Annotated in this window: 215 protein-coding genes, 4 tRNA genes and 9 pseudogenes (2 of these 228 only partly in view); 119 read left to right on the plus strand and 109 right to left on the minus strand. The window is 64.6% G+C overall.

The window, feature by feature from the left end:
• Window positions 1-1,005 carry the 5' portion of a flavodoxin family protein gene (locus MJ122_RS07785; protein WP_239743482.1) on the minus strand. The gene continues 69 nt to the left of window position 1, outside the view, so the window shows 1,005 of its 1,074 coding nt (coding positions 1-1,005); its start codon is at window positions 1,003-1,005; its stop codon lies beyond the left edge, outside the window.
• A 177-nt stretch (window positions 1,006-1,182) separates the two neighbouring features.
• Between MJ122_RS07785 and MJ122_RS07790 the strand changes: the two genes are divergently transcribed.
• The 3 genes from MJ122_RS07790 to MJ122_RS07800 all read left to right on the plus strand — a co-directional run bounded on the left by MJ122_RS07790 (window position 1,183) and on the right by MJ122_RS07800 (window position 2,395).
• Window positions 1,183-1,764 (plus strand): diguanylate cyclase, encoded by a 582-nt coding sequence (locus MJ122_RS07790; protein ID WP_239743484.1) that lies wholly within the window; start codon window positions 1,183-1,185, stop codon window positions 1,762-1,764.
• Entirely contained in the window at window positions 1,761-2,099 is a 339-nt protein-coding gene (locus tag MJ122_RS07795; protein WP_239743486.1) for a YgaP-like transmembrane domain, read from the plus strand. Before MJ122_RS07790 ends, MJ122_RS07795 begins: the two co-directional genes overlap by 4 nt.
• Before the next feature lie 110 nt (window positions 2,100-2,209).
• Window positions 2,210-2,395, plus strand: coding sequence for a hypothetical protein (locus MJ122_RS07800; RefSeq protein WP_239743488.1), 186 nt, complete (start codon window positions 2,210-2,212; stop codon window positions 2,393-2,395).
• 42 nt (window positions 2,396-2,437) lie between these two features.
• Here the strand turns inward: MJ122_RS07800 and MJ122_RS07805 are convergent, their stop codons facing one another.
• The 5 genes from MJ122_RS07805 to MJ122_RS07825 form a co-directional block, all read right to left on the minus strand.
• Complete coding sequence (locus MJ122_RS07805) at window positions 2,438-3,604, minus strand: zinc-dependent alcohol dehydrogenase (protein ID WP_239743490.1); 1,167 nt, start codon at window positions 3,602-3,604, stop codon at window positions 2,438-2,440.
• A gap of 173 nt (window positions 3,605-3,777) precedes the next feature.
• Window positions 3,778-4,242: a hypothetical protein gene (locus MJ122_RS07810; protein WP_088419100.1), complete on the minus strand. Its 465-nt coding sequence runs from the start codon at window positions 4,240-4,242 to the stop codon at window positions 3,778-3,780.
• A 104-nt stretch (window positions 4,243-4,346) separates the two neighbouring features.
• Window positions 4,347-5,642: a cytochrome c gene (locus MJ122_RS07815; protein WP_239743492.1), complete on the minus strand. Its 1,296-nt coding sequence runs from the start codon at window positions 5,640-5,642 to the stop codon at window positions 4,347-4,349.
• 14 nt (window positions 5,643-5,656) lie between these two features.
• Entirely contained in the window at window positions 5,657-7,441 is a 1,785-nt protein-coding gene (locus MJ122_RS07820) for a GMC family oxidoreductase (RefSeq protein WP_239743494.1), read from the minus strand.
• Window positions 7,442-7,443: 2 nt separating this feature from the next.
• Window positions 7,444-8,136, minus strand: coding sequence for a gluconate 2-dehydrogenase subunit 3 family protein (locus tag MJ122_RS07825; RefSeq protein ID WP_239743495.1), 693 nt, complete (start codon window positions 8,134-8,136; stop codon window positions 7,444-7,446).
• Between the two features lie 493 nt (window positions 8,137-8,629).
• Here MJ122_RS07825 and MJ122_RS07830 point away from each other — a divergent pair, with 493 nt between their 5' ends.
• Window positions 8,630-10,069, plus strand: a complete 1,440-nt coding sequence (locus tag MJ122_RS07830; RefSeq protein ID WP_239743497.1) for a cytochrome ubiquinol oxidase subunit I — start codon at window positions 8,630-8,632, stop codon at window positions 10,067-10,069.
• Window positions 10,070-10,072: 3 nt separating this feature from the next.
• A complete protein-coding gene (gene cydB / locus MJ122_RS07835) occupies window positions 10,073-11,080 on the plus strand; it encodes a cytochrome d ubiquinol oxidase subunit II (protein WP_239743500.1) in 1,008 nt (335 codons plus the stop codon).
• A 75-nt stretch (window positions 11,081-11,155) separates the two neighbouring features.
• On the opposite strand, the gene MJ122_RS07840 is transcribed toward cydB, so the two are convergent.
• The 4 genes from MJ122_RS07840 to MJ122_RS07855 form a co-directional block, all read right to left on the minus strand.
• Complete coding sequence (locus MJ122_RS07840) at window positions 11,156-11,452, minus strand: DUF2061 domain-containing protein (RefSeq protein ID WP_088418864.1); 297 nt, start codon at window positions 11,450-11,452, stop codon at window positions 11,156-11,158.
• Window positions 11,449-11,958, minus strand: a complete 510-nt coding sequence (locus MJ122_RS07845) for a DUF892 family protein (protein WP_239743502.1) — start codon at window positions 11,956-11,958, stop codon at window positions 11,449-11,451. Before MJ122_RS07845 ends, MJ122_RS07840 begins: the two co-directional genes overlap by 4 nt.
• 386 nt (window positions 11,959-12,344) lie before the next feature.
• Window positions 12,345-12,791, minus strand: a complete 447-nt coding sequence (locus MJ122_RS07850) for a YetF domain-containing protein (protein ID WP_088418868.1) — start codon at window positions 12,789-12,791, stop codon at window positions 12,345-12,347.
• Window positions 12,792-12,809: 18 nt separating this feature from the next.
• Window positions 12,810-13,274, minus strand: coding sequence for a hypothetical protein (locus MJ122_RS07855; protein WP_239743503.1), 465 nt, complete (start codon window positions 13,272-13,274; stop codon window positions 12,810-12,812).
• Window positions 13,275-13,563: 289 nt separating this feature from the next.
• On the opposite strand from MJ122_RS07855, the gene MJ122_RS07860 reads away from it, so the two are divergent.
• The 4 genes from MJ122_RS07860 (at window position 13,564) to MJ122_RS07875 (ending at window position 15,310) form a co-directional block, all read left to right on the plus strand.
• Window positions 13,564-13,956 carry a response regulator gene (locus tag MJ122_RS07860; RefSeq protein ID WP_239743505.1) on the plus strand — a complete coding sequence of 131 codons (393 nt, stop codon included), beginning with the start codon at window positions 13,564-13,566 and terminating at the stop codon, window positions 13,954-13,956.
• 2 nt (window positions 13,957-13,958) lie between these two features.
• A complete protein-coding gene (locus MJ122_RS07865; protein ID WP_088418874.1) occupies window positions 13,959-14,477 on the plus strand; it encodes a nicotinamide-nucleotide amidohydrolase family protein in 519 nt (172 codons plus the stop codon).
• Window positions 14,478-14,563: 86 nt separating this feature from the next.
• Window positions 14,564-15,034, plus strand: a complete 471-nt coding sequence (locus MJ122_RS07870) for a hemerythrin domain-containing protein (RefSeq protein ID WP_017518755.1) — start codon at window positions 14,564-14,566, stop codon at window positions 15,032-15,034.
• 60 nt (window positions 15,035-15,094) lie between these two features.
• Entirely contained in the window at window positions 15,095-15,310 is a 216-nt protein-coding gene (locus MJ122_RS07875) for a hypothetical protein (RefSeq protein ID WP_239743507.1), read from the plus strand.
• A gap of 195 nt (window positions 15,311-15,505) precedes the next feature.
• Here MJ122_RS07875 and MJ122_RS07880 read toward each other — a convergent pair whose 3' ends face one another.
• From MJ122_RS07880 to MJ122_RS07890, 3 genes are all read right to left on the minus strand, one after another.
• The gene (locus tag MJ122_RS07880; RefSeq protein WP_017518757.1) at window positions 15,506-15,679 is read right to left on the minus strand and encodes a general stress protein; all 174 of its coding nucleotides are present in this window, start codon (window positions 15,677-15,679) and stop codon (window positions 15,506-15,508) included.
• 185 nt (window positions 15,680-15,864) lie between these two features.
• Entirely contained in the window at window positions 15,865-16,047 is a 183-nt protein-coding gene (locus MJ122_RS07885; RefSeq protein WP_088418878.1) for a DUF3606 domain-containing protein, read from the minus strand.
• A 53-nt stretch (window positions 16,048-16,100) separates the two neighbouring features.
• Window positions 16,101-16,481: a DUF3509 domain-containing protein gene (locus MJ122_RS07890; protein WP_088418880.1), complete on the minus strand. Its 381-nt coding sequence runs from the start codon at window positions 16,479-16,481 to the stop codon at window positions 16,101-16,103.
• Window positions 16,482-16,797: 316 nt separating this feature from the next.
• Here MJ122_RS07890 and MJ122_RS07895 point away from each other — a divergent pair.
• The 4 genes and pseudogenes from MJ122_RS07895 to MJ122_RS07910 form a co-directional block, all read left to right on the plus strand.
• Window positions 16,798-16,956 (plus strand): annotated as a pseudogene (locus MJ122_RS07895) (general stress protein); the annotation flags it as partial.
• Window positions 16,957-17,084: 128 nt separating this feature from the next.
• Window positions 17,085-17,465, plus strand: a complete 381-nt coding sequence (locus MJ122_RS07900; RefSeq protein WP_239743509.1) for a hypothetical protein — start codon at window positions 17,085-17,087, stop codon at window positions 17,463-17,465.
• Between the two features lie 80 nt (window positions 17,466-17,545).
• Window positions 17,546-17,797, plus strand: a complete 252-nt coding sequence (locus tag MJ122_RS07905) for a hypothetical protein (RefSeq protein ID WP_239743510.1) — start codon at window positions 17,546-17,548, stop codon at window positions 17,795-17,797.
• A 350-nt stretch (window positions 17,798-18,147) separates the two neighbouring features.
• Window positions 18,148-22,269 (plus strand): CheR family methyltransferase, encoded by a 4,122-nt coding sequence (locus tag MJ122_RS07910; RefSeq protein ID WP_239743512.1) that lies wholly within the window; start codon window positions 18,148-18,150, stop codon window positions 22,267-22,269.
• A gap of 62 nt (window positions 22,270-22,331) precedes the next feature.
• On the opposite strand, the gene MJ122_RS07915 is transcribed toward MJ122_RS07910, so the two are convergent.
• A complete protein-coding gene (locus tag MJ122_RS07915; RefSeq protein WP_239743514.1) occupies window positions 22,332-22,646 on the minus strand; it encodes a DUF2892 domain-containing protein in 315 nt (104 codons plus the stop codon).
• 208 nt (window positions 22,647-22,854) lie between these two features.
• Between MJ122_RS07915 and MJ122_RS07920 the strand changes: the two genes are divergently transcribed.
• Window positions 22,855-23,085, plus strand: a complete 231-nt coding sequence (locus MJ122_RS07920; protein ID WP_239743516.1) for a hypothetical protein — start codon at window positions 22,855-22,857, stop codon at window positions 23,083-23,085.
• An 84-nt stretch (window positions 23,086-23,169) separates the two neighbouring features.
• Here the strand turns inward: MJ122_RS07920 and MJ122_RS07925 are convergent, their stop codons facing one another.
• From MJ122_RS07925 to MJ122_RS07940, 4 genes are all read right to left on the minus strand, one after another.
• The gene (locus MJ122_RS07925) at window positions 23,170-26,226 is read right to left on the minus strand and encodes an efflux RND transporter permease subunit (RefSeq protein ID WP_239743518.1); all 3,057 of its coding nucleotides are present in this window, start codon (window positions 26,224-26,226) and stop codon (window positions 23,170-23,172) included.
• Window positions 26,223-27,302, minus strand: coding sequence for an efflux RND transporter periplasmic adaptor subunit (locus MJ122_RS07930; RefSeq protein WP_239743520.1), 1,080 nt, complete (start codon window positions 27,300-27,302; stop codon window positions 26,223-26,225). The genes MJ122_RS07925 and MJ122_RS07930 overlap by 4 nt, the downstream gene beginning before the upstream one ends.
• Complete coding sequence (locus MJ122_RS07935; protein ID WP_275590628.1) at window positions 27,299-28,435, minus strand: efflux RND transporter periplasmic adaptor subunit; 1,137 nt, start codon at window positions 28,433-28,435, stop codon at window positions 27,299-27,301. The genes MJ122_RS07930 and MJ122_RS07935 overlap by 4 nt, the downstream gene beginning before the upstream one ends.
• A 173-nt stretch (window positions 28,436-28,608) precedes the next feature.
• Window positions 28,609-28,863 carry a hypothetical protein gene (locus tag MJ122_RS07940; RefSeq protein WP_239743523.1) on the minus strand — a complete coding sequence of 85 codons (255 nt, stop codon included), beginning with the start codon at window positions 28,861-28,863 and terminating at the stop codon, window positions 28,609-28,611.
• A 164-nt stretch (window positions 28,864-29,027) separates the two neighbouring features.
• Between MJ122_RS07940 and MJ122_RS07945 the strand changes: the two genes are divergently transcribed.
• Window positions 29,028-30,098 (plus strand): DUF748 domain-containing protein, encoded by a 1,071-nt coding sequence (locus tag MJ122_RS07945; RefSeq protein WP_239743525.1) that lies wholly within the window; start codon window positions 29,028-29,030, stop codon window positions 30,096-30,098.
• A gap of 6 nt (window positions 30,099-30,104) precedes the next feature.
• Here MJ122_RS07945 and MJ122_RS07950 read toward each other — a convergent pair whose 3' ends face one another.
• The gene (locus tag MJ122_RS07950; RefSeq protein WP_239743527.1) at window positions 30,105-31,211 is read right to left on the minus strand and encodes a mechanosensitive ion channel family protein; all 1,107 of its coding nucleotides are present in this window, start codon (window positions 31,209-31,211) and stop codon (window positions 30,105-30,107) included.
• Window positions 31,212-31,441: 230 nt separating this feature from the next.
• Complete coding sequence (locus MJ122_RS07955; protein WP_239743530.1) at window positions 31,442-32,356, minus strand: hypothetical protein; 915 nt, start codon at window positions 32,354-32,356, stop codon at window positions 31,442-31,444.
• A gap of 454 nt (window positions 32,357-32,810) precedes the next feature.
• Here MJ122_RS07955 and epsC point away from each other — a divergent pair, with 454 nt between their 5' ends.
• The 3 genes and pseudogenes from epsC to MJ122_RS07970 all read left to right on the plus strand — a co-directional run.
• Window positions 32,811-33,764 carry a serine O-acetyltransferase EpsC gene (gene epsC / locus MJ122_RS07960; protein WP_088418906.1) on the plus strand — a complete coding sequence of 318 codons (954 nt, stop codon included), beginning with the start codon at window positions 32,811-32,813 and terminating at the stop codon, window positions 33,762-33,764.
• A 337-nt stretch (window positions 33,765-34,101) separates the two neighbouring features.
• A complete protein-coding gene (gene dapA, locus MJ122_RS07965) occupies window positions 34,102-34,968 on the plus strand; it encodes a 4-hydroxy-tetrahydrodipicolinate synthase (protein ID WP_239743532.1) in 867 nt (288 codons plus the stop codon).
• A 601-nt stretch (window positions 34,969-35,569) separates the two neighbouring features.
• A pseudogene (locus MJ122_RS07970) lies at window positions 35,570-35,848 on the plus strand (site-specific integrase); the annotation flags it as partial.
• 65 nt (window positions 35,849-35,913) lie between these two features.
• Here the strand turns inward: MJ122_RS07970 and MJ122_RS07975 are convergent.
• The 7 genes and pseudogenes from MJ122_RS07975 to MJ122_RS08005 all read right to left on the minus strand — a co-directional run.
• Window positions 35,914-35,994, minus strand: a pseudogene (locus tag MJ122_RS07975) (hypothetical protein); the annotation flags it as partial.
• An 86-nt stretch (window positions 35,995-36,080) separates the two neighbouring features.
• Window positions 36,081-37,193, minus strand: a complete 1,113-nt coding sequence (locus MJ122_RS07980) for an alkene reductase (protein ID WP_239743534.1) — start codon at window positions 37,191-37,193, stop codon at window positions 36,081-36,083.
• Between the two features lie 144 nt (window positions 37,194-37,337).
• Window positions 37,338-39,566: a molybdopterin cofactor-binding domain-containing protein gene (locus MJ122_RS07985; RefSeq protein ID WP_239743536.1), complete on the minus strand. Its 2,229-nt coding sequence runs from the start codon at window positions 39,564-39,566 to the stop codon at window positions 37,338-37,340.
• The gene (locus tag MJ122_RS07990; RefSeq protein WP_239743537.1) at window positions 39,550-40,035 is read right to left on the minus strand and encodes a (2Fe-2S)-binding protein; all 486 of its coding nucleotides are present in this window, start codon (window positions 40,033-40,035) and stop codon (window positions 39,550-39,552) included. The genes MJ122_RS07985 and MJ122_RS07990 overlap by 17 nt, the downstream gene beginning before the upstream one ends.
• Window positions 40,032-41,297 (minus strand): cytochrome c, encoded by a 1,266-nt coding sequence (locus MJ122_RS07995; RefSeq protein WP_239743540.1) that lies wholly within the window; start codon window positions 41,295-41,297, stop codon window positions 40,032-40,034. The genes MJ122_RS07990 and MJ122_RS07995 overlap by 4 nt, the downstream gene beginning before the upstream one ends.
• Before the next feature lie 905 nt (window positions 41,298-42,202).
• Window positions 42,203-43,261, minus strand: a pseudogene (gene tssA / locus MJ122_RS08000) (type VI secretion system protein TssA).
• On the minus strand, window positions 43,258-44,385 hold the full coding sequence (locus tag MJ122_RS08005; RefSeq protein WP_239743542.1) for a hypothetical protein: 1,128 nt from the start codon (window positions 44,383-44,385) through the stop codon (window positions 43,258-43,260). The pseudogene tssA and the gene MJ122_RS08005 overlap by 4 nt, the downstream one beginning before the upstream one ends.
• 38 nt (window positions 44,386-44,423) lie before the next feature.
• Between MJ122_RS08005 and MJ122_RS08010 the strand changes: the two are divergent.
• Both MJ122_RS08010 and MJ122_RS08015 read left to right on the plus strand, forming a co-directional pair.
• Window positions 44,424-44,770, plus strand: a pseudogene (locus MJ122_RS08010) (type VI secretion system tip protein VgrG); the annotation flags it as partial.
• 10 nt (window positions 44,771-44,780) lie between these two features.
• Complete coding sequence (locus tag MJ122_RS08015) at window positions 44,781-45,326, plus strand: toxin-antitoxin system YwqK family antitoxin (protein ID WP_239743544.1); 546 nt, start codon at window positions 44,781-44,783, stop codon at window positions 45,324-45,326.
• A gap of 6 nt (window positions 45,327-45,332) precedes the next feature.
• Here MJ122_RS08015 and MJ122_RS08020 read toward each other — a convergent pair whose 3' ends face one another.
• On the minus strand, window positions 45,333-45,728 hold the full coding sequence (locus tag MJ122_RS08020; protein WP_239743546.1) for a DUF4280 domain-containing protein: 396 nt from the start codon (window positions 45,726-45,728) through the stop codon (window positions 45,333-45,335).
• Window positions 45,729-46,037: 309 nt separating this feature from the next.
• Between MJ122_RS08020 and MJ122_RS08025 the strand changes: the two genes are divergently transcribed.
• Both MJ122_RS08025 and MJ122_RS08030 read left to right on the plus strand, forming a co-directional pair.
• Window positions 46,038-46,736: an ion channel gene (locus tag MJ122_RS08025; protein ID WP_239743547.1), complete on the plus strand. Its 699-nt coding sequence runs from the start codon at window positions 46,038-46,040 to the stop codon at window positions 46,734-46,736.
• Between the two features lie 709 nt (window positions 46,737-47,445).
• On the plus strand, window positions 47,446-48,423 hold the full coding sequence (locus MJ122_RS08030; RefSeq protein ID WP_088417041.1) for an alpha/beta hydrolase: 978 nt from the start codon (window positions 47,446-47,448) through the stop codon (window positions 48,421-48,423).
• A 60-nt stretch (window positions 48,424-48,483) separates the two neighbouring features.
• On the opposite strand, the gene MJ122_RS08035 is transcribed toward MJ122_RS08030, so the two are convergent.
• Window positions 48,484-53,970, minus strand: coding sequence for a trifunctional serine/threonine-protein kinase/ATP-binding protein/sensor histidine kinase (locus MJ122_RS08035; RefSeq protein WP_239743549.1), 5,487 nt, complete (start codon window positions 53,968-53,970; stop codon window positions 48,484-48,486).
• A gap of 31 nt (window positions 53,971-54,001) precedes the next feature.
• Window positions 54,002-54,673 (minus strand): response regulator, encoded by a 672-nt coding sequence (locus MJ122_RS08040; RefSeq protein ID WP_239743551.1) that lies wholly within the window; start codon window positions 54,671-54,673, stop codon window positions 54,002-54,004.
• Window positions 54,674-54,915: 242 nt separating this feature from the next.
• On the opposite strand from MJ122_RS08040, the gene MJ122_RS08045 reads away from it, so the two are divergent.
• Complete coding sequence (locus MJ122_RS08045; RefSeq protein ID WP_239743552.1) at window positions 54,916-55,962, plus strand: helix-turn-helix domain-containing protein; 1,047 nt, start codon at window positions 54,916-54,918, stop codon at window positions 55,960-55,962.
• A 13-nt stretch (window positions 55,963-55,975) separates the two neighbouring features.
• On the opposite strand, the gene MJ122_RS08050 is transcribed toward MJ122_RS08045, so the two are convergent.
• Entirely contained in the window at window positions 55,976-56,905 is a 930-nt protein-coding gene (locus tag MJ122_RS08050) for a LysR substrate-binding domain-containing protein (RefSeq protein ID WP_088416879.1), read from the minus strand.
• A 352-nt stretch (window positions 56,906-57,257) separates the two neighbouring features.
• Between MJ122_RS08050 and MJ122_RS08055 the strand changes: the two genes are divergently transcribed.
• The 4 genes from MJ122_RS08055 to MJ122_RS08070 all read left to right on the plus strand — a co-directional run bounded on the left by MJ122_RS08055 (window position 57,258) and on the right by MJ122_RS08070 (window position 61,741).
• Window positions 57,258-57,644 carry a response regulator gene (locus MJ122_RS08055; protein ID WP_239743555.1) on the plus strand — a complete coding sequence of 129 codons (387 nt, stop codon included), beginning with the start codon at window positions 57,258-57,260 and terminating at the stop codon, window positions 57,642-57,644.
• Between the two features lie 239 nt (window positions 57,645-57,883).
• Window positions 57,884-59,086, plus strand: a complete 1,203-nt coding sequence (locus MJ122_RS08060; RefSeq protein WP_088416877.1) for an NAD(P)/FAD-dependent oxidoreductase — start codon at window positions 57,884-57,886, stop codon at window positions 59,084-59,086.
• A gap of 71 nt (window positions 59,087-59,157) precedes the next feature.
• Window positions 59,158-60,081, plus strand: coding sequence for an MBL fold metallo-hydrolase (locus MJ122_RS08065; protein WP_088416876.1), 924 nt, complete (start codon window positions 59,158-59,160; stop codon window positions 60,079-60,081).
• A gap of 226 nt (window positions 60,082-60,307) precedes the next feature.
• The gene (locus MJ122_RS08070) at window positions 60,308-61,741 is read left to right on the plus strand and encodes a mechanosensitive ion channel family protein (RefSeq protein ID WP_239743557.1); all 1,434 of its coding nucleotides are present in this window, start codon (window positions 60,308-60,310) and stop codon (window positions 61,739-61,741) included.
• Between the two features lie 167 nt (window positions 61,742-61,908).
• Here the strand turns inward: MJ122_RS08070 and MJ122_RS08075 are convergent, their stop codons facing one another.
• The 10 genes from MJ122_RS08075 to MJ122_RS08120 form a co-directional block, all read right to left on the minus strand.
• Window positions 61,909-62,151: a transmembrane sensor/regulator PpyR gene (locus MJ122_RS08075; protein ID WP_239743560.1), complete on the minus strand. Its 243-nt coding sequence runs from the start codon at window positions 62,149-62,151 to the stop codon at window positions 61,909-61,911.
• 534 nt (window positions 62,152-62,685) lie between these two features.
• The gene (locus MJ122_RS08080) at window positions 62,686-64,053 is read right to left on the minus strand and encodes an OprD family porin (protein ID WP_088416873.1); all 1,368 of its coding nucleotides are present in this window, start codon (window positions 64,051-64,053) and stop codon (window positions 62,686-62,688) included.
• Window positions 64,054-64,192: 139 nt separating this feature from the next.
• Window positions 64,193-65,749 carry a galactarate dehydratase gene (gene garD, locus MJ122_RS08085; protein WP_088416872.1) on the minus strand — a complete coding sequence of 519 codons (1,557 nt, stop codon included), beginning with the start codon at window positions 65,747-65,749 and terminating at the stop codon, window positions 64,193-64,195.
• Between the two features lie 32 nt (window positions 65,750-65,781).
• On the minus strand, window positions 65,782-67,146 hold the full coding sequence (locus MJ122_RS08090; RefSeq protein ID WP_239743562.1) for an MFS transporter: 1,365 nt from the start codon (window positions 67,144-67,146) through the stop codon (window positions 65,782-65,784).
• Between the two features lie 542 nt (window positions 67,147-67,688).
• Window positions 67,689-69,128 (minus strand): aldehyde dehydrogenase family protein, encoded by a 1,440-nt coding sequence (locus tag MJ122_RS08095; RefSeq protein WP_088416870.1) that lies wholly within the window; start codon window positions 69,126-69,128, stop codon window positions 67,689-67,691.
• 13 nt (window positions 69,129-69,141) lie between these two features.
• The gene (gene kdgD / locus MJ122_RS08100; RefSeq protein ID WP_088416869.1) at window positions 69,142-70,053 is read right to left on the minus strand and encodes a 5-dehydro-4-deoxyglucarate dehydratase; all 912 of its coding nucleotides are present in this window, start codon (window positions 70,051-70,053) and stop codon (window positions 69,142-69,144) included.
• A 138-nt stretch (window positions 70,054-70,191) separates the two neighbouring features.
• Window positions 70,192-70,932, minus strand: a complete 741-nt coding sequence (locus MJ122_RS08105; RefSeq protein ID WP_088416868.1) for a FadR/GntR family transcriptional regulator — start codon at window positions 70,930-70,932, stop codon at window positions 70,192-70,194.
• A gap of 363 nt (window positions 70,933-71,295) precedes the next feature.
• On the minus strand, window positions 71,296-71,757 hold the full coding sequence (gene alaE, locus MJ122_RS08110; RefSeq protein WP_239743564.1) for an L-alanine exporter AlaE: 462 nt from the start codon (window positions 71,755-71,757) through the stop codon (window positions 71,296-71,298).
• A 168-nt stretch (window positions 71,758-71,925) separates the two neighbouring features.
• The gene (locus MJ122_RS08115; RefSeq protein WP_239743566.1) at window positions 71,926-72,567 is read right to left on the minus strand and encodes a DUF1109 domain-containing protein; all 642 of its coding nucleotides are present in this window, start codon (window positions 72,565-72,567) and stop codon (window positions 71,926-71,928) included.
• On the minus strand, window positions 72,554-73,144 hold the full coding sequence (locus tag MJ122_RS08120; protein WP_239743568.1) for a sigma-70 family RNA polymerase sigma factor: 591 nt from the start codon (window positions 73,142-73,144) through the stop codon (window positions 72,554-72,556). The genes MJ122_RS08115 and MJ122_RS08120 overlap by 14 nt, the downstream gene beginning before the upstream one ends.
• A gap of 240 nt (window positions 73,145-73,384) precedes the next feature.
• Between MJ122_RS08120 and MJ122_RS08125 the strand changes: the two genes are divergently transcribed.
• The 4 genes from MJ122_RS08125 to MJ122_RS08140 are packed head-to-tail and all read left to right on the plus strand — an operon-like array spanning window position 73,385 to window position 75,752.
• Window positions 73,385-73,672 (plus strand): DUF2282 domain-containing protein, encoded by a 288-nt coding sequence (locus tag MJ122_RS08125; RefSeq protein ID WP_239743570.1) that lies wholly within the window; start codon window positions 73,385-73,387, stop codon window positions 73,670-73,672.
• Window positions 73,673-73,688: 16 nt separating this feature from the next.
• Complete coding sequence (locus MJ122_RS08130) at window positions 73,689-74,522, plus strand: DUF692 domain-containing protein (protein WP_239743571.1); 834 nt, start codon at window positions 73,689-73,691, stop codon at window positions 74,520-74,522.
• Window positions 74,519-75,274 carry a DNA-binding domain-containing protein gene (locus MJ122_RS08135; RefSeq protein ID WP_239743573.1) on the plus strand — a complete coding sequence of 252 codons (756 nt, stop codon included), beginning with the start codon at window positions 74,519-74,521 and terminating at the stop codon, window positions 75,272-75,274. Before MJ122_RS08130 ends, MJ122_RS08135 begins: the two co-directional genes overlap by 4 nt.
• A gap of 10 nt (window positions 75,275-75,284) precedes the next feature.
• Window positions 75,285-75,752: a DoxX family protein gene (locus MJ122_RS08140; RefSeq protein ID WP_239743575.1), complete on the plus strand. Its 468-nt coding sequence runs from the start codon at window positions 75,285-75,287 to the stop codon at window positions 75,750-75,752.
• Window positions 75,753-75,985: 233 nt separating this feature from the next.
• Here MJ122_RS08140 and MJ122_RS08145 read toward each other — a convergent pair whose 3' ends face one another.
• From MJ122_RS08145 to MJ122_RS08155, 3 genes are all read right to left on the minus strand, one after another.
• Window positions 75,986-77,545, minus strand: a complete 1,560-nt coding sequence (locus MJ122_RS08145) for a sensor domain-containing diguanylate cyclase (RefSeq protein ID WP_239743577.1) — start codon at window positions 77,543-77,545, stop codon at window positions 75,986-75,988.
• 33 nt (window positions 77,546-77,578) lie between these two features.
• A complete protein-coding gene (locus MJ122_RS08150) occupies window positions 77,579-77,986 on the minus strand; it encodes a hypothetical protein (protein ID WP_239743579.1) in 408 nt (135 codons plus the stop codon).
• Between the two features lie 154 nt (window positions 77,987-78,140).
• On the minus strand, window positions 78,141-81,011 hold the full coding sequence (locus MJ122_RS08155) for an autotransporter outer membrane beta-barrel domain-containing protein (protein ID WP_239743582.1): 2,871 nt from the start codon (window positions 81,009-81,011) through the stop codon (window positions 78,141-78,143).
• A 148-nt stretch (window positions 81,012-81,159) separates the two neighbouring features.
• On the opposite strand from MJ122_RS08155, the gene MJ122_RS08160 reads away from it, so the two are divergent.
• A complete protein-coding gene (locus MJ122_RS08160) occupies window positions 81,160-82,887 on the plus strand; it encodes a response regulator (RefSeq protein WP_239743583.1) in 1,728 nt (575 codons plus the stop codon).
• A gap of 292 nt (window positions 82,888-83,179) precedes the next feature.
• Here the strand turns inward: MJ122_RS08160 and grxC are convergent.
• Together grxC and MJ122_RS08170 are read right to left on the minus strand one after the other, a co-directional pair.
• A pseudogene (gene grxC, locus MJ122_RS08165) lies at window positions 83,180-83,433 on the minus strand (glutaredoxin 3).
• 12 nt (window positions 83,434-83,445) lie between these two features.
• Window positions 83,446-83,964: a peroxidase-related enzyme gene (locus MJ122_RS08170; protein ID WP_239743585.1), complete on the minus strand. Its 519-nt coding sequence runs from the start codon at window positions 83,962-83,964 to the stop codon at window positions 83,446-83,448.
• A gap of 129 nt (window positions 83,965-84,093) precedes the next feature.
• Here MJ122_RS08170 and MJ122_RS08175 point away from each other — a divergent pair, with 129 nt between their 5' ends.
• The gene (locus tag MJ122_RS08175; protein WP_239743587.1) at window positions 84,094-84,918 is read left to right on the plus strand and encodes an AraC family transcriptional regulator; all 825 of its coding nucleotides are present in this window, start codon (window positions 84,094-84,096) and stop codon (window positions 84,916-84,918) included.
• 53 nt (window positions 84,919-84,971) lie between these two features.
• Here the strand turns inward: MJ122_RS08175 and MJ122_RS08180 are convergent.
• A pseudogene (locus MJ122_RS08180) lies at window positions 84,972-85,109 on the minus strand (LysR family transcriptional regulator); the annotation flags it as partial.
• A gap of 107 nt (window positions 85,110-85,216) precedes the next feature.
• On the opposite strand from MJ122_RS08180, the gene MJ122_RS08185 reads away from it, so the two are divergent.
• From MJ122_RS08185 to MJ122_RS08205, 5 genes are read left to right on the plus strand one after another with little or no spacing between them, the layout of a single operon-like run.
• Complete coding sequence (locus MJ122_RS08185; protein ID WP_088419024.1) at window positions 85,217-85,564, plus strand: metalloregulator ArsR/SmtB family transcription factor; 348 nt, start codon at window positions 85,217-85,219, stop codon at window positions 85,562-85,564.
• Window positions 85,565-85,585: 21 nt separating this feature from the next.
• Window positions 85,586-86,869, plus strand: a complete 1,284-nt coding sequence (locus MJ122_RS08190; RefSeq protein ID WP_239743589.1) for an arsenic transporter — start codon at window positions 85,586-85,588, stop codon at window positions 86,867-86,869.
• A 28-nt stretch (window positions 86,870-86,897) separates the two neighbouring features.
• The gene (locus MJ122_RS08195) at window positions 86,898-87,368 is read left to right on the plus strand and encodes an arsenate reductase ArsC (RefSeq protein WP_239743592.1); all 471 of its coding nucleotides are present in this window, start codon (window positions 86,898-86,900) and stop codon (window positions 87,366-87,368) included.
• Window positions 87,369-87,380: 12 nt separating this feature from the next.
• On the plus strand, window positions 87,381-88,082 hold the full coding sequence (gene arsH, locus MJ122_RS08200) for an arsenical resistance protein ArsH (RefSeq protein WP_239743595.1): 702 nt from the start codon (window positions 87,381-87,383) through the stop codon (window positions 88,080-88,082).
• 7 nt (window positions 88,083-88,089) lie between these two features.
• Complete coding sequence (locus MJ122_RS08205) at window positions 88,090-88,635, plus strand: arsinothricin resistance N-acetyltransferase ArsN1 family B (protein ID WP_239743599.1); 546 nt, start codon at window positions 88,090-88,092, stop codon at window positions 88,633-88,635.
• Window positions 88,636-88,979: 344 nt separating this feature from the next.
• Here MJ122_RS08205 and MJ122_RS08210 read toward each other — a convergent pair.
• Window positions 88,980-89,078: pseudogene (locus MJ122_RS08210) on the minus strand (integrase); the annotation flags it as partial.
• 68 nt (window positions 89,079-89,146) lie between these two features.
• Here MJ122_RS08210 and MJ122_RS08215 point away from each other — a divergent pair.
• From MJ122_RS08215 to MJ122_RS08260, 10 genes are all read left to right on the plus strand, one after another.
• Window positions 89,147-89,824 (plus strand): thermostable hemolysin, encoded by a 678-nt coding sequence (locus tag MJ122_RS08215; protein WP_239743602.1) that lies wholly within the window; start codon window positions 89,147-89,149, stop codon window positions 89,822-89,824.
• The gene (locus MJ122_RS08220; protein ID WP_239743604.1) at window positions 89,814-91,280 is read left to right on the plus strand and encodes an AMP-binding protein; all 1,467 of its coding nucleotides are present in this window, start codon (window positions 89,814-89,816) and stop codon (window positions 91,278-91,280) included. Before MJ122_RS08215 ends, MJ122_RS08220 begins: the two co-directional genes overlap by 11 nt.
• Before the next feature lie 8 nt (window positions 91,281-91,288).
• Window positions 91,289-91,969, plus strand: coding sequence for an iron-containing redox enzyme family protein (locus MJ122_RS08225; RefSeq protein ID WP_239743606.1), 681 nt, complete (start codon window positions 91,289-91,291; stop codon window positions 91,967-91,969).
• On the plus strand, window positions 91,956-92,762 hold the full coding sequence (locus MJ122_RS08230) for an SDR family oxidoreductase (protein WP_239743608.1): 807 nt from the start codon (window positions 91,956-91,958) through the stop codon (window positions 92,760-92,762). Before MJ122_RS08225 ends, MJ122_RS08230 begins: the two co-directional genes overlap by 14 nt.
• On the plus strand, window positions 92,759-93,400 hold the full coding sequence (locus MJ122_RS08235) for a tetratricopeptide repeat protein (RefSeq protein WP_239743610.1): 642 nt from the start codon (window positions 92,759-92,761) through the stop codon (window positions 93,398-93,400). The genes MJ122_RS08230 and MJ122_RS08235 overlap by 4 nt, the downstream gene beginning before the upstream one ends.
• 2 nt (window positions 93,401-93,402) lie before the next feature.
• Window positions 93,403-94,065, plus strand: coding sequence for a response regulator transcription factor (locus MJ122_RS08240; RefSeq protein ID WP_088419044.1), 663 nt, complete (start codon window positions 93,403-93,405; stop codon window positions 94,063-94,065).
• Window positions 94,062-95,429 carry an ATP-binding protein gene (locus MJ122_RS08245; protein ID WP_239743613.1) on the plus strand — a complete coding sequence of 456 codons (1,368 nt, stop codon included), beginning with the start codon at window positions 94,062-94,064 and terminating at the stop codon, window positions 95,427-95,429. Before MJ122_RS08240 ends, MJ122_RS08245 begins: the two co-directional genes overlap by 4 nt.
• 181 nt (window positions 95,430-95,610) lie before the next feature.
• The gene (fnr, locus tag MJ122_RS08250; RefSeq protein WP_239743615.1) at window positions 95,611-96,360 is read left to right on the plus strand and encodes a fumarate/nitrate reduction transcriptional regulator Fnr; all 750 of its coding nucleotides are present in this window, start codon (window positions 95,611-95,613) and stop codon (window positions 96,358-96,360) included.
• Between the two features lie 418 nt (window positions 96,361-96,778).
• Window positions 96,779-97,336 carry a GNAT family N-acetyltransferase gene (locus MJ122_RS08255; protein ID WP_239743616.1) on the plus strand — a complete coding sequence of 186 codons (558 nt, stop codon included), beginning with the start codon at window positions 96,779-96,781 and terminating at the stop codon, window positions 97,334-97,336.
• 15 nt (window positions 97,337-97,351) lie between these two features.
• A complete protein-coding gene (locus MJ122_RS08260; RefSeq protein WP_088419058.1) occupies window positions 97,352-97,537 on the plus strand; it encodes a hypothetical protein in 186 nt (61 codons plus the stop codon).
• Between the two features lie 20 nt (window positions 97,538-97,557).
• Here MJ122_RS08260 and MJ122_RS08265 read toward each other — a convergent pair whose 3' ends face one another.
• From MJ122_RS08265 to MJ122_RS08275, 3 genes are all read right to left on the minus strand, one after another.
• Window positions 97,558-97,797, minus strand: coding sequence for a hypothetical protein (locus tag MJ122_RS08265; RefSeq protein ID WP_239743618.1), 240 nt, complete (start codon window positions 97,795-97,797; stop codon window positions 97,558-97,560).
• A gap of 9 nt (window positions 97,798-97,806) precedes the next feature.
• The gene (locus MJ122_RS08270) at window positions 97,807-98,703 is read right to left on the minus strand and encodes a universal stress protein (RefSeq protein ID WP_239743619.1); all 897 of its coding nucleotides are present in this window, start codon (window positions 98,701-98,703) and stop codon (window positions 97,807-97,809) included.
• A 76-nt stretch (window positions 98,704-98,779) separates the two neighbouring features.
• On the minus strand, window positions 98,780-99,499 hold the full coding sequence (locus tag MJ122_RS08275) for a hypothetical protein (protein ID WP_239743621.1): 720 nt from the start codon (window positions 99,497-99,499) through the stop codon (window positions 98,780-98,782).
• Between the two features lie 219 nt (window positions 99,500-99,718).
• Here MJ122_RS08275 and MJ122_RS08280 point away from each other — a divergent pair, with 219 nt between their 5' ends.
• The 3 genes from MJ122_RS08280 (at window position 99,719) to MJ122_RS08290 (ending at window position 102,370) form a co-directional block, all read left to right on the plus strand.
• Window positions 99,719-100,279, plus strand: a complete 561-nt coding sequence (locus MJ122_RS08280; protein WP_239743623.1) for an Hsp20/alpha crystallin family protein — start codon at window positions 99,719-99,721, stop codon at window positions 100,277-100,279.
• A 142-nt stretch (window positions 100,280-100,421) separates the two neighbouring features.
• Complete coding sequence (locus tag MJ122_RS08285; protein ID WP_239743626.1) at window positions 100,422-101,324, plus strand: universal stress protein; 903 nt, start codon at window positions 100,422-100,424, stop codon at window positions 101,322-101,324.
• A gap of 110 nt (window positions 101,325-101,434) precedes the next feature.
• A complete protein-coding gene (locus MJ122_RS08290) occupies window positions 101,435-102,370 on the plus strand; it encodes a universal stress protein (RefSeq protein ID WP_239743628.1) in 936 nt (311 codons plus the stop codon).
• Between the two features lie 164 nt (window positions 102,371-102,534).
• Here the strand turns inward: MJ122_RS08290 and betT are convergent, their stop codons facing one another.
• The 3 genes from betT to MJ122_RS08305 form a co-directional block, all read right to left on the minus strand.
• Entirely contained in the window at window positions 102,535-104,508 is a 1,974-nt protein-coding gene (betT, locus tag MJ122_RS08295; RefSeq protein ID WP_239743630.1) for a choline BCCT transporter BetT, read from the minus strand.
• 121 nt (window positions 104,509-104,629) lie between these two features.
• Entirely contained in the window at window positions 104,630-104,995 is a 366-nt protein-coding gene (locus MJ122_RS08300) for an ABC-type transport auxiliary lipoprotein family protein (RefSeq protein ID WP_275590637.1), read from the minus strand.
• Window positions 104,996-105,022: 27 nt separating this feature from the next.
• On the minus strand, window positions 105,023-105,427 hold the full coding sequence (locus MJ122_RS08305; RefSeq protein ID WP_239743636.1) for a glycine zipper domain-containing protein: 405 nt from the start codon (window positions 105,425-105,427) through the stop codon (window positions 105,023-105,025).
• 324 nt (window positions 105,428-105,751) lie between these two features.
• On the opposite strand from MJ122_RS08305, the gene MJ122_RS08310 reads away from it, so the two are divergent.
• From MJ122_RS08310 to MJ122_RS08320, 3 genes are read left to right on the plus strand one after another with little or no spacing between them, the layout of a single operon-like run.
• On the plus strand, window positions 105,752-106,342 hold the full coding sequence (locus tag MJ122_RS08310; RefSeq protein WP_088421778.1) for a c-type cytochrome: 591 nt from the start codon (window positions 105,752-105,754) through the stop codon (window positions 106,340-106,342).
• 9 nt (window positions 106,343-106,351) lie between these two features.
• Window positions 106,352-107,407 (plus strand): c-type cytochrome, encoded by a 1,056-nt coding sequence (locus MJ122_RS08315; RefSeq protein WP_239743639.1) that lies wholly within the window; start codon window positions 106,352-106,354, stop codon window positions 107,405-107,407.
• A gap of 60 nt (window positions 107,408-107,467) precedes the next feature.
• Window positions 107,468-107,998: a hypothetical protein gene (locus MJ122_RS08320; RefSeq protein ID WP_088421780.1), complete on the plus strand. Its 531-nt coding sequence runs from the start codon at window positions 107,468-107,470 to the stop codon at window positions 107,996-107,998.
• 31 nt (window positions 107,999-108,029) lie between these two features.
• Here the strand turns inward: MJ122_RS08320 and MJ122_RS08325 are convergent, their stop codons facing one another.
• From MJ122_RS08325 to MJ122_RS08365, 9 genes are all read right to left on the minus strand, one after another.
• On the minus strand, window positions 108,030-110,540 hold the full coding sequence (locus MJ122_RS08325) for a fused MFS/spermidine synthase (protein ID WP_239743640.1): 2,511 nt from the start codon (window positions 110,538-110,540) through the stop codon (window positions 108,030-108,032).
• Between the two features lie 124 nt (window positions 110,541-110,664).
• Window positions 110,665-112,239 carry an arylsulfatase gene (locus tag MJ122_RS08330; RefSeq protein ID WP_088421782.1) on the minus strand — a complete coding sequence of 525 codons (1,575 nt, stop codon included), beginning with the start codon at window positions 112,237-112,239 and terminating at the stop codon, window positions 110,665-110,667.
• A gap of 109 nt (window positions 112,240-112,348) precedes the next feature.
• Window positions 112,349-113,344: an HAD family hydrolase gene (locus MJ122_RS08335; RefSeq protein WP_239743642.1), complete on the minus strand. Its 996-nt coding sequence runs from the start codon at window positions 113,342-113,344 to the stop codon at window positions 112,349-112,351.
• Window positions 113,345-113,358: 14 nt separating this feature from the next.
• Window positions 113,359-114,687, minus strand: a complete 1,329-nt coding sequence (locus MJ122_RS08340; RefSeq protein ID WP_239743645.1) for a hypothetical protein — start codon at window positions 114,685-114,687, stop codon at window positions 113,359-113,361.
• On the minus strand, window positions 114,684-116,258 hold the full coding sequence (locus MJ122_RS08345) for a VWA domain-containing protein (protein WP_239743647.1): 1,575 nt from the start codon (window positions 116,256-116,258) through the stop codon (window positions 114,684-114,686). The genes MJ122_RS08340 and MJ122_RS08345 overlap by 4 nt, the downstream gene beginning before the upstream one ends.
• A complete protein-coding gene (locus MJ122_RS08350; protein ID WP_239743650.1) occupies window positions 116,258-117,265 on the minus strand; it encodes a VWA domain-containing protein in 1,008 nt (335 codons plus the stop codon). Before MJ122_RS08350 ends, MJ122_RS08345 begins: the two co-directional genes overlap by 1 nt.
• Complete coding sequence (locus MJ122_RS08355; RefSeq protein ID WP_239743653.1) at window positions 117,252-117,749, minus strand: DUF4381 domain-containing protein; 498 nt, start codon at window positions 117,747-117,749, stop codon at window positions 117,252-117,254. Before MJ122_RS08355 ends, MJ122_RS08350 begins: the two co-directional genes overlap by 14 nt.
• On the minus strand, window positions 117,746-118,687 hold the full coding sequence (locus tag MJ122_RS08360) for a DUF58 domain-containing protein (protein WP_239743657.1): 942 nt from the start codon (window positions 118,685-118,687) through the stop codon (window positions 117,746-117,748). Before MJ122_RS08360 ends, MJ122_RS08355 begins: the two co-directional genes overlap by 4 nt.
• A 10-nt stretch (window positions 118,688-118,697) precedes the next feature.
• A complete protein-coding gene (locus MJ122_RS08365) occupies window positions 118,698-119,678 on the minus strand; it encodes a MoxR family ATPase (RefSeq protein WP_239743660.1) in 981 nt (326 codons plus the stop codon).
• Between the two features lie 357 nt (window positions 119,679-120,035).
• On the opposite strand from MJ122_RS08365, the gene MJ122_RS08370 reads away from it, so the two are divergent.
• The 3 genes from MJ122_RS08370 to MJ122_RS08380 all read left to right on the plus strand — a co-directional run bounded on the left by MJ122_RS08370 (window position 120,036) and on the right by MJ122_RS08380 (window position 123,101).
• On the plus strand, window positions 120,036-121,289 hold the full coding sequence (locus MJ122_RS08370) for an outer membrane protein transport protein (protein ID WP_239743663.1): 1,254 nt from the start codon (window positions 120,036-120,038) through the stop codon (window positions 121,287-121,289).
• A gap of 61 nt (window positions 121,290-121,350) precedes the next feature.
• On the plus strand, window positions 121,351-122,028 hold the full coding sequence (locus MJ122_RS08375) for a DUF3313 domain-containing protein (protein ID WP_239743666.1): 678 nt from the start codon (window positions 121,351-121,353) through the stop codon (window positions 122,026-122,028).
• Between the two features lie 56 nt (window positions 122,029-122,084).
• A complete protein-coding gene (locus MJ122_RS08380; protein WP_239743668.1) occupies window positions 122,085-123,101 on the plus strand; it encodes an AraC family transcriptional regulator in 1,017 nt (338 codons plus the stop codon).
• 4 nt (window positions 123,102-123,105) lie between these two features.
• Here MJ122_RS08380 and MJ122_RS08385 read toward each other — a convergent pair whose 3' ends face one another.
• On the minus strand, window positions 123,106-125,349 hold the full coding sequence (locus tag MJ122_RS08385; RefSeq protein WP_239743910.1) for a tetratricopeptide repeat protein: 2,244 nt from the start codon (window positions 125,347-125,349) through the stop codon (window positions 123,106-123,108).
• Window positions 125,350-125,684: 335 nt separating this feature from the next.
• A complete protein-coding gene (locus MJ122_RS08390) occupies window positions 125,685-126,521 on the minus strand; it encodes a PhzF family phenazine biosynthesis protein (protein ID WP_239743671.1) in 837 nt (278 codons plus the stop codon).
• Window positions 126,522-126,789: 268 nt separating this feature from the next.
• Between MJ122_RS08390 and MJ122_RS08395 the strand changes: the two genes are divergently transcribed.
• From MJ122_RS08395 to MJ122_RS08420, 6 genes are all read left to right on the plus strand, one after another.
• Window positions 126,790-127,512, plus strand: a complete 723-nt coding sequence (locus tag MJ122_RS08395; protein WP_239743673.1) for a hypothetical protein — start codon at window positions 126,790-126,792, stop codon at window positions 127,510-127,512.
• 322 nt (window positions 127,513-127,834) lie between these two features.
• Window positions 127,835-129,691, plus strand: coding sequence for a monovalent cation:proton antiporter-2 (CPA2) family protein (locus MJ122_RS08400; protein ID WP_239743675.1), 1,857 nt, complete (start codon window positions 127,835-127,837; stop codon window positions 129,689-129,691).
• Between the two features lie 11 nt (window positions 129,692-129,702).
• Complete coding sequence (locus MJ122_RS08405; RefSeq protein WP_239743678.1) at window positions 129,703-130,806, plus strand: AI-2E family transporter; 1,104 nt, start codon at window positions 129,703-129,705, stop codon at window positions 130,804-130,806.
• Window positions 130,807-130,819: 13 nt separating this feature from the next.
• The gene (locus tag MJ122_RS08410; protein ID WP_239743681.1) at window positions 130,820-132,340 is read left to right on the plus strand and encodes a TolC family protein; all 1,521 of its coding nucleotides are present in this window, start codon (window positions 130,820-130,822) and stop codon (window positions 132,338-132,340) included.
• Window positions 132,337-133,461: an HlyD family secretion protein gene (locus MJ122_RS08415; protein ID WP_239743683.1), complete on the plus strand. Its 1,125-nt coding sequence runs from the start codon at window positions 132,337-132,339 to the stop codon at window positions 133,459-133,461. Before MJ122_RS08410 ends, MJ122_RS08415 begins: the two co-directional genes overlap by 4 nt.
• Window positions 133,451-134,467: a DUF2955 domain-containing protein gene (locus tag MJ122_RS08420; protein WP_239743686.1), complete on the plus strand. Its 1,017-nt coding sequence runs from the start codon at window positions 133,451-133,453 to the stop codon at window positions 134,465-134,467. The genes MJ122_RS08415 and MJ122_RS08420 overlap by 11 nt, the downstream gene beginning before the upstream one ends.
• On the opposite strand, the gene sulP is transcribed toward MJ122_RS08420, so the two are convergent.
• From sulP to MJ122_RS08450, 6 genes are all read right to left on the minus strand, one after another.
• Window positions 134,464-136,191: a sulfate permease gene (sulP, locus tag MJ122_RS08425; protein WP_239743689.1), complete on the minus strand. Its 1,728-nt coding sequence runs from the start codon at window positions 136,189-136,191 to the stop codon at window positions 134,464-134,466. The two genes, MJ122_RS08420 and sulP, sit on opposite strands and share 4 nt — an antisense overlap.
• Before the next feature lie 167 nt (window positions 136,192-136,358).
• Window positions 136,359-137,192, minus strand: coding sequence for a CoA ester lyase (locus tag MJ122_RS08430; RefSeq protein ID WP_239743691.1), 834 nt, complete (start codon window positions 137,190-137,192; stop codon window positions 136,359-136,361).
• A gap of 14 nt (window positions 137,193-137,206) precedes the next feature.
• The gene (locus tag MJ122_RS08435) at window positions 137,207-138,397 is read right to left on the minus strand and encodes a CaiB/BaiF CoA-transferase family protein (protein ID WP_239743693.1); all 1,191 of its coding nucleotides are present in this window, start codon (window positions 138,395-138,397) and stop codon (window positions 137,207-137,209) included.
• A 110-nt stretch (window positions 138,398-138,507) separates the two neighbouring features.
• Window positions 138,508-139,857 carry an MmgE/PrpD family protein gene (locus MJ122_RS08440; protein ID WP_239743694.1) on the minus strand — a complete coding sequence of 450 codons (1,350 nt, stop codon included), beginning with the start codon at window positions 139,855-139,857 and terminating at the stop codon, window positions 138,508-138,510.
• Window positions 139,858-139,876: 19 nt separating this feature from the next.
• Window positions 139,877-141,037, minus strand: a complete 1,161-nt coding sequence (locus MJ122_RS08445) for an acyl-CoA dehydrogenase family protein (protein WP_088421573.1) — start codon at window positions 141,035-141,037, stop codon at window positions 139,877-139,879.
• Between the two features lie 48 nt (window positions 141,038-141,085).
• Complete coding sequence (locus tag MJ122_RS08450) at window positions 141,086-141,913, minus strand: MaoC family dehydratase N-terminal domain-containing protein (protein ID WP_239743697.1); 828 nt, start codon at window positions 141,911-141,913, stop codon at window positions 141,086-141,088.
• A gap of 134 nt (window positions 141,914-142,047) precedes the next feature.
• On the opposite strand from MJ122_RS08450, the gene MJ122_RS08455 reads away from it, so the two are divergent.
• The 3 genes from MJ122_RS08455 (at window position 142,048) to map (ending at window position 144,031) form a co-directional block, all read left to right on the plus strand.
• The gene (locus MJ122_RS08455; protein ID WP_239743700.1) at window positions 142,048-142,962 is read left to right on the plus strand and encodes a LysR substrate-binding domain-containing protein; all 915 of its coding nucleotides are present in this window, start codon (window positions 142,048-142,050) and stop codon (window positions 142,960-142,962) included.
• A gap of 92 nt (window positions 142,963-143,054) precedes the next feature.
• Window positions 143,055-143,264: a ParD-like family protein gene (locus MJ122_RS08460; protein WP_239743703.1), complete on the plus strand. Its 210-nt coding sequence runs from the start codon at window positions 143,055-143,057 to the stop codon at window positions 143,262-143,264.
• Window positions 143,261-144,031 carry a type I methionyl aminopeptidase gene (gene map / locus MJ122_RS08465; RefSeq protein WP_088421569.1) on the plus strand — a complete coding sequence of 257 codons (771 nt, stop codon included), beginning with the start codon at window positions 143,261-143,263 and terminating at the stop codon, window positions 144,029-144,031. The genes MJ122_RS08460 and map overlap by 4 nt, the downstream gene beginning before the upstream one ends.
• 7 nt (window positions 144,032-144,038) lie before the next feature.
• On the opposite strand, the gene MJ122_RS08470 is transcribed toward map, so the two are convergent.
• Complete coding sequence (locus MJ122_RS08470; RefSeq protein ID WP_239743706.1) at window positions 144,039-144,872, minus strand: oxidoreductase; 834 nt, start codon at window positions 144,870-144,872, stop codon at window positions 144,039-144,041.
• 93 nt (window positions 144,873-144,965) lie between these two features.
• Here MJ122_RS08470 and MJ122_RS08475 point away from each other — a divergent pair, with 93 nt between their 5' ends.
• The 5 genes from MJ122_RS08475 to MJ122_RS08495 all read left to right on the plus strand — a co-directional run bounded on the left by MJ122_RS08475 (window position 144,966) and on the right by MJ122_RS08495 (window position 151,123).
• The gene (locus tag MJ122_RS08475; RefSeq protein WP_239743708.1) at window positions 144,966-145,919 is read left to right on the plus strand and encodes an AraC family transcriptional regulator; all 954 of its coding nucleotides are present in this window, start codon (window positions 144,966-144,968) and stop codon (window positions 145,917-145,919) included.
• Window positions 145,920-146,105: 186 nt separating this feature from the next.
• Entirely contained in the window at window positions 146,106-146,852 is a 747-nt protein-coding gene (locus MJ122_RS08480) for a helix-turn-helix transcriptional regulator (protein ID WP_239743712.1), read from the plus strand.
• A 101-nt stretch (window positions 146,853-146,953) separates the two neighbouring features.
• Window positions 146,954-148,441 carry a TolC family protein gene (locus MJ122_RS08485; protein WP_239743714.1) on the plus strand — a complete coding sequence of 496 codons (1,488 nt, stop codon included), beginning with the start codon at window positions 146,954-146,956 and terminating at the stop codon, window positions 148,439-148,441.
• The gene (locus tag MJ122_RS08490) at window positions 148,438-149,598 is read left to right on the plus strand and encodes an HlyD family secretion protein (RefSeq protein WP_239743718.1); all 1,161 of its coding nucleotides are present in this window, start codon (window positions 148,438-148,440) and stop codon (window positions 149,596-149,598) included. The genes MJ122_RS08485 and MJ122_RS08490 overlap by 4 nt, the downstream gene beginning before the upstream one ends.
• Entirely contained in the window at window positions 149,588-151,123 is a 1,536-nt protein-coding gene (locus tag MJ122_RS08495) for an MDR family MFS transporter (protein ID WP_239743721.1), read from the plus strand. The genes MJ122_RS08490 and MJ122_RS08495 overlap by 11 nt, the downstream gene beginning before the upstream one ends.
• Window positions 151,124-151,164: 41 nt before the next feature.
• On the opposite strand, the gene MJ122_RS08500 is transcribed toward MJ122_RS08495, so the two are convergent.
• From MJ122_RS08500 to MJ122_RS08515, 4 genes are all read right to left on the minus strand, one after another.
• The gene (locus MJ122_RS08500; RefSeq protein WP_239743723.1) at window positions 151,165-151,647 is read right to left on the minus strand and encodes a tautomerase family protein; all 483 of its coding nucleotides are present in this window, start codon (window positions 151,645-151,647) and stop codon (window positions 151,165-151,167) included.
• Between the two features lie 12 nt (window positions 151,648-151,659).
• Complete coding sequence (locus tag MJ122_RS08505; protein ID WP_239743726.1) at window positions 151,660-153,045, minus strand: FAD-dependent oxidoreductase; 1,386 nt, start codon at window positions 153,043-153,045, stop codon at window positions 151,660-151,662.
• Between the two features lie 203 nt (window positions 153,046-153,248).
• Window positions 153,249-153,857 (minus strand): hypothetical protein, encoded by a 609-nt coding sequence (locus MJ122_RS08510; protein ID WP_088421562.1) that lies wholly within the window; start codon window positions 153,855-153,857, stop codon window positions 153,249-153,251.
• 149 nt (window positions 153,858-154,006) lie between these two features.
• Window positions 154,007-156,004: a TonB-dependent receptor gene (locus tag MJ122_RS08515; RefSeq protein ID WP_239743912.1), complete on the minus strand. Its 1,998-nt coding sequence runs from the start codon at window positions 156,002-156,004 to the stop codon at window positions 154,007-154,009.
• A 338-nt stretch (window positions 156,005-156,342) separates the two neighbouring features.
• Here MJ122_RS08515 and MJ122_RS08520 point away from each other — a divergent pair, with 338 nt between their 5' ends.
• From MJ122_RS08520 to MJ122_RS08530, 3 genes are all read left to right on the plus strand, one after another.
• Entirely contained in the window at window positions 156,343-158,769 is a 2,427-nt protein-coding gene (locus MJ122_RS08520; protein ID WP_239743729.1) for a glucose/quinate/shikimate family membrane-bound PQQ-dependent dehydrogenase, read from the plus strand.
• Window positions 158,770-158,860: 91 nt separating this feature from the next.
• Window positions 158,861-160,126, plus strand: coding sequence for a carbohydrate porin (locus MJ122_RS08525; protein ID WP_239743733.1), 1,266 nt, complete (start codon window positions 158,861-158,863; stop codon window positions 160,124-160,126).
• Window positions 160,127-160,273: 147 nt separating this feature from the next.
• The gene (locus tag MJ122_RS08530) at window positions 160,274-160,606 is read left to right on the plus strand and encodes a DUF1508 domain-containing protein (protein WP_088421559.1); all 333 of its coding nucleotides are present in this window, start codon (window positions 160,274-160,276) and stop codon (window positions 160,604-160,606) included.
• A gap of 97 nt (window positions 160,607-160,703) precedes the next feature.
• Here MJ122_RS08530 and MJ122_RS08535 read toward each other — a convergent pair whose 3' ends face one another.
• Window positions 160,704-161,060, minus strand: coding sequence for a GFA family protein (locus MJ122_RS08535; protein ID WP_239743735.1), 357 nt, complete (start codon window positions 161,058-161,060; stop codon window positions 160,704-160,706).
• Between the two features lie 153 nt (window positions 161,061-161,213).
• Here MJ122_RS08535 and MJ122_RS08540 point away from each other — a divergent pair, with 153 nt between their 5' ends.
• The 10 genes from MJ122_RS08540 to MJ122_RS08585 all read left to right on the plus strand — a co-directional run bounded on the left by MJ122_RS08540 (window position 161,214) and on the right by MJ122_RS08585 (window position 172,134).
• The gene (locus MJ122_RS08540) at window positions 161,214-162,413 is read left to right on the plus strand and encodes an MFS transporter (RefSeq protein ID WP_088421557.1); all 1,200 of its coding nucleotides are present in this window, start codon (window positions 161,214-161,216) and stop codon (window positions 162,411-162,413) included.
• Between the two features lie 19 nt (window positions 162,414-162,432).
• Window positions 162,433-163,236 carry a 2,5-didehydrogluconate reductase DkgB gene (dkgB, locus tag MJ122_RS08545; RefSeq protein WP_239743737.1) on the plus strand — a complete coding sequence of 268 codons (804 nt, stop codon included), beginning with the start codon at window positions 162,433-162,435 and terminating at the stop codon, window positions 163,234-163,236.
• A gap of 57 nt (window positions 163,237-163,293) precedes the next feature.
• A complete protein-coding gene (locus MJ122_RS08550) occupies window positions 163,294-164,310 on the plus strand; it encodes a zinc-binding dehydrogenase (RefSeq protein ID WP_088421555.1) in 1,017 nt (338 codons plus the stop codon).
• Between the two features lie 166 nt (window positions 164,311-164,476).
• The gene (locus tag MJ122_RS08555) at window positions 164,477-165,259 is read left to right on the plus strand and encodes an SDR family oxidoreductase (protein WP_239743740.1); all 783 of its coding nucleotides are present in this window, start codon (window positions 164,477-164,479) and stop codon (window positions 165,257-165,259) included.
• A 269-nt stretch (window positions 165,260-165,528) separates the two neighbouring features.
• Entirely contained in the window at window positions 165,529-166,434 is a 906-nt protein-coding gene (locus tag MJ122_RS08560) for a LysR family transcriptional regulator (protein WP_239743742.1), read from the plus strand.
• Window positions 166,435-166,535: 101 nt separating this feature from the next.
• On the plus strand, window positions 166,536-168,701 hold the full coding sequence (locus tag MJ122_RS08565) for an FUSC family protein (RefSeq protein WP_239743744.1): 2,166 nt from the start codon (window positions 166,536-166,538) through the stop codon (window positions 168,699-168,701).
• Window positions 168,691-168,897: a DUF1656 domain-containing protein gene (locus MJ122_RS08570; protein WP_045207441.1), complete on the plus strand. Its 207-nt coding sequence runs from the start codon at window positions 168,691-168,693 to the stop codon at window positions 168,895-168,897. The genes MJ122_RS08565 and MJ122_RS08570 overlap by 11 nt, the downstream gene beginning before the upstream one ends.
• On the plus strand, window positions 168,898-169,872 hold the full coding sequence (locus MJ122_RS08575; protein ID WP_239743746.1) for an HlyD family secretion protein: 975 nt from the start codon (window positions 168,898-168,900) through the stop codon (window positions 169,870-169,872).
• Window positions 169,873-169,994: 122 nt separating this feature from the next.
• A complete protein-coding gene (locus tag MJ122_RS08580) occupies window positions 169,995-170,612 on the plus strand; it encodes a histidine phosphatase family protein (RefSeq protein ID WP_088421550.1) in 618 nt (205 codons plus the stop codon).
• Window positions 170,613-170,673: 61 nt separating this feature from the next.
• The gene (locus MJ122_RS08585; RefSeq protein WP_088421549.1) at window positions 170,674-172,134 is read left to right on the plus strand and encodes a mechanosensitive ion channel family protein; all 1,461 of its coding nucleotides are present in this window, start codon (window positions 170,674-170,676) and stop codon (window positions 172,132-172,134) included.
• Window positions 172,135-172,147: 13 nt separating this feature from the next.
• Here MJ122_RS08585 and MJ122_RS08590 read toward each other — a convergent pair whose 3' ends face one another.
• The 4 genes from MJ122_RS08590 to MJ122_RS08605 all read right to left on the minus strand — a co-directional run bounded on the left by MJ122_RS08590 (window position 172,148) and on the right by MJ122_RS08605 (window position 176,267).
• On the minus strand, window positions 172,148-172,501 hold the full coding sequence (locus tag MJ122_RS08590; protein ID WP_088421548.1) for an SH3 domain-containing protein: 354 nt from the start codon (window positions 172,499-172,501) through the stop codon (window positions 172,148-172,150).
• A 40-nt stretch (window positions 172,502-172,541) separates the two neighbouring features.
• A complete protein-coding gene (locus tag MJ122_RS08595) occupies window positions 172,542-173,261 on the minus strand; it encodes a 2OG-Fe(II) oxygenase (RefSeq protein WP_239743748.1) in 720 nt (239 codons plus the stop codon).
• A gap of 115 nt (window positions 173,262-173,376) precedes the next feature.
• Window positions 173,377-174,024 carry a response regulator transcription factor gene (locus MJ122_RS08600; RefSeq protein WP_239743749.1) on the minus strand — a complete coding sequence of 216 codons (648 nt, stop codon included), beginning with the start codon at window positions 174,022-174,024 and terminating at the stop codon, window positions 173,377-173,379.
• Complete coding sequence (locus tag MJ122_RS08605) at window positions 174,021-176,267, minus strand: PAS domain S-box protein (protein WP_239743752.1); 2,247 nt, start codon at window positions 176,265-176,267, stop codon at window positions 174,021-174,023. Before MJ122_RS08605 ends, MJ122_RS08600 begins: the two co-directional genes overlap by 4 nt.
• A 204-nt stretch (window positions 176,268-176,471) precedes the next feature.
• On the opposite strand from MJ122_RS08605, the gene MJ122_RS08610 reads away from it, so the two are divergent.
• The 3 genes from MJ122_RS08610 (at window position 176,472) to MJ122_RS08620 (ending at window position 180,689) form a co-directional block, all read left to right on the plus strand.
• On the plus strand, window positions 176,472-178,094 hold the full coding sequence (locus MJ122_RS08610; RefSeq protein ID WP_239743754.1) for an acyl-CoA synthetase: 1,623 nt from the start codon (window positions 176,472-176,474) through the stop codon (window positions 178,092-178,094).
• 57 nt (window positions 178,095-178,151) lie between these two features.
• A complete protein-coding gene (locus MJ122_RS08615) occupies window positions 178,152-179,927 on the plus strand; it encodes an acyl-CoA dehydrogenase C-terminal domain-containing protein (RefSeq protein ID WP_239743756.1) in 1,776 nt (591 codons plus the stop codon).
• A gap of 135 nt (window positions 179,928-180,062) precedes the next feature.
• Window positions 180,063-180,689: a class I SAM-dependent methyltransferase gene (locus MJ122_RS08620; protein ID WP_239743759.1), complete on the plus strand. Its 627-nt coding sequence runs from the start codon at window positions 180,063-180,065 to the stop codon at window positions 180,687-180,689.
• 116 nt (window positions 180,690-180,805) lie between these two features.
• Here MJ122_RS08620 and MJ122_RS08625 read toward each other — a convergent pair whose 3' ends face one another.
• Window positions 180,806-181,834: an ABC transporter substrate-binding protein gene (locus tag MJ122_RS08625; RefSeq protein WP_088421541.1), complete on the minus strand. Its 1,029-nt coding sequence runs from the start codon at window positions 181,832-181,834 to the stop codon at window positions 180,806-180,808.
• Between the two features lie 82 nt (window positions 181,835-181,916).
• On the minus strand, window positions 181,917-182,690 hold the full coding sequence (locus MJ122_RS08630) for a class II aldolase/adducin family protein (RefSeq protein ID WP_088421540.1): 774 nt from the start codon (window positions 182,688-182,690) through the stop codon (window positions 181,917-181,919).
• A 172-nt stretch (window positions 182,691-182,862) separates the two neighbouring features.
• On the opposite strand from MJ122_RS08630, the gene MJ122_RS08635 reads away from it, so the two are divergent.
• Both MJ122_RS08635 and MJ122_RS08640 read left to right on the plus strand, forming a co-directional pair.
• Complete coding sequence (locus MJ122_RS08635; RefSeq protein WP_239743761.1) at window positions 182,863-184,263, plus strand: PLP-dependent aminotransferase family protein; 1,401 nt, start codon at window positions 182,863-182,865, stop codon at window positions 184,261-184,263.
• 132 nt (window positions 184,264-184,395) lie between these two features.
• On the plus strand, window positions 184,396-185,097 hold the full coding sequence (locus tag MJ122_RS08640) for a YebC/PmpR family DNA-binding transcriptional regulator (RefSeq protein ID WP_088421538.1): 702 nt from the start codon (window positions 184,396-184,398) through the stop codon (window positions 185,095-185,097).
• Between the two features lie 43 nt (window positions 185,098-185,140).
• Here the strand turns inward: MJ122_RS08640 and MJ122_RS08645 are convergent, their stop codons facing one another.
• Both MJ122_RS08645 and MJ122_RS08650 read right to left on the minus strand, forming a co-directional pair.
• Window positions 185,141-185,581, minus strand: a complete 441-nt coding sequence (locus MJ122_RS08645) for a hypothetical protein (protein ID WP_239743763.1) — start codon at window positions 185,579-185,581, stop codon at window positions 185,141-185,143.
• Window positions 185,582-185,658: 77 nt separating this feature from the next.
• Window positions 185,659-186,555 carry a LysR family transcriptional regulator gene (locus tag MJ122_RS08650; protein ID WP_088421537.1) on the minus strand — a complete coding sequence of 299 codons (897 nt, stop codon included), beginning with the start codon at window positions 186,553-186,555 and terminating at the stop codon, window positions 185,659-185,661.
• 132 nt (window positions 186,556-186,687) lie between these two features.
• On the opposite strand from MJ122_RS08650, the gene MJ122_RS08655 reads away from it, so the two are divergent.
• From MJ122_RS08655 to MJ122_RS08670, 4 genes are all read left to right on the plus strand, one after another.
• Complete coding sequence (locus MJ122_RS08655; protein WP_239743765.1) at window positions 186,688-188,196, plus strand: CoA-acylating methylmalonate-semialdehyde dehydrogenase; 1,509 nt, start codon at window positions 186,688-186,690, stop codon at window positions 188,194-188,196.
• Window positions 188,197-188,331: 135 nt separating this feature from the next.
• The gene (gene mmsB / locus MJ122_RS08660; RefSeq protein ID WP_239743767.1) at window positions 188,332-189,207 is read left to right on the plus strand and encodes a 3-hydroxyisobutyrate dehydrogenase; all 876 of its coding nucleotides are present in this window, start codon (window positions 188,332-188,334) and stop codon (window positions 189,205-189,207) included.
• A gap of 143 nt (window positions 189,208-189,350) precedes the next feature.
• Complete coding sequence (locus tag MJ122_RS08665) at window positions 189,351-190,268, plus strand: bestrophin family ion channel (RefSeq protein ID WP_239743769.1); 918 nt, start codon at window positions 189,351-189,353, stop codon at window positions 190,266-190,268.
• Window positions 190,269-190,289: 21 nt separating this feature from the next.
• The gene (locus tag MJ122_RS08670) at window positions 190,290-190,856 is read left to right on the plus strand and encodes a flavin reductase family protein (RefSeq protein ID WP_239743770.1); all 567 of its coding nucleotides are present in this window, start codon (window positions 190,290-190,292) and stop codon (window positions 190,854-190,856) included.
• Here MJ122_RS08670 and MJ122_RS08675 read toward each other — a convergent pair.
• Both MJ122_RS08675 and MJ122_RS08680 read right to left on the minus strand, forming a co-directional pair.
• The gene (locus tag MJ122_RS08675; protein ID WP_239743771.1) at window positions 190,843-192,228 is read right to left on the minus strand and encodes a CoA transferase; all 1,386 of its coding nucleotides are present in this window, start codon (window positions 192,226-192,228) and stop codon (window positions 190,843-190,845) included. The genes MJ122_RS08670 and MJ122_RS08675 overlap by 14 nt on opposite strands.
• 222 nt (window positions 192,229-192,450) lie before the next feature.
• On the minus strand, window positions 192,451-192,831 hold the full coding sequence (locus tag MJ122_RS08680; protein WP_239743772.1) for a hypothetical protein: 381 nt from the start codon (window positions 192,829-192,831) through the stop codon (window positions 192,451-192,453).
• Between the two features lie 222 nt (window positions 192,832-193,053).
• Here MJ122_RS08680 and MJ122_RS08685 point away from each other — a divergent pair, with 222 nt between their 5' ends.
• Window positions 193,054-193,368: a transcriptional regulator gene (locus MJ122_RS08685; protein ID WP_088421530.1), complete on the plus strand. Its 315-nt coding sequence runs from the start codon at window positions 193,054-193,056 to the stop codon at window positions 193,366-193,368.
• A gap of 111 nt (window positions 193,369-193,479) precedes the next feature.
• The gene (locus MJ122_RS08690; protein WP_088421529.1) at window positions 193,480-193,665 is read left to right on the plus strand and encodes a hypothetical protein; all 186 of its coding nucleotides are present in this window, start codon (window positions 193,480-193,482) and stop codon (window positions 193,663-193,665) included.
• Window positions 193,666-193,672: 7 nt separating this feature from the next.
• Here MJ122_RS08690 and MJ122_RS08695 read toward each other — a convergent pair whose 3' ends face one another.
• Window positions 193,673-194,038 (minus strand): hypothetical protein, encoded by a 366-nt coding sequence (locus tag MJ122_RS08695; RefSeq protein ID WP_239743773.1) that lies wholly within the window; start codon window positions 194,036-194,038, stop codon window positions 193,673-193,675.
• A 446-nt stretch (window positions 194,039-194,484) separates the two neighbouring features.
• Between MJ122_RS08695 and MJ122_RS08700 the strand changes: the two genes are divergently transcribed.
• Both MJ122_RS08700 and MJ122_RS08705 read left to right on the plus strand, forming a co-directional pair.
• Window positions 194,485-195,198, plus strand: a complete 714-nt coding sequence (locus MJ122_RS08700; RefSeq protein ID WP_239743774.1) for an endonuclease I family protein — start codon at window positions 194,485-194,487, stop codon at window positions 195,196-195,198.
• Window positions 195,199-195,286: 88 nt separating this feature from the next.
• Window positions 195,287-195,793 carry a DUF1993 domain-containing protein gene (locus tag MJ122_RS08705; RefSeq protein ID WP_088421526.1) on the plus strand — a complete coding sequence of 169 codons (507 nt, stop codon included), beginning with the start codon at window positions 195,287-195,289 and terminating at the stop codon, window positions 195,791-195,793.
• 31 nt (window positions 195,794-195,824) lie between these two features.
• Here the strand turns inward: MJ122_RS08705 and MJ122_RS08710 are convergent, their stop codons facing one another.
• Both MJ122_RS08710 and MJ122_RS08715 read right to left on the minus strand, forming a co-directional pair.
• A complete protein-coding gene (locus tag MJ122_RS08710) occupies window positions 195,825-196,298 on the minus strand; it encodes an Lrp/AsnC family transcriptional regulator (RefSeq protein WP_239743775.1) in 474 nt (157 codons plus the stop codon).
• 105 nt (window positions 196,299-196,403) lie between these two features.
• On the minus strand, window positions 196,404-196,730 hold the full coding sequence (locus tag MJ122_RS08715) for a hypothetical protein (RefSeq protein WP_239743776.1): 327 nt from the start codon (window positions 196,728-196,730) through the stop codon (window positions 196,404-196,406).
• Between the two features lie 134 nt (window positions 196,731-196,864).
• Here MJ122_RS08715 and MJ122_RS08720 point away from each other — a divergent pair, with 134 nt between their 5' ends.
• Window positions 196,865-197,863: a bile acid:sodium symporter family protein gene (locus MJ122_RS08720; protein ID WP_088421523.1), complete on the plus strand. Its 999-nt coding sequence runs from the start codon at window positions 196,865-196,867 to the stop codon at window positions 197,861-197,863.
• A 76-nt stretch (window positions 197,864-197,939) separates the two neighbouring features.
• On the opposite strand, the gene gorA is transcribed toward MJ122_RS08720, so the two are convergent.
• A complete protein-coding gene (gorA, locus tag MJ122_RS08725; RefSeq protein ID WP_239743777.1) occupies window positions 197,940-199,298 on the minus strand; it encodes a glutathione-disulfide reductase in 1,359 nt (452 codons plus the stop codon).
• An 88-nt stretch (window positions 199,299-199,386) separates the two neighbouring features.
• Here gorA and MJ122_RS08730 point away from each other — a divergent pair, with 88 nt between their 5' ends.
• Window positions 199,387-199,818 carry a VOC family protein gene (locus MJ122_RS08730; RefSeq protein WP_239743778.1) on the plus strand — a complete coding sequence of 144 codons (432 nt, stop codon included), beginning with the start codon at window positions 199,387-199,389 and terminating at the stop codon, window positions 199,816-199,818.
• A 59-nt stretch (window positions 199,819-199,877) separates the two neighbouring features.
• Here the strand turns inward: MJ122_RS08730 and galU are convergent, their stop codons facing one another.
• Window positions 199,878-200,717, minus strand: a complete 840-nt coding sequence (gene galU, locus MJ122_RS08735; protein ID WP_088421520.1) for a UTP--glucose-1-phosphate uridylyltransferase GalU — start codon at window positions 200,715-200,717, stop codon at window positions 199,878-199,880.
• Between the two features lie 143 nt (window positions 200,718-200,860).
• Entirely contained in the window at window positions 200,861-201,292 is a 432-nt protein-coding gene (locus MJ122_RS08740) for a S24 family peptidase (RefSeq protein WP_239743779.1), read from the minus strand.
• Window positions 201,293-201,449: 157 nt separating this feature from the next.
• Between MJ122_RS08740 and MJ122_RS08745 the strand changes: the two genes are divergently transcribed.
• The 5 genes from MJ122_RS08745 to MJ122_RS08765 all read left to right on the plus strand — a co-directional run bounded on the left by MJ122_RS08745 (window position 201,450) and on the right by MJ122_RS08765 (window position 204,291).
• Complete coding sequence (locus MJ122_RS08745; RefSeq protein ID WP_239743780.1) at window positions 201,450-201,614, plus strand: hypothetical protein; 165 nt, start codon at window positions 201,450-201,452, stop codon at window positions 201,612-201,614.
• 179 nt (window positions 201,615-201,793) lie between these two features.
• Window positions 201,794-202,159: a DUF3509 domain-containing protein gene (locus tag MJ122_RS08750; protein ID WP_239743781.1), complete on the plus strand. Its 366-nt coding sequence runs from the start codon at window positions 201,794-201,796 to the stop codon at window positions 202,157-202,159.
• A gap of 380 nt (window positions 202,160-202,539) precedes the next feature.
• Window positions 202,540-203,007: a hypothetical protein gene (locus tag MJ122_RS08755; RefSeq protein ID WP_239743782.1), complete on the plus strand. Its 468-nt coding sequence runs from the start codon at window positions 202,540-202,542 to the stop codon at window positions 203,005-203,007.
• Window positions 203,008-203,269: 262 nt separating this feature from the next.
• Window positions 203,270-203,743 (plus strand): SOS response-associated peptidase, encoded by a 474-nt coding sequence (locus MJ122_RS08760; RefSeq protein ID WP_239743783.1) that lies wholly within the window; start codon window positions 203,270-203,272, stop codon window positions 203,741-203,743.
• 68 nt (window positions 203,744-203,811) lie between these two features.
• Window positions 203,812-204,291: a hypothetical protein gene (locus MJ122_RS08765; RefSeq protein WP_239743784.1), complete on the plus strand. Its 480-nt coding sequence runs from the start codon at window positions 203,812-203,814 to the stop codon at window positions 204,289-204,291.
• Here the strand turns inward: MJ122_RS08765 and MJ122_RS08770 are convergent.
• Genes MJ122_RS08770 through MJ122_RS08780 form a run of 3 tightly spaced genes read right to left on the minus strand, consistent with a single transcriptional unit; the run spans window position 204,281 to window position 205,427 of the window.
• Window positions 204,281-204,580 (minus strand): hypothetical protein, encoded by a 300-nt coding sequence (locus MJ122_RS08770; RefSeq protein WP_239743785.1) that lies wholly within the window; start codon window positions 204,578-204,580, stop codon window positions 204,281-204,283. The two genes, MJ122_RS08765 and MJ122_RS08770, sit on opposite strands and share 11 nt — an antisense overlap.
• A complete protein-coding gene (locus MJ122_RS08775; protein ID WP_239743786.1) occupies window positions 204,577-204,987 on the minus strand; it encodes a hypothetical protein in 411 nt (136 codons plus the stop codon). Before MJ122_RS08775 ends, MJ122_RS08770 begins: the two co-directional genes overlap by 4 nt.
• Entirely contained in the window at window positions 204,984-205,427 is a 444-nt protein-coding gene (locus MJ122_RS08780; protein ID WP_239743787.1) for a structural protein P5, read from the minus strand. The genes MJ122_RS08775 and MJ122_RS08780 overlap by 4 nt, the downstream gene beginning before the upstream one ends.
• A gap of 153 nt (window positions 205,428-205,580) precedes the next feature.
• On the opposite strand from MJ122_RS08780, the gene MJ122_RS08785 reads away from it, so the two are divergent.
• Complete coding sequence (locus MJ122_RS08785; RefSeq protein WP_239743788.1) at window positions 205,581-206,693, plus strand: acyltransferase; 1,113 nt, start codon at window positions 205,581-205,583, stop codon at window positions 206,691-206,693.
• 41 nt (window positions 206,694-206,734) lie between these two features.
• Window positions 206,735-207,568, plus strand: a complete 834-nt coding sequence (locus tag MJ122_RS08790; protein WP_239743789.1) for an SGNH/GDSL hydrolase family protein — start codon at window positions 206,735-206,737, stop codon at window positions 207,566-207,568.
• On the opposite strand, the gene MJ122_RS08795 is transcribed toward MJ122_RS08790, so the two are convergent.
• From MJ122_RS08795 to MJ122_RS08805, 3 genes are all read right to left on the minus strand, one after another.
• Window positions 207,480-208,718, minus strand: coding sequence for an SGNH/GDSL hydrolase family protein (locus MJ122_RS08795; protein ID WP_239743914.1), 1,239 nt, complete (start codon window positions 208,716-208,718; stop codon window positions 207,480-207,482). The two genes, MJ122_RS08790 and MJ122_RS08795, sit on opposite strands and share 89 nt — an antisense overlap.
• A gap of 11 nt (window positions 208,719-208,729) precedes the next feature.
• On the minus strand, window positions 208,730-209,413 hold the full coding sequence (locus MJ122_RS08800; RefSeq protein WP_239743790.1) for a glycoside hydrolase family 55 protein: 684 nt from the start codon (window positions 209,411-209,413) through the stop codon (window positions 208,730-208,732).
• 63 nt (window positions 209,414-209,476) lie between these two features.
• Window positions 209,477-210,727: a host specificity factor TipJ family phage tail protein gene (locus MJ122_RS08805; RefSeq protein WP_239743791.1), complete on the minus strand. Its 1,251-nt coding sequence runs from the start codon at window positions 210,725-210,727 to the stop codon at window positions 209,477-209,479.
• Between MJ122_RS08805 and MJ122_RS08810 the strand changes: the two are divergent.
• The 6 genes and pseudogenes from MJ122_RS08810 to MJ122_RS08835 all read left to right on the plus strand — a co-directional run.
• A pseudogene (locus MJ122_RS08810) lies at window positions 210,694-210,900 on the plus strand (hypothetical protein); the annotation flags it as partial. The gene MJ122_RS08805 and the pseudogene MJ122_RS08810 sit on opposite strands and share 34 nt — an antisense overlap.
• The gene (locus tag MJ122_RS08815) at window positions 210,897-211,583 is read left to right on the plus strand and encodes a hypothetical protein (protein WP_239743792.1); all 687 of its coding nucleotides are present in this window, start codon (window positions 210,897-210,899) and stop codon (window positions 211,581-211,583) included. The pseudogene MJ122_RS08810 and the gene MJ122_RS08815, both read left to right, overlap by 4 nt.
• The gene (locus MJ122_RS08820) at window positions 211,583-211,816 is read left to right on the plus strand and encodes a hypothetical protein (RefSeq protein ID WP_239743793.1); all 234 of its coding nucleotides are present in this window, start codon (window positions 211,583-211,585) and stop codon (window positions 211,814-211,816) included. The genes MJ122_RS08815 and MJ122_RS08820 overlap by 1 nt, the downstream gene beginning before the upstream one ends.
• On the plus strand, window positions 211,809-212,042 hold the full coding sequence (locus MJ122_RS08825) for a hypothetical protein (RefSeq protein ID WP_239743794.1): 234 nt from the start codon (window positions 211,809-211,811) through the stop codon (window positions 212,040-212,042). Before MJ122_RS08820 ends, MJ122_RS08825 begins: the two co-directional genes overlap by 8 nt.
• A 65-nt stretch (window positions 212,043-212,107) precedes the next feature.
• A complete protein-coding gene (locus MJ122_RS08830; protein WP_170860091.1) occupies window positions 212,108-212,320 on the plus strand; it encodes a DUF4224 domain-containing protein in 213 nt (70 codons plus the stop codon).
• A complete protein-coding gene (locus MJ122_RS08835; RefSeq protein ID WP_345772976.1) occupies window positions 212,296-213,180 on the plus strand; it encodes an integrase in 885 nt (294 codons plus the stop codon). The genes MJ122_RS08830 and MJ122_RS08835 overlap by 25 nt, the downstream gene beginning before the upstream one ends.
• A 252-nt stretch (window positions 213,181-213,432) precedes the next feature.
• Here MJ122_RS08835 and MJ122_RS08840 read toward each other — a convergent pair.
• From MJ122_RS08840 to MJ122_RS08875, 8 genes are all read right to left on the minus strand, one after another.
• Window positions 213,433-213,518 (minus strand) — tRNA-Leu (locus MJ122_RS08840).
• A gap of 158 nt (window positions 213,519-213,676) precedes the next feature.
• Window positions 213,677-213,750, minus strand: a tRNA-Cys gene (locus MJ122_RS08845).
• A gap of 35 nt (window positions 213,751-213,785) precedes the next feature.
• Window positions 213,786-213,861: transfer RNA gene (locus MJ122_RS08850), tRNA-Gly, on the minus strand.
• A gap of 68 nt (window positions 213,862-213,929) precedes the next feature.
• Window positions 213,930-214,490, minus strand: coding sequence for a CDP-diacylglycerol--glycerol-3-phosphate 3-phosphatidyltransferase (gene pgsA / locus MJ122_RS08855; protein WP_017517073.1), 561 nt, complete (start codon window positions 214,488-214,490; stop codon window positions 213,930-213,932).
• Window positions 214,491-214,522: 32 nt separating this feature from the next.
• Window positions 214,523-216,349, minus strand: coding sequence for an excinuclease ABC subunit UvrC (gene uvrC, locus MJ122_RS08860; protein WP_088421516.1), 1,827 nt, complete (start codon window positions 216,347-216,349; stop codon window positions 214,523-214,525).
• Between the two features lie 2 nt (window positions 216,350-216,351).
• Window positions 216,352-216,996 carry a UvrY/SirA/GacA family response regulator transcription factor gene (gene uvrY / locus MJ122_RS08865; RefSeq protein WP_017517075.1) on the minus strand — a complete coding sequence of 215 codons (645 nt, stop codon included), beginning with the start codon at window positions 216,994-216,996 and terminating at the stop codon, window positions 216,352-216,354.
• Window positions 216,997-217,231: 235 nt separating this feature from the next.
• Window positions 217,232-217,495 (minus strand): hypothetical protein, encoded by a 264-nt coding sequence (locus tag MJ122_RS08870; protein ID WP_239743795.1) that lies wholly within the window; start codon window positions 217,493-217,495, stop codon window positions 217,232-217,234.
• Window positions 217,496-217,701: 206 nt separating this feature from the next.
• Window positions 217,702-217,789 (minus strand) — tRNA-Ser (locus tag MJ122_RS08875).
• A 134-nt stretch (window positions 217,790-217,923) separates the two neighbouring features.
• On the opposite strand from MJ122_RS08875, the gene MJ122_RS08880 reads away from it, so the two are divergent.
• The 7 genes from MJ122_RS08880 (at window position 217,924) to MJ122_RS08910 (ending at window position 222,172) form a co-directional block, all read left to right on the plus strand.
• Window positions 217,924-218,589: a Bax inhibitor-1/YccA family protein gene (locus tag MJ122_RS08880; RefSeq protein ID WP_239743796.1), complete on the plus strand. Its 666-nt coding sequence runs from the start codon at window positions 217,924-217,926 to the stop codon at window positions 218,587-218,589.
• 113 nt (window positions 218,590-218,702) lie between these two features.
• Entirely contained in the window at window positions 218,703-219,095 is a 393-nt protein-coding gene (gene tusD, locus MJ122_RS08885; protein WP_239743798.1) for a sulfurtransferase complex subunit TusD, read from the plus strand.
• Window positions 219,095-219,454: a sulfurtransferase complex subunit TusC gene (tusC, locus tag MJ122_RS08890; protein ID WP_239743800.1), complete on the plus strand. Its 360-nt coding sequence runs from the start codon at window positions 219,095-219,097 to the stop codon at window positions 219,452-219,454. The genes tusD and tusC overlap by 1 nt, the downstream gene beginning before the upstream one ends.
• On the plus strand, window positions 219,451-219,756 hold the full coding sequence (tusB, locus tag MJ122_RS08895; RefSeq protein ID WP_085988836.1) for a sulfurtransferase complex subunit TusB: 306 nt from the start codon (window positions 219,451-219,453) through the stop codon (window positions 219,754-219,756). The genes tusC and tusB overlap by 4 nt, the downstream gene beginning before the upstream one ends.
• Entirely contained in the window at window positions 219,753-220,088 is a 336-nt protein-coding gene (locus MJ122_RS08900) for a TusE/DsrC/DsvC family sulfur relay protein (protein WP_088421513.1), read from the plus strand. Before tusB ends, MJ122_RS08900 begins: the two co-directional genes overlap by 4 nt.
• Window positions 220,085-221,083 (plus strand): glycosyl transferase family protein, encoded by a 999-nt coding sequence (locus MJ122_RS08905; protein WP_239743802.1) that lies wholly within the window; start codon window positions 220,085-220,087, stop codon window positions 221,081-221,083. The genes MJ122_RS08900 and MJ122_RS08905 overlap by 4 nt, the downstream gene beginning before the upstream one ends.
• Window positions 221,084-221,170: 87 nt before the next feature.
• Entirely contained in the window at window positions 221,171-222,172 is a 1,002-nt protein-coding gene (locus tag MJ122_RS08910; RefSeq protein WP_239743804.1) for a glutathione S-transferase family protein, read from the plus strand.
• A 114-nt stretch (window positions 222,173-222,286) separates the two neighbouring features.
• On the opposite strand, the gene MJ122_RS08915 is transcribed toward MJ122_RS08910, so the two are convergent.
• Window positions 222,287-222,631: a lysozyme inhibitor LprI family protein gene (locus MJ122_RS08915; RefSeq protein WP_239743806.1), complete on the minus strand. Its 345-nt coding sequence runs from the start codon at window positions 222,629-222,631 to the stop codon at window positions 222,287-222,289.
• Window positions 222,628-223,102: the 3' portion of a siroheme synthase CysG gene (gene cysG, locus MJ122_RS08920; RefSeq protein ID WP_239743808.1), read on the minus strand. The gene runs 911 nt beyond the window's last position; only the last 475 of its 1,386 coding nucleotides appear in the window; its start codon lies beyond the right edge, outside the window; it ends in the stop codon at window positions 222,628-222,630. The genes MJ122_RS08915 and cysG overlap by 4 nt, the downstream gene beginning before the upstream one ends.

Raw genomic sequence — 223,102 nt, forward strand, 5'->3', positions numbered from 1 at the left:
GGCCATGGCCAGCGCGCGGGCGGCATTGCGCACTTCTTCCTGTACCGCCGTGTCCGTGTCCAGCTCATCGTGGCTGGTGGCGTAGGGGCGATAGTAGCCGACGTAGCGATCCAGGCGCGCCATGGCGCCGGCATCCACCAGGCCCATCCAGTCCAGCCAGTCCGAGAGTGCATGGCGCACACCCTCGATACCGGCCACGTCGCCGTGCACCACCACGCCATAGGCGCGCCCCGCCAGGTGTTTGGGATAGGGCCAGCCGTCCAGTTCGATGCGCTTGGCTTGGGCCGCATCCTTGCCGTGGGTGCTGGTCGGGTCCGGGTTGCCGCCATCAGCGCAGACCAGGCGGTCGATCATCAGCTTCAGCGGGCTGGGGGACTGGTACCAGTACACCGGTGTAATCAGCAGCACGCCATCGGCCGCGACCCAGCGCGGGTAGATGGCGTTCATCACGTCGCCCACCTGGTCCAGCGAGTGGTTGGGGTAGCAACTGCACGGCCAGTGGCAGAGCGGCATGGCGGTGGATACGCAGGCCTTGCAGGGAAAGATGCGCTGGCCATATTCGGAGGTGAGCAGGCTGAGGTCGAGCACATCCGCCTCGATGCCCGCCAGGCGCAGTTCGACCTCCGCCAGGCGCGCCATGCGCCAGCTCTTGGACAGCTCGCCGGGGCAACTGCCGTCATTGCGCGCCGAACCGGTGACCACCAGCACGCGCGGCGGCAGGGTGCGCGCCAGGCGCTGCCGCTCGGCGGCGTGGATCGCCTGGCGCGCCTCGAGCCAGTCCAGCGCCAGTTCGTACTCCGGGTCGGCGTAGCCAGGCCCGGCCCTGCGCTTGAGTGGCGCCTTGCGGCTGTCCCGGTAGGCCTCCCAGGCGATGCTTTCGATGCGCTGCAGGGCGGCGTCCTCGGCGCGGTAGGCGGGGTCCTTGAAGCGTTCGCGAAAACGCGCGGAGAAGGTCTCGCGGTCGATCTTCTCCGGCGCCTCGCCGTGGCGCGGGCGGATATTCATCACGTCTCCTTCGGGCAGCGGGATCACTGCCGTAGCGGTCCATGCTGTTGCGAAAAGCGCAGCACCGCCGAGTTCAAAGATTTGCCCCGGCGGTGACGCACAGGACCTTCGGGCAGTGCGGCTGAACCTTGCAGGCCGCTCCCAGTCAGCCGAAGACGACGGGTGTCGGAGGACCTCATGCAAGCCGCGCTTTCCACCGGGTACCTGCTGTATTTCCTGCTGCCGCTCTGGTTGGTTGCAGGCTTTGCCGACTGGCTGTGCCACCGCCGGACGGACATTGCCCATACCAGCGGCACCGGCGAATCGGCGCTGCACCTGTTGATGCTGCTGGAGGTTGGCGTGCCGCTGCAGGCTGCCCTGTTCCTGCAGATCAATGCCGGGCTGATCCTGCTGATGCTGGCCTGCTTCCTCGCCCATGAACTGACGGCCTTGTGGGATGTGAGCATGGCCGTGCAACGGCGTCGGGTCTCGCCCGTCGAGCAGCACGTGCACAGCTTCCTGGAGCTGATCCCGTTCATGGCCATCAGCGTCGTCTGCCTGCTGCACTGGGATCAGGCCAGCGCGTTGCTGCCGTGCAACTGGGAGCGCGCGCAATTCGACCTGCGCCGCAAGGAACCGGCGCTGCCTGGCGTTTACGTGGCCAGCATCATCGTCGCCACCTTGCTGTTCTCGGTCCTGCCGTACTTGGAGGAACTGCTGCGTTGCCACCGCGCAGCACGGCATCATCAGCCATCGCACCTGGAGGAACATCGACCATGAACTCGCGCTCATCCGACACCGGTCGCTTGCGGGGCAGCGAACGTGCCCTGTCGATCGGCGCCAGCCTGGTCCTGACCGCTGCGGTGTTGCAACGGCGGGTTGCGCTGCCCTGGATAGCGGCCGGTGTCCTGTTCGGCCTGCGCGGCGCCTATGGGCATTGCCCTGCCAAAGCGCTGCTTCGCGAGCCGGGGCGGGAGCTGCAACAGGTCGCCGCACGCCTGCACGCCCTGGCCGCGCGAATCGAGCGGATGAGCCAGCGATTCGAGCCTGCCAGGCCCGCCGCGGAAAATCCGCTGGCCCCGGAGAGAGACCAACTCAAACGCTACGAGGAATGACGACCATGCCCGTTATCCGGGCGCTGCCGGCAAGTTCGCCCGTCGGCAAGGTCGAACTCCCTGTGCGCCGGCGGCTCCACGCTGATGTACCCATCGCAGGAGATTCCCCCATGAACCCGCAGAATGATTCGCCCCGCCAGGGCACCGAAGCCGGCCGCCAGAACATCCCCGGCGAGTTGCATCCGGAATGGGAAAAGGACGGCGACCGCGCTGACCAGCCACCCGGCGAAGAGCCCGAGGTCTCGCCAAGCGACCCGGACATCGCCGGGGTCGGCGAAGAGAACCGTCCCGGCTGATGCCCGTGCCACAGCCGCCCGGTCTTGCGCCGGGCGGCTCGCTCAGGGGCGCAGGATGACCTTGCGGCAATCCTCCAGCTTGCGGTTGAAGATGTCGTAGCCCTGGGCGGCTTCGTCCAGCGTCATGCGGTGGGTGATGATTTCCTCGGGGCGCAGGCTGCCCTCGTTGATCGCCTCCAGCAGTTCCGGCAGGAAGGGTTGTACATGGGTCTGGCCCATCTTGAAGGTGAGCCCCTTGTCGAACGCATCGCCGAACAGGAAACCGTGGATGAAGCCGGCATACACACCCGGCACGCTGACCGTGCCGCCACGTCGCACCGCCGCGATGCACTGGCGCAGCGCCTTGCCGCTGCTGGTCTCGACCTTCAGCGCGGTAAGGACCGTCTCGGTGGTGCTGCCCTTGGCCTCGAAGCCCACGGCGTCGATCACCGCGTCGACGCCGCGATGCCCGGGCGTCTGCGAGATGATGGTGGCCGCCGGGTCGTCATCGATGTCGAAGTTGACCGCAATGGCGCCGTAGGTCTGCTCGGCGAAATGCAGCCGGTAGGCGTGGTGGTCGACCATGAAGATCCGCTCGGCGCCCAGCATCCGCGCACAGGCGGCAGCCATCAGCCCGACCGGGCCCGCGCCGTAGATCGCCACGCTGCTGCCGGGGCCGACGCCGGCATTGATCACCGCCTGGTAGCCGGTGGGCAGGATGTCGGTGAGGAACAGCACGCGCTCATCGTCGAGGATGTCCGGCACCACGAAGGGGCCGGCATTGGCCTTGGGCACCCGCACATATTCCGCCTGGCCGCCGGGCACGCCGCCGTACAGGTGGCTGTAGCCGAACAACGCCGCGCCGGGTGGAATCTGCTTCTTGTTGAGGATCGCACCGCGCCCGTCGTTGGTGGTTTCGCAGGCCGCGTGCAGGTTCATCTGGCAGAAGAAACACTGCCCGCAGGCGATGACGAAGGGGATGATGACCCTGTCGCCCGGCTGCACGGCGGTGACGCCACGGCCGACTTCCTCGACTATGCCCATGAACTCGTGGCCGAGGATGTCGCCGCTTTCCACCCTGGGTATCTTGCCGCGGTAGAGGTGCAGGTCCGAGCCGCAGATCGCGGTGGCGGTGACCTTGAGAATGATGTCGTCCGCTTCCTTGAGGACCGGGTCGGGTACATTGTCGACGCGTACGTCGTGGCTGCCGTGGTAGGTCAGTGCTCGCATGACAGTCTCCTGTCGCAGGCGACCGGGAAGTGCGCCTGCTCGGTGGGGAGGCGCGGGGCGCCCGGAGTAGGGACGTGCGGCCTGACATCGCAGCGCGCCCATGACTGCTGTGAACCACGGCCGGGGCGGCTGTTCAGATTTCTTCCCCGGCGGCGCGTCCGCTGGCAGCCGGGCTAGCTGAGCTGCACCCACAGCGAGAACAGCGCCATGAGTCCCCAGAAGCCAGCGAACAGGAAGGGCGTGCGCCGCGAGAACAGAAGTGACTTGTCGAAGCTCGCCCGGTTGGATTCCCGCTCGCTGAACAAGGGTGATTCGTCGTAGGCGCGGCCCATCTTCGGCTCGCTGCGCAGCAGTTGTGTCTGCTTGAAATGCCAGTGGTGGATGATGTCGGACGAAGCCTGGATGCCCGGCCAGGCATGCAGCGAGTTGACCAGCCCCAGCAGGGCCAGCAGGCCGGGAATCACCAGGGTGAACACCTCGCCCCAGGCCGGATTCAGGTTGGCCATGGACGAGGCATAGGCGATGACCAGGAACGACTGCGCGGTGAGGTAGGCGTTGGTCCGGCTGGACAGCATGCCCATCTCGTAGTGGATCTCGCGCCGGTAGAAATCCAGCCGTTCCTTGGGCGTGCCGAACATGTGGATGTTGTCGGGCTCCGGGTCTTCGCCTGGAGCGGTGATCAGCCGCGACACCGATAGGCTCCCTTGTTGTCATGGGTGAGATTGAGGTTTGCGCCCTGGCGTCAGGGAATGATCCCCACGGGGCTGACGATATGCCCGCTGGCCGGTTCCTTGCGGATCTTGCGCACCGCATCGGCGTCGATGGGCGGCGCACCGTTGCCCCAGCTGTTGCGCACGAAGTTGGTCAGGTCGGCGACCTGCTGGTCGTCCAGGCGCCAGCCGAAGGGCGGCATGGTCAGGCTTGACGGCGCATGCTGCATGCCCGGCAACGTGCTGCCGCGCAGGATGATGTTGACTACCGAGGTGGCGTCGGCGTCCTGCAGGACCGGGTTGCCGGCCAGCGCCGGGAAGGCATTCTTGTAGCCCTGGCCGTCGGTGCGATGGCAGGCGGCACAGTTGTCGATGTAAGCCGCCGCGCCGGGCTGGCTGTCATCGCCTTTCCACAGTGCCTTGGCGACCGCGTCATCATACCGGTAGGGGCCCAGGTTCGGCTCGCGGGGCGGCAGGGCGGCCAGGTACCTGGCGATGGCGCGCAGGTCGCTTTCGCTCAGGTGCTGGGTGCTGTGCCGGATGACCTCGGTCATCCCGCCGAAGACGGCGGTACGCTGGTTTCGCCCGCTGCGCAGGAAGGCCACCAGCTCATCCTCGCTCCAACTGCCCAGGCCGTGGCGGTTGTCGCTGCGCAGGTTGCCCGCAACCCAGCCTTCGAGAGGCGCGCCACCGGCGAGGAATGCCTCGCCGCGCGCATCCAGCGCCTTCTCCTGCAGGGTGATGGCGCGCGGCGTATGGCATGCGCCGCAGTGGCCGAGCACTTCCACCAGGTACGCACCGCGCGCCTGCACGTCGTCCTGGCTGTCACCGGGGCGGAAGTCTGCCACCTCCGGGGCGAACATCCAGCGCCACATCGCCAGCGGCCAGCGCATGGACAGCGGCCAGGGAATCTCGCTGTCCTGGTTGGCCTGCCTGACTGCCGGCACGCCCTGCATGAAGTAGGCGTAGAGCGCGTGCATGTCGTCGCCGGTCATGCGCGCATACGAGGGGAAAGGCATGGCGGGGTACAGCGATCCGCTGCGCTTGCCCACGCCATGGCGAACGGCCTGGTCGAAATCCTCGAAGCTGTAGTCACCGATGCCGGTATCACGGTCGGGCGTGATGTTGGTGGAGTAGATCGCGCCGATCGGCGTCTGCATCGGCAGGCCGCCGGCGAACGGCTTGCCGTCGGGCGCCGTGTGGCAGGCGACGCAGTCGGCCGCGCGGGCCAGGTATGCGCCCCGGCGTACCGGTTCTGCGCGGGAATCGGTTTCGGCTTGTGCGAGGTTCGCGGCGATCAGCAGCAGGAGTACCAGCGGCCCTTTCATGTCGGTCTCCTGTCCTAGGCCTGCACCAGCGGGCCGGGGTTCTTCAGGTACTGCTCGCGGATTGCCCGTGCCGACCAGTAGGTGAGGGCGGCCACCAACCCGGTGGGGTTGTAGCCCAGGCCCTGGGGAAAGGCCGACGCGCCGACCACGAAGACATTGGGCACGTCCCAGCTCTGCAGGTAGCGGTTGAGCGCACTGGTGCGCGGCGACTCGCCCATGATCACGCCGCCGTTGAGGTGGGTGGTCTGGTAGGCCGTGGTGTTGAAGTGGTCGCCCGGCTTCTTGCCGATGATCATCAGTTGCCTGGGATTCATCGCTTTGGCGATGGCCTGCATCTTCTCGACCATGAACTGGTTCATGCGGATGTCGTTCTCCTGCCAGTCGAAGGTCATGCGCAGCAGCGGCATGCCGAAGGCGTCGCGGTAAGTCGGGTCGAGGTCCAGGTAATTGCCACGGTAGGACTGGTGCGCGCCGTGGGAGTCCATGGACAGGTGGTGGGTGTAGGAGGTCGCGGCGGCGGCCTTCCACGCCGTGCCCCAGCCAGGCGTGCCCGGCGGCACGGTGATACCGGAGATGGGCTTGGTGCCGGCCTGGTTGACCCAGAAGGGGGAGCCGCCGACGAAACCGTGGGGGCCGTGGTCGAAGTTGTCGGCGTTGAAGTCGTCCACGCCGACGCCCGCGCCGCCTGCTCCGACAAAGGGGTTGGTGAAGGTGTCGGTATCGAAGAAGGCCTTGATGGTGGCCATGTTCTGGTAGGCGAAGTTCCTGCCGATCACCCCTTCGCCGGTGCGCGGGTCGTAGGGCTTGCCGATGCCCGAGAGCAGCATCAGGCGCACGTTGTGCAACTGGAAGGCGCCGACTATCACCAGGTCCGCTGCCTGCACCGTCTCCGCGCCCTGGGCATCGACGTAGGTCACGCCGGTGGCGCGGCGCTTGCTGGCATCGAGATTGACCTTGAGCACGTGGGAATTGGGCCGCAGCTCGAAGTTCGGCACCTGGCGCAGCGCTGGGAGGATGTTCAGGTTCGGCGAGGCCTTGGAGTACATGTAGCAGACGTAGCCGCTGCAGAAGCCGCAGAAGTTGCACGGGCCCATCTGCGCGCCGTAGGGGTTGACGTAGGGCCCGCTGGTGTTGGCCGACGGCAGGTCGTAGGGGTGGTAACCGACCTCGCTGGCGGCCTTGTCGAACAGCTGTGCGGAGAAGGTGCGCTTCTGCGCCGGCAGCGGGAAGTGGTCGGAGCGATCGGCCGCGAAACGGTTGCCGCCCTTGCCCTCGCCGATGACCTCGCCCTTCACCGACCAGGGACTGCCGGACGTGCCGAAGACCTTCTCGGCGAAATCGAAGCAGGGCTCCAGTTCGTCATAGCTGACGCCGAAATCCTGGATGGTCATGCCCTCGGGAATGAAAGCCTTGCCGTAGCGCTCCTCGTAATGGCTGCGCAGGCGAAGTTCCACCGGGTCGACGCGAAAGTGCACGCCGGACCAGTGCAGCCCCGCGCCGCCAACGCCGTTGCCGGGCAAAAACACGCCCAGTTGCCGGTAGGGCAGCGCGGTGTCGTTGACCGTGTGGCGCACGGTGAGGGTTTCCCTGGCAAGGTTCTGGAACAGCTTCTTGCGGATGCTGTAGGTAAGTTCGTCGATCACCTGGGGGTAGGAGCCGTCCGGGTAGCTGTCCTGCATCGGTCCGCGCTCCAGGGCGACCACGTTGAGCCCGGCCTCGGTCAGTTCCTTGGCCATGATGGCGCCTGTCCAGCCGAAGCCGACTATCACCACGTCGGCCTTCTTCATTGTCTTCGCCATGCTCAACCCCTCCGGCCGTCAAGGGATACGGGCGGATAGGCATAGCGCTCGCCGCGCTCGATCCAGTCCATGAAGTCGGCGCGGGCACCGGGGAAGCCCACCAGCTTCCAGCCGACCATGCCGCGATTACCGCCGTGTACCGGGTCGCAGAAGAAGCCTTCGCGGGTCAGTTGCAGCAGTGCGGAGAAGAACGCCGAAGCGGGCACGCCCTCGAAATCCACCTTGCCCGACTCGATCTCGCGCAGTAGCGCTTCCTGCTCCTGGGTCTTGAGTGAGGCGAAAGCCCGGCCATGCCGCGATTGCGCCAGCGCGTCGCTCTGGCCGATGCCCTGGCGCACCAGTTGCTGGAGGTTCAGGCGCAGCTGGTAACCCATGCTGGCGGGCGCCTGGTCATCGAACGGGCCCTGCATGTACCACTGCTTGCCTGCGGCGTAGGGCGTCTGCATCTGCCGGTCGATGTACTCCGGCACGCCCGCTTCCAGCGCACCGGGGCCGAGCTGGTCGGCGGGGATCAGGCGCGCCACGGCGGCCTGCAGGAAGCTCCACTCCGGCGGCGAGAAAAACGTCGGCTTGTAGTCCGGCGCGCTGTCGCTGGCGGCGAGCAACGGCACGCTGGTACCCAGGGAGACCACCGGGATGAGCGTCAGCGAATGACGCAGAAAGGCACGGCGGCCCTGATCAGGAAGATCGGACATGCTGGAAATACCTCCGCAGGCATACAGATGGCGGCAACGGCCGGCATACAGGTGCGAAGGGTTGTGGTGGGGGAAGTTCAGCGAGTTCGATGAACGGACACGGCCGCAATGCTTGCCGTACGGCAGTCGGCGCGCGGCTCGAGCGGGCAACGTCCGCGCCCATGAAGCGCCGCCGGCCTCCAGGCACCAGGGCGCAACAGCGGCGCAAAAAAATGCCCTCGCAAGCGAGGGCAGGAGACATGGAGAAGACGCCACCTTCAACCTAGCAGGTTGGCGGGCGCAGGGAAGGATCGTCCTGTGCTAGGCCGCTGCGCTGCGCGGCATATGCCGATGCCAGGGCAACGCAGCGCGCCTGGCTCGGCCAACCCGAGCCCCTCGTCAATTGTCCTGAACCAATGCCCATAGGCTTGCTCCCAGCGGAATACGCCCTGGCGACCTGGCCGCTGTGCGAGCGCGGCCGGCAGGCGGCTCCCGCAACCCGAGAGGCTTCGCGATGAACCTGGAAACACTGGACCTGGCGCGGCTGCAGTTCGCCTTCACCGTGTCCTTCCATATTCTTTTCCCGGCCATCACCATTGGCCTGGCGAGCTATCTCGCCGTGCTCGAAGGCCTCTGGCTGCGCACCAAGGAAGAGGTCTACCGCGACCTCTATCACTTCTGGTCGAAGATATTCGCCGTCAATTTCGGCATGGGCGTGGTGTCCGGGTTGGTCATGGCCTACCAGTTCGGCACCAACTGGAGCGGGTTCTCGGCTTTCGCCGGGAGCATCACCGGGCCGCTGCTGACCTACGAAGTGCTCACCGCGTTCTTCCTCGAAGCGGGTTTCCTCGGCGTGATGCTGTTCGGCTGGCACAAGGTCGGGCCGCGATTGCACTTCTTCGCCACGATCATGGTCGCCGTCGGCACGCTGGTCTCGACCTTCTGGATTCTCGCCTCCAACAGCTGGATGCACACACCCCAGGGCCACGAGATAGTCGATGGCCGGGTGGTCCCGGCGGACTGGCTGGCGGTGATCTTCAATCCCTCGTTCCCGTATCGCCTGGTGCACATGAGCATCGCCGCATTTCTCGCCACGGCCTTCTTCGTCGGGGCCTCGGGCGCCTGGCACCTGCTGCGGGGACGCAACACACCGGCAATGCGCAAGATGTTTTCCATGGCCATGTGGATGGCTTTGCTGGTGGCCCCGGTGCAGGCCCTGGTGGGGGATGCCCACGGCCTCAATACCCTGGAGCACCAGCCGGCGAAGATCGCGGCCATCGAAGGCCACTGGGACAACGCCGAGGGCGGGCCGAGCCCGTTGATCCTGGTCGGCTGGCCGGACATGCAGCGCGAGGAAACCCGCTTCAAGGTCGAGTTGCCCGTACTCGGCAGTCTCATCCTGCGCCACAGCACCCGCGAGCCGATCCCGGCGCTGAAGGAATTCCCGCGGGAGGACCGGCCCAACTCGACGGTGATCTTCTGGACCTTCCGCCTGATGGTCGGTGTGGGCTTGCTGATGATCTTCGTCGGGTTGTGCAGCCTGTGGCTGCGCTGGCGCGGCCGGCTGTTCGACAGCCGGCCCTTCCTGCACCTGGTGCTGTGGATGGGGCCGTCGGGCCTGGTGGCGCTGCTGGCCGGCTGGGTCACCACCGAGATGGGGCGCCAACCCTGGGTGGTGTACGGGCTGATGCGCACCAGCGAAGGCGTATCGGCCCATGGCGCAGCCCAGCTGGGCTTCACCTTGGCGATGTTCGTGGCCGTGTACTTCGCCGTGTTCGGGGTCGGCTTCGCCTACCTGCTGCGCCTGGTGCGCAAGGGCCCGCAGGCCGCCGAGGGCCAGACGCCCAGCGCGGGCGGGGCAGGGCAGCAGAGGACGCCGGCGCGGCCGCTGTCCGCCGCCGGCAACCCCGACGACGCTTCCGAAGACATTCCACACGAACAGCACAGGAGCTGAACCATGGGCATCGACCTTCCGCTGATCTGGGCGGTGATCATTATCTTCAGCGTGATGATGTACGTGGTCATGGACGGTTTCGACCTGGGCATTGGCATCCTCTATCCGTTCTTCCCCGACCGCGCCGACCGCGATGTGATGATGAACACCGTGGCGCCGGTGTGGGACGGCAACGAAACCTGGCTGGTGCTCGGCGGCGCGGGATTGTTCGGCGCCTTTCCGCTGGCCTATTCGGTGGTGCTGCCGGCGCTGTACCTGCCGCTGATCCTGATGCTGGTGGGGTTGATCTTCCGCGGCGTGGCCTTCGAATTCCGCTTCAAGGCGAGGGAGGAAAAACGCCACCTCTGGGACAAGTCCTTCATCGTCGGCTCGTTGCTGGCGACCTTCTGCCAGGGCATGGTACTGGGCACCTTCATCGACGGGCTCGAGGTGCGTGACGGGCGCTTTGCCGGCGGCGCCTTCGAATGGCTGGCGCCATTCCCGGTCTTCTGTGGGCTGGGCCTGGTGGTTGCCTACAGCCTGCTGGGCTGCACCTGGCTGATCCTCAAGACCGAGGGCAGGTTGCAGGCGCGCATGCATGAACTGGCACGGCCGCTGGCTCTGGTGCTGCTGGCGGTGATCGGCATCGTCAGCCTGTGGACGCCCCTGACCCATCCGGCTATCGCCAGCCGCTGGTTCAGCCTGCCGAACGTCTTACTGCTGTCGCCGGTGCCGCTGCTGGTGCTGCTGTGCTTCTGGATGCTGCTGCGCTCGGTGGCCCGCGACGATAATGCCAGGCCTTTCGTCCTGACCCTGGCGCTGATCTTCCTCGGCTACGCCGGACTGGGCATCAGCATCTGGCCGCACATCGTGCCGCCTTCGGTGACCATCCGGGACGCCGCCGCGCCACCCCAGAGCCAGGGCTTCATGCTGGTCGGCGCGCTATTCATCATCCCGTTCATCCTGGGGTACACGGCGTGGAGCTACTACGTGTTCCGCGGCAAGACCACCGTGGAGAGTGGCTATCACTGAGCTTCCAGCTCCCAGTGCGCATGACGCTGGCGCCTGATGCGCCCTGGGGCAGGATTTGAGCGCAGGACCGCGAAACTAATCGGAGCGGTCCTGCTCTTCGTTCCCCGACAGCAGGTTGCCGTGCCCCAGCCCGACCTCCCGGTTCGGCGAAACGCCGAACCGGCTCCAGATGCGCTCGTGGAAATAGAACGCAACGGTATTGCAGGCCGGTTCCACCAGGGCGATGAGCCCCCCGGTGAGGATCGAGCCGGTCAGCAGGTAGGCTACGCAAAAGGCAATGGAGAAGTGCAGCACGGCGAAGGTGCAGGTCTTGAGCAACGGCGCCGGCTTATCGGATGAACTGCAACACGCCGTGAACAGGCGTGAATTCATCGCTTGGCCTCGTCCGCATCGGCGTGGTCGCGCGCCAGGAAGGCACGGGTGATTTCCGGCAGGTGCTCGCGCAGCCAGTCGGCCATCGCCACTTCCTGCGGCAGGATTTCCTTCAGTGCCGCTTCCGTGGCGTTGTCGCCGACTTCCTGGGCGGCGGTAATCAACACGGTATAGGCCGCGATCTCCATGTTCTCGAAGACGTAGCCACTCATGGCACCCTTGACCACTTCGTCGCTCACGGTCATGCCGCCCATCGCCTGGCCGAACGCCATGAGCTTGCCGCCGATGTCCTTGAGCGTGGACGGACTGCTGCCCAGGCGTTCCAGACAACCCTCGAGCAGACGCTGCTGGCCGCGGGTCTCCTCCAGGTGCTGCTGGATGCGGGTCTTGAGCTGCGGGTAGTTCTCCAGCCGGCCGGCCTGGGCCTCGAGCATTTTCTCGGCCTGTTGTTCCATGGCGTGGGCGTCGCGCAGCCAGTCCAGCAGGTTGTCTTTTTTGCTTGTCATGGCGAGGTCTCCTCGGTTGGGTTGTGTCCCTGCTGTGAACCACCCCAAGCCTCGCTGTTCAGTTTTCTTCGCCGGGCGGTAAGACAGCGAAACGGCAAGCGCAGCGGGCATCTGCGAGAAGTCGTGAACCATCGGCCAAAGGTGTTCTCGACCTTTCGGGCACTCGGAAAAGGTGCCGTTTCGCCTGGCGACGGACGCTTACGTGCACAACAGGCGACAGCCATACGGTCAGGGTGGCAGCACCCGCATCTGCGCCGGATGCCCGACCGCGAGGATCGGTCCGGCACACCGCAACCCCGGTTCGGCGTTTCGCGCCGCTGCGCCGCAACATGCTGCATCCCGGTTAGCGGAAACCGACACGACCGCCTCGCCGTCGCGCACGGGGATCAGTCCGGCTCGGGAATGATCGAGATCTTGCCGTTCTTCTCCAGGATGGCGAAACGGATCTGCTCCATGCGTTCCAGCCCCTGTGACTGCCGCGCCTCCAGCAGCACGTCTTCCTCGCGCAGGCGCGCTTCGAGCAGGCGCTCCTTCAGCGGCCGGCCGTATTCCACGATCAAGGTGGGCGTGCCCTCGATCATCCGGTCGATGAACGGGTGGCGCAGTTTGACCAGCGAGAACAGCACATCCATCACTACCAGGGTGATGATCACCAGCAGCGCGTTGGTGGTGGAGAAATCTTCGCCGAGCATTGCCTGCTGGGTGGCCTCGCTGATGATCATCAGCAGGAGCAGGTCGAAGGTGCTGACGTCCGCCAGGGCGCGCTTGCCCACCAGGCGGAACAGGATGACCAGGAAAAGGTAGAGGGTGACGGCGCGCAGGACCGAATCCATGACGTTTCCTCCGGTGGTTCAGGGGTAGACGAACTGGCGCAACGGCAGTTGCTCGCCGGCATATTCGAGGCGGTGGGAGAGCAGCCCGGCGCGGGTGGCCAGCAGTGCCAGGTAGAGATGCAGTTCGCCGCGCTCATCGAGTTGCCCTTGCAGTTCCATGCCGCCTTGCCAGCTGCGCGCCGGCAGCAAAGGTTGCATGCTCTGCAGGTCATGGGCGGCAAGCAGGTCGCCCCCAAGGCGCAGCCGCGCCGGCTGGTTCGCTTCGCCACGCAGGGTGATGTGCAATCGACTGCTCGAGCCCAGGCGCTCGAATCGCTCGTACTCCACCTCCAGGCGCCCGTTGGCGCTGGTTGCTCGCGCGCTGCTCAACGGGCCGCTGGAAAACACCCCGGTCAGCGCCAGCAGCACGATGCCGATCAGCACGACCAGCGAAATGCGCTCCAGCCTCCAGGCGCGGCGCTGGTTTTCCATGCGTTCGGGCACCGGATACTTCCGCTGGCTGAGATCCGTGTTGCTTTTCTGCTGCTCACCCATGGCCTGGCTCTCGCATTGCCGTTACTGCTTGCGACCGGCACCGGCGCGCTTTGGTGCCGACGATTTTTCCTGCCGCTTCGTTCGGGCGAATTGCATCGGCTTTTGCCGGCGTTCGGGCGTTCTGCCACTGCCCAGGCGTCCCGACGCTCGCCGAAAGGCGCGCTGGCTGGGCCTGCGGGCGTTTTTCCCGGTTGGGCCTGAAAGTTGCTGCAGCCTCCTGAACACCAAGGAGGCGGCGATGAGCCTGCGAGAAGCATCGATCCTGATTCTGGAAGAAATGGCCGACGAACTCTGGCGCATCGAGCAGTACCTGCTCGATCAAGGGCATGCCGTGCTGGGCGCCTCGTCCCTGCAGGCGGCATTGGAGCACCTGAACTCCGGTGCGGTGATCGACCTGTTCCTGCTCGACGAGCAACTGGCCGAACCCTGCACCGCGCTGGCTCTGGTCGAAGCCTGCCTGCCAAGGCGGCCACGGATGCGCGTGCTGGGGTTGTCGTCCTCCGAATCGCGGGTCGGCGCCGACGATGCGCCGTACCCGGTCCTGCTCAAACCCATACGCCTGGACGAACTGGAGCGGGCCATCGAACGCGCCCTGTGCCGCCCGGCCATCACGCCCTGGCAGGAGTGCTGAACATGTTCGAAGCCGATCTGCGTGAAGCCGGCCAGCGGGTGGTGGACTACCTGCGCAGCCGGCGCCTGCGCCTGCTGACCGCCGAGTCCTGCACCGGCGGCCATATCGCCGCCGTGCTATCCGCGGTGCCTGGCAGCGCCGAGGTGATGGAAGGCGGCCTGGTGGTCTATTCGCCCAGCGCCAAGCGCGAGCTGCTGGGGGTTGAAGCCATGTGGCTGGAGGATTTCAACCTGACCAGCGTCGAAGTCGCCGGCGCCATGGCGGAGGCCGCGCTGCGCTACGAGGAGGTCAACGCCGTGCTGTCGGTCACCGGCCTCTTGGGCGAGGAGGGCAAGGATGGCATTGCGCCGGGCACGGTGTGCCTGGGCTGGGGTTTCCGCATGCCCGACGGCGTGGCGCTGTTCACCCGGCGCATGCGCTTTACCGGCGACCCCGAATGGATGCGTCGGCAAACCATCCGCCACGGCCTGGAACTGATACCCGAATTCCACCGCAGGGCATTGCTCGGCGAAAGACGCTGAGGCGCCCGGCGGTGAGTGACCACGGCACTGCCGATCCACGCGACTGATCCACAACAAGCCTGGAAAACCCTGAGAGGAGACCCAAGATGAACGCCATCGAACTGCTCAAGCATGACCATGAAGTCGTCAAGAAGCTGCTCACCGAGCTGAGCGAAAGCACCGAGCGCGCGGTGAAGAAACGTACCGAACTGCTGCGCAGGATCGAGCTGGAACTGACCCAGCACACCGCCATCGAGGAGGAGATCTTCTACCCGGCGCTCAAGCAGGCGGGCGAGAAGGAGGACGCCAAGATGTATTTCGAGGCCAAGGAGGAACACCGGACAGTGGATTCGCTGGTGCTCCCGGACCTGAAGAAAACCCAGCCGGACAGTGTGGAGTTCGCCGGCCGGGTGAAGGTGCTCAAGGAGCTGCTGGAGCACCACATCGAGGAGGAGGAGGGCGAGATGTTCCCGCGCGCCGAGGAACTGCTCGACCACGCCACCCTGGACCGCCTGGCCACCGCCATGCAGCAGCTCAAGAAAGACATCAAGGCGAGCTGGGAGCAGCGCGCCGCTTGAGCCGACCCCCGTTGCCCCCGCAAGGCGCGGGGGCAACGGCCCGCCCGGAGTGCCAGCGCCATGACCACGCCTGCCTATGTCATCAGCTACATCCTCGACAACCAGCCGATGAGCACCGTGCTGCACCAGGACCAGCTGACCCTGGAGGATGCCCGCCGCTACGTGCTTTCGCTGCACAGCCATATCGACCCCAGCCACATCACTGACATCCAGCTGTGCCGCAACGAACGCAGCCAGGAACGCGACACCACGCCGGGGCATTACCGGCAGCCTTGAGTACGGCGGCCGCCTCCATTCGCGATTCTCCGGCGGCGCGAGCTTGCTCGCTGACCGCGGCGCTCAGCGTCCGCGCCTCTGTTTCCTGACCGATACCCCCTGGTTTCCCCGATACGAAAAAGCGGCACGCCCAGGCAGGCGTGCCGCTTTTCCTTGAGCCTTCATCCTTGAAGCGACGCGGCATGGCCGCCGCGGTCAATCCTGGGTAGCGCTGTGGCTGCGCTGTCCGCCCTTGCGGCCGGCTTCCGATGCACGTTGCGGGTCATTCTTGAAGTTGCCGCCGCTGTTCTGGCCGCCCTTTTTTCCAGCTTCGGAGGCGCGCTTGGGATCCGCCGCGAAGTTGCCTTTTCCGCCTCTGTGTTCAGCCATGGTGGTTCTCCTGTGGGGTGTGAAAGCGAGCTGGGTTGGCTCATGGGTTCCGCCGCTGCGCGAACCACCCGACCCCAGGACCGGATGGCGCCGCGCAGCGACGGAAGCACGGGTGTGGCCCCTGCGCCGCGAGCCGCGGCAGCGTGGTCAGGCATGGAGGGGCCACGAATGGGCAAGCGTTCCTGTCAATCGCGGTGGCGCAGGAGGAACTGCCGCACGGCCTCGGCCGACACGCCAACCGTCTGCACCGCTTCGCGCAAGCGCTGCTCGCTGACGCCAAAGGCCTCGGCCCAGTAGCGTCGTTCGTAGTCCTCGTTGAGGTTGATCCGCGAGGCATCGGCGGGGCGGCGTATTTCGGGGTTGTCCATGGGCGTTCCTTCAGGGCCGCCTGGAGCGGCCCGCGATCAGGCCGGGAAAAGGTTCAGCAGGCGTGCAGGCGCGACCCTGCGCTCGCCAGTTGGCGCAGGCGCTCGCCGGCAACCACGATCTTGCGTTGACGGTGCTTGCCATGGCCGGGCTGGAAGGTGGGCAGCGGAATGCGCTTGGTGAAGACCGGGACATGCTCGTCGGGCAGTGGGCCATCGCCCAGGATCAGGTCGCGCTTGATGCGCCCGATCAGGTCGTCGAGCAATTGGCGGTGCTGAAGGTCCTGGCGGGTGATGACGCGATCGAACAGATGCTCGCCGGCATGACTGCGGAAGGAACACAGCAGCGCCTTGTCCGGGCGACGGGAAAAGCTGATGCAGTACTCCGGCAGCGCCTGGCAGATGAGTTCCTGGGTGGTCTCGAAATCGAATTGCATGGGCGGGTTCCTCCTTGTTGGCTCCAGTAACGGAGCAACTGGCGGGCCAGCCGAAAAACACCGTAAGTGCTTGATCTGTCGTTGCGCCACCTCGGAATTTGCACGCGAGACGGCAGAAATGCCGTGCAATCTGCTACTGGCTTATTGCTAAGCGAAGCGGCTAGCCCGCGGGTTTGCGGCTATTCCGTTCATCGAATCCGGGCAAACAAGTTGAACGACGAGGAGGGCATTTTTTCAGACCCGGTGTAAGGCATCGATTTCTCGACCTTGCATTCATCATTCACTGCCCAAGAGGTACTGAAAAATGACTAGCAACAAGAACCCCGGAAACTTTGCAAACGACCGTGAAAAAGCCAGCGAAGCAGGCAAGAAAGGCGGCCAGAACAGCGGAGGCAACTTCGCCAATGACCGCGAGAAGGCCTCCGAGGCCGGCAAGAAAGGCGGCCAGCACAGCCATGGCGGCGGCCGCAGCTAACGCCAGTTGAGCTGAGTGCTCCACGCTCTCCCGCGGGGTCTTCCGCGGGGGATGCGCCGGCGAAAGACCCGGCCATTGCCGGCCGGGTCATCTCTCGCCGCCACCGACCACGACGCGAGATGAAGCATATGAGCCAGAATTCCCTGATTCGCGCGAAGGTCTCGCGCCCCGGACGACTGGCTGCAGCGATGCAGCTGCTGGGCATTATCGGCGGCCTCGGGCTGCTCGCCAGCAACATCGCCCTGGCCGAATCCCCGCAACCCAAGGCCAACGAGCCGACCCGGGAAATGCCCCACGGGCAATCCTCCGGCACTGCCAACCAGAAGACGCTCGATACCTACCGCGACAAGCACGGGACCGTGCGTACCGAAGACGGCAGGAAGGTTCGCAGCGATGACGGCGACCGCAACAATCGCGGACAACTCGACGATTCCCCCGAGCACTCCCATGAAGGCGGCCCGACCGACCCAGGGAGCGACCCCGGCGCCACGGAGAGTCCGCGTCCCTGACCACCACCGGGTAGCTCGCCGGCAAATCCAGCCCGCAAAGCCAATGATGGCGTGATGGACCCGAATAGAGGAAGACACCGATGAACATGAAGCAGATTGCCGGGCTATTCGAAGACTTCATTCCCAGCTACGAATGCCATGCGAGTCCCGGCGCACAGGGCTCGATCACACTGCAGTTCGACAGCCGGGTGACCTCGGACGCGCACTTCACCATCCAGGGGATCACCCCGGAGCGGCTGGCGAACGAGCAGCGCATCCAGGAAATCAGCCAGACCCTGCAGGACGAATTCGCCCTGGTACGCGCCGGCCTGCACCGCAAACCCCACGTTTGATGCCTGGCGCGGCGCGAAAAGCCGCAACCGCGGCATCGACGGCCCGTCAGGCGCTCTGCGCACCGGCTCCCGGCAGCCTGCCACGGACTGCCCGGCGGCCGCGGGCTGCGCGAGCCGGCGCGTCTAGCGCCGTTCGGAACATCGCGCAGGGGCAGGGCCGGCCCGGCGGTAAGATTGTTGGATCAAGGGCCGGCCTGGAGGGTCACAAGATCACCGCCCCGGTCCTGGCACGAGGCATAAGGCCATGATTTGGACGGGCATTTTTCTTTATAGGGTTGTGGAACTGCGCGAATTCACCGTCGATAATCTCCAGCTCTCTCGAAGGTAGAGTTCGGAACGAGGCCAGCCAGGTGAGCAAGCGACGGACAACGAAACAAGGCAACGCCCAGGATGTGCAGCCCAGCCACCTGAAATTCCCGGTCGTGGGCATAGGCGCCTCCGCTGGCGGGCTGGCAGCACTGCTGCGGCTGTTCGAGAACATGCCCGATGACAACGGCATGGCCTTCGTCGTGGTGATGCACCTGTCGCCCAATCACGAAAGCAGCGCCCACACGATCCTGCAGAAAGCCACCAGGATGAAGGTGCGCCAGGTGACCGAGGCGACGCCGGTGGAGCAGAACTGCATCTACCTGATATCCCCAGCGATGCAGTTGACCATGAACGACGGTTACCTGCGCGTCAGCGAGCTGAGCTCAACCCAGCCGCGACACATCGCCATCGACCTGTTCATGCGCACCCTGGCCGACGCGCATGCCGAGCGCGCCGTCGGCGTGGTGCTCAGCGGCAATGGCAGCGACGGCTCCTCCGGGTTGTGCCGGATCAAGGAGCAGGGCGGGGTGACCATCGCCCAGTCGCCGGACGATGCCGAATTCGACGACATGCCGCGCAGCGCCATCGCCACCGACCAGGTGGATTTCATCCTGCCAGTGGTGGAAATCCCGCAGAAGCTCATCGAGCTGTGGGAAACCATGCGCAGCATCCAGCTGCCGCGCGAGGCGGAAGTCAGTGCGCCGATCCAGTCCATCGAGGACCCGGAACAGGCCCGCGTGGCGGAGTCGGCGCTGCGCGATATCCTGACCCTGCTGCGCACGCGCACCGGGCATGACTTCAAGCACTACAAGCGCGCCACTGTGCTGCGCCGCATCGAACGGCGCATGCAGGTCAACCGCCTGAGCGACCTGCCGGGCTACCGCACCTTCCTGCAGTCCAACCCGGAAGAAACCAAGCACCTGCTGGCTGACATGCTGATCGGCGTGACCAATTTCTTCCGCGACCGCGAAGCCTTCGAGGCGCTGGAGCGGGAGATCATCCCACGGCTGTTCGAAATGCCCAGCGACAGCGAATCGCAGATCCGCGTTTGGAGCGCCGGCTGTTCCTCGGGCGAGGAAGCCTACTCGATGGCCATGCTGCTCTCGGAGTACGTCGAGTACAGCGAGACCGACCGCAAGTTCCAGGTGTTCGCCACCGACATCGACGAACACTCCATCGCCATCGGCCGCAGCGGCGTCTATCCCGAGGCGATCCTGCCGGACATCACCCCGCAGCGCCTGCGCCAGTACCTGACCAAGGAGCAGACCCGCTACCGGGTGAAGAAGGAAATCCGCGAGCGCGTACTGTTCGCCATGCACAACCTGCTGCGCGACCCGCCGTTCTCCAAGCTGCACCTGATCTCCTGCCGCAACCTGCTGATCTACCTCGACCGCGAAGTACAGGCGGACATCCTGCAGATGTTCCATTTCGCCCTGGCGCCGGGCGGCTACCTGTTCCTGGGCAGCTCCGAGTCGGCGGACGTGTGCATGGACCTGTTTGCCCCGGTGGACAAGAAGAACCGCATCTATCGCGCCAAGGCGACCTCGGCCCTGGGCCGCTCCGCCGCGGCGCTGCCGCTGATCGCCCAGACCGACACGCTGCCGGCGGCCAACGAACGCCCCGTGGAGCGTCGGCGCATCTCCTTTGCCGAGGTGCACCAGCGCGTGCTGGAGCAATATGCGCCGCCCAGCGTGGTGGTGAACCACGAGTCGAACATCGTGCACATGTCCGACCAGGCCGGGCGCTACCTGCGCTATGTCGGCGGCGAGCCGTCGCACAACCTGCTGTCGCTGATCCATCCGTCGCTGCGCCTGGAACTGCGCACCGCGCTGTTCCAGGCCTTCCAGACCAGCAAGAGCGTCGAAGCCCGGCGCGTCAAGCACGAGCGCGACGGCGCCAGCTCGTACATCAACATGGTGGTGCGACCGTTCCGCGACATGGACGCCGACTTCGCCCTGGTGATCTTCGACGAGGTCGAGGAAACCATGAGCAACGACGTCGATCCCTCGAAGATCGACCTCAAGGACAACGTCCTCTCGCAGCTGGAAAGCGAGCTGCAGCGCAACAAGGAACAGCTGCAGATCACCATCGAGCAATCGGAAACCTCCACCGAGGAGCTCAAGGCGTCCAACGAGGAACTGCAGGCGATCAACGAGGAACTGCGTTCCACCACCGAGGAACTGGAAACCAGCAAGGAAGAGCTGCAGTCGATCAACGAGGAACTGATCACGGTCAATCAGGAGCTCAAGACCAAGGTCGAGGAAACCAGCAAGATCAACGACGACCTGCAGAACCTGATCGCCTCCACCGACATCGCCACGGTGTTCGTCGACCGCGCCATGCGCATCAAGTCGTTCACCCCGCGCGCCGCCGCGATCTTCAGCATCATTGCCTCGGACACCGGGCGCTCGCTGCTGGATATCACCCACCGGCTGATCTATCCGGACCTGGCCAGCGACGCCGCCCAGGCCTTCGAGTCGCTGCGCACCATCGAGCGCGAGGTGGCGAGCAAGGATGAGCGCTGGTACATCGTGCGCATGCTGCCGTACCGCACCACGGAGAACGTGATCGACGGCGCGGTGCTGACCTTCATCGACATCACCCAGCGCCGAGTGGCCGAAGAGAAGATGCGCGAGAGCGAGGAGCGCCTGCGCCAGGCAGCGGAAAGCACCCAGGACTTCATCATCATCACGCTGGACCGCGACGGCTGCATCACCGGCTGGAACAAAGGGGCCGAGCGCGCCTACGGCCACCGGGAAAAGGACGTGGTGGGCAAGAGCGCCGAGCTCATCTACAGCGGCGAGGACCGCCGTTCCGGGGTATTCCAGGAAGAATTGCGCGTGGCCAGCGAGAACGGCCGGGCGGAAGAAGACCGCTGGCATGTGCGCAAGGACGGCTCGCGATTCTTCTGCAGCAGCGTGACCAGTGCGCTGCCCAACGCCGGCCCGCACGGCTATGCCAAGATCGGCCGCGACATTACCACCAAGAAGCGCGAGGAGACCGAACAGGTTTCGCGTCTGGAGCAGAACCAGGCGACCATCCGCCTGCGCGATGAGTTCTTCGCGATGATGTCTCACGAACTCAAGCATCCGCTGAACCTCATCCAGCTCAACACCGAGCTGATCGGCCGCCTGTCCTCGGTGCGCAGCCATGCCATTGCCGCGCGGGCCATCGAGAGTATCCAGAGCTCGGTGCGCAGCCAGGCGCGGATCATCGACGACCTGCTCGACCTGTCCCGGGTCAACACCGGCAAGCTCAAGCTCAAGCTGGGGCCGGTGATCGTGCAGAACATCATCGAGGAAGTGGTCGGCGTGCTGGCAGCCGAGAGCCACGAGAAGGACCTGGCCATCGAACTGGACCTGCCGCCGCGCGGCTCCGACCCGCTGGTGGCCGAAGGCGACCCCGTGCGGGTGGAGCAGATCATCTGGAACCTGCTGAGCAACGCGGTGAAGTTCACCCCCGAGAGGGGCACGATCCGCGTGGCGCTGGGCATGGACGGGGACATGCTGCGCATCAGCGTCAGCGACGACGGGCAGGGCATCAGCGCCGAGGCGCTGCCGAAGATATTCGAGCTGTTCGGCCAGGCCACCGAGACGCATCACCCGACCCACAAGGCTGGGCTGGGCATCGGCCTGGCGCTGGTGCGCGAACTGGTGGAAGCGCAACACGGGCGCATCGAGGCGATGTCCGAAGGGCTTGGCCTTGGCTGCACCTTCAGCGTCTGGCTGCCGCAGTACCAGTACGCCGGGCAGGCCGCCTCTGCCGGGGAGGACACCGACGGCTACTTCGCCGGCTCGCGCCTGCTGATCGTCGACGACTCGCCGGACATTCGCACGGTGATGCAGGCGCTGCTGGAGATGGAGGGTGCGAGCGTGACCACCGCGGAGGATGGCGAGACCGCGCTCAAGGTGCTGAAGGACGGACGCTACGACCTCATCCTTTCCGACATCGGCATGCCGGGCATGGATGGCCATGAGCTGATCCGCCGTGTTCGCCAGTTGCCGCAGCATGCGCAGACACCCGCAGTGGCGCTGACCGGCTATGGGGCGGCGGCGGACGTGGAGCTGGCTTACGAAGCGGGCTTCAACGCCCACGTCAGCAAACCGGTATCGCTGGAAACCCTGCAGCGCGTGGCGGCGGACCTCAAGGTCGCCAAGGTCTGAGCCCGGCCACTGGCGGCGCCGTGCCAGGCGCCGCCAGTGGCATGCGACAGCGGGCCATGCTTTCAGGGCGAGATCGGGTCGCTCGCAGGGAAGGTTTCTTCCAGCGCGTGATCGATCCGCGATTCGGCTACCGTGGGGTTCGCCGGGCCCGGTGAAGTCACCGGCGCCAGGTGCTCGGGCAAGGCATCATGCTGGCCGGTAATCGCCGCTTTCATGGCGCAGTGGCCGGTCAGCCCGCGCTTGGCCGCCATCACCCCGGCGGCGACGCCCAGCCAGCCGCCGAGGCCGCCCTTGCGAATGCCCATGCCGATGGCGGCCAACCCCGTGGCAATCGATGTCGCCCGTTCCCATCCGCTCAGATTCTTCTGCTCTGCCATGCTGTCCTCCTGCTGGGTCGGTGTCATCCGGCTCGCCGCGGGCTGCGGCGCCCGGATACACAACGTAGGCAGATGCACGGAAGGTTGGTTCGAAGAACTTGCCCAGTGGTGCGCCGGGCTCTGCGCCGGGCTCCACCCGTCGCTCGGGTGCAACTTGGCGCGGCCCCGCAGTTCACAGCCAGACCATGCAAAGGAGTAGGAGAAGCCCATGACTGCCTGGCTCATCAGCTACAGCAAGGACAACAACACCAGTACCCTGGACATGCCCGGCCAGACACAGCCGAGCCCGGAGCAGGCGGCGGAATTCCTGCTGCAGTGGGCGCGCAGGAATCTTCCCGCCGGCGACTACGGCGACAAGCAGGATGAACACGGCAGCGAGGCAACGCTGGAGTTGCTGCACCGCTACGGCATCACGCTGACCGGCATCACTGCCAACTGATCCACCGAGCCTTGGTATCAGCGGGGAAGGGCGCTCTCCCGTTCGCCTCGCCTCGCCTGGGGGAGGCGCTCGCGCGGTGCCTCCTCAGTCCTCGCGGATGCGGTACCAGGTGACGTACAGCGCCGGCAGGAAGAACAGCGTCAGCAGGGTGGCGGCGATGATTCCGCCGATCATGGCGAAGGCCATGGGACCCCAGAACACTTCCCGGGCGATCGGGATCATGCCCAGGCTGGCCGCAGCGGCCGTGAGCAGGATTGGCCGGGTGCGGTGGTGGGTCGCCTCGATGACCGACTTCCACGGCGAGCGGCCCTCGGCTTCGAACGCCTCGATCTGGGTCACCAGGATCACCGAGTTGCGAATGATGATGCCGATCAGCGCGAGGATGCCCAGGATGGCCACGAAGCCCATGGGCGTGCCGGTGGGCAGCAGCGCGGCGACCACGCCGATGACGCCCAGCGGCGCCACGCTGGCGACCAGCAGGGTCTTCTGCACGCTCTGCAACTGGATCATCAGGAAGGTTGCCATGAGGAACAGCATCAGCGGTACCACCTGGCCAATCGGGCCCTGGGCCTTGCCGCTTTCCTCGACGGTGCCGCCGGTGGCGAGCCTGTAGTTGGGCGGCAACTGCTCGGCGAACTGCTGGATCTCTGGCTTGAGGACCTTCACCAGGTCGGTGGGCTGGATGTCATCGGTGATGCTGGCCTTGAGCGTGATGGTCGGCTTGCGGTCGCGCCGCCACACCAGCGGCTGCTCCAGCTCATAGCCGACGCGGGCGAAGGCCTTGAGCGGAATCGACGTGCCGCTGGCGTTGACCATCTGCAGGTTCTCGATGGTTTCCGGCGAGCTGCGTTCGGCGCTCTCCGAGCGGCCGACGACGTTGATCAGGAAGATGTTGTCGCGCACCTGGGTCACGGTGGTGCCGGTGACCACGCTGTTGAGCATCTGCGCCACGTCCTCGGAGCCCAGACCCAGCTGGCGCAGCTTGTCCTGGGCGATCTCGATGCGCAGCACCTTACCCGGCTCGTTCCAGTCGTAGATGATCTCGCCGATGTGCGAGTTGCCGTCCAGCAGGCCGGCCAGTTGCATGGCGTAGTCCCGGACCCTGTCCACGTCCGGGCCGCTGATGCGGTACTGGATCGGCCGGCCTACCGGCGGGCCCATCTCCGGCGGCTGCACGTAGCTGCTGATGCCGACGAAGTCGCGGCGCAGGTTCTCGCGCAGGCGTGCTGCCAGGCGTTCGCGGGCTTCCAGGTCCTTGGCGACTATCACCAGCTGGCCGTAGAAGGGGTTCTGCAGTTGCTGGTCCAGCGGCAGGTAGAAGCGGATCGCGCCCTGGCCGATATAGGAACTCCAGCGCGAGACGTCCTCGTCGTCCCTGAGCTGTGTCTCGACCTTGTCCATCACCCGGCGGGTTTCGTCGATGCTGCTGTTCTGCGGCAGGTTGAGGTCCACCAGCAGCTCCGGGCGGTCGGAGGAGGGGAAGAATTGCTGCTGGACGAACTGCAGCAGGTACAGCGAAACGCCCAGCAGCGCCACGGTGAAGACGATGGTCAACAGGTTGCGGCGCATGGCCCGTTGCAGCCATGTATCGAAGAAGTCGAACAGCCGGCTCTTCTTCTCCTCGTGCCGTTTCAGGGTTTTCGGCAGCACATGCAGGGCGATCACCGGGGCGAACAACACGGCGACTATCCAGGAGAGGATCAGCGCCACGGCGATCACCGCGAACAGCGTGAAGGTGTATTCGCCGGCCGAGCTGGCGTTCAGCCCGATGGGCACGAACCCGGCGATGGTCACCAGGGTGCCGGTGAGCATGGGGAAGGCAGTGGAGGTATAGGCGAAGGTCGCCGCCTCGTGCAGCGAGTCGCCCAGCTCGAGCCGGGTCACCATCATCTCCACGGTGATCATGGCATCGTCCACCAGCAGGCCGAGGGCGATGATCAGCGCGCCCAGGGAAATCCGCTGCATGGTGATATCGGTGTACTCCATGAACACGAAGACCATCGCCAGCACCAGGGGGATCGAACAGGCCACCACCAGCCCGGCGCGCACGCCGAGGCTGATGAAGCTCACCACCAGCACGATGACGATGGCCTCGAACAGCGCGCTGGTGAAGCCGCCCACTGCTTTCTCCACCACCTCGGCCTGGTTCGACACCGTGTGTACGCCAACGCCCACTGGCAGTTCGCTGGTGATCTGGTCCATGCGCTGGCGCAGCGCCTCACCGAACTCCTGGATATTGCCACCCTTGCGCATGGCCACGGCCAGGCCGATGGCGGGTTGCCCGTTGTAGCGGAACTGGGGGCTGGGCGGGTCGACATAGGTGCGCTGGATGTCCGCCAGATCCGAGAGGCGGTAGAAGCGATCGTTCACCCGCAGGTTGACCGCGGCCAGGTCCGCCTCGGAGCGAAACTCGCTGCTGGTGCGCACCGAGATGCGCTCCGGGCCGGCCTCGATCACGCCGGAGGGCGTCACCGCGTTCTGCTGCTGCAGGCTCTCCAACACCTGGCGCTGGTCGATGCCCAGGGCCGCCAGCTTGCGGGTTGAGAAGTTCAGGTAAATGACCTCGTCCTGGGCGCCGATCAGCTCGACCTTGCCCAGGTTGTCCACGCTGCGGATGTCCAGCCGCGCCTTCTCCACGTAGTCGCGCAACTGGCGGAAGCTCAGGCCGTCGGCGGTAAAGGCGTAGACGCTGCCGAACACGTCGCCGAATTCGTCGTTGAACGCCGGGCCCTGCAGGCCCTGGGGGAAGTCGCCCTTGATATCGGTGATCTTCTTGCGCACCTGGTACCAGATGTCCGGGATCGCCTTGCCGCTGGTGGTGTCCTTCAGATAGACGTAGACCGTCGCCTCGCCGGGACGGGTGTAGCTCTTCACGTAGTCGAGGCTGTCCAGTTCCTCGAGCTTCTTCTCGATGCGGTCGGTGACCTGCAGCAGCGTGTCGTCCACCGTCGCCCCAGGCCAGCGGGCCTGGATCACCATGGTCTTGATGGTGAACGACGGGTCTTCCTCGCGCCCCAGGTTGAAGTAGGAGAAGACGCCCATCACCAGCGATACGGCCATCAGGTACCAGACGAAGGACTGGTGCCGCAGCGCCCATTCGGACAGGTTGAACCTGCTCTTTGCCTTGTCCTGTTCGCTCACGGTTGTGTCCCCTCGTCGATCCTGACCACCTGGCCCTCCTTCAGGCTGTTTACCCCGGCGCTGACCACCCGTTCGCCGTCCGCCAGCCCCTGGCCGATGGTCACCTTGCCGTCGCGGTTGCGCAGCACCTGCACCTCGCGCCGATGCACCTGGCGGCTCTGTGGGTCGATTACCCAGATGAATGCCTTGCCGGTGACCGTGGTGTCGCCAATCAGCGCGGTGGCCGGCAGGCTGCTGCGGGGCGCCACCTGGCTGGTCAGCAGCACGCTGACCGTGGTGCCCAGGTGGAAGCTGGCGGGAGCATCGGCCAGAGTCAGGCGGATGCGCCGGGTGCGGGTGGAGGCGTCGGCCTGGGGCGCGAGTTCGCGCACGGTGCCGGTGGTGCGGTCCTGCGGGGCAAGCTGGGCGCTGACTTCGAAATGCGCGTCAGCCGGCAGGCGGTGCACCAACTCGTCCGGCAGGTCGACCACGGCTTCCTTCACGTCCGGGCGCACCAGCGTCACCACCTCCTGCCCGGCCTGCACCACCTGGCCGGCCTCGGCGTGCCACTGGGTTATGACGCCGGCGAAGTCACTGCGCAGCTCGGTGTAGCCCAACTGATCCTTCGCCCGCTGGGTGGCCGAGCGCGCCTGGTCCAGCGTGGCGCGGCTGGTCTTCAGGCGCGTGCGGGCGCGGTCGAGATTGGCCTGGGCGCCTACGCCGCGGGCGAGCAGTTCGCTCTGCCGGCGCTCGTCGGCCTGGGCGTCGATCCATTCGGCTTGCGCGCGCGAGGCATCGCCCTGGGCGCTGAGCACGGCGTTCTGCTGGTCGGTGGGGTCGAGGGTGGCGAGCAGGGTGTTCTTCTCCACGCTGTCACCGACATCCTGGTTGCGCGCGGCAATACGCCCATTGGTACGGAAGCCCAGGGTGGTCTCGTAGCGCGCCTGGATGCTGCCGGCGAAGCGGCCGACCTGGCGCACCTCATCGGCTTTCACTGTGACGAACAGCACCGGGCGCGGCGGCGGCGCTTGCGGCTCCCTGGAGCAGCCGGCCAAGGCGAGGAGGGCGGGGGCGAGGGCGAACCAAGCGGGCTTCATGGCTGCCCCTGCGGTCGTACGCGGGCGCGGGGTTCTGCCTGGGCGCTGCTGTCTACCGGTTCGGCAGCCTGTTCGGCCGGGGCAACCTCGACTTTCTGGTTCGGGTGCAGCAACTGACCGCCCGCGACGATCACCCGCTGTCCAGCCTGCAGGCCTTCGCCGATCATCACCTGCTCGCGGGCGAAGCTGACCTGGCCGACCGGCTTGAGTTGCGCGCGGCCCTGGTCATCCAGCACCCACACGGCGGGGGATTTGCCCTGCTTGAACAAGGCGGACCAGGGCAATACCACGCGGGGCTGGGCCGTCTGCGGCAGCTCGGCACCGACCACGGCGCCCAGGCCCATTGCCGGCGGAACCGGGTCGAGGCCGACCTTGACCTTCAGCGTGCCGCTGCGCGAGTCCACCGTGGGCGTCACTTCGCGCACGCGGCCGTCGACCCTGACCTTGGGGTTCGACAGCAGATAAACGCTTACCACCCGATCGCCCTGGGGGTTCTGGAAGAGCGATTCGTAGACGTTGAAAACGGCGTCGCGTTCGCCGTCGCGGGCGAGGGTGAAGATCGGCATGGTCGCCTGCACCACCTGGCCCACTTCGCCGCTGCGCTGGGTAATCACGCCGTCGGCCGAGGCCTTGAGTTCGGTGTAGGAGAGCTGGTCATTGGCCGAGGCGAGCTGCGCACGTGCTGCTTCCAGCGAGCTCTGCGCGGAACGCAGTTCGGCCTGGGCGCGGTCATATTCGCTGCGGCTGGTGTAGCCCTTGGGCAGCAATTGCGCCTGGCGCTCGAAGCCGACCTGGGCCAGGCGCAACCGCGCCTGCTCTGCGCTGACGGCGGCGCGGGCGTTCTGCACCTGGGTGCGCAGGTCCTGCGGGTCGAGACGTGCCAGCACCTGGCCGGCTTTCACCACATCGCCCACCTCGGCGTTGCGCTCGATGATCTTGCCACCCACGCGAAAGGCCTGCTGCGCCTCGACGCGCGCCTGGATGTCGCCCACCACGCTGGGCCGCGCGGCGTAATCGGCGGCGGTCGCTTCGCGCACCAGCACTCGCGGCAGGTGCTCGGCCGGCTTTTCCTGGCCGCAACCGGTCAGCGTCATCAGCAGAAAAAAGGCCAGCCCCGGCGCTCTCGTCGTCATCCATTCCCCCATCGTCCGGATCCTGCGCGGGCGCGGGCAAGCGCAGCGCGATACGAACTGTGAGTGGGAGGCGGGGGGAAATGTTCCAAGCGATTGTTCGAGGCGGCGCGGCGAACCGGAGGCTATCTACGGCGAAACGCCGGGATTGCGGAAGGGTAAGCGTCGGTTAGCGCTCAGAGGGAACTGGGCGCAAGGCGAAACATCGCGCGGCCGTCCAGCCATCGGGCGCTGCCAAGAGCGTCGATCTCGCCGATGCATTGGCCCAGGTCCTGGCCGTTCAGTTCGACGAACAGGTGATTGGCATAGACGCGGAAGCGGTCCGGGCTGTTGTGCAATTCGACGCGGCCATTGCGCAGCACGCCGATGTGCCTGCCCACCCCACCGGGCGTGAAAACCTCATAACTGCCTTTGCTGTAGAGCGGGGCCACGGCGCCTCCTTCCCGAACCGGGGAAGCACGACTAAAGCACAAAATAATGGCATTTGGATATCGCTCGCCATGCTCCCATGCCATCGCATGCGCCGGAGGATATCCCGCCTGAACTCGCGCGCGGCTGCGCCAGTCCACTGGCAGAGAAGGCTTCGGAGGCAAGGATGAAAAGACGCTATAGCCTGCCCATGGTGACCCTCGTGGCGGTAGCACTGGTGTTGCTGGTGGCGCATATCGCGTTGCCCTACGTGATCCGCGATTACCTCAACGGCAAGCTGGATCGCATGGGCGACTACCACGGCCAGATCACGGACGTGGACCTGGCGCTCTGGCGCGGCGCGTATCGGATCAACGGCCTGAAGATCGTCAAGGTCAACGGTAAGGTGCCGGTGCCGCTGCTGGACGCGCCGGTAATCGACCTTTCCGTGAGCTGGCACGCCCTCTGGTACGAACACGGCATCGTGGCGCGTGTGCTGTTCCTCCGGCCGGAGCTGAACTTCGTCGATGGCGGTGGCCGCCAGGAGTCCCAGAGCGGCGCCGGCACCGACTGGCGGGAGCAGTTGGACAAGCTGCTACCGATCACCCTGGACGAACTGCGCATCGCCGACGGAAGCATCCGCTTCCATAACTACCAGTCCAAACCGCCGGTGCATCTGGCCGCCAGCGCGGTAAACGCCAGCCTCTACAACCTCACCAACGTGGCGGATGAAAAGGGGGATCGGGTCGCCCGCTTCGAGGGCCGCGCCCGGCTGTTCGACCAGGCGCCGCTGGAAGCGGAGGCCACCTTTGATCCCTTCAGCAACTTCGAGGACTTCGAGTTGCGCCTGCGCGCACGTGATGTGGAACTGCGGCGGGTCAACGACTTTGCCGCAGCCTATGGCAAGTTCGATTTCAACCGGGGCAGCGGCACCGTGGTCATCGAGGCCCGCGCGGACAAGGGCCAGCTCAGCGGCTACATCAAGCCGCTGCTGCACGACGTGGACGTGTTCAACTGGCAGCAGGATGTGGAGGAGAAGGACAAGAGCCTGTTCCGCTCCATCTGGGAGGCGCTGGTCGGCGGCGGCGAGACCGTGCTGAAGAACCAGCGCAGGGACCAGTTCGCCACTCGCGTCGAGCTGAGCGGCAATGTCCACCGCCAGGACATCAGCGCTTTCGAGGCCTTCCTTGGCATTCTGCGCAACGCCTTCATCCAGGCGTTCAATGCACGCTACGAGCGCTCTGCGCCCGAGGACTGAAGCCGGTCAATGGCTGGTCGAACCGTGCGCGCCACGTTGTGGCGCCAGGGTGTAAGGCTCACCGCGCGGCGTGCGCAGTGCTTCCTCCCGATTGACCAGCTCGCGTACCGGGAAGGCGAAGTCGACGCCCATCTCCTTCACCCCGGCCAGCAGCCGCAGGTTGATCTGCTGCTGCACGTCCATGTAGCGATTGAAATCAGCGGTTTGCATGATGTAGACGACCTCGTACAGCAGGCGGCTTTCATCGAAGGAGAGGAAGTGCGCGCGGTCGAACCTGGCTTCCTCGATGTCGTCGACGATCTGCTTCACCAGGTCCGCCACCGCCTTGGCCTTCTCGGCCGGGGTGCGGTAACTGATGCCGAACTGGAAGACGATGCGCCGGGTGTTCATGCGCTTGTAGTTGTGCAGCGTCTGCTTGAGCAGTTCGGCGTTGGAACAGACGATCTGCTCGCCGCTCAGGCTGCGGATGCGCGTGGTTTTCAGGCCGATGTGCTCGATGGTCCCGGCGACGTCGCCGAACACCACGAAATCGCCGATCTCGAAAGGCTTGTCGAAGCCGATCGACAACGAGGCGAAGATATCGCTGAGGACGGTCTGCACGGCCAGTGCCACGGCGATGCCGCCGACACCAAGGCTGGCGATCAGCGCGGTGATGTCCACGCCCAGGTTGGCGAGAATCGACAGCAGCATCACCGCCCAGACCACCACCAGTACGACCACCGAGATGATCGACGCCATCACCGGGTTGTGCATGCCGCCAAAGCGCACCAGGGACAGGTCGCGGGTCCAGAGCCGCACGCAGGCGTCCAACCACCAGGCGACCTGCAGTGCGAGCACCACGAACCAGGCGTGGGACAGCGCTGCGCTCCAGTTGTCCGGCAGGCTGGTCAGCTTGAGCGCGAGCATCAGGGCAAAGACGAAGATCAGCAGGTTGCTGGTGCGCGCGGTGATCGCCGAAGCGTAGCGCGCCCAATGGCTGGTGCGGCCCTCCAGGCGCTTGCGCGCCGAACCGATCAGAAAGCGCAGGATGGCGAATCCGGCGGTAGCGGCCAGTATTACCAGGGCCAGTTGGCCGAGCTGGGTCAGGTCCAGCCAGGAATTGAGCGACGCCATGGGGTCTCCTCATCGACGGTGACAGGAGTAGGTTTTGGGGCGAAGGGAGGGTGGAAGTTCAGTTGAGCTGTGCGAGCGGCGCGGGCAGCCCAGGGGTGACGGCACAGGAGAGCGGGGCGGCCCGCCCTCCTGCAGGTGGCAATCAGTGCCAGAACAGCGCGATCAGGATGATGATCGGGATCGGCACGCCGAGGAAGTAAAGGAGGATCGAGCGCATGGTGAGTCTCCTGTCAGCGGATGGCATGGGTAGTGGCATGGACGCCGGGAGTGCTGTGGTCCGGCAGCAGGTCGGCATCGCGACGGCGACCGCCGTGGATGGCCATGAAGCTGGCGAAGAAGGCGCCGCACAGCAGCGCTGCGAACATCCACAGCGCCGAGCCTGCGGCCACCTTGCGCGCCGTGTCGGCGGCCTGCAGCGCCTGCTGCCTGGCGTGTTGGGCCTGGGCGAATACCGCATCGATGCGCTGCTCGGCTTCGGTCTGGCTGATCTCGGTGCGCTGGGCAATCACCCGCGCCAGGTAGGTCCGGTCTTGCGCGTTGAGCTGCCCTTCGGCCAGGCCGCGCAGGAAAATGCGCGAAGCCACGGCGTGGGCCGCATCGTCGCTGACCGACACCGGGCGGTCGTCGCGGAACAGGGTGTCGATGAAGTACGCCGAGTCATTATCGTTGCCTGAAGACGCGCTGTTGGCAGCACTGGTCGCTGCCCCGGCAGCCACTGTGGCGCCGGCCTGCAAGCCGCCACCCACCAGAGTGCTGACCGACCCGATCACCAGGGTGGCGGTGACCAGCGTAGCGATGGCCCAGGCGAGGAAGCCATGGGCGGTGTCGCGGAAATACACCTCGTCGCCATGCAGGCTGGCCCATTTCACCCGCAAGCGACCGGCGAGGTAGCCGCCCAGGCCCGAGGCCAGGATCTGCGTGATCGCCAACCAGATGAAGGTCGAAATGCTCATCTGCTTGAAGGTGCCGCCGTCACCGGGCCAGGGCGATACGGCCGAAAAGCCCAGACCAAACCCCAGAACGATGAGGATGAGCGATAGCGCCGCGGCGGCAGCGGCGCCGGCGAGAATCGCCGCCCAGGACACGCCGGAACGGTCGTGCCCGGAGGCGAGGGCAGTGGCAGTAGCGTCAGTGCTGGAAATCATGGTGTTGCTCCTCGGATGGGTCCGAGGCTGTTTCTGCACCTGACGTGCCAGCCATTTCAAAATATTTACAGCTTTAATTTCAATGGCTTACACAATCAGCAGGGGAATCGGCCATGCAGGTTGCATGAACAGTCGCCCAGCGATGCGCAGGTTGCACGGTTTTCCGCAGCGGTTGCGCCCTGCCGTTGCTCCGCTCAGGGCAGAGGGGCGAGCGGGCAGGGGGGGCGCGCGCTGCAGCAAGCCCAGGGCGGCCGGCGACGAATGACGCGGTTTCCGAGGCGGGCGCCGTGTTTTGCCAGCAACACAGTGGGGATTGGCTGGCTGCTCACTCATCAGTCGTCCTGCGAAAAAAGCATTAGGTTATGCCTTCCGGCGATTTGTCCTAAGAAGCGCGACCGATCAGGATAGGGCGACGTGATTGAAAGCCCCTGCCTACCAAGGAACACATCAAGCGATGAACGACGCCAAGCGACTGAACGAAAACGGCCCGGTGAACTGGCAACTGGCGCAGATCGTCGAAGACCTGCGCAGTGCACGCAGCGAATGGCGCACGCGCACAGGCCGCCATCCGGAGCAGGGTGGCCGGGAGTTGCCCTCGCGCCAGTCCATCGAGGAAGTGGTGGAGCGTCTGGCAAGCGCGCTGTTCCCGATGCGCCTGGGCCCCAACGACCTGCGCGAGGAGAGCGAGGACTTCTTCGTCGGCCATACCCTCGATGCCGCGCTGAACGCGTTGCTGGTGCAGGCCCGCCTGGAGTTGCGTTACAGCGCGCGGCAGCGCGGCGACGTGGTGGACAGTCGGATCGACGAGCACGCCGTGGCGCTGGTGCGTGACTTCGCCCGCGCGCTACCGGAGATGCGCCGGCTGCTCGATGCCGACGTGCTCGCCGCCTACCAGGGCGACCCGGCGGCGCGCAGTGTCGACGAGGTGTTGCTGTGCTATCCGGGCGTGGTGGCGATCATTCACCATCGTCTGGCGCACCACCTGTACAACGCCGGCCTGCCGCTGCTGGCACGGATGATCTCGGAGCTGGCGCACTCGGCCACCGGCATCGACATCCACCCCGGCGCGCAGATCGGCAGCAGCTTCTTCATCGACCACGGCACCGGCGTGGTCATCGGCGAAACCGCGATCATCGGCAAGCAGGTACGCATCTACCAGGCCGTTACCCTGGGCGCCAAGCGCTTCACCTCGGACGAAACCGGCCAGTTGCACAAGGGCGAGCCGCGCCACCCGATAGTCGAAGACGAAGTGGTGATTTACGCCGGCGCGACCATTCTCGGCCGCGTGACCATTGGCAAGGGTTCGACCATCGGCGGCAACGTCTGGCTGACCCGCAGCGTGCTGCCGGGCAGTCAGGTCAGCCAGGCCAGCCTGCAACACGATGAGAGCCGCTGCGCAAAGGACTGATCCGGACTGCCTGCGGACACGCAAAGCGAAGCGGGGGAGTTGACAGTTCTCCCGCTCCTTCAGCAGTATCCGTCAGGAGTTTCACGCAACCCTATCTTGGGCAAGAGAGTTTCATGTTCTCCATCTTCAACCACTCGCTTTCCGCTTCGGGCTTCCTTGCCCAGGCCTGCGCGTGCGTTGTCGTCGCCAAGAAATCGAAGAAACAGTCGCTCATTTGACCGGGGCGCTGTCCCGTCAGATGGGCTGACAGGACACATGGCGCAAGGTCGAACCTCCCTCGCTTGAATCCCGCACCCTCCCTGACGGCGACCTGACGGTCAGCCAACAGGAGTTTTGCATGTCGAATTTTCGTGGGATCTGGGTGGCGCTGGTCACTCCCTTTCGTGATGGCGTGGTGGATTACCCGGCGCTGCAAGCGCTGGTCAGTCATCTGCTCGAACAGGGCGTCACCGGCCTGGTGGTCTGCGGCACCACTGGCGAGGCCGCCGCGCTGAGCCAGGACGAACAGTTCGAAGTGCTCGATGCCGTACTGCAATGGATACCGCCGCAGCAGGTCATCATGGGCTTGGCGGGGAACAATCAGCGCGAACTGCTGGCCTTCCTGGAGGATATCCAGCGTCGCCCGGTGGCGGGCGTGCTGGTGCCGGCGCCTTATTACATCCGCCCGTCCCAGACCGCGCTGGAAGTCTTCTTCCGTACCGTCGCCGACGCCGCCCGTGTGCCGGTGGTGCTCTACGACATTCCCTATCGCACCGGTGTGCGCATCGAGCGCGAAACGCTGCGCCGCATCGTGCGCCATCCGAACATCCTCGCCATCAAGGATTGCGCCGGCGACCTGGAAACCACCCTGGCGCTCATTGGCGATGGAGAAGTTCAGGTCCTGACCGGCGAAGACCTGCAGATATTCACCCATCTGTGCCTGGGCGGCGCGGGCGCGATCTCGGCTTCGGCCCATGTGCGCGCTGACCTGTATATGCAGATGTACCAACAGATGGAGGAGGGTGACGTCAACGCTGCGCGCCGGACTTTCCATCGACTGCTGCCCTGGATGCAAGCGGCTTTCGCCGAACCGAACCCGGCTGCCGTAAAGGGAGCGCTGGCCTTGCAGGGGCGGATTGCCAATGAAGTCCGCGAACCGATGCAGACCTGCACATCCGCAACACTGGAGCGTTTGCAGGGCGTGCTGGCTGAGCTGACCGACTAGGCGCTGCTGGCCGGCAGGAGGATCGAGATTTGTTTCACGTAACGCGTTACCTGAAATAAGCCCCATGAATGGTAACGCGTTACCAGTTACAGAAACGATGGGATGCAGCTGCGCCAGGACAACGTCACCTGATACGACAACGGGATGGATGCTGATGGGTAGCGCCATGCGCTGAGGATCGTCCATTACCCCGATGCCGTCGTGAACCGCATGCGCTCGGCGAATGATGAAAGCTTCCAGCCTGATGCATCGATGCCAATCCAATCCACGACAGTGGTTTGCCCGGTTGTTGAGTCCACATCCCACATGATCGAAGTGCGGATTCCTGTCGTTCACTGGCAAGGTTTCAGTGGCGAGTTCACACAGAGGCCTCTGAAATGAAGGAGTCCATTTTTCAAAAAACGAACGTGCATTTTCTAAGAAGCGTCGACAGCTTCTGTGAGTCTCGCCGCAGGCGTTCCTACTCGTAGCTTCGCATAATGTATATTATGTTAAATACGATGTTATGTCGTAGATTGCTCATGAGTCCTATTGCCCCTGACTCGAGTACCCGGAAGTAAACATCCAAGCGCGGACTCCTTGAGTCCGACGCCGGCAACCAGGCAACCAGGCAACCCATAACTCATACCGGACTCACGCTGAGCGCCTGCTTCTATGATCGGCGTTGATCATCGAGTGGCCTCTGATCGAGCTACGCCGCCGCGGTGCCGAAGCGTTCATGGAGATTTGTCTCAATCCACCCGCTGAGTGGATCGGTCCGGTCGTTAATGCCCGCTTTGAGAGGCATGGCGGAGGGAAACGGTCTGACAGTGATACATACCAAGTCAATGAGGTTTGGCGTCCCTTCGTCACGACGGTGCCCAAACGAGATCGAAAAATCGCGTCGGAATCGATGGCCGCCCTCCCCTCGACTGCCTACAACACGTCTCAAGGGTCTCAAGCGGCATTGAGGTCCAGGCTGATCACCGTACCGATGGTGGCGTAGCCGCAGCCGGACACCACGTCGCGATGCAGGATGATCGGCTCCTGCGTGCGCGAACCAGAGAGCCAAGCAGCGATGTTCTGGGCCCCTGAAGCAAGCCAGCCCTGCGCGTGCAGGGCTGGCCGACACCTCATGGATGGGCGGGATAGTCGATATACCCCCGCTCATCGCCCCCGAAGAACGACGCCGGATCGGGCGTATTCAGCGGCAGGCTTTCGCGGATTCGCCGAGGCAGATCCGGGTTGGCCAGGAACGGGCGACCGAAGGCGATGATGTCCGCGCGCCCATCCGCCACCGCCTGCGCGGCGGTCGTCGAATCGTAGCCACCGGCGAGGATCAGCACGCCGTCCCAGGACTCGCGCAACTGCCGGATGATGGCATCCCAGCCGGGGTCGACCTGCTCATCCCGCACCGTACCGACTATGGCGGGCTCGACCAGGTGCAGATAAGCCAGGGACATCTCGTTCAGGCGCTCGACCAGGTAGCCGAAGGTGTCGTGCGGGGTGTCGTCGCCCATTCCCATGAAGCGGCCCATCGGCGTCAGGCGCACTCCGACACGCTGCGGGCCGATCTGCGCCGCCACCGCCGCGATGATCTCCAGAACCAGGCGCGTGCGGTTCTTGATGGTGCCGCCGTACTGGTCCTGGCGCCGATTGCTGGCACTGTTGATGAACTGGTCGAGCAGGTAGCCGTTGCCGGCATGGATCTCGACGCCATCCATGCCCGCCGCGATGGCATTGCGCGCCGCCACGCGGTAATCCTCGATGATGTCGCGGATGCCGTCGAGCGTCAGCTCCTGCGGTACCGGTACGTCGCTCCAGGTACCGGCGCCATCGGCGCCCACGATGAAGGTCTTGCCGGGCACCGGCAGCGCGCTGGGCGCGACGGGAAGGCCGCCGTCGGGCTGGAAGCTCGGGTGCGACACGCGGCCTACGTGCCAGAGCTGCATGAAGATCAGCCCGCCTTCGCGGTGCACGCCTTGCGCAACGTCCCGCCAGCCTTCGATCTGCGCCTGGCTGTAGATGCCCGGCGTCCACGCGTAGCCCTGGCCCTGGCGGGATATCTGCGTCGCTTCGGTGATGATCAGCGCCGCGCTGGCGCGTTGGCGGTAGTACTCGACGTTCATCGCGGTGGGCACATCGCCCGGCTGTCCGGCGCGCGAACGCGTCAGGGGCGCCATGGCGATGCGGTGCGCCAGGGTATGGGTGCCGAGCTGGATGGGTTGGAACAGGGGCTGGGTCATTTCGGGTGGTTTCCTGAGGGTGGTTGCTGGTTGCTGGCCACTCTAGGAAACCCCCGCCGCCTTGATAATCCGCTGCCTCGGCTCAACCGTATTGCGCGTGGCGCAATGCTTTGCGCACATAACCTGCATGCGCGCCGACAGCGCTCAGCCGCGGGCCAGCGGCAGGTTCAGCGGCCGCTGGCCGGTGGCGTTGGCGAGGGCGTTGCCCAGGGCGGCGGCCATCGGCCCCTGGACGATCTCCGCAGCGCCGAGGAACGGCTGGCCGGGCTGGTCCAGCAGGTGGACTTCGACCTGCTCGGGCAACTGCGGGAAGCGCAGGATCGGATAGCCGCTCCAGTCGTAGCTGCGGACGCCACCGGGGTCGTAGCGCAGCGCCTCATAGAGGCTCCAGCTGGTGGACTGGACGATCCCGCCTTCGACCTGGTTGCGCAGCCCGTCGGGGCTGACGATCTGCCCGACATCCACGGCGGTCACCACCCGCCTGACCTTCACCTCCCCGGTCTGCGGGTGCACCCTCACCTGCACGGCAATGGCGCAGTAACCCATGATGTTCTTGTAGCGGGCGAAGGCAAAACCGACGCCTGAGCCGGCCTCCGCAGCCTTGCGCGGCCAGCCGAAGGCGTCGCGTGCGCGCTCCACCACCGCCCGGGCGCGAGGATCGTCGAGGTGGTCGAGGCGAAACTGCACGGCGTCCACCCCGGCCTGTCGGGCCAGTTCGTCCAGGCAGGCCTCGATGGTGAAGACATTGATGTGCGCCCCGAGCGAGCGCATGGCCGAGGTTCGGAACGGCATCTGCGTGATGAAGTGCATATCGATGCGCGTCGAGCCCAGGCGGTACAGCGGCACGGCATTGCGGTCGCCGTCCCCCTCGGGCTGGGCGATGGGGATCGATGGCGCCGAGGCGAAGGGCCGTGCCAGCAGGCGCGCGGGGATCAGCCGGCCGGCATTGACGATTCGCTCGTTGTGCGGTGTCGTCCACAGCTCGCCGCGCCAGTCACCCAGGCGGCCCTCGCTGTCCAGCGTGGCCTGCACCTCGGTGATCATCGCCGAGCTGTAGGGCTCCCAGAGGTTCTCCTGCTCGCGCATCCACTGCAGCCTGACCGGCACGCCGGGGACTTTCATGGCGATCAGCGCGGCGTCCGCCGCGGCATCGTCCGCACCGTTATGCCCGTAGCAGCCGGCGCCCTCGCTATGGATGCAGCGCACCCGCTCCAGGGGCAGACCGAGCATTTCGGCCAGCCCGGCGCGCAACGGGTAGACGCCCTGGGTGTGGGTCCAGACGGTCAGCACCCCGTCCTTGAACCAGGCCACCGAACAGGACGGCCCGATGGAGCCGTGCATCAGGTACTGCTTGGTGACGCGCAATCGGTACTGCGCCTTCGCAGCGGCAACCGCCGGCTGGCCTTCCTGGCGAATCGGGTATGTTCTGGCTTCCAGCCGCGGCAGCAGTTCATGGATCGTGCGCTCGTCCGGGATGACGTCGCCTCCCATCCATTGCGCCACCTCGTACCCCACCCGCATGGCCTTGATCGCCTGCCATTCGTCCTTGGCGACCACGGCGAGGTAGTTGCCGTCGCGGATGACCTCGACCACACCGGGCAGGCGGCTCAGGCGCTCGGCGTCGAAGTCGGCGAGCCGGGCCCCCGGACGCGGCGGCCGGATGACGCGGGCGTGGAGCATGCCCGGCAACCGCAGGTCCTGGACGAACGCCTCGCCTCCGCTGACCTTCGCGGGAATATCCAGGCGCGGGAGCGAGCGGCCGATCACCTGGAATTCGCCCGCCGGTTTCGCGGGGGACTCGCGGCCGGCATAGCGGTGCAGGTCCACGCCCGCCACGGCGTCGTGGTAGGCCATGCGCCGGCCATCGGGCGCCAGGATGACACCCTCGCGCGTGGACAGCTGCTCGACCGGGACATGCCATTGGCGCGCCGCCGACTCCAGCAGCAGTTGGCGGACCTGCGCCGCCGCATTGAACAGCGCCGTACCACTGTCGAAGATGCTGTGGCTGCCAGCGGTATAGCCCTCGTTGGGCGTCAGTGCGGTGTCCGCAGTAATCAGCTGGATCGCGCGTGGATCGACCTCCAGGCGTTCCGCGGCGATCTGCAGCAGCGCGGTCCGCACCCCGGTGCCCAGCTCGACCTTGCCGGTGTACACGGTGATCCCCTCGGCGTCGAGGCGAATCCACGCATCCAGGTACGGGTTGGTGCGCAGGCTGCCCGGCAGGTCCGGCGCCAGGACCTGCGTGCCCAGCGTGTCCACCTCGGTGTCGGCCAGGGCGCGACGTGCCGTGGGCAGCAGTGCGAAGGCCACCACCAATGCGCCGCCGCGCAGGAACGCACGGCGGGAGTAATCCAGCTCAGCGGCGGTTTTCATGGGGCATAACTCCTTGTTCGGCGACGTGGCGGATGGCCTTCACGATGCGCAGATGGGTTCCGCAGCGACACAGGTTCGTCGCCATGTACGCGCGGATGTCTTCCTCGCTCGGGTGCGGATTACGCTCGAGCAAGGTCTGCGCGCGCATCAGCATGCCGGCGATGCAATAGCCGCATTGCGCCGCCTGCTCATCGATGAAGGCCTGCTGCAGCGGGCCGGGCCGCTCGGCGCTTCCCAGGCTTTCCACGGTGCGAATCGACTTGCCGGCAAGCCCCGAGCAAGGCATTAGGCAGGCGAACACCGGCTTGTCGTCGACGATCACCGTGCACGCGCCGCACTGCCCCAGGCCGCAACCATATTTCGCGCCGTTGAGCCCCAGGTGATTGCGCAGGGCGTAGAGCAGCGGCATGTCCTCATCGAGGTCGAGCGTGTGCGGCTCGCCGTTCACCGTCAGCGTGGTCTGAGTCATGGCGTCTGCTCCCGTAGGGCATCGAGGGTGGTTGAAAGGTCCTGCCAAGGTTGCTGCGGCTTGGCCTTGGCGCGCAGATAGGCCGCGAGTTGCGCAAGCTGGCGGTTGTCCAGGCTCGCGGCGAACGGCGGCATGGCCGGGCCGGCCTGGCCCGGCGTGGAGGGCAGGCCTTCGAGGACGGTCTTGATGAAATTGCGCGGGCTGTCGGCGCGCAGCGCGGAGGTCATGGCGAGCGCCGGGCGCGCATCGATCTGGCGCATCGGCGCGGCATCGTCATGGCAGCCGGCGCAGGACGCCTGGAACAGTGCGGCGCCCTGGGCCTGCTGCGGTTCGGCCGGAGTCTGCCGCGGCGCTGGCGAAACGGCACTGGCGCGGGCCGGCGGCAGGCTCAGCAGATACTCCGCGATGGCCTGCACGTCGGCGCTGGGCAGGCGCGCGAGCCCCAGACTGACCGGGCGCATCGGCCCCGCCGCAGCGCCATGGTCGGCGGCCACGTCGCCGCGCAGGTAGGCAACCAGTTGCTCGCGGGTCCACCGCGCCGGGGCGCTGGCCATGCCACGCAGCTCGGGCGCCTCCCAGCCATCGACGACCCCGCCGGCCAGTTGCTCGCCGGAGGTTTCGGCCCCCAGCAGGTTGAGCGGCGAATGGCAGGCCGCGCAGTGGCCCGCGCCTTCCACCAGATAACGGCCACGGTTCCATGGCGCGGATCGCGTGGCGTCGTGGGGCGAGGTTTCTCCCCGCAAAAAGAGGATGTTCCAGAACGACACGAGCGGCCGGATGTTCATCGGGAAATTCATCTGGTTGTCCGTCGCCGGAGCGTTCACCGGCGGGCCGCTCATCAGGTACGCATAGGCATCGCGCAGGTCGGCGTCGGTCATCCGGCGATAGTGGACGTAGGGAAAGGCCGGATAGAGAAAATGCCCGTCCCGGGAAATGCCGTGGCGCATCGCCCGCTCGAAGGCTTCGAACGACCATTGGCCGATGCCGGTGCGGGCGTCCGGGGTGATGTTGGTGCTGTACAGCGTGCCAAACGGTGTGACCAGGCCGAGGCCTCCCGCCAGGTAGGCCCCGCCGGGCCTGGTGTGGCAAACCGCGCAATCACCGGCCTCCACCACGAGGCTGCCCCGGCGGATCTGCTCCTGGGACGCCGCGGTGAGTTCCCCCCGCGGCGCGATGGCGGGTCGCCAGAGGATGGCGAAGGCCAGGGCGACGCCCATCGCCGCGAGGGCGCCCAGGCCTGTCCAGATCGTATTTCGCGTCATCAGCACTCCCCTTCGCAATCCATGGATACCGCACCGCGCGTGTTCCCGTTTCCTGGCCGCGTCGCGTGGAGTGGCTCTTGACTCCGACAACCGCGGCATGCCGGCTCGAATGGTAGGGAGCGCATCCTGATTGGAATATCGCCCCACCGAGCAAAACCGCGTTGCGCCACGCGCAATGCTTGCTGGCATGCATCAGCGCACTACGTCGGGCGCGTCGCGAAGGCAGGTCGTGGCGCGTGGACGCGATGGCCCGCGCGCGAGACAGCAGGATGCCGTTCCCCGCCTGCGGCATCTTTGCGGGGCGCCGGTGCTGAGGGCGAGTTAAAGCTCGTTAAATCCTATGAAGGTCCGCGATGAACGCTGGCGCCAATGGATCAGCAAGCGCGGTCCGTTTGCTGACGGCAGCCCGATTGGCGCAGACACGGTCACGATCGCCCGCAGGGCGGGACAAGGCCCTCGTGGCCTCAATTGTTATCGAGCATGGCCTTCGCGCACCGCTTAGGATGACGTCTGCACCCTAAGCATCCGACTCCGCATTGGGTCGGTAGCTGCCTCTCGAACTGGGCACTTATCGGCCAGAAGCCACCTTCAATTGGTACGTAGCCAACGACAAAAAATCCGCACCCCGGCAATTCGAGATGCGGATTGAGCAACCGAGCCGTCCATGTCGTGGAGGGATTGGCCTTCGGTATATTTCGCCAGTGACGGAGCGAGCTACAGCCTGCTCTTTGTGATGGGGCTGTATCTGCTGGCCGCAAGCATCGTTCTGGCGGTCGCCCGACCGTCGATCATTCCGCTTCGCGCCGCTTGAAGCGCCCCCACTTCCGCAGGAAATCCCAATGATCCGGCCAATCAATTGCACGGCGCGCCTATATCATCGACGCAGGTCAGAGCCGTGACTGTGCCTAACGCAGCACCCCCAGCATGACCCACACCCTGCGAGCCTCCGGATCAGCGTGCACCAGTTCGTCCATCAGCGCACTCAGCGGCATGCCGCCCCACTCCACCGCCCGGCGAATGATGTAAGGCACCGGGCTGTGAGGCTCGGTACGCGCCAGGTACTCGGCGATGGCGGAGAGCTGGCGGTAGGCCTCCTCGCGACTCTGCGGAGCGCCGCCTGGGGGTAGCGAACTGGGTGAGGAGGCAAGAGCCGACTCGGGTTCTGGGGGAGTGTCCGCCGCGTCGGTGGGTACGAGCTCTTGTGGGGCCATGGCCTTGCATCCCTGGATGACGTTGCTGAAAGCGTCGATGGACGCGGCGAGTCGATGCAGGCTCGGCGCTGCGTCGCCGAGCTGGCGGTCGCACCAGGCATCCAGACGTCGCAGGTGACCGGCCGCGCCGTCCAGCTGGGCCTGTATCGCCGCCCACCCCTTCACCGCACCGCTGCGGATCGATTCGTTCAGCCGTTTCTGCTCCTGGCGCGCGTTCTCCGCGGCCACCTTGTCGACCTTGTTGTCGCTGACCTGCACCTGCCGCCGCTGCAGCTCCTGCCAGCCATGCAGAGTGGTTTGCGGCAAGCCACTGCACAGCGGCACGCGGGTGAGCAGGAGTTCGTCATAGCGCCGAGCCATCCAGGCAAGCGGTGCAGCGCGCCACTCCTGGTCGCCATCGGTGGCCTGCGGGTGCAGTTGTTCGGGAAATGCATCGCAAAGGTCGGCCAGCAGCCCCAGTGCCGCGGCGAGACCGGCCGGGCCATGGCTGACGATTCAGGCCTCACCTAGAAAACCTGCGATGGTCAGGTCTTTGCTTCGCTGCACCAGTACCTCTTCGGCCAGCGCAGCCAGGGCCAGCCAATCCGCGCGTTTAGGCTCCGCTTTCCAAACGCCGGCGGGAAGCTCGGTATCCTCCTCGCGCCGCAGTTCGCGCAGGCGATCCATCACCGGGTCATGGCGCAGCGACTCTCCGCATGGCGCCTCGCCGGGCAGAGGTTGCAGGAGCGCCTGCAGCGCCTCGTCTGAAATCATGGCAACTCCTGAACGTCGGCAAAAGTCGTCACGCCGATACCGCTGAAGGGCGTGCACGGCGCGCGTACGGGCAACGGCTGGACGGACAAGGGCTGTTTGGCGTCCTGGGTCATTAACGAGATGCGCAGGAACATCCGTGCCTCGGGTTCGCGGCTGTTCGGCGCCCTGACCGGTATCTGCAGCGCGAGCGGAAAATCGGTGTAGTCGGTGCTGGGCTGGCGCTGCAGGATCAGGTGCGAACGCAGCAGGCGCATCAGCGCCCAGGGCCCTCCGTACTCCCATCCCACCTCCAGGTCCGCTACCGCCATGCTCGCCTGCTGCGGGTCGATGTCCGGCCGCTGCGGACTGTCCTTGGCCCAGCGCAGCATCAGCTTCATCGGTTCGCCGACATTCCAGTGCAGACGCTGGCTGTCGCTGCCGGGGAAGCTCAGCGGACGATCAGCCGCGTAGAGCGTCCAGGCGATCACCTGGTCAGCGCCGCGCTCGGCCTCGCGATCCGTCCGCCAGCGCACGTCGAGGTCGACACCCTGCGATCCGCCCTTGTCGCGCTGGAACAGCGGCCCCATCCAGGCCCTGGCCAGCTGCAGGCGATGGAGGAAGTCCGCGGCAGCCGCCCGGTCCACCGACTGGCTGAGCTTCAGGCCTTCCTGGGCCCGCTCCAGATTCTGGTCGAGCAGCTCTACCAGGTGTTGCACCCGCGCCGGGTCAGCATCCTCCGCCTGCAGGCTGTAGGCGAAGAGGAAGCGGTTGGCCAGGTATTGGTTGAAGTAGTCCGCGATGGCCGCCCAGGCTTGGGCGGCTTCCTTTTGCTGCAGCTCAAGGCGGCGCTGCTGCGCCTGGGCGTGCAGGCCACGGGCGAAGCGCGCCACGTCGCCCTGCCCGGCCCCCAGCGCCGAAGTACGCAGGATGTTGCCGCAGGTGGCGGCATCCATTTCCACGAAGTCGCGGGTCACCAACTGATCGAGCAGCATCGGTGAGCTGGTCGGGTTCTGCGCCTTGTACTTGGCCAGCTCATCGCTGAGGTCGGTGAAGCGCCGAACTTTGTTCTGGTCCGAGAAGCCGAGATTGCCCCGGTCACGCAGCCAAGTCAGCGCTGGCGCATGCTCTTCGCTCAGCGCGAGCATGGTCTCGAACTGCTGGACGAGATTGCGCTTGAGGTCCTGGCGGCAACTACAGCCACCAGGTGAGCGGCAACTTCGAGCTGACGGTGGACGGCAACCTCACCATCAAGGTCAGCGGCACCCTCACCCTGCAGAGCGGAGGCAGCCTGACGCTGAAGACCGACGCCGACCTCGCCGCCCAGGCCGGCACCTCGGTAACCAGCAAGGCGGGCACGTCCCTGACCAACCAGGCGGGCACCTCGCTCACCAACAAGGCCGGCACCACCCTGACCAACGACGCCGGTGTCAGCCTCACCAACAAGGCCGCCGCCGAGCAGACGGTGGACGGTGGACGGTGGACGGTGGCGGCATGCTGACCCTCAAGGGCGGCCTGGTGAAGGTCAACTGAGGACGACGACATGGCCAACAGTGGAAGCCTCGACCTCAAACGCGGCGACAGCGCCCTGCAGGGCCGCCTGCAGGACGGCGGGCTGGAAGGCCCGCTGCGCATCAGCGAGCGAGGCCGCCCGCAGGCCAGCCTGGACTATCGGGAAGGCGAACTGCACGGCACCAGCACCCTCTATCACCCCAACGGCCAGGTCAGTGCGCAGTTGCCCTACATACGCGGACGCCTGCAGGGCGAGGCTCGCTTCTTCTCGACCGAAGGCTGGCTGCAACGCAAGGTGAGTTACCGCGACGGCCTAATGCACGGCGAGGCCTGTAGCTACCTCGCCGATGGCACGCTTGCCGAGCAGGCCTTCTACCGCGAAGGCGTTCTGGAAGGACCGTTCCGCCGCTTCCACGGTAACGGCCAACTGGCGCAGGAAGCTCGCTATGCGAAAGGTGCGCCGCAGGATCAACCGCGCGCCTATGCCGAGGATGGTCGCCCGCAGGACCACAACGGCAAGCCGATCTCGCGCCTGCGCTGGTGGCTGGGCGGCCGTGGCGAGGCCAGCGAGGCCTGAGCGGCGTCAGGGAATCAGCATCTGCACCTGGCCGGGAAACACCACCTTGATCGCCCCGCCCCAGGTGCACATCAGAGTGCCGTTGGCATCCAACGCCGGTACGCCACCCAGGAGCATCGTGGGCGGCCCGCCAGGTATCCACGGCGCTGCAGTGGCCGGTATACAGGGCATTGGGGTCAGTACACCGAGGGCGGCTGCAGTAGCGGCGGCCACCGTCGGATTCGCCAGGCTGGTGCACATGCCGAAGGGCAAGATATTCAGCAGGGGGATGTGATCCTGCAGGTTGGCCGCCGGCATACCACCGGTGAGGGTGCGATTGACCGGCAGAACATTGAGCACCGACGGAGCGATACCGAAACTGCACTGCAGCGTCGCACCGCTACACACCTGGGGACAGCCCATGACATCACCTCGCCTACCTTTGCCTGACAACCCTATCGGCGTGTCGCAGTTGAAGATGAATTGGCCAGATATGGTGATTCTAAACGCCACCGCGCGCAAAGGCAGGTTTACGTACAAAAGGCTGGCCGGCGCTTGTGCTTGGCGGCTGCAACCGGCCAGAAGCAGCCTTTCGGAGACAGCTGAGCCGTTCGCGCCCTTTCCGAGTCCCCTCAACTAGACTTGCCATCTACCGAAACCTCCAAAGCCGGGCCGAATTGCAACCCGGCGCCCTCAGGGGCTTGGCGTTCGTAAAACCATCAGGAAGCCGACATGCCGAATCCGCAGGACAAGAGCGAGACCGAGGAGGATCTGGCGCAGCTGGTAATAGGCCTGGGGCCCTGCACCTATCTATTGCTGCTCCTGCTTGGCCTGACCCTTTTGTTTCCGTTCCTGGAGGAAGGCCTACTCGCCCGCACGCTGCTCGGACTGCTGTTTTCGATCGTGCTGCTCGTGGGCGCACTCGCCATCCGGCAGACGCACTGGGGGTTCATCCTCAAGCTGATCCTGGCATTGGTAGGGGTGGGCCTTCAATGGTCGGCGCTGTGGAGTGGAAGCATCGCATTGCTCAACCTGGCCGGACTGGCTTATGTGGCCTCTCTGGCGATCTCGTTCAGCGGCGTGCTTCGCTATATCCTGCGACGCGGCCCCATCACGGCCGACAAGCTGCATGGCGCCCTTGCGGGGTACATCATGCTGGCCTTCGTCTGGTCCTTCATGTATGCCCTGCTGGAGATAGCCAATGCCAACTCGTTCGGCCCCGGCCAGCTCGATTTCACGCAGACGGGCACGTTCTTCAGGCTGATCTATTTCAGCCTCACGACCCTCACGACCACTGGGTACGGCGATGTCATCCCATTGACCAATCACGCCCGCTCGCTGGTGATGCTCGAAGAGTTTTCAGGGGTCTTCTACGTAGGCGTCCTGATCGCTCGGCTGGCCGGCCTCTATCCATCCAATGTGGCCAAGTAACGTTCGATCCACCGGCGCCACCGTCAGGTATTGGCAAGGGACACTCGGACATATTCTATGCGGGGTGCCTGACCAATTCGCAGTTAGGAGTGCTTGAGCAACGCCTCTTTCGTGCATCGTGGTCGGTTTTGGGTCCAGGCTGTGTAAAACGCTTTCGAGAATCGGGACTGCTCAAAAAGCGAATGAATTGTGCGCTTCCTCGCGAATTACAGCCGGTTCAGCCTAGAAAACCTCCGCAAATTTTACGTAGCGACGTGAGCCTCGAATATGAGCGCGCATTTTTACACAGCCTCGGTCGGCAAATACCTATCACGAGGGGCAGCACAAGGCCAGAAGCGGACGTTCCGTCTCCATGGCATGAGGGATTAGTCAGTGACTTCGCATCCTGGTCCCTGATCGGCTCCCCCTGAGGAAGTCAGGTCGAACGCTCTCGACGCTTCCTCAGGTACATGCTCTCCCTCGAAGAGAGCCGTTCTAAGAAGCTCCATAAATCTTCAAAGTGGCTGGGCTGACGTCCGGTCAGCTATCGCACCAAGCCGCAAACCAAGGTATGGCCCTGCGATACCCATGGACGATGGTGGCGACAACAGCGCGCGAATAGGGTTGGCCTATCGACGGCAAGGCTTTCGAGCAGGTGGTCTTCACGCTCTCAGCATTGCGGGTCGGTCGCACTCGCCGCATGAGCGGTATCCTGATGAGAGCTTTCAGCATGACCGAAGAAACCAAAGGAACCACCCGCCGAACACTCATGAGCGCTGGCTTGGCGGCCGCCACCCTGGCGGTGGCGGTGCCGGCCCTGGTGGGCCAATCGAGCAGAACCCAGGCCGCCACAGCGAAGACCAATCGCGGCGCGAGCCAGGGCTCGGGCTATCTTACGCTGCGTGACGGCGCAAGGCTGTTTTACAAGGACTGGGGCAGCGGCCCGATCATCGTTTTCCACCACGGCTGGCCACTTTCGGGAGACGACTGGGATAACCAGATGCTGTTCTTTCTCTCAAGGGGCTACCGCGTAATCGCCCATGATCGGCGTGGACACGGGCGTTCCTCGCAAACGGCCGAGGGCAACGACATGGACACTTATGCAGCCGACGTGGCCGAACTGATGGCGCATCTTGGAGTGAAGAACGCCGTCCATGTCGGTCATTCCACCGGTGGTGGCGAGGTGGTCCGCTATGTGGCGCAGCACGGTATCGGCCGCGTTGCCAAGGCAGTACTGATCGGCGCCGTCCCGCCACTGATGCTACGCACGCAGAAGAACCCTGGCGGACTTCCGCTCAAGCTCTTCGACAGCTTCCGCGAGGCGCTCGCGACGGACCGCGCGGGATTCTACCGCGAGGTAGCCGAAGGTCCGTTCTACGGCTTCAATCGGCCAGGGGCGAGGATTTCCCAGGCGGTGGTCGACAACTGGTGGCGCCAGGGCATGAGTGGCGGAGCAAAGGCTCACTACGATTGCATCGAAGCCTTCGCCGAAACCGATTTCACCGAAGACCTGCGACAGATCCGAGTGCCAACCTTGGTGATGCATGGGGAAGATGACCAGATGGTGCCCATCGACGACTCAGCGCGCCTGACTATCAAGCTGCTGCGCCATGGGACGCTCAAGACCTACCCCGGGCTATCCCATGGCATGTGCACGACCCATGCGAAGATCATCAATGCGGATCTTCTCGCCTTCATTCAGAAGTGACTCGCCAAGGCGCGGCTCGAAGGAGTTCTCTTCGAGCCGTTTCAGGCGTTGCTTGTCGCTTCATGCCTCGGCCAGGTGGATCGGTACGACGAATTGCACCACCGCTCCGCGGGGTTGGTTCGCTGCGGCCCAGAGGCGGCCTCCATGGGCTTCGATGATCGAGCGGCAGATGGACAGTCCCATACCCAGGCCAGTGGGTTTGGTGGTGTAGAACGGGGCGAAGATCTGCTCTGCATTTTCGGCGGCGAATCCAGGTCCCGTGTCGCAGACCTGGACCAGTACGCCACCGTCAATATCGGGCTGGGTGCTGATTTCCAGATCACGCGTACCCTGCTCGACCGCGGCCATGGCCTCAACGGCATTGAGGATGAGGTTGAGCAGCACCTGCTGAAGCTCTACCCGATCTCCCGCCACGGCTGGTAAGGGGGCCACGAGGCGCAGGTGCAACCGCACGCCGCCCTTGAGCACCTGCCCACGGGTGAGTTCGACCATCTCCTGAATTGCCCCGTTGATGTCCAACGCCCCCTTGCGCGAAGGTGTCTTGCGCAGCAGTTCGCGGATGCGCTTGAGCACGTCGGCGGCCCGATTGGCGTCGCGGACAATGCGGCCAAGCACTTGGCCGACCTCGCCCAGGTCAGGCGGCTGCGCATCAAGCCAGCGCTGCGCCGCGTTGGCATTGGTGACCGTGGCGGCAATCGGCTGGTTCACCTCGTGGGCGATGGTCGCCACTAACTGTCCCATGGTCGCCACTCGGTTGGCATGCGCCAGTTCTGCCTGTACCTCGCGGTAACGACGTTCACCTTCGCGCACCAGCTCCTCGGCGCGCTTGCGCTCGCTCAGGTCCAACACGAAGGCCACGCCCTCTCCGCTGCCTGACTCGAACGGCGCCAGACCGATAATTACCGGCAGACGACTGCCATCTCGCTTGAAGTATTCCTTTTCGAATGGCGGCGCGCTGCCATGTCGCACCGCTACGAGCAATGATTGCTCGCTTTCTTCGAGGAACTCCGGTGGCGTCAGGTCGCGCCAGCGCAATTGCCGGGAAACCAGGTCCTCGCGCTGGTAACCGAGCATCCGCAGGAAAGCATCGTTGGCGTCGAGGATTTCACCTTCGGCATTCCAGACGATGATGCCGATGATATTGGCATCCACCAACCGGCGAATCCGCGCCTCACGCTCGGCAACGTCTCGATACAGCCGAGCCTTCTCCAGGGAAATCGCCGCCTGCGATGCCACCAGCTTGAGGACCGCCGTGCGCGCAGGGCTGAAGGCCCGGGCAGTCAGATTGTTCTCCAAATAGAGCGCCCCGCTGACCTGCCCCTGACTCTCCAACGGAAGGCAAAGGACAGATCGCACGCCCCGCCGGCGCAGGTAGGGGTCGCCTGCAAATTCGGGCGCAACCAGAGCATCGTCGAGAACCAGCGTCTGCTGCGTGCGCAGCACCTGGTAGAGCACTGTTTCCGACAACAGCCCGTCCGGCAGTTGCCCCTGGTCCGCAGACATTTGGGGTTCGGCTCCATCTACGCTGGCCTGAGCAGCGATACGCGGCTGCCCGTCGCCACAAAGCAGCAGCACTCCCCGTTCGGCGCCGGCCTGTTCGATGGCCGTGCGCATGACGCTGTCCACCAGGCGTTCCAGGACGATCTCCCCTGAGACGGTCTGCAGGACCTTCAGCACCGTTGCCAGGTCAAGCTGCTCCATGGGCGCCGCTATGGTCGCTGTGTGCTGCGCACCAGCCGACTCGTGGTCCAGCAGGGGGTGCATAGCATCGAGCTGTCGCACCTTGCCCTCCGCTCCCCAGCGTCGGAAGCAGTCCCGAGCCTCCTGCCAGTAGAGCCTTGCCACCCTGTCCAGCCCACGTATGGCGTAATGTCGGGCGGCCGCTTCGTAGGCGAGCGCCTCTACCTGCAGGAATCCGCTTTCCTGCGCTGATCGCACGGCCCGCTCGTGTAGCGCCTCGGCATCGCTATCGCGCCGCTCGAGGTGAGCGATCTGCGCATCCAACAACAGGATGTGGCAGGTGTAATTTTGCGGGCAGAGCCGCGCCCAGACCTGCAGGGCCTGCCGATGCGCCGAGAGCCTGGCACACAGCTCGACCAGGGGATACTCCGCGCCCGACGCAGCCAGGGCCAGCCCCGTGAAGAAGTGATACTCGGCTTCCTCCAGAAAGGAGTCGGAGGTGTTCAGCAAAGGCTCGGCCAGCGAAGCCGCCTCGAGGGCCGCTCGATAGTCGCCGGCCAGGTAGCGAGCTTGCAGTTTGCGCACCCAGTACCAGCAGGCGAGCACCTTGGAGGAATTTTCCAAGCCTCGCTCTGTAGCCGCCTCGCTGTAGTTAGGAGTGTCCATGCACCCGAATTCAAGCGTGCCGCCACGTAGCATGCGGATAATCGCTAGTTGATTTTCCAAAAACGCAATGACCAGACCGAAGCGGACCTTCTTCGCATAGGCCAGGCTCCGTTCCGCCTCTGCGTCCACCTCGGCCAGCGGCAGGCCGGCGAAGAACAGGTTGGAAACCAGGATGTTGCAGGAGAATGCCCCGAACGGCAGGTCTCCCACACGATTCGCTGCGTTGAAGGCCCGGTGCAGGATAAGGCTGCAATCGCGCACGGGTTTCGCCCACCTGGCAACGAACAGGGCGAAGGCAAGATACGTCCGCGCCTCGTAGCGCTGCAGCCGGCGCCGGTCGACCAGATCACAACCCAGTTGACCGAAGAGAAAGCCCGCCTGGAAATCGCCGAAGCGCCGGCCGGCAATGCGCGGAATGTTGGCATAAGCCACGCTGGACGTATCGCTGTTGCCGTGCTCCAGGCTCAAGGTGATGGCTCGGCAAATGGTGAGGCACGCCAGGTTTTCATCGGTGTGCAGTGCCGGCGAGAACAGGGTGGTGAGTATCTCCATGCAGGCCAGGGCCCTGGCATTGCTCATCGGAGGCAGCGAGACGAGCTGATCGATGGGACGCCCGGCCAGTTGGGTCCAGATCCGCTCGTACTCTTCCTGAACGGCCTCGTCGCCTGGATGGGGCGGCCAATCGATGCCCAGGCGGCGCAAGGAGTCCAGGCAGACCACGACCGCCTGATCCCGACGGTCCGTCAGCAGGTGGATATCAACCAGCAAGCAGGCCACCACGGTTTGCTCAGCGGTGCCCTGGGCGACGTCGCCTAACCCCTCCAGGCGCTTCTCCGCAGCCGCCAACAGCCCGGTGGCGAACTCGCATTCCGCGCGCCCCAGCTCCAGGGCGAACAAGAGGTCACGGCGCTCGCGCCGGACAGTCCGATCAAGCAGTTCCGCTCCGGTGGCGAAATAACTGAGGGCCGCTGCATAGGCCGCGGAAGCTTTGGCGCGCTGTCCCGCAAGCAGGTTGAGTTCAGCCAGCCGCTCGCGTTCGACTGCTGCATTGATCAGCTCCATGCCTCGATTGAGCTGGCCGACAATTTCGAAGATTGCCTCCTCACGCTGCCGGGGCGATACATGGGCGGCCAACAGCCGCCCGATACGTAGGTGTGCAGCAGCTCGCTCTGTCTGTGGAATCAGCGAATAGGCCGCTTCATGGATGCGGTCATGGGCGAAGGCGTAGGCGCCCTCCTGACGCTCCACAAGCTCCTGGCGGATGGCTTCCCAGAGCGCCTGGTGCAGTTGTGCTCGCGGCATATCCAGAACGCTGGCAAGCGTGCCGGAATCGGCCAGGTTGCCGAGGCAGGCAAGCTGCTGCAGCACGTGTTGCGTCTGCTGAGGAAGGCGCGCCAGCTTGCCGAGCATCAGGTCGACGACATTATCGGTATAGCCCTTGGCATGGATGAGCGCGGCATCCCAACGCCACTGGCGGAACTCGTAGTCAAAGCTCAGCAGCCCCTCCTCGACCAGGGCATGGAGAAACTGGATGGCGAAGAAAGGATTGCCTGCAGTCTTCTCGTGCACCAACAGCGTCAGGGGGCGGATCTGTTCAACGCGACAATGCAGTGCCTCAGCGATCATCTGCTCGAGATGTTGCCGCTTCAGCGGCATCAGCTGGATCTCCTCGATGCGCACTTGCGCCGAGGCCAGTCGGCGCAGGGTCACGCTGAGCGGGTGGCTGTCGTCGATTTCGTTGCTGCGGTATGCCCCCACGAGCATCACATGACGAAGCTCCGCGCTGGAGAGGAGATCATCAAGCAGATCGAGGGTAGCAGCGTCCAACCACTGCAAATCATCCAGGAACAGCGCCAGGGGGTGTTCCGGCCGGGCGAAGACGCCGATGAAACGCTTCAGCAGCCGCAGGAACCGCCGATGCGCCTGCTGCGGTTCGAGTACTGGCAGCTCCGGTTGTTCGCCGATGATCAGGCGCAGCTCCGGAATCAGCTCATTCAGCAGCTGCCCCTCGCCTTCCAGGGCCTGCTCCAGCTCCGAGCGCCATTGCGTCAGTTCCCGATCGTTCTTGCCCAACAGCATGCGAACCAATTGCTGGAACGCCTGCACGAGGGTGGCATAGGGGATGTCTCGCTTGTATTGATCGAACTTCCCCGAGGCGAACAGGCCGCGAGGTGGCACCAGAGCCTTGTGTAGCTCACTGACCACCGAGGTCTTGCCGATCCCCGAATAGCCGCTGACCAGCAGCAACCCGCACACCTCGCCGGAGACGCTGCGCTCGAAGGCCGCCACTAGCGAGGCCACCTCCTGTTCACGGCCGTAGAGCTTCTCGGGGACCAATAACCGATCCGGAATACTGTGCTCATCCAGCGCAAATTCTTTCAGGACACGACCGGCTTCCCAGTCGGCCAGGCAGCGGCGCAGGTCCTGTTCAACTCCCGCGGCACTCTGGTATCGGTCTTCGGCGGTCTTGGCGAGCAACTTCATCACCAGGCTCGACAACACCTTGGGCAAGCTCGGCACTCGCCGCTCGGGCGCCACCGCCTGGCGCGCGATATGGCAGTGCACCCATTCCATGGCGTCGCAGGCAGCAAAGGGCAACTCGCCAGTAAGCATCTGGTAGAAGGTCACGCCCAGCGCATAGAGGTCGCTGCGCGAATCGATCGAGCGGTTCATCCGCCCGGTCTGCTCAGGTGCCATATAGGCCAGGGTTCCGGCCAGGGTCTCCGCCGGCTCCGGGGTCTGACGCTCGCGCGGCAGCCGCGAGGCTAGGCCGAAACCCGTGAAGCGCGGCCGGCCATCGGAGCAGTCCACAACAATATGCGCGGGTTTAATGTCCTTGTGCAGCAATGAGGCTTGATGCAAGCGTGCCAAGGCATGAGCGATGCCGATCGCCAGACGGAGGAAGCGCTCCAGTGGCATGGCGGTGCCCAGCGATGCCGAGAGCGGCTCTCCCCCTGGGTCCCGAAGCACTAACAGGGGGCGCCCACCCTCATGCAGCAGCTCTTGCGGTCGAATAGCCCAGGCTTCGTCCAACTCGTCACGCAAGGCGAATTCATGATTCAACCGCTCAAGGCTGGCTGCGGAGGGCGAGTCCGCGGCAGGTCGCGCGGTCAGAACCAGGCGGTCTTCGTGACGGGGATGCGGGCCTCGGCCGAAGATACGCTCGCCATCGTCCCAGAGCCGCTGCGGTATTGCAGGCATGCCAATCTCCCCAAGCGGGCCAATCGTACGTTCAGAAGGGCGAACGAAGCTGCGGAGCGATCCCCAGGGCTTCAGCCTTGCGGACCAGGTCCGCTACGGAGCGGGCAGACAACTTCCTCATCAGTTGCCCGCGGTGAACCTTGACGGTGACCTCGCTGAGATTCAGCTCGGCCGCAATCTGCTTGTTCATCAGCCCGCCGACGACGAAGCCCATCACCTCGCGCTCGCGCGCCGTGAGTCCCGCATAGGCTTGGCGCAGGCCGGCGCTGCTCTGTTCTGCAGCCAGCCGCTCACCGTCTCTGGCCAGGGCGCTGGCCACCGCATCGAGCATGTCCTGGTCACGAAATGGCTTGGCGAGAAAATCCACCGCGCCGGCTTTCATCGCCTTGACAGTCATGGCGATGTCGCCGTGGCCGGTCATGAACACGATGGGTATGCGCAAGCCTGCCTTGTCGATCCGTTCCTGAAAGGCCAGACCGCTCTCCCCGCGCAGGCGTACGTCAAGAACCAGGCAACTGGGCGCCGCCGGCCGGTGAAAGGCCAGGAATTGCTCGGTGGATTCGAATGCCTCGACCCGCAGGCCAATGGAGCGCAACAGCCCGGTCAGGGCAAAACGCATCGACTCATCATCATCGACCACATAAACCACCGGATCACCCAACGTACCGGTGCGGGCGTTTCCCCCTGGTTGCGACCCACTCATTTTTGTTCCCTCCTGTGGCCAACGTGCGCAAAAAATCTAGTCCATGGTGCAATGGCGGCCACTGCCGCCCACCCCGTCCACTGACCGCCGGTTACAACTGGCAAAGCGTCCGAAGCTAACTTGGCAGTCACGGCAACGCCAGGCCAAATAACGTGGATTTTCCGCCAATACTGCGCGACGCTTGCATTGCGTTAATACAACGGGTATTCCGCCATTTTGGCCAGCTCCGCCAAGGCACGATGATGTCACCTCCCCAACCACTGGAATCCACCCGCGCCCTTGCGCAAAATAATCTTCGCCCGGCAGTTGTTGCCGAGCGCGAGATCGTCTTCATTGCCTACCCCCAGATGGGCCTGCTCGATCTGAGCGGAGCGCAAACAGTATTCTGGGCAGCGAGCCGAGCACTTGCCGAACGCAGCTTGCCTGGTTACCGCCTGGCAACCGCCAGCCTGAGTGGAGAGCTGGTCGCCACTGCCGAAGGCCTCTGTGTCACCACTCAGCCATTGGAGCAGATGAACCTCGCGTGCCTCGATACACTGATCGTTCCGGGGGCTCCTGACATCTGTCGCACCCTCGACCGCCATGCCGAGCTGGTTGCCTGGATCGCCGGCAACGCTGCCGCCGTGCGGCGGGTCGCCGCCGTTTGCAGCGGGGCGTTCCTACTGGCCCAGGCCGGCTTGCTCGATGGGCTGCGCGCCGCTACCCACTGGGCCATGTGCGACGCGCTACAACAGCGCTTTCCGAAGATCCGGGTGGACGCCGATGCGATCTTCGTCCGACAGGAACGAATATGGACCTCCGCAGGCGTGAGCGCAGGCATCGACCTGGCGTTGGCCCTTGTCGAGGAAGACTGCGGACGCGAGGTGGCGATGGCGGTGGCGCGGGAGCTGGTGGTTTACCTGCGGCGTCCCGGCGGCCAGGCGCAATACAGCAGATTGCTGCAGGCCCAGTCCGGCGAAACAGCTCCTTTCGATAAATTGCATCTGTGGCTCGCAGAGCATGCAGGCGATCCTTCGCTGTCCGTGGAGACACTCGCAGAACAGGCGTGCATGAGCACGCGCAATTTTTCCCGTCTGTACAAGGCCAGCACAGGGCGCACGCCGTCCAAGGCCATCGAGCTTTTTCGGCTCGAAGCGGCCCGCCGCCTGCTGGAGGATACGACTCTGGGGCTCGAACGAGTGGCGCGCCAGTGCGGCTTCGGAAACGAGGAGCGGATGCGTGGCGTTTTCCAGCGCAACCTGTCGGTGTCGCCGCGCGACTATCGGCAGCGGTTCACCCGCGACGATTGAGCGCCACGTCATATCAGGCCACCTTGGCTTCGCGTTCAGCCTGCTCGCAGAGGTAGCGATACAGCCGGGAGCGCAACCAGCATTCCCGTGGGTCGGTATGACTGATTCCACGCCAGGCCATCGACAATTGCGGCGCAGGGAGGTCCAGTGGCGGGAAATCCGCCCGCAGGCCGGGATGCCGTACCATGGCTTGCGCGACATACTCCGGCACCAGCGCCACCAGCTCCGTACCCCGTAACAGAGCGGGCAAGGCGCTGAATTGCGGAACCGCCAGTACGACCTTGCGCTGCCGGCCCATCCGATCCAGGGCAAGGTCCAACTCGTCACTGACTTTGCCCATGGACGACACGACCACCTGCGGATGACTGCAGAGGCCGTCCAGGTCCAGAGGCCCGGATGCCGTAGCGCAGCGCAGGAGCATCGGCCGCACGGCGCGCAAGTCGCGACAATGGGCGTTGGCAGGCAGTTCCTGTGCTGGACTGATGGCGACCGAGACTTCTCCGCTCTCGAAAAGCCGTGCCAGCTGGAAATGCTCTACCCGCCGGACGATCAACGTGATGCCCGGTGCCTCCCGACGCAAACGCGCCAGCAATTCAGGCAGCAGTGCATACTCCACGTCATCGGAAAGCCCTACATGAAAGGACGCCTGACTGGTGGCAGGGTCGAACGCCTCGCTGAAGCTCAGGGCCACGGCAATTCCGTCCAGCGCCGGAGCAAGCCGGGTGTAAATCGCCTCGGCACGCGCAGTGGGTTCCATCATGCGGCCGACGCGAACGAACAGCGGGTCATTGAACAGGGCGCGCAGTCGCCCCAAGGCACTGCTGATGGTGGTCTGGCTGACGAAAAGCAGCTCACCGGTACGCGTGACACTGCGTTCGCGCATCATGGTTTCGAAAACCACCAGCAGATTGATATCCGTATGTCGCAACTCGTGTCTGTTCATGGTGTCCGCCGCCGGGTGATGTGGAATCGAACAAAAACCGCAAGGCAGAAAGGCAACGCCATCCGCCAGGGATATGTCGCAGGCTAGAAATCGGCTTGGAGGTTGTCTGTTGTACAAGCGGCTTGACGGGCCTATCCATGGACCCGGATACCCTGTCCACAGGTATGAGTACACTGCACCCGACGTATCGAATCATGCACGAGGACGCGCTCGGCCACCGTCCCGAACGCCCTTCCGAAACGCGCTCATTGCGGTAGCGCAGAACCTGACCTCTATACCTAGGTATACTTCTTTGTTCCGGCGGTGGGCGTATCGTGACTGAAAGAAGAGGCGCAGTCTCAAGCGAGCCAAGATGCCCCAGCAAACGCAGGTCCGCGCGACGCCCGTTGTCGCCATCGTCGACGATGACGAGTCGCTTCGCAGCGCACTGGAAAGTCTGCTACGCGCCAGCGGTTACCGGCCCCTGCTCTTCGCCGATGCCGCGCAATTCCTTGGCAGCGAAACCGCACCGACCTGCGCTTGCCTGATCTCCGATCTGCAGATGCCCGGTATCAACGGGTTGCAGATGCATACGCGCCTCAGGGCCATGGGGCTGCGCATCCCCACGATCTTCATCAGTGCCTTCATCGAGGCATTGCCGACTTCCGCTATCGGCCATGATGGCGTGGTCGCCTGCCTGCCCAAACCGTTCGACAGCGAGCACCTGCTCCAATGCGTGGCCATGGCTCTCGGCCAATGAGCCCCCAGCACTCGTTCAGACAGCAGCACGGACGTTATACCCAGGTATAGGTCCATGCCACCAACGCATCGGTTCACCGACTGCAGGTAGAAGTGTCGGACGACGCGCGCCCCCCTAGCATGACTCCCACAGCGGACCAGCCCACTGCGCGAAGACCTTCTTTCGTGAGCAGGACGCATCGGACCGGCTGCAACGCAAACCTCACGCTCATTGTGCGTCTTCATCTTCGGGAGCAAATCATGCAACAGCGAATATTGGTCATCGGCGCAGGATTCGGCGGATTGTGGAGTGCGCTGAGCGCAGCTCGCCTGCTGGACAAGCATGGCCGCCAGGACGTGCAGATCACCCTGCTTGCACCTCAGGCAGAACTGCGCATCCGCCCGCGCTTCTACGAACCCGATGTGCAGAGCATGTTCGCCCCGCTGGATGATCTATTCGAAGCGGTGGGCGTGCAGTTCGTCCAGGGCACTGCCGAGCGTATCGACCAGCAGGCCCGCAAAGTCGGCTACCGTGACGCTTCCGGCCGAGTCGCCGAACTTACCTACGACCGCCTGGTGCTGGCCAGCGGCAGCCAACTGGCCCGCCCCTCGGTGCCGGGGCTGAAGGAGTACGCCTTCGACGTCGACCAGATCGAGTCGGCCGCGCAGCTGGAGAGCCACCTGCTGTCGCTGCGACAGCGGCCTGCCAGCCCCGCACGCAATACGGTAGTGGTGTGCGGTGGCGGTTTCACTGGCATTGAAACGGCCACCGAGATGCCTGCCCGCCTGCGCGCCGTACTGGGGGAAAACGAGGATGTGCGCGTGATCATCGTCGAACGTGGCGAGCGGATCGGCGCGTTGATGGGCGATGGTATCCGTCCGTCGATCATCGAAGCCTCCGACAGCCTGGGCATCGAATGGATTACCGGCGCCTCGGTTGTCGCTCTGGATGCCGAGGGTGTGACCCTTGATGACGGTCGGCACATCCAGAGCCACACGGTGATCTGGACGGTCGGCTTTCGCGCGAGCCCATTGACGGAGCAGCTCAGCGCCGAGCGTGATAGCCAGGGCCGCCTGCACGTGGACAGTAACCTCCGGGTGCGTGGCCAGGACGACGTATTCGCCGCCGGCGACGTGGCCTACGCGGCCACTGACGACCTCGGTAACTTCGCCGCGATGTCCTGCCAACACGCCATCAGCCTCGGTCGTCATGCTGGCAACAACGCCGCCGCCGACCTTCTCGGCCTCGCCCCGGTTCAGTACCGCCAACCCAAGTACGTCACCTGCCTGGACCTGGGCGCCTGGGGCGCGGTGTACACGGAAGGCTGGGACCGACAGCTGAAGCTGGTGAAGGCTGAGGCCAAGGAACTCAAGACGCAGATCAACACTGTGTGGATCTATCCCCCGGCTGCCGACCGCCGCTCCGCCCTGGCGGCCGCCGACCCGCTGATCCCCGTCGCGTGACCCGCACTGCGCTCGCTCGCCAACGGCCAGTGCCTGCGCCTGATGACACGGTAAATAACAGGAGATCGACCATGACCACGTACCTGAATAGCTTCGCCCCATCCAGCGGCGCCATACCAGCCCAGGAGTTGGTGCCCTCGCGCTACGCCCTGCGCCTGGGCGACATCGATGTGATGGTGGTCAGCGACGGCGTATTGCCGCTGCCGACCGAGACCATGTCCATCAATGCCGCACCTGCCGAGCGTGCAGCCTGGTTCAAGGACATGCACCTGGGCCCGGACATGTTCGACTGGGCACTGAACGTGCTGGTGATCCGCAGTGGCGAGCAGATCATCCTGGTGGATGCCGGCCTGGGCAACCAGTTTCCCGGTTTCCCCCGCGCCGGCCTGTTCCCCAAGCGCCTGAAGGATGCCGGCGTTGAGCTTTCGTCAATTACTGACATCATCATCACGCACATGCACATGGACCACGTCGGCGGTCTGCTGGTCGACACGGTGAAGAACGGTCTGCGCCCCGACGTTCGCATCCATGTCACGGCCACCGAAGTCGACTTCTGGAAAATCCCTGACTTCAGCCTGACGGTAATGCCGCAGCCCGTGCCAGACGTCCTGCGTCGCACCGCCAACGAATTCCTCGCTCACTATGGGGATCGACTGCATATCTTCGAGCAAGAGCAGCACGTGGCACCTGGCGTAGTCGCCAAGCTGACCGGGGGCCACACGCCCGGCCACTGTATCGTTCAGGTGGACTCGTCCGGTGAGCGCCTGACCTTCGCTGGGGACGCTCTATTCCCGGTGGCCTTCGACCATCCGGAATGGCACAACGGCTTCGAGCACGATCCGGACAAGGCATACGAGGTGCGGGTGCGCCTGCTGCGCGACGCAGCGGAAAGTGGCGAGCTGTTCATCGCCACGCACCTGCCTTTCCCTTCCGTTGGCCGGGTTGCGGTCGATGGCGACGCCTTCCGTTGGATCGCGGCCTTCTGGGACTATTAAAAGCCCGAGCGAACCCCGGCCTCCCTTTCGTTGCTGCGCATTGCTGTTCTGCAGCGAAGTGGAGGCCACCTTTCCGAGCATGCCCTTTGCTTGCCATCTGGTTAAGCAGACCAACCTGCCCAGCTTTGGCCGCCGGCTGTGGCAGATCAGTGTCGAATAAGCCGTCGTTCAGAAACCATGTACAGCTTTGAGGCTACACGGCGGAAGGGCTGTGGAGGGCTCATTTATGTTCACGTTCGTGCCAGATCATCCCCTGGTCTGCGGCGTCATTCTCATCCTCATTGACCTGGCGTTATGGCAAATGATCGATGCCTCACGGCGCAAGGTACGGATGTCCGTGCGAATCAGCATATTCATCACCTTCAGCTGGGTCCTGACCAACGCCGGTATCAGCCCGCTGCAACCGCCACTGTGGCCGGAAGACCCTCTTCTCCAGCTGACGGGTACGATACTGGGAATTGGCTGGTGGTTGTTTGCCGCCAGAACCGTGACCATTGTCCTAGGCAATGGACTGGCGGCACGTGGCGGCCACAGCGCACGACTGCTGCATGATGTGATGGGGGCGGCGATTTTCCTGATCGGGATCGTCGGCGCTGCAGCCTATGTCTTGCAGTTGCCGGTCAAGGGTTTGCTGGCGACTTCCGGAGCCATGGCAATCGTTGTGGGGCTGGCTGTGCAGAGCACATTGAGTGACGTGTTTTCCGGCATCGTGCTCAACACCACCAAGCCGTATCACCTCAACGACCTGATTTCCATCGACGGTACGCAGGGTCATGTCGTGGAGATCGATTGGCGGTCGACGCATCTGATGACCGACGAAGGCGGCATCGCTGTGGTACCCAACTCTGTCGCAGCGAAAGCGAGGATTATTAACCTGAGTCGCCCAGGTGATGTACATCGGATTCGAACAGTGATTGCGGTACCCAGCAGTGTGCGCCCGCGCCTCGCTATCGATGCCCTCGAAAAAACCCTGCGTGGAACGAGGGCGTTGCTGTCAGCGCGCCCCGCCAAGGTCTCGGTCAAAAGCTCGCATCTGGAGTACACGGAGTACGAGCTGAAAGGTTTTGTCGCATCGGCCAAGAACAAGAACGATGTCTCCAACATGATGTTCGATCTCGCCCACCGCCACCTCGAAGCCGCCGGCGTCACCTGGGGACATAATCCGGAAAATCCACGCTGGAGTCGCCAGCGCCGACTTTTGGAGGAGGTCCGGGTTTTTCGTTCGTTGAGCAGCAATGAACGTGACCGTCTCGCTGACGAAATGACACCGATCGACTATCAGGCTGACGAGGTCGTTCTGGGCTTCGGAGAGGTAGCCGATTGCCTGATGATCATCAGTACTGGAGTCATGTCGGTGTCAATCCACGACGGTGAAAAGCTCATCGAGGCAGGCCGCATGGGGCCAGGTGAAATCATGGGAGAAGAAGGCATTCTCGCGGGCAACCCCTCGAGGGGAGAATTTCGCAGCATCACAAGCGGGCAGTTCTTCCGCATTGGCAAAGATATGTTCGGCAGCCAGTTGGAACACCTACATGAATTGCAGTCAGCTCTCAGCCACTTGCAGGAACAGCGTGAAGAGATCCGGGAGGCGGTAATCCTGCAAAAGCCAGTGGAGACCAAGAAAAAAGGATTGCTGAGCTGGCTATTGCAGCGCAGATAAATGGAATAGGCCATTCGCCAATAGACAAACACGCACCGCGCTATGCAGATCATCAGGAAGAACAAAGAGTGTACTGAGAATTCACCTTAGAAAGACAACTGCTCTATGCCCTTTTAGCGCCTGATAAGTTAGGGCCACTGAATTAACCCTAACCTTGAATAAGACTTTCATTCGGCGGCTCCTTCACGGCGCAGACGGTTGATAGAATATAAGCGGCCCACATACCCAAGCTTTATCGCCGTGGGCCCAAGAATCGTCATCGCATGCGCTATCAACAGGCTGGGCAATGAAAGATATTGTTCCATTCCGTAGGCCAGCACAGCCCCGGCCACCAATAGGACCGTACCGCAGCTCAGCAGGATATGAGACAAATTCAGAACCCGCCTTGGACTTTCGAAAAATGTGGTCATTTCAGTTCGGGACTCAGACTAACCGAAATGAAATCGTATTCCAAAAACGTAATCCTCTCGCAACTACATTTGGCCGAACTGAATATAAACCAGTATCACCTGAGTATACTTAGGTATTGAAACGCACTTACCAGGGCTTATCCCAAAGCTTTGTATTTTAATACCGGCGACGCCACACTCGTAGCGCAGTCAAACAAGACAGATCACCTCAGCTATTACCTGGAAAACTCTCTTTTTCAGGCTCTCGGAATTGAATTCCATCGAGATAAACCACCTGGAGCGGCGAAAATGCCCCGGAGTTAACTCGTAGCGACGCGAACTGAGCCAACGTCCGCTATGGGTCGGTAGCGGCCTCTCTCCGACTGCAGCAAATTGGTCGTTCCCTGCCTGTCGTCACAGACGGAAAGCCCCCCTGACGCCATTGACACGGTCATCAGTGGGTGCTCGTAGTTCCCGACATTGGTCGCGCTCCTGCTACTGATTTACTGCGTTCGAGCGGGCCACGCCGGACGTGCAAAGTCGATCCTTAGGGGCTTAAAGCAGCGGCAAGGTATAACTGACGATCAGTCGGTTCTCGTCCTGGTCGCGCTGGGTCGGGGTGCCGGAGCCGCTGGCGGGCAGGCCGCTGCGCAGCATGGCGTTGCGCCAGGAGAAGCCCAGGCCCTTGAGGGTGCCTTCGGGGATAACGTAGGACAACGTCAGGTCGCGCTCCCATTCACCCTGGTCGCCACTGGCGCTCCTGATGTCGTCGCCCTTGAGGTAGATCGCCGCAAAGGTCAGGCCCGGCAAGCCGTCCTGGGCGAAGTCGTAGCCGTAGCGCGCCACCCAGGTGCGTTCGCCTGCGTGCAGGAACTTGCCGATCTGCACGTCGGTGATCAGGTAGGCGCTGCCGCTGGCACCATCTCCACGGTTCAGGTAGGGGAAGTCGCTGTCGCCGTTCATGACCTGGTAGCCGGCGCCAAGGCTGTGCCCGGACAGGCTGTAGGTGAACATCCCGCTGTAGGCGCGGTTGTCCACTTCGCCCTTGCTCACGCGATTGCCGTAGTAGCCGCTGGAGAGGTAGCCATCGGCGCGGCCGGAGGCGCTGCCGTTCTTGCCGTCGGAGTCGCTGTCGAAGGCGCGCAGGTCGGTCTTCAGCACGCCGGGGCCGAGGTTCAGGCTGTGCTGCAGGCCGAGGAAGTGCTGCTGGTAGAACTCGCTGAGCTGGCCGTAGTAGTACTGCAGCGTCAGGTCCTTGCTCAGCTTGTAGTCGCCGCCGGCGTAGTAGAACTCGTTGCTGTCGCGGGCCGTGGCGCCGCTGTTGGCGCCCTGGATCGACATGCCGCGCCAGTCGCTGGAGTTGCGGCCACGGGTGTGCTCCAGCTTGCCGGCCACCAGGCTGAGGTTGTCGATATCGGCGCTGGTCACCTGCCCGCCCTCGAAGGTGCCGGGCAGCAGTCGACCGTCGTTGTAGGTCACCACCGGTAGCTTGGGCATCAGCGTGCCGTAGCGCAGTTCGGTGCCGGAAATCTTCGCCTTCAGCGTCGGGCCGAAGCTGCTGAAGTCGTTCACCGCCTCGCCGTTGCTCTTCGACGGAAACGCCGTACCGGCCTGCTGGCTGGCCGATTCGTAATGGGTGCCACCGCCGCTGTCGAGACGAATGCCGAGCAGGCCGATGGCGTCGACGCCCAGCCCAACCGTGCCCTGGGTGTAGCCCGAGGCGTAGTTGAGGATGAAGCCCTGGCCCCACTCTTCCTGGCGGCTCGGTTCGGCGGTGCCGTTGCGGTTGTCGCTGTTGATGTAGAAATTGCGCAGCGTCAGGCTGGCCTTGCTGTCCTCGAGGAAGCCGGCAGCCTGGGCGGCGGGCACGAGAAAGCCGAGGGCGGCGCAGGCGATGGCAGCGCCCAGGGTGGAGTTTTTCATTGTTGTCTCCGGGGTCGTGGATGTCAGGGTGAGCGCCACCCGTCCCAGTCGTGCGGGCAGGCGCTGGATTTCAGGCAAAGGGAGGCCGACGACGCCGGGAGGCGCCGCCGATCAGGGGTGGATCAGATCAATGGTTCCATCAGGTCACGGGGGCCGGGTTGAACAGCACCAGGTCGTTGTGCAGGTGGTGCCGCTCGGCCCAGGTGTGGACCTTGCCGCTGGCCACGTCGAGGTAGAGCTGGAAGATTTCCCAGCCCAGCTCGTCCAGGGTCATGCGCCCGGACGTGACGCGCCCGGCATCGACGTCGATCAGGTCGGGCCAGCGCTCGGCCAGCTCGGTGCGGGTCGCCACCTTGATCACCGGCGCCATGGCCAGCCCGTAGGGCGTGCCGCGTCCGGTGGTAAAGATGTGCAGGTTCATCCCGGCGGCCAGTTGCAGGGTGCCGCAGATGAAGTCGCTGGCCGGGGTGGCGCAGTACTGCAGCCCCCTGCCCTTCACCCGCGCGCCCGGCGGGATCACGCCGACGATGGCGCTGCTGCCAGACTTGGCGATGGAACCCATGGCCTTCTCGACGATGTTGTTCAGCCCGCCCTTCTTGTTGCCGGGCGTGGTGTTGGCGCTGCGGTCGGCCATGCCGCGGGCGAGGTAGCGGTCGTACCAATCCATCTCGGCGACCAGTTGCTCGGCCACCTCGCGGTTGGCGGCGCGGGCGGTGAGCAGGTGGATACCGTCGCGCACCTCGGTGTTCTCGGAGAACATCACCGTGGCGCCGGCCCGCACCAGCAGGTCGGCAGCCACGCCCAGCGCGGGGTTGGCGGTGACGCCGGAGAAGGCGTCACTGCCCCCGCACTGCATGCCCACAACCAGTTCCGAGGCCGGCACCGTCTCGCGGCGGCGTTGGTCGAGGACCACCAGACGCTCCTCGATCAGCTCCAGTATCTGCGTGACCATGCCCTGGAAGCCGTTGCCGGATTCCTGCAGGCGGTACAGCCACTGCGCCTCGTCCTGCCCGGCGGTGAGTGCGTCGCCGTCCATCAGCTGCACCGGCTGCAACTTCTCGCAGCCCAGGCCGATGACCAGCGCCTGGCCGCCGAGGTTGGGGTTGCGCGCCAGGTTGTACAGCGTGCGGATCGGGATGATCGCGTCCGGCGCGTTGATCGCCACGCCGCAGCCGTAGCTGTGGGTCAGCGCCACCACGTCATCGACGTGCGGGTACTTGGGCAGCAGTTCGCGACGGGCGCGCTCCACGCAGTGGTCCAGCACACCGGTCACGCACTGCACCGTGGTGCTGACGCCCAGCAGGTTGCGCGTGCCGACGCTGCCGTCGGCATTGCGGTAACCCTCGAAGCTGTAGCCGGTGAGTGGCTCGGCAGTGGGCGGCACTTCGGTGGCCAGCGGCAGCGCATCCAGCTCCGGCGGCTCCGGCAGACTGAGCAGTTGCTCGGTGACCCAGCGCCCCCTGGCGATGGGCGCCAGGGCATAGCCGATCACCGTGCCATAGCGCAGCACCGGCGCGCCTTCGGCGATATCCACCAGCGCCACCTTGTGGCTCTGCGGGATCGACTCGGCGGCCACCAGCTCATCCGGGAAGCGACCGCCAGCGGCGACGCCCTGGTCGTTGACGACGATGGCGACGTTATCGTCCGCGTGCAATTTCACGTAGCGCGGCGAGTCCTGGTGCGGGATCAACTGCATGACACTCATCTCCGAAATACCCCGGGAACTGCTCAGGAATTGGCCGGGGCCAGACGTTTTTCAGGCACCTGGCGACCCTTTGGGTCTTCTTCGCGCAGCTCCACACGCTCGATGCGGCCGACGATGAACAGGTAGCTCAGCACGGCCACCAGCGCGTTGGCGCCGACGAATACCAGGGCCCACTTGAACGAGCCGGTGGCGCTGATCAGGTAGCCGATGACGATCGGCGTGGTGATCGAGGCGAGGTTGCCGAAGGTGTTGAACAGGCCACCGGAAAGTCCGGCGATCTGCTTGGGCGAGGTGTCCGCCACCACCGCCCAGCCCAGCGCACCCAGGCCCTTGCCGAAGAACGCCAGGGTCATGAAACCGACCACCATCCACTCGGCATCGACGTAGTTGCAGAACACCATGGTGGTGGACAGCAGCAGGCCACAGACGATCGGCAGCTTGCGGGCGAAGGTCAGCGAATGGCCGCGACGCAGCAGGTAGTCGGAGATGATCCCGCCCAGCACGCCACCGAGGAAGCCCATCAGCGCGGGCAGCGAGGCGATGAAGCCGGCCTTGAGGATCGACATGCCGCGCTCCTGCACCAGGTACACCGGGAACCAGGTGAGGAAGAAGTAGGTGATGGCGTTGATGCAGTACTGGCCCAGGTACACGCCCAGCAGCATGCGGCTGCGCAGCAGTTGGCTTACGTAGTGCCATTTCGGGCCGTCGCTGGCGCGTTTCTGGTCCATGTCGACCATGCCGCCGCCGGCTTCGATCGCGGCGACTTCAGCGGCGTTGGTGCGCGGGTGCTCCTTGGGGTTGTAGATGGTCTTCATCCAGATACCGGCGAAGACCATGCCCAGCACGCCCATCACCACGAACACGTGCTCCCAGCCGAAGTGGAAGACGATCCAGCCCATGATCGGCGCGAACAGCGCAGTGGCGAAGTACTGCGCGGAGTTGAAGATGGCCGAGGCCGTGCCGCGTTCGGCGGTGGGGAACCAGGCGGCGACGATGCGCGCATTGCCCGGGAAGGACGGCGCCTCGGCGAAGCCCACCATGAAGCGCAGCAGGAACAATGCGATCACCGCGCTGGCCACGGGGAGGTAACCGACGAAGCCCTGCAGGAAGGTGAACAGCGACCAGATGAAGATGCCCGCGGCGTAGACCTTCTTCGAGCCGAAGCGGTCGAGCAGCCAGCCGCCGGGAATCTGCCCGGCCACGTAGGCCCAGCCGAAGGCGGAGAAGATGTAGCCCAGGGTGACCGCGTCGATGCCCAGGTCCTTTTGCAGGCTGGAGCCGGCGATGGAGATGGTGGCGCGGTCGGCGTAGTTGATGGTGGTTACCAGGAACAGCATCAGCAGGATCAGGTAACGCACATGCGTCGGTTTGGCGGTTGCTTGGCTCATCGATTGCGTCTCGTGTCTTGTTGTTATGGAAGCGACCGGCGCAGGCCGGCCAGATTATCAGCCGGCCCGTCGCAGCGAGCCGTTACCGCCTCCTTGCCGACGTACGGCGGGCGCGGCCGGTACGTCCGTTCCGACTCGCGCGCTGGGCACAGCGGCGAGCGACACAGCAGATAGCGCGCCACGGCCGGCAGGCAGCCGGATGGCGTACAGCGAGAGAGCGTGGAGCGAAGAAAAGGGCCCCGCCGGACGCCTGGCGAGCAGGCGAGACGACACCGCGCGGCCAGGGAACTGGCGCGGGGAAAGCCGGCGCACGGCGGCGCGGCGATGTGAGATCGGGCGGTTCAGCATTACGACCTACCTGCGAAGTTGAGCGGAGTGGGAGTGCTCGGGGCGCGTTCAGTGCCTGGGTTCGCGGGTACGTGTCGGCTGCGGGCAGACGATGGTCATGGTGTTTCCCCTGCTTTGTTCTTGTGTCGGGGTTCTGGTCATGTCTTGTGCAGCGGATGGCGATGGCAGGCGCCACCCGCTGGTACTGCTATCGGTCAGGCGCCGATGTAGGCGGTCTTCACCGAGGTGTAGAACTCCTGGGCGTAGCGGCCCTGCTCGCGCGGCCCGTACGACGAGCCTTTGCGACCGCCGAACGGCACGTGGTAATCCACGCCGGCGGTGGGCAGGTTGACCATCACCATCCCGGCCTGGGCGTGCCGCTTGAAGTGCGCGGCATGCTTGAGCGAGGTGGTGGCGATGCCGGCGGACAGGCCGAACTCGGTGGCATTGGCCTGGGCCAGCGCCTCGTCGTAGTCCTTCACCTTGAGGATGCTGGCAACGGGGCCGAAGATTTCGTCGCGGTTGATGCGCATCTCCGGGGTGGTCTCGTCGAACAGTGCCGGGGCCATGTAATAGCCCTCGGTGGCCAGCGACAGGCGCTCGCCGCCGAACAGCAGGCGCGCGCCTTCGTTGCGGCCGATCTCGACGTAGTCCAGGTCCTGGCGCAGCTGCGCTTCGGAAACCACCGGGCCGATGTCGATGCCGTCCTGCAGCGCGTTGCCCACCTTGATCTTGCGCATGCGCTCGACCATGGCTTCGACGAAGCGCGGGTAGATGCCTTCGGTGACAATCAGCCGGCTGGACGCGGTGCAGCGCTGGCCGGTGGAGTAATAGGCGCTCTGCACCGACAGCTCCACGGCGGTGGCGAGGTCCGCGTCGTCGAGGACGATCTGCGGGTTCTTGCCACCCATTTCCAGCTGCACCTTGGCGCCACGGGCCACGCACTGCGCGGCGATGCGGCGGCCGACGCCGACCGAGCCGGTGAAGCTCACGGCGTCCACCTGCGGGTGGTTGACCAGGGCTTCGCCGATCACGCTGCCGCGCCCCATCACCAGGTTGAACACGCCGTTGGGGAAACCGGCGCGGGAGATGATTTCCGCCAGCGCCCAGGCACTGCCGGGCACCAGGTCGGCGGGCTTGAGCACCACGCAGTTGCCGTAGGCCAGGGCCGGGGCGATCTTCCACGCAGGGATGGCGATAGGGAAGTTCCACGGGGTGATCAGACCGACCACGCCCACGGCTTCGCGGGTCACCTCGACGCTGACGCCGGGGCGCACCGAGGGCAGCAGGTCGCCGGCCAGGCGCAGGCATTCACCGGCGAAGAACTTGAAGATGTTCCCCGCGCGGCCGACTTCGCCGATGGCTTCGGGCAGGGTCTTGCCCTCCTCCCGCGCCAGCAGCGCGCCCAGTTCAGCGCGGCGGGCGAGAATCTCGCTGCCGACCGTGTCCAGTGCATCGGCGCGGGCTTGCACGTTGCTGTTGGACCAGGCCGGGAAAGCGGCACGGGCCGCCTCTACTGCCTGGTTGACCAGCGCGGCGTCGCCCAACGCATAGTCACCGACCACATCGGTGAGGTCGGACGGATTGCGGTTCGGGGTCGCGTCGGTAACGGCCAGCCATTGGCCGTCGACGTAGTGCGAATACTGTTGTGCCACGGGAACCTCCGGCTTATTGCGGGCCGAGTTTCTTGATCAGCGCGTCGAGCATCTCGACTTCTTCGCCGGTGAGGTCGGTCAGCGGTGCGCGCACCGGACCCGCGTCATGGCCGACCAGCTTGGCGCCGGCCTTGATGATGCTCACGCCATAGCCTTCGCAGCGGTTGCGGATGGCCAGGTAGGGCAGGAAGAAATCGTCGATCAGGCGGTTGACCGTGGTGTGGTCGTCGGCGGCGATGGCGTTGTAGAACTCGATGGCGGTCTTCGGGACGAAGTTGAACACCGCGGAGGAATACACCGGCACGCCCAGTGCCTTGTAGGCCGCCGCATAGACTTCGGCGGTCGGCAGGCCGCCCAGGTAGGTCAGGCGCTCGCCCAGGCGGCGGCGAATGGCGACCATCGGCTCGATCTCGCCGATGCCATCCTTGAAGCCGATCAGGTTCGGGCAGCGATCCGCCAGCTTTTCCAGGCTGTCGGCATTCAGGCGGCATACGTTGCGGTTGTACACCACCACGCCGAAGTCCACCGAGCGGCAGACCTGCTCGACATGGGCCACCAGGCCTTCCTGGCTGGCTTCGGTCAGGTAGTGCGGCAACAGCAGGATGCCGGCAGCGCCCTGCCGCTCGGCTTCCTGGGCGTAGGCGATGGCCTGGCGGGTCGGGCCGCCGGCGCCGGCGAGAATCGGTACCTGGCCACGGCAGGTATCCACCGCGGTCTTGATGATCGAGGAGAACTCGTTGGGCTCCAGCGAGAAGAACTCGCCGGTGCCGCCGGCCGCGAAGAGTGCACTGGCGCCGTACGGGGCCAGCCACTCCAGGCGGCGGGCGTAGGTGTCCGCGCGGAAGTTGCCCTGGGTATCGAAGTCCGTCACGGGGAACGACAGCAGACCGGACGAAAGGGTGGACTTCAGTTCTTGTGGATTCATTGGCGATCACCCTGCAAAGCGAATTTTTATAGGAAGAGGTGGAACGACAATCGGCTTATGGCGTCTTGTTGTCAGTCATCGTACAACTATAAATAAAAGTCGACAAGTCATCAGACAACCTTTTCTTCCGCCCGCTCGTCAGCCGAGTTTTTCTTCGGCCGATTCGTGGGCGCGGCGCAGGCGTTCGCGGGAGTTGGTGAGGTGCAGGCGCATGGCAGCGCGGGCTGCGTCGCTGTCGTGGCGGGCGATGGCATCGAAGATGTCTTCGTGCTCGCGGTTGACCCGCGCCAGGTAGTGGCGCTGGTCGTCATGGGCCAGGCGCGCAGAGTTGAGCCGGGTGCGCGGGATGATGCTGGCCCCCAGGTGGCTCATGATGTCGGTGAAGTAGCGGTTGCCCGTGGCTTCGGCGATGCGCAGGTGGAACTGGAAGTCCGAGGCCACCGCGTCGCGGCCGTTGGCCTGGCTCTCCTCCAAGGCATCCAGGGCGTCGCGCAGGCCCTGCAGTTGCTCGGGGCTGCGGCGCTGGGCGGCGAGCCCAGCGGACTCCACCTCCAGGCTGATGCGCAGCTCCAGCACGGCGAGCACATCGCGCAGGGTCACGATGGTCGCCGGGTCGATGCGGAACGGGCCGTCCGTGGGCGTGTCCAGCACGAAGGTGCCGATGCCGTGGCGGGTCTCCACCAGCCCCGCGGCCTGCAGCCGGGAGATCGCCTCGCGGACCACGGTGCGGCTGACGCCCTGCTCGGTCATGATCGCCGACTCGGTGGGCAGCTTGTCACCGGGCTTGATGCGGCCGTCACGGATTCGCGCGGAAAGCTCCGCCACCACGTCGTGAGCAAGACTGCGGGAACGTTTTCGGGGAAGCGGGCTGGTCGGCATGGGAGTCGCTGGAAAGATGAGGGGAAGCAGTCATCGTACAACATCAAGGCACGGCTGAGCCATGATTGTCCGCTATGTAAATGTCTCAGAGCTCGCTGTACGCAGCGCAATTGACTGCTAATTTGCCTGGAGCTCTCCGAGCAGCGTGACCGCTCTTCGAGTGGCCGCCGAAAGTCGGAAATTGCAGCCCCCGTCCCCCGGCGTGATCCTCAGGAAGTAATCAGCCACTCCGGAACGTCCGTTATGGGTCGAAAGCAGCCTCTCACCAAGCCACGACCGACGAAGACAGCCCCGCAACAGCATGCCAACGTTGCGCTGGAGCAGCGTGGCCTGCCACCTGACCGCCCGGCGCTTAGCGTTGGTTCAACTAGTCAGCGACATGGGTTTACCGCCACCTGCCGGCAATCCAAAGAGCTTGCGTATCCAGTTCAGAAACGCACCATATGGTCTGCCCAGAGCCAGCATCATCGCCGCAGCGCCGAGCGCACCGCGCAGCAGGCTGTTTCCCGATGCCCCACTACTGGCGATGATCGCCCCATAGATCGGCACCTGGAAACTCAACAGGGCAATGCTGTCCCACAGCAATCTGGACAGCCGCCGTTGAGTGGATCGCTTCATCACCCAATCTCGCCATAGACCGTAAGGCCTAGCGACTGGCACCATCAACACAGCTCCCAGAAGCCGTGCGTGGAGCACCTGCTCCCAGGTCATACCGGCAAAAAATCGCTCGTTGATGACTCCGGTGGCGGTGAAGAACAGGATCAGCGCGGTCGTGTCGGCAAGAAGTGCAGTCCGGCGCGGGTGTCGGGGCGAAGGTTGAGGCACATCACATCTCCTATCCGGGCATGCCCAGGAAGCCAGAACCTTTCGGGCAAACAGATCCCTGAGCAACAGTACGGCGACTCGATGAACCTTCACTGGATAGTCACGCTCGAAAGGCGAAGTGCCAGCCAGCACCCGTCTGGGACTGGAAGCCACTGGAGGAAACGCTATCTACCAGCGCAACAGGCGCGGCCCGAGCACAGCGCCCAGTGCAGTCGGCAGCAGCATGCCGAGCAAGTACCAGACACCCCAGAAGGAAATTCCCATCTCGGGGCAGTGCAGGCAGTAAGCCAGGGTGGCGGTGGCGCCTGCCAATAGCCCTCCGGCGGCGCCGGCGATACGCAGGCGGGTCGGCGCAAGACCGCGCAGCGCCCAGAACACCCCGATGAAGGTCGGCACGCTGAGCAGCGCAATGTTCAGCGGACAAGTGCGCCAGGTCTTGCCCAGGATCAGACCTGCGCGCGCGTCGGCCGGCACGCCGGCCAGCTCCACGGCCCCGCCGATCCAGACCAGCAGCACGGGCAGCGCCAGCAGCGCCCAGGCCGGTCCGCCCCTTACCCCCGGGCGCGCCAGGCGGCTGCTCAACCACAGGGCAAGCGGCGCCAGGCTGCCGGGCAAGGCGACCTTGGCCCAGAACAGCGGCGTGCGGGCCACCTCGCCCAGGTCAGGCCGCAGACCGAAGACGGCGGCCATCAGCAGCAGCGCGCCGAAGGCCCCAGCCACCAGGGCGATGGCGAAGCGCTTGCCCAGGGCGTGTCGGTCCACCACGCCTTCGCCGGCGCTCAGCAGGTCGATCAGTTCATTGGTCTTCATCACTTCGCAACCCTCGGATGATATTCGCCAGGGCCTTGAGCCCGCGGTGGATGCCGACCTTCACGGCGGAGCTGGAAAGCCCGGTCAGGCTGGCGGCTTCCTCCACTGACAGGCCCTCAAGCTTCACGTGGACAATCGGCAGACGCTGCTTGTCCGGCAGCTGCAGCAGCAGCTTGCCGAGATCGCGACTGGCTTGCGCGGGTTCGCCATCCTCGACGGCGAACAGCTCCCCGGCGTCGTCTTCCAGCGGATCGTGCAGCGCTTCTCGGCGCGCATAAGCCCGGAAGTGGTCGGCCAGCTTGTAGCGCGCGATGGCCTGCACCCAGACCGTCAACGGCTGATCGGGACGATAGGTGTGGCGGGCGTTATGCACCGCCAGCAGGACTTCCTGCAGCAGGTCCTCGACCTCGCCGGAGCGCTGACTCAGGCGCCGGCGCAGGAAGGCCCGCAGGTGCGTGCCCAGGGCGCTGAGAAACTCACGGTACGCCGCGCCGTCACCGTCCATGCCACGCAGCAGCAAAGTCTGCAGCTGGGCCTCGCGCGCGATCAACTGTTCCTGGCTGGTAGTTCGTTGCATCGACCGTCCTGGTTACACCGCGGCTGGATTTTTCTTCAGGCTCGCTCGCCCACGCAGGGCTGGCAGACGCGCCGCCGGCCGGGCGGAAAAACAGGCCGTCGTTCAATACGTTAGGGCCGAGCAGAAGAATTCTCAAAATTTTTTCGCGCCGCTGTAACCGGATCAGCCCTCTCGGCGAACTACCCATCAAGCCGCCGGAAAGTCCTCCGCGGCCTTCAACCGAACTGGAGAGACCACACCATGAAAACCCTGACCCACGCTTGCGCCGCCCTCGCTCTCGCCGCCATCACCGGTGCCGCCATGGCCGACGACATGAACACCAAAGCCGCCAACGGCGCCGCCATGGAGAAATGCTACGGCGTGGCCATGGCCGGCAAGAACGACTGCAAGGCGGGCGCGGGCACCACCTGCGCCGGCAGCGCCAAGAAAGACTACGACGGCATGCACTGGAAAAACGTCCCGGCCGGCACCTGCACCTCGATCAAGACGCCCCATGGCATGGGCTCGCTGACCCCGATGAAGTCCTGAGCACAGGCCGCCGACCATGAACGCATCAACGCAACCGGGTGCCGGGCTCGGGCTGAAGGCCGAACACTATGCCCAGGCGCTGAACTGCGACGCCCGAGGACTCTGGTTCGAAGTGCACCCGGAGAACTATATGGTCGGCGGCCCTCGCCTGGCCTGGCTTGAGCGGATCGCTGAACAGCATCCGCTGTCGCTGCACGGGGTGTCGCTGTCCCTGGCAGCGGACGCCGCGCCGGACGAGGCACACCTGCTGCGCCTGCGCGGGCTGGTCGAGCGCGTGCAACCGGTGCTGATTTCCGAGCACCTGGCCTGGTCCGCCTGGCGCGGCCAATACCTGCCGGACCTGCTGCCCTTCCCGCGCAGCCACGGCGCCCTGGCGCGCATCACCGAGAACATCCAGCGTACCCAGCAGGCTCTGGGCCGACGCATCGCCATCGAGAATCCGAGCCATTACCTGCATCTCGACGGCCACGACTGGGACGAAATCGACTTCCTCACCGAGCTTGCGCTGCGCACCGGTTGCGGCCTGCTGCTGGACATCAACAACGTGCACGTCAGCGCCCACAACCTGGGCTTCGATGCCCGGCGCTACCTCGACCGTTTCCCCGCCGCAGCCATCCTGGAAATCCACCTGGCCGGGCACAGCCACGACGAGAGCAGCGCCCTGCTGATCGACTCCCACGACGCGCCCATCGACGAGTCGGTGTGGGCGCTCTACCAGCACCTGATCCAGCGCATCGGCCCGCGCCCCACGCTGATCGAGCGCGATGACCACATCCCCGCCTTCGGCGACCTGCTGGCGGAGCGCGATATCGCCCAGGCGATTCTCAACCTGGCGGAGGTGCCCGCATGAAAACCACGCTCGGCGCCTTCCAGGATGCCTTCGTCGGAGCGCTCTACCAGCGCCCGGCGGCGGAGCTGCAAGCCGTCACGCAACAGGCCGGACTCAGCGTTCATCGCAACACCGTGCTCAAGGGTTGCATCGATGCCCTGTGCGACAACTTCCCCAGCGTCGAACGACTGGTCGGCACCGATTGGCTGCGCGCGGCGGCGGCCATCCACGCCCATGAGACACCGCCGGTCGATGCCCGGCTGGTGTTCTACGGCGAGCACTTTGCCGACTTCCTCGACGCCTTCGAACCCGCCCGCGCGGTGCCCTACCTGGCCGACGTGGCGCGCCTGGACCGGTTATGGCTGGAAGCCTTCATCGCGCCGCAGCAGGCCACGCTGCAGTTATCCAGCCTGGCCGGCATGACCGCTTCGGACCTTGCCACCTGCCGTCTGCAACCGCGCGCCAGCGCGCGCTGGCGCTGGTTCGATTCGCAGCCGATCTACAGCATCTGGCACTACAACCGCGAAGCCCGTCCCCTACCCGAAACCCTGCCCTGGCACGCTGAAGGCGCCCTGCTGGTCGGCCACGCCGAAGGGGTTGCCTGGCAGGCCCTGGACGCGGGCGGCTGCGCCTTCCTCGACGCCTGCGCCAGCGGGCAGAACCTCGACCAAGCCTCGGCCCTGGCACTCGATGCGCAACCCAACCTCGACTTCACCGTGTTGCTGGGCACTTTGCTCGACGCCGCGGTATTCCGCCCGCTGCACCTCACCTGAGGACGCCACCATGGACATCCCCCACCGCTCCCACGCGCCCCTTGGCCTGCGCCATCACTGGAACTCGCTCGCCGAGCGCCTGCAGCACCTGCTCATCGACTCGTTCCTGTACCTGGTGGCGCGTCTGGGCATCGCCTCGATCTTCTTCCTCTCCGGGCGCACCAAGGTCGAGGGCATCCTGACCATCACCCCGAGCACCTACGAGCTGTTCCAGACCGAGTACGTGCTGCCGCTGGTACCACCCCACGTCGCCGCGCACCTGGCCACTTATTCCGAGCACGCCTTCCCGATCCTGCTGGTACTGGGCTTGTTCACCCGCCTCTCGGCCCTGGCATTGCTGGGCATGACGACGGTGATCGAAGTATTTGTCTACCCCGAGGCCTGGCCCACGCACCTGTCCTGGGCGGGCCTGCTCCTACTGCTGATCGGGCGCGGTGCGGGCGCCTGGTCGTTGGATCGCGTGCTAAGAATTCGTTAACGGAGCATCCGCTTCGGCCATCCGAAGCGGATATCACTGAGCGAAAAAGCGTCTAAGCTTGCAGAGCAAGTGCCGCTCGCCCGTAACACGCGCTTCCGGCTAGAAGCAGACCTTCGTTTCGGCACTCACTCCGGATCGAAGAAATGAAAAGGCTGCCCATGGGACGGCTCGATCGCGGAAAAACCTTTCGGGGATTCCAGCGACATCATTGCAGGCCAGTGCTCAAGAGGAACCTAAGCCATAACCTTGTTTCGCCCTGACTCCTTGGCTTTATACAGACGCTCATCTGCTCGCTTGAGCACCTCTTCCGCCGTCTCGGAGCTACCAGATCTGCAAGCAACACCAATCGATATGGTCAGCCTGCCAACTTTCGGGATATCGCTATTCTCGACAATTTCCCTGATTCGCTCTCCAAGGCCACGAGCGGTGTCCAAAGAGACTTCTGGCATCACTAAGGTGAACTCCTCGCCGCCCGCGCGACATGCCAGGTCGCCTGTACGAGAATTGCTTTTGAGAATGTCCGCCACATGCTTGAGCGCCACATCTCCGGCATCGTGACCAAAGCTGTCATTGACCCTTTTGAAGTGATCAATGTCCAGCGCCAGAACGGCATAAACCAAATTGGTTTCCTCAAGCATTTTAAGGACACTTGCCATTGCCCTGCGGTTCGCCAGTCCCGTCAGTGGGTCGCTCTGAGCCTCGTGACTAAGTTTGCCCAGTTTCTGCTGGAGTAGCCTTACCCCGGTAAGCATCGCCTGCCGGATGTTCGAGGCATCCTTGTACCAGGCCTGGACGCCTAATAGGCGTAACTCGGTTTCCTCTGCGGCTAACTGGTCAGCAGCCTTGGATAACTGGTGCAACGGATGAGCGATCAGTGCTGTTCCTGCCAGAATCAGAGCAATGCCCACCAAACCGGCAGGTATCAGGCCCAGTATCATCTCTATCATCAGGGGCTTCAGGGCAACCAGTGCACGCTCCCTCGGCTGCTGGGCGACGACCGCCCAGTGGGCGCCCTGGACTGGTGCGTAGCCAGCAAGCATGGGGATATTCCGGTAGTTTGGAACCTCCATCTTGCCGCTTTCTCCGCGCAGGGCGACGTCGACTGTTTTGCTCCAACCGAGTACCTCGCCAATGCGGGCCTGATTGGGGTGATAGAGCAGTCGTCGATTGCTGTCGGCCACGAAGGCAAAAGTCCCTTCGTGATGAAAATGGCTGCTGATGACAGTGTGAAGTGCGCTTTGTTTACGCAGGTAGACTGAACCACCAATAGCGCCCAGGTACTCCCCATCAGGTGACGTAATAGGGTAAGAAACGAACACCACCAGATTTCCCGCGACCGACAGGTATGCTGAGCTGACTGTCGGCTCCCTTTGCGCCAATGCTTGCTGTACACCTTCTGAGCGCAGCATTTTCCCGTCGATCTGCAGCGAATCGGGAAAAGCGTAGAGCACCACACCATTGGCATTCACTATGGCTATCGAGTTGAAATCATCATCCTGTGCTTGCAGGCGTAGAGCCTCCGCGCGCAACGCATCTGGGTCATTCCAATGATGAGGGAGGACAGCAGCGCTGTACTTCAGACGACGCTGAGCGGAGCGCAAAAACTCGCCGATGCTCGACGCAACTTTCGCAGCATAGGCGGCATTTGCCTCCAGGGCTGAATGCACCAGAGCATCCCGCTGCACACGATACGACACTACGAGACTGTTGCAGAGCGTGGCAAAAACCGAGATTAGGACGAAAAACAGTATCAGGCCGCGTAGATCAATCGGTAGAGGCCAGCGACGCTTCATGTCAGCTCCATGTGCTCCGTTGAATACGGTCGTCTATTGCACTTGGAAGTAAATGGAGTAGGCCACCTCTGTTCCACGCCGCGCCGTTGCCCGAAGTTGATAGACCTGCACGGTATAGCGGCCAGTTTCAGATAGAGTTCCACTCCAGTCGCCCCCTACATAGCCACTCCCCAAGGCTGCGGAAGATCCGGGAGTCTGGCCGGGAGCGAAAATATTGAAATTTGCATTGCGACTTCCCGTGATACGTATCGTCATCTTCTGGCCAGCTCTCGCGACGAGGGTGTGCAAGACACTACCGTAGCCTTTGAAGCTGCCTTGCAAGGTTGAACTAGACGAACCCTTTTCGAAATTCACAGGAACAGTGTTGATCTCGTCCTTGCCATAACAGGCATTTGCCAGTGTGGCTACAAGTGTCAACGAAATCAAAAGTGTAGATTTCATGATGAAGTACTCCAGTTCCGCGATGAGAGCTAATTGACTCCGCCAACGCATGGGGCCATAGCATGCTCAGTAATCTTGTACTCGGCGAGATAGGGTAATTGATTCATACCTTACGGAATGTCCCGTACTGCGTGCGTCCAAGCGGCGTCAACGATTACCAGAGGTAGCGATAGCCAAGAGTCAGTGCGACGGGTTGTTCGATCTCATGACCATTGGCGTAGTGAACCTCGACCATCAGTTTCTGGTGAGCACTCACCAGCAGCGAGCCACCAGCACCCAGTTCCGTACGAGACCCCGGCAGTTGATTATCCAGTGAGTGACCGTTCACCTTGACCGCTCCGTCACCAGCCAGCTCGTCGATCCATGAGGCGCTGAGGTAGCCGTTTATTTGCATACCGGAGCCCAGCTGCCAGTTACGCCCTGCGCGACCGCCGGCCCGAGCCTGGACGGAGTCCGTTGCGTCGCCATCCACGTTCAAATTGTCGCTGCTGATGTACTTCGGGCCTTGCAGGTGCACACCAGCCAGTTGCACTTGCGGCTCGACAAACCAGCCCTGCCCCAGTTGAATTGTTCGCCCCAACTCAACGCTGGCACCGTAAGCGTCGGCGTCGTAGTGGCCGCGGACCTGACTGCCCAGGTTAGAGGGCGTCTTCACCTTGCCCCGCAGGTGGTCGTATTTCAGCACTGAGTCCAGATACCAGCCGTCTTCTCGGACATAGGTGGCGTACAGGGCGACGCTTCGGCTGTCGATAGCGCCAGAGCTGTGCTCACCAAAGTTCTGATTGGAGCGACCCATACCGATTACTCCGCCGAGATAGAGAGTGGCGTCGCTTTGCTCCAGTGAGCGGTCAGCGCCGATCTGCGCACCACTCAGGTTCTGTTCAAAGGCGCGGCTGTCGCCGCTGTCGACGTTCATCCGGCCGCCCATGGCGCGAGTCCAGAGACCGCCCTGGTCATGACCTTCGCGCAGCTCGCCGAGCCTACGTGTGAGAGTACCCAGCTCGCTCTGCCAGAGATTCGCTGCGGCGGTTTGCATGCCTAGGGCTGCATTCGCGCCCTTGGACAACCGCTGCGCCTGTCCCAATTTACCCAATGCTGGATTCTGTGCGGTCATGGGAATGGTTGTTGCCTGCGAAGAAACCAACTGCGGCTGCGTCGCCGGAGTCAGCGCCGCCATGGGCAAGCGGGTGGTTGGGCCCACCTGCTGCTGTGGCTGCTGAGACGGGGCCAGCGCGGTCATTGGAACAGTACCGCCCTGAGCTGATGGCGTACGCTGCGCCGGTCGAGAAGGAGCCAAGACCTGCATGGGCGCTAGGCGAGCGGTTTCAACGAGATACCAGTCATTTCCTTGGTGCTGCAGACCATAACGGAAGGCACCGGCATCCACATGTCCCCCAACCAGCCTGAACTGTCCTGAGCCACCTCCACTTGCGACTAATTTAAGCGGGGCTCCTTGGGCGTCGCGGCCGCTGTCGGCCACTAGGATTTCGTGATCGCCTTCCGCCTGGCCTTGCACTGCCAGCAGATCGCCTTGGGAGCTGGCAAGGTCGGTCTTCATCAGGAAGCGGCCGTGGCCGATGAGATCCCCATTCACCGTTAAAACCTGATACCCCTTACCGGCAAATAACAGACCGGCATCCTGTAGCTCCAGATTGCTGACCGAGGAATTGCCTTCGAAGCTCCAATTACTGGTGTTCAGCTGCATATCCAGGCGACCGCGACTGCTGTCGTGCAAAAGGGTGTTGCCCTTAAGTGAGCTTCCGCTGGCTAAAAGCTGTAGTTGGCCGTTGTCGATGACCTCGGCGAGCGTCGGAGAGTCAACCTGGCTGTTGCGAAGCGACGCTTGGAGGATGCTGTCAGACTGTATGCTGAAGGCTTCGCCCACAGTGGTTATTAGATGGCTTCCTTGGGCGATGACGTTGCCCAGGCTGCCCTGCTCGCTTTCAACTACCGCGAGAGGGCCGCTCAACTGCGAGTTGCTCAGTGTCAGCTGGCCCGGCCCTTGTCCGGCGATGAAGCGTGCAGTGCTGCCATCAGCATTACTCAACTGGCTGTCTTGAGCGCTAACCTGACTGCCACCCTCGATACTCAGCGCCGGGGCCATGGTCCCGATACTCAGTCCCTGCACATTCTGCAGGCTGATGCTGCTTGCACCACTGACAAGCACCGCCGCTGATCGCGGCCCCTCGCTGAAAAGGGTTCCATCGTTCATTTGGATGCTTGAACCGGTACGAGCGCCGAGTGCCTCGGCGTTGTATCCGTGTGTATGCACCGTACTGCCCTGGTTCAGAATCGCCTGGCTACCCCATCGCGCCGCGACTCCAGCAGCTGCGTCGGCCTCGGTGAGTATCTGAGTATTGGCCAAAGCTATGGGGCCACTGTTATTGAGACTGACGCCATCACTTTCTGCCTGATGGGTGTAAATCCGCGAATCACTGACGACGCCGGGCACACCGTTATCGTCGCTCTGGATGCCGGCACTGCTCATGTCGAAAGTTTCGATACTCGATCGCTCTACTTGCAGGAGCGACTGACTGCTCAGTCTGATTCCTGGACTGGTAATCCCATGGGTCACCAAGCTGGTATCGCTCAGATGTAACTCACCGCCATCAACCAGTGCGGTGGGACTTCCATTGCCCAGAGTGGTCAGCACGCTGCCCTTAGCCAGCCTTACCACTCCCCGATCATGCACTGACAGCGCCGGAGCTCCGTTCGATTGCGTAGAACCATCGATTGCCTGTGCGTCCAGATGCGCGCTATCAGAGACGAGCAGTGCCGCTCCGGAACCAGCGTTGCTGACAAACACGCTTTGCAGGGTTAGATCCGTGTGCAGAATGCTGAGTGCGGGATCACTACTGCTGACCCTGATGCGTGACTGCGTCAGCACTTGGGGCTGCGTATTAGCCGCGGTAAAAATTTGAGAAGTGTTGAAATCCGCTGCCAGACCTGGGGTACTGATGAGCATGGCGACGATGATGGCGAGCGGTGTCTTGGGGAGGCTTGTGTGGCATGTGAGCGATTCCATGGCGAGTCACCTTGAGGGGAAGGATTGACGCCATTCTTTGCGCACCGCCTCAATGTGAGGATGCGAAAACCAGTCACGATTTGTAGGAAAACGACTACACGCGAGCCATCAGCTTGTCCTAGAGTGAAGATCGACGAAGGGGGAAAAGATGGCGCGGATCCTGATTGCGGACGAACACCCGATGACCCGTTATGCCGTTCGCACGCTATTACAGGAAGAGCGGCATACGGTAGTGGGCGAAGCTCGCAACGGCCTCGAAGCGCTGAGTCTAACGACGCGCCTTTCGCCGGACCTCCTGATTATCGACATTGATCTGTCGCAAATTACCGGGCTGGACGTCATCTCGCGCCTGCGCGCTCGCGGACTTACGTTGCCGATCCTGGGTTACAGCACTCAAGATTCGGAACACTACGTTGGACGCTTCCTGCAGGTAGGAGCGTCGGGCTTTGTCAGCAAGCATCAGGAAGTCGAGCAACTCAAGGAAGCCCTAGCGGTAGTCTTGCGGGGCCACAGCTATTTCCCAGCCGAAACGCTCGGCAGCGTGCATCTCGGCAGCCTGCAAGAGAACGACGCCGAGCGCGTGGCCTCGTTGTCCAACCGTGAGTTAAGCGTGCTCAGTCTGCTTGCCAGCGGCTACAGCAACCAGGAGATAGCCCGTGAACTGACCATCAGCGAGAAGTCGGTCAGTACGTACCGGGCCCGCATGCGCAGTAAGCTCAACCTTACCAGTATGCTCGATCTAATCGACTTTGCCCGGCGCAACCGTCTTGCCGCCCCTGCCGGCTTGGCAGCAAGCGAGCGAGGTGGTGAAGGCGAAGCGCCCATGTGGCGCTCCATGGTCGAAAGCCTGCCGGCCGCCTTTTATGTTCGCGACACCGAGGCGCGTCTGGTTTACGCCAACCCTGCGCATCTGAAGCTTTACCACGCGGCGCTGGACGACGTTGTGGGTACCCGCACTACCGAGGTGGACTGGTATCCGCCAGATGACGCAAGCAACATGCTGCGATTTTTGCAGCGGGCCATTGCCCAGGAACAGCCTTTCAGCAAAGACATAGAAGTTACCATCCATGGAGAACGTCGTGTTCTGCATCACTGGGGCACGCCCTACAGGGATCACGATGGCAATCTGGTTGGAATGATCTGCTGCAGCACCGATATCACCGACCGCTACGACCAACTCAATGAGCTGCGCATCCGCGCCGAGGCCAATGAGCTGGCACACCAGCAACTGACCGACCTGTTTACCAGCGCAACCATTCATCTAAACGAACGTCTAGAGGCACTCGCCGGTACCCTAGCGCAGCCCGATACGACTGCATTGGGGGAGGCCCACACGATCCTGGAGGAGTTGCTGGTGCACGGTGCCTCGCTCAAGTGCGCACTAATAGCCCAGGAAGAAGTTCCTCTGCTGCCCACGTACCTGGATGAGCTCGCCGCAGAAGTTCTTGATGCGTTGCACGTCCAGGCCGACCAGAAACAATTGCCCCTGAAGCTGGAGTCCAGCACTCGCTTGCGGAAAGCTCTACTGGTCGATGCACGATCACTGCGTGAAGCTCTGCGGCACCTGGGTCTTTACGTGATAGACCTTACTGACGACGGCAGCGTCCAGCTGCGCATCGTCGCCAGCCCAAAACAGCAGCAGATGGGAGTACGCATTACCCTCGAAGGTCTGCCAGTCCGCGAGCACCGTGAAATACGCGCCTACTCTCTCTCGGAATTGACCCGCGACTACCCCATCCGCAAACAGGCACGCAACAGCCTCAGCCTGAACATCGCCCAGCACCTGATCAACAGCATCGGCGGCGAGTTGCAGGTATCACACCTGCCTGGACAAGGTTGTTGCGCCACCGTGCACTTGTTGCTTTCAATGCTCTAAGCGTAATGATCACTGGAGTCCCACATTTGAGCGAACTACCAACGATGTGGCGATCGTTGGCGCGCTACGATCGTCTTGCTCAACGTCCGCTATGGGTCGGTAGCGGCCTCTCGCCAGAGGAAGCAAAAGGCCAAGAGCGGACGATATCTTTGCATGGAGTGAATGCGGTCATTCTCAGTCAGGCATCCCCTCCCGGCGCAGGAGATCAGGGCTGGTCATATCTGTACTCGCTTGGCATCGGATGGACGTTGAGTACTCCAAATCAGATCACCTGCCGGAGCACTCTTGCAGATCAGGCGTGAAGTAATGCGTCGAGCCCGCCCTGGTGATCGAGACTGGCCAGGTCATCGAAACCGCCGACGTGTACGTCGCCAACAAAAATCTGCGGGACCGTCCTGCGCCCGGATCGCTCAGCATTTCCGCCAGATGCCGGGGCGACGCCTCGACTTCGATTTCGACGGGCGTGACCCCTTTGCTCGCGAGCAGGCGCTTGGCACTCACGCAGTAGGGGCAGTGCTGGGTGGTGTAGATCGTCACCGGGTTCATGGTGGTGTCCTCTCAGTGGGCCGACGGAGGAAAGTCGATGTCGGTCGTGGCGACGTTGTTCAGGTAGTTGGTCAGGGTCAACAACGTGATCTGGGCTACGACCTCCACGATCTTGCTGTCGCTCAGGCCGGCTTCGCGCGCCGCTGCGATCTGCTCGTCGCGCAACTGGCCGCGGCTTTCGGTGATCTCGCGCGCCAATACGGCGACCGCACTGAGTGTGCCCTGACGGGCCTGGCTGATGGCCTCATCGCTCAGGCCCGCCTTGGCGCCGAAGAAGCTGTGTGCGGCCAGGCAGTAGTCGCAGCCATTGACTTGCGACGTGGCGAGGGCAACGACTTCACGCTCGGCGGCGCTCAGCGAGCTTTTACCCAAGGCTTGGGCAAGGCCCAGATAGCCATTGAGTGCGGCCGGGGAATGGGCCAGCGTCTTGAATGCGTTGGGGATGAAGCCGAGGCCTTTCCGGACGCCTTCGAGGGCGGCGCGCGAGGCAGCAGGGGCTTGGTCCAGCGAGAGAGCGGCAATGCGAGTCATGGTGATTCTCCAGTAGGTTGACCAACGGGTTTGTCGATCAGGTATGGGGTTCATACTAGGGAGGCAGGCTTTCCTTTCGGCTTCAGATCGTCGAAGTTATGCAACAGATCGTCTAAACCTGAGCGCACCATGGACCGACTGTCGACACTGCTCAAACACTTCAACCTGCACGCTTCCACGTTCCACCAGGGCGGGTTCTGCGGCACGGCCAACCTCCAGGGACAACAGAGTGTCGGCCACGCGCATCTGCTGCGCTCGGGACGCCTGACCGTCAAGGACAGGCGCGGCCAGCTCACCGAGCTGGCGGAGCCCAGCCTTATCCTGGCCGTGCGCCCGCAGGAACATCAGCTGGTGGCGAGCGAAGCCGATGCCGCGGAGCTGGTGTGCGCCACGCTGCAATTCGACGGCGGCGCCAACAATCCGCTGACCCTGGCGTTGCCGGATTTCATCATCAAACCGCTGCGCGAACTGAATGGCCTGGATGGCACCCTCGACTGGCTGTTTAAAGAAGCCTTCGGCGACGAGTGCGGGCGGGATGTCGTCCTCAATCGCCTGTTCGAGCTGATGGTGATCCAGCTGCTGCGCCACCTCCTCGCCAGTCGCAGCATCGCCTCCGGAATGATGGCAGGGTTGGCCAACGCTCAGCTGTCCCGCGCGCTCGTGGGGATGCACAACGAACCGCAGCGCAATTGGTCGGTGGCGGAACTGGCGGATCGTTCGGGCATGTCGCGGGCAAGCTTTGCTGCGCATTTTCGCCAGACCGTGGGGGTTACGCCGGCGGACTACCTGGCGAACTGGCGCATCAGCCTGACGCAGAAGCGTCTGCGCGAAGGCCGCCCCATCGCCCTGATCGCCGATGAGGTCGGCTATGAAAGTCCCTCCGCCCTGGCTCGCACCTTTCGCCGCAAGGTGGGTTCGAGCCCACGGGAATGGCTGCAGCAAAGTACGGCGTGAGGCGTGGTCGGCTCCTTACGGGAAAGAGCGCCCCTATGCCCCATCGGGGTGGTTTACAGGTGCTTTCTGAGAAAGTCGATGAAGGCCAATGTCCTCGCCGAGTGTCGTCGCTCGCGGCTGAAGACGGCGCTGACCGGTAGGGAGGTGGTCTGGTAATCGTCGAGCAGGCTGCACACGCTGCCTTGGTACTTAAGGCTCTGTCAGTACAAACGGCTGGAAGCAGCCGCTCAGGTTCACGGAGCTTGCGTCTTACATATGGAAATTCGTATATTCGATTTTCCATATGTCAGGTAAAGCCATGATCACTCCACCCGAGGTCTTCAAGAGCCTGGCCGACGAGACCCGTGTTCGCGCCACCCTGCTTATCGCCAGCCTGGGCGAACTCTGTGTCTGCGAGCTGATGTGCGCGCTGGACGACAGCCAGCCGAAGATCAGCCGCCATTTGGCGCAACTGCGCGGCAGCGGCCTGCTGCTGGATCGTCGCCAGGGCCAGTGGGTGTATTACCGCCTCAACCCCGAGCTGCCTGCCTGGGTGCACGAGATGCTGCAGGTCACCCTGCGAGCCAACGCGCAATGGTTGGCCGACAACACCCTCCGCCTGCAGAACATGGATGGCCGCCCCGTCCGTGATGCCGCCTGCTGCTGACCCTTTCCGAGCGAGTTTCCGATGCTGGTCGCCGTTGCTGTCTTCGTTTTCACCCTCGTTCTGGTCATCTGGCAGCCCAAGGGCCTTGGCGTCGGCTGGAGCGCCGCGCTGGGGGCAATCATTGCGCTGGCCGCCGGTGCGGTTTCCCTGCACGACATCCCGACCGTGTGGGCCATAGTCTGGAATGCCACCGCCACCTTCATCGCCGTCATCATCATCAGCCTGCTGCTGGATGAGGCCGGCTTCTTCGAGTGGGCGGCACTGCACGTGGCGCGCTGGGCAAACGGCAGCGGCTATCGCCTGTTCGCCTTCTGCGTGCTGCTCGGGGCGGCCGTCTCGGCGCTGTTCGCCAACGATGGGGCTGCCCTGATCCTTACCCCCATCGTCATGTCGATGCTCCTCGCCCTGCGCTTTTCACCCGCGGCGACCCTGGCCTTCGTCATGGCGGCCGGCTTCATCGCCGACACAGCGAGCCTGCCGCTGGTGGTCTCCAACCTGGTGAACATTGTCTCGGCTGATTACTTCGGCCTGGGTTTTGCCGAGTACGCGTCGGTAATGGTGCCGGTGAACCTTGCCAGTGTCGCCGCCACCCTGCTGGTGCTGTTCCTGTTCTTCCGTCGCGACATCCCAAGGCAATACGCACTCGATGCGCTGAAGGAGCCAAAAGCCGCGATCCATGACCGCGCCACTTTCATCATCGGCTGGTGGACGCTGCTGGTCCTGCTGGTTGGCCTGTTCGCCCTGGAGCCGCTCGGCATTCCGGTCAGCGCCGTCGCTGCCATCTGTGCAGCCATCCTGTTTGCCGTCGCCGCTCGCGGACACCGCATCTCCACCCGCCGCGTACTGCGCGAAGCGCCCTGGCAGGTGGTGGTCTTCTCCCTCGGCATGTACCTGGTGGTGTACGGGCTGAAGAACGCCGGCCTCACGGACTTCCTCACTCACCTGCTCGACCGCCTTGCCGAACAGGGCTTGTGGAGCGCCGCCATTGGCACCGGCCTGCTCTCAGCGCTGCTCTCTTCGGTGATGAATAACATGCCCAGCGTGCTGGTCGGCGCCCTGTCGATCCAAGGCAGCAACGCGGAAGGCCTGGTGCGCGAGGCGATGATCTACGCCAACGTCATCGGCTGCGACCTCGGCCCGAAGATCACACCTATCGGCAGTCTCGCCACGCTGCTCTGGCTGCATGTACTGGAGCGCAAGGGCATGCGCATCACCTGGGGTTATTACTTCAAGGTCGGCATCCTCCTTACCCTGCCCGTTCTGCTGATCACTCTTTCGGCCCTGGCGCTGCGCCTGAGCCTCTGACGTCCGCTACGTAGCGGAGGAGACTTCCATGCGAGTCCTGTTCATGTGCACGGCCAATAGCTGCCGCAGCATCCTCTCCGAAGCGCTGTTCAACCACCTGGCGCCGGAAGGCTTCGAGGCGGTCAGCTCCGGCAGCTTCCCCAAGGGCCAGGTGCTGCCGCGCAGCCTCACCACCCTGCAGCAGGCCGGCATTTCCATCGCGGGCCTGAGCAGCAAAGGCAACGACGCCTTCGAAGGGAATCCGCCGGACGTCGTCATCACTGTCTGCGACAAGGCCGCCGGCGAAGCCTGCCCGGTGTACTTCGGCCCGGCGCTGAAGTCCCACTGGGGGCTGGAAGACCCCTCTGATGTTGTAGGTAATGAGGCGTCCACTGACGCCGCCTTCCGCGCCACGCTGGCTCGCATCGAGCGGCGTTGCCAGGCCTTCTTCGCCCTTCCTTTCGCCACCCTCGGCCGCGACGAACTCAAGCGCGAGCTGGATCGCATCGGCACTCTCTGAACAGGAGGAAACATGTCCGAGCAACTGCCCAACCTCGACCTTTCGCTGTTCGATCTGCCGCCTGCGGGGACCCGCACCAGTGAGCACAAACCACGCATCCTGCTGCTCTACGGATCGACTCGCGAGCGTTCATTCAGCCGCCTGCTGGTGGAAGAAGCCGCGCGCCTGCTGGAGCACTTCGGCGCCGAGACACGTATCTTCAATCCTTCCGGTCTGCCATTACCTGACGACGCGCCGGTAGAGCATCCCAAGGTGCAGGAGCTGCGCGATCTGGTGCAGTGGTCTGAAGGCCAGGTCTGGTGTTCGCCGGAGCGCCATGGCGCACTGTCAGCGGTGTTCAAGGCGCAGATCGACTGGATTCCCCTTGCGCTCGGCGCCGTGCGCCCCACCCAGGGCAAGACGCTGGCGGTGATGCAGGTCTGCGGCGGGTCACAGTCGTTCAACGTGGTCAACCAGTTGCGCGTGCTCGGCCGCTGGATGCGCATGTTCACCATCCCCAACCAATCCTCGGTGCCCAAGGCTTACCTCGAGTTCGACGACGCAGGGCGCATGAAGCCTTCGGCGTACTACGACCGTGTGGTAGACGTGATGGAAGAACTGGTGAAGTTCACCTTGCTGCTGCGTGATCGCCAGGAGTTCCTTGTGGACCGTTATTCGGAGCGCAAGGAAAGCGCCGAGCAGCTTTCCGCCCGCGTGAATCAGCGCTCGATCTGAGGTCGCCATGGCAATCGAAATCAGGGAAGCCCGCCCGGAGGACGCTGCAGCGATCCAGGCGATCTACGCCCCTATCGTGACCGGCACGGCGATCTCCTTCGAGGAAATACCGCCGACCATCGAGGAAATGCGAGAGCGCATCGTCACGACCCAGCAGGCCTACCCGTACCTTGTCGCGGAGCGCGATGGGCGCCTGGTTGGCTACGCCTATGCCAGCCAACACCGGGCGCGTGCCGCGTACCGATGGGCGGTCGAGGTGACCGTCTACATCGCGGATGGCGAGCGACGTTCTGGCGTCGGCCGCAGGCTCTACTCCGAGTTGCTTCCCGCCCTCGCGAAACAGGGGTTCAACGCAGCCTATGCCGGCATTGCGCTGCCCAACGCTGGAAGCGTCGGTCTGCATGAACGTCTGGGCTTCCAGCACGTCGGCACTTTCCCGCAGGTCGGTTTCAAGCAGGGCCAGTGGCACGACGTGGGCTATTGGCGACTGGAACTCAGTTCGCCAAGCAACTCACCCCGCGATCCCCGTCGATACCCGGAAATCAACCGCTGAACGTCCGCCATGGGGCGGAAGCAGATCTTCACTGCTGGCCGAATCTACCGCCGCTCCGCTTGCTTCCTTTGACCGAGATATACAACACAGGGCCCATCGAAACGGATACCAGCGTCAGCAGCAAGTAGAGAAGTACGCTGTAGCTGGAGTCTTCGCGACTGCGCCCCTTATTCATGATCAACGAATTCAGCCCGATATCCAAAGGTCTCAGGGAGCAGTCCGAGCAGCCTCGCCTGCTGCTCCCATTGCAGGTCCGGATGATCGGGAAGATAGCCGACGCATTGTCCCTGACAATCTCAGGCAAAAGGCGCGTCGCTTTGGACAGTTCATGCCGACCGCGGCAGTAGCTTGCTGTCGACAGCGATATTGAACAGCGCCAGATCACGATCCTTTTTTGCGATTTCCAGTCGAACTCTGATGGCCCAAATGTCCCTGACTCTCAGCGACTTCAGACTCCTTTCAGATTCGCCGCTGATACTCCCCTCATCGAACGACCCCTGGGGGGATCACCATGACCCAGCAAGAATGGAGCGGCCTGTTTCCATTCCACTTTGGCTCTGTCATCGAGCGACAAGCCCGTCTGACCTTGCGCCGCGAGGGCGACTCCGACCGCGAGGAGCTTGAAACCTTCATCCACGAGCGTTTCGAGTCCATCCACCACGCTGACGTCCACCACTATCTGCCGGAGCTCATCGGGCTGCAGGACAGCCACGGGCGCTTGATCGCAGCCGCCGGCATCCGTCCGGCCAGTCACGGGTCGCTGTTTCTCGAGCGCTACCTGGACGAGCCACTGGAGGGTGTTGTGTCGCGGCTTGCAGGCCATGCCGTCGGGCGTGAGCAGTTGGTCGAGGTAGGCAACCTTGCCGCCCTGAGTGCTGGCAGCGCGCGCGTGATCATCACCGCCGTGACCTGGCTGCTGGCCGCGCGCGACCTGCAGTGGGTCGCCTTTACCGGCGCCTCCACCCTGGTCAACAGTTTCCACCGATTGGGATTGGAGCCGACCGTGATCGCCGAAGCCGACCCATGCCGCCTGAATGGCGAGCTGGCCAGCTGGGGCAGCTATTACGCGCAGCACCCCCTGGTCTACGCAGGAAACATCCGTTACGGCCATGACGAGCTGGAGCGCGCGGGTGTGTACAAGCGCATGGGTTTCCCGATGCTGTTGCAGGAGGCCGGCCATGCCGCATGAACTGAACACTTTTCGTGAGGTGCTGCAGGCGCACGCCACGAAGCATGCGTCGACAGTGGCTATACGCGGAATCACTGGCAACGTCACCTATGCCCAGCTTCTGGCTGAAATTGAACGTCGCGAAGCCTGGCTACGAGAGCAACCCGAAGGGCCGCTTGCCCTTGCATTGGAGAACGGCCCCGAAGCGCTATTCTGGGATCTGGCCGCCCTCTTCGCTGAGCGCCCTTGCGTCATCCTCCCGCCCTTTTTCAGTGCCGCCCAGCGCCTGCATTGCCTGATGCAGACCCAGGCGACGCTTGCCGTCGCCAACGACGCCTTCGCAGAAGATCTGCGAGCAGCCGGCTTCACACCAGGCGAGCGCTTCTGGGAGCGGCCGTCCGTTGTCGACGCCGACCTACCGGCAGGCACTGCCAAGATCACCTACACCTCCGGCAGTACCGGGTCGCCCAAGGGCGTATGCCTGAGCGCCTCGTCACTGCTGTGCGTTGCGCAGGAGCTCGAAGCAGCGAGCCGTCCCAGCGGGCCCACGAGGTACCTCGCAGTACTTCCGCTGGCTGTCCTGCTGGAGAACCTCGGTATTTATGCAGCGCTGCTGGCGGGAGCCAGCATCACGCTCTATCCGCAAGCACAGATGGGCATCGGTGGCGCCAGTCAGGTCGACTGGAAACGCTTCCTCGGCACCATTGCACTCAGCGGCGCCGAGAGCCTGATTCTGGTGCCACAGCTCCTGCTTGGCCTGGTCACCGCCATCGAGCGCGGCATGATGAAAGTCGGCTCCCTGCGCTTTGTCGCTGTGGGTGGTGCCAAAGTTGCGAGCAGCTTGCTGGAGCGCGCCGAGGCAGTGGGTCTTCCGGTCTTCGAAGGCTACGGGCTCTCCGAATGCGCCTCCGTGGTTTGCCTGAACCGCCCCGGCGATCAACATCCAGGCAGCGTGGGGCGCCCTCTGCCGCACGTCCAGGTGCGTATCGCGGATGACGGGGAAGTACTGGTTCGAGGTTCGACCCTGCTGGGCTACCTGGGCGAACCTGCTTTCGACAGGGAATGGTGGCCAACCGGCGATCTCGGTCATTTCGACGCTGCTGGCTTCCTCTACCTGGCGGGCCGCAAGAAGAACCAGTTCATCACCAGCTTCGGTCGCAACGTGAATCCCGAGTGGATCGAGGCCGAGCTTTCCCAGACAGGCGTGATCCTCCAGGCCTTCGTCCACGGCGAGGGGCTGCCGCGCAACTTCGCACTGCTCTGGCCCATCGACCCAGGCATCAGCGACGAAGTCATCGAGCAGGCCGTGCAGCAATGCAACGCCGGATTACCCGATTACGCACGGGTTCATGCCTGGAGACGCCTACCCGGCCCCTTTAGCAGTGCTGACGGAACCCTGACCAGTAACGGCCGGCCGCGCCGCCAGGAAATCCTCCGCCGCCACCAGCCCCTCATCACCGAACTCTCGCAACCCTGAGGTCTGCCATGAACTTCTTCGACACGCTCCAATCCGTCACCACTCAGGAACGCCAGGCGCTGTTCAGCGTCCCTGTCATTCGCGACGCCCTGAGCGGCGTTGTCAGCTTGGAGGGTTACATCGCCTTCCTCACCCAGGCCTATCACCACGTTCGCCATACCGTGCCACTGATGATGGCTTGCGGCGCTCGTCTGCCCAGCCGACTTGAATGGCTGCGCGGTGCAGTCTGCGAATACATCGAGGAGGAATACGGCCACGAGCAGTGGATTCTCAATGATATTGCCGCCTGCGGAGGCGATGCGGAGCAGGTGCGTAACAGTCGCCCCAGCCTGCCGATCGAGCTGATGGTGGCCTTCCTCTATGACTTGATTGCCCGCGACAATCCCGTCGGCCTGTTCGGCATGGTCAACGTCCTCGAAGGTACCAGTATCGCGCTGGCTACCCAGGCCGCCGGCAGCATCCAGCAAGGACTTGGCCTGCCGCCGACGGCATTCAGCTACCTGAGCTCCCACGGCGCGCTCGACCAGGATCACATGGCGACCTATCGCGGGTTGATGAACCGCCTGGATCGTCCGGAAGATCAAGAGGCGGTGATTCATTCCGCCAAGGTCGTCTACCAGTTGTACACCGAGATGTTCCGAGGCCTGCCGCGCGCCCACCAGCCAGAGGTGCAGCATGCGTCTGCGTGAGTCGGTGGTGGTATTGACCGGTGCCAGCGGCGGCATTGGTCTGGAACTGGCCAGCCAGCTGTGTGCGGGCGGCGCGCGAGTGCTGGCGATCAGCCGACACCTCGGCGGTCTGGCGGTGCTCATGAATCGTTATCCCCATCAGTTGCGCTGGCACTCTGCCGACCTTCGTACCCAAAGTGGCCGGCAGGAGGTAGCTACCGCTGCCTGGGCCATGGGCGGCGTGAACGTGCTGATCAACGCCGCAGGCGTGAACCGTTTCGCCCTGCTTGAGCAGATCGATGAGGACACGCTGGACGACCTGCTGGATCTCAACATCAAGGCCCCGCTGCAGCTGACCCGTCTGCTGCTGCCATTGTTGCGCGAGCAGCCTCATGCGCTGGTGGTGAACGTCGGCTCCATCTACGGCTCCATCGGCTATCCCGGCTACGCGAGCTACAGCGCCAGTAAGTTCGCCCTGCGGGGATTCTCCGAGGCGCTTCGACGCGAGCTGGCTGATACCACCGTCGACGTTCTCTACGCGGCACCACGTGCCACCCGTACTTCGATGAACACTTCGGCAGCCAACGCCCTCAACCAGGCGCTGAAAGTCGGCATGGACGATCCGGTCGATGTCGCGCGAGCAGTGCTTGATGCGGTGCAGAACCAACGCAGCGAGCTGTATCTGGGATGGCCGGAAAAACTCTTCGTACGCCTCAACGGCATGCTGCCCGGCCTGGTCGACCGCGCGTTGCGCAAGCAGCTCCCACTGATCCGCCGTTACAGCGATGCCAACGCCAAGGAGCACAGCAAATGAAACGCCTGATACTCGCCAGCCTCATTGCCTTCTCTCCGCTTACCTGGGCACTCGATCAGGCCGGCAGCCAGCACCTCGGCGCGATCCAGCAACGTTGGGCGCAAATCCAGTACCAGTTGCCCGAAGCACAACGCGCAGCCGCTTTCGAAAAGCTGGCGAGCGACGCAGAGGCCTTCACCCGCGAGCAGCCCCAGGCTGCGGAAGCCTGGATCTGGAACGGAATCGTCACCAGCAGTTGGGCCGGCGCCACAGGCGGGCTTGGCGCGCTGGGCAAGGTCAAGGCTGCCAGGGCAAGCCTGGAGAAGGCCCTGGCACTCGATCCAGACGCTCTGCAGGGGTCGGCCTATACCAGCCTTGGCGCACTCTATGATCGAGTGCCTGGCTGGCCCATCGGGTTCGGTGACTCGGACAAGGCAGATGAACTGCTGCGCAAGGCGCTACGGTTGAATCCAGAAGGCATCGACAGCAACTACTTCTGGGGTGACCATCTCTATCGCCAAGGGCATTACGTCGAAGCGCGTGCGGCTTTGCAGAAAGCCCTGCAGGCACCGCCACGGCCCGGCCGTGAGCTGGCCGACCAGGGCCGGCGCGGCGAAATCGATGCTTTACTCAAGACGATCAAGGACAAGCAGGACTAAGCATGCGGCTGCTGATAGTCGAAGACGATCCCGCGCTGGGGGAAGGTATCTGCAACGGACTGCGCCAGGAGGGTTACACCATCGACTGGCTGCAGGACGGGATGAGTGCGTTGCACGCCTTGCAGCAGGAGACATTCGATCTCGTCGTGCTGGATCTGGGACTTCCGCGCCTGGATGGCATCGAGGTGTTGCGCCGGTTGCGTGCCGGGGGCGATGCGGTACCCGTGCTTATCCTGACCGCCCGTGACGCGACCGATGATCGCATCGCCGGACTCGATGTCGGCGCCGACGACTACCTGGTCAAGCCGTTCGACCTCAATGAGCTGAAAGCTCGTCTGCGCGCGCTGCTTCGACGTAGCGCAGGTCGCGCCAAGGTACTGATCGAGCATGCCGGGGTGACGCTCGACCCGGCCACTCGGCAAGTCAGCTACCAGGGGCAGCCCGTCGTGCTGACCCCGAAAGAGTATCGACTGCTCCACGAGCTGCTGTCCCAACCCGGCAAGGTCTTCACCCGCGAGCGGCTCACTCAGCTTCTCTACGGCTGGGACGAGGAGCCCGAGAGCAACACGCTGGAAGTGAACGTCTACCACCTGCGCAAGAAGCTCTGCAACGATCTGATCCGCACCGTTCGCGGCATCGGCTATCTGGTGGAAGGCAAAGCATGAGCTCGTTGCGCCAACGCACGCTCTGGCGAGTCATGCTGCTGTTGCTGGTCGGTACCGGCCTGCTCGCGCTCTACAACTATCACGACAGCAGCCACGAGATCGACGAGATCTACGACGCCCATCTGGCGCAGAACGCGCGCCTCCTGCAAGGCGTCATGAGCATGCCCCTGGACGACAAGGATCGCCATGCGTTGTACCTGGCATTCAATGAAGCACTGAGCCAGGCGGGCAAGCATCGCGTCGGTCATCCCTACGAGAGCAAACTCGCGTTCCAGGTGTGGCGCATCAACGGTGAAGTCCTGGTGCATACGGTCAGTGCCCCGAGCTTCACTCGTCCTCTGACCGAGCCAGGTTTTTCCAACATCATGGTGGGGGAGCAGCGATGGCGCAGCTTCGTGCTTCCCGTGCCGGAGCGCCAGTTGGTGATCTGGGTCGGTGAGCGCAACGATGTGCGCGACGACCTGATCGGCCGTATCGTCCGCCACACTCTGTTTCCCTTCCTGATCGGAAGTCTCGCGTTGGCATTGCTGGTATGGCTGGCCATCGGCTGGGGGCTGCAACCGCTGCAGAATATGGCTCGTGTCATCCGAGCGCGGCACGCAGAGTCACTGGAGCCACTGCAACTCGTGCCGCTACCCCGGGAGCTGGAACCCATGCAGGCGGCGCTGAATCGACTGCTGGGGCAGATCGATGAACTGCTGCGTCGAGAGCACCGATTCATCGCAGACGCTGCCCACGAGATGCGTACGCCCCTGGCAATCCTTCGCCTGCATGCGCAGAACGCGCTCGAAGCCAGGAGCGATGCCGAGCGAGATAAAGCCCTGGAGTTCCTGGTTGGTGGCGTGGATCGTCTCAGTCGCGTGGTAAATCAGCTGCTGACCATGGCGAGGATCGAGCCGCGGCTGGGGCAGCGCAACTGGTCAACGGTAGATCTGGCGGCAGTCGCTACGGAGACCATGGCAGAGATGACACCCTGGATTTTGGATCAGGGGCAGGAACCGTCATTGGATATCTCCGAGGGCAACTATCAGCTTCAAAGCGACGCGGGCGCTTTGGGGATTGCCCTGCAGAACCTGGTCGCGAACGCAGTAAATCACTCGCCAGCTGGCGGTCGAGTCAACGTCACGCTGCACCGTGAAGGTAACGGGATTGTACTCAACGTAGAAGACCAGGGGCCTGGCATCGACGAGGAAGACCTGGAGCGTGTCTTCGAACGCTTCTACAGCAAAGGTTCCGAGAACGGCGCCGGACTGGGCCTGTCCATTGTCGGGATGATCATGGAGCGGCTTGGAGGCAGCGTACAGTTGAGCAATCTCCCCTCCGGCGGACTTCGCGCAACGCTGAGGGTCATCCCTGCTTCCTGAGCACCGGTGTCCGCTACGGATCGGAATCGCACAATCTTGCTGTAGCGGCTTCTGCCCAGGCAGTTCACCTTCATTGCCGACGCTACTCTGAAGCCAATCCACCTCCGTTTGTCGAAGGCTGCCTGGCCACGAAGCGAAACCGCTAGAATGGCTGGAACGCCCGTATGCCGGGGCTTACGTGATGACCAACAGTCAACGCCCATCCCAGCTCTTCCAGGTCAGTTGCCTTGCCTGTTCGCTGAGCCGCCTTTGCCTTCCAGCCAGCCTGACCGAAGGTGAAGTAGCTGAGCTGGACCGTATAGTGCGTCGCAACCGACCGCTGCACAAAGGGGAGTATCTGTTTCGCGCCGGCGAACCGATGCGGCAGGTCTTCGCCTTGCGCTCGGGAGCGCTGAAGAGCTACCTGCTCGAGTCCAATGGTGATCAGCAGGTGACCGGCTTTGCCCTGCCCGGCGAAATGATTGGGCTGGATGCAATCGGGCCGCCCTCCTTCCGAGGGTTCGCGGTGGCTCTGGAGACTTCGCTGGTATGCGCCATCGACCTGGAGCAGTTGGAGGACCTCTCCGGGCGCATTCCCGGGCTGCGCCACCAATTACTGCATATCCTCAGTCAGGGTATCCACGGCGAGCACGAACACATTCGCTGCAACCGCGAGCGTGCCGAGCAGCGGCTGGCCCAGTTTCTGCTAAGCCTGTCGGCGCGCTACCAGCGGCGCGGACTGCGCCAGGACCGTTTCACGCTGTGCATGACGCGTGGCGATATCGGCAACTACCTCGATCTCACCTTGGAAACCATCAGCCGGTTGTTCACTCGCTTCGTGCAGACGGGCCTGATCGAATGCGAGGGTCGGGAGGTACATTTGCTCAACCACCAGGAGCTCTGCCGATTGAGCGGTATCGAAGGGCAAAGCGCCGCAACCGAAAAACGCTGAGCCTGCCCTCCTGGCGCCACCTTCTTGATGTGCCAGAACACCATTTTGATTCGCCTCAAAGCGCCGCGGACCTCCTCGGCGGAGGCTGCTCCGGGCGTGCCAGCGGGTGCTGGCGGTGCTGGACCAGGCCACCGCGGCGCCGCTCAACGGGTGGCCCTCAGCCAAGGCTGAATCCCGGCATGAGGTGCGGGCGTTACTGGCGGCGCTGCTGGAACGGCTTATCACCTCCAGAGAGCAGAGAAAACGCGCCCCGGCCCTGAAGCCGGTGAAAGGTTGACACGTGCTCTCCGGCGGCCGGTTGGCCCCCGGAGGCGATGAGATTGCCGCCATTTGATCACGATCAAATTCACCCCACCCTCCCGGCGTACAAGTGAGTCAGCGGCTGAACCGCATATCGGCACTGCGCCAGGAGGTTTTCATGTCCACTCATCCCCAAGCCAAAGACGAGGGTCTCGATGAACACTGGGTCGAGGCCTTGCCGGATGGAACCCACGTACTGATCCGTCCGTTGCGGCCGGAGGATCGCCAGCGTGAAGCGGACTTCATCGCGCGCTTGTCGCCCGAGGCGCGCCACTTCCGCTTTCTCTGCACCATGAAAGAAGTCAGTCCCTCGTTGCTGAACCAATTGATGGCGGTGGACTTCAAGGACAGCGTCGCCTACGTGGCGCTTTCGCACCAGGATGGAGAACTGGTGGAGATCGGCATCAGCCGCTACGCACGTTGCGCCGAGTCCCAGCAGTGCGAATGTGCAGTCACCGTGGCGGATGCCTGGCGTCATCGCGGGCTGGCCGTGGCGCTGATGCGCCATCTGATCGAAACGGCCAGGCAGCAAGGGCTACAGCAGATGTATTCGGTAGACGCAGCAGCCAACAGCGCGATGCACGAACTGGCGCACTTCCTCGGCTTCACCAGCCGCCCGGACCCGATGGATTCCACCCAGAGCATTCACACCCTGCAACTGCAGCCAGCGCCGTGAGGCGGGGAGGCAACGATGCGCACGCAACTTCTCTGCACCAGCGACGGCCGCTGCTACGTCCAGCTCGATCAATACCGGGTGCCTTTTGCCGATGAGCGTCAGGCCCGGGACTATCTGGAGCGGCTGCATGAGCGCCTCGCGGCGCCCCATGCATGGCCTCAGGTTCAACGTTCGGACCGCGAACGCCGGCGCGCCGGCTGAGCGTACTCAGCGGGCCGCTGTCATGGTCGCCGAGCCGTGGGCCCGCCCTTTGCCGGGGACTCGACCCAGAGCGAACGAAGGTCGCAGATGATATGCGCCGGCTCGCTGATCGACACCAGACACACACGGTTCTCCCAGCGATCCCAGAGAAACACGTATTCACTGTCGCCACCGGCAGGCGTGTAGCGCAGAGCCATCCAGGCGACGCAGGCGATCGCCCAGACGGTGAACAGCGCGACGAGAAACGCCAGCACTTTCATGATCCAGTCTCAGGGTCGGACTGCCAGGATGCTGGAGTTCACCCGGTACAGCGCCTGCTCCGTGGTACTGCCGATGATTTTCGCCAGCCCGGCGTGATAGAGCGTGCCCATGACGACGACATCCATGCGCTGTTGCTCAGCGAACTCGGCTATCACACGGGAGGCGCTGCCCTTGACGAAGTGCTGGCAAGGCAGCCCCACATTGAACCGGCTACCGATGCGCTCCATCTGCTGGCGCGAGCGCCCCGCGGCCAGCTCCGCGACATCCGGCGTCCAGGCCACCGGCCCGGCGGCATAGGCCAGGAAGCCGGCGCTGACGTCGTAAGCCTGCAGCAAGTGAAGCTCGGCATCGCATTGACCGGCGAACTGTTGTGCCATTTCGACGATACGCTGGTTCAACTGGTCGACCTCCGGATCATCCTGGGAGAGATCAATGGCGGCGACCACCTTGCGCGGCAGAGGATGAGTCGCCTGGCTGACCAGGTGGAGCGGCACAGGCGACTGGCGCAGAAGCTGCCAGTCCAGCGGATGAGTCAGCGCACGGCTCAGCGCGGGCTCATAGCGAGTGTCCTTGAGCAGCAGATCGATGTGATGCCGCCTGATCAACGCAATGATGTCCTCCAGCGGATCATCGCTCCAGACGGCCTCGGCGCTGGCATCTATCCCATGGCCACGCAACAATTCCAACTGATCGTCGAGCCAGGTGCGCTGACGCCCCTGGATCTCCTCGCGAACGCTCTGCCGGCCGTTGTAATCGAGCACCGACAGACCAGCTGGCAGGCTTCCCAACACCACGATGTGCAGGCGCGCATCGAAGGCGCCCGCCAGTGCCTGAGCGCGGGCCAGCGCCGGGGAATAGTGGAGATCGGGATCGCAGATCAGCAGCAGGCGAGCATAGGCGTTCATGAGGCCTCCGACGCATGGCGGTTGGACGAGTCGCTATGAGCCTGGGCTTGCCCGGGATGTCGTACTTTGATGTCGATCAAATGCGTCCGCTCAAGCGATCGAAGCGCAGTACCGGGCCGTCTGCAGCTGGCAGGGACGTGTTTCCCGCTCCCGGCAGCGCGCACTCAGCCCGTATCCAGATTCGATACGCCGGGACGCCATGCCATAGACAAAGACGGGCGGCCTTCAGCGCCAGCGGCGCAGGCGCGGAGCAGTAGACGAGGTCGGGCAACTGCAGGCTGAGCTGCGCTCTGAGCCGCTCCAGAGGGCAGTCCTCGACTGGCGGGATCAGCAACCCCAGCGAATGCAGCCAGCGGCGGCAATCGTCGGGCAGGCAGGCCTGGCTGGATGCGTCCTCAACCAGCACCAGTTGCACCCAGGGCAGCCAGCAGGCGAATTCGTCGATGGCGGCGGCCACGGCCAGGATTCCATCGACACAGGCAAAAACCAGCAGACGAGAAACGCCAAACGGCAAAGGCCAACCCACCCCCAGAGGGCCGCGATAAAGCAACGGTCCGTCCGTGCGCAGCGGCACTCCGTGTGGGCTGGCCGCCAGGATGCAACGACGGTCACGCCCCGGCAGGCTGACGTAGTTGAAGGCCCTGGCAGCCTGTACGCGATCATCCAGCAAGCAGTACTGGCCAGGAATGATCGACTGTGTCTCGTCATCGTCCAGCTTCACGCGCAGGCATTGCGTCGAGTCCGAGATCGACAACTCCTCAAGCACCTGCACGCGACCAATCGTCTGCCATTCCATGCCGCGCCTCCACGGCAATCGCCGACAGGGTGCGCCGGCTTTGACTCAGGCTAAGAAGCCGCAGGCCAATCACCTTGATCGCCATCAAGTTGCGCCCGGGAAAATCCATGTGATCGCCGGGGCGGCATTTGATCGGCATCAAAGTCGGTCGGTATCAGGGTCGCAGAATCGAACGGCCTCGCCCGTGAGGCGACCCTTTTTCCTGCGGAGGAATTCATCATGTCCGAGCCCGCTAAAAAAGTACCCGTCAGCGCCGTCCCCCAACAACCGACCAAACCTTCGGAGTCGCCCGCCAACCCGTTCCACCCGTGGCGTCCGTTCGACAGTCTGCGCCGTCAGATCGACAGCCTCTTCGACGACTTCGGTCGCGCGCCGCTGAGGCTCCCCTTCAGCCACAGTCCGTTCGATGCCGACCAGTTCTGGCGCCGCGAACCTTTCTCCCATGGCCTACCCGCAGTGGACGTCAGCGAGCAGGCGGATGAGTTCCGAATCAACGCCGAGTTGCCCGGCATGGACGAGAAGGACATTGAGGTCAAGCTGGCCAATGGCAGCCTGATCATCAAGGGCGAGAAGAAGGAAGAGAAGAACGAAACCCGCAAGGAATATCACCTCACGGAACGCCGCTACGGAAGTTTCGAACGAGTGTTCCGCCTGCCCCGCGAAGTGGACCCCGAGAAGATCCAGGCACGCTTCAGCAAGGGCGTATTGCAGGTGCAGTTGCCCAAGCGGGCGGAAGCGGTGCATCCGGAGAAGGTCATTCCGGTCAAGACCGCCAAGTGATGCGTGGGCGCTCCCGCCGGGAGCGCCTTCCCGCTTCACGGCACAGGAGTCGGGGCGATACCACCCGATTCAGCGAGGGGCTGCGCAGCGACGGTGGCGGCACGCCGTTCAATCCTGCCCGTTGATGCTTGCGAGGTGCACCATGAGTCAGATCCAGAAACTGCTGCTGATCGCCCATCCCGACCGTCACGACACACCGGGTTTGCAGCGTGCCACCGCCCTGGCAGGGCAATGCGGGGCCAGCCTGCATGTCATTGCCTGCGTGGAGCCGTTCGCCACCTTCGGTCTGCTGGCCCGGCACGTACAGAACGATGCGCGCGAGAACCTGCTGATGGCCCAGCGCGAGCGCTGGGAGAACGAATGCCGTTTGCAGCGTGGACGCGGCGTGGGCGTGGAGATGACCTCGTCCGTCCTGTGGACCACCGATCTGCGTACCGATCTGCTGCAGGCCATCGGTGAGCTGCAGCCGGACCTGGTGATCAAGGACATACAGCATGAGTCCGCCTTCAAGCGCTCATTCGTTACTCCGCTGGACTGGTTCCTGCTACGCGAGTGCCCGCAACCGCTGCACCTGGTGCACAGCGCGCAGCATCCCCTGCCCCGACGCATCGTTGCGGCGGTGGACCCTGCCGATCCACGAACCCTGGTCAACGGTGTCAACGATCGCATCATAGCGACAGCCAATGGCCTGGCGCTGCAATGCAACGCACAACTACACCTGCTGTACATCTATGACTGCATGCCCGCCTACATGGCCAACCGCGCGGAAGGCGCGGTGGCCTGGGTCGATCTGGTGGAGGACATGCGCGCCTCCCTGCACCAGGCCTTCGTCCGCCTGGCGGACGACCATGGCGTGCCGCAGGAGCGACGCCACTTTCTGATGGGTACGCCACTGCGCGGAGTTTCACGCTTCGCCCAGGAAAACGAGATGGATGTCGTCGTGATGGGCCGCGTGCACCGCACCGGCGTAGAGCGGTTGATTGGCAGCACCACGGAGCATGTCCTCGAGCAGATTCCCGGCAGCGTACTCGCAGTGGGGGCATGACAGGACAACACGGATGGGGGCGCAATCGCAGAGTTTGATGGGCATCAAAGTCGCGCAACGCACCTCGTTCCAGCCTGCATTTGAAGTGGGCCGCGCCAGAGGCGAAGACCATGGACCAGTACCATAAAGTGTTCTTCATCGCCACCCCTCACTGGCGGCAATCGGCCGCCTATCGAAGAGCCTTGGCGATTGCCCGTCGAAGTCATGCCGCGCTGCATATCGGCATGTTCCTCGAACCTCGCCTGGGCATGCCGTTTCTTTCCGATCACCTGCGCGACGAACTGCTGGAGCAATGCCGCGTCGACATCGAGCGTGACGCGCAGGAGCTGCGCAGCACCGGGATGGATGTCACCTGCGAAACCCTCTGGAGCGCCGAGCCCTGCCGGGAGATTCTCGATCGCGTAGCGACGCTCAAGGCGGACCTGGTGATCAAGAACGTTCACCACGAGGCGGCACTACGCAGGGTCTTTGTCACACCGCTGGACTATCGCCTGCTCAGAGCCTGCCAGGTTCCACTGCACCTGGTGGCCGAAGCACTCAATCCGCTGCCGCTGAAGGTAGCCGCCGCCCTGGATGTTGCAAGACCGGAGCTGCTGACTAGCGGGCTGAATGAAGGGATCATCGAAGCTGCGCGCAATCTGGCGAGCCTGTGCGGCGCAGAGCTGCATTTTCTCCACGCCTGCGACCTGCCGAGCGCCATCGACTACGACTCGGCCACGCTGAGCAGCAGCTGGGACTCCAGCTATGCCGAGCAGGTCCGCATCTCGCTCTACCGCACCTTCAACCATCTGGCCGACCGCTGGCAGGTTCCCATGGAGCACCGCCATTTCGTCCTCGGCCCTGCCACCCAGGGCATTGCCAACTTCATGGACGACCATCGGATCGATGTGGTGGTCATGGGCATGCAGAGCCGGCTGGGGCTGGACCGCATCCTGGGCAGCACCACCGAACGCCTGCTGTACCGCATGTCCGGCGGCATGCTGGCCGTCGGAGCGGACACAACCGGCCATCCAAGGCTGCCACCGGGCAGCGCGGAACTGTCATGACGTGCATCACCTGCTCCCCATCGGCACCCGGGTGCACCGAGTAGTCGCCACGCAGCCATGCAGGGAGACTCGTCGATGCCACGCGGTCCACGAAGCGGGTGGGCCTGGTGCGCGAGCGCAGAAAATGAGGGCTCCGCCACCAACGGCGGAGCCCTTGACAGGTGTCAGCGCACTACGTGCAGGTAGTGCAAATGCCGTTCGTACTGATCGAGGATGTCGGCAATCACGTCGTCACGGCTCCAGCCCATGATGTCGTAATCCTGGCCACCTTCGCGCAGATGCACCTCGGCGCGGAAGTACTTGCGGGCTTCACCGCCATCGCTGTCGTCGAGCACCATGAAGCTCGGGCTGGTAAAGGCCCGTGGGCGAACCTCATAGCGGAAATGCGCTTCGCCCGAAGGCGAGAGGTCGAGGCTGACACGGCCATCGTCCAGTTCCACGACCGTGACCTCCTGCCCTTGCTTGCGCAGCTCTACCGCCACTTCGTCGCAGGCCGGACGGACCACCTCGCTGATGAAGCGCGTAACGTGAGCGCGGCGAGGCTTCATGGCGATGTTGCGCAGTCGACGCTGCCAGCCGCCTTCGTGATGGGCCGCATGGCGCGGTGCGGGCAGCGCCTGGTTGCGCAAGCCGCGCCGCGTGGCATCCAGGTTCAACGCACGGAACAATCCCCAGATCGAGGCCAGCAGGATGATCGAGAACGGTAGCGCACTGGCGATGGTCGCCGTCTGCAGCGCCTTGAGGCCGTTAGCCAGCAGCAGCGCCACGGCGACCACGCCGATGCTCACCGACCAGAAGATGCGCTGCCACAGCGGCGAATGGGCATGCCCCGAGGAGGCGAGCATGTCCACCACCAGGGCGCCGGAATCGGCCGAGGTCACGAAGAACACCACCACCATCAGCACCGCCACCATGGACACCACGCCCGACAGCGGGAAGTGCTCGAGGAAGGCGAACAGCGCCAGTGAGCTGTCCTGGTCGACCACAGTCGCCAAATCGCGCACGCCGTCGTTGAGGATCATGTGGATGGCCGAGTCGCCGAACACCGTCATCCACAGCAGGGTGAAGCCGGCCGGCACGAAGAGCACGCCGCAGACGAATTCGCGGATTGTCCTGCCACGCGAGATGCGCGCGATGAACAGCCCCACGAAGGGCGACCAGGACAGCCACCAGCCCCAGTAAAGCAGCGTCCAGCCGCCGATCCAGTCGGTGGGCTGATAGGCGTAGAGGTTGAAGGTCTTGTTGACGATGTCCGACAGGTAGGCCCCGGTATTCTGCACGTAGGTCTGCAGCAGGAAGACGGTCGGGCCGAGCAGCAGCACGAAGAGCATGAGGATCACGGCCAGCGCCAGGTTCAGCTCGGAGAGGATGCGGATGCCCTTGTCCAGGCCGCTGGCGACTGAAAGCGTGGCCAGGCCGCAGGTCACCGTGATAAGGATGATCTGTACCGTGGGATTCACCGGCAGGCCGAACAGATGGTGGAAACCGCTGTTGATCTGCAGCACGCCGTAGCCTAGCGAGGTGGCAACGCCAAACACCGTGCCGATGATGGCGAAGACATCCACTGCGTGGCCGATGGGCCCGTAGATGCGCTCGCCGATCAGCGGATAGAGCGCCGAACGCAGCGTCAGGGGCAGGCCCTTGCGGAAACTGAAGTACGCCAGGATCAGGCCGACGATGGCGTAGATCGCCCAGGCGTGCAGCCCCCAGTGGAAGAAGGTGATCTTCATCGCCTCGCGGGCCGCGGTAACGGTGCCCGCCTCGCCCACCGGCGGGCTGGTGAAGTGCATGATCGGCTCGGCGACGCCGAAGAACATCAGGCCGATGCCCATGCCCGCGGAAAACAGCATGGCGAACCAGCTGCTGCTGCGGTACTCCGGCTCGCTGTGATCGGGACCGAGCTTGATGTCACCGTAGCGGCTGACCGCGAGGAACACCACGCTGATCAGGATCAGCGCGACGGCGAGGATGTAGAACCAGCTGGCATTGCCGAAGATCCAGCGCTGCACGCTGTCGAACTGCGCCTGGGCCTGGGCCTGGAAGACCACGGCGTACAGCACGAGCAGGAAGATCAGCGCGGCGCTGGTGTAGAAAACCGGTGGATTGAGGGTGCTGCGGGGGCGGGACGAAGTCTCCATCAAGTGTTATCTCCTGTAACGCGTCAGCCTGCGCCAGAAGCGGGCGCAAGCGCTGCCAAGGGGAACCTTTTTCGGCATCGAAGAATCTCGACGGGGCATCGCTGCCCTCCCCCGATCGAACTCAGGGGCAGGCGTTCGCGCCCCCTGCACTGGCCTGCGCCACCTGCTCCGCCAGCTTGCACAGGTTACTCTGATGCGCGGCGACCAGGCTGTCCACGCTGTTGTCCGCGCGGGTCTGCAGGCTGCTGCGGCAGGCCGGAGACTTTTCGCCGCCGCCCGTGCTCAGGCGCCATTGCGTATCCACCAGCGAATACTGCCCCGGCACCGAATCAAAGCGCTGCAGGATGACGCGCTCGACGCGCACCTGGGCGCTGGCGGGCTGCCGGGCTGGGCCGGCAGCAAGGTGTGAGAGTGCACGGGCGCGCTGCTGGCAGTCTTCGACCCCATCATCGTGGCCCTGACCACGTCCTGAAAGCCTGATTGCCAGAGCCCAGGAGCGCGCCGGGGACGGCGGTCAATGATGGTGCTTGTGATTGTGGTGATTTTCATGGTGGCCATGGCCATCGTCGGCCAGGTTGTTGCCGATGGCGCTGCCCGCAGCACCGCCCAGCCCCGCCCCCACCAGGCCGCCGGTGGACCCGCCCACCTTGCTGCCGATGACCTGGCCACCCGCCGCACCGAGGCCGCCACCAATGGCCGCCTCGGTCTTCTTCCCGTCCTTCGCCGACATCGCGCCACCCGTCGCACCGCCGACTCCAGCGCCGATCGCAGCGCCAGTGCTGCCACCGACGGCATTACCCACCACGCTGCCCAGGGCGCCTCCGACACCTCCACCGACTGCCGTGTTCGTGGTCTCGCCGGCCATGACGCCTTGTGACGCCAGGATGGTAAATGCCAGTACAGAGAGGGACTTTCGCATCATTGACTCCAGAAACTGTATACAAGACAACCAGTCTGGAGGATGCGAAACATGCGGACAAACCAACCTTCACGGTTCATGGACCTGCGTCAAGCAATCGGCCCGCTATGTCCCCGCCCGTCGCTTCGGCGCCCCCTCCGCCACGCCCAGCGAGGAGTCAGCCAGTGGCTCGCCCGTACGGCCTGGACGGCGCGTCCAATCCTGCCTCTGCCCGCTTGGAGGCCACACGGTGCTTGCACTGGCAGCCGGCACAGTCGAACGTTTCGCGGCTGACAATGCCGTCTACACTCAGCGCAGTCGCAGCATGCAGAGGCGGGAAACTCGATGCTCAGATGGCCTTCTGTCGTACTTCTTTCATGGTTTGCCGGAGCGGCCATCGCCGACGAAATACCGGATGCTGTCCAAGCCTGTTCGGTCTGCCATGGAATGCATGGCGAAGGCACCGCGCAGGGACCGGTGCTGGCCGGCCTCTCGGCCAGCTACATCTCTGCGCAGGTCGCGAACTTCAATTCAAGACGACGCAGCAACGCACTGATGGGGCCGATGGCCGAAGCCTATGCCTCGGCCGATCTGCTGCAGCCTGCCGCCGCCTATTTTGCCGCCCAGGGCAAGCCGCCCGTGCTCCAGGTGCGGGGCCAGAACCTGGTCGCCGCGCCGGCGGAGAAGCTCTATTACCAGGGCGACATGGCTCGCGACATTCCGGCCTGCTTCAGTTGCCACGGCCCCTCGGCCATCGGCGGCGGGCCCTTCCCGAGACTGGCCGGACAGCAGGCGGCCTACCTGGAGGCCCAGCTGCACGCCTGGCGCAAGGGCGAACGCAGCGGCGACCCCGACGGCATGATGGCGGCCATCGCCAAGCGTCTGAACGATAAGGACATCACCGCGCTGGCCAGCTATCTGGCAGCGATTCGCTGAGGAGCGCCCATGAACAGGCCCATGCTCTACCTGTCGCTGGCAGGCTGCATCGCGCTGCCCGTCCAGGCAGCTGACCCAGTGACCACCGCCATGGAAGAAATCACCGCGCAGCCCAAGGCGCGGGACGCCCACTACTTCACCCCGCGCGACCTTTCGCGAATCCCGGACGGCGCCTTTGGCGACAAGGTACGCCGCGGCTACCAGTTGATCGTCAACACTCAGCAGCTCAAGGGACGCTACGTCGGCAATCAGCTGAACTGCACCAACTGCCACCTCGATGCGGGCACCAGGGCTTATGCCGCCCCGCTATGGGCGGCCTACCTGGCCTACCCGGCCTTCCGCAAGAAAGACAACCGGGTGAACAACTTCGCCGAACGGGTGCAGGGCTGTTTCAACTACTCCATGAACGGCAAGGCCCCCGAACTGGGCGCACCCGAGCTGGTGGCGATCTCCGCCTACTCCTACTGGCTGCTCATGGGCGGCCTGCTCGACATGTACGGCATGCGGGACAAACCGGTACCCGAACTCAGCGATGAAGCGCTGCAACGTGGTGGCCGGGACGAATCCTTAAAGCTGCCGGGACCGCTGACCGGCAAGGTGAAGATGGAAGGCCGAGAGCGAATGCCCGGACGCGCCTTCGCCGCCCTGCCCGAGCCACCGCAAGCCTATTCCCCGCAACGGGGCGAAGAGGTTTACGCGCAACACTGCGCCGTCTGCCACGGCGCGCAGGGCGAAGGGCGCAAGATGGCTGACGTGCCGGTGATCCCGGCACTATGGGGAGCCGACTCGTACAACTGGGGCGCCGGCATGCACCGTGTCAACACAGCGGCCACCTTCATCTACGAGAACATGCCGCTGGGCAAGGCCGTGCAATTGAACGTCCAGCAGGCCTGGGACGTGGCGGCCTACCTGAACAGCCGCGAACGACCACAGGACCCGCGCTTCGACGGCACCCTCGCCAGCACCGCCAAACGCTTCCACGGCTCGGATCAGGGCTACTACGGCCAATCCGTCGATGGCGTGCTGCTGGGCAGCCGGGCATTTCCGGCCGGCGTCGGACATTGAGCCGAGCAACGCGACCGACGCAGGCAAGTCCGAGAGACCGACTACCCGCAGGGTGACCCCATGGCATCGATACTGCAGAAGGCAAAACACGAGTTCATCAAGGCGCTGCCACCGACCCTCTTCTTCTTCGTCATCCTGCACATCGTCGCCGCCATCCGCGCGCTGATGATCAAGGGCACCGGCGTTCCGCTTCCCGTGACCGCCTCGGTACTGATCGCCTCGCTGGTGCTCGGCAAGTCGGTACTGGTGGCCGACATGCTGCCCTTCATCAACCGCTTTCCCGAGAAGCCGCTGATCTGGAACGTCGCCTGGAAGACCGTGATGTATGCGCTGGTCGCCCTGTTCGTGCACTACCTGGAGCGGCTCTACGAGTACTGGAAGGAGGCGCCCAGCCTGCTGGACGCCAATGCCATGCTGTGGACGTCGATGAACTGGCCGCGCTTCTGGGCGGTGCAGATACTGCTGGTCACGCTGATCTTCATGTACTGCGTCATCTCGGAGCTGGCACGGGTGATTGGCCATGAGCGCCTGAGGAAGATGTTCCTCGGCCCGCTTCCGCCCCGTCTCAAGGACGACAACCCGGCTCAGTGAGCCGGGTCAGGTTGCAGGCCCGGGCGGGCCCTCAGGGCGCGCCCAGGAACCAGCGGTAATAGGGGTTGTCGCCGTCATCCAGGGCCACCTGCCGCGCGTCACGCGCCCAGGCCTGGCGGTCGCCTCGGTAGGCGTGCAGGCTGAGGTCGTAGAAGCGTCGCAGTCGCACCCAGCCCTCGTCGACCGAAGCCTGGACCGACGGCAGGGCGTTCTCCAGCGGAGGCGCCGTGCGCAGGGCCAACAGGGTTGGCAGCACGCGGGCAATTTCCTTCGGACGAACCCAGGGCGCGTACTCGATTCGCGGGTGATCGTCGGTCACCGGCAGCGCACCGCCCGCGTAGCGCTCCAGCCCGACACGGTCGGTGACCCAGGTGGCCAGCAGGGCTTCGACCGAGTCGACGCCAACCTCCCCCAGTGCGGCGGCCACTTCCGGCTGCTCGAAGCGCCGGCGGATGGTCGTCACGTCCAGGTGCAGTGGCTGCAGCGAACCTACCAGCAGCATCTCGTGGAACTCCGTGGTCCACAGCGTGGCGTAGGGGAAGACGTCGATGAAGCTGCGCACCAGCGAGCGGCTTTCCTCGTCGTTCTGCGTCGGCAACGGCAGCCACTGGGCGACGATGCCGTCCTCTTCCAGGCGCGATGCCGCCAGCTGGTAGAAGTCCCGCGAGTACAGGTTGACCACGCCGGCAGCCGAGGGCGGCGGAGGCTCCAGGGTGATCACGTCATAGCGTTCGGCACTGCGCAACAGCTCTCGGCGACCATCGCGCAGGCGGACGTCCAGGCGCGGGTCGTGAATCGCATCGAAGTTGCCCTTGAAGTGCGGCGCGGCGGCCAGCACCTCCGGCAGCAGTTCGGCGACCACCGGATGGTGCAGGTCGCGATAGCGCAACATCGCCCCGGCGGTGATGCCGGTACCGAAACCGATGACCAGCGCGGAGCGCGGCTCGCCGTTGTGGATCAGCAGGGGCAGCAGCGCCTGCAGGCGCATATAGCGCAGCGAGGGCATGGCATCGCCGGTGTTGGAAACGCCCTGGATGTAGAGGCGGTTGAAGCGGTTGTCGCCCCTGCCCTGCTCGATGACTGCCACGACGCCACTGCGGCCCTCGGCATAGAAACCGATCCGGCCGTTGCGCGCGCCCGGCATCAGCTCGGCCAAGTGCTGCGGCGGCGTCAGGGCGCCGATTGTCACGGCCAGCACCGCCACGGCGATGACGCTGACGCGCAGCTTTCTGCTCACGCCTTCGCCGAGCCAGACGGCCAGTAGGCCGGTAACGGCGGCCATCGCCCCGAGCACCGCCAGCGTGCGCACCAGCCCCAGGCCAGGGACGAGAACGAAGCCGGTCAGCATGACGCCGACAATACCGCCCAGGGTATTGAGCGCCACCACCACGCCCACGTCGCGGCCGACGTGGTTGCGATCCACCGACAGCCGCAAGGCGATGGGGAACGCCGCGCCCAGCAAGGTCGTCGGCAGGAACACCACGCACAGCGCCGCTACCGCGAAGCGTGCGCACATGCCCGCCAGCTCGCTGCCACCGGCTTGCATCACCAGCCATTCGGCGCGGGTCTGCAGGCCGATCAGCCAGGTGCCGAGTCCGGCGATCTGCGCAATGGCCAACAGCCCCGCCGCAGCGATGAGCAATCCGAACAGGCCCCAGGGATCACGGATGGAGTCGGCGCGGCGGGCGTACAGGGCGCTTCCCAGCACCAGGCCGCAGAGGTAGGTGGCCAGCACCACGGCGAAGGCGAAGGTGCGGGTGCTCATGAACTGGACGATGGATTGCGTCCAGACCACCTCGTAACCCAGCGCCACGCCACCGGCGACGCAGTAAAGCCCGATGGCCAGGCGGGCCGCACGGCTGCGCGGCCCGGCGGCCGGCGCGTCGGGCGCGGCGGGCCGTGCCGCCTGCTGGCGGATCAGCAGCGCTCCGACGGCGGCGAACAGGTTGAACACCGCCGCCGCGCAGGCGCTGCCCAGCACGCCCAGCCAGGGCAACAGCACAAAAGCTGCCAGCAGCGTGCCGGCGATGGCACCCGCCGTGTTGGCCGCATACAGGCCCCCGCCGGCACGGCCCATCCGTCCTTCGGCGGGTTCCAGCGCGCGCACCAGCACCGGCAGCGTGCCGCCCATGAAGAACGCCGGCACGCCAACCAGCCCGAATGGGAGCCCCCAGGCCAGGGGGCCGAACGCTTCTTCGAGGAATGCAAAGGCGCTGGCGGCATGGGCCAGCGCCACGGTAGCGGCGACGGCCAGCAGCGCCACCAGGAATTCAAGACCGGCATACAGCCGCAGTGGCCGCGCCATGCGGTCCGCCAGCCGGCCGAAGGCCAGACCGCCCAGGGCCAGCCCGGCAAAGAAGGCGCTGATTGCGGTGGTGACGGCATACACCTCCACCCCCACCACCAGGGACAGCTGCTTGACCCACAACACCTGAAAGACCAACGCCGATCCGCCCGAAGCAAACAGCAGCAGTGCCGGCACCCAGGCTGCGAGTCCTGGCCGCGAGCGCAATTGCGTCGGTTTGACGCGACGGGTGTTCATCGGGGACGAGCTGACCGCTGAAGGCATCGAAACAACCTTGTCTGACAGTAAAGCCCCCGCGACAGCCTGGCTGTCGCGGGGGACGGGAGAGGCGCCTGGTTACAGGCGCCCCGGCTACCACTCACTACTTGGCGCCCTGCTTCATCTTGGCTTCGATCTTCGCATCCACGTCCTTGCGGATCTGGTCGATGCTGAAGCTGGCCGGGCGTTGGCTCGGCGGGTAATCCACGAAGGTCTGCAGGAAAGCGGCTGCCTTGCGCGTGCCCTGGAACAGCAGGTAGTCGTTCTTGGTCAGCCAGTCGTAGTACTGATCAGAAACCACGTCAGCCCGCTCGTACGGGTCCATGCGCAGGTTGAACAGCTTGGGTACCCGCAGGCAGGTGAAGGGCTCGCTCCAGACTTGCAGACCACCCGGTGCGCGTTGTTCGCACCAGACGATCTTCCAGTTGTCGAAACGCATGCCCACCAGCTCGGCTTCGTCGTTGAAGTAGTAGAACTCGCGGCGCGCACTCTTGTCGGTCTTGCCAGTCAGGTAGTCCAGCTGGTTGTAACCGTCCAGGTGCACCTTGAAGTTCTTGCCGCCGATATCGGCCCCCTTGAGCAGGCGCTCCTTGATGTCGGTATCGCCAACGGCCGCCAGCAGGGTCGGGAACCAGTCCAGCCCGGAGAACATCTGGGTGGAGACGGAGCCCGGCTTCACATGGTTCGGCCAGCGAATCATCGCCGGCACCCGGTAGGCGCCCTCCCAGTTGGAGTTCTTCTCGTTGCGGAACGGCGTGGTGGCGGCGTCCGGCCAGGACCACTGGTTTGGGCCGTTGTCGGTGGTGTAGACGACGATGGTGTTGTCGGCGATCTTCAGGTCATCCACCGCCTTGAGCAGCTTGCCGACGTCGCCGTCGTGCTCGAGCATGCCATCGGCATAGTCGTTGCCCGGCATGCCGCTCTGCCCCTGCATGGACTCGCGCACATGGGTGAAGGCGTGCATGCGCGTGGTGTTCATCCAGACGAAGAAGGGTTTGTCGGCCTTGACCTGCTTGTCCATGAAGTTGATCGCGGCCTGGGTGGTGTCGTCGTCGATGGTCTCCATGCGCTTGCTGGTCAGGGCGCCGGTGTCCTCGATCTTGCCATCAGCCGTGGCCTTCAGCACGCCACGGGGCGAGGCGGCCTTGGTGAAGGCCTCGTCGTCCTTGGGCCAGTAAGGACGCTCCGGCTCTTCCTCGGCATTGAGGTGATACAGGTTGCCGAAGAATTCGTCGAAGCCGTGCTTGGTCGGCAGGTATTCGTCGCGGTCGCCCAGGTGGTTCTTGCCGAACTGCCCGGTGGCATAGCCATGCGCCTTGAGCGCCTGGGCAATGGTGACGTCACGGTCCTGCAGGCCCACCGGTACCCCCGGCATGCCCACCTTCGAGAGGCCGGTGCGCAGGATCGACTGCCCGGTGATGAAGGTCGAGCGGCCGGCGGTGCAGCTGTTCTCCGCGTAGTAGTCGGTGAACATCATGCCTTCCTTGGCGATGCGGTCGATGTTCGGCGTCTGGTAGCCGACCACGCCGAACGCGTAGGCACTGATGTTGGTCTGGCCGATATCGTCGCCGAATATCACCAGGATGTTCGGCTTGTCCGCCGCGCTGGCCACCGAGCACCCCACTATCGCCGTCGCCGCGAGGGCGAACCGCGATATCCATCTTCCCGTGCGCTTCATTGGTGTTTCTCCATTCCAGTTACTGGTCGTATGCCACGACTGCGTTCACTGGAGATGCCGACTGCCAGGCTGGAAATCCCCGTGTCCCTGCGGTTTGTCTGTTGGATTGCTATTGATCGAACGGATAGATCCGCTTCCACTCCCTTGCCATGTCCACTACTACCCAGCCCTTGTTCCTGGCGATGTCGAGCGCCTTGTCCAGGCGCCCGACCTTGCTCTGCCGGTCATAGGCCCACTCGCGTTTTTCATCGGTGTGGTGCACCAGGCCGGCGAAACGCAGTCCTTTGCCCGCGGTGGTCCACTGCAGCATCTGCAGGTCGCCGTCGGAATTGCCGAACGCCAGGATGGGCCGGCGGCCGATGATGCTGTCGATGCTTTCCGGCTTGCCGGGGCCGTCGTCGTTGTGCACCAGCTTGGGCAGGCGCTGAATCGACAGCTGGCCGTCACGGTCTTCGAAGCGGCTGCGCAGGGTGGTACCGATCACCTGCTCGGGCGGAATGCCGTAGACCTCCTCGGCGAAGGCACGCATGAACGCCACTTCGCCGCCGGAGACGATGTAGATCTTGAAGCCATTGGCACGCAGGTAGTCCAGCAACTCCAGCATCGGCTGGAAGACCATCTCGGTGTACGGCTTGCCGCTACTCGGGTGCTTGGCGCTGGCGAGCCAGCGGCGGGCGTTGGCGATGAATTGGTCGGTGCTCACGCCTGAATGCGTCGCCGCGACTATCGCCAGGATGCCGTTCATGCCGCTGGCCGCCAGGGTCTTCTGGTCGCCTTCGAGCACCGCCTTGAACGGCTGCTTCTGCTTCCATTCCGGATGCTGCGGCGCCTGGCGCTTCACCTCGTCCAGGGCAAAGAGCACCTGGAAGTACATCGGTTGCTCGCTCCACAGGGTGCCGTCGTTGTCGAACACGGCAATGCGTTCGGCTGGCGGCACGAAGTCCTTGCTGCCGTCGCGGGTCACGGCTTCAACAAATCCGCTGATCGCCTGCCGTGAAGGCCCGTCGTTCCAGGATGGCAGCTCCCCGGCGGCCCGGGCCAGCAACGGCAGCCAAAGCAGCAGGAGCATCCAGCGGGCGATGGGGCGAGCGAGGTTCGAAGGCATGTCACATCCCTGGATCACGGATTCAACGGTTTGAGAGCGTGGGCCGGCGAAGTCTTCTGCTTGCCGTGGCCAATCTCCCGGTGGATTTCCGGTAGTGCCTGGATCAATTGCGCAGACGCAGCGCCCGGCTGTGCGCCCTGGCCCGGGCGCGCGTAACGGGCCCTGAGAAAAGCTAGCAAAGGATTGCCGGATCTGACGGAACGCTCAGCCATTGCCGTACTCATTTCACGACAACCGTTTGTCCGGCGAAGCCAAAGGTAAAGCGCCCCCACTTGCGGCGGCTCGCCCTTGAGCTGGCGGCGCACCTGTCGCCAGGCGTAAGCGGGGGACTCGCGCCAAGCCTGACGGTGGCGCTGCCAGGCGTTTTTCGCCTGGGCGCTCAGCGCGCCGCCCCAATTGCGGACGGCCAAGCCGAGGCCGACCAGCACCAGCAATGCGGCGGCCAGGGCCAGCCAGTGGCCGGCGATGCGCACCTGCGCCTTGCGGCCGAGCTCGCGCAGGTCGTCGCTGATGGAAAATGGCGCCTGGTAAACCGCAGCCGCCTGGGCCGACAACGTCAATGCCGGCACCGAGGCCGAGCGCGGCTCGCCGCTGTCCGCCGCCCACCAGTGCAATGCGATGGCGGGCAGTTGGAAGTCTCCAGCGCGATTGACCACGTAGGTCACCGCATCGATGCGCTCGCCCCCCAGGACGCCACCACGGCCATCGCTCAGCGGCTGCACGGTCGGCGCTTGCACATAGCGGCGCAGCCCGTCCACGTCGGTGAAGACAGGGGCGGGAATCAGCATGGCCTGGGCGCCCTGCGCGCGGACACGCAGCGTGCGCGTCACGCTGTCCCCGACCCGCAGCGGTTCGTGGGATGCCTTGAGTTCCTGGCTGATGGAGATCTGGCTGGCCACCAGCCGCTGCCCCGCCGCCGCGTCCGCGCCTGCCGGCTGCCGGGCGGTGAAGTGCAGCGCCGGGCTGCGCACCGGCATCGGGCCACTGCCCTGCCCCGGCTGCACCAGGATATCCAGTGGCGGAATATCAAAGTTGCGTGCCACCTGCGGGGTGATCTGGTAGCGATAGCGCAAACCGAAGAAAGCCTGGCCGTCGATCTTCTCGTTGAGGTGCGAGGCCTCGCTGGCAGGCTCGGAGACCACCGCGCCGGCCAGCTTCAGCGGCGGCAGCTGCGGCGGCTGGCTGAACCAGGTGTCCACCAGCAGATCGATCTGCAGCGTCAGTGTGCCGCCCACCATCACCGAGTCGCCCGGTTGCAGATCGGCACGGACCTTCACCTGCGGCTCCGCCGCCAGCCCGAACAACGGCAGGCACAGGAGGAAAAACGCCAGTGCGCGCTTCATGGTCCCGCCCCCGTCGCCGCGTCCTGCAACAGGAACTTGCGGCGCAGGAACTGCGCCGGCGAGGTGCTCAGGTTGTTCAGCCATTGTTCGTCCGACTCGGCCTGCTGCCCCCTGCGCGGCACGTCCCTGCCCTTGCCGCCGTTGTTGTCGAAGACTTCCTGGTCGGGCTTCTCGTCGGGCGGGCCGGCCTGCTGCTGGTCCTCGCGATCCTTCGCCAGGGCCTGGGCCAGCGCGAGATTGGCCGTGGCGGCGGGAAACTCCGCCTGGCGCGCCAGGGCCTGCTGATAGGCGCCGATGGCCTGATCGAACTTCGACAGGCGCACGTAGGTATTGCCCAGGTAGAAATACGCCTGCGCCGAATCCAGGCGGGCGAAGCTGGCCAGGGCCAGTTCGTAGTCCGCCGCGCGGTAGGCGGCCAGGCCTTTCCAGAAGGGATCGCGAAAGTGCGCTGCTGCCTGCGGATAGTGCCCGTGCTCGAACGCCCAGCGCCCCTGCTGATCGGCCGTGAAGAAGGCATCGGCCAGCGCCCCGGCGCGGGCCGGCTGCGGTAGTCCGCCCAGGCTGACAGCCAGCAGCAAAGCGCTCAGCCAATGCACCTTCCAGCCCTTGCGCACGCTTAACAGCGCCAGCAACAGCACCGGCCAGCACAGCCAGTAGCCAGCGTCCTTCCAGTGCAATTGTTGCTCATCGCCCTGGGCGGCCTGGAAGTGCTGCTGGGCGTGCAGCTCGATCCAGTCCAGGTCATCGTCGTTCAGGGTCAGGCTGCCCAGCGGCGCATCGGCGGCGTCCGCCAGGTCTTTCAGCCCTTGCGCATCGAACGTGCCAAGCAACGGGCGGCCGGCGGCATCCTGCTGGCTGCCGGCGAGCAGTCCGCCATCCTGGCTGCCGACCGCCAGCACCAGCACTTGCAGATCAGTGCCACGCAGTGCCTTGTCGATGGCGTCGAACTGCGCCTTGTCCGCGCCATCGGTCAGCAGCACGAGGGTGCCGGGCGACTGCTCGGCGGCCAGCAGGCGTTTGGCGATCTCGATGGCACCCAGCGCATCCTTGCCGCTGCGCTGGATCAGGCCGGGCGCCAGCGCCTGCAGGAAGCTGTCGAGCAACCCGGCATCCTGGGTGGCGGGCAGCACCAGGTGCGCGCTGCCGGCGTAGGCGATGAGCGCTGTCGAGCTTCCTGGCCGCCGCGCGATGAGGTCGTGCAGCTTGTGCCTGGCCGCCTCGATGCGCGAGGGCGGCACGTCGCTGGCGGCCATGGAGGGCGACAGGTCCAGCGCCAGGATCACTGGCGCGCGGTTCTTCAGGAAGGCCGGACGGTCCTGCTCCCAGGTGGGCCCGGAGGCGCTCACGGCGCCGATCATCAGCAGCGCGCCGAGCCATTGCACCGGGCGCACGCGGTGCTGCTCGACCGGGGTGATCACCAGGTGCTGCAGCAGATGCGGCGCGATGATCCCGTCAAGGCGTCGCGCCAGGTCGTGACGCCGACTCCAGAGCCACGGCAAGAGCACGCCCGGCAGTAGCAGCAACAGCCACCAGGGCCGCAGAAAATGGAAGGCGCTGACGTCGATGTCCATCAGCCCTCCGCTTCCTGGCCGATGGATGTCGTGCGCGGCACTCCCAGCCGGCCGGCGATGGCCGCCGCGACGTGCGCCGCCAGCAGCAACAACAGTGCAGCGCCCAACGGCAGCCAGAACAGGTCGCGCTTGGGCTGGTGGCTCAGGGTTTTCACCTGGTGCGGGGTGATCTGGTCGAGGGTCGCGTAGACCGCCTGCAGCGCCTCGCGGTCGCCGGCGCGGAAGAAGCGTCCGCCGGTGGTGCGGGCGATGTCCTGCAAGGTCTGCAGGTCCACCTTTGCCTCGCCGCTGGCGGCGGGGTCGCCGATACCGATGGTGTGCACCACCACGCCCCGCTCCTGGGCCATGGCGGCGGCATGGCTGGGCGTGATGGCACTGCCGGTGTCGTTGCCGTCGGTGAGCAGGATCAGCACCTTCTGCTGCTCCGGCGCCTTCTCGAGCAGCTTGATGGTCAGGCCGATGGCATCGCCCAGGGCGGTATTGGGCCCGGCCATGCCGATGCCCACCTCGTCCAGCAGCATCAGCAGGCTGGCGTGGTCCAGCGTGGGTGGCGACTGGGCGAAGGCTCCGGTGCCAAAGACGATCAGGCCGATGCGGTCGCCCTTGCGCTGGCCGATGAAGTTGCGCACGACGCCCTTGACGATGCTCAGGCGGTCCACGCGGTTGCCCGCGGCGTCGCGGTAGTCATTGGTCTCCATGGACTGGGAGATGTCGATGGCCAGCATCAGGTCGCGGATCGGCTGCTCTCGCTCGATGGGTTTCTCCACCAGTACCGGCCGCGCGCAGGCGACCAGCAGCAGCCCCCATACCAGCAGGTTGAGCGGCAATTGCCAGCGCCCGCCGGCAGCGCCACCACGGCCGGGTTCCTGCCCCGCCGCGTGGCTCATGGCGGCGAAGAACGGCACGCGCAAGGCGCTGCGCGCTTCGTGGTAGGCCGGCAGGAAGCGCCAGGCGAGCCAGGGCAATGGCAACAGGAGCAGCAGCCAGGGGTAGTCAAGCTGCCACATGGTGAACCTCGACCCACACCCGGCAGGCTGCCAGCAACGCCCGTACGTCCTGTTCGCCCAGCGCCTGCACGCGGGCATCGGGCGCGTAGGCCAACAGTGCGAGGCGCTGATCCAGGTCCGCCGGCAACGTCACCGAGCTACGGCGTTGCAGATACGCCTGCCAGGCGCCGCCGCTCAGGGGGGCCGGGGCTTCTGCGACGGGCATCGACAGCGCCACGCGCTTGACCAGCGCCGGCAATTGGCGCAGTGCTGCCAGCCTTCGTGCCGGGTCCTCCAGCGCTGCACTCAGATCATCCAGCAGCAGCAGCGCCTCGCGCCGATAGCGATCACGCTGCCATTTCCGGTAACGCCACGCCGCCCATGCCGCCAAGGCCAGCAGCACCAACACGGCAAGCACCGCCCAGGCCCAGGTCTGCGGCCAGTAGCTGACCTCCGAGGGCGGCGCCGGCAATTCCTGGAGTTGGTCGATGCTGGGAATGCTCATCGCGCCAGGCGCCCCAGTTCGCCGCGTAGCTGCTCCAGGCCATCGCGGCCGCTGCTGAACATCATCAGCGGCACCTGGCTGCGGCGCAGCAGCGTCGCCACATCCTTCAGGCGCCCGGAGAGAAACTCCCCCAGCGGCCGCTGGACCTGGCGCCGACCGACCTCCAGCTCGACCTGCAGCTCACCCTGGGTGACCGTCACCCGTCCCCTGTCGGGCAGTTTCAGGGCAATCGGGTCGAACACCTGCAGGGCCAGTACATCGTTATGCGCGCTCAGCTGCCGCAACAGTTGCAGCGTCTGCTCGGTGACGCCGGCGAAGTCACTGATGATCACCACCAGGCTGTCGTGCCCGGCCACGCCCAGGCATTGGCGCAGGACGCGGTCGAGCTGGCCGGGGCAGTCGTCGTCACTTCGCGTGGCCTGCAGCCCATGGTTGTGCCGGACGATGGCCGCGCACAGCGCTTCCACCCGCGCCCGGCTGCGCAAGGGGCGGATGTATTCGATGGCCTGATCGCCGAACACCAGGCCGCCGACCCGGTCGCCGGCCTGCAACGCCATCCAGGCGCCCAGCGCTGCCAGCTCGGCGGCGAGCACCGACTTGAAGCTGCGCCTGGAGCCGAAGTACATGCTCATGCGCTGGTCCACCAGCAGCAGCGTCGGACGGTCACGTTCCTCGGTGTAGCTGCGCACGAAGGGCTTGCCGTAGCGCAGCGAGGCGCGCCAGTCGAGGTGGCGCAGATCGTCGCCGGGGTTGTACTGGCGCAGCTCGTCGAAACTCAGCCCGCGGCCGCGCAGGCGCGCCGCATGACTGCCGGACAGCACGCTGGAAAGCGGCTGCCGCGAGACAAAGCTCAGGCCGCGCACCCGGTGTTCCAGGAGCATCAGCTGATCCAGCGACGCGTAGACGAAACCATCGGCGACCGGCTGCGGTTCGGCCATGGATGCCTCCTCAGGCCGGAATCGCCACTTTGTCGAGCAGGCGGTCGATCACCTGATCGGCGCCCACCCCATCGGCCACCGCGTCATAGGACAGCAGCAGGCGATGGCGCAGGACCGGGTGCACGACGGCGCGCACATCGTCGGGCGTGACGTAGTCGTTGCCGGCCATCCAGGCGTGGGCGCGCGACACGCGGTCCAGGCTGATGCCGCCGCGCGGGCTGGCGCCGACCTTCAGCCAGCGGGCCAGGTCGGCGTCGTAGTCGGCCGGGCGGCGCGTGGCGTTGATCAGGTCGATCAGGTAACGGTCGATGGCCTCGGAGACATGCACGTCCCCCACTTCCTTGCGCGCGGCGAACACCGCTTCCTGCGCCAGCGGCGTGATTGCCGCAGGCGCCGCACCAGCCTGCTGGCTGCGCTCCTCGGCGCGTACCAGTTGCAGCACGCGCGACTCGTCCTCGACCTTGGGATAGTCGATCAGCAGCTTCATCAGGAAGCGGTCCATCTGCGCCTCGGGCAGAGGATAGGTGCCTTCCTGCTCGATCGGGTTCTGCGTCGCCAGCACCATGAACAGCCCCGGCATGCGGTGGGTCTGCCCGGCCACGGTGATCTGGCGTTCCTCCATGGCTTCCAGCAGCGCCGCCTGCACCTTGGCCGGCGCGCGGTTGATCTCGTCGGCGAGGATGACGTTGCCGAACAGCGGCCCCGGTTGGAACTTCAGCTGGTTGCCCTGCTCGGTCTGCTGGAGGATTTCGGCGCCGGTGATATCCGACGGCAGCAGGTCGGGGGTGAACTGCACGCGGCTCATGCGCGCATCGAGGTGCTTCGAGAGAGCCTTCACGGTACGGGTCTTGGCCAGACCCGGAAGGCTTTCCAGAAGGACATGACCATTGGCCAGGAGACCCAGCAGGATATGCCGGACGGTTTCTTCCTGACCCAGTACCTGCGCCGACACGGCGCCTTCCAGGCCTGCAATCTGTTCACGCGTGGACACGGGCTGGTTCCTTGTTCCGTCGATTGGTTTCCCTGCCGTAGGCGTGCTGGAGCTGCCTCCGCACACTGCCGTGCCTCGGCCTGCGAGGTAACTGTAGCTTCTGTGAAATGCCGCGCCATGATGGCACGTGTCGTGAAATGAACAGCACGACAGCAGGAACGACACCGCCGCGGTTGCACAACTGCAGGCAGCATCTAGGCTGCTCTACGTCACCGCGCAAGCCTCGGGGAGTTCAGCGGTGCCGGGGGAAAGCGCCACTGCGGAACACGATTCAACGCGTGCGCCCACACGCTTTGGCAGAGGAAGCCCATGCACAACAAGTCTGCATCACGCTATTGCCCCCTCGCGACAGCCCTCATGCTTTCTGCCCTTGCCCTGGCAGGCGTCGATGCTCGCGCCGCCGACCTGCTGATCTATGAAGCTGGCCAGGAAGGCAACGGGCTGGCCAACGCCGGCGCCGCGGCTCTGGCCCGGGACCCGAGCGTGTTGATGAGCAACCCCGCCGGCATTACCGAGCTCAAGGGCACCCAGGTGAATCTCAATGGCCAGGTGATCTTCGGCCACTACCAGTTCTCCCGCGATGCAGACAACCAGTTCAGCGGCAACGAAGGCGGCAATGCCCTGGAGTACCTGCCCGGCGCAAGCTTCTTCATCAGCCACCAGATCGATGAGCGCAGCGCCATCGGCTTTGGCACCTACGGCAATTTCGGCCTGGCCGTGGACTACGACGATGACTGGGCTGGCCGCTATTTCACCCAGGAATCCACGCTGATCGGCGTCTCCTTCCAGCCGACCCTCGCGCACAAGTTCACCGACGACCTGTCCATCGGCATCGGCCCGCGTATCGTCTATGGCTACTACCGTACCGAGGTGGCCGTGAACAACAGCGTGCTGGGTCTGGTGGATCGCCCGGACGGTCAACTGCGCTACAAGGATACCGACGTGGCCGCCGGCTTCAACATCGGCCTGCTTTACCACCTCACTGCCCAGACACGACTGGGGCTTGCGTATACCAGCAAGGTGAAGTTCGAGTTCGAGGATCGCCCGGAGCTCAAGAACATCAGCAACCCACTGCTCAACGCGGCCCTGCGTCGCACCAGCGTCGATCAGTTGGAGCTGGACATGAATATCCCGCAGACCGTCCTGTTCAGCGTGGCCCACGAACTGGACGCGCAATGGACGTTGCTGGGGAGCCTGGGCTGGCAGGACTGGAGCGACTTCGGGAAGATCGGCGTCGAAGTGGACACCGACAACGCCGGAACCAGTACGACGGCGGACCGCCAGTACAAGGACTCCTGGCACGCCTCCGTTGGCGCGCAGTACCAGTACACCCCTCGACTGCGCTGGAGCATGGGCGTGGGCTACGACAGCGCCATGGTCGACGACAGCGATCGCACCGTGGACAACCCCGCCGGGGCCATCTGGCGCCTGGCCACGGGCGTCAACTACGACCTGGGTGACGGCATGGACGTGCATGCCGCCTATACGCTCATGTGGCTGGGCGACCTGGATGTCGAACAGACCAAGTCACGATCCGGAAACACCTTGTCAGGTACCTACAAGGATGCCGCGCTGCATGTACTGGGCGCAGGTGTCACCTGGCGCTTCTAGCGCCGGGCGAGAAATTCCATAAGCCAACCTACCAGCCGTCTCGAACACAAGGAGCAACTCCATGCAGTTGAAGTCGTTAGCGGTCTCGCTGTGCCTGGCATCCCTGATGCTGTCCGGCTGTTCAAGCAAGTACGTGGAACCTGAACAGTACTCTGGCTTCCTCAAGGACTACAGCGTACTCAAGGAAGAAAAATCGCCCTCGGGAGCCGCAGTGATGCGCTGGATAAAACCGGGCATCGACGTCAGCCAGTTCACCAGCGTGTACGTCGAACCGAGCCAGTTGTACCCGCAGCCGCAGCCGACCGAGAAGATTCCCCAGAGCACCCTGGACGGCATCACGAAATACTATGACCAGGCCCTGCAAACCCAGTTCGCCAAGGCGTTGCCCCTGGCCAGCGGCCCCGGCCCCGGCCCGGGCGTACTGATCGTTCGCCCCGCGATCACCGCCGTCAGCGCCTCCACCAAAGGTCTGCAACCTTATGAGGTGATCCCTATCGCACTGATCGCCGCGGGAGTCAGCACCGCCACGGGGATTCGCGACCAGGACACCAGCATCGCCACCGAGGCCGCATTCCTCAGCGGCAGCGACGGCAGCGTGGTCGCCGAAGTGGTTCGCAAGGGTGCCGGCACGGAACTGGAGAACTCCTCCCAGGTCATGACGGCCAATGACGCCAAGGCGGTGCTCGATGGCTGGGCACGGGACATGCTCAAATCCTTCGAACAGCTCAAGCACAAGTGATCGACAGGGCGCCGTGGCAGGCGCCCGTTTCGTACCACCCTGTTGCGGAGAAAGCCATGGACAGCATCCGCGGAACCGCCTTCCTGCAGTTCGGCGAACTGCTCGCCGAGCGAGGAGCGTCACTGCGCGACCATCTTTCCCCGCACCGGGTCAGCCTGGATGTGGTCGGCGACTACGAGAAAACCCTCTCCTACAAGAGCCTGGTGCAGATCTTCGAAGCCAGTTCAGGGGCCTTGCAGATGCCCGCGCTCGGACTGGAACTGGCCACCCGGCAGGGCTCGACCCTGCTGGGCCCGCTCCAGCACCTTGCCCGCACGGCTGCCACTGTCGGCGACGCCCTGGTCGCTGTGTTGCGCTACATGGGACTCTACAGCCCCTCCATTCACTACCGGCTGGAACAGCGCAACGGTCGCGCGCTGCTGTACTTCGACAACGCCCTGCCCTGCAGTACGCAGATACCGCAGATCGTCGAGAAGTCGGTGCTGCATGGCCGGCTGATAATCGCAGAACTGCTCGGCGCGTCGTTCAGCCCGCAGGCGGTCCTGTTCCGGCATCAGCCACTGGGCGACCTGGCAGCCTACCAGCGCTATTTCAATTGCCCGGTGAGCTTCGCCCAGGATCACAACGCCCTGGTATTGCGTACCTCGGACCTGAGACGCCCCTGTAACCAGGCCGATGCCACGCTGCATGAAATCGTAAGGTTCTACCTGGATGCCCACTGCACCCCGGAGGACAATCTCTTCCTTCAGCTGCAGCGCCACATCCAGGCGCTGCTGCCCAGGAGTCGTTGCTCGCTCGAGGAAGTGGCGCGCCTGCTGGGCATGAACTCCCGAACGCTGCAACGACGCCTGGCAAGCAGCGGAGTTGACTTCGAGGACCGTGTCGATGGCATCCGTCGGCAGCAGGCAGCCCAGCTGCTGCGCGAAACCGGCTTGACCGTTGCGCAGATTTCCGCCGAGCTGGGGTACAGGCGGACGACCTCTTTCTGCCGAGCCCATCACCGCTGGTTCGGCATGACGCCCATCGAGCATCGCCTGCAATCGCAGCCTCGATTCAAATCCGCGCCCCGCTGAACCCTTATTGTGCTGGGTTGCCCCACTGCCGGTTGATCGGCTCGAGTCGAGGGTCGTTCGGCGCAACCCGCTGCAAACGCTGCACATAGCCCCTGGCCTGTTCCAGCTGGCCCGCCGAGGTATGCAGGTAGATCAGCGCATAGAGCAGGTCCGGATCATCAGGCGAGCTTTCCAGTCCCTTGGCCAATGCTCCCGCCGCCTCGTCCGGTCGCCGCAACTGCGCCAGCAACAGGCCCTGGTTGTAGCGAACGCGGGCATTGCCCGGCAGCTCATCGGCGGCCGTGGACATCCATTTCACGCCTTCCTCAGGATTGCCGTGCTCCACCAACAACAGCGCCAGCATGTAGGCCAGATTGCCGTGATCGGTGGCTGGCAGCCCTTCCAGGGCGAGCCCCTCACGCAGCAGCTGCTCCGCCTTGCCACTCTGCTCGGATCCGCTGTAGAGCGTCACCAGATTCACCCGCGCAGGGATGAAGTGCGCATCCAGGCGCAAGGCTTGCTGGTATTGCTCGATAGCCTGCGCGGTCTCCCCGCGACGCTGCAGGAAGACGGCAAGGTTCAGGCGCCCGCCGGGCAGGTCGGCATTACCACGCAGGCGCCTCTCGTAGTCCGCCAACTGACCGGAAAACGCCGCGCGGCGCTCGGCGGGGAAGGACTCGATCGGCACATCGGCCAACGCCTTGACCGCCTCATCGCGGACAGCCAGAGTGCTGTCTTCCAGTTGGGGAAGCAACAGCCTGACACGGGCATCAGGCGGCAGACGAGCGAAGCCGGGAATCGCGTAGGCGCGAACCAGGGCGCTGTCATCATTGAGCGCCCAGCGCAGGGTCGTCAGCCCGGGCTGCCCCAGTTCGACCAGGCGCTGCGCGGCAGTCGCCCGAACGATGGGCGCACTACCGATATCAGCGATCACCGCGCCCAGCAGGCTCACCGAAGCGGGGTCGCCCATGCGCGCAGCATGGAAGGACTCGCCATAGTGTTTCGGTCGTTTCGGCGAGGCAAACCACCCATCGATGGCCTTGGCGGCCCAGGCCGGTTTCTGGTCGCGGTGGCAGGCCGTGCACGCATCGGGCGCCCCCGTCTGCTCGGCCAGGTCCGGACGCGGCAGACGGAAGTCATGGTCACGACGCGGGTCGACCACCATGTAGGTCTTGCTGGCCATGTGGCAATTGACGCACTGGGCCCCAGGCGATCCCGGCGGATGATGATGGTGTTCAGGGCTGTCGTAATTCTTCGCCTGCAGACTGGGGAAGCGCGCAACCGGCGGGTTGGCGTTGTGGCACTGCAGGCACAGGCCATTACCCTCGATGCGTACCTTGCCAGAGTGTGGATTGTGGCAATCGGTGCAGGCCACTCCGGCCGCGTACATCTTGCTCTGGCTGAATGAGCCGAACTCGTAGACTTCGCCATCGATCTGCCCGTCCGCGTGGTACAACCCCGCGCGCAGAGTCGCCGGCAGCGACGTATCCAATTGTGGGTGCCCTGGCTGCTGGCCTACACCAAGCGTCTGCCGGCGGCTGTGGCAGAAGGCGCATTGGCCCACCTGCTCCTTGCTCCCCAGCGACTTGAAGTCGAACGGCAGGCCAATGTCCGTCGCCGAGGCATAGGTCCTGATTGCGCTCTTGCTCTGCTTCGCCCAGTCGACATGAGCCTGGCCAGGGCCGTGGCAGCCCTGACAGCCCACCGTTTTCTCCTGCCAGGTGGTGGCGAAGGAATCGGTCTTGTCCTCATAGTGCTTCATCAGCCGGGTCGAGTGGCAATCGGCGCACATCGCGTTCCAGTTCTGGAAGCGGCCGGTCCAGTGCAATGCATCATCCGGCTCGAAGCGCTGTCCGGGATAGAGCGAGAACCAGCGCTGCCCACCGGCCTCCTTCGGCCGGCTATCCCAGGCGATGGTCAGTGCCTGCAGATGACCATTGGGGAACGCCACGAGGTACTGCTGCAGCGGGTAATGACCGAAGGTGTACTCAATGGGGAAGTCGCCGGGCTTGCCGTCGCGCCCTTCGGTGCGGACGTAGTAACGCCCTCCCTTTTCGTAAAACCGGGCACTGACGCCGGCCTCCTCGAAGCTCTGGTTGGCGAAGTTGCCCAGGACATTGGCTGCAGTCGCGTCGCGCATCGCCCATGCGTGATCGGAAGCCTGCCACTGCCGGGACTGCTCCTTGTGACAGCCCATGCAACTGGCCGCATCGGCATATCCCTCGCGATCCTTGGCCAACCCTGGCTTGGCCCCAGACGTGGCGGCCATCGAGGAACCACAGCCCAGCAACAGCAACAGCATCAGCACGTAGCGCAGCAGCACGCGGTTTCCTTACTCATCGGCCATGAGGGCTATGCGGTTTGACGAGTTCGCGCTGTTTGGCATCGCAGCCCAGCGACTTCGTTTGATTGCGACTCAAGCGTAGTTACGCCAAACAGGCTCTGCACAGCGTCATATCGAATTTATGGAAATCGCCCCGGCTTGCGCCCTCGGCAGGCCGTATACATGCTGGCGAAAATAGAGCTCGGTGGCTGCCTTTTCCTCAGGGCAGCAGCCGAGCACAAGTAAACAGGCAGAATCCGCCAGCGATTCTCGATCGCGTGTCAGAAGACGGCTATGCCGGAAATACAGGGTTGAACCTCTCCGCCGACCCAGATGGTCCCGTTGTCGCTTTCGATCTGTAGTCGCCCGCGGCGCCCGACTGCGGTCCCCTGGCTGACCGTGTAGAGATTGCTGAGGACTCCGGCACCGATCAGCCACTGAGCAAGGCCTGCGTTGAGGCTTCCCGTGACGGAGTCCTCGTTGCATTCTTCGCCCATGAATGTCCTGACTTCCACGTCTGCTTCGGCCCCCGGTCCAGCCCAAGGGGCAATCACTCCGACATTCAACCCTTGTAGCGCGGCGTAATCGGGTCTGATTCCGAGCACTTCATCGCGGCTTGCCAGCAGCACGCCCGCCCAGCCGGGACCATTGTCCACCCATTGGCTGGCGCGAATCTGTCCCGCATGGAGGCCCAGCCCCTGCTCGATCAGTTGCAACGTCATCGAATCCAGCGGCCCGCTGCGCAGCAGGGGCGGAGCGGAAAAGGCCAAGCGCAGGCCCTGCTTGCGTACACGAATCAGACCCGCCGAGCACTCCTGGATAATCTCGTGAGGCTCCAGGTTGTCTTGTTGGTTCAGCCACACCTGGCAGCTTCCCAGAGTGGGGTGGCCGGCGAAGGGCAACTCTCGCAGAGGGGTAAAGATGCGTACGCGATAATGCGCCTCCGGTGCTTGGGGCTTGAGCAGGAAAGTCGTCTCACTGAGTTGTGTCCACCGGGCAAACGCCTGCATCTGGTCGGTTGTCAGTTCATCGGCATCCACCACCACTGCCAGGGCGTTGCCTTCGTAAGGGCGCTCAGCAAATACATCAACTTGTTCGAACTTCAATGAGTGCGGCATCAGACTTCCTGGAAGATATTGGCTTACTACCGCCAAACGGATGGCCGAGACTAGTCGCTGGGCGAACCCAATGGAAGGGACCTGAAGCAGCAAGCTCCCCGGGGCAGGCAGCCATCGGCCAGAAGCGGAACGCTTGAGTCACCACTTCCAAGCCGGCTTGCGCATCAGCTTCAGAAACGCCAACTTCGAACAGCATCTGGCTGAAGCCCGACTATCCTTTGCTGCGTAGCGCCTGCCGGAACTCCTCCAGGCAACAAGGAGACACTTCTTGAATCGGATTCGCCTGCTGATTGCTTCCTGCCTGTCGCTGACTCCATTTCTCGTTGTTGCCCAAAGCCCGGAGGCCTTCCTCCAAGGTTCGGTGTTCGAGTTGCGCCGCGATACTTCTCCGGCGAGTTGCGTCGAATGGCCCAACGGGCTGCCGGATGGAGTCTGGGGCAACAGCGGCGATTACGTTGCCGATGGCGAACACATGAGCGCAAACGGCGATGTGCTCATCACCTCGGCCGTCTACAAGCCCACCGGTGTTCGGGTTTCGCACACTTTTTATAAAAGGCGGCAGTCCTGCCTGGCGGAAATTGCTGCACAAACACCCAAAAGCGTCCCGGCCAGCGACGACACCTACGTCGGCAAGCTGCAACGCGATTTCGGTGGTCGACTGTTTTTCAGCTCCGCCGAAGCCGAGGCCCTGGTCAGGAAGATCAACATCGACTGCAAGGCTCCCGACGGTCGCTACCTGCCGCTCTACAACGCATTGCTCGCACGTCTGGACGAAGCCAGCACGCCTGATGCCTGGATGGAAACCAGCGTCGTCAATACCGGAAAGAAGCTGCAGGTCTTCGATAGCGTCCGCCTCAAGAGCGGCCGAGAACTCACACCGCAGCTGACCCTGGAAATCAACGAATATGGTGGCTACGAAACCCACGGTGTTCGTCCGCAAGCGCTATCGAATGCCTGCTTCGGCACCTACGGCCCTATCTGGAAGTTCTAGCCCTCGTAAGTATTTGAATCTGCTGATGTTGTGTTTCTTCAGCAGCGAGATCGACTTACTCTCCCCGGCCGGCAAAAAGCTACGAATCGCCCATACTCAGTTCACACCTTTCACCACATGACGGGGCCCTTAGGGAGGCGCCCGTTTGCAGCGAGTGCCTGACCGGTTCGGTACAGATACAAGCCCCTGCTCTCTTTTCGTTCAAGCCTCCAGGGAGCGCGGGTGACGTGGCAGCCACAAATCAGCCGGCGGGAGAAATCCGCGTCGGACGCAATGGGCAGGGCCCCCAATGGCCCGCAAGGAATCACAAGAGGGCTGATCCATGCCACATGACGGGAGCCTGCTGCAGGCGACGGTAATTTTCCTGCTGACAGTCGTCATTCTCGTCCCCCTGGCGCAGCGCCTGAAGCTGGGCGCCGTGCCGGGCTACCTGCTGGCCGGCATCCTGATCGGCCCGTCCGCGCTGGGCCTGGTCAGCCATCCGGAGAACGTCGGCCGCCTTTCGGAGATGGGCGTGGTGATGCTGCTGTTCATCATCGGCCTGGAGCTCTCCCCGCGCCGCCTGTGGATGATGCGCCGCTCGCTGTTCGGCGTGGGATCGCTGCAAGTGGGCCTGACCGCCCTGGTGCTCGGGCTGATCGCCTTCCTGCTGTTCGGCCAGTCGCCTGCCGCTGCCGTGGTGCTGGGCGTGGGCCTGGCGCTCTCCTCCACCGCCTTTGGCCTGCAGGTGCTCGCCGAGCGCAAGGAGCTGGGCAAACCCCATGGCCGGCTGGCCGTGGGCATTCTTCTGTTCCAGGACATCGCGGCCATTCCGCTGATTGCCGTGGTGCCGTTGCTGGCAGGCAGCGGCGATCCGTCCGACGAGGGCGTGCGCCCACTGCTGACGGTCGCCGTGGGTATCGGCATCGTGATCATCGGCGGCCGTTACCTGCTGCGCCCGGTGTTTACCTGGGCGATGGGCTCGGGGTTGCGTGAACTCTCCACCGCCACCGCCCTGCTGGTCGTACTGGGCACCGCCTGGATCATGGAGCATGTAGGCGCTTCCATGGCGCTGGGAGCTTTCCTCGCCGGCATGCTGATGGCCGAGTCGCAGTTCCGCCATGAGCTGGAATCGCAGATCGAGCCACTCAAGGGCCTGCTGCTCGGCTTGTTTTTCGTCGGCGTGGGCATGACCGCCGACCTCAGCCTGCTGATCAGCGCGCCGCTGCTGGTGCTGGGGCTGACGCTGCTGCTGGTGGGCATCAAGCTGCCGTTGCTGTTCGGCCTGGGGCGCTTCACCGGCGGCTTGCAGCGCTCCGAGGCGATCTGCCTGGGCGTGGTGCTGGCCTCCGGTGGCGAGTTCGCTTTCGTGGTGTTCAAGCTGGCCCTGGATCACCAGCTGCTGGAACAGCAAGTGCACGACGTGCTGGTGCTGGTCATCACCCTGTCGATGGCGGTGGTGCCGCTGGTCATGATGGCGCTGGCCCGCCAGATACGCGGCGACGCGCCTGCCAGCGCCGTGCCGGATGGGCCGCCGGAAGTGAGCGACGAGCCGCGCGTGGTCATTGCCGGCATGGGACGCATGGGCCGGGTGGTCGCCAACCTGTTGCAGGCCCAGGGCGTGCCGGTGGTGGCGCTGGATACCTCGATGGACGCCCTGGTGCGTCAGCGCAAGGAGGGTCGCGTGCCGGTCTATTACGGCGACCCGACGCGCGCGGAAATTCTTCATGCCGCCAAGGTCGGCGAGGCGGAGCTGGTGATAGTCGCCACCGACGACCCGCAGATCAACCTGGATACCGTGGACGCCCTTGCCCGCCTCTACCCGAAGACCCGCGTGATCTCGCGCGCGCTCAACCGTCAGCAGGTCCTGCAATTGCTCGACCGCGGCGCCAACCCGGTTCGTGAAACCTTCCACTCCAGCCTGGAAATGGCCCGCCGGGCCTTCATCGAACTGGGCGTCAGCGAACAGCAGGCCGCCACCTGGGTTCGCCGCTATCAGCAGCAGGAAGTGCAATCGCTGCTCGAACTGCATCGCCAGGGTCGTGACGACGAGCCGGGCGGCCGCTTTGACGACGATGGCTCAAGCGGCGTTCCTGCCGGTGTTACGCCGGCCGCCAAGCAAGACTCCCGACAGTCCCACGAACAGCCCCACGAACACCCCCAGCCAGGCGCCGACCCGCGCATAGACCGTCCCGCCTGAGGAGAAAAGCCATGCAACCCGGATTCAAGCTCGACGGCGCCCTCTCCCAGGGCATGCTCGACATTCTCATCAAGGCGGGGCTGGTGGCCGCGCTGGTGATCTTCTCCTTCGAAGTGTTCCAACCGTTCCTGGAGCTGATGCTCTGGTCGGTGATCCTCGCGGTCACCCTCTACCCCGTGCTGCGCTGGGTGAAGGCGCGCACCGGGCTGAAGGACGGCCACGCCGCGACGCTGATCGTGCTGTTCGTGCTGCTGGTCCTGATAGCGCCGATCTACCTGATGGCGACGTCCATCGCCGACTCTGTCGACAGCGTCGGCGCCATCCTCAAGAGCGGTACCTTGAGCGTGCCAGCGCCTTCGCCATCGGTGGCCGAATGGCCGTTGATCGGCCCGCGCGTCTATGACTTCTGGCTCGCCGCCTCCAACAGCCTCAGCGATGTACTGCGCAGCCTCATGCCCAACATCAAGGACGCCGGACGCATGTTGCTGGGCGCGGCCGCCAGCGCCGGCGGCGCTTTCCTGCTGTTCATCGGGGCGATCATCATCTCCGGCATCATCATGGCCTTCGGCGAGATGGGCACCATTGCCGCGCAGCGCATCGCCATGCGGATTTCCGGCGCGGAACGCGGCCTGCACATTTCCGCGCTGTGCACCGCCACCATCCGGGCGGTCGCCCTGGGCGTGATCGGCATCGCCCTCATCCAGATGCTGCTGATCGGCATCGGCTTCGTGATCAAGGGCGTGCCGGGGGCAGGCATCCTGGCCCTGATCGTGCTGGTGCTGGGCATCGCCCAGGCGCCAGCGAGCCTGATTACCCTGCCGGTGATCATCTACGTGCTGAGTACCGAAGGCTTCACCGGCACCACCATCGTGTTCGCCATCTATATCTTCGTCGCCGGTCTCGCCGACAACGTGCTCAAGCCGCTGCTGCTTGGCCGCGGTGTCGACGTGCCAATGCCGGTGGTGCTGATCGGCGCCCTCGGCGGCATGGTCGTCAAGGGCATCATCGGACTGTTCATCGGCCCGGTGATCCTCGCCGTGACCTACAAGCTGTTCTGGCAATGGGTCGACCAGCAGGTGCCGAAGCTGGACAAGCCCGCCACTCCGGCCGAATGATCGCGAGAACGCCATGCCAGAGCGCGCCAGCCTCCGCCCCCTGTTCCTTGTCGCCCTGCTGGGCGGCTGCACCCAGGTCGGTCCGGACTACCAGAAGCCGGTGCAGCCCTGGCTGGACGACTGGAGCACGCCACTGCTGAACCAGGCCAGCCATCGGGCGGCTGCGCCGGATTTCAGACGCTGGTGGACGGTGTTCGCCGACCCGACGCTGGACGCCCTGATCGCCGAGGCCGACGCGCATAACACCAGCCTGCGCGTGGCCGGGCTGCGCATCGCCGAAGCACGCGCACAACTGGCCATCGCCGAGACCGGGCGCTATCCGCAGTTGCAGCAGATCAGCGCCGACAGCCTCTACCTCAAGCAGAACCAGCACGGCACGCCCAGCGCACGGGACTCGGTGTTCTGGCAATCCAGCGTTGGTTTCGACATCGGCTGGGAGATCGACTTCTGGGGCCGTTTCAGCCGCGCCATCGAGTCGGCCGACGCGGCGTACTTCGCGTCCCAGGCCAACTATGCCGACGCCATGGTGCTGCTGCGAGCCCAGGTCGCCGACACCTACTTCGGCCTGCGCACCGCCGAGGCGCGGCTGGACATCGCCCGTGAGAACGCCAGGCGCCAGGAGCGCAGCCTGGAGATCACCGAGCGGCTGTTCCGCCACGGCGAAAACGACGAACTGGACTGGCAGCAGGCGCGCACCCAGTACCTGGCGACCCAAGCGACCATCCCCGAGTTCGAGAACCAGGTGAACGCCCTGCGCAACATCCTCTGCGCCCTCCTCGGCCGCCCGCCAGGCGAGATGCCGGAGCTGGTCGCGAGACATGGCCAATTGCCGATGCCCAACGGTGCAATTCTCCAGGACGTGCCGGCCAGCCTGCTGCAGCGCCGGCCGGACATCCGCGCCGCCGAACAGGCGGTGGCCGCGCAGTCCGCGCTGGTGGGTGTCGCCGAAGCCGACCTGTACCCGTCGCTGAGCCTGATCGGCAGCCTCGGCTGGAGTTTCGTTTCGGCCAATAACCTGCCCGACAGCTTCAACCTCGCCGCCGGCCCGAGCCTGATCTGGAACCCTTTCGATTACGGACGGCGCAAGAACGCCGTGCGCGTGGAAGATGTGCGTCTGCAACAACTGATCGAGTTGTACCAGCAGGACGTGCGCAACGCGGCGCGCGAAGCCGACGACGCAGCCAGCGGACTGGTGCGCTCGCTGCAGAGCGCCGGCATCCGTGAACAGGCCTCGCAGGCGGCGCAGCGTTCGCTGAGCCTCGCCAGCTCGCAGTACCGCGAGGGCTTCGCCGACTTCCAGCGCGTGCTCGATGCCCAGCAACTGCTGTTGCAGCAGCAGGACGGCTACCTGGTCAGCCGCGGCAACGCGGTCAGCAGCCTGGTGGCGCTGTACAAGGCCCTGGGCGGCGGCTGGGACAGCCAGCGCCCGCCCATTGATTCCGCCACCCGGCAACAGATGCAGCAACGCACCGACTGGGGCGACCTGCTCGATGAGCCCGCCCCCACCGCCCAGGATCAAGGAAGCCCGAAATGAGCGACACCCCCGCTACCCCACCGGCACCGCCCTCGCCCCCGGTTCCCGGAAAGTCTGCGCCGGATCGCGGCATGCGCCTGGTGTTGCTGCTGATCGTCGTCAGCCTGGCCTGGTACCTGCTCGCCGACCGCTTCACGCCCTACACCCAGCAGGCACGGTTGCAGGCCTACGTGGTGGCGGTGAGCGCCGAGGTCGCCGGCCCGGTGAAGCGCGTGGCCGTGGGCAACAACCAGGAAGTGCGCAAGGGCGACGTGCTCTTCGAACTGGACCAGGAGCAGTACCGGATCGCCTTGCAACGCGCCGAGGCAGAGCTGGACACGGTGCGCCGGCAGATCGGCGCAAGTACCGCCGGCATCGATTCGGCCCAGGCCTCGCTGGCCGCTGCCCAGGCCAACGAACGCAAGGCGCGGCAGGACGCCGAGCGACTGCAGCGGCTCTATCAGGAAGACCCCGGCACGGTTTCCGTGCGGCGGCTGGAGTCCGCGCAGGCGACCCGCGAGCAGGCGGCCAGCCAGGTGGCGGCAGCCCGCGCCGAGGTCGAGCGCGCCCGCGAGCAGCAAGGCGGCCACGACGAGGATAACGCTCAGCTGCGCAGCGCCATGGCCAACGTCGCCAAAGCTCGTCTGGATCTCGCCCGCACCACGGTACGCGCCGACTCCAACGGCTTGATCACCGACCTGCGCACCGACGTCGGCCACTACGTCGGCCCCGGCAGCCCGGTGATGACGCTGATCGCCATCCACGACCTGTGGATCAGCGCCGACATGACCGAGAACAACCTCGGCCGCCTGCGCAACGGCACGCCGGTACTGGTAGTGCTCGACGCACTGCCCGGCGAGCTGCTCAAGGGACGCATCCGCAGCATCGGCTATGGCGTCAGCGTCGGCCAGGGTACACCTCCGGGCTCGCTACCGACTGTGCAGAACAGCCGCGAATGGCTGCGCTCGGCGCAGCGCTTCCCGGTGATCGTCGAGCTGGACCGCGACCAACTGGAAAGCCCCGCCGGACTGCGCGTCGGTGGCCAGGCCGAGGTCATGGCATTGCCCAGCGAAGGCAACCCGCTGAACCTGCTCGGCCGCGCGTTCATGTGGCTGATGAGCTGGCTGTCGTATGCCTATTGAGCTGCGGCGGCGCCGGGCGCTTCGGCTGGCCTGGGGCACGGCGCTGTGCCTGGCGGCGAGCTACGGCATCGGCATGCCCATTCCGTTCCTCGCTCCCGTGCTTGCCGTGCTCCTGCTGGCGATGCGCGCCCAGGCGCTGCCGCTCAAGGCCGCACCGGCGCTGGCACTGCTGGTGATGCTCAGCTGCGGCATCGGCCTGCTGCTGATCCCCTTGCTGCGCCACGCGCCGCTTACGGGGGTGCTGCTGGTGGGCGTGGGTCTCTACTGCGTGTTCCGCTACGCGCTGCGCGGCGGCAACGGCCTGCTGGCGAACCTGCTGGTGATCGGCCTGACCATGATCGCCGCTGCCGGCACCAGTGATTTCACCCTGGCGCTATCGGTGGTGGAAGCGCTGGCCAAGGGCATGCTGCTGGCCGTGTTGAGCACGGCGGTGGCCCACGCCCTGTTCCCGGAGCCGGCCGATGCGCCCTCGCCCCCCGCTCCACCGTTGCCCAATGAGCAGGATGTCGGCTGGATCGCCCTGCGCGCCACGCTGATCGTGATGCCGGCCTTCCTGCTGGCGATCATCGCGCCGGACCGCTTCATGCCGCTGATCATGAAGTCGGTGAGCCTCGGCCAGCAGGCCGGGGAAACCCGCGCGCGCCACGCCAGCCGCGAACTGATCGGTTCCACCCTGCTGGCCGGCGTGCTGGCAATGCTGGTCTGGAGCGCCCTGAGCCTTTTCGTGCATCTATGGATGTTCTTCCTCTGGGTGCTGCTCTTCACCCTCTGGCAAGGGCGTCGCCTGTACGCCGCAGTGGCCACGCGCAAGAGCCCGGCCTACTGGGTCAGCTGCCTGACCACCATGCTGATCCTGCTCGGCCAGTCAGTGGCGGACAGCGCCGGTGGCCAGGACGTCTACCGCGCCTTCGCCATCCGCATGGCACTGTTCCTCGCGGTATCGCTGTACGCCAGCGGCATGCTTATCTGGATCGATGGCCGCCGCGCGCAGGCCCGGACGACCTAGGGTTTCCAGTCCACCCCGGAGTCGGCCAGGTAGGCATCCACGGCCGCGCCCAGCGTCGGGTGGAAGGCCGACTCGCCCAGGCCCTCGAACAGCTCGAACTGCTTCATCTTGTCCTTCACCGGGTCCTTCATCTCGGCGAACTGCAGTTCGACACCGCGCTGCTCCAGCTGCTTGTCCAGTTCGGCGAGCATGTCGGCAGAGGTGATGTCGATGCTGGTCACCGGGCTCGCGGCGATCACCAACCGCTGCACCGGCGTCGGTGACTCGTCCAGGGCAGCCAGTACCTGGTTCTGGAACTGCTCGGCGTTGGCGAAGAACAGCGGCGCGTCCCAACGCAGCATGACCAGTCCGGGGATGCGCCGGGCATTCGGGTAACGCGTTACGTCGTGATAGCCGCGCACCCCGTCGACCCGTCCGAGCACCGCGTGGTGCGGCCGCCAGCCGTCCCAGAGAAACTCGATCACCGAGATCACCACGGCAATACAGATGCCCGGAATGGCGCCGAACACCGCCACGCCAGCGAAGCAACCGATGGACAGCCAGAACTCCCAGGGCTGCATGCGATAGATGCGCTTGAGGTCGGCGAATTCGAACAGGCCCAGCGCGGCGGCGATGACCACGGCGGCCAGCGCGCTGTTGGGCAGGTGCTCCATCAGGTTCGGCGCCATCAGCAGCAACAGGGTGACCGCCAGCGCGCCGATGATGCCGGTGAGCTGGGTTTTCGACCCTGCCGCCTCGGCCACCGGCGTGCGCGAGGAACTGCTGCTGATGGGAATACCCTGGAACAGCCCGGAAGCGACGTTCGCCACACCGAGGCCAAACATTTCCTGGTTGGGGTTCACCGGACTCTTCAATCGCGCGGCATAGGTACGCGACAGGACGCTGGTGTCGGCGAAGGACACCAGCGCCACCGCGACGCCGCCCAGCATCACTTCCAGCAGATCGATATCGCTCACCCACGGGAAGGCGAAGGACGGCAATCCTTGCGGCAACTGCCCGAGCACCTTGACCCCGTGGCTGCCGAGGTCGAACAGGCTGACCGCCAGCGTCGCCAGGATCACCGCGATGAGAATGCCTGGAATGCGCTTGTACGGCTTGAGCAGCAGGATCAGCACGAGGCTGCCCGCTCCCACCGCAAAGCTCGTCCAGTTGGCGCGTCCTTCCAGCAGAGCCTGGCCCAGACTCCAGATATCACGCAGCGGCCCTTCGCTGTCGACCTTGATGCCGAACAGCTTGGGCAACTGGCTGACCAGCACGGTAAGCGCGATGCCGTTCATGTAGCCGTAGCGGATCGGCTTGGACAGCAGTTCGGTGATGAAGCCCAGGCGCAACAGGCCTGCAATCATGCACACCGCACCGGACACCAGCGCCATCAGACTGGCGATGGCAATTGCTCGTTGCGGGTCGCTCGCCGCGTACTGCACCACCACCGCGAGGATGGGCGCGGCCAGCGCCGAATCGGGGCCGAGCACCAGAATTCGGCTCGGACCGAACAGCGCATAAGCCAGCAGCGGGATGATGGTCGCGTACAGGCCATAAATGCCCGGCACGCCGGATGCTTCGGCATAGGCGATACCCACCGGTACCAGCATGGTGGTCAGCACCAGGCCGGCGGCGAAGTCCTTCGGCAGCCATCTCGCCTGGTAATTGCGCAGGGTGACGAGACCCGGCAGCCAACGCTGCCAGTCGAAGCCGGAAGGTTTCCGTGGTGAAGTATCGGGCATGAGGGTGACGGCTCCGGGCGATGGCGGCGAAAGCCCCGTGCGAAGGGGGTCTTCCCGTTCCCTAGCGTAGATCAGCCATCCACCGGCTGGCGGTGCTCCCGGTCAAGAACGCGGTTCTGCGCTGCCGCCCGCCTCGCAAGAAGCGGGGCCTGACGGCGATTCACCGATCAATCACCGGCGCTGGCCAGCAGGCGTCGAGCACGACTCAGCACCGGCGCATCGACCATCTGCCCGTCGACCTGGAAGGCCGCCGCGCCGCTCTCGGCAGCTGTCACCACCCGCCGCGCCCAGTCCAGTTCGTCGGCGTTCGGGGCCAGCGCCGCATGGGCAACGCCCACCTGCTTCGGATGAATGCACAACGCCCCCAGCAAGCCCAGGTCGCGGCCATGGCGGATGGTCGCGGCAAAGCCCTCGGCGTCGTCGAACGCCGGGAAAACCGTGTCCAGCGGCGGTTGCAGGTCGTTCACCCGCGAATGCAGCAGCAGGTTCAGGCGCACCTGGTCATAGACCACGGCGGCGGCCGGGGTGCCGCTGTTCATGCCGATGTCCAGCGCCAGGTCGAGGCCGCCGAAAGTCAGGCGCTCCACGCCCTCGCAGGCAGCGATTTCACCCAGGGCGAGCAGGCCGCGGGCGCTCTCTATCAGCGGCCAGACCGGCTTGCCGCAGGACGCGGCGATGCGCACCTGCATGGCGCGCTCGGCCTTGGGCAACAGGATGCCGATGACACCCGGCAGGCGCCGGCACAGCTCCAGATCGGCCGCCTGCTCCGGATCGCCAGCGGCGTTCACCCGCACCCGCACGCGGGCCTCCGGGTTGGCGCCGAGGAAGGCTTCCAGATTGTCCCGGGCCTGGGCCTTGAGCGATGCCTCGACGGCGTCCTCGAAGTCGACGATCACCGCGTCGGCGCCGCTGGCCAGGGCCTTGGCGAAGCGCTCCGGGCGGCTGCCGGGAACGAACAGCGCGGTTCGTACGATGGAATCCGCCTGGCTTTGCTGGATCATTGGGTCCTCCTGGGTCATACCGCACCCTGCTCGTGCAGGCGCTGGATATCACCGGGGGTATAGCCCAGTTCCCGCAGCAGGTCATCCGTCTGCTGACCTAAAGCCGGCACAGCGTCCATGCGCGGCGCATAGGCATTGCTGTTCACCGGCGGCAAAAGCGCCGGTAGGCGACCAGCCGGGCTGTCGATCTCACGCCAGCGGTCGCGGGCGGCCAGTTGCGGATGCTGCCACAGGCCGCGCATGTCGTTGACGTGGGCGTTGGCGATCTGCGCTTGTTCCAGGCGCTCGACCACCTGCTCGGCGCCGAGGCTGGCGAAGGCTTCGACGATCAGCGTGCGCAAGGCATCGCGGTTGGCCACGCGCAGGCTGGTCGCGGTAAAGCGCGGATCGGCCGCCAGCTCCGGACGCTGCAGGACGACCTCGCAGAACAGCTTCCACTCGCGCTCGTTCTGCACGCCGAGCATGACGCTGCCGCCATCGCCGGTGGGGAAAGGCCCGTAGGGGTAGATGGTGGCGTGGGCGGCGCCGGCGCGCGGCGGCTGCGACTGGCCTTCGAAGGCGTAGTACATGGGAAAGCCCATCCACTCGGCCATGCCTTCGAGCATCGACACCTCGACGCGACTGCCCTCCCCCGTGCGCCCGCGCAGCAGCAGCGCGGAGAGGATGCCGCTGTAGGCGTACATCCCGGCGGAAATGTCGGCGATGGAGCAACCGGCCTTGGCCATCTCGTCCGCGCCCGGCCCGCCGGTCACCGAGAGGAAGCCGCTCTCGCTCTGGATCAGCAGGTCGTAGGCTTTCTTCTGCTCGTAGGGGCCGCCTTCGCCGTAGCCGGAAATGTCGCAGACGATCAGGCGCGGGAAGCGCTCGTGCAGCGCTTCGAACGACAGGCCCAGACGCGCGGCCGCGCCCGGCGCGAGGTTCTGCACCAGTACGTCGGCGGTTTCCAGCAGTTGCTCCAGCACGGTCTGCGCCGGCTCCTGCTTGAGGTCCAGGGACAGGCTTTCCTTGGAACGGTTGGTCCAGACGAAATGCGAAGCCAGGCCGCGCACGCGCTCGTCGTAGCCGCGGGCGAAGTCGCCGACGCCAGGGCGCTCGATCTTGATTACGCGGGCGCCGAGGTCGGCCAGCTGGCGGGTGCAGAACGGCGCAGCAATGGCGTGTTCCAGGCTGACGACGGTGATGCCGTCGAGGGGGCGCGAACTCATGGGCAACTCCAGACGCCGGCCGACTGGCCGACGCGAATTCTTCAGAAATATCGGGCGGTGGGACCGGGCGGCCAGGCCGCCCGTGAGACTCTCTTGGGTGGAAGTCGTCTTCAGTGGAAGACGCCCAGCTCCGGCAGCTCATGCAGACGCCAGCAGGCCTGCACCAGGCGGTCCGCTTCAGCTTCGCTGCGCTGGCCGGCGAAGGCCAGCAGGCGGCGGAACTTGTCTTCCAGTTCCGCGCGACTCAGGCCGTTGCCAGGATCGCCCTTGGGCTCGTCGATCGCGCCGTGCAGCTGACGGCCGTCGGTGGTAAGCACGTCGACGCGGCCGAGCCAGCGCCGCGGGTAGGCGCCGTCCACTTCGGGGTCGAGCTGCATGCTGACCTTCTCGCGGAAGGCCGAGACCTCGGTGTCGCTCAGGGAGAACTTCTCGAACTCCACCAGCCCGGCCTTGCCGTGCACGGCGATCAGGCCCAGCACGGTGCCCATGGAGAACTTCGCCTGGTGCACCGTCTGTGGCACCACCACGCGGCCGAGCACGTCGATGGCGCCCTGGTGCGCGCGGGCGGTGACCTGGGCGATGTCGCCATGCCTGAGCCCTTCGCGCTGCATCAGGCCCAACAGCGCATCGGCGGCGGGATGGGTATGGCGGCAGGAGGCGTGGAACTTGTAGGAGGTCTCGCACAGCGCCCAGCGGGTGCCCAGCCCGTCCACCAGCCTGCTCGGGTCGGCGTCGCTGGACATGCCGGCGGCCATGCCCTGCTCGCCTTCGAGGATGTTCTGCGCGCCGGTCAGCCCATCGGCCGTCAGGTAGGCGGCGAGCAGGCCGTCAGCCGCGGCTTTGGCAGTGTGCAGCTGCTTGGAGTCAGCGGCATCCCGCAGGAATTCCCAGAGCCCGGCGGCCTGGGTGCCGGCGCTGCCCAGGCAGTTGACGAACTGCCGGCTGTCCAGGCCCAGTAGTTTGCCCACGGCCACTGCAGCAGCCAGGGTGCCCACCGTGGCGGTGGTATGGAAGATGCGGTAGTGCGAGCGGCCGAGGAACTCGCCGATGCGGATACCGGCCTCGTAGCCGGCGACGCTGGCGAGGATCAGCTCGCGGCCGGACTTGCCCAGCTCCTGCGCAGCCGCCAGGGCCGCCGGGAACACCACGGTGGCCGGGTGCAGCACGGAGCTGTTGTGCAGGTCGTCCTGCTCCACCAGGTGCGAGCTGGCAGCGTTGACCAGCGCAGCGAAGTAAGCGGAAGTCGAGGTGCCGTCCACCAGCACGCGGCTCTTGCCGCTCGCCGGGCCCATGCGCTGGGCGTAGCGCTGGAACAACGGGATCGGGTGGCGGTTCTGGCTGGCCAGGGCCGAGCCGAGCCAGTCGAGGAACAGTTCTTCGGTGTACTCGACCACGGACGCGGGCAGGTCTTCGTAACGCAGGCCGGCAAGGAACTCGGCGAGGGCGTGGGTATTGTTCATCGCTTGTCGTCCCGGTCGATCAGAAAGAGCGCGGCAGTTCGAGCAGGTGCTCGGCCACGTAGGACAGGATCAGGTTGGTGGAGATCGGCGCCACCTGGTACAGGCGTGTCTCGCGGAATTTGCGCTCGACGTCGTACTCGTTGGCGAAGCCGAAGCCGCCGTGGGTCTGCAGGCAGGCGTTGGCCGCCTCCCAGCTGGCCTTGGCCGCCAGGTACTTCGCCATGTTGGCGGCGGCGCCGGCGTTCCGGCCGCTGTCGTATTCCTCGCAGGCGCGCCAGCGCATCAGGTCAGCGGCCTCGATCTCGATGTGCGCCTCGGCGATGGGGAACTGCACGCCCTGGTTCTGCCCGATGGGCCGACCGAACACCACGCGGTCGCGGGCGTACTGTGCGGATTTCTCGGTGAACCAGCGGCCATCACCGATGCACTCGGCGGCAATCAGTGTGCGCTCGGCGTTGAGGCCGTCGAGGATGTACCTGAAGCCCTTGCCCTCTTCGCCGATCAGGTTGCCGGCGGGGATTTCCAGGTTGTCGAAGAACAGCTCGTTGGTCTCGTGGTTGACCATGTTGGCGATGGGCTGCACGGTCAGGCCGTTGCCGACGGCTTCGCGCAGGTCGACGAGGAAGATCGACATGCCCTCGGACTTTTTCTTCACCTCGGCCAGCGGCGTGGTGCGGGCCAGCAGGATCATCAGGTCGGAGTGCTGGATGCGCGAGATCCACACTTTCTGGCCGTTGACCACGTACTTGTCGCCCTTGCGCACGGCGGTGGTCTTGATCTTGGTGGTGTCGGTGCCGGTGGTGGGCTCGGTCACGCCCATGGACTGCAGGCGCAGTTCGCCGCTGGCGAGCCTGGGCAGGTAGTAGGCCTTCTGCTCGGCGCTGCCGTTACGCAGCAGGGTGAACATGTTGTACATCTGCCCGTGGATGGTGCCGGAGTTGCCGCCGCAGCGGTTCACTTCTTCGAGGATCACCGAGGCCTCGGCGAGGCCCAGGCCCGAGCCGCCGTACTCCTCCGGGATCATCGCCGAGAGCCAGCCAGCTTCGGTCATGGCGCGGACGAACTCCTCGGGGAAGCCTTTCTCTTCATCGATTCTGCGCCAGTATTCGGCGGGGAACTCCGCACACAGGGCGCGAACGCCTTCACGGATGGCCTGGAGCTCTTCGGGGGTGGACGTCATCGAAACACCTCATGTCTTTCTTGTTGGAGGCACCTTCACGAGGTGCGGTCAGTCGAATTCCACTTCGCCGCGCTGGGCGATACCGGCGCCATTGCCGGCCCAGACTTCGGCCTTGCCGGGGCTAATCAGGCGCCCAGCGACTTCGAACGGTTCGGGACTGATCAGCGGACGCAGGCCACGGTAGGAATAACGACGCAGGCGTGCCTGAGGGTTGGCGCGGCAGAAGGCGCGCAGGTTCAGGGTGCCGATCAGCGGGCCGTGCACCACCAGGCCGGGGTAACCTTCGGCCTCGGTGACGTAGGGCCAGTCGTAATGGATGCGGTGGCCGTTGAAGGTCAGCGCGGAGTAGCGGAACAGCAGGATCGGCGATGGCACCACCGCCTCGCTCCAATCGCCGGCTGGCAGCGCTTCGCCGCTGGAGAGCTTGGGCGGGCTGGGCTCGCGGTAGACGATGTCCTGCTCCTCGCTGAAAGCCAGGCGGCCGTCCTGGGTGAATTCGTGGCGCAGGGTGACGAACAGCAGCGAGCCGGTGCGGCCGTGCTTTTCCTCGACGTTCAGGATAGTGGTGGTGCGCTTCGCCACACCGCCGACGCGCAGCGGCTCGTGGAATTCCAGACGACCGCCGGCCCACATGCGGTTGCGCCCATCGGCCGGGGGCAGGAAACCGCCCCGCGCCGGGTGGCCGTCGGCGCCCAGGCCCGGCTCGGTCACTTCATCCTGGAAGAACATCCAGTGCCACAGCGGCGGCAGCGCCTCGCCGGCAGCCGGGGCCTCTTCGGCCAGGGTCACGGCCAGGCGGCGGACCAGCAGCGTACTCAGTTCTTCCTCGCGCTCCTGAGAGCGGCCGATCCAGTCGGCATAGGGCGAATCGCTCATTTCGGACCTCTTGGCAGGTTGGGTGAACGGAGCATGCAACAGGGCTTGCGTTAGTCGAATCCACATTTTCATAATCCGGCGTTAAGCTGCACCGAACGCCACTCCCATCCCCAAGCCTAGCGGGAACCCGTTACATGCATTTCGATCTCGCCGACCTGCGCCTGTTCATCCACATCGCCGAGGCTCCCAGCCTGACCCAGGGAGCGCGCCGCGCCCATCTCTCGGCGGCCGCCGCCAGCGCGCGGATCAAGGCGCTGGAAGGCCAGCTCGACTGCCGCCTGCTCTACCGCGACAACCGTGGCGTCGAGCTGACCCCGGCGGGCCAGCGCCTGTTGCAGCATGCGCGCCTGATCCTGCGCCAGGTGGATCACCTGAAAAGTGACTTCAGTGGCCAGGCGGGCGATCAGGTCGGTCACATCCGCATCTTCGCCAACACCACGGCGGTCACCGAATTCCTCCCCGAACTGCTGGCGGACTTTCTCGCCGAACGCCCCGGCGTCAGCGTGGACCTGCAGGAGCGGCTGAACCGCGACATCGTCCGCGCCATCCTCGACGGCTCCGCGGACCTGGGCATCGTTGCCGGCCCGGTGCGCGCCGAAGGCCTGCAGGTCATCCACTTCAGCACTGACCGCCTGGTCCTCGCCGTGGCCCCGGGTCACCCGCTGTGCGCCCTGCCCCGGCTGACGCTCGCCGACACCCTGGATTATCCGCACATCGCCCTGCATGAAGGCAGCACCCTGCAGAGCTTCCTGCGCGAACGCGTGGAACGCATGGGCGGCGACCTCAACCTGCGCATCCAGGTGGCCAGCTTCGAGGCCATCTGCCGGATGGTCGAAGCCGGGGTCGGCATCGGCGTGATCCCGGAAACGGCCGCCGTGCGCCACAGCCGCACCATGAACCTGCAGATACTGGCGCTGGACGAGCCCTGGGTGGTTCGCGAGCGCAGCGTGCTGCTGCGCGATCGCGAAGCCCTGCCCGCTTGCGCCCGCGCACTGGTGGACCTGCTGCGCGGCCTGCAGGACAGCGCCACGGGACAGCCAGCGGACTGAGTGCCGGCTGCCTGGCCGTTTTTGCATTCTGCCAACCACAGCCATATGATGAATATATGTTTTGTAATGATTCATATGGAGACTGATCGTCCATGGGCATCATCAACCTCGACGACGACCTGCACGACCAGCTGCGCCGCGCCAGCTCCGTGGCCTGCCGCTCGATCAACGCCCAGGCCGCGTTCTGGATCAAGATCGGCATGCTCTGCGAGCTGGAACCGACCCTGAGCTTCAACGAGATCGTGACCCGCGAACTCCAGGAGGCCGGGGTGAAATACCCGGCCATGGCGGGCGCGAAATGATCAAGACCTCGGCAGAACTGGCGCTGATGGCCGAGTCCGGCCGACTGCTGGCGAAGGTCTTCGGCTTTGTCGACAGCCTGTCGCTGGAAGGCATGACCACCCTCGAAGTGAACGACCGGGTCGAGCGCTACATCGTCGACGAGCTACAGGCGCGCCCGGCCAGCAAGGGCCAGTACGGCTTCGCCTACGTGCTCAACTCCTCGCGCAACCAGGTGGTCTGCCATGGCGTGCCGTCCGCAGCGGACCGCCTGCAGGATGGCGACATCGTCAACTTCGATATCACCCTGGAAAAGAACGGCTTCATCGCCGACTCGAGCAAGACCTACCTGATCGGCAAGGTCTCACCGGCGGCAAAACGCCTGGTGGAGATCACCTACGAGGCGATGTGGAAAGGCATTCGCGCGGTGAAACCCGGCGCCCGCCTCGGCGACATCGGCCACGCCATCGAGCGGCACGCCCGGCAGAACGGCTACAGCGTGGTCGAGGAATACTGCGGCCACGGCATTGGCCGCGAGATGCATGAGCCGCCCCAGGTGCTGCATTCCGGTCGCCCGCGCACCGGCCAGGTGCTCAGGGAAGGCATGACCTTCACCATCGAACCCATGCTCAACGAGGGGCACTCCGGGGTGAAAACCCTGGCGGACGAGTGGACCGTAGTCACCCTCGACGGCAAGCTCTCGGCGCAGTTCGAGCACACCGTGGCGGTGACCGCCAAGGGCTTCGAGGTCCTCACGCTGCGCCCCGAGGAGCGCAGCGCCGGGTACTGATCGCCGCTCAGCCGTCGGTGGAACGGGTGAGCGCTTCCCAATGGCTGATCTCCTCTTCCAGTGCGCAGAGCTTCTGCCGTACCAGGCCCAGCGCATCGCTGCCCAGCAGCAGGTGCCGTGGCGGCACCGGCGCCTCGATGACCGCCAGCATCGCCTGCGCGGCTTTCGCCGGGTCGCCCAACTGCTTGCCGCTCTTTTCCTGTCGCGCCTGGCGCACCGGGTCGAACAGCGCGTCGTAATCGGCGATGGAACGCGGACTGCGAACCATGGAACGCCCGGCCCAATCGGTGCGGAAGGAGCCTGGAGCCACCGCCGTCACCGCGATACCGAAGCCTTCGACTTCCTTGCCCAGCGCGTCGCTGATGCCCTCCAGGGCGAACTTGCTGCCGCAGTAATAGGCGATGCCCGGCAGGGTGATATAACCGCCCATCGAGGTGATGTTGAGGATGTGCCCACGGCGGCGAGTGCGCATGGCAGGCAGCACGGCCTGAATCATCGCCACGGCGCCGAAGACGTTCACCTCGAACTGCCGGCGCATCGCCTCCAGCGGTGACTCCTCGAGAATGCCTTCGTGGCCGTAGCCGGCACTGTTCACCAGCACATCCAGCGGGCCGAAGCTCGCTTCGATTTCAGCAACCACACCTGGGATGGCATCGAAGTCGGTCACATCGAGCAGGCGCCCGAAGACCTGCCCGGGCGCCAGTGCTTCCAGTTCGGCGCGGGCCTGCTCGGTGCGCACCGTGCCGACCACACGATGTCCAGCTGCGAGCGCCTCACGAGCCAGGGCCAGGCCGAAGCCGCTGTTGGCGCCGGTGATCAGGAGGGTCTTGAAAGATGACATGGGGATGACTCCATTGCGGGGGAATTGAGTGCACAATACTCAGCGCCACTTCCCTTCAAGAGACCTCAACCTCTGATTGTATTGCCTGATTCTATGAGAAAAGACGACGACGCTCCCCGGACCGACCAGGCGCGCATGACTGCCCTGCTCGCCGCACTGGCTCCTCAGGAGGGCTACAACCTCACGGCGCTTCCGGGCGTGCGACTGCTCCGCTCGAACCGACCACTGGCGCGCACTCCGGTGCTCTACGATCCCGGCATCGTGATCGTCTGCCAGGGCTGCAAGCGCGGGTACTTCGGCGATGAGATCTACGTTTACGACGAACAGCACTACCTGGCCGTCGCGGTGCCGGTGCCCTTCACCATGGAAACCGATGCGACTGCCGAGCGGCCGCTGCTGGCCATCTACCTGCACCTGGACTTCCAGCTCGCTGCCGAGCTGATGTTGCAGATCGACTCGATAGGCAAGCCATGCACCAAGGACGCCCCGCGCAGCCTGATCTCCAGCCCAATGGACCCGGCGCTGACGCAATCGGTGCTGCGTTTCCTCGAAGCGCTGGGCGACCCGCTGGAGGCGGCCGTCCTCGCACCGGCCCTGCTGCGCGAGCTGTACTTCCGCGTACTGACCGGCACCCAAGGCAACACCCTGCGCGCGGCGCTGGCCATGCGTGGCCGCTTCGGCAACATCGCCAGGGCCCTGCAGCGCATCCATACGGGCTACGCGCAGCCCATCGACCTGCCGCAACTGGCCAATGAGGCCGGCATGAGCGTTCCGTCCTTCCACAGCCACTTCAAGGCCATTACCCGCACCTCGCCCATGCAGTACCTCAAGTGCACACGGCTGCACCAGGCGCGTCTGCTGATCGTGCGCCAAGGCATGACGGCGCAGGCGGCGAGCCTGGCGGTCGGCTACGCCAGTGCCTCGCAGTTCAACCGGGAGTTCAAGCGCCTGTTCGGCCGCACGCCACTGGCGGAGGCGCAGCGCATGCGGGAGAACTTCGCGATTCCGCCAGCGCAGGAAGCTTCGGCTTACGTCTCGTCTCACTGAACCCGCCAGATATCTTCTTGATAATTCCAGGAACCGTCCAATTGACGATCATTTATTGCCGCCAATAATGCATTACAGCAACTTAACGCCAGAAACTGGCGGGTGGTTTCACCTAGAATGCTGGTTCCCCCAGGAGCCCCACATGCAACCGCTCGACTCTCCCACCCGCCCCGAAGGCCTCGCGCCATGACCTGCGCCCTGTCCCTGGAGGCGCTCGCCTACGACCACCAGGATGGCGAGGAAATCCTCCCGCACTGCCATGCCCAGGCGCAGCTGATCCACTCGATCTCCGGCGTGATGCTGGTAGGCGCGGCGCAGAAGAACTGGGTGGTTCCGGCCGGCCACGCGCTGTGGGTGCCGCCGGGCACCGAGCATCAGATCCGCATGTTCGGCAGCGTGCGCATGCGCACGCTGTTCATGCCTGCCTCCACCTGGCCCTGGGGTGGCCAGTACTGCCAGCTGATCGCGGTGACGCCCCTGCTGCGGGAACTGCTGGTCGCCGCCAGCGCGATACAAGCGGGTGACGGCAGCGAGCACCGCCGCCGTTGCCTGCACGAGTTGCTGCTGGTGGAGATGGACGCGGCACAAACAGTCGGCATCCACCTCGCCATGCCACGGGACCCGCGCCTGCTGCGGCTGTGCAACGCGGTGATCGGCGCTCCGGCGGACGAAACCGGCATGGAGGACTGGGCGCAGCAGCTGAACATGAGCAGCCGCACCCTCGCCCGTCTGTTCCAGCGCGAACTGGGGATGAACTTCGGCGACTGGCGCACCCGCGTGCGCATGGTCCTCAGCCTGCAACGCCTGATCGCCGGCGCCTCGGTGCTGGAAGTGGCGCTGGAGCACGGTTACCAGAGCCCGAGCGCCTTCTCGCAGACCTTCAAGCGCATCCTCGGGCAGTCGCCCAGCCACTACCAGGCGGTTCGCGGCTGAGCAGCTTGTCATTTTCGCGAGGCTGGTTGTCGGCGGTGCGAGAGAGCCGTACCGGCTGAGACCCTAACCTGCGGGAGTCCGAAGCGAAGTGACTCCCCAACATGCTCATACCCTCCTCCAACCCGCGACATTCGCTGCTCGCGCTGGCTTGCGCCGGCCTGCTGATCGGCGGCTGCTCGGCGGTCAGCGAACATCCGGTGCCTGCTCCCCATCCGCCTGCTGGCGGCGACTGGCAGGCGCTCGCCAGCGGTACCACCGCACAGGACCCGCCCAGCGATTGGTGGCGCCTGTACCAGGACCCGCAACTCGACCAGTTGGTAACCCTGGCCCTGCGACATAACCACGACCTGCAAGCCTCCCTCGCCCACGTCGATGAACTGCTGGCCCTGCTCGGCCAGGCGCGAGCACAACGCTGGCCCGGTACCACAGCGAGCTGGCAGACCTTCTACGGCCGCACCAGCGATGACCAGACCCTCGCCAAGGCCACCGGCAGCCGCGCCGGCTCGCAGTGGAACCAGGTGCCGGGGTTCGCGCTGGACTACCAACTCGACCTCTGGGGCCAGGTGCGCCAGTCGATCCTCGCCGCCCAGGCCAACGCGGAGGCCGCTCGAGCCGCCCACGACCATTTGCAGGTCAACGTCGCTGCCGGCACCGCCCGCGCCTACGCCAATGCCTGCGCCTACGCCGCGCGGTCGGCCATCCAGCGGCATTCGGTCTCGACCGTGGAGCGCAGCCTCGACCTCACGGTCCGCCAGCGCCGTGCCGGGCTGGTTACCGATCTGGAGGTGGATCGCGTCCGCAGCCTGCTGGACGAAACCCGCGCCCTGCTGCCGCGCCTCGAGGCCGAACACCAGGCCGCGCTGGAAGAACTCGGCGTGCTCACCGGCAGCGAGCCGGGGCGACTGCCGGCCGCGGTCAGCGACTGCCAGAACGTGCCTCGGCTGAGCCGGGCGCTGCCAGTCGGCGATGGCTGGGCGCTGCTGCAACGCCGCCCGGACATCCGTGCCGCCGAACGCGCGCTGGCGGCCGCCGGGCATGAAGTGGGTATGCGCCAGGCCGACTTCTATCCCAGCGTGTCCTTTGGCGCATCGATCAGCTCCTCCGCCGAGCGCCTGCACGACCTCGGCGATCATGAAGCGATCACCTATGCCATCGGCCCGCTGATCCGCTGGAGCTTTCCCAACCTGCTGGTCACCCGCACCCGCCTGGAGGGCGCCCAGGCCCACGAACGCCGGCGACTCGCCCGTTTCCAGCAACAGGCGCTGGTGGCGCTCAAGGAGGTTCGCCAGAGCCTGGCCCGCTACAGCGGCGAGACGGGCCACCGCGAAGCGCTGGCCAGCGCGCTCGACAACAGCCGCAACGCCTACCGCCTGGCCCGGGTGAACTACCAGGCCGGCGCCCTGGACTTCCTCGACGTACTCGACAGCGAGCGCGCCATGGTCCGCCTCGAGGCGGACAAGGCCGAGGCCGACCGGCAACTGGTCGAGCGCCAGATCGAACTTTTCCACGCCCTCGGCGGCGGTTGGCAGGCTCCGCCTGCCAACGAACTGGCCGGGCGCCAAACCGCTTCTACGGAACCCGCACGATGAACATTGCCGTCGATGACCCGCAAATCAACGCCGCCGAACAGAAGGCACAGATCGAATGCAAGCGCCGGCAACGCCGCCTGGTCTGGCTGGGGGGCGGCGTCCTCGCCGCCGCCGTGCTGGGCTATGGCCTTTACTGGGCCGGCATCGGCCGCTACCTGGAGGAAACCGACGACGCCTATGTGCGCGCCGACTGGATCACCATCAGTCCGAAGGTCTCCGGCTACGTCGCCGAGGTGCTGGTGGAAGATAACCAGAGCGTGGCCGCCGGCACCCCGCTGGTACGCCTCCAGGAGCGCGACTACCAGGCCCGCTTGCAGCAGGCACGGGCCCGGCAGGCCGAGGCTCGCGCCGCCATCGAAGCGCAGCAGGCCGCGCTGGTGACGCTGGATGCGCAGTTGAAGGAGCAAGAGGCGCTGATCGAGCAGGCCGACGCCGATATCGACAGCGCCCGTGCCGAACGCCAGCGCGCGCAACTGGACTTCCAGCGCTACCGCGACCTGGTGGCCCAGCATGCCGCGAGCGACCAACGCCTGGAGAGCGTCACCGCCGATTTCGCCCGCGCGCGTTCAGCCTTCAACCGTGCCGAAGCCGCGGCCAGCCGGCAACGCACCCGCCTGAGCGTGCTGCAGGCCAGCCGCGATCAGGCCGTCGCCCAGTTGCAACAGCAGCAGGCCCGCGCCGCCGGGGCGGACGCCAGCCTGGCCCTGGCGGAAAACGAACTGGAAGACACGTTAATCCGCGCGCCCATCGCCGGCGTAGTCGGCCAGCGCCGCGTGCGCCACCGCCAGTACGTCACGCCCGGCTTGCCGCTGCTGGCCCTGGTGCCGGTGGAACAGTCCTACGTGGTGGCCAACTACAAGGAAACCCAGCTGCGCCGCATGCGTCCCGGCCAGCCGGTGGAGGTGCGCGTCGACAGCTTCCCCGACAGGGTGTTGCACGGCCGCGTGGAGAGTTTCTCGCCCGGTTCCGGGGCGATCTTCGCCCTGCTGCCGCCGGACAACGCCACCGGCAACTTCACCAAGATCGTCCAGCGCTTCCCGGTGAAGATCACCCTGGATCCCGACGCCCGCCGGCAGTTGCCAATCCTGCCCGGCATGTCGGTGATCGCCGAAGTGGACACCCGCGACAGCGCGGAGGCGCAGCCCGATGGCCAGTGACAGCGAGAAGACCTCGCTCAAGGCCTGGGTGGCGGTGATCGGCGGGCTGTTCGGCTGCTTCATGGCGGGCATGAACGTCCACGTCACCAGTGCCGCCCTGCCGGAAATCCAGGGCTCGCTGAGCGCCAGCTTCGAGGAAGGCTCGTGGATCTCCACGGCCTACCTGGTCGCCGAGATCGTGATGATTCCGCTGACCGCCTGGCTGGTGGAGGTGTTCTCCCTGCGTCGGGTGATGCTGGTCGGTTCGGCGATCTTCCTCGCAGCCTCGGTGGCCTGCTCGTTCTCGCCCAACCTTGCCACGCTGATCGCCGTTCGCGTGATCCAGGGCGCAGCTGGCGCAGTGCTGATCCCGCTGTCTTTCCAGCTGATCATCACCGAGCTGCCGCCCTCGCGGGTGGCCATGGGCATGGCGTTGTTCAGCCTGTCCAACAGCGTCGCCCAGGCCGCCGGTCCGTCCATCGGCGGCTGGCTCACCGACGCCTACAGCTGGCGCTGGATCTTCTACCTGCAGCTGGTCCCGGGCGTGTTGCTGCTCGCCGCCGTGGCCTGGTCGATCAAGCCGAAATCGATGCAACTGCAGAAGCTGCGCAACGGTGACTGGCTGGGTATCGCCAGCATGATCATCGGCCTGGGGGCGATCCAGATCGTGCTGGAGGAAGGCGGCCGCAAGGACTGGTTCGGCTCCGACTTCATCACTGCGATGCTGGCCATCGGCGTGGTCGCCCTGCTGCTGTTCATCTGCACGCAACTGTTCGGCCGGCGCTCGTTCATCAACCTGCGCCTGCTGGCCGGCTACAACTTCGGCGTGGCCAGTGCGGCGATGTTCATATTCGGCGCGGCGACCTTCGGCCTGGTGTTCCTGGTCCCCAACTACCTGTCCCAGTTGCATGGCTATAACGCCCGGGAGATCGGCGTCAGCCTGATCGCCTACGGCCTCGTGCAGTTGCTCCTGGCACCGCTGATGCCGCGCCTGATGCGCTGGCTGAACCCCAAGCTGATGGTCGCCAGCGGTTTCGCCATCATGGCGCTGGGTTGCTACCTCGGCGCGCACCTGAACGCCGACAGCGCGGCCAACGTGATCATTCCCTCGACGGTGGTACGTGGCATCGGCCAGCCCTTGATCATGGTGGCGCTGTCAGTGCTGGCGGTGTCCGGCTTGTCCAAGCAGGAAGCCGGCTCGGCCTCGGCGCTGTTCTCCATGCTGCGCAACCTCGGTGGCGCGGTGGGCACGGCAGCGCTGACGCAGATCGTCTCCCAGCGCGAACGCTTCCACTCAGAACGCATCGGCGAGCAGGTAACGCTCTTCTCGCCCGCCTTGCAGGAGCGCCTGCAAGGCGACCCTGGCAGCGCTTTCGCCCTCAACGAATGGCTGCCGGCACAGGCCGAAGCCCTCGCCCGCCTGGGCACGCACATACGCCACGAGGCATTCCTCATGGCCTATGGCGATGCGTTCTATCTGGCCTTCATCGCCCTGCTGGCGTGCGCGGTGGCCGCGCTGGCGCTACGCGGCGGGAAACAGGCCTGAGGGCCGGCGTGCCTGGGCCCACCAGGCACGCCTGATGCGTATCAGGGCTCGTAGCCGGGCTTCCTGAAGAGGTTCTCGCCGGCACCGAGGATATCGGTGTCGTAAACCTTGCCTTTCCAGTCGGCCGGGGCGAAATCCTCGATGGCCACCGAAATCGACTCGTCCGGGCAGCCAATGGCCGTTTTCAGTGCCTTGGCTATTTCTTCGGTCAGCGCCTCCTTCTGCGCCTGGGTTCTTCCTTCGAGCATCTTGACGATGACATGGGGCATGGCGGTCTCCGTGATCAGGTGGGTCGCCCTGGATAGCAGAAATGGACCGCTGATGAAATGGCTGAACTCCCGCGACAGCACCTGGCGGCGCCAACGGCCGGGCGTGCACTCCCAGACACCGGTGAGCAGGCCGCCCTCGCCTTCCTCGGCGTGGGTCGCGGTGCTGGATACCGGAGTACCCAGGGGTTCCTTCACCGGCTGCGACGCCGGCAGTTCGAGTCCGGCGGTGCCGGTGAGCAGAATCGGTTGGGGCATGGGGCTTTTCTCCTAGAGGTCCTTGTCTTCGAGTCCGGCCGGTGCGAAGCCGGCCAGGGTACGGTCCAGCCAGCCGCCCTTGCGGTTCTGCGCCTCGGCCTGCTCCTTGCGCTGCACCGCGCCGCGCACCATCAGGCCACCGAGGTAGCGCACCGGCTCGAGCGGGAAGCGCTTGGGCTGGCGGCCAACCAGGCCGCAGCGGCTCCATTCGTCATCGATGCCCAGCGCCAGGCTGGCGAGAATGCGCCCGCCCAGGCGGCTCGGGCCGACACCGTTGCCGCTCCAGCCGATGCCGTAGACGATGTGCGGTGCGCCATCCAGATGGCCGAACACCGGCAGGCTGTCGTAGGTGCGGTCGATGGGGCCGGACCAGCTGTGGGTCACCGGTACATCGCTCAGTTGCGGGTAGGTACGGCGCAGGTCCTGCTCGGTGTCTTCGCTGAGCTGCGGGTTGTGGTCGTAGCTCTCGTCGATGCGGCTGGCGTAGCTGATCATCCCGGTGCCCTTGCCAAAGGCAATGCGGCCATCCCGGGTGGTGCGGTAGTAGTCGACCATCAACTGCGAGTCGGTGATGGCTTCGCCGCCGGTCCAGCCGATCTGATCCAGGCGCTCGGGGATCGGCGCGGTGGCGACCACGGTGCTGGTCACCGGCAGGATGGTGCGGCGCAGCTCGGGAATTGCTGCCGCCCAGGCGTTGGTCGCCATCACCACCTTCGGCGCTCGCAGTTCTCCGCCGGGGGTGCGGATCACCGCCGGCTGGCCGCGATCCAGGCTGAGCATCGGGGTGTTTTCGAAGATGTGCACGCCCTTCTCCAGCGCCACCCGGCGCAGACCGCGCACCAGGCGGGCCGGCTGCACGGTGGCATTGCTGGCTTCGAGCACGCCTTCGAGGTGCTTCGCGGAGCCGGCGCGGCTCGCCACTTCGTGGTTGGAGAGCGACTGGAACACCGGCTCGCCAAGGCGCTCGCAGGTCTGCTGCACGCCTTTCCAGGCGCCGCGCTGTGCTTCGGTGGTGGCAGTCCACAACCAGCCGGCGCGACGGAAGTGCGCGTCGATGCCGTGGGCCGTGCAGAATTGCTCGATCTCACCGATGGCCGCCGCCGATGCGCGAGCCAGGCGCAGCGCCTCGTCCTTGCCGCACTGCGCGGCCAGCGAGCTGATCTTCGGCCACCAGGACATGACGAAGCCGCCGTTGCGCCCCGAGGCCCCGCCACCGCAGATGTCGCGCTCGATGATGGCGATACGGCAGTCAGGCTTGAGCTCCAGCAGGCGCAACGCGGTCCAGAGGCCGACGAAGCCGCCGCCGACGATGGCCACGTCGACGTCGAGCGGGCCTTCCAGTGCAGGCAGCGGAGTCAGCTCGGAGGCGATTTCCTCCAGCCACAGGGAACGTTTCATGTGCGGATTCCAGATCGAACGGTAGTGCGCCACTGTCCTGCGTCAGGCCAGCGGCGAACAATCGTCCATTCCATGCAATCCGGGGGAAGGCCTCATACGAAGATATGAAGCCGTAGGAGCCGACTCCGTCCGCGATGGTTACGCCCAGCGCCTGTTCAATGGGAGTGGCGGTGAGTCATCGCGGACGGAGTCCGCTCCTACGCTCAGTTGCGGGTCTTTTTGGGGGCGAGGCCGGGCTTGGCGAACTTCACGATCAGCCAGTTCTCCGACTTGCCGTGCTTGACCGTGACCTCGGCCACGCGAATGCTCGCCGGCACCGTGGCCAGCACCTGGCGCGCGTCGAGGCCCGGCTTGATGTATTTGTCGAGCTGTTCGTAGAGGCGGTAGCTGATCATCCCGCTGCGCAGCGCGTGGGTCTCGAAGTCGCCGATGGCCTTGGCATCGGCCTCGGTGCGGTTCGGGTTCAGGGTGTGCGCCAGCACGTCGACCACGTTCTTGTCGTCGGCGATGGCCACCAGCATGAAGCGCTTGGCCACTTCCTGCAGTACGCGTCGGTACGCGGCATCGTTGTATTCGCTGTACAGCACCGCCTCGACCAGCTTCTGCTTGTCGAAGGTCAGCGCCAGGCGAAAACGCGTGCCCGCGTAGTCCACGCCATCCTTGCAGCGCGCGGTGACGCCCATGGGCTGCAGGCATTCGACGAAGCCCTGCTGCTTGCCGAAGCCTTTCTGCGCCGCGCCGTAGTTGTACTTGCCGAACAGCGGATCAGCCGCCGAGGCCATGCCCGCCACGCACATCAACAGTGCGCCCATTGCCCATCTGCCCATCACAAACCCGTCTCACGAAATGCAAAGGACGCGAGGATAGAGGATTCGGCGGCGTTATGGCGCCCCACAGACGACAATCGGAACATTGTAGGAACGGGCCGAGCCCGTGATCCGTCGGCAGGGCCGACGCCCACTCAATCGAACCGGTATTCCAGACCCGCCCCCGCATACCACGAACGCCCCGGCGCCGCCTCGTAGTAGCGCCCATTGCTGTCGCCCACTATCACCGAGCCGACGTACTGGCGGTCCAGCAGGTTGTCCAGGCGCAGCAACTGGTGGAAGGTCCAGGGCCCGACATGCTGCTCGAAGCGGGTGCGCCAGTTGAACACCGCGTAGCTGGGCGCCGGTTTGTCCTCGTTGCTGTCCTCGACATAGACCTTGCTGCGGTATTGGCCCTCGAAACCCATGCTGACGCCGTCCTGCGGCTTCCATACCAGCTCGCCGAACAGGCTGCTGCCGGGCACGCCGGGCAGGTGGTTGCCCTTCTCGATGGTGCTGCCACTCTCGACGAAGTCCTCGTCGTAGGTGGCGTCCAGCCGGGTGTAGGCCAGGTTCGCCTGCCAGTGTTCGGACAGGTCGCTCTGCATGCCCAGTTCGAAGCCCCGGCGCAGGGTCTTGCCGGCGTTCTGGTAGCTGGTGCGGCCGCCGCTGGAACTGGCGACGACGATCTCGTCGTCGGTGCGGATTTCGAAGATCGCCGCGTTGACCCGCGTATTGCCGGCGACCTTGGCCTTCAGGCCGATCTCGTACTGGGTGCTGGTGGCCGGGTCGAGGCCGAAGTTGAAGCTTTCGGCCAGGCCCGGCGCGTAGGCCATCTCGGCCTGGGTCGGGGTCTCGAAGCCCTTGCCGGCGCTGACGTAGCCGTGCAGCTCGGGGGTGAAGGCGTACATCACCGAGAGCGAGGGGGTGTTCTGCTGGTATTTCTTCGAGCCGCTGGAGTCACCGTTGCTCAGGTAGTGGTCGTCCACTTCCATCTTCATGCTGCTGTGCCGCAGGCCGGCGTCGACCGTCCAGTTGCCCAGCTCCCAGCGCGCCTGCACGTAAGGGTCGAGGCTGGTGGCGATGTCATTCTCGTCGCGCCGCATCTCGCCCTTCACGCCCAGCTGGTCGCCGCTGAAGTTCTGGAAGCCCTTGCGGTCGTCCTCGCTGCGGTCGTAGTCCACCCCGGCGGTGACGGTCAGCTCACCCGGCACCCCGTGCACGGGCTGGATCCAGCGCAGGGTGCCACCGTGGAATTCGCGGTCGAAGTCCACCACGCCACCGCCGCGCTGGGAGTTGGAGGCCACCGTCCTGGGGATCGACAGGTACTGCACCACGCTGCGCTGGCCGGCATAGAGGTTGAACTGCAGGGTCGCCTCGCCGAAATAGCGCTCGTAGTTCATGCCCAGTTGCTGGTGGTCGATGCTTTTGCGCGTGTTGTACAGCTCTGCCGCCGGCGCCACGGAACGTGGATCGTGCTTGTACGCCTTCCAGGTCTGGCCCAGCGGGTCCTGGGTGCCGTTCTGCTCCAGGCTGCTGTAGATCAGCGCCAGGCGGCTGGCTTCGTCGGGCTTGAAGTTGAGCTTGGCGAAGGTCTGGTCGCGGCGCGCAGCGCTGTGGTCGCGGTAGCCGTCGGTGTCCATGCGCGAGGCGTCGAGGAGGAAACCGGCCTGGTCGGTGCCGCCCTCGGCGTAAAGGTGGTTCTTGTTGAAGCCGTCGCTGCCGAAGGTGGTTTCCGCACCGACTTTCGGCGGGCCGTAGCCGTCGCGGGAGAACATCTGGATCACCCCGCCGCTGTTGCTGCCGTAGAGCGTCGAGGCCGGGCCGCGCAGCACTTCGATGCGATCGGCGACGTCGAGGTTCAGCGTCGCCGCCTGGCCCTGGCCATCCGGCGTGCTGGCGGGGATGCCGTCGCTGAGCAGCTTCAGCCCGCGAATGCCGAAGGCCGAGCGGGCGCCGTAGCCGCGCGAGGAAATCTGCAGGTCCTGGGCGTAGTTCTGGCGGTTCTGCACCACCAGGCCGGGCACGCGCTGCAGCACTTCGGAAGCATTGACCCCGAGCTGGCCATCACTGAGCTGCGGTTGCTGCACGGTGTCGATGGAGAACGGCAGGTCGAAACTCGAAACCGGCGCATAGGCGCCGGTCACCACCATGGGTGCGAGCAGCGCGTCGCTGTTGGTTTCCGCTGTTTCTGCGCGGGCCGGTTGGCCGTGGGCGACGCCGCAGATCAGCAGCGGCAGGCATTTGAGGGGGACGGGTACGACAGAGCGGGAAGCAGGCACGGCGACTAGGATTCTTCTGTAGGACCGAACGGCGATGCTGCCAGTCTCGGCAGCCGCTGCACAGGGTTTGTGGATCGGGTTCTTGGGGACAAGAGCGCGGACCGGAGGTTATTTCATCTGTCCGGAATTTCATCTTCGACGATTGTACTATCTAGTTAATTAGCTTGCTAAGCGTATAATCGACGAATTCCACAGCGAGAACCTTCTGTATGAAACCGGTACAGCGTGCCTTCGGCGCGAGCACTTTCATCCTCATCGGCCTGGGCGTGATCATCGCCCTCCTCGGCCTCGCCCTGGCTGCCGGCGGCATCCGCCTGGTCAGCCTGGGCGGCTCCTGGTACTTCCTCATCGGCGGCCTGGCCATGGCCGTTTCCGGCCTGCTGATCGGGCTGCGCAAGCCGGCCGGCGCCTGGCTGTTCGCCGCCTTCCTGGTCGCCACCGCGGCCTGGGCCGTGGCTGACAGCGGCCTGGTGTTCTGGCCGCTGTTCTCGCGGCTGTTCATGTTCAGCGCCATCGGCGTGGTGGTCGCTCTGGTCTACCCGCTGCTGGCCCGTTCCGCAGGCCGTTCCGCAGGCCGCGGTGCCTACGGTATCGCTGGCGTGCTGGCGGTGCTGGTGGCGATCGCCGCCGGCAACATGTTCGTTGCCCACCCCAGTGTCGCACCGACCGGCAAGGGCCCGGGCCTGACGCCGGTGGACCCGGCCCATGCACAGCAGGACTGGGCTCACTACGGCAACACCGAAGGCGGCAGCCGCTTCGCCGCGCTGGACCAGATCAACCGCAGCAACGTCGACCAGCTGAAGGTCGCCTGGACCTATCACACCGGCGACGTGGCCCTCAGCGACGGCAACGGTGCGGAAGACCAGCTGACACCGTTGCAGGTCGGCGACAAGGTGTTCATCTGCACCCCGCACAACAACCTGATCGCTCTCGACGCGGACACCGGCAAGGAACTCTGGAAGAACGAGATCAACGCCCGGTCGAAGGTCTGGCAGCGTTGCCGCGGCATGGCCTACTTCGATGCCACCCGGCAGATCGCTCAGCCGACCCAGCCCAACAGCTCGCCGATCATCGCCGCCAGCGTGCCAGCAGGCGCCAACTGCCAGCGTCGCCTGCTGACCAACACCATCGACGCGCGCCTGATCGCAGTAGATGCCGATACCGGCGAGTTCTGCCAGGGCTTCGGCAACAACGGCCAGGTCGACCTGAAGGCCGGTCTGGGTGACGTGCCCGATTCCTACTACCAGCTCTCCTCCGCCCCCCTGATGGCCGGCACCACCGTGGTGGTCGGCGGCCGCGTCGCGGACAACGTCCAGACCGACATGCCCGGCGGCGTGATCCGGGGCTTCGACGTCATCACCGGTGCCATGCGCTGGGCCTTCGATCCGGGCAACCCGGAAGACAGGCAGGCCCCGGCGGACGGCAAGACCTACGTGCGCAGCACCCCCAACAGCTGGGCGCCGATGTCCTACGACCCGGCGATGAACACGGTCTTCCTGCCCATGGGCAGTTCCTCCACCGACATCTATGGCGTGGAGCGCACGAAACTCGACCACACCTACGGCGCCTCGATCCTCGCCTTGGACGCCACCACCGGCGCCGAAAAGTGGGTCTACCAGACCGTGCACAACGACCTCTGGGACTTCGACCTGCCCATGCAGCCGAGCCTGGTGGACTTCCCCGTGGCCGATGGCAAGAGCGTGCCCGCCGTGGTGATCGGCACCAAGGCCGGGCAGATCTACGTGCTCGACCGCGCCACCGGCAAGCCGCTCACCGAGGTGAAGGACGTGCCGGTCAAGCCGGGCAATATCCCGAACGAGCCGTACTCACCGACCCAGCCGCGCTCGGTCGGCATGCCGCAGATCGGCGCACAGACCCTCGCCGAATCGGACATGTGGGGCGCCACGCCCTATGACCAGCTGCTGTGCCGGATCGACTTCAGGAAGATGCGCTATGACGGCCTGTACACCGCGCCGGGCACCGACCTGTCGCTGAGCTTCCCCGGTTCCCTGGGCGGCATGAACTGGGGCAGTCTCTCCACCGACCCGGTGCACGGCTTCATCTTCGTCAACGACATGCGCCTGGGCCTGTGGATCCAGATGATCCCCTCGGCCAACAAGGGCGCGGCAGCCGGCGGTGGTGAGGCGCTGAACACCGGCATGGGCGCCGTGCCGCTCAAGGGCACGCCCTACGCGGTGAACAAGAACCGCTTCCTCTCGGTGGCCGGCATCCCGTGCCAGGCACCGCCGTTCGGCACCCTCACCGCCATCGACCTGAAGACCCGCCAGGTGGCCTGGCAGGTTCCGGTGGGCACCGTGGAAGACACCGGCCCCCTGGGCATCCGCATGCACCTGCCGATCCCCATCGGCCTGCCGACCCTCGGCGGCACGCTGTCCACCCAGGGCGGCCTGGTGTTCATCGCCGGCACCCAGGACTTCTACCTGCGCGCCTACGACAGCAGCAATGGCCAGGAAATCTGGAAGTCCCGCCTGCCCGTGGGCAGCCAGGGCGGCCCGATGACCTACGTCTCACCGAAGACTGGCAAGCAGTTCATCGTCATCACCGCCGGCGGTGCACGCCAGTCCACCGACCGCGGCGACTACGTGATGGCCTACTCGCTGCCCGACACCCAGTAAGTCTCCTGTCGCGCCCGCCGCTGGCGGGCGCCTCCTTCCGGCGCGGCCTACCACCGCGCCTTTTTTATTCGCTTCAAGTCCAGGAAATCCCATGCGCACTACCCTTCGCCTCTCGCCCGGCCTGCTGCTGTGCGTCGCCTCGCTGCCTGCGCTGGCCGAAGAAGGCCTGCTCGAAAGACCCACCCTGACCGGTGACTGGGGCGGCCTGCGCCACCAGCTGGAAGAAGACGGCGTCAAGTTCACCGGCGACTACAGCGGCGAGACCGCCTACAACGCCCACGGTGGCCTGCGCCGCTCGGCGCGCTACTCGCAGAATATCAAGCTGGGCGTGCAGTTCGACCTGTCGAAACTCTATGGCCTGGACAACGGCGGCAAGGTCCAGCTGACGATCAATGACCGGCGCGGCAACAGCGCTTCGGAAGACCTGGTGGGCAACCGCCTGCCGGTCCAGGAAAACTACGGCGGCCTCTACACCCGCCTGACCGAGCTGAGCTACGAACGCGACCTGGGCCGGACGCTGAACCTCAAGCTCGGCTACATGGCCATGGGCAACGACGTCGGCGGGCTGGACAGCGGCATCCTCTGCCACTTCATGAACGCCGGCTTCTGCGGGCATCCGCTGAACATGTCCGGCGGCAGCGGCTGGACCAACTACCCCAACGCGCACCTGGGCGCGCGGGTGAAGTACAGCTTCGCGCCGGACTGGCAACTGCGCATCGCCGCCTTCAACGTCGATCCGGAGAGCAACGGCAACTCCAGTCGCGCCTGGCACCTCACGCCCAAGCACACCACCGGCACCGTGGTGCCCATCGAGCTGATCTACAAGCCACAGGGCGAGCTGCCCGGCGAGTACAAGCTGGGCTGGTACTACGACAGTTCCAACGTGCAGCGCATCGGCAGCGACAAGGAGGTCTCCGGCCGCAGCGGCCATTACCTGCTGGTGGATCAGGCCGTGTGGAACGACCCGGCCTCCAAGGGGCGCAGCCTCCACGTCTTCGGCCAGGCCTCGGCCGCGAGCAGCGCTGCCTCGCCTTTCACCCAGTGGTATGGCGCCGGCGTCGTGCTCTACAAACCCTTCGACGGCCGCCCCAGGGACAGCCTCGCGCTGGGTTACGGCCGCGCCGTGCCCAGCCCGCGCAGCCGCGAAGTGCAGGAGGACAACGCCCTCGCCAATGGGCAGGACTTCCCGAACCTGGACAGCGGCGAGCAACTGATCGAACTGAGCTACGGCTACCAGGCCACGCCCTGGCTGACCCTGCGCCCTGACCTGCAGTACGTCATCGAGCCGGGCGCCTTTTCCGGCCAGGAGGTCGACAACGCACTGCTGCTCGGCCTGCAAGTGAAGGCGACGTTCTGAGACAAGCGTTCCTGAGACAAATTGATACAGTAACCCCATGATTAATAGGACTTTTCCCATACAAATAGAACGTCCGTACTCCTAAACTGGCCTGTCACCCTGCGGGAACACCCGTGGGACGTTGACACCGGTTATATGGAGCTACACATGCCCGGTTGGTATGAAATCAAGGAACTCAGCAGCGGCAACCGTCGCGTTCTGCTCAAGAACACGGCCCACGGCACTCTGCTGGAAACTCTGGCCTACCCGACACAGGAGGCAGCCGAGCAGGCCATCAACAGCCTCCGCAGCTCCTGTGCGGCCGTCGAGCGCTACAAGCGCCAGATGTCCCCCGGCGGCAAGAATTTCTTCGTGATCCGCGATAACACCGGTGCAGAACTGCTGACCAGCAAGCTGTACGACTCCGAGGCCGCACGCGAACAGGCGATCGCAACGATCGCCCAGGCCGGCCTCAGCACCGAGCTGCGCAAACACGCTTGAGTGACGAGTAACGAAAAGCCCCGCGCAATGCGGGGCTTTTTTCTGGCCGCCCCCCCTGTAACAGCGGACATGGCCCGCTGCTGCAGATCAGCCGGTTTCAGCCGTCCACGGTGGTCATGCTCTTGCCGTCGACCTGCCGCGTCGGCAGGGAAGCGGGGTCGAATCCGTCGATGCAACAGGCATTCACGCTGAGCAGCGCCGGGTTGCTGCGGCGCTGGTGATAGACGTAGATGCCGCACGTCCCGCAGAAATAATGCAGCGCGACGCCACTGTTCCAGCGATACAGGCGCAAGGCCTGCTCGCCGCGGGTCAAGCGGAAGTTGTCCTTCGGTACGGTGGCCATCAGGGCGTTGCGCTTGCCGCACAGCGAGCAGTCGCAGCGCACCAGTTCATCGAGTTCCGCATCGAAGGTGAAAGCCACTGCGCCGCAGTGGCAGGTGCCGGTGTAGTGCATGGCAGGCTCCTCTTCAGGGATGTCCCCAGCATAGACAGCAAGCCTATTCGTGATTACATATCAAGTATCCTTTGCCGTTACGCGCATTTTTATCAAAGGCCGACTTGCGGACAATGCCTTCCATCGCATACCCATTGGTCCGGAGTCCCAGCCATGCCCCTCGCCCTCCTGGCGCTGACCCTCAGCGCCTTCGCCATCGGCACGACGGAGTTCGTCATCGTCGGCCTGATCCCGACCATTGCCACCGACCTGGGCGTCACCCTGCCCTCCGCCGGCCTGCTGGTCAGCCTCTACGCCCTGAGCGTCGCCATCGGCGCGCCGCTGCTCACCGCCATGACCGGGCGTATCCCGCGCAAGGCCTTGCTGGTCGGCCTGATGGCGCTGTTCACCGCCGGCAACCTGGTGGCCTGGCAGGCGCCCAGCTACGAATCGCTGATCGTCGCGCGGATCCTCACCGGCCTGGCCCACGGCGTGTTCTTCTCGGTCGGCTCGATCATCGCCACCAACCTGGTGAGCAAGGACAAGGCGGCCAGTGCGATTGCCACCATGTTCAGCGGCATGACCGTCGCGTTCGTCACCGGCATCCCGCTGGGCACCTTCATCGGCCAGCACCTGGGCTGGCGCGTGACCTTCCTGGTGGTCGCCGCCTTCGGCGTGGTCGCCCTGCTCGGCAGCCTGCTGTTCGTGCCGAAGACCATCCAGCACACCCCGCCCGCGCCTCTGCTGCGCCAGGCCCGCGTGCTGCTGCAACCGCGCCTGCTGCTGGTCTACGCGATGACTGCCGTGGGCTACGGCGGCTCGCTGATCGCCTTCACCTTCCTCGCGCCGATTCTCCAGGACCTGGCCGGTTTCAGCCCGAACATGGTCGGCGCCGTGCTCCTCGCCTACGGTGTCTCGGTAGCCATCGGCAATATCTGGGGTGGCCGCCTGGCCGACAAGCGCGGCCCGGTCAGCGCCCTGAAGATCATCTTCGGCCTGTTGGCGTCCGTCCTGCTGGTGCTGACCTTCACCGCAGGCAACCCGTGGCTAGTGGTGCTGACGGTGCTGGCCTGGGGCGCAGTCGCCTTCGGCAATGTGCCCGGTCTGCAGGTGTATGTCGTACAGCAGGCCGAGCGCGTGGCCCCGGACGCAGTGGACGTGGCTGCCGGCTTCAACATCGCCGCGTTCAACCTCGGCGTGGCCGGCGGTTCCTGGGCGGGCGGTCTTGTCGTCAGCCACCTGGGCCTGGGCCATACGCCCTGGATCGCCGCCGTCGTCACCCTCGCCGCCTTCGGCCTGACCGCCCTGAGTGGCCGTCTGGACCGCAACAATTCCATGGAACCGGCCGCCCCTGGCGCGGTTCCCACTCACTGATCGACCAAGGAGACTTCCCATGAGCGTTCCCGCATTCGGCCTCGGCACTTTCCGCCTCAAGGGCCAGGCCGTCATCGACTCCATCCGCACCGCGCTGGACCTGGGTTACCGCGCCATCGACACCGCGCAGATCTACGGCAACGAAGCCGACGTCGGCGAGGCCATTGCAGGCAGCCGGGTCAAGCGCGACGAGCTGTACCTGACCACCAAGATCTGGACCGAGAACTACGCCGCCGACAAGCTGATCCCGAGCCTCAAGGACAGCCTGCACAAGCTGCGCACCGACCGCGTCGAGCTGACCCTGATCCACTGGCCGTCGCCCAAGGGTCAAGTGCCGGTCGCCGAGTTCATGGGTGCCCTGGCCGAAGCCAAGGCCCAGGGGCTGACCGCTGAGATCGGCGTCTCCAACTTCACCATCGCGCTGATGCAGGAAGCCATCGCCGCCGTAGGCGCCGGCCAGATCGCCACCAACCAGGTGGAACTGCACCCCTATCTGCAGAACCGCAAGGTGGTGGAATTCGCCCGGAGCCAGGGCATCCACATCACTTCCCACATGACCCTGGGCTACGGCAAGGTGCTCGGCGACGAGGTGATCATCCAGATCGCCAAGCGCCACGGCGTCACACCCGCGCAGGTCACCCTGGCCTGGGCCATGCAACTGGGTTATTCGGTGATCCCATCCTCCACCAAGCGCGAGAACCTCGAAGGCAACCTGCGTGCCGTCGACCTGCGCCTGACCGACGCCGACATGGCCGCCATCGCCGCGCTGGAGCGCAACGAGCGCATCACCAGCCCGGAAAGCCTGGCTCCGGCCTGGGATTGACCCCTTGCTTTTCACATCCGCCCTTCGGGGCGGCTTTATTGCTTCCCAGGAGTTCTCATGAGCGATACCCATGAAAACGACCACGCTGCCTGGACCTGGACGCCCGGTGCCGGCCTCGATGGCCTGAGCCTGTCGCGCCTGCCGGTGCCCGCACCCGGTCAGGACGAAGTTCTGCTGGCCAATACCGCCATCGCGCTGAACCCGGTGGACTGGAAGATGATCGACTGGGGCCGCGACGACTGGCAGCAGGGCCAGGTGCCCGGCGTGGATGGCGTCGGCATCGTCATCGCGGTGGGCAGCGACGTGAACCTGCGCGTCGGTGCGCGCGTCGCCTATCACCAGGCCCTGGCGCGCGGCGGCAGTTTCGCCGAATACACCGTGCTGCGCGCCCGCGCCGTCTACCCGGTGCCGGATTCGCTGGATGACGCCACCGCTGCCAGCCTGCCCTGCCCCGGCCTCACCGCCTGGCAGGCGCTGGAAAAACTGCCCGCCTGCACCAACCGCGACGTACTGGTGACCGGCGCTGGCGGTGCGGTCGGCTACCTGCTGGCGCAGCTCGCCCTGCAACGCGGCCTGCGCGTGTGGGTGACAGCCTCGGCAAAACACCGCGAGCACCTGCTGCAGTTGGGCGTCGCCGGGGTCTTCGACTACCGCGATGGCCAGTGGACCCGGCAACTGCTCGAAGTCCTCGGCCCGCGCCGCCTGCACGGAATTTTCGACACCGTAAGCGGCAACCATGCCGCCAGCCTCGCCCCGCTGCTGGGCTATAACGGCCACCTGGTGTGCATCCAGGACCGCCTGGAAAGCGCCCCGCTGCCCGCATTCAGCACTGCCATCTCGTTGCATGAAGTGGCGCTCAACAGCATTCACGCCCACGGCGACACGCTCGACTGGCAAGTGCTGCACGCCGCTGCTGCGCACCTGTTGCAGGGCGTCGCGGACGGCCAGTTGCAGGCGCCGGCCAGGCAGTTCTTCGACTTCACCGAACTGCCCGAAGCGCTGCGCCGCTTGAAGTCCGGCGAAGGTAACGGTAAATGGATCAGTCTGTTCCCCGCGCCGGCAGTGGCTGCCTGAACCGGCCCTTCGCGCGGGGTTGGGATCATGCGCAGGAGCGGGCTCTGTCCGCGATCGTCTTGCCATCGCTCCGGCCGACCCTGGAGCACGGCCAGCCCATCGCGGACAAAGTCCGCTCCGACACGCGCCGGACACGCCGGCGACACACAGCGAACAGGAGAACAACATGGATCTGGGTATCAAGGGCCGTTGGGCCGTGGTCTGCGCCGCCAGCAAGGGCCTGGGCAAGGGCTGCGCGCTGGCGCTGGCCCGCGAGGGGGTGAACCTGGCGATCAACGCCCGTGACGCCAGCACCCTCGCCGCTACCGCCGCGCAGCTGCGCCAGCTGGGCGTGGAAGTGCGCGAAGTGGCTGGCGACATCAGCCAGCCGGAGGTGCGTGCCGCGCTGATCGCCGCCTGCCCGCAGGTGGACATCCTGGTCAACAACGCCGGCGGCCCGCCGCCCGGCGATTTCCGTGACTGGGAACGCGAAGACTGGCTGCGCGCCCTGGAGCTGAACATGCTCACGCCCATCGAGCTGATCAAGGCCACCATCGACGGCATGGCCGAGCGCGGTTTCGGACGCATCGTCAACATCACCTCCGGTGCGGTGAAGGCGCCGATCGACGTGCTCGGCCTGTCCAATGGCGCACGCAGCGGCCTGACCGGCTTCGTCGCCGGCCTCGCCCGCCAGCCGCGAGTGGCTGGCCACAACGTGACCATCAACGGCCTGCTGCCCGGCTCCTTCGATACCGACCGCCTGCGCAGCGGCATCCAGCGCGCCGCCCAGCTCAGCGGCCGCGACGAAAGCGAACTGATCGAAGCCGACAAGCGCGCCATCCCCGCCGGACGCTTCGGCAGCGCCGAGGAATTCGGCGCCTTCTGCGCCTTCCTGTGCAGCGCCCACGCCGGCTACCTGACCGGGCAGAACCTGCTGCTCGATGGCGGGGCTTATCCGGGAACTTTCTGATCCTATCCGCGATGGACAGGCCGTGCTCCGTGATTGAACGGAGTGGCGATGAGTCGATCGCGGACAGAGTCCGCTCCTACGGCGACCGAAGCACCGAAGCACCGAAGCACCGAAGCACCGAAGCACCGAAGTCAGCCTGTAGGAGCGAGCTTGCTCGCGAACACCCCCGCCAAGACGCGGTTTGCGAGCAAGCTCGCTCCTACAAAAGCAACCCTCCGAGCTCGGCAACTCTCTACAATCCAACCCGCCGCTCCCGAACAGGCCTGCCGATGAAAGCCCACTCCGACGAACTCAAGACCTTCGCCACGGTGATCGACTGCGGCTCCATCACCGCCGCCGCCGAGCAGTTGGGGCTGACGCCCTCGGCCGTCAGCCGGGCGCTGTCCAAGCTGGAGGAAAAGCTCGGCACTACGCTGCTCAACCGCACCACGCGGCGCATGAAGCTGACCGAGGAAGGCGAATTCTTCCTGGAGAACGCCCGCCACATCCTTGAACAGATGGATGCCCTGGAGGAGCGCCTGGCCCTGCGCCAGCAATCCCCGGCCGGGCGCTTGCGGATCAACGCCGCCTCGCCCTTCATGCTGCACGCCGTAGTGCCGCATATCGGCGTCTTCCGCCAGCGCTATCCGGACATCGAGCTGCAGCTCAACACCAATGACCTGAACATCGACCTGCTGGAACAGAGCACCGACATCGCCATCCGCATCGGCCACCTCGCGGACTCCAGCCTGCACGCCCGGCCGCTGGGCAGCAGCCGCCTGAACCTGCTCGCCGCCCCCCAGTACCTGGAGCGCCACGGCACTCCGACCAGCCTGGAAGAACTGCTCGGCCACTCGATGCTGGGCTTCACCCAACCCGAGGCGCTGAACGTCTGGCCGATCCGCCATGCCGGTGGCGACACCCTCACGGTCAACCCGTCACTGTCAGCCTCCAGCGGCGAGACCCTGCGCCAGCTGGCCATCGGCGGCCAGGGTATCGCCTGCCTCGCGAGCTTCATGACCTGCGACGACATCCGCGCCGGGAGGCTGGTGCGCGTGCTGCCGGAGATGACCAGCGAACGCCGCCAGCCGATCCACGCGGTGTACTACCGCAACTCACAGTTGGCGCTGCGCATCCAGTGCTTCCTCGACTTCATCCAGGAGCGTCTGGCGCAATCGCTGCACGCCACCGGTTAAACCAAGAAATTTCCCACAGCCAGAAAACCTCGACCACACTCAACAGGGTTCGCGACGCTCCACCGCCAGGGGCGTCATCCCCCCGTGATCGAGGGCCTGGCATGTCACCCATGCTGCTGTACCTGCGCGCCATCATCCATCCTGGCCGCGACACCCTGCTGTTCGCCCTGCGCACCGTGCTTGCGGGGCTGCTGACGCTGTACCTGGCATTCCTGCTCGATCTCGACCAGCCCAAGTGGGCGACCATGACGGTGGTGATCATCAGCACCCCGCTGGCCGGCATGACCCTGCAGAAGAGCTTCGGCCAGGTGATCGGCACCGCCATTGGCGCCATGGTCGCCGTGGCCATCATGGCGCTGTTCCCCCAGGCGCCGCTGCCCTTCATCGTGACCCTGGCGCTGTGGCTGGCGATCTGCACCGCCGGCGGCACCCTGATGCGCTTCACCTATTCCCACGCCTTCGTCCTCAGCGGCTTCACCGCCGTGATAGTCGCGTTGCTGGCCCAGCCGGCGCCCGAATCCACCTACACCCTGGCCATCACCCGCGTTACCGAAACCTTGCTGGGCGTGGCCTGCGTGACCCTCGTCAGCCTGTTCTTCGCCCGTCCGCAGAGCGTGGCGCGCGGCTACTTTGCCAAGGTCGACCAGTTGATCCGCCTGATCGCCGTGCACGCCGCCGCGGTGATCCGCGGCGAAGAACGGGAAGAGGACTTCCGCCAGCGCCAGCAACAACTGCTCGGCGAGATTTCCGCCCTGGAGATGCTGCGCCGCCATCTCTATTTCGACGCCCCGCGCCTGCGCGGCGCCGACGAACTGGTGCAGCAACTGGCCAATCAACTGGTCCTGATGACTTCGCGGCTGGCCATCCTGCGGCGCCAGCGCAAGTTGATCGAGGCGCGCCTGAGCGGGCCGCTGCCCGAGTCCGTGCGCCGTCTGCGCGAGGACGAGCTGGCCTGCCTGGCCGAGCTGGCCGAGTTCGGCCGCGACCTTCCCGCCCCCACCCGCAAGCGCATCACCCAGTTGCGCCAGCGCTTCGACGCCGCCGCGCGGCAGGCCGAGGAACTGGCTGACGGCCTGCCCACATCCTTGCGCTCACTGGCCTGGGCGCTGCGCTTCGAGCAGGCGCGGCTGATGCAGCAACTGGACGAGATGATCGAGCTGAGCGAGGCGATCCAGGAAGGCCGTCCCGGCAGCAGCTCCTATCCGCAGAGCCAGGCCCACGCCCTGCACCTGGACTTCCACCTCGCCGCGATGAATGCCACCCGCGCCTTCGTCGCCCTGTGCTGCGCCGGCTGGATCTGGATCGAGACCGCCTGGGACGGCGCCCGCGCCGGGATGATCCTGATCGGCATCCTCTGCTCGCTGCTGGCCACCTTCCCGCGCCCGCTGCTGGCGAGCCTGGCCTACATGCGCGGGCTGGCCATGGCGCTGGTGGCGTCGGCGCTGCTGCAGTTTCTGCTGCTGCCCAGCGTCGGCGACTTCGAGATGCTCGCGCTGTTCCTCACGCCACTGCTGTACGTGATCGCCGTGGGCCTGGCCAACCCGCAGACCGCCGGGATCGGCATTGGCCTGGGACTGTCCACCTTCCTGCTGGTGGGCCCGCAGAACCAGGGCGCGTGGATCAACACCTCGCTGCAATGGTTCGAGTTCGCCGGCGGATATGTCAGTGCCGGAGTCCTGGCCTTGCTGGTGTACGCCTGGGTGTTTCCCTTCGATGCCGATGCGCGCCTGCGCCGCCAATCGCGCCGGACCCGCGCCGAGGTGCGTTCGGTGCTGCTGTCCAAGCCCAGCGAGGCGCGCCGCTTCCTGTTCGAGAGTCGCATGGTGGATCGCCTGGCGATCATGCTCGGGTTGTTGCCGGCGGCGCGCGACAGCCAGTCCGGCGAGCGCTTCCAGTGCAGCCTGGCGAGCATGACCCTGGGCGTGGTGCTGCACCAGCTGCGCCGCGAGAGCCTGAACGCCAATGGCCTGCCGCAGGCCCTGCGCGCGCGCCTGTCGCTGCTGCTCGATGAACTCGCCGCCTGCCTCGACCAGCCACCCGCTGCGCCGCTGCACCGGGTGCTGCCGGCCATGCGCGAACTGGGCAACGAGCTGGACGAGCTGCAAGGCCACGGCAACTACCCCAGCGGCGATGCCATGCGCCCGGTGTTCGTCAGTGGCGTGGCGTTGCTGGTGGCTGCCGACCTGCTGGAGCGTTTCCGCGACCTCTACGGCGAATCCGCCACCTTGCACGACGACCACGGGGAAGCCGCGCTGCATGCCCGTTGATATCGAACTGGGCGGGGTCTACCTGCCGCCATTGGCCCAGGCGCTGCTGCTGGCCCTGCCGATCTTCCTGCTGCTGGACTGGTCCTTGCGCCGCCTTGGCGTACTGCGTCTGGTCTGGCACGAGGCGCTGTTCGAAGGCGCGCTCTATGCCTGCATCTGCGCGGGCCTGATCCTGCTCATGGGAGCCCTGCACTGAATGCCCAGCCTGCGCAAAGCCCTGCCGCCACTGATCACCCTGGCCGTGGTGGGACTCGCCCTGATCCTCGGCTACTTCGCCTGGACCTATTACACCCGCGCCCCCTGGACCCGCGATGCGCGGGTGCGTGCCGACGTCGTGACACTGTCGGCGGATGTCACCGGGCGCATCGTCGAACTGCGGGTGAAGGACAACCAGCACGTCAGCAAGGGCGAGCTGCTGCTGAGCATCGACCCGGCGCGCTATGAACTGGCGGTGCTGCATGCCGACCGCGCGGTGGAGGTCGCCCGCGCCGCACTCGGCCAGTCCCAGGCGGCAATTGCCGCCAACCAGGCACTGCTGCACCAGCGGCAGAGCGAAGAGGTCCGCCGCAAGGCGTTGAAGGCGCGCTCGGCGATCTCCAACGAGGAATGGGAAAAGGCGCATACCGACGTCACCGTGGCCGAGGCGCAGCTGTTGCGCGAGCAAGCCAATCTGGCGTTGGCGCAAGCCAACGTCGCCCTCGCCGAAGCGGCGCAGAAGCAGGCGCGCCTGGACCTGGAGCGTACCCAGGTGGTGGCGCCGGTGAACGGCTATGTGACCAACCTGCTGACCCGCGCCGGCGACTACGCCACCGCCGGGCACTCGCTGGTAGCGCTGGTGGACAGCGACTCCTTCTACGTCGGCGGCTATTTCGAGGAAACCAAGTTGCCGCGCATCCGCGAAGGTGATGCGGTGGAGGTGCAGCTGATGAGCGGCGAGCGCTTCGATGGCCGCGTCGAAAGCATCGCCTTTGCCATTACCGACCGCGAAAACGCCCCCGGCGCGCGGCTGCTGGCCAACATCAACCCGAGCTACACCTGGGTGAAACTCGCCCAGCGCATCCCCGTGCGCATCGCCATCGATCCGGCCTACGAGGGCCGCGACCGACTACGCGCCGGCACCACCGCCACCGTCAGCGTTCTTCCGGGCAACAATTCCGCCGATGTCCGGTAGGCCGGTTACGGAACTTTCATCGCCGCCTGGTCATCAACCCATCGCGTGATTGTCACCCGCGAGGTGCAGCATGCACCCAGCTTCCCGCATCCCGCGCGGACGCCCGCGCACGAGGATGCCCCTTGCCCCGCCTTCGCCTTCTGGCCGTTTCCCTGCTGACCTGCACCGCCCTCGCCCTGGTGGCTTGGCGCTCGCTGCCCACGCCGCTGGAAGACGTGCCGAGCAGCAGTTTGTTCGCGCAGAACTGGGCCCGCGGCGGGGTCGTCCTGCTGGTCCGCCACCTCGAGCGCTGCGACCGTTCGAGCGCCGAATGCCTGGGCGCCGCCGACGGCATCACCGCCCGCGCCGCCGCCCTGGCACAAAGCATGGGTGAAAGCATCACGCGTCTTGGGCTGGCGGCCACCGACATCTACAGCAGCCCGGCCAACCGCACCATGCAGACCGCCGACCTGATGTTCGACCGCAGTGTGGCGCGCCAGGACTGGCTGCTGACCTGCAAGGGCGGCGACCTCGCCGCGCAGATTCGCGAACACAAGGCCGCGCACCGCAACCTGGTGCTGGTCACCCACAGCGAGTGCTTCGATCTTCTGCGCGAAAACCTCAAGGTACGCGACACCGACACCCCCGAATACGGCAGCGCCCTGGTGCTGTTCGACGACAGCGATCCGAAGCTGCGCATCGCCGGTGAGGTCGAGACCGATGAATGGTTGAAGCTGCTGAGCCCGAGCAACCCGAGCTGAAGCCGCTGCCAGAACGCCCAATCTGTGCCATCTTCTTGGGATCGTTCCAAGGAGAGGCTCGATGCCCGCCCTGCTCACTTCCCACCCATTGTTCGCCGCCCCCATCCTGCTGCTGATCGACCTGCTGCTCTGGCGGCTGGTCGGCCCGGCCCATCCGCACTGGCGGCTGGCCACGCGCATCCTGTGTTTCTTGCTGTTCAGCCTGCTGCTGTTCAATGCCGGGATGAATCCGCTGCGCGCCGCGCCCTGGCCGGAAGACCTGCCCAGCCACATGGTCGCCACCGCCGTGCAGATCTTCTGGTGGCTGTTCTCCGCACGCTGCCTGACGGTGGTGCTGGGCTTCCTGCTGGTGCAGCGCATCGGCCATGGCGGGCGGCTGCTGCAGGACGTGGTCGGCGCACTGATCTTCCTGGTCGCCATCATCGCCGCCGCCGGCTACGTCCTGGAGCTGCCGGTGAAGGGCCTGCTGGCCACTTCCGGGGTGGTCGCCATCGTCCTCGGCCTGGCGCTGCAGAGCACGCTGAGCGACGTGTTCTCCGGCATCGTGCTGAACACCACCAAGCCCTATCAACTGGACGACTGGATCTCCATCGACGGCATCGAAGGCAAGGTCACCGAGATCGATTGGCGCTCCACCTACCTGCAGACCTCCCAGGGCACGCTGGCCGTGGTGCCCAATTCCCTCGCCGCCAAGGCCAAGGTGCTCAACCTGAGCCGTCCGGCGAACCTCTATGGCGTCAGCGTCAGCCTGACGGTCAGCCCGCACATTCGCCCACGCAAGGTGATCGGCGCCCTCGAAGACGCCCTGGGTGGCTGCCGCGCGCTGCTGGCCTCCCCGGCGCCAGCGGTCAGCGTGCGCAAGTCCGCGCCCGATGGGGTGGAATACGAAATGAGCGGCTTCGTCGCTGCCATGGGCGAGAAGCGCGAGGTGCGCAACCAGCTGTTCGACCTTGCCTACCGCCACCTGCAAGCCGCCGGCATCAACCTGCTGGCCGAGGCCGATGCGCCGATGCGCGAGAGCGCCTCGAGGGCACGGGCACTACTGGTGCGTTCGGGGCTGTTCGATGCCTTGCGTGACGAGGAGCGTGACGAACTGGCGAACCGCATGCAGCGTCGGCCCTTCAAGCGCGGCGAGGTGCTGTTGGCACCGGGGGATGTCAGCGACCGACTGCTGATCATCGACTCCGGCGTGGTCAGCGTTACCCTGCCCCACGACAGCCAGACCATCGAAGCTGGCCGCATGGGCCCGGGAGAAGTCTTCGGCGAGGCCGGCGTGCTGACCGGCACCGCCTGGCAGGCGCAGTTCACCGCCATCAGCGACGGCGCCGCCTACTACATCGACAAACAGACCCTGGCGCCCTGCATGGAAGCCCGCCAGGAAATCGCCGAGGCCATGGGCCGTCTGCTCGACTTCCGCCAGAAGGCCAGCGCCGCGCTGTTGGTGGAGCAGCCTACGGTGGTGCAGCAGCGCGGGCTGATGGCGTGGCTCAAGCAGCACGCCGGGCGCCGCTACAAGGCCTGAGCCCCTTGCGGGTTCAGGCGCCGATTTCCTGCAGGCAATCCAGCGGCACCCAGCCGGCCTCGCCGCCGGCGCGCACGCACCACAGCCAGCCACCCAGCTCGCGGCCACCCTCCAGGTGTTCGCCGACCTCCACGTCGAGCTCGCGGGCGGTGTAATCCTCCATCGCCACCCCGGCGCCCGGCGCGGTCATGTTGAACACCTGCGCCGGCACCCAGCCCTCGCGCTGGCCGGGCGTCGAGCAGAAGTACCAGTCCTCCCAGCCCCCGGCGCCTTCGTAGCGCTCGCCGACGAACAGCGGCGCGCCCTTGGCGAAGGTGATGGGCGCGGGGTATTCGCTGCGGTGGCGTTGAATCACTTCGTAGTGCATGTCGGTCTCCCGGTTCCCCTGGACCGATCCATGCTACTCCTCACAGCGCATCGTGGAAGATCAGCCCGAGGGTGAAGCGCTCACCGGTATGCAGTCGGCTGACGCCATGGCGAAGGTTGACCCGATGGTAACCTCGTACCCCGCGCACCGGGCGCTGAGCCACGGTGAACACCACGGCAGTACCCTGCTGCAACGGCACCACGGCCGCCCGCGACTGCATGCGCGGGCGCTGCTCGGTGAGGACGAATTCGCCGCCGGTGAACTCCTCCCCGGGCCGCGACAGCAGGATCGCCACTTGCAGCGGGAAAGCCAGCTCCCCGTAGAGGTCCTGGTGCAGGCAGTTGTAGTCCCCGGCGCGGTAGCGCAGCAGCAAGGGCGTCGGCCGGCGCTGGCCGGCGGCGTGGCATTGGTCGAGGAAGGTGGCGTGGTCCGGTGGGTATTCAATGCCTGTGCCCATGCGCTCCTGCCAGGTGTTGGCGATGACGCGCAACGGCGGATAGAAGGCTTCGCGAAGCTCCTGCAGCGACGCCGGCAAGGGATAGGCGAAATAGCGGTACTCGCCCAGGCCGAAATTGTGCCGGGCCATCACCACGCGGCTGCGAAATGGCCCGTCCTGGTCGTAGAGCGCCCGGAACGCCTCGCACTGCGCCCTGTCCAGCAGGCCGGGGATCACGGCGTGGCCGTCGGCGTCGAGCTGCCTGGCCAGTGCAGGCCAATCCAGGGTGGAGATCAGGTCGGCGAGGCTTCGTGTGGAAGTCATGGCAGCGGTCCGTAGAGACAACGCCTCAGTCTAGGACCGCCCCTTGATCCACCGCGCCCCAGGGCCGACTTTCAAACCTGCCCGGCAGGAGCGGACCACGCCCCCGGTAAACCCGTTACTCCGGGCGCAACTGCAGCGGATCGACCAGCCCGGCTGCAATCGCCATGCCCACCAGATCAGGCAGGGTCCCGGCCTGCATGCGCTTCATCACCCGTGCACGGTAGAGGTCCACGGTCTTGACGCTGATGTCCAGTTGCTCGGCCACTTCGCGGCTGGTGTAGCCGCGCACCAGCGGCAGGAACACGTCACGCTCGCGAGGCGTCAGGGCCGCCAGGCGCGCCTCCAGCTCCCCCAGGCCCGAGCGCGACGCCTGCTGGCGTTCGCGTGAACTGAGCGCCTGCTGCACGCTGTCCAGCAGCAGTTGCTCGTTGTAGGGCTTCTCGATGAAATCCGCCGCGCCGGCCTTGAAGGCGCGGATGACGATGGGTACGTCGGCGTGGCCGCTGACGAAGATCACCGGCAGTTCCAGGCCGCGCCGGCGCATTTCTTGCTGTACCGCCAGGCCGCCGAGACCGGGCATGCGCACGTCGAGCAGCACGCAGGCGTGGGCATCGTTCGGGCAGGCATCGAGGAACTCCCGGCCGCTGGTGAATGGCCGCACCTTCAGGCCGACCGACTCCAGCAGCCAGACCGTCGAGTCGAGCATCCGCTGGTCGTCGTCCACCACATACACCACCGCCGTTTCCATCACTGTCTCCGTCATTGTTCGGTTTTCCCTGCGGGCAGCCGGCACTCCAGGCGCAGGCCGCCGGTGGGCGCCGCCACAGCCTCCAGCGTGCCGCCAAAGCCTTCGACGATGCCGCGACTCATGGACAGCCCCAACCCCAGGCCTTCGGGCTTGCTGGTGAAGAACGGCGTGAACATCTGCTCCAGCGCCGCCAGGCTGGCTCCCGGCCCTTCGTCTTCGACCCAGACGCAGAGCTGTCCGCCACTGTCGCGGCAGCTGCCGATGCGCACATTCGAGGGCTCGCCGGCATGGCGCTCGCGGTTGGCCTCGACGGCGTTGCGCAACAGGTTGAGGAACACCTGTTCCAGCAACACGCGGTCGGCGTAGACGGGCGCCAGATTGTCGGTGAACGCCTCGCCGATGGCCACCTTCGCGCTGGCCGCTTCCCAGGCGCACAGGCCCAGCGCAGCCCGCGCCACCTGGTTCAGGTCCAGCGCCTGCATGCGCCGCTGCCCCTTGCGCAGGAAGGCCCGCAGGCGGCGGATCACTTCGGAGGCGTGGGCGGTGTGTTCGACGATCTGCGCCAGCCCCTGGGCCACACGCTGTGCGGCTTCCGGCTGGCTGTCGAGGGATTTCAGGTAGCGCTGGCTGGCGCTGGCGTAGTTCATCACCGCGGCCAGCGGCTGGTTCATCTCGTGGGCAATACCCGAAGCCAGTTCGCCCAGGGTCACCAGGCGCGCGGTATGCGCCAGCTCGTCCTGATGCCGGCGCTGCTGGTTCTCGCGCAGTTCGCGTTCGGTCATGTCACGGGCCACCAGCGAGTAGTAGCACCCGCCGCCCGCCGCGTTGTGCGCCAGCAGGACCAGCGACAACGGCGCGCCATCGCGTCCGCGCAGGCGGCCTTCGGCGCTCCAGACGCCGCTGCGCCGAGCGCTTTCCCAGCCTTCTCGTTCCAACGGGACCAGCAGACCATCGTCCAGCACCTGCGCAACGGACGCGGGCAGCTCCCCGCCGTCCAGCCCCAGAGCCCGGCGCGCCGAGGGGTTGAGGTAGGTGACGCGACCGCCCGGATCGACGAACAGCACCAGGTCGGTATTGGCCTCGACCACTTCGGCCAGGCGCCGCAAGCCTTCCTCGGCCTGCACCCGCGCGGTGATGTCGCGGGACACGCTGACCACTTCCATCACATGGCCGGTATAGGTCTCGCGAATGGCGCGGCTGGCGGTCTCGAACCACAGGTAATGGCCGTCGCGGTGGCGCAGGCGGTAGGTCAGGGTCACGTAGCCGTCCTGCACCAGCGCGTCACGCGTGCGCTCGGCGACCCGCTGGCGGTCCTGTTCGTGCAGCAGCGGCAGCAACTCCTTGCCGCGCAGCTCCTCCGGCCAGTAGCCGAGCAGCGTCCAGGAGGCCGGCGAGACGTCGAGCAGGCGGCCGTCGAGGGTCCTCCGGGAAATCAGGTCAGTGGTGTTCTCGATGATCTGCCGGTACAGCCGGCTGGCTCTCGCCGCCTCACGCTGTTCCCGCAGCGATGCGGTGACCTCGCGGCCGTGAATCAGCACCTGCCGCTCGCCGGGCATCGGCACGAAGGTCCAGAGGAACTGCCGACCTTCGCATTCACCGGTCACCTCGTGCACCGCCCGCCCCTGTTCCAGGCAGGTGCGCAGCAGTTGCGCGTGGTTGCTGGGCAGCAGGTCACGCGGCTCGCTGCCGGGGAAGTCCGCAAGCAACTGGCGCAGGGCCTGGTTGCAGTCAACCAGCACGTCCGCCTCGTCCAGCACCAGCGCCGGCTGGGGATCGGCACTGAGCAGCGGCGCCGTGCGCCGCGCCTGATGCGCCAGGGCAAGCACTTCCCGGAGCAGTTCACCGATCCAGCCGAGCCAATCCTCGGCGTTCGCACCGGTACTTTCCACCAGCAGCAACCCCGGCGCCTCGGAACGCAACGGCAGGACCAGCGCCACCCCCTGGCTCCAGCCGGCGCGGCGCAGGCGGCCGCTGAGCCAGCACGGCACGTCGAGCAGTTCGCCCAGCGGCAAGCCGGCACGCTTGCCCAGCGCCCCGAGCAGCGCCAGGTCGTTGGCCTGCAACGGGTCACCCGTGCCTGGCGGCAGGCGCGAGACACCGGCCAGGGCTTCGAAGCTCTGGCTGCGCGGTTGCCATTCGACGTACAGCGCACGGGACACGCCCTCGCGCTCGAGACAGAGCCGTTGCAGGGCATCCGCCTGCACGGCGACGGGCGCCTGTTCGCGGACCAGGCGCACCAGGGTATTCAACTCGGACATGGAAAAGGCTCGAAGGCACTTCAATTGAATATAGTAGTTATACCATACACCTTAGGTTTAACTTCCATATCCAATTCGACATTGCTATAAAACGCCGCAATGACCGGGCGACAGCCTGCCGCACCGGTCACGACCCGCCTGCTGCCAAGCGCTCCACGGGTCACAACAGAACAATGAGCTAACAATCAGCCACAGGGTGTCCACATGTCGATCTTCGAACAGGGCCTGCCGCGCGCGGCCGTCAACCACATCGCGCTGTCGCCGCTGAGCTTCATCGAACGCACCGCCCACGTTTACCCCGAGCGTACCGCCATCATCCACGGCAGCCTGCGCCGCACCTGGAAGGAAACCTACCAGCGCTGCCGCCGCCTGGCCTCCGCCCTCGCCGCCCGCGGCATCGGCCGTGGCGACACGGTGGCGGTGATGCTGCCCAACACCCCGCAGATGATCGAGGCGCATTTCGGCGTGCCGATGATCGGCGCGGTGCTCAATACCCTCAACGTGCGCCTGGACGCCGAGGCCATCGCCTTCATGCTGCAGCATGGCGAAGCCAAGGTCCTGATCACCGACCGCGAATTCCACGACGTGATCCACGCCGCCCTGGGCATGCTCGACCACCCGCCGCTGGTGGTGGATGTGGACGACCCCGAGTACGGCGAAGGTTATGCGGTCAGCCCGCTGGACTATGAGGCGCTGCTCGCCGAGGGCGACCCCGAGTTTGCCTGGCAGTGGCCGCAGGACGAATGGGACGCCATCTCCCTCAACTACACCTCCGGCACCACCGGTAATCCCAAGGGCGTGGTCTACCATCACCGCGGCGCCTACCTGAACGCCCTGGGCAACCAGATGACCTGGTCCATGGGCCAGCACCCGGTCTACCTCTGGACCCTGCCGATGTTCCACTGCAACGGCTGGTGCTATCCCTGGACCGTTACCGCGCTGGCCGGCACCCACGTGTGCCTGCGCCGGGTCGACCCGCAGAAGATCCTGACCCTGGTCCGCGAGCACCAGGTCACCCATCTGTGCGGCGCCCCCATCGTGCTCAACGCGCTGATCAACATGCCCGAGTCGGCCAAGGCCGCCATCGACCACCCGGTGCACGCCATGGTCGCCGGCGCGGCTCCGCCGGCCAAGGTGATCGGCGCAGTGGAGGAAATGGGCATCAAGGTTACCCACGTCTATGGCCTGACCGAGGTCTACGGCCCGGTGACCGTCTGTGCCTGGCACGAGGAATGGGACGAGCTGTCGCTGGACGAACGCGCCCGCATCAAGTCCCGCCAGGGCGTGCGCTACCCGACCCTGGAAGGTGTGATGGTCGCCGACCCGAAGACCCTGGAGCCGGTGCCGCGCGACGGCCTGACCATCGGCGAGATCTTCATGCGCGGCAACACCGTGATGAAAGGCTACCTGAAGAACCCCACCGCCACCGAGGAATCCTTCGCCGGCGGCTGGTTCCACACCGGCGACCTGGCGGTCTGGCACCCCGACGGCTACGTGGAGATCCGCGATCGCCTCAAGGACATCATCATTTCCGGCGGCGAGAACATCTCCACCATCGAGGTCGAGGGCGTGCTCTATCGCCACCCGGCCGTGCTGGAGGCCGCCGTGGTGGCCCGCGCCGACGAGCGCTGGGGCGAAACGCCCTGCGCCTTCATCACCCTCAAGGCCGAGCACGCGGCGGTCGAGCCGCAGGACATCATGACCTTCTGCCGCGAGCACCTGGCCGGCTTCAAGGTGCCGCGCACCGTGGTATTCACCGACCTGCCCAAGACTTCCACCGGGAAGATCCAGAAGTTCGTCCTGCGCGACTGGGCCAACGCCCTCTGATCCCATCCTCCGCCAGCCATCGTGCGCTCCCCGCAGCGGGGAGCGCCGGAGTTCGCCATGCCTGACTACAACGCTCCCCTGCGCGACATGCGCTTCCTGCTCAACGACGTGTTCGACGCCCCTGCCCTCTGGGCGCGCCTGCCGGCGCTGGCCGAGCGCATCGACGCCGATACCGCCGATGCGATCCTCGAGGAGGCGGCGAAGATCACCGGCGGCCTGCTCGCCCCGCTCAACCGCAGCGGCGACGAGGAAGGCGTGCACTTCGCCGACGGCGACGTGCGCACGCCCGTCGGCTTCCGCGAAGCCTACGCGACCTACGCCGAGGGCGGCTGGGTCGGGTTGGCGGGCAATCCCGAATATGGCGGCATGGGCATGCCGAAGATGCTCTCGGTGCAGTTCGAGGAAATGATGTACGGCGCCAACGCCAGCTTCAGCCTCTACTCCACCCTCTCTGCCGGCGCCTGCCTGGCGCTGGACGCCCACGCCGAGGAGGCGCTCAAGACGACCTACCTGCCGAAGATGTATGCAGGCGAATGGGCCGGCTCCATGTGCCTGACCGAGCCCCATGCGGGCACCGACCTGGGGCTGATCCGCACCCGCGCCGAACCGCAGGCCGATGGCAGCTACCGCGTCACCGGCACCAAGATCTTCATCACCGGCGGTGAGCAGGACCTCACCGACAACATCATCCACCTGGTGCTGGCCAAGCTGCCCGACGCACCGGCGGGCTCGCGGGGCATCTCGCTGTTCCTGGTGCCCAAGTTCCTGGTGCAGGCCGATGGCTCGTTGGGCGCGCGCAACGCGGTCTCCTGCGGTTCGGTCGAGCACAAGATGGGCATCAAGGCCTCGGCCACCTGCGTGATGAACTTCGATGGCGCCACCGGTTGGCTGGTCGGCGAGCTGAACAAGGGGCTGGCGGCGATGTTCACCATGATGAACTACGAGCGCCTGTCCATCGGCATCCAGGGCATCGGCTGCGCCGAGATGTCCTACCAGAGCGCCGTCGCCTATGCCCGTGAACGCCTGCAGAGCCGCGCCGCCAACGGCCCGGTGGCAAAGGACAAGGCTGCCGACCCGATCATCGTGCATCCCGACGTGCGTCGCATGCTGCTGACCATGAAAGCGCTGACCGAAGGCGGCCGCGCCTTCTCCACCTACGTCGGCCAACAGCTGGACGTCGCCAAGTACGGCGAAGACGCCGCCGAACGCGAGTCGGCCCAGTCATTGGTGGCGCTGCTGACGCCGGTCGCCAAGGCCTTCTTCACCGACACCGGACTGGAAAGCTGCATCCATGGCCAGCAGGTGTTCGGTGGCCATGGCTTCATCCGTGAATGGGGCCAGGAGCAGCTGGTGCGCGACGTGCGCATCGCGCAGATCTACGAGGGTACCAATGGCATCCAGGCACTGGACCTGCTGGGACGCAAGGTGATTGCCGACGGCGGCCAGGCGCTCGCCCTGTTCGCCGGGGAAATCCGCGCTTTCGCCGACGCAGCCAACGGCGCCGCCTTGGGCGAATTCACCGCGCCGTTGCTGGATGCGCTGGACCTGCTCGAATCCGTCACCCGCCAGGTGCGCGAAGGCGCCGCCAGAGCGCCACAGGAGATCGGCGCCGCCTCGGTGGAGTACCTGCACCTGTTCGGCTACACCGCCTATGCCTACCTCTGGGCACGCATGGCACAGGCGAGTCTGGGCAAGGGCGACGGCTTCCACGACGGCAAGCTGACCACGGCGCGCTTCTACTTTGCCCGCCTGCTGCCGCGTATCCAGTCCCTGGCCGGTTCAATCCGCGCTGGCAGCGACAGTCTGTTCGAGCTGCGCGCCGAGCAATTCTGACGACCTGCGTCGCGTCATTCTGTTGAGCGTGATTGCGCGGCCAGCCCTGACGGGTTGCGCCGCGCTTTTTTTCGTCTCGGCGAATGCAGATGGCCCACGTAGAATGAGGGCATCCACTTGCCACCGGCCTGCGCCATGAGTACCGAAGACCCGATTTTGCACGACATTTCCCGTGTCACCCTGCAGCACTATCAGGACAGCGCCGAGTCCTTCCGCGAGGGCACCTGGGACCACGACGTCACCCAGAACATTGCCGCGCTGCTGCGGCACATTCAGGGCGAGGCGCCTTTCGTGCTGCTCGATTTCGGTTGTGGCCCGGGGCGCGACCTGTGCGCACTGAAGGGAATGGGGCATGAGGCGGTCGGCCTGGACGGCTGCGCCGACTTCGTCGCCATGGCCCGCGAGTCCAGCGGCTGCGAGGTCTGGCAGCAGGACTTCCTCGCCCTCGACCTGCCCGCCGGGCGCTTCGACGGCCTCTACGCCAATGCCAGCCTGTTCCACGTACCGCGCAGCGAGCTGCCGAGGGTCCTGCGCCAGCTGCATGCGGCGCTGAAACCCGGTGGCGTGCTGTTCAGCTCCAACCCGCGCGGGGAAAACCAGGAAGGCTGGAATGCTGGGCGCTATGGTTCGTACCACGACCTGGAGAACTGGACTCGCTTGCTGGAAGACGCGGGGTTCCGCGAACTGGAACACTACTACCGCCCGGAAGGCCTGCCGCGAGAGCAGCAGCCCTGGCTGGCGAGCGTGTGGCGCAAGATTTGAGCTGACGGCGGATCGCAGGCGGGGCCCGCCCCTGCGGGGGAACACGACTCCTCGCAGGGACGAACCGCACCAGCGATTCGATCACGCGGGTATTGCTACCCGCGCCAGACAGCAGATCAGCCCTTTGCCGCCCAGGCGTTGAAGCGCTGCTCCAGGTCTTCGCCATGGTCGACCCAGAACTCGAAGTTCACCGGTACGGCCTGTTCGAGGTTTGCCGGGGCGGTGTTCAGGCGCTCGACGAGCTTGGGGTCGAGCAGTTGGGTAGTCCCCAGGTTCACTGAGCCGTAGCCCAGCTTCACCGTGTGGATTTTCTGCTGCTCGGGCTTCAGCGAGAAGGCGATGAAATCCTCGGCGGCCTTCTTGTTCGGGCTGCCCTTGGGGATCGCCCAGGAATCGATGGCGTACAGGCTGCCATTCCACACGACCTTCATCGGTGCGCCTTCTTCCTGTGCCGCGAAGGCGCGGCCGTTGTAGGCAGTGCTCATGGCCACGTCGCCGCTGGCGATGAACTGCATCGGCTGCGCGCCGGATTCCCACCACTGGATTGACGGTTTGATCTCGTCGAGTTTCCTGAACGCGCGATCCACGCCTTCCCGGGTGGCCAGTACCTTGTAAAGGTCTTCCCTCTTCACGCCGTCGGCCAGCAGGGCAATTTCCAGGGTGTACTTGGCGCCCTTGCGCAGGGAGCGCTTGCCGGGGAATTTCTTCGTGTCCCAGAAATCCGTCCAGCCGGTGGGGCCGTTGGCGAAGCGCTTGCCGTCATAGACCATGGCCATCGACCAGACCAGCAGGCCGGCGCCGCAGTCGGAAATGGTGCCGGGCACATAGTCCTCGGCCTTGCCGAGGATGGACGGGTCGAGCTGTTCGAACAGGCCGTCTTCGCAACCGCGCAGCAGCTCCGGGCCTTCCACCTGGACGACGTCCCAGTTGACGCTGCCGGTGTCGACCATGGCCTTGATCTTGCCCATTTCGCCGTTGTACTCGCCGGCGATCACCTTCATCCCTTCCTTCTTCTCGAAGGGCTTGTAAAAGGCTTCGGTCTGCACATCCTTGCTGGTGCCGCCGAAGGAGATCACGGTCAGGTCCGCGGCCATGGCGCCGGACGCCACGCCCATGAGCAGGGCTCCCAGAATCGGGTTCTTCATTTCCACCTCTTGGCTTTGTTGTTGGCAGATGGTTCAAGCACGCAGGCGCCCGGCCTCTGTGGACCGGGGCGCGATAACAGGGTCAGGTGCGGTAGACGGTTGCACCGTCTTCGATCAGGCGCAGCGCCGATTCCCAGGCGAGCAGGTGCAGGCCGTCGGCCAGCGCCTCCTCTTCCTGCACGGCAACGCGCTCGCACACGGTGTGCGGCGGGTAACGTAGCTGGCGCCCGCCGGCCAGGGCCTGGACCTGTGCCTGGCAGGCACGCTCGAGGAAATAGATCTGGTTGAAGGCTTCAGCGATGCAGCGCCCCGTGGCCAGCAGGCCATGGTTGCGCAGGATCATCACCATGTGGCTGCCCAGGTCGTTGACCAGGCGCGAGCGCTCGTCCGGGTCCAGGGCAATGCCTTCGTAGTCGTGGTAGCCCAGGCGGTTGTAGAACTTCAGCGCGTGCTGGCTGATCGGCAGCAGGCCGTCCTCCTGGGCGGACACCGCGATACCGGCGGCAGTGTGGGTGTGGATCACGCAGGCCACATCCTCGCGGGCGGCGTGCACCGCGGAGTGGATGTTGAAGCCAGCACGGTTGACGCTTTTCGGGCCGAAGCGCGGGTCGATGACGTCACCGGCATGGTCGACCTTCACCAGGTCGGAGGCGCGCATTTCGTGGAACAGCACGCCGTAGCGGTTGATCAGGTAATGCCCCGGCTCACCCGGCACCCGCGCGGAGATGTGGGTATCGATATGGTCGGTCCAGCGGAAGTGGGCGATCAGCCGGTAGAGCGCGGCGAGGTCGCAGCGTGCCTGCCACTCTTCGGCGGAAATGCTCGAGGGATCGATGTTGTAAGCTGTGTCACGCATGACGGGCGTTCCTTGTTGTTCTTTCAGGCGGTGCGGCGGTTTGCCGCTTCACGTGACCGAGTGTGCTGGCCACGCCCGGCCCGCACCATGCACAGGGACATCGCAGAAATTGCAGTGCTGTTATGGTCCACGGACCTGTACAGATCCTTCCCCACGAGAATCGGACCTTCGGATGCTGTTGCTCGACCCCACCTCGGACATTCCCCTGGTCAGCCAGATCGTCGATGGCATCGCCCAGGCCATCGACGAGCAGCGCCTGCGCCCCGGCGCCAAGCTGCCCTCGATCCGCAAGTTCGCCCAGGCCAACGGTGTCAGCCACTTCACTGTGGTCGAGGCCTATGACCGGCTGGTGGCGCGCGGCTGCCTGAACGCCGTGCCCAACGCCGGCTTCTACGTGCGCGGCCCGGTGGTCGAGGACAGCGCCGGCAGCGAAACGCCACCGGAGTTCGACTTCGACGCCCACCTGCTGCTGCACAAGGTCTTCCAGCCACTGGGCATGGAGCTGCGTCCCGGCGTCGGCCTGCTGCCCGAGCACTGGCTCGATGGCGAAGGCCTGCAGCGCGGACTGCGCAGCCTGGCGCGCGAAGAGCCGAGCCAGTTCGGCAACTACGGCCACAGCAAGGGCAACCCCAGGCTGCGTGGCAAGCTCGCCGACCGCCTGGGCGACGCCGGCGTGGCCGCCAGCCCCGAGCAGATCCTGCTGACCGCCGGCGCCAGCCAGGCACTGGACCTCACCGTGCGCTACCTGGTACAGCGCGGCGACCCGGTGCTGGTCGATGAGCCCGGCTACCACAACCTGTTCCTCAACCTGCGCCTGCAGGGCGCGCAGTTGCTGGGCGTGCCCCGCAGCGCCGATGGGCTGGACCTGGATCGTCTGGAGCAACTGGCCCGCGAGCACCGACCCAAGGTCTACTTCACCCAGGCGCGCCTGCAGAGCCCCACCGGCGGCAGCCTGTCGCTGGCTTCTGCGCACCGCCTGCTGCAACTGGCGGAGAAATACGATTTCCTCATCGTCGAGAACGACATCTACGCCGATCTCGACCCCGCCGGCCAACTGATCCTGGCCAATCTCGACCAACTGGCGCGGGTCATCTATATCGGCAGCCTGTCCAAGATCATCGCCCCGGCGCTGCGCACCGGCTTCATCGCCGCGCACCCGGAACTGATCGAGGAGCTGGTGCCGCTGAAGATGGTCAGCGGCCTGACCAGCTCGGAACTCACCGAGACACTGGCCCTGGACATCCTCCTCCAGGGCCGCCACCGCAAGCATGTGCGCCAGCTGCGCGACCAGCTCGGCGAAGCCCACGACAGCGTGGCGCGGCGCCTGGAAGCCGCCGGCCTGGAAATCTTCCATGAACCTCGCGCCGGCCTGTTCCTCTGGGCCCGGCACCGCGCGGTGGACGACGCCACCCTGCTCGCCAGCCGTGCCAAGGAAGCGAAGATCCTGCTGTTCCCCGGCCAGTTGTTCATGCCCGACGGCCGCAGCGTGCCGTGGATGCGCTTCAACGTCGCGCACTCGCTGGATGAGCGGCTGTACGCTTTCCTCTCCGCCCAGGGCGAGGCCACCCCCTAGGGCGCATCGGCGTACAACTGCGAACGGGGGTACGCCCTGCGAAAAACCCCTCACCGGTCCGCCAGATATCGCCAGCGGCCGCGCCAGCCCTTAGACTTGCTGCCCATCAGTAACCGCCAGCAAGAGATCACTATGGGCGCCCAGTGGAAAGCCAAACATAAAGAAGTCGCCGCCAACGCCAAGGGCCGCGTGTTCGGCAAACTGTCGAAGGAAATCATGATCGCCGCGCGCAACGGCGCCGACCCGGACATGAACCCGAAACTGCGCCTGGTCGTCGAACAGGCCAAGAAGGCCTCGATGCCGCGCGACACCCTGGAGCGCGCCATCAAGAAGGGCGCCGGGCTGCTGGACGGCGCGGCTACCTTCGAGCGCGTGGTCTACGAAGGCTTCGCCCCGCACCGCGTACCGGTGATCGTCGAGTGCCTGACCGACAACGTGAACCGCACCATCGCGGAAATCCGTGTGCTGTTCCGCAAGGGCCAGCTGGGCGCCTCCGGCTCGGTCTCCTGGGACTTCGATTACCTGGGCCTGGTCGAGGCCACCCCGGCCAGCGCTGACGCCGACCCGGAACTGGCCGCCATCGAGGCCGGAGCCCAGGACTTCGAGCCGGGCGAGGAAGAAGGCGACACCCTGTTCCTCACCGACTCCACTGACCTGGACGCCGTCTGCCGCGCCCTGCCCGAGCAGGGTTTCACCGTCGCCTCGGCCAAGCTGGGCTACAAGGCGAAGAACCCGGTGAGCCTGTCCGGCGCAGAGCTGGAGGAAGTCGAAGCCTTCCTCGATGCCCTGGACGGCAACGACGACGTGCAGAACCTGTACGTCGGCCTGGCGTAACCAGCAGCACAAGGGCTGGGTCATACCCAGCCCTCGCTGCACTTCAGTACAGCCCGGTCGCACTCCCCGGCTCGAAGACCGGGGTCTGATTGGCCTGGATCATGTTGTAGCTCAGCATGAAGGTCACGCCACCCTCGCTGGCCAGTGCCTGGCTGACCCAGCCGATGGGGTTGTTGAACAGCGAATCATCCGGATTGAGCACGCCGATGGCCGCCGTGTCGGGATCCTCGTCCCAGGCGACATCGCCCCAGTGCCAGCCCAGCCCCAGCACGAACTGCCGCCCCAGCAGGGCACCGAGCGCGAACACCGCGTCGTCGTCCACCTCGCGCTGCTGCGCCTTGGCATCGCGTATGTACTGGGTAATCGCCGCCACCACCTCATGAGGTGGCAACTCGGGCGCCAGTTGAAGCAGCGTCAGGGCCTGCTGCTGCAGGTCGGCCAGTTGGTGTTCGAGCTCCGCCGACAGCGGAATGATTTCAGCCATGCTTCCCTCTCCTCAAACGGGTCCCGCGCGTTCCTGGCGAGTCCCTGTCACTGTTGAAACTTTGATCCTGGCTGCGCTCAAACGGCGCGGCCCATCAGTACGTCCTGACTGCCCTCGGCCTTCTCCCGCAGGAAATCCCAGGTGGTGCGCATGCGCGCGATATCCTTGAGCTCGGTCGGCATCAGCATCCAGAAGGTCCGCACGAACTCGATCTCCCCCGCCAGCACCGGTTGCAGCGACGGGGCCTCGGCGGCCGCGAACGCCGGCAGGATCGCCAGCCCGGCGCCCTCCGCTACCGCGCGCTGCTGGGCAAGGATGCTGGTGCAGCGCAGCGCCATGTGCAGCGGCCGGCCGATCTCGTCGAGGTACTGAAGCTCCTTGCTGTAGAGCAGGTCGTCGACATAGCCGACCAGGGCATGCTCGCGCAGGTCGTCGCGATTGCGGATGGGGCCACGCTCGGCGAGATAGTTCTTCGACGCGTAGAGGCGCAGCACGTAGTCGGTCAGCCGGGTGATGATGTACGGCCCGCGGCCGGGGCGCTCCAGGGTGATGACGATGTCCGCCTCGTGGCGCGACAGCTGCAGCGCGCGAGGTACCGCCAGCAGATCGACGCCCAGGTGCGGGTGGCGCTGGTTCAGCTCTACCAATTGCGAGGTCAGCAGCGTCGAGCCATATCCCTCGGTGGCGCCGATGCGTACCTTGCCGGAGAGATTGTCCTCGGCGCCGGCCAGGCGTTTCTCGATCACCTTGCACGCACTTTCCATGGCCTCGGCCTGGGGCAACAGGCCGTGGCCGGCCTCGGTCAACCGATAGCCGGCGGGCTCGCGCACCAGCAGTTGGGCGCCGATGCTCTTCTCCAGCGCCTGCAAGCGGCGAGCGACCGTGGTGTGATCCACCCCCAGGCGCCGGGCGGCAACGGTCAGCTTGCCGGCACGGGAAAGCTCGAGGAAAAACCGCAGGTTGTCCCAGTCCATATCGGCCTCAGCGCAGGCTGTCTGTGCAAAAACGCAGAGCATACTTGCACATCACCGCATTGAGCACATCAAAAATGCACTGTTAGGATCGGACCACACAACAACAAAAGCCTTCAGGCTGGGAGAATCCCGATGACCGCTACTGCCGTCCCGACCGTCAAACTCTTCCTCGACGGCAAGCCCGTCGAGTCCACCACCTCCGAATGGCGCGAGGTGATCAACCCCGCCACTCAGGAAGTCCTCGCCCGCGTGCCCTTCGCCACGCCCGAGGAAGTCGACCGCGCCGTAGCCAGCGCCAAGGCCGCGTTCAAGACCTGGAAGAAGACCCCCATCGGCGCCCGCGCGCGCATCTTCCTCAAGTACCAGCAACTGATCCGCGAGAACATGAAGGAGCTGGCGGCAATTCTCACCGCCGAACAGGGCAAGACCCTGCCTGATGCCGAAGGCGACGTGTTCCGTGGCCTGGAAGTGGTCGAACACGCCGCAGGGATCGGCAACCTGCAGCTGGGCGAGCTGGCCAACAACGTGGCCGGCGGCGTGGATACCTTCACTATCCTGCAGCCCATCGGCGTGTGCGCAGGCATCACGCCCTTCAACTTCCCGGCGATGATCCCGCTGTGGATGTTCCCGATGGCGATTGCCACCGGCAACACCTTCGTCCTCAAGCCCTCCGAGCAGGACCCGATGGTGACCATGCGCCTGGTCGAACTGGCCCATGATGCCGGCGTGCCGCCGGGGGTGCTCAACGTCATCCATGGCGGCCCGGACGTGGTCAACGCCATCTGCGACCATCCGGACATCAAGGCCGTCTCCTTCGTCGGCTCCACCCGCGTCGGCACCCACGTCTACAACCGCGCCTCCCTGGCCGGCAAGCGCGTGCAGTGCATGATGGGCGCGAAGAACCACGCCATCGTACTGCCCGACGCCAACAAGGAGCAGACCCTCAACGCCATCGCCGGCGCGGCCTTCGGCGCCGCCGGGCAACGTTGCATGGCATTGTCGGTGGCGATCCTGGTGGGCGAAGCCCATGACTGGATTCCGGACCTCGTGGCCAAGGCCAAGACCCTCAAGGTCAGCGGCGGCACCGAGGCCAACACCGACGTCGGCCCGCTGGTTTCCTGCGCGGCGCTGGACCGCGTCAGTGGACTGATCGAACGCGGCGCCCAGGAAGGCGCCAAGCTGGAACTGGACGGCCGCAATCCGCAGGTCGAGGGCTATGCCAAGGGCAATTTCGTCGGCCCGACCGTGTTCTCCGGCGTCACCCCGCAAATGACCATCTACCGCGAGGAGATCTTCGGCCCGGTACTCTGCGTGGTGTCGGTGAAGACCTTCGACGAGGCCATCGAGCTGATCAACGCCAACCCCAACGGCAACGGCACCGCGCTGTTCACCCGCTCCGGCGCCGCCGCACGGCATTTCAAGGAAGAGATCGACGTCGGCCAGGTGGGCATCAACGTGCCGATCCCGGTGCCGGTGCCGCTGTTCTCCTTCACCGGCTCGCGCGGCTCCAAGCTGGGCGACCTGGGCCCGTACGGCAAGCAGGTGGTGCAGTTCTACACCCAAACCAAGACCGTCACCGAACGCTGGTTCGACGAGAACGAGGTCGGCGGCGCGGTGAACACCACCATCAACCTCAAGTAGCAAAGCCTGCCCGCCCGCTCGCCCCGAGCCGGCCCGGACGTCAGCAAGGAGGCTGGTCCGGACCCGGCGCCACGCGGGCGGGCATCTCCTTTCGCGCCTGCCCTGAGGCGCCCCGAACAAGAAGAGGATCAACCCATGCGCATCGGTTTCATCGGACTCGGCAACATGGGCGGCCCCATGGCTGCCAACCTGCTCAAGGCCGGCTTCGACCTGAGCGTCTTCGATCTTTCCGCCAAGGCCGTGGAAGCGGCTGTGGCCCTTGGCGCCCGCGCCCTGGCATCGCCTGCCGAAGTGGCACGCGACGATGTCGAGGTGATCATCACCATGTTGCCGGCAGCCGCCCATGTGAAACAGGTCTACCTCGGCGAGGACGGCCTGCTGGCCAACGTGCAGCCCGGCGTATTGCTGATCGACTCGTCCACCATCGACCCGCTGAACGCCCGCGAGGTCTCCGCCGCCGCCCTCGCCCACGGCAACCCGATGCTCGATGCGCCGGTTTCCGGCGGCACCGCTGGCGCCGCCGCGGGCACGCTGACCTTCATGGTCGGTGGTGAACAGGCCGACTTCGAGCGCGCCCGCCCGGTGCTGGCGGCCATGGGCAAGAACATCGTGCACTGCGGCGGCACCGGCAACGGTCAGGTGGCCAAGGTGGCGAACAACCTGCTGCTGGGCATCTCCATGATCGGCGTGGCGGAAGCCATGTCCCTGGGTGTGAAGCTGGGCATGGATGCAGAAGTGCTGGCCGGCATCATCAACACCTCCAGCGGCCGCTGCTGGAGCTCGGAGGTGAACAACCCGCTCACCGGCGCCCCGGCGGCGCGCGGCTACAGTGGCGGCTTCGGCACCGACCTGATGCTCAAGGACCTCGGCCTTGCCAGCGAGGCCGCGCGCCAGGTGCGCCAGCCGGTGCTGCTCGGCGCGCTGGCCCAGCAGCTGTTCCAGACCTTCAGCAACCAGGGCAACGGCAAGCTGGACTTCTCGGCCATCGTGAAGCTGTACGAACAGAACTGAAACCCTACGTAGGAGCGGACTCCGCCAGCGATGATCTCCGGCGCGATGCTGACCTATCGCGGACGGAGTCCGCTCCTACACCTACCCCAGCAATCCGCCTATCTCGGCTATCATGCGCGCTCCGCCCCACCGGATGCCGCCCGATGATCCTCCGCCCGCAAACCCCGACACTCTGGGTCCTGCTGTTCTCGCTCAAGGGTTCGATCATCCCCGCCATCTGGCGCAAGGTGCTGTACACCGTCCTGCTCAGCTCGCTGGTGGTGGCCACCCACGGTACGCTCTACCACTACAAGGTGATCATCACCTCCACGCCATTCACCCTCTGGGGTCTGACGCTGGCGATCTTCCTGGGCTTTCGCAACAACGTCGCCTACCAGCGCTTCTGGGAAGCACGCACGCTCTGGGGCGAACTGCTGATTGTCACCCGCAACCTGGCGCGGCAGACCCGCTCGCTGCTGCCGGACCTGGACAACGAAAGCCGTCGCCAGCTGGGCAATCAACTGATCGCCTTTACCTATGCCCTGCGCGACCAACTGCGCGGCACCCCGCAGAGTGACGACGTGCGCCGCCTGCTGGGCGACGAGGCTGCCACGCTGGCCGCCAGCCGGAGCCCGACGAACGTGCTGCTCGCCAACCTCGGCCAGCGCTTTGCCGACCGTGGCCGCGCCAGCGGCGCCAGTGACGTTGCGCTCGCCGCCATCGACCAGCAGATGACCCGGCTGTCTTACGTGCTGGGCGGCTGCGAACGGATCCGCAACACGCCGATCCCCTACCCCTACATCCTGATGCTGCACCGTATCGTGCACGTCTACTGCTTCCTGCTGCCCTTCTGCCTGGTGGACAGCATCGGCTGGTTCACCCCCTTGGCAGTGTGCGTGCTGGCCTACACCTTTTTCGGTCTGGACGCCCTGGGCGACCAGATCGCCGACCCGTTCGATACCCAACCCAACGACCTGCCGCTGGACGCCATGAGCCGCAACCTGGAAATCGCCGTGCTGGAACTCCTCGGCGAGACCGACCTGCCCGAACCGCCGACGCCGGTGGACGGCCTGCTGCTCTGATCCGGCCCTGAGGACTTCTGAATGAACCACCTGAAAGACGTGCCGCTGAACAAGGCCTACCTGCTGCTCAACCATGGCCCGAGCACCATCGTCACCAGCGAGCATGAGGGCGTCGCCAACGTCATGGCCGCCGCCTGGGTCATGCCGCTGGACTTCGATCCGCCCAAGCTGATGCTGGTTCTGGACCGCAACACCTGGTCGCGCCATCTGGTGGAAGGTTCGGGCGCCTTCGTCATCCAGCTGCCGACGCGCCAGCAGGCCGAACTGACCCTGGCAGTGGGCTCGAGCAATGGTGGGGAGGGCAACAAGTTCGAACGCCTGGACATCGGCACCTCCCGCGCGAAGCAGGTCGAAGCGCCGATCATCGACCACTGCGTGGCCTACCTGGAATGCAAGGTGATCAGCGAGCCGCACAATCAGGAGAAGTACGACCTGTTCATTGCCGAAGTCGTCGCCGCCTACGCGGATGAGCGCGCCTTCTCCAATGGCCGCTGGCACTTCCCCAGTGACGAGCTGCGCACCATTCACTACCAGGCGGGCGGCGCCTTCTTCGCCACCGGCGAGGCGTTCCAGGTCAGTCGGGGCTGACCGGCTGCCAGGCTGCCGGCGCCGAGCCCAGCTCGGAAGCCGGCAATTCCCAGTAGAGCGGCGAGCCCGCTATCTGTAGCGGCGCACGCAAGCGCCGCGCCGCGCCCCAGGGCGTTGTCTCGATGCCCGGCGCCAGATCGGCGGCCGTCTCCGCCGCCAGCTCCAGCGAACCCACCGACGAAACACCCGCCTCCAGCAGGCAATGCGCCGTACGCGCCAGCGACAGACGCCACCGACTCCCACGGCCACTGCGACGCCGTTCGGCCAAGCCACGCAAGGCAGCCGCGGCAATCAGGTAGCCGGTAGCATGATCCAGCGCCTGCACCGGCAAAGGCACGGGTTTTTCCTCACCGCGCCAGACGCGCCCGGCCTCGGCGATACCGCTGCTCATCTGCACCAGGCTGTCGAAGCCACGCCTTTCGCTCCAGGGGCCCGACCAGCCATAAGCGTTCAGGCTGACATCCACCAATCCTGGCGCGATGGTCCTGCGCACATCGGCGCCAAACCCCAGCCTCTCCAGCGCATCGGCCCGATAGCCGTGCACCAGCACATCGGCGCTGGCGAGCAGCGTCTGGAAGCGCTCGCGATCCGCGGGAAGACGCAGGTCCAGACGTGCGCAGTGCTTGCCCAGGGTGACTTCCGGCACCACGCCGGGCTCATCCCAGTCTGGCGGATCGATGCGCAGGACCTCGGCGCCGAATCCAGCCAGAAAGCGCGTGGCAATCGGCCCCGCCAGCACCCGGGTCAGGTCCAGCACCCGTAAACCGGCCAGGGGGCGCTCGCGGTCGATCCCGATATCCAGCGATGGCGCCGACACAAGCTGGATATCGCGCAATACCAGCGGCTCGCGGGCAACGGCGATGCCTTGCGGATGTTGTTTCCAGGCGTCCCAGGAGCGCATCTCGGCAGCGCAGCCGCCTTCCTTCACGATTGCCAGCTCCAACCCTGCCGCGTCCCAGTTCGCCACGGCGTCTGCGACCCGATCACGGTGACTCTCGGCTCCGAGGACCCGCAGGGCGGCGGCACGGTGATGGGGCGCATTGGTGTGCAGGCGGATCCAGCCGTCGCGGGTGCGGTAGTTGCCGGCGATGGCATCCCACAGGTCAGGGGGTGTCCAGCCCTGGGCGCGCAATGATGTGGCGAACCAGAACGAAGCCAGGCGACGGTCCACGACCATCGAGGTGGCGGCGGCTGATTCCGGCGCCAGCCATTCGTTCAGCGCCAGCCCGGCGCTGGCGATGCTGGCGGCAGCCAGCTCGGTGACGAAGAACGCCGAAGGCAGCGAGCCTTCGCTGCGAAAGGCCAGGTGACTCAGGCGTTCGGACTGTCCGCCCAGGGCTGTCCAGAGTCGTTCGGCTAGAACCCGCTGCATCGCAATCTCCGCCTCTTCCGTGGAGTTCCACCTTACCCGCGCAGCGTCAGGCAGGCGAGCCGACCTTGGTCGACAGGCAATAAAAAGCCCGCTTTGAAGCGGGCTTTTCGATGGGGAGCTAATCCCTTAGCTGGTTTCCATCCTCTGCCCCTGGGTGTGAAAAAAATGTGAAGGGAGGAGCAACCGAAACATTTTGTTGGGAACGGATGCTGCAGCGGTTGCTCAGCTCGAATAATCCAGCGCGGTCCAGACGCGGCTCAGCCCCTCGCTGATCTGGCAAGCAGACAGATCATCCGCTTCGCCCCTGGCAGACAGGCGCACGGTGGAGTCACCCTCGCCTTCGGTCAGCCATTGCAGACGGCCGCAATTGGGGGTGTCGATCACATAGCTGGCGGCAATTGCCGAGCGCTCCTTCGGCAACCGGATGGCGTCGCGCACGGTGCCGCGCTCTTCGATGCGCTTGCCGTCGGCCACCAGCACGGCCCAGGCCTCCTTGCCCTCGATGATGAGGTAGGCGCCATTGGCACGCGGGACATCCGCCTGGGGCTGGGCGCAACCCGCCAGCATCGTCACACCAGCGCAAAGCATCAGTTTCTGCAGCATCGCCATCGCTCCTGTTCGTCGACGAATGCCCGCCAGGCCAACGGCGACGGGCACTTCAGGTTTTCTGTCAGACCGCGAGAGGGATACTAGGAGAAAATACTGTTCATGCATACAGTATTTTGCGAAAATTTTTTAAACCTCGACGAAAGGCCACAGTCCATTGGCTACGTCGACCACCTCGTATCACAGGGCATGGGCAAGAACCCCATTGAGGAGCAAGCGATGGTGAGCATCCATCAGCTGAAATACGCAGTGAATCACATGGCCATCGAGGAAGTCAGCGAGGCCGTGTCGGAACTGCTGCTGGAGGGGTTGGTCACAGAGGGCAAGACGCCCTTCAGCCGCACCCACTTCAACGTGTGCTTCGCGGAAATCGAGGCCCTGATGCAGCGCGCCGGCTATCACCGGCCGCTGGATGTGGTGGGCTACCAGGGCCAGGCCTATGCCATGTTCGATCCCAGCCGCTGGGACGCCGTGGAAGTCCTGCGCTGGCTGAAGGAATACGTCGAGGAGGCGAAGGCAGCGAGCACCGCCTGAAGGCGCGGGCCATGTCGCAGGTCGCAGTTGCGGGAGCAGCGACTTGCGAAGGCCCACCCGGCGCACTAATGTCCCATGCACTTTCCCGCTTGCCGAATCAAGGACGATTCCATGAGCGACGCCTCCTCCGACAACAGCTGGATCCGGGCCTACCGCAAACTCCGTAGCTGGGATGTGGGCCGGGTCAGCTCCGCATTTCTCGCCACACTCTTCCACTGGCGCGGCGATACCGGGCTGTTCTACAGCCACGGTGGCCTGCGCAAGTCCCGCCTGACCCGCGACGACCTGATCGACTGACCTCGACCTACTGCTGCAGGTAATAGCCATTGCCGCGCGGATAGACCGCGCCGTTGGGGTACTCGATGCTCTGGCGGATACCGCCACTGCCCTGGTCGATGATCACCGTGCCCGAGCGCGTCTCGCCGTAGCTGCGCGGCACCTGAACGCCTCCATAACCCTCATTGCGCTGCCAGCTGGAGGAGCTCTCCACGCTGCCGCTCGCACCTGGGCTGATGTAGATGCGCTGGATCGCCGGCGGTGATTGCTGCCACTGGGGCTGGTTCTGCTGGCGTTGCCGGGACTGTCCGTCCTGCGTGGAAAACTGCTGTGCGTAGAGGGGCATGGCCAGGGCACAACAGACGACGACCCCGAGGCTTCTGAGACCGATCATGACGATCTCCCGAATGATGGAAAGGCTCCAGCTTATCAAGCCTTGCCTCTCGGCGCAGGGCAATGCGATCACTCAGTACAAACTGTTATAAATCATATGGTTATGACTGTTTTATCACGTTATACATCCGGAAATTGTCCGCACAGGTCCCGCCTAGCGGCCCAACCCCACGCGAGAGTCTCGGCCTTTGCTGGAACAATCGGATAGCATCGACTCTTAAAGCGTTTTGTAGAATATTTTCTTCTTTTAAAACAGACATATAGACAATATTCATAAGTCATTACATGAACTAATGGAGACCTGTTGCGAAACCCTCCCAGCAGGCGCATGGCGCAACGGATCAACCAGTACCTCAGCCTGACACTCCATCCCTTGCCATTCCATTGCCACGATTGGCATTTCTTTCTCAATCAGTAAGATGCAGCGACTTTCGTAAGGAATGCCTCATGTTCGGACGCTGCCTGACCCTGCTGCTGATCCTCGCCATTCCCACTGTCGCCTCCGCCGCCGCCCCTCGCACCTTCGAGGAAGCCAAGAAGGTGGGACGCAAGCTGTACGCCCGCCAGTCGGTGGAGTTCTACTGCGGCTGCCGTTACAACGGCACCAGGGTCGACCTGAAGAGCTGCGGCTACACCCCACGCAAGAATGCCAACCGGGCCGCGCACATCGAATGGGAACACATAGTCCCCGCCTGGGTGATTGGCCATCAACGCCAGTGCTGGCAGAGCGGCGGACGCAAGAATTGTTCGCGCAACGACCGGGTATATCAGAAAGCCGAAGCCGACCTGCACAATCTGGTGCCGAGCATCGGCGAGGTGAACGGCGACCGCGCCAACTACAGCTTCGGCTGGCTGCAGCAGAAGCCTTCTCAGTATGGTGCCTGCCCGATGGTGGTGGACTTCAAGGCGCGCAAGGCCATGCCCCGCCCGCAGATTCGCGGCATGATCGCCCGCACCTACTTCTACATGAGCGACCGCTACGGCCTGAAGTTGTCCAAGCAGGATCGTCAGCTGTTCAGCGCCTGGAGCAAGCAATACCCGGTGGAGGCCTGGGAGCGTCAGCGCAACCAGATGGTTGGCTGCGTGATGGGCTGGGGCAACCCCTACGTCGGTTCGATCGAGACCGACCGCTGCCCGTCACCGAAAGTGGCCAGGCGCTGAAGCCTGGCGACAGCCGCAAACGCCAGCAGTAGACTCCGACAGCCGTCCAGCGCGACGAGCCCAACTATTTCTGTCTGGAGTACGCAGCATGTCCTTCTCGATCTACCAGGCCTCCGTCCCCGTCTTCATCCGCATGCTCGGCAACCTATCGGCGATCCTCGCCAAGGCGGCCGAACATGCCCAGGCCAAGTCCATCGAACCGTCCGTCCTGATCAACGCCCGCCTCGCCCCGGACATGTTCCCCTTGGCGCGCCAGGTGCAGATTGCCTCCGACTCCGCCAAGGGGGCCGGCGCGCGCTTGGCCGGCGTCGAGGTGCCGAGCTACGTCGACGACGAAACCACCTTCGACGAACTGCAGGCGCGTATCGCCAGGACGGTCGAATTCCTCAGGACCCTCAAGCCCGAGCAGTTCGAAGGCGCCGAAGACCGCACCATCGAACTGAAACTGCGCGCCCGCGAAGTCAGCTTCAAGGGCTCGGACTTCCTGCTGAGCTTCGTCAACCCGAACTTCTATTTCCACATCACCACGGCCTACGACATCCTCCGCCACAACGGCGTGGAGGTCGGCAAGATGGACTATCTGGGCGGCGTCTGACCGCTCCGGGCGCCGGTCCCACCGGCGCCCTTCAGTCGCGCGGCAGCGGCAATGTGGTGGTGGACTTGATCTCCGAGAGCGCCACGATGGAGTTGATCTCCTGCACGCCGGGGACCTGGGACAGCCGCTCGAAAAAGAAGCGCTCGTAGGCCTCCACATCCTCGGTGACGATGCGCAGCATGAAGTCCACGGCTCCCATCAGGACGTGGCATTCCAGTACCTCTGGAAAAGCTTCCATGGCTTGAGCGAAATCCGTCAGATGATTGCGCCCGTGGGCGTTGAGCTTTACCTGGGCGAATATCTGCGTGTTAAGGCCGATCTTCTTGCGATCCAGCAGGGTCACCTGCTTGCGGATCACCCCTTCTTCCTTCAATCGCTGAATCCGCCGCCAGCACGGCGACTGGGACAGGCCGATGCGCTCTGCGATCTCCGCCGTTGACAGCGTCGCCTCCTCCTGCAGCAGGGCGAGGATCCTGCGGTCGTGAGCATCCAATGAAATGGGCATAGATGATTCGTCCTTTACAAATTTAGAGAATCATTAATGCACACATACACGCCTAGCGGCTAAAAACAGGCAAATAAATCCCCGGCATGGGCCGCAGAATACTCCTCACTTCTCCTGCATCGGCCAGCCGTCATGACGCTTCCCGCTCTCCATCTCGTCGAATTCCCCCTGGATCAACAGGAGCGCCCGGTCCCCACCGAAGCGGCCGCCGACGTGCGCTACCTGATCCGCGCTGAAATAGATGCCGATATCCTCTGTCGACTGCTGAACCAGTTCGCGCTCCAGGGCCACGTGCCGGCCGAGGTAGAGGCCTGGCGCCGGGAAGATTGGCTGGACATCGCCCTGCGCGTAAACACCCTGCCGCGCTACCGCGCCGAGGTAATCGCCCAGCGCATGCGCGGCATGGTCAGCGTGTGCTCCGTCGATCTTCACGTGCAGGGCTCTGAAACTGTCCTTTCAGCGACATAAGCTGACTTTCTGGCGCTAGCCGGCACATCCTCCCGGGCTTAAAGTGCGAACCTGACCCTAGCGGTCTTTCACACACAACAACGATGAGAGATGTGCCCATGGCTCGCCCACGCCTGCTCCCCGACAATTTCACCCTGGCGCTGATCGCCACCGTGACCGTCGCCAGCCTGCTGCCCTGCGAAGGCACCGCTGCCGTCGTCTTCGGCTGGATAACCAACCTGGGCATCGCACTGCTGTTCTTCCTCCACGGTGCGAAGCTGTCGCGCCAAGCGATCGTCGCCGGCGCCACTCACTGGCGCCTGCACCTGCTGATATTCTCCTGCACCTTCATCCTCTTCCCCCTGCTCGGCCTCGCGCTCAAGCCGGCGCTATCGCCCCTGGTGACCCCGGACCTGTATCTGGGGATGCTCTACCTCTGCGCCCTGCCCGCCACCGTGCAATCCGCGATTGCCTTCACTTCGCTGGCAAGAGGCAACATTCCGGCAGCCATCTGCAGCGCATCGGCTTCCAGCCTGCTGGGCGTGTTCGTCACTCCGCTGCTCGTACAACTGCTGATCGGTGCCCACGGCGATACCGGGATGTCGACGCTGGACGCCATCGGCAAGATCACCCTGCAACTTCTGGTGCCCTTCGTGGCCGGCCAACTGCTGCGCCCATGGATCGGCGCCTGGGTGGAGCGCCACAAGCCTGTGCTGCGCTACGTGGACCAGGGCTCGATCCTGCTGGTGGTCTACACCGCCTTCAGCGCGGCTGTCATCCAGGGCCTGTGGCACCAGGTTCCGCTGCCGGCGCTGGCCGGCCTGGTCGTGGCCTGCTGCGTGCTCCTGGCACTGGCACTGGTCGCTACCAACCTGCTGGGGCGCTGGCTGGGCTTCCCCCTGGAGGACCGGATCACCATCATCTTCTGCGGTTCGAAGAAGAGCCTGGCTACCGGCGTACCAATGGCTTCGGTGCTGTTCGCCAGCAGCACCGTGGGTGTGATCCTGCTGCCGCTGATGCTGTTCCATCAGATCCAGTTGATGGTCTGTGCCGTGCTCGCCCAGCGCTATTCGCAGCGTCAGGAAGAGGGTCATGCTTCGCTGGAGCGCAGTAACTGACGGCTGCGTCCATGCGCACGACGCCCACAAAAAAGCCGGTGCAGATGCACCGGCTTTTTTGTGGCTGCCCTCGCCGTCAGGCGCCGACGGGCGTGCGCATGGTAACGAATTCCTCGGCGGCCGTCGGGTGGATGCCGATGGTTTCATCGAACACCCGCTTGGTCGCCCCGGCTTTCAGCGCAATGGCGATGCCCTGGAGCATTTCCCCGGCGTCCGGACCGATCATGTGGCAGCCCAGCACCTTGTCACTCTCGGCATCGACGATCAGCTTCATCAGGGTTCTCTCCTGACTTTCGGTGAGCGTCAGCTTCATCGGCCGGAAGCGGCTCTCGAAGACTTTCACCTTGTGCCCGGCGCTCCGCGCTTCGTCCTCGGTAAGCCCAACGGTACCGATGTTCGGCAGGCTGAACACCGCCGTGGGAATCAGCTTGTAGTCAACCGGACGGTACTCCTCCGGGCGGAACAGCTTGCGCGCCAGCGCCATGCCCTCCGCCAGGGCCACGGGCGTCAGCTGCACGCGGCCGATCACATCGCCAATGGCATGGATCGACGGCTCGCTCGTACCATAAGCCTCATCCACCTTCACATAGCCGCGCTCATCCAGCGCCACGGAGACGTTCTCCAGACCCAGGTTATCCAGCTGCGGACGGCGCCCGGTGGCATAGAACACACAATCTGCCTCCAGCACGCGACCGTCCTTGAGGGTAGCAGCCAGGCTGCCGTCAGCCTGCTTGTCGATGCGTGCGATGTCGCTGTTGAATTGCAGATCCAGCCCCTTCCTGGTCAGCTCATCGCGCAGGTGCTCACGCACGCTGCGATCAAAGCCACGCAGGAACAGGTCCTTGCGGTACAGCAGGGAGGTTTGTGCGCCCAGGCCATGGAAAATGCCGGCAAACTCGACCGCAATGTAACCCCCGCCGACCACCAGCACCCGGCGCGGCAGCGACTCGAGGAAGAAGGCTTCGTTGGAAGTGATTGCGTGTTCCTTGCCGGGAATGTCCGGCAGCTGGGGCCAGCTGCCGGTGGCGATGAGGATGTGCCTGGCTTTGAAGCGCTGCCCGTCGACTTCCACGGTATGTGCATCCTGCAGCCTGGCATGCCCTTCCAGCAGCGTGACGCCGCTGTTTACCAGCAGGTTGCGGTAGATGCCGTTGAGCCGGTGGATTTCGCGGTTCTTGTTGGCGATCAGCGTCGACCAATCGAACTTCGCATCGCCCAGGGTCCAACCGAATCCGGCGGCCTGTTCGAAATCTTCGTGATAGTGCGCCCCGTACACCAGCAGCTTCTTCGGTACGCAACCGACGTTGACGCAGGTGCCGCCCAGGTAGCGGCTTTCCGCAACGGCCACCTTGGCGCCATAGCCCGCGGCGAAGCGCGCGGCGCGCACACCGCCGGAACCCGCACCGATGACGAACAGGTCAAAATCGAAAGACATCATGATTCTCCGCTTGGATATGACGGGCAGCATACCTCATGGCGCCTGACCTATCCTGCCAACTGCCCGCCCCGAAGGAGGTTTTGCCATGCACCCGACCCTGACCCACCTGGCCCTGCACGTGCCCGACCTCGGTGCCTGCGTCGCCTTCTATGAGCGATTCTGCGGCATGCGCGTCATCCATGAGCGCGAAGGCAAGGGCTCGCGTATCGTCTGGATGGCTGAGCCGGGCAAGGAGCACCGCTTCATCTTCGTCATCATGCCGGGCGGGCAGGAGCGCCACCTCGCCAGCGATGACTACAGCCATTTCGGCTTCGCAGTGGACAGCGTTGAGGAAGTGGATCGCATAGCCAAAGAGGCCGAAACCGCTGGCTGTCTGATCTGGGCTCCGCGGGAAGACATCTACCCGGTGGGTTATTACTGTGGTCTCCGCGACCCCGCCGGCAACTACGTCGAGTTCAGCTACGGGCAGCCGCTGGGACCTGGCTCGGAGGCAATGCCAATTCCACGCTCCATGTGACACCTGATAACGAAAAAGCCACCCGAAGGTGGCTTTTCCAGGAACGGAAAGGTTGGGAATTACCAGGCCTTGCCAGTCTTGTAGAGGTGTTCGTAGCAGAAGTTGGTCGCCTCGATATAACCCTCGGCGCTACCGCAGTCGAAACGCTTGCCTTTGAATTTGTACGCCAGCACGCAACCATCCTGAGCCTGCTTCATCAGGGCGTCGGTGATCTGGATCTCGCCGCCCTTGCCCGGCTCGGTCTGCTCGATCAGGTCGAAGATATCCGGCGTCAGGATGTAGCGACCGATGATCGCCAGGTTCGACGGAGCATCTTCGGGTTTGGGCTTCTCGACCATGGTGTTCACGCGATAGATGTCGTCGCGGATCATCTCGCCAGCGATCACGCCGTACTTGTTGGTCTCTTCCGGCGGCACTTCCTGGATCGCCACGATGGAGCAGCGGAACTGGTTGTACAGCTTGACCATCTGCTTGAGAACGCTGTCGCCTTCGAGGTTCAGGCAAAGGTCGTCAGCCAGCACGACGGCGAAGGGCTCGTCGCCGATCAGCGGGCGGCCGGTCAGGATGGCATGGCCCAGGCCTTTCATCTCGATCTGACGGGTATAGGAGAAGGTGCACTCGTCGATCAGGCGACGAATACCGACCAGGTATTTTTCCTTGTCGGTGTTGCGAATCTGGTGCTCGAGCTCATAGCTGATGTCGAAGTGGTCTTCGAGGGAGCGCTTGCCACGGCCAGTGACGATACCGATTTCGCCGAGACCGGCCTCCAGCGCCTCTTCAACGGCGTACTGGATCAGCGGCTTGTTCACCACCGGCAGCATTTCCTTGGGCATGGCCTTGGTGGCCGGGAGGAAGCGGGTGCCGTAGCCGGCGGCAGGGAACAGACATTTCTTAATCATGGGAGTCCTTCGAGAGGGACAGGGGTGCGAGTTGCGCGCAGTCTAATCAGGCTGCGCCCGCCTTACAATGCCCCGGATTGCAAGCTGCACGATTCTTGCGAAGCGCTGCAAAACCGGTTGCAAGGCCATGTGACCCATCCGGATCAGGTTAAGTTCGAAAACTTGCCGCCACTCGTTGGCCCGCGACCAGCGAGCCCCCCGAACGAACATTTGGCGAACGTGGGCGAAGCGACTTCCGCAAACGACAGACGTTGCCGCACGACTCCCCATATCGAGAGCTCGTCACCCTCTTCCACCTTCATGACGGGGAAGCCCTCGCTGGCCGCCTGCAGTGCAAACGAACCGTCAACGATAGCCAGCCGGCGAATCAGGGTTTCCCCATTGAGCGCCGCCACGACGATTTCCCCCGGCGCGGCGAGCTCCGAGCGATCGACCAGCAACAGGTCACGATCACGAATACCGGCCGCGGTCATGCCTTCGCCATGAGCACGAACTATGTAGGTATGTAGCGGTATTTCGGCACCCCTCAAGCGGGTCCGCCCGGCGCTTGATGACTCACCACTGGCTTGCTGCATGGGCCTCACTCCGAATACTGTATACACATACAGATAGCAGATGCATACACGACCCGCAAGACATTCAATGGAACCTCCGAAGGCCACGACCGCTCAACCGATAGGACACTGCCCCGGTGGCGGTGGGCTACCCTTAGGGAGGGGTGAGGACATCGATATGAATCCAGGCACGTTCGTCACGCTCATGATTCTCGGCTGGATCCTGCTGGCGGTAGTCACGCTTTGGGCCATCCTGCGCGTGCCACTGCGCCGGGCGCGCCTGCAGAAGCCACGCGGCAAGGACAAGGCTTCGAGCTCAGGACATCATCCCCTTCCGCATTGAACGGTTCATGCCATGCAAATTGCCATGATCTTTGAGGGGAATCATGCAAATCGCATGGCAAGCGCAACGCTGAACAAACACAAGCTATTGATTTTAAAAGAATAAAATTTCAACCCCGCTTGGCATGCACTCTGCAATGCATGGGAAGGAATCCCCATTCACCGCCGAGGACGACACCCATGCCAATCGACCGTCTGCCTGCCGCCCAATATCTCTGCCAGGTCTTTGCTGATTTTGACGTGAGCTTCACCGCTCGACCGGACGGCAATCTGATCATGACGCTGAGCAAGAATGCGGACGAACATATTGCGTGTCGCGTAGTGCGCCTGGAAGAGCAACGTAACGAGGAACTGTTGGCCAGCCTCGTTAGCCGTATTCGCCGTGATCTGGCAACTGAATTCGGCCCCCTGCAGGAGCGCGACGCCGATCACTTCAAGGAAGAAGTGCCGCTGCAGAATTTCTACGAAGCAGCCGGGCCGCTGCGTCAGCGTCGAATCGTCAAGGCCGGCGCGAAATTGCGCTCGATGGCCAACATTGGCGCCTGAACACGAGGCAATAAAAAACCCGGCTCAAGCCGGGTTTTTTATAGACGGTGCCCGCCTCGCCCCAGGGATTCATCTGCACTGAGGGAAGACAGAAAAATTGGTGCCCGAAGCCGGCCTCGAACCGGCACACCCAAAGGGCGAGAAATTTTAAGTCACTCGCCATTCCTTTATATATTAAGATCTTGCGTCGTTTTCCGGTCCGCAACCGAACTCCCAAGGGTCTCTTGTGAGCCGCTCCCAGCAAGGGGCCAAATTTCATTGCGGACCGGAATTCTCCCGCCTCGCCCGTCCTGGGCACGCTCAGCCTCCTCCCGTCGCCTCACCTTGAAGCTGTACATTAATACAGTATTCTTCCCCTCCCCTGACTCGGGAGGCGGACCATGAAGTACACCCAACACGAAGAAGACCGTCGGCTGCTGAAGTACCGGTGGGAGGCGGCGCTGTGCGACCGCGGCGCCTTCCTCTACCGAACCGATGATCATTACCACTACCTGTTGGCGCAGGCCGACGAGGGCTACCAGCTGGGGCTGATCTGCCTGTCCGAGCGCCAGGAAATGGCCACCCGCGCGCTCGGCGCCTACTCCTGGAATGTCGAGCACAACATCACCAGGGAAACCCACTGGTGTCTGGGCTGCTACTACCATGTTCTGGTCAACGGTGAAGTGATCGGCGAGATTGGGCCCGAAGGCCACTACCACGACCTACAGCGGAATCTGCTCGGCAACATCGACGGGCGGCCACCAAAACTGTACCTGCACGTCGCAGGTTCGACCGTGAGCTCGCTGGCGACGTCCAGGGCCTGCGGATCGTCTGCGATGGTGAAGAGCTGTTTGAGCTGCGGGAAATGATTCCGGCCGGCGCCGGCGACAAGCGCTGGCCGTACTCGGGAGGCTGAAGGATGTGCGGACGGTACGTGACGCCAGAGGAAGTCGCGATGGAGCGGTACTGGCATATAGCGCGGGGGAACTCCGGGCGCTGGATTGATCGCGCGTACAACGTCGCGCCGACCAGCCAGGTGCCGATGGTGCTCCTGAACGAGGCGGGAGAACAGGAAGTGGTCGCGGCTGGGGGCTGATCCCGTTCTGGTGGAAGAAGGACAAGCTGCCGCCTATGACCTTCAACGCACGAAGCGAAGAAGCGGCGACGAAGCCAATGTGGCGGGATGCCATCCGGCACAAGCGGTGCCTGATGCCGGCGGCAGGCTGGTACGAATGGAATGAGAAGGAGCAGGTAAAAAACAAGGCGGGCCGGCCGGTGAACCAGCCCTACTATCACCACGCTATCGACAACGGTGTGCTGGCGATCGCCGGGATCTGGTCGACCTGGTCGCCGCCAGAGGGCGAGCCGATCACATCCTGCGCGCTGCTGACCAAAGAGGCCCAGGGCCTGGTGTCGGCCATTCACCACCGGATGCCGGTGATACTGGCGCCCGAGCAGTGGGCCACTTGGTTGTCGCCGGAAACCTCGCTTGAACTGGCCTACGACACCATTGCCCTGGCGCGACAGGACTTCGAGGCCTACCGCATTTCCACGGACGTTGGGAGTGTCAGGAACCAGGGCGCGCAGCTGATCGATCCGATCTAGCGATATAGGGCTATTACATTGCCTTTGAAAAATCAAGGGATGCATCATTTAGCCATCATGCGTATCATTTGTTCGACAACGTGGCAGTGGCGAGTGTTCCAGGGATGGGTAGCAGGGTAAAAAACGACGTGGCACGTTTGACCGCCGCTCCAGAGAACATTGGTAGCAAACTCGGGGCGTTGGCAGTAACGATTGAAGCAATTGAGCATGGTATCTGGTCGCTATTCGCTAAGACCATAAAAGCTCCAAGGTATGAAGTTTCAGCTCTCAGCGCCAAGGAAGGGATATCGTTGGCACAGGCGTCTGATTGCATTCGACTGATGGCCGCCGCAAACTCCAGAATCGACTGCCGTACAAAGCAAGAAATTCAGGAGGTTCTGGATGACTTCAATGACCTGAAGAACTCCGCCGCCTTTGCTCAAGCAACGCCAACATCAGCCGCGCAGCAATTTGAACTTCTGCATACTGCTAGGACCATAAAGGCGTCTCTCGATGCCTGCTGCATGGTTCTTATCAGTGGTTTTAAGTGGGAACAGCTTAATCGCTGATTGACTTGGTATTGATGCCATCTTGGCAGCCGAGCAGTGCGGCTTCCAATCTCATCTCGTAGCCCTGTCTCTGTTTCCGCTCCGCGCGCAGGGCTCGCATCTGTACATCGACAGCCGCGCCCAGTGGCAGAGAGTCGACGGCGAATACCGGCCGCGACACCGGTATGAACTTGCACGGCACGGCCACCGGAACCTGGACCTCCACTACGCGCGGCTCCGGCATAGGCGCCTGCTGCTGGGATTGGCAGCCTGCCAGCACCAGGGCGAGACCGATCAACATCACCCTCATCGCGCACGCTCCTGTGCCAGTTCCTTGTCGAATGCCTGGCGCGCCGCGCTGCAGACCTCGGCACCTGCCGGGATTCGCTCGGCCAGAATGACTTGGGCGCTCTGCTCAGCAGCCAGAGCCCTGCCCTCTGCTGCCTTTTGGGCGGCCAGCGCACTTTCTGCGGCCTGAGTGGCGGCAGCCTGCAGGCGTACCAAGGCCTGGTTCTGCGCATCGACGCCGGCGGCCAGGCTCTCTCGCGAGGTCGCGCAACTCGCCATGGCGGCCGAGCTGTCAGCGATCTGTTTCTGGGCTGTGGCCAGCTGCGGCCGGTAGTGCCCGGCGGCGAGCCATGCGCCCAGGCCGGCGCCGGCGGCCACCAGCAGCAGGACAGCCAACACCAGCGCACCAGCCTTCCAGCCAGCACTCATGCCAACGCCCTCCGCACACCCTCATCGATCACCGCGCCCGGGTACGGCACACCACCGTTCTCGTGCCGGATGATCGCCACCACCAGGCCCCGCAACGTCGCCGGCAGCCGGACGTCGATCGCCTGGTTGGGCTGCACGCCCAGGGCCTTGGCCACGGCGCCGATGTAGGCCTCGGTGTCGTTCTCGTTGCCCGGCGCCCAGCGGTTGATGGTTTCGCGCACGGTGTCGATGCCGGGTCCGCCGATACCGGGCATGCCATCCTTGCCGCGGTAGGCCAGCAGCAGCTTGCCGAGCGCGCGGATGCCGTTCTCTGGGGTATCGAACCGGGCGAAGCGAGGCTTGGCCACGCCCAGCTCCAAACCGAGTTGGCCCTGCCAGGCATTGCGCGGGTTTAAGTCGATGTTGCCGGGGTTGTTGTTGCGGACGCCTCGGGTGGTCATGGCTGGTCTCCAGAAACGACAACGCCGGCACGAAGGTCGGCGTTGGGGTAGATGCGCAAGAGCTGCTGCTCAGTGATGGGCATTTGATATCCTTTATCGCCTCAAGATCGTTAGAATGCACGCCACAATGCCGAGGCGGGAAATGGCTTCCAGATGAGCAATGCGAAACTCAAAGGTCAGTACTCAGGATTTATTCCAGAGTATGAAGGCCTGCGTGGAATTCTGGCGATATGGGTTGTGATAGGACATGTAACTTCCGGACTCCCAATCAGCTTTAATTTTGCGAGCCCAAGTCTATGGAATACAGTTCCAGTTCAGGTATTCATAATACTTAGCGGATTTGTAATCTTCAGCCTCCTCGATAGAGAACATCAGAGCTACGTCGCATTCCTTACGCAAAGGGCCTTCAGGATCTTCCCGATTTACCTTGTAGCTCTCGCCATATCCACTCTGATGCTGCCTGTTTCAAGGGAAATACTTCAGTTAGCCCCTGCCGCCCCAATGACAGAAGCACGAATCTCACTTATAGACTCAGCAGAAAAAAATCTCTCATGGAGCTTTTTATCGCACGCCCTACTAATTCAGGGCTTAGTCCCTGACAGCATCCTAGAGAATTCTGCATATACATTGGTTGGACAAGCATGGAGCGTCTCGGTTGAATGGCAGTTCTACTTGCTTGCTCCGGCCATATACTTCCTTTTGGGAACAAGAAAAAGAATAGCCAAACTTACTGCGCTTTCCGGGGGCTTGATCACCTTGACCATTGCCGGAAAGACCATGGGAGGCGGATACATTGGAAATTATCTACCTCTATTTGCCGTGGGGATTGCCACTTTCTATACCTACAAGTTAAGCTCAGAGAAATGGCCAGCCGCATTAATTCCAGCCTTACTTGCCGCACCAATAACCCCCGAGCACTCGGCCGCTCTAATCATATGGGCCCTTGTTTCTTATTGCGCTCTCTGCAAAAAAACGTCAACAGCACAACAAGCAGCATCCAGCCTTCTACGCAGCAAGCCTGCCGTCTACCTAGGCCAAATATCATACTCAATATATATCTTGCACATGATATTTGTAATTACAGCAATATATGTAGCAAGCAAAATTCACGCCCCAACATGGATCCACGCAACTACAGCGCTACTCCTATCCGCGGCACTCACAGTTCTTTCATCACATGTGAGCTACAAATGCATTGAAAGGCCAATGATGCGTATAGGAAAAAGGCTATCACATCGAGAGCGAATAGAATTCGCGCCACAATGACGCGACAGCTATGGATCGCATGAAAGTTCGAAGGAATTTAGATGCTTAGGCGTTTCTACGTGCCGTTCAGGAAAGCGATCTGGCTCGCTGGATATCGCTCCAGAATCTATACCGCGCACGGCATTATCACCCTGAAGAAGTTCGTCGATTATCTGGAGAAGCCGATCATCATCGAGGCATATGGAGACTCGACAACTGAGGGCGCCATATTTGACGGCACCTTCGTAGGCGTATTCCCAAGCAGCAGCGAGCCATGGCAGCTAAATGAACTGCTTACTGGCCACTACGGAATTAAATCGATAGTCCCTAACTACGGTGTTAGCGGCGCTCAGGCAATCGACTTAATTAGAGGGACATGCGGATTTCAAGGCTCTTGGAAATCCAAGATGGCGGAGTCCAAAGCGAAGATAGTCCTTATTAACTTCGCCCATAACGATTACATGTTCCGCGAGCGACCGGAAGAAGGGCGACATATAACCGAGCTTGCCGAATTTGAATCGTACATGGAAACCCTTTGCAGGGTTGCCATCGAACACGGCAAGACACCTATCCTGCAGGAGCCTAATCCTGACCGCCCTTGGGGTAACTCATCTCCCCTAGTCCCCTATGTCGAGGCCATCCATGCAGCCGCCAGCAGAACTGGAGCGCAGGTTATCCACCAGTTCTACCGGCTGCAAAAGTTCGAGGGATGGCCGAACATGCTCTCCGACACGGTCCACCCAGGGCCGGAGATGTACCGCTTAAAGGCAGAGGAAACTGCGGCAGTAGTTGCGGCAACCATTAAAGCTATGCCGCAGGGAAAGTTATCCCGCCTAGGCTTGTACGTGTTGCGTCGAGTGCGCTCAGCCCTTGCATGGATCCATCCGGATAAATAATGATCCGCGCTGTCCCTGTGCTCGTGCACACCACAAACTCTTCCTGCAATACAGGGCGCATGCCAGCGGGAAGAGTTGCAAACGTTGTTCCGGCAGTAACAGTCCCGCCTTTAATGGAGCCGGTGAGAGTAACTGTCCCGTTGGAGGACAGCACCGCGCCAGGAGTTGAGTACGGCGCACCGAATGCAGTCCAACTATTCGCAAACACCAGGTTCTCCCTTGCGCCAGTCCAGCGGTTCCAGTAGTTCCCGGTGGTATAGCAGTTCCTGACGTAGACCTTCGTCCGATTGTTCGCAAACGGGAATAGCCGCTGCTCTCCGATCCCATCAGCCTGCATCGTCGTTACGACGGCGCCCTCCTCCGGCCATCCATCTGTCAGCCTGGCACGCTCCATGGTGATGCCCTTGCGATACTCCTGCGGAGTTTTCGCCGGTAGCGGGTAGGCAAAGGTCCCGCCGTTGTTCACAAAGTTGTTGGTCCGACGGCCATAAAGCTGCTGGCCGCCGAGCAGCCAATCCATCACCGCGCCCCAGATCCACGGGTTACCAATATCAGTGGGATGGACGCCGCGGCCGGAGCCTGGCGATACCGTATCGTCGAGCCAGCCAGTGGCCGTGCCCGCCGATGAGTCCTGCAGGTAGGCGTCGGTATCGAAGAAGCCACACTGGAACTCTTCGGCGGCCTGGACATAGATGCCGCGCAGTTGCTCGTACCAGTAGGCGTCACGCTGGCCCTGGGTGTCGTAGGTGCTGTTCGGGCCAACCAGCAGGATTGCGAGGTTGGCCACCGTTCCATAGGTTTGCTGCCGAATCTGCGTCAGCTTCGCCCGCAATTGGTCGCGGAACGTGGCGAGGCGCGTGGCTAGCGGATTGGTGCCGTCGTTGATCCCGTACTTGATGATGAACAGGTCCGTCGTCGCGCTGACGTCCGGAATGGCGTTCATGTCGCTGACTTTGGTGCCGCCGACTCCACGGTTGGTGACGTTGAAAGGCTGCTGGATGCCCTGGCACTGCGCCATTTCCGGCAGCATCGTCTGCAGAAAGAACGGCCATGACAGGTAGGTGAAGCCGCCCTCGACAGTGGAATCCCCGAACAGGAAGGAATTAATTCCGCGCGTGGTGTTCTTCAGCACCGAGTAGACCCGGCCCATATGCTCGCGGCCTATGGCGATCTTGTGGTGATGGGCGTAGGTGTTCCATTGGCGCAGACCGCCGGTAACGCTCGATACGACAGCACCAGCACCTTCGAGCTGGATGCCGTTCGGATTGGTCGGCCTGCCGTCCACCAGGAACAGCCCTGAAGGGATTCCTTCGGCAGCGCGTTTGCGATCGCGGTATTGAGCGCTCCAGTGTCGTTGGTCGTGCCGTCTCCCTTTGCCCCGTCATCCTTGCCGCTACGCTGATCAGCGAGGCGGTCGTTCACGTTACGGGCTTTGTAGCCGAGCTTGAGTCCACCGGTAGTGGTGGCGAGTTCAGCCCGCAGAGTCGCATCGCCGATGCCGACCACTTTTGTCTGGTCAGTTGCCCAGGTGCCGGTCATGACTAACGGCGGCGCGATGCCCGGCTTTGCCCGCCAGTACTCCCCGGCGCGGTCGAAAATCTGATTGGGCAGCGTAAGCGTCAGCCCAGCAGCATATGGGCCGACATAGATGTACCCCAGATTGATGAGAGCTGTTTGGAAATCAGCCTCCATTCCCGCCATCGACTTCCGGGTTTTCCCCTTGCGGTCCACCCACGACAGAGCGGCACCATTCGCCGCGAGATCGATATTTGCAGAGTTGTCGAAGAGGTCTCGTGGATCGGAAGAGCCGTTCGGCTCAACGGCATTACCGGTGTCGTAGCGCATGCGGTGCTCCAAAATGCAAAAGCCCGGCACAAGGCCGGGCTTCTATGGGTGATGGTTTCTTGGTCAGTTGTTGGCAGGGATGTCGTCGTACAGATAGACGCGCTCGTCGTAATTCACCCCCTTGACCGTGCAGCTTTCAAGGCCGCGCGGTTCCACGGATGTCACAAGCACTGGCTTGATGCGACCGAACAGCAGGTGCGGCGGATCTCGCTGCAAGGAGACGTCAGGGGCGAACTCCAGGGCCGCAATGCGGAGGTGATAGTCGTCTACCCGCGCCGCAGGCCAAGGGCCACTGATGCGGCCGTCTTGCTGCCTCAGCGCCACTTGAGCGATAGGTGCAGACGACCAGCTCACCGGCTCACTGCTCTCCAAAACCACACCATCTGGCACAGTCGAGAAGTCGAGGAGGAGCGCACTTTGCCCGCTTCCTGGAATGTCATCAGAAACACCGGCGAGGCTCATGTACTCGCTGTTGTTCGCATCGAGCTCAGTAGCGAAGCTGTGTGTCCAGCGGCGGTATCGCTGCTCACTACGACGCCGCATCACCATCTGGTAAGCCTTGTTCCGGTTACCGATGCCAATGGCCGTCACCTTCTCGACACGCTGGCCAGCATCACCGGGAAGGCGACACTTCACTGTCTCCACCTGCCAGGTCACGCCGTCGACATAATCGACATCAATGCCGTCGTTATCGTCTGGAGCAGGTGCTGTGAACTGGCTGCTGAGTGACCCCGTCATGTTCTGCGCCGAATACGCCCAGACTTCGCCATCAGCCGCCGGCGAGGTGTAGTTGTGGTCAACACCTGGTCGAAGCTGGTCACGAACCGGTCGCAACAGTCCCCGGCTGATGGTCAGCTCCGCAAAACCTGCGGCGAGCACATCGCTGATGCGCTCCTTCACCGTGCTGGCCGACTCGATCACATAGTCGAATGTGTCCCCGCGCGCCTTCCATAAGGCATCCAGGGCAACCATTTCATCCTGGTCGAGGTCCGCGTCGGTATAGCCAACGCTGAGCGCGATGTGTCGCATCCACGGAATGATGTCGCGCGTTGCGCGCTTGTCGCTGGTCCAACTGCCTCCATCAAGCACCTGCAACTTCCTGGTGCAAACCACCGACACCTGGTTCTCCGACTGCGCACCGAGCTTTCCACCACCAGCGACATCCACGGCGAGCAGCGTGACTCCCTGATACGCCGAAGGGCTCGGCAGCCTGGCGCGAAGCCCATACCACTGGATATCGTCGGAAATATCGGTCTTTTCCGAGTTCGCGCCTACACGACGACCAGGTGGCCAGACCTGTCGCGGTAGCGGCAACTCTCGACCACAAGCAGGCCCTCCGCTCGGTCGGCCTGAAGCTCCCCAAGCTGAAGCGTCAGCACACGCGCCGCCGGCGCGACATTCTCAACTGCAGTGGCTGCGGCCGGTTCCTGACAGAGCGCCAACGCTTCGACGACTGCCCCAACTGCGGGGCGAGGAATGCACCATGACTGAACAGAAGCACAGTCCCTGCCCATTCTGCGGCGGCGAGGTAGACCCGACCGGCTGGCTGCGCGGCGATGGCGTGCGCGGGCCTGAGTGTGACGGCTGCGGCGCCACTGCACCCAGCATGGAGGTGTGGGAACAGCGCGCCGCCCTGGCGCAACCCTCACCGGCGCCGGAGCTGGAGCGGCCGGAGGTGGTGGCGTGGTGTACCGAATCCGGGGGATACACCGAAGACCGTAGGGTTGCGGAACAACGTAATGCATCCGGTCTCGGGCCATATCGTCCGCTCGTATCACTGGAGCAACACGACCGCATCGTCGGGGCGCTGCGGTTCGAACGCCAGCAGATGGATCGCGCTTGCACTGCATGCATAAACGAGCTCGACGCCGCCCAGGCCTTGGCCGACGCTCTCGCAGTGCAGGTGTTGAAGCTTGGCGGTTCCTTAGGTTTCGCCCGCCCAGGCGAGAAAATGGAACATGCCCCGGTCGCCCAGGCTGGGCAAGTGCCGGAGGAATGGCGCGATATGCTCGCCAACCTGCAATGGCACTACCGCGACCATGACGACCATTGGCACCGTCCGCAGGGCTACTACTGCCCGCAGTGTGGCGGCGAACAAAGCGCCGGGCACAAAGACGGCTGCGAGCTTGCCGCATTGCTCGCCGCCGCGCCGGCGCAGGGAGGTGAGTGATGACTGAGTTCAGCGATACCGCCCGCCTCCTCTTCATGCTGGCCAACCACCGCAAGGTAATCGTCGAGGTTCTGCCAGGTAACCGGAAGGACATATACGTCGAGGAAGGGTTCATGGGAGATGTGCAGGGCCCTGCCGTCACCGTTCGCAGTGATATCGGCCCTGACGAGCTTTTGGAGGCGAAGCGCCGCGCCATCGATCTGGCTTTGCAGCAGGTAGACCGCCATGGCTGACGACTACATCTACGACGTGTACCACGTCGCCCGTGACACCGATGGCAGCCTGATCTGCCGTTGCCCGCACTGCCAGAATATCGTGGCGCTGGATGGCTATGACCTGGAAGACGTACAGGGCGAGCAGTACCACTGCCGCTGCGGAGGCTGGTACCAGATCGACAGCGATGCGATTCGAATTCGCTCCCACCGCGAGCTACCGCCGAACAAGAGCGTGCCCGGGTAGCCCGCCACCCCTTCCCCCATATTCCCAACCCCGCCGGCCAGCGCCGGCGCGACGAGGTATTGCCCATGGAACCTATCGTCTTCCTCACACATGAGGAGATTTGCCAGCTCACCGGCGCCCGGACGAAGGCCGGCCAGGTGCGCGTCTTGAAGCAGAATGGGATCAAGCACACCATCAAGATGAACGGATGGCCCTGTGTGATCTCCGCCAACCTCCTGCCGACGAAAGGTCGCCAGGCCGAAGAACCTCAGAAATGGACGCCGCGGAAGGCCAGCTGATGGGAAGACGACCGAGGAAGCCGGGCGCGGTAACGCGCCTGCGCGAGCGAACCAAGCCTAGCGGCAAGACCTATTACTACTACGATGCCGGCGGCAAGCCTCGGAAAGAGGTGCCGCTGGGGTCCGACTACGGCCTGGCGATCATGAAGTACGCCGAGCTGGAGCGGGACCGGAACGCCGACAACCTGTCCGAGAAGGTCGTCACCCTCCGCTACGTCTCCACCCAGTACTTCCTCGACGTGGTACCGAAGAAGGCCCCCAGCACCCAGAAGAAGGATGCCCAGTACCTGGTCAAGCTGATGGAGTTCTTCGACGACCCGCCCGGTCCCCTGGACTCGATCGAGCCGCAGCACGTCTATCAGCACATGCGGTGGCGCAGCGACGCGCCGGTCAGCGCAAACCGCGAGAAGGCCCTGCTCAGCCACATGTGGAACTACGCGCGGAAGATGGGCTACACGATATTGGCCAACCCCTGCTCGGGGATCAGCGGCAATCCAGAGGCTGGCCGCGACGTCTACATCGAGGACGACCTGTACCTGCTCGTTTACCAGCAAGCAGAGATCGGTCTGCAGGAGGCGATGGATCTCGCTTACCTCACTGGCCAGCGGCCTGGAGACGTTTTGGCCATGGATGAGCGGGATATCCGCGACGGGTTGCTGCACGTCCGCCAAGGCAAGACGAAGGCGAAGCGCCGGATCGTGATTGAAGGTGAGCTCGCCGCCCTGCTCGACCGCATCAAGGCGCGGAAGGCCGGTTTGAAGGTCAGACCCACTCGTCTAATTGTTTCAGCGGACGGCCTAGTGATGAGCAAGCATATGCTCCGTGATCGCTTCGACCTGGCTCGGGAGCCGCTGGGGTAGAAAAAGCGGCGTTCCAGCTCCGCGATCTACGAGCGAAAGCCGGCAGCGACAAGTCGGAATCGACCGGTGACATCCTGAAAGTGAGGGATCAGCTGGGGCATACGACCGTGGCAATGACCGAGCACTACATCCGGAACCGGAGAGGCAAGAAGGTCACGCCGACGAAGTAATTGCGGACCGGAACCAGAATTGCGGACCGGAACAACAGGAGGAAGATGGAGCGCAACGGCCCGCAGACCGTTGATTTAGAAGTGGTGCCCGAAGCCGGACTCGAACCGGCACACCCAAAGGGCGAGAGATTTTAAGTCTCCTGCGTCTACCGATTTCGCCATTCGGGCGGTAGCGCTTTGCAACAGCGCCGGACTCTGGAAGCCCGGAAAGGGGTGGACTATATACAGCCCTATTCCCTCAGCGCAAGTTGCCGAAACTCGCAATCCCGGCGGAGGGCAATTAAAGAAAAAGCCCTGTAAATCTTCGATTTACAGGGCTTTTCTATTGGAGGCTGAGGTCGGAATCGAACCGGCGTTCACGGATTTGCAATCCGGTGCATAACCACTCTGCTACTCAGCCATGACACGGATGACTCAAAGCGAATCATCAAAATCTGGAGCGGGAAACGAGACTCGAACTCGCGACCCCGACCTTGGCAAGGTCGTGCTCTACCAACTGAGCTATTCCCGCGTTGTCGTGTTGACGGGCGCCATTCTAACGTTTCAGAAATGCCTGTCAACTCCTTGATTCAAAAATAGTTATTTCTCTTTCGGGGTCGTATTCAAGTGCGGCCAGGCAGCCAACAGATAGTGCAGCATCGACCACAAGGTAAGAATGGCAGCGACGATCAGAAGGGCATAGCCCACCAGGACCCAGAAGGTCATCAGCGGCGGATTGGCCAACAATATGACCAGCGCGAGCATCTGTGCCGCCGTCTTCCATTTGCCCAGGCTGGAAACAGCCACATGCGCCCGGGCTCCGATCTCGGCCATCCACTCACGCAGCGCCGACACCACAATCTCGCGGCCGATGATGATGGCGGCAGGCAGAGTCAGCCACAGGTTCGAGTGCTCCTCCACCAGCAGCACCAGTGCAGTGGCGACCATCAGCTTGTCCGCCACCGGATCGAGGAAAGCGCCAAAGGGCGTGCTCTGTCCCAATCGGCGCGCCAGGTAGCCATCCAGCCAGTCGGTAGCGGCGGCAAGAGCGAAGACCGCACTGGCAGCCAGATGACTGGCCGGGAACGGGAGATAGAACAGCAGGATGAAGATCGGAATGAGCAGAACGCGGAGCAGTGTAAGCAGGTTCGGGATATTCATCGGTCAGTAGGTCTGCGAGTTGAGCCGGCATTCTACTCGCTGTGCAGTGCAGCATAAATCTGCTCTGCCAGCTTTTTACTGATGCCGGGGGCCTTGGCGATTTCTTCGATACTGGCTCTGCCCAATTCCTGCAACCCGCCAAAATGCTTGAGCAGGTCGCGGCGGCGCTTGGGTCCGACGCCAGCGACTTCTTCCAGGGTTGAAGTGCGACGCGCCTTGCCCCGGCGGGCACGGTGCCCAGTGATGGCAAAGCGATGTGCCTCGTCGCGAATCTGCTGAATCAGATGCAAGGCCGGCGAGTCGGCGGGCAAGGTGAATTCGTGTTCGGCGTCATTGAGGTAAAGCGTCTCGAGGCCAGGCTTGCGAGTGACGCCCTTGGCGACACCGAGCAGCGTAAGTCCAACGACTGCCAGCTCCTGAAGCACTTCCTGGGCCATCGCGAGCTGCCCCTTGCCGCCATCCACCAGGAGAATATCGGGCATCTTGCCCTCACCTTCCTTCAGACGGCTGAAACGACGAGTCAGTGCCTGGTGCATGGCGGCGTAATCATCGCCACCGGTAATGCCCTCGATATTGAAGCGACGATAGTCCGACTTCAGGGCCCCCTCCGGCCCAAAGACCACGCAGGAAGCGACGGTCGCCTCGCCGCTGGAATGACTGATATCGAAGCATTCGAGGCGCTGCGGGGGCTCCGGCAGATCTAGCGCCTCGCCCAGCGCATCGAAGCGTGCCGCCATGTGTTGGCGGTTCGCGAGGCGCGCGGCCAGCGCCTGTTCGGCATTGGTAACCGCCAGTTGTTGCCAGCGTGCACGCGTGCCTCGCACTCGCGGGGTGATTTCCAGCAGGCGGCCACGGGACTCCTCGATGGCCGACGCGAGGACCGGGAAGTCTTCATGCACGGCGTTGACGATCAGCTCGTTCGGCAGATCGCGCTCGTGATGGCTGAGGTAATACTGCCCGAGGAAGGCCAGCAGGACGTCGCCCACCTCCTCCTCGATCGCCACCTGCGGGAAGAAGTTCTTGCTGCCCAGCACCCGACCGCCGCGCACGCTTATCAGATGCACACAGGCGCCGCCCGGGGTGACGATGGCCGCCACCACATCGACATTGCCCGTGCCGAACTCCATGCTCTGCTGGTCCTGCACTCGACGCAGAATCTGCACCTGGTCGCGCAACTCCGCCGCCTTCTCGAAGTCCAGGCGCATCGCCGCCTGCTCCATGCTGGTGGACAACTCTTCGGCAAGCACATTGCTTCGTCCTTCGAGAAACATGATCGAGTGGCGCACGTCTTCGGCGTATTCCTCCTCGCTCACCAACCCGACGCAAGGAGCCTTGCAACGCTTGATCTGGTATTGCAGGCACGGACGCGTGCGGTTGCGGTAGTAGCTGTCCTCGCATTGGCGCACGAAGAATGCCTTCTGCAGCAACGCAAGGCTTTCGCGAATGGCGCCGGCGCTCGGGTATGGGCCGAAGTAACGCCCTTTGGCCTTCTTGGCACCCCGGTGGATAGTCAGGCGCGGGAACGGGTCCTCGCTCGACAGGAAGACGTAGGGATACGACTTATCGTCGCGCAGGAGGATGTTGTAAGGCGGCCGCCATTCCTTGATCAGCGTCTGCTCGAGCAGCAGCGCCTCGGTCTCGTTGGCAGTAATGGTGGTCTCGACCTGGGCGATTTTCGCCACCAGGGCGGCCGTCTTGGGCGCCAGGCCGGATTTGCGGAAATAACTGGCGAGGCGCTTCTTGAGGTCCTTCGCCTTGCCGACGTATAGCAGCTTGGCCTCGGCGTCGAACATCCGGTAAACACCCGGCCGTCCGCTGCACGTCGCCAGGAAGGCCGCCGAATCGAACGCTTGCACCATGATCAGTTGCTGGCGTCGACCATGCCGTGCCGAACAGCCAGCAACGCCAGCTCTACGTCACTGGTGATCGAGAGTTTCTCGAAAATGCGGTAGCGGTAGGTATTCACGGTCTTGGGCGAGAGGCACAGCTTGTCTGAAATGCTCTGCACCTTGTGGCAGTTCGCGATCATCAGCGCGATCTGGATTTCACGCTCGGACAATGTATCGAACGGCGATGCGTTTCTTTCCGGCTCGAAGGATTTCAGCGCAAGGTTCTGTGCTATTTGCGGGCTGATATAGCGCTGGCCGGCAAACACCTGGCGAATGGCCTGGACCATCTCATCCAGAGCGGCGCCCTTGGTGAGGTAACCGGCCGCGCCCGCTTGCATCAGGCGGGTCGGGAAAGGGTCTTCCTCGCAAACCGTCACCACCACGACACGCACGTCGGGCTGGCTGCGCAGCAGCTTGCGAGTCGCTTCGAGACCGCCGATGCCTGGCATCTTCACATCCATCAGCACGACGTCAGGCTTGAGCTCGCGAGCCAGCTGCAGCCCTCGCTCGCCGGAGTCGGCCTGCCCGACGACCTGCAGGCCGTCGATGTCAGCCAGCATGCGGGTAATTCCGGTGCGCACCAGATCGTGATCATCGACCACCAGCACCTTAATCACGCAGCACCCCTTGAACAGAATGGAATGGCGAGCCCCGAAAAGAGACTCCGAACAATTGCCGAACCTTAACAGAAAGCGGCTCTACGACCTAGCTTGGAAGCGGTTCGCCAAAATGCAAGCGCCAGAGAAATGCAGCGCAGGTGGCATAAATGCTGACAGATGCTTTCCGGGCCGTCTAGGACGGCCGTACCGGGAATTCTTTACCAGGAAGGAACGATGGCAATACAGGTGGATCTCAGGCTTCGACGGCATCCAACAGGGCCCACGGCTTATAGCCTGCGGCCCGCGCTGCCTTTTCCGCTTCCAGGATCGCCTCGGTGCGGCTCAATGAGCGCGAACGATGCTCGAAGCGAAATGCGGGCCCGCTGTCTGCGCGCACACTGAGGACAATCAAGTAGCCCCGCATGGGGTTACTCGCTTCCCGAGTGGTTTTCACTTTCTTCGGAGCAACGCCCAGCGCTTCGCGCATCTGCCGCTCGAGATCTTCGACTTGGTTCATTCAGAGTTTTCCGAAGGGTGGTACTTGAAGTTTAACTGAGCGGATCGGCGTCCTACAGAAGCATCTATCAGGATGACCGACTTTTCTGACGCTCATCACTCAATCGCCGACCGGTGAGTTAAGAGTGACAAGCTGCAGGCGCGCCCAACAGCAATTGCCCATAAACGCGAAAGCCCCGCATGGCGGGGCTTTCAACGTTGTAATAGTGGCGGAAGCGTAGAGATTCGAACTCTAGGACAGTTGCCCGTCGACGGTTTTCAAGACCGTTGCCTTAAACCACTCGGCCACGCTTCCACATGAGCGGGCGGCAATATTACCGGATCGCAACACACTGTCAAACTCTGATGATTCAGCACCCTTTTTCGTCTGTTATGATTGGCGCCACTACGGTCATGGATCCGTATCCCGCTTAACAGGAGTGTCTCGACATGCAAGAACGGCAATATCTCGACTCCACAGCCGTGGAGCAGAAAGAGGTCAGCGGCGTCCTGCGCAATACCTACGGCCTGCTGGCCCTGACCCTGGCCTTCAGCGGCCTGGTGGCCTACGCCTCGCAGCAACTGCGCCTGCCCTACCTGGGCCCCATCGTTACTCTGCTCGGCTTCTACGGCCTGTTCTTCCTCACCGTGAAGCTGCGCAACAGCGGCTGGGGCCTGGTCAGCACCTTCGCCCTCACCGGCTTCATGGGCTACACCCTCGGCCCGATCCTGAACATGTACCTGGGCATGGCCAATGGGGCGAGCGTGATCTCGTCGGCCTTCTTCATGACCGCCCTGGTGTTCTTCGGCCTGTCCGCGTACGTGCTGACGACCCGCAAGGACATGAGCTTCCTGTCCGGCTTCATCACTGCGGGCTTCTTCGTGCTGCTGGGCGCCGTGCTGGTTTCGCTGTTCGTCCAGATCACTGGCCTGCAACTGGCCATCAGCGCCGGCTTCGTGCTGTTCTCCTCGGCGATGATCCTGTTCCAGACCAGCGCGATCATCCACGGCGGCGAGCGCAACTACATCATGGCCACCATCAGCCTGTACGTGTCGATCTACAACCTGTTCATCAGCCTGTTGCAGATCTTCGGCATCATGGGCAGCGACGACTGATCCTCACGCTCCAGGAAAAAGCCCGTCTCGACGGGCTTTTTTCATTTTTGGCGCGGCAAACATCCGCGTAGCGCCGTATCATTCAGCGAAAATTCGCCGATCAGGCCCGCTCCATGAAGTTCGTCATCGCCCTCTTCTCCCCGCCGCACTCGCCGGCAGCCCGACGAGCCCTGCGCTTTGCCGAGGCCGCATTGGCCGGCGGCCATGAAATTACCCGTCTGTTTTTCTATCAGGACGGCGTGCACAGCGCTTCGGCGAACGCCGTTGCCAGCCAGGATGAGCTGGACGTCGCCGCTGCGTGGACACGCTTTGTCGCCGATCACCGGCTGGACGGAGTGGTCTGCATTGCCGCCGCGCTGCGTCGGGGCGTGCTCAATCCAGAGGAAGCCAGCCGCTATTCCCGTCCTGCTGCAAACCTGCAGGCGCCCTGGGAGCTCTCCGGCCTCGGCCAGCTGCATGAAGCCGCGCAACTGGCGGACCGCCTGGTCTGCTTTGGAGGCAACTGATGGCCAAGTCACTCCTGATCATCAGCCGCCAAGCGCCCTGGGCCGGCCCCGCCGCCCGCGAGGCGCTGGATATTGCCCTGGCCGGCGGCGCCTTCGACCTGCCGATCTCCATGCTCTTCCTCGATGATGGCGTGTTCCAGCTTGCACCCGACCAACGCCCCAGCAGGGTCGAACAGAAAGACTTGCAGGCCAACCTGCAAGCGCTGCCACTGTTCGGCGTGGAAGCGCTCTATACCAGCAGCCGCAGCCTTGCCGAACGCGGGCTGGATGACGCCAGCCTGACACTGCCGGTCCGAGCGCTGGACGATGTCGCGCTGCGCAATCTGCTGCAGACCCACGAACAGGTGATCACGATCTGATGGCCATTCTCCACCTGCTCTCGCACTCCCCGTTCAATGACGGCCGGCTCGCCAGCTGCCTGCACCTGCTCGGGCCCGACGATGGCCTGCTGCTGACGGGCGACGCTGTCTACGCATTGCGCGACGGCACCGCACCCTGCCAGGCGCTGGAGCTGATGCCCTCGGCCAATGCGCTCTTCGCCCTGCTGGAAGACCTGCAGGCCCGCGGCATGGATGATGTGCCCGCCCGCGTCGTTGCTGTGGACTACCCAGGCTTCGTCGAACTCTGCACGCGCTTCGACAAGGTGAACGCCTGGCTATGAGCACCCTACTGGTCAACGGCCACTCCCTGCCGCTGGACAAGGACGGCTATCTGGTCGATCTCAATGACTGGAGCGATGCAGCTGCCGAAGCGCTGGCGCACAACGAGGGCCTGCACCTGACTCCAGAGCACTGGGAAATCCTCCTGCTGCTGCGCGAGTTCTACGGCGAGTTCCAGCTGTCGCCGGCCAATCGCCCGCTGATAAAGTACGTGGCCCAGAAGCTGGGCGCGGAAAAAGGCAGCAGCCTGCACCTCAACCTTCTGTTCAAAGGCACACCGGCCAAGCTTGCCGCCAAGCTAGCCGGCCTGCCGAAGCCGACCAATTGCCTATGACCGCCTCCCCGCTCGTCCTTCAGACACCCGCCGAACATCCCTTCGCCCAGTTCGTCCGCATCCTGGGCAAGGGTAAGCGCGGCGCCCGTGGCCTGACCCGGGAGGAAGCCCGCGAGGCACTGGGCATGATCCTCGACGAGAAGGTCGAGGAAGCCCAGCTCGGCGCCTTCCTGATGCTGCTGCGGCACAAGGAGGAAAGCGCCGAGGAGCTTGCCGGTTTCACCGAAGCCGTGCGCTGCCGCCTGGAGGTACCGAAGATCGCCGTGGACCTCGACTGGCCCAGCTACGCCGGCAAGAAGCGCCATCTGCCCTGGTACCTGCTGGCCGTAAAATGTCTGGGGGGCAGCGGCACTCGCATCCTCCTGCACGGCGGCGGCGCGCATACCGCTGGACGGGTTTATACCGAACAGCTTCTGGAGCTGCTTGGCCTGCCACTGTGTCGCAACTGGAACTCGGTCAGCGAAGCGCTGGATGCCAAGGGCATCGCCTTCGCTCCGCTGGTGGATTGGATGCCGCGCCTGCAGCGCATGATCGACCTGCGCAACACCCTGGGCCTGCGCTCCCCCATGCATTCGGCCGTGCGCTTGCTCAACCCCCTGGGCGCTAGCTGCGTGCTGCAGAGCATCTTCCATCCCGGCTATCAGGAAGTGCATCGCGAGGGCAGCCGCCTGCTCGGTGACTACGCCATCGTCATAAAGGGCGAAGGCGGCGAGATCGAGATGAACCCCGATGCCACCTCGCACCTTTACGGTTGCCGAGACGGCGAAGCCTGGGACGAAGAGTGGCCAGCGCTCTCGCCACTGCGCCATGTGAAGCCGGAAACGCTGGTTCCCACCCATCTTGCAGCCTTCTGGCGCGGCGAGACTGAGGACGAGTACGGGGAACTGGCGGTCCGAGCAACCATGGCACTCGCCCTGCGCGCCATGGGATTGAAGCGCGACGAAGCCTTCATCGAAGCCGATAGACGCTGGGCCGCACGAGACAGATCGATTTAGTCGATACTTGGAATCCTGTTTTTGCGCTAAACAATCGAGCCACAGCCTATAGACTGAACCCATCCACCCAGATTCAGGAGCAATGAGATGGGACAGTTGATCGATGGCCGCTGGCATGACCAGTGGTATGACACCAGCAAGGACGGCAGTTTTCAGCGCGAGAATGCGCAGCGCCGCAACTGGGTGACCGCCGACGGCCAACCCGGCCCGAGCGGCGAAGGCGGCTTCCGCGCCGAGGCCGGCCGTTATCACCTGTATGTCTCCCTGGCCTGTCCCTGGGCCCACCGCACACTGATCTATCGCCAGCTCAAGGGCCTTGAGTCAGTGATCGACGTTTCGGTCGTCAGCTGGCTGATGCTGGAAAACGGCTGGACCTTCGACAAGGCCCTCGGGTCGACGGGTGACAAGCTCGACGGCCTGGACTTCCTCCATCAGCGCTATACCAGGGACGATGCGAACTACACCGGCCGCGTCACCGTGCCGGTGCTATGGGACAAGCACGAGCAGCGCATCGTCAGTAACGAATCGGCGGAGATCATCCGCATGTTCAACGTGGCCTTCGACGGGATAACCGGCAATTCGCTTGACCTCTACCCGGCGCCTCTGCGGGCGCAGATCGACGAACTGAACGAACGCATCTACCCAGCCGTGAACAACGGCGTGTACCGCGCCGGCTTCGCCACGACACAGGACGCCTATGAAGAGGCGTTCCAGGCATTGTTCAACGAACTGGACTGGCTGGAAGAGCGCCTGGGCCAGCAGCGCTACCTGGCGGGCGAATACCTGACCGAAGCCGATGTGCGCCTGTTCACCACGCTGATTCGCTTCGATGCGGTGTACCACGGCCACTTCAAGTGCAACCTGCGCCGCCTGGCCGACTACCCGAACCTGTCCGGCTGGCTGCGCGAGCTGTATCAACTGGAGGGCATTGCCGGAACCGTGGACTTCCAGCACATCAAGAACCACTACTACGCCAGCCACCGCACCATCAACCCGACGGGTATAGTGCCGCTCGGCCCGCTGCAGGATTTCACCGGCCCGCACGGGCGCGAACATCTACCGGGCAAGGGTATTTTCCGTCAGGGCTAAGGCAGTTGCTCGTCAGCAGACCTGTAGGAGCGAGCTTGCTCGCGAACCTGGCATAAACCAGCGGCGCCAAGCGGTTCGCGAGCAAGCTCGCTCCTACATAAAAGCAAGCGGGGGTCAGATGGGCTTGTCGATACCGTCGTAGACCTTCTGCAGCGCGTCCAGGCGTTCCTGGTAGCGCCGCTTGAGGCAGGCCTTGTTGGCGCCGCAGGCGCGGCGTTGTTCCAGCCAGGCGAGCTGGGAGTCACCCAGGTTGCCGCGCATGCCCATGGCGAACAGGCCACGCAGCAGACGGTAGGTCGTCGCCACTTGCACATCCATCTCTGAAAGCTGGCGATCCGCACAGATGGTTTTCTCGTCGGCCTGTCTGGCCTTCTTGCAGTCGAAGCTGGCCGCCGAGGCCGGCGCGGTGAACCCCAAAGCACACGCTGCGCCCAGGATCACCACGCAAAGGGCTTTCACTGCTGCCCTTCGAACCACGCCAGCTTCTCGCGCAACTGCACCACTTCCCCCACAATCACCAGGGTCGGCGCATGCACTTCATGTTCGGCCACCAGCTCCGGCAGGTTGGCCAGGGTGCCAGTGAACACCCGCTGATGCACGGTGGTGCCCTGCTGTACGAGCGCGGCTGGCGTGTCGGCAGAACGGCCGTGACGCACCAGCTGTTCGCAGATGACCGGCAGGCCGACCAAGCCCATGTAGAACACCAGGGTCTGCCCAGGAGCGACCAGATCGTTCCACGGCAGGTCAGTGCTGCCGTCCTTCAGGTGTCCAGTCACGAAACGCACGGACTGCGCGTAATCACGGTGCGTCAGCGGAATACCGGCGTAGGCCGCGCAACCACTGGCTGCCGTGATACCCGGCACGACCTGGAACGGGATGCCGTTGGCAGCAAGCTCATCGATTTCCTCGCCTCCGCGACCGAAGATGAAC

The sequence above is a fragment of the Pseudomonas sp. DP-17 genome (genome assembly GCF_022380625.1).
Taxonomy (GTDB): Bacteria; Pseudomonadota; Gammaproteobacteria; order Pseudomonadales; family Pseudomonadaceae; genus Pseudomonas; species Pseudomonas nitroreducens_A.

Coding starts and splice junctions, on each gene's coding strand:
- MJ122_RS07790 (WP_239743484.1), top strand. CDS start 1,183: ATGCAAGCCGCGCTTTCCACCGGGTACCTGCTGTATTTCCTGCTGCCG.
- MJ122_RS07795 (WP_239743486.1), top strand. CDS start 1,761: ATGAACTCGCGCTCATCCGACACCGGTCGCTTGCGGGGCAGCGAACGT.
- MJ122_RS07800 (WP_239743488.1), top strand. CDS start 2,210: ATGAACCCGCAGAATGATTCGCCCCGCCAGGGCACCGAAGCCGGCCGC.
- MJ122_RS07805 (WP_239743490.1), bottom strand. CDS start 3,604: ATGCGAGCACTGACCTACCACGGCAGCCACGACGTACGCGTCGACAAT.
- MJ122_RS07810 (WP_088419100.1), bottom strand. CDS start 4,242: ATGTTCGGCACGCCCAAGGAACGGCTGGATTTCTACCGGCGCGAGATC.
- MJ122_RS07815 (WP_239743492.1), bottom strand. CDS start 5,642: ATGAAAGGGCCGCTGGTACTCCTGCTGCTGATCGCCGCGAACCTCGCA.
- MJ122_RS07820 (WP_239743494.1), bottom strand. CDS start 7,441: ATGGCGAAGACAATGAAGAAGGCCGACGTGGTGATAGTCGGCTTCGGC.
- MJ122_RS07825 (WP_239743495.1), bottom strand. CDS start 8,136: ATGTCCGATCTTCCTGATCAGGGCCGCCGTGCCTTTCTGCGTCATTCG.
- MJ122_RS07830 (WP_239743497.1), top strand. CDS start 8,630: ATGAACCTGGAAACACTGGACCTGGCGCGGCTGCAGTTCGCCTTCACC.
- cydB (WP_239743500.1), top strand. CDS start 10,073: ATGGGCATCGACCTTCCGCTGATCTGGGCGGTGATCATTATCTTCAGC.
- MJ122_RS07840 (WP_088418864.1), bottom strand. CDS start 11,452: ATGAATTCACGCCTGTTCACGGCGTGTTGCAGTTCATCCGATAAGCCG.
- MJ122_RS07845 (WP_239743502.1), bottom strand. CDS start 11,958: ATGACAAGCAAAAAAGACAACCTGCTGGACTGGCTGCGCGACGCCCAC.
- MJ122_RS07850 (WP_088418868.1), bottom strand. CDS start 12,791: ATGGATTCGGTCCTGCGCGCCGTCACCCTCTACCTTTTCCTGGTCATC.
- MJ122_RS07860 (WP_239743505.1), top strand. CDS start 13,564: ATGAGCCTGCGAGAAGCATCGATCCTGATTCTGGAAGAAATGGCCGAC.
- MJ122_RS07865 (WP_088418874.1), top strand. CDS start 13,959: ATGTTCGAAGCCGATCTGCGTGAAGCCGGCCAGCGGGTGGTGGACTAC.
- MJ122_RS07870 (WP_017518755.1), top strand. CDS start 14,564: ATGAACGCCATCGAACTGCTCAAGCATGACCATGAAGTCGTCAAGAAG.
- MJ122_RS07875 (WP_239743507.1), top strand. CDS start 15,095: ATGACCACGCCTGCCTATGTCATCAGCTACATCCTCGACAACCAGCCG.
- MJ122_RS07880 (WP_017518757.1), bottom strand. CDS start 15,679: ATGGCTGAACACAGAGGCGGAAAAGGCAACTTCGCGGCGGATCCCAAG.
- MJ122_RS07885 (WP_088418878.1), bottom strand. CDS start 16,047: ATGGACAACCCCGAAATACGCCGCCCCGCCGATGCCTCGCGGATCAAC.
- MJ122_RS07890 (WP_088418880.1), bottom strand. CDS start 16,481: ATGCAATTCGATTTCGAGACCACCCAGGAACTCATCTGCCAGGCGCTG.
- MJ122_RS07900 (WP_239743509.1), top strand. CDS start 17,085: ATGAGCCAGAATTCCCTGATTCGCGCGAAGGTCTCGCGCCCCGGACGA.
- MJ122_RS07905 (WP_239743510.1), top strand. CDS start 17,546: ATGAACATGAAGCAGATTGCCGGGCTATTCGAAGACTTCATTCCCAGC.
- MJ122_RS07915 (WP_239743514.1), bottom strand. CDS start 22,646: ATGGCAGAGCAGAAGAATCTGAGCGGATGGGAACGGGCGACATCGATT.
- MJ122_RS07920 (WP_239743516.1), top strand. CDS start 22,855: ATGACTGCCTGGCTCATCAGCTACAGCAAGGACAACAACACCAGTACC.
- MJ122_RS07930 (WP_239743520.1), bottom strand. CDS start 27,302: ATGAAGCCCGCTTGGTTCGCCCTCGCCCCCGCCCTCCTCGCCTTGGCC.
- MJ122_RS07935 (WP_275590628.1), bottom strand. CDS start 28,435: ATGACGACGAGAGCGCCGGGGCTGGCCTTTTTTCTGCTGATGACGCTG.
- MJ122_RS07945 (WP_239743525.1), top strand. CDS start 29,028: ATGAAAAGACGCTATAGCCTGCCCATGGTGACCCTCGTGGCGGTAGCA.
- MJ122_RS07950 (WP_239743527.1), bottom strand. CDS start 31,211: ATGGCGTCGCTCAATTCCTGGCTGGACCTGACCCAGCTCGGCCAACTG.
- MJ122_RS07955 (WP_239743530.1), bottom strand. CDS start 32,356: ATGATTTCCAGCACTGACGCTACTGCCACTGCCCTCGCCTCCGGGCAC.
- epsC (WP_088418906.1), top strand. CDS start 32,811: ATGAACGACGCCAAGCGACTGAACGAAAACGGCCCGGTGAACTGGCAA.
- dapA (WP_239743532.1), top strand. CDS start 34,102: ATGTCGAATTTTCGTGGGATCTGGGTGGCGCTGGTCACTCCCTTTCGT.
- MJ122_RS07980 (WP_239743534.1), bottom strand. CDS start 37,193: ATGACCCAGCCCCTGTTCCAACCCATCCAGCTCGGCACCCATACCCTG.
- MJ122_RS07985 (WP_239743536.1), bottom strand. CDS start 39,566: ATGAAAACCGCCGCTGAGCTGGATTACTCCCGCCGTGCGTTCCTGCGC.
- MJ122_RS07990 (WP_239743537.1), bottom strand. CDS start 40,035: ATGACTCAGACCACGCTGACGGTGAACGGCGAGCCGCACACGCTCGAC.
- MJ122_RS07995 (WP_239743540.1), bottom strand. CDS start 41,297: ATGACGCGAAATACGATCTGGACAGGCCTGGGCGCCCTCGCGGCGATG.
- MJ122_RS08005 (WP_239743542.1), bottom strand. CDS start 44,385: ATGCTCGCGCTGAGCGAAGAGCATGCGCCAGCGCTGACTTGGCTGCGT.
- MJ122_RS08015 (WP_239743544.1), top strand. CDS start 44,781: ATGGCCAACAGTGGAAGCCTCGACCTCAAACGCGGCGACAGCGCCCTG.
- MJ122_RS08020 (WP_239743546.1), bottom strand. CDS start 45,728: ATGGGCTGTCCCCAGGTGTGTAGCGGTGCGACGCTGCAGTGCAGTTTC.
- MJ122_RS08025 (WP_239743547.1), top strand. CDS start 46,038: ATGCCGAATCCGCAGGACAAGAGCGAGACCGAGGAGGATCTGGCGCAG.
- MJ122_RS08030 (WP_088417041.1), top strand. CDS start 47,446: ATGACCGAAGAAACCAAAGGAACCACCCGCCGAACACTCATGAGCGCT.
- MJ122_RS08035 (WP_239743549.1), bottom strand. CDS start 53,970: ATGCCTGCAATACCGCAGCGGCTCTGGGACGATGGCGAGCGTATCTTC.
- MJ122_RS08040 (WP_239743551.1), bottom strand. CDS start 54,673: ATGAGTGGGTCGCAACCAGGGGGAAACGCCCGCACCGGTACGTTGGGT.
- MJ122_RS08045 (WP_239743552.1), top strand. CDS start 54,916: ATGTCACCTCCCCAACCACTGGAATCCACCCGCGCCCTTGCGCAAAAT.
- MJ122_RS08050 (WP_088416879.1), bottom strand. CDS start 56,905: ATGAACAGACACGAGTTGCGACATACGGATATCAATCTGCTGGTGGTT.
- MJ122_RS08055 (WP_239743555.1), top strand. CDS start 57,258: ATGCCCCAGCAAACGCAGGTCCGCGCGACGCCCGTTGTCGCCATCGTC.
- MJ122_RS08060 (WP_088416877.1), top strand. CDS start 57,884: ATGCAACAGCGAATATTGGTCATCGGCGCAGGATTCGGCGGATTGTGG.
- MJ122_RS08065 (WP_088416876.1), top strand. CDS start 59,158: ATGACCACGTACCTGAATAGCTTCGCCCCATCCAGCGGCGCCATACCA.
- MJ122_RS08070 (WP_239743557.1), top strand. CDS start 60,308: ATGTTCACGTTCGTGCCAGATCATCCCCTGGTCTGCGGCGTCATTCTC.
- MJ122_RS08075 (WP_239743560.1), bottom strand. CDS start 62,151: ATGACCACATTTTTCGAAAGTCCAAGGCGGGTTCTGAATTTGTCTCAT.
- MJ122_RS08080 (WP_088416873.1), bottom strand. CDS start 64,053: ATGAAAAACTCCACCCTGGGCGCTGCCATCGCCTGCGCCGCCCTCGGC.
- garD (WP_088416872.1), bottom strand. CDS start 65,749: ATGCAGTTGATCCCGCACCAGGACTCGCCGCGCTACGTGAAATTGCAC.
- MJ122_RS08090 (WP_239743562.1), bottom strand. CDS start 67,146: ATGAGCCAAGCAACCGCCAAACCGACGCATGTGCGTTACCTGATCCTG.
- kdgD (WP_088416869.1), bottom strand. CDS start 70,053: ATGAATCCACAAGAACTGAAGTCCACCCTTTCGTCCGGTCTGCTGTCG.
- MJ122_RS08105 (WP_088416868.1), bottom strand. CDS start 70,932: ATGCCGACCAGCCCGCTTCCCCGAAAACGTTCCCGCAGTCTTGCTCAC.
- MJ122_RS08115 (WP_239743566.1), bottom strand. CDS start 72,567: ATGAAGACCAATGAACTGATCGACCTGCTGAGCGCCGGCGAAGGCGTG.
- MJ122_RS08120 (WP_239743568.1), bottom strand. CDS start 73,144: ATGCAACGAACTACCAGCCAGGAACAGTTGATCGCGCGCGAGGCCCAG.
- MJ122_RS08125 (WP_239743570.1), top strand. CDS start 73,385: ATGAAAACCCTGACCCACGCTTGCGCCGCCCTCGCTCTCGCCGCCATC.
- MJ122_RS08130 (WP_239743571.1), top strand. CDS start 73,689: ATGAACGCATCAACGCAACCGGGTGCCGGGCTCGGGCTGAAGGCCGAA.
- MJ122_RS08135 (WP_239743573.1), top strand. CDS start 74,519: ATGAAAACCACGCTCGGCGCCTTCCAGGATGCCTTCGTCGGAGCGCTC.
- MJ122_RS08140 (WP_239743575.1), top strand. CDS start 75,285: ATGGACATCCCCCACCGCTCCCACGCGCCCCTTGGCCTGCGCCATCAC.
- MJ122_RS08145 (WP_239743577.1), bottom strand. CDS start 77,545: ATGAAGCGTCGCTGGCCTCTACCGATTGATCTACGCGGCCTGATACTG.
- MJ122_RS08150 (WP_239743579.1), bottom strand. CDS start 77,986: ATGAAATCTACACTTTTGATTTCGTTGACACTTGTAGCCACACTGGCA.
- MJ122_RS08155 (WP_239743582.1), bottom strand. CDS start 81,011: ATGGAATCGCTCACATGCCACACAAGCCTCCCCAAGACACCGCTCGCC.
- MJ122_RS08160 (WP_239743583.1), top strand. CDS start 81,160: ATGGCGCGGATCCTGATTGCGGACGAACACCCGATGACCCGTTATGCC.
- MJ122_RS08170 (WP_239743585.1), bottom strand. CDS start 83,964: ATGACTCGCATTGCCGCTCTCTCGCTGGACCAAGCCCCTGCTGCCTCG.
- MJ122_RS08175 (WP_239743587.1), top strand. CDS start 84,094: ATGGACCGACTGTCGACACTGCTCAAACACTTCAACCTGCACGCTTCC.
- MJ122_RS08185 (WP_088419024.1), top strand. CDS start 85,217: ATGATCACTCCACCCGAGGTCTTCAAGAGCCTGGCCGACGAGACCCGT.
- MJ122_RS08190 (WP_239743589.1), top strand. CDS start 85,586: ATGCTGGTCGCCGTTGCTGTCTTCGTTTTCACCCTCGTTCTGGTCATC.
- MJ122_RS08195 (WP_239743592.1), top strand. CDS start 86,898: ATGCGAGTCCTGTTCATGTGCACGGCCAATAGCTGCCGCAGCATCCTC.
- arsH (WP_239743595.1), top strand. CDS start 87,381: ATGTCCGAGCAACTGCCCAACCTCGACCTTTCGCTGTTCGATCTGCCG.
- MJ122_RS08205 (WP_239743599.1), top strand. CDS start 88,090: ATGGCAATCGAAATCAGGGAAGCCCGCCCGGAGGACGCTGCAGCGATC.
- MJ122_RS08215 (WP_239743602.1), top strand. CDS start 89,147: ATGACCCAGCAAGAATGGAGCGGCCTGTTTCCATTCCACTTTGGCTCT.
- MJ122_RS08220 (WP_239743604.1), top strand. CDS start 89,814: ATGCCGCATGAACTGAACACTTTTCGTGAGGTGCTGCAGGCGCACGCC.
- MJ122_RS08225 (WP_239743606.1), top strand. CDS start 91,289: ATGAACTTCTTCGACACGCTCCAATCCGTCACCACTCAGGAACGCCAG.
- MJ122_RS08230 (WP_239743608.1), top strand. CDS start 91,956: ATGCGTCTGCGTGAGTCGGTGGTGGTATTGACCGGTGCCAGCGGCGGC.
- MJ122_RS08235 (WP_239743610.1), top strand. CDS start 92,759: ATGAAACGCCTGATACTCGCCAGCCTCATTGCCTTCTCTCCGCTTACC.
- MJ122_RS08240 (WP_088419044.1), top strand. CDS start 93,403: ATGCGGCTGCTGATAGTCGAAGACGATCCCGCGCTGGGGGAAGGTATC.
- MJ122_RS08245 (WP_239743613.1), top strand. CDS start 94,062: ATGAGCTCGTTGCGCCAACGCACGCTCTGGCGAGTCATGCTGCTGTTG.
- fnr (WP_239743615.1), top strand. CDS start 95,611: ATGACCAACAGTCAACGCCCATCCCAGCTCTTCCAGGTCAGTTGCCTT.
- MJ122_RS08255 (WP_239743616.1), top strand. CDS start 96,779: ATGTCCACTCATCCCCAAGCCAAAGACGAGGGTCTCGATGAACACTGG.
- MJ122_RS08260 (WP_088419058.1), top strand. CDS start 97,352: ATGCGCACGCAACTTCTCTGCACCAGCGACGGCCGCTGCTACGTCCAG.
- MJ122_RS08265 (WP_239743618.1), bottom strand. CDS start 97,797: ATGAAAGTGCTGGCGTTTCTCGTCGCGCTGTTCACCGTCTGGGCGATC.
- MJ122_RS08270 (WP_239743619.1), bottom strand. CDS start 98,703: ATGAACGCCTATGCTCGCCTGCTGCTGATCTGCGATCCCGATCTCCAC.
- MJ122_RS08275 (WP_239743621.1), bottom strand. CDS start 99,499: ATGGAATGGCAGACGATTGGTCGCGTGCAGGTGCTTGAGGAGTTGTCG.
- MJ122_RS08280 (WP_239743623.1), top strand. CDS start 99,719: ATGTCCGAGCCCGCTAAAAAAGTACCCGTCAGCGCCGTCCCCCAACAA.
- MJ122_RS08285 (WP_239743626.1), top strand. CDS start 100,422: ATGAGTCAGATCCAGAAACTGCTGCTGATCGCCCATCCCGACCGTCAC.
- MJ122_RS08290 (WP_239743628.1), top strand. CDS start 101,435: ATGGACCAGTACCATAAAGTGTTCTTCATCGCCACCCCTCACTGGCGG.
- betT (WP_239743630.1), bottom strand. CDS start 104,508: ATGGAGACTTCGTCCCGCCCCCGCAGCACCCTCAATCCACCGGTTTTC.
- MJ122_RS08305 (WP_239743636.1), bottom strand. CDS start 105,427: ATGCGAAAGTCCCTCTCTGTACTGGCATTTACCATCCTGGCGTCACAA.
- MJ122_RS08310 (WP_088421778.1), top strand. CDS start 105,752: ATGCTCAGATGGCCTTCTGTCGTACTTCTTTCATGGTTTGCCGGAGCG.
- MJ122_RS08315 (WP_239743639.1), top strand. CDS start 106,352: ATGAACAGGCCCATGCTCTACCTGTCGCTGGCAGGCTGCATCGCGCTG.
- MJ122_RS08320 (WP_088421780.1), top strand. CDS start 107,468: ATGGCATCGATACTGCAGAAGGCAAAACACGAGTTCATCAAGGCGCTG.
- MJ122_RS08325 (WP_239743640.1), bottom strand. CDS start 110,540: ATGAACACCCGTCGCGTCAAACCGACGCAATTGCGCTCGCGGCCAGGA.
- MJ122_RS08330 (WP_088421782.1), bottom strand. CDS start 112,239: ATGAAGCGCACGGGAAGATGGATATCGCGGTTCGCCCTCGCGGCGACG.
- MJ122_RS08335 (WP_239743642.1), bottom strand. CDS start 113,344: ATGCCTTCGAACCTCGCTCGCCCCATCGCCCGCTGGATGCTCCTGCTG.
- MJ122_RS08340 (WP_239743645.1), bottom strand. CDS start 114,687: ATGAAGCGCGCACTGGCGTTTTTCCTCCTGTGCCTGCCGTTGTTCGGG.
- MJ122_RS08345 (WP_239743647.1), bottom strand. CDS start 116,258: ATGGACATCGACGTCAGCGCCTTCCATTTTCTGCGGCCCTGGTGGCTG.
- MJ122_RS08350 (WP_239743650.1), bottom strand. CDS start 117,265: ATGTGGCAGCTTGACTACCCCTGGCTGCTGCTCCTGTTGCCATTGCCC.
- MJ122_RS08355 (WP_239743653.1), bottom strand. CDS start 117,749: ATGAGCATTCCCAGCATCGACCAACTCCAGGAATTGCCGGCGCCGCCC.
- MJ122_RS08360 (WP_239743657.1), bottom strand. CDS start 118,687: ATGGCCGAACCGCAGCCGGTCGCCGATGGTTTCGTCTACGCGTCGCTG.
- MJ122_RS08370 (WP_239743663.1), top strand. CDS start 120,036: ATGCTTTCTGCCCTTGCCCTGGCAGGCGTCGATGCTCGCGCCGCCGAC.
- MJ122_RS08375 (WP_239743666.1), top strand. CDS start 121,351: ATGCAGTTGAAGTCGTTAGCGGTCTCGCTGTGCCTGGCATCCCTGATG.
- MJ122_RS08380 (WP_239743668.1), top strand. CDS start 122,085: ATGGACAGCATCCGCGGAACCGCCTTCCTGCAGTTCGGCGAACTGCTC.
- MJ122_RS08385 (WP_239743910.1), bottom strand. CDS start 125,349: ATGGCCGCCACGTCTGGGGCCAAGCCAGGGTTGGCCAAGGATCGCGAG.
- MJ122_RS08390 (WP_239743671.1), bottom strand. CDS start 126,521: ATGCCGCACTCATTGAAGTTCGAACAAGTTGATGTATTTGCTGAGCGC.
- MJ122_RS08400 (WP_239743675.1), top strand. CDS start 127,835: ATGCCACATGACGGGAGCCTGCTGCAGGCGACGGTAATTTTCCTGCTG.
- MJ122_RS08405 (WP_239743678.1), top strand. CDS start 129,703: ATGCAACCCGGATTCAAGCTCGACGGCGCCCTCTCCCAGGGCATGCTC.
- MJ122_RS08410 (WP_239743681.1), top strand. CDS start 130,820: ATGCCAGAGCGCGCCAGCCTCCGCCCCCTGTTCCTTGTCGCCCTGCTG.
- MJ122_RS08415 (WP_239743683.1), top strand. CDS start 132,337: ATGAGCGACACCCCCGCTACCCCACCGGCACCGCCCTCGCCCCCGGTT.
- MJ122_RS08420 (WP_239743686.1), top strand. CDS start 133,451: ATGCCTATTGAGCTGCGGCGGCGCCGGGCGCTTCGGCTGGCCTGGGGC.
- sulP (WP_239743689.1), bottom strand. CDS start 136,191: ATGCCCGATACTTCACCACGGAAACCTTCCGGCTTCGACTGGCAGCGT.
- MJ122_RS08430 (WP_239743691.1), bottom strand. CDS start 137,192: ATGATCCAGCAAAGCCAGGCGGATTCCATCGTACGAACCGCGCTGTTC.
- MJ122_RS08435 (WP_239743693.1), bottom strand. CDS start 138,397: ATGAGTTCGCGCCCCCTCGACGGCATCACCGTCGTCAGCCTGGAACAC.
- MJ122_RS08440 (WP_239743694.1), bottom strand. CDS start 139,857: ATGAACAATACCCACGCCCTCGCCGAGTTCCTTGCCGGCCTGCGTTAC.
- MJ122_RS08445 (WP_088421573.1), bottom strand. CDS start 141,037: ATGACGTCCACCCCCGAAGAGCTCCAGGCCATCCGTGAAGGCGTTCGC.
- MJ122_RS08450 (WP_239743697.1), bottom strand. CDS start 141,913: ATGAGCGATTCGCCCTATGCCGACTGGATCGGCCGCTCTCAGGAGCGC.
- MJ122_RS08455 (WP_239743700.1), top strand. CDS start 142,048: ATGCATTTCGATCTCGCCGACCTGCGCCTGTTCATCCACATCGCCGAG.
- MJ122_RS08460 (WP_239743703.1), top strand. CDS start 143,055: ATGGGCATCATCAACCTCGACGACGACCTGCACGACCAGCTGCGCCGC.
- map (WP_088421569.1), top strand. CDS start 143,261: ATGATCAAGACCTCGGCAGAACTGGCGCTGATGGCCGAGTCCGGCCGA.
- MJ122_RS08470 (WP_239743706.1), bottom strand. CDS start 144,872: ATGTCATCTTTCAAGACCCTCCTGATCACCGGCGCCAACAGCGGCTTC.
- MJ122_RS08475 (WP_239743708.1), top strand. CDS start 144,966: ATGAGAAAAGACGACGACGCTCCCCGGACCGACCAGGCGCGCATGACT.
- MJ122_RS08480 (WP_239743712.1), top strand. CDS start 146,106: ATGACCTGCGCCCTGTCCCTGGAGGCGCTCGCCTACGACCACCAGGAT.
- MJ122_RS08485 (WP_239743714.1), top strand. CDS start 146,954: ATGCTCATACCCTCCTCCAACCCGCGACATTCGCTGCTCGCGCTGGCT.
- MJ122_RS08490 (WP_239743718.1), top strand. CDS start 148,438: ATGAACATTGCCGTCGATGACCCGCAAATCAACGCCGCCGAACAGAAG.
- MJ122_RS08495 (WP_239743721.1), top strand. CDS start 149,588: ATGGCCAGTGACAGCGAGAAGACCTCGCTCAAGGCCTGGGTGGCGGTG.
- MJ122_RS08500 (WP_239743723.1), bottom strand. CDS start 151,647: ATGCCCCAACCGATTCTGCTCACCGGCACCGCCGGACTCGAACTGCCG.
- MJ122_RS08505 (WP_239743726.1), bottom strand. CDS start 153,045: ATGAAACGTTCCCTGTGGCTGGAGGAAATCGCCTCCGAGCTGACTCCG.
- MJ122_RS08510 (WP_088421562.1), bottom strand. CDS start 153,857: ATGGGCGCACTGTTGATGTGCGTGGCGGGCATGGCCTCGGCGGCTGAT.
- MJ122_RS08515 (WP_239743912.1), bottom strand. CDS start 156,004: ATGGTGGTGACCGGCGCCTATGCGCCGGTTTCGAGTTTCGACCTGCCG.
- MJ122_RS08520 (WP_239743729.1), top strand. CDS start 156,343: ATGAAACCGGTACAGCGTGCCTTCGGCGCGAGCACTTTCATCCTCATC.
- MJ122_RS08525 (WP_239743733.1), top strand. CDS start 158,861: ATGCGCACTACCCTTCGCCTCTCGCCCGGCCTGCTGCTGTGCGTCGCC.
- MJ122_RS08530 (WP_088421559.1), top strand. CDS start 160,274: ATGCCCGGTTGGTATGAAATCAAGGAACTCAGCAGCGGCAACCGTCGC.
- MJ122_RS08535 (WP_239743735.1), bottom strand. CDS start 161,060: ATGCACTACACCGGCACCTGCCACTGCGGCGCAGTGGCTTTCACCTTC.
- MJ122_RS08540 (WP_088421557.1), top strand. CDS start 161,214: ATGCCCCTCGCCCTCCTGGCGCTGACCCTCAGCGCCTTCGCCATCGGC.
- dkgB (WP_239743737.1), top strand. CDS start 162,433: ATGAGCGTTCCCGCATTCGGCCTCGGCACTTTCCGCCTCAAGGGCCAG.
- MJ122_RS08550 (WP_088421555.1), top strand. CDS start 163,294: ATGAGCGATACCCATGAAAACGACCACGCTGCCTGGACCTGGACGCCC.
- MJ122_RS08555 (WP_239743740.1), top strand. CDS start 164,477: ATGGATCTGGGTATCAAGGGCCGTTGGGCCGTGGTCTGCGCCGCCAGC.
- MJ122_RS08560 (WP_239743742.1), top strand. CDS start 165,529: ATGAAAGCCCACTCCGACGAACTCAAGACCTTCGCCACGGTGATCGAC.
- MJ122_RS08565 (WP_239743744.1), top strand. CDS start 166,536: ATGTCACCCATGCTGCTGTACCTGCGCGCCATCATCCATCCTGGCCGC.
- MJ122_RS08570 (WP_045207441.1), top strand. CDS start 168,691: ATGCCCGTTGATATCGAACTGGGCGGGGTCTACCTGCCGCCATTGGCC.
- MJ122_RS08575 (WP_239743746.1), top strand. CDS start 168,898: ATGCCCAGCCTGCGCAAAGCCCTGCCGCCACTGATCACCCTGGCCGTG.
- MJ122_RS08585 (WP_088421549.1), top strand. CDS start 170,674: ATGCCCGCCCTGCTCACTTCCCACCCATTGTTCGCCGCCCCCATCCTG.
- MJ122_RS08590 (WP_088421548.1), bottom strand. CDS start 172,501: ATGCACTACGAAGTGATTCAACGCCACCGCAGCGAATACCCCGCGCCC.
- MJ122_RS08595 (WP_239743748.1), bottom strand. CDS start 173,261: ATGACTTCCACACGAAGCCTCGCCGACCTGATCTCCACCCTGGATTGG.
- MJ122_RS08600 (WP_239743749.1), bottom strand. CDS start 174,024: ATGACGGAGACAGTGATGGAAACGGCGGTGGTGTATGTGGTGGACGAC.
- MJ122_RS08605 (WP_239743752.1), bottom strand. CDS start 176,267: ATGTCCGAGTTGAATACCCTGGTGCGCCTGGTCCGCGAACAGGCGCCC.
- MJ122_RS08610 (WP_239743754.1), top strand. CDS start 176,472: ATGTCGATCTTCGAACAGGGCCTGCCGCGCGCGGCCGTCAACCACATC.
- MJ122_RS08615 (WP_239743756.1), top strand. CDS start 178,152: ATGCCTGACTACAACGCTCCCCTGCGCGACATGCGCTTCCTGCTCAAC.
- MJ122_RS08620 (WP_239743759.1), top strand. CDS start 180,063: ATGAGTACCGAAGACCCGATTTTGCACGACATTTCCCGTGTCACCCTG.
- MJ122_RS08625 (WP_088421541.1), bottom strand. CDS start 181,834: ATGAAGAACCCGATTCTGGGAGCCCTGCTCATGGGCGTGGCGTCCGGC.
- MJ122_RS08630 (WP_088421540.1), bottom strand. CDS start 182,690: ATGCGTGACACAGCTTACAACATCGATCCCTCGAGCATTTCCGCCGAA.
- MJ122_RS08635 (WP_239743761.1), top strand. CDS start 182,863: ATGCTGTTGCTCGACCCCACCTCGGACATTCCCCTGGTCAGCCAGATC.
- MJ122_RS08640 (WP_088421538.1), top strand. CDS start 184,396: ATGGGCGCCCAGTGGAAAGCCAAACATAAAGAAGTCGCCGCCAACGCC.
- MJ122_RS08645 (WP_239743763.1), bottom strand. CDS start 185,581: ATGGCTGAAATCATTCCGCTGTCGGCGGAGCTCGAACACCAACTGGCC.
- MJ122_RS08650 (WP_088421537.1), bottom strand. CDS start 186,555: ATGGACTGGGACAACCTGCGGTTTTTCCTCGAGCTTTCCCGTGCCGGC.
- MJ122_RS08655 (WP_239743765.1), top strand. CDS start 186,688: ATGACCGCTACTGCCGTCCCGACCGTCAAACTCTTCCTCGACGGCAAG.
- mmsB (WP_239743767.1), top strand. CDS start 188,332: ATGCGCATCGGTTTCATCGGACTCGGCAACATGGGCGGCCCCATGGCT.
- MJ122_RS08665 (WP_239743769.1), top strand. CDS start 189,351: ATGATCCTCCGCCCGCAAACCCCGACACTCTGGGTCCTGCTGTTCTCG.
- MJ122_RS08670 (WP_239743770.1), top strand. CDS start 190,290: ATGAACCACCTGAAAGACGTGCCGCTGAACAAGGCCTACCTGCTGCTC.
- MJ122_RS08675 (WP_239743771.1), bottom strand. CDS start 192,228: ATGCAGCGGGTTCTAGCCGAACGACTCTGGACAGCCCTGGGCGGACAG.
- MJ122_RS08680 (WP_239743772.1), bottom strand. CDS start 192,831: ATGCTGCAGAAACTGATGCTTTGCGCTGGTGTGACGATGCTGGCGGGT.
- MJ122_RS08685 (WP_088421530.1), top strand. CDS start 193,054: ATGGTGAGCATCCATCAGCTGAAATACGCAGTGAATCACATGGCCATC.
- MJ122_RS08690 (WP_088421529.1), top strand. CDS start 193,480: ATGAGCGACGCCTCCTCCGACAACAGCTGGATCCGGGCCTACCGCAAA.
- MJ122_RS08695 (WP_239743773.1), bottom strand. CDS start 194,038: ATGATCGGTCTCAGAAGCCTCGGGGTCGTCGTCTGTTGTGCCCTGGCC.
- MJ122_RS08700 (WP_239743774.1), top strand. CDS start 194,485: ATGTTCGGACGCTGCCTGACCCTGCTGCTGATCCTCGCCATTCCCACT.
- MJ122_RS08705 (WP_088421526.1), top strand. CDS start 195,287: ATGTCCTTCTCGATCTACCAGGCCTCCGTCCCCGTCTTCATCCGCATG.
- MJ122_RS08710 (WP_239743775.1), bottom strand. CDS start 196,298: ATGCCCATTTCATTGGATGCTCACGACCGCAGGATCCTCGCCCTGCTG.
- MJ122_RS08720 (WP_088421523.1), top strand. CDS start 196,865: ATGGCTCGCCCACGCCTGCTCCCCGACAATTTCACCCTGGCGCTGATC.
- gorA (WP_239743777.1), bottom strand. CDS start 199,298: ATGTCTTTCGATTTTGACCTGTTCGTCATCGGTGCGGGTTCCGGCGGT.
- MJ122_RS08730 (WP_239743778.1), top strand. CDS start 199,387: ATGCACCCGACCCTGACCCACCTGGCCCTGCACGTGCCCGACCTCGGT.
- galU (WP_088421520.1), bottom strand. CDS start 200,717: ATGATTAAGAAATGTCTGTTCCCTGCCGCCGGCTACGGCACCCGCTTC.
- MJ122_RS08740 (WP_239743779.1), bottom strand. CDS start 201,292: ATGCAGCAAGCCAGTGGTGAGTCATCAAGCGCCGGGCGGACCCGCTTG.
- MJ122_RS08745 (WP_239743780.1), top strand. CDS start 201,450: ATGAATCCAGGCACGTTCGTCACGCTCATGATTCTCGGCTGGATCCTG.
- MJ122_RS08750 (WP_239743781.1), top strand. CDS start 201,794: ATGCCAATCGACCGTCTGCCTGCCGCCCAATATCTCTGCCAGGTCTTT.
- MJ122_RS08755 (WP_239743782.1), top strand. CDS start 202,540: ATGAAGTACACCCAACACGAAGAAGACCGTCGGCTGCTGAAGTACCGG.
- MJ122_RS08760 (WP_239743783.1), top strand. CDS start 203,270: ATGACCTTCAACGCACGAAGCGAAGAAGCGGCGACGAAGCCAATGTGG.
- MJ122_RS08770 (WP_239743785.1), bottom strand. CDS start 204,580: ATGAGGGTGATGTTGATCGGTCTCGCCCTGGTGCTGGCAGGCTGCCAA.
- MJ122_RS08775 (WP_239743786.1), bottom strand. CDS start 204,987: ATGAGTGCTGGCTGGAAGGCTGGTGCGCTGGTGTTGGCTGTCCTGCTG.
- MJ122_RS08780 (WP_239743787.1), bottom strand. CDS start 205,427: ATGACCACCCGAGGCGTCCGCAACAACAACCCCGGCAACATCGACTTA.
- MJ122_RS08785 (WP_239743788.1), top strand. CDS start 205,581: ATGAGCAATGCGAAACTCAAAGGTCAGTACTCAGGATTTATTCCAGAG.
- MJ122_RS08790 (WP_239743789.1), top strand. CDS start 206,735: ATGCTTAGGCGTTTCTACGTGCCGTTCAGGAAAGCGATCTGGCTCGCT.
- MJ122_RS08795 (WP_239743914.1), bottom strand. CDS start 208,718: ATGGGCCGGGTCTACTCGGTGCTGAAGAACACCACGCGCGGAATTAAT.
- MJ122_RS08800 (WP_239743790.1), bottom strand. CDS start 209,413: ATGCGCTACGACACCGGTAATGCCGTTGAGCCGAACGGCTCTTCCGAT.
- MJ122_RS08815 (WP_239743792.1), top strand. CDS start 210,897: ATGACTGAACAGAAGCACAGTCCCTGCCCATTCTGCGGCGGCGAGGTA.
- MJ122_RS08820 (WP_239743793.1), top strand. CDS start 211,583: ATGACTGAGTTCAGCGATACCGCCCGCCTCCTCTTCATGCTGGCCAAC.
- MJ122_RS08825 (WP_239743794.1), top strand. CDS start 211,809: ATGGCTGACGACTACATCTACGACGTGTACCACGTCGCCCGTGACACC.
- MJ122_RS08830 (WP_170860091.1), top strand. CDS start 212,108: ATGGAACCTATCGTCTTCCTCACACATGAGGAGATTTGCCAGCTCACC.
- MJ122_RS08835 (WP_345772976.1), top strand. CDS start 212,296: ATGGACGCCGCGGAAGGCCAGCTGATGGGAAGACGACCGAGGAAGCCG.
- pgsA (WP_017517073.1), bottom strand. CDS start 214,490: ATGAATATCCCGAACCTGCTTACACTGCTCCGCGTTCTGCTCATTCCG.
- uvrC (WP_088421516.1), bottom strand. CDS start 216,349: ATGGTGCAAGCGTTCGATTCGGCGGCCTTCCTGGCGACGTGCAGCGGA.
- MJ122_RS08870 (WP_239743795.1), bottom strand. CDS start 217,495: ATGAACCAAGTCGAAGATCTCGAGCGGCAGATGCGCGAAGCGCTGGGC.
- MJ122_RS08880 (WP_239743796.1), top strand. CDS start 217,924: ATGCAAGAACGGCAATATCTCGACTCCACAGCCGTGGAGCAGAAAGAG.
- tusD (WP_239743798.1), top strand. CDS start 218,703: ATGAAGTTCGTCATCGCCCTCTTCTCCCCGCCGCACTCGCCGGCAGCC.
- tusC (WP_239743800.1), top strand. CDS start 219,095: ATGGCCAAGTCACTCCTGATCATCAGCCGCCAAGCGCCCTGGGCCGGC.
- MJ122_RS08900 (WP_088421513.1), top strand. CDS start 219,753: ATGAGCACCCTACTGGTCAACGGCCACTCCCTGCCGCTGGACAAGGAC.
- MJ122_RS08905 (WP_239743802.1), top strand. CDS start 220,085: ATGACCGCCTCCCCGCTCGTCCTTCAGACACCCGCCGAACATCCCTTC.
- MJ122_RS08910 (WP_239743804.1), top strand. CDS start 221,171: ATGGGACAGTTGATCGATGGCCGCTGGCATGACCAGTGGTATGACACC.